Source organism: Aeromonas sp. 603757 (assembly GCF_049171255.1).
In the GTDB taxonomy this organism is placed as follows: Bacteria; Pseudomonadota; Gammaproteobacteria; order Enterobacterales; family Aeromonadaceae; genus Aeromonas; species Aeromonas veronii_A.
This window is the reverse complement of the sequence record NZ_JAAKOE010000002.1, coordinates 57321-288006: the sequence shown is the minus strand read 5'-3', so window position 1 is coordinate 288006 and position 230686 is coordinate 57321. Positions and strand designations below refer to the sequence as shown.

Annotated in this window: 198 protein-coding genes, 2 tRNA genes and 3 pseudogenes (2 of these 203 only partly in view); 107 read left to right on the top strand and 96 right to left on the bottom strand. The window is 58.7% G+C overall.

Going from position 1 to position 230686, the window contains the following annotated elements; all coding sequences use genetic code 11:
* Positions 1–504: the 5' portion of an AbgT family transporter gene (locus G5332_RS03110; RefSeq protein WP_421249555.1), read on the bottom strand. Its footprint begins 1005 nt before the window's first position; the window shows 504 of its 1509 coding nt (coding positions 1–504); it begins with the start codon at positions 502–504; its stop codon lies off the left edge, out of view.
* A complete protein-coding gene (locus G5332_RS03105; protein WP_254204449.1) occupies positions 494–2464 on the bottom strand; it encodes a TonB-dependent receptor domain-containing protein in 1971 nt (656 codons plus the stop codon). Before G5332_RS03105 ends, G5332_RS03110 begins: the two co-directional genes overlap by 11 nt.
* Before the next feature lie 226 nt (positions 2465–2690).
* On the opposite strand from G5332_RS03105, the gene G5332_RS03100 reads away from it, so the two are divergent.
* The gene (locus G5332_RS03100; protein ID WP_421171897.1) at positions 2691–3869 is read left to right on the top strand and encodes an MFS transporter; all 1179 of its coding nucleotides are present in this window, start codon (positions 2691–2693) and stop codon (positions 3867–3869) included.
* Positions 3870–4012: 143 nt separating this feature from the next.
* Positions 4013–4684: an NAD(P)H-dependent oxidoreductase gene (locus tag G5332_RS03095; RefSeq protein ID WP_421311105.1), complete on the top strand. Its 672-nt coding sequence runs from the start codon at positions 4013–4015 to the stop codon at positions 4682–4684.
* Between the two features lie 115 nt (positions 4685–4799).
* Here the strand turns inward: G5332_RS03095 and G5332_RS03090 are convergent, their stop codons facing one another.
* From G5332_RS03090 to G5332_RS03055, 8 genes are all read right to left on the bottom strand, one after another.
* Positions 4800–5408 (bottom strand): DoxX family protein, encoded by a 609-nt coding sequence (locus G5332_RS03090; protein WP_194496682.1) that lies wholly within the window; start codon positions 5406–5408, stop codon positions 4800–4802.
* On the bottom strand, positions 5405–6199 hold the full coding sequence (locus G5332_RS03085) for a putative DNA-binding domain-containing protein (RefSeq protein WP_421311104.1): 795 nt from the start codon (positions 6197–6199) through the stop codon (positions 5405–5407). The genes G5332_RS03090 and G5332_RS03085 overlap by 4 nt, the downstream gene beginning before the upstream one ends.
* Positions 6192–7049: a DUF692 domain-containing protein gene (locus tag G5332_RS03080; RefSeq protein WP_421311103.1), complete on the bottom strand. Its 858-nt coding sequence runs from the start codon at positions 7047–7049 to the stop codon at positions 6192–6194. Before G5332_RS03080 ends, G5332_RS03085 begins: the two co-directional genes overlap by 8 nt.
* Entirely contained in the window at positions 7037–7369 is a 333-nt protein-coding gene (locus G5332_RS03075) for a hypothetical protein (protein ID WP_421311102.1), read from the bottom strand. Before G5332_RS03075 ends, G5332_RS03080 begins: the two co-directional genes overlap by 13 nt.
* The gene (locus tag G5332_RS03070; RefSeq protein ID WP_421311101.1) at positions 7362–8321 is read right to left on the bottom strand and encodes an MBL fold metallo-hydrolase; all 960 of its coding nucleotides are present in this window, start codon (positions 8319–8321) and stop codon (positions 7362–7364) included. Before G5332_RS03070 ends, G5332_RS03075 begins: the two co-directional genes overlap by 8 nt.
* A gap of 143 nt (positions 8322–8464) precedes the next feature.
* On the bottom strand, positions 8465–8575 hold the full coding sequence (gene cydX / locus G5332_RS03065) for a cytochrome bd-I oxidase subunit CydX (RefSeq protein WP_005337572.1): 111 nt from the start codon (positions 8573–8575) through the stop codon (positions 8465–8467).
* 16 nt (positions 8576–8591) lie between these two features.
* Complete coding sequence (cydB, locus tag G5332_RS03060; protein WP_319919898.1) at positions 8592–9731, bottom strand: cytochrome d ubiquinol oxidase subunit II; 1140 nt, start codon at positions 9729–9731, stop codon at positions 8592–8594.
* Complete coding sequence (locus G5332_RS03055; RefSeq protein WP_421311100.1) at positions 9731–11302, bottom strand: cytochrome ubiquinol oxidase subunit I; 1572 nt, start codon at positions 11300–11302, stop codon at positions 9731–9733. The genes cydB and G5332_RS03055 overlap by 1 nt, the downstream gene beginning before the upstream one ends.
* 122 nt (positions 11303–11424) lie before the next feature.
* Between G5332_RS03055 and G5332_RS03050 the strand changes: the two genes are divergently transcribed.
* Positions 11425–12840, top strand: a complete 1416-nt coding sequence (locus G5332_RS03050; RefSeq protein WP_421311099.1) for a PLP-dependent aminotransferase family protein — start codon at positions 11425–11427, stop codon at positions 12838–12840.
* A gap of 93 nt (positions 12841–12933) precedes the next feature.
* Here the strand turns inward: G5332_RS03050 and G5332_RS03045 are convergent, their stop codons facing one another.
* Positions 12934–13392, bottom strand: coding sequence for a GNAT family N-acetyltransferase (locus G5332_RS03045; protein ID WP_204479636.1), 459 nt, complete (start codon positions 13390–13392; stop codon positions 12934–12936).
* Positions 13393–13546: 154 nt separating this feature from the next.
* Positions 13547–14185 carry a tellurite resistance TerB family protein gene (locus tag G5332_RS03040; protein WP_421171883.1) on the bottom strand — a complete coding sequence of 213 codons (639 nt, stop codon included), beginning with the start codon at positions 14183–14185 and terminating at the stop codon, positions 13547–13549.
* A 141-nt stretch (positions 14186–14326) separates the two neighbouring features.
* On the opposite strand from G5332_RS03040, the gene G5332_RS03035 reads away from it, so the two are divergent.
* The 3 genes from G5332_RS03035 to rsmS all read left to right on the top strand — a co-directional run bounded on the left by G5332_RS03035 (position 14327) and on the right by rsmS (position 15370).
* Positions 14327–14629, top strand: coding sequence for a hypothetical protein (locus G5332_RS03035; protein WP_337072758.1), 303 nt, complete (start codon positions 14327–14329; stop codon positions 14627–14629).
* A 20-nt stretch (positions 14630–14649) separates the two neighbouring features.
* A complete protein-coding gene (locus G5332_RS03030; protein WP_421171879.1) occupies positions 14650–15120 on the top strand; it encodes an acyl-CoA thioesterase in 471 nt (156 codons plus the stop codon).
* Between the two features lie 94 nt (positions 15121–15214).
* Positions 15215–15370, top strand: coding sequence for a pleiotropic regulatory protein RsmS (rsmS, locus tag G5332_RS03025; RefSeq protein WP_139494005.1), 156 nt, complete (start codon positions 15215–15217; stop codon positions 15368–15370).
* A gap of 47 nt (positions 15371–15417) precedes the next feature.
* On the opposite strand, the gene G5332_RS03020 is transcribed toward rsmS, so the two are convergent.
* Positions 15418–16260 carry a LysR family transcriptional regulator gene (locus G5332_RS03020; protein ID WP_160881703.1) on the bottom strand — a complete coding sequence of 281 codons (843 nt, stop codon included), beginning with the start codon at positions 16258–16260 and terminating at the stop codon, positions 15418–15420.
* A gap of 109 nt (positions 16261–16369) precedes the next feature.
* Here G5332_RS03020 and G5332_RS03015 point away from each other — a divergent pair, with 109 nt between their 5' ends.
* The gene (locus G5332_RS03015; protein ID WP_421171877.1) at positions 16370–16900 is read left to right on the top strand and encodes a nucleoside deaminase; all 531 of its coding nucleotides are present in this window, start codon (positions 16370–16372) and stop codon (positions 16898–16900) included.
* On the top strand, positions 16893–18167 hold the full coding sequence (locus G5332_RS03010; protein ID WP_421311098.1) for a cyanate transporter: 1275 nt from the start codon (positions 16893–16895) through the stop codon (positions 18165–18167). The genes G5332_RS03015 and G5332_RS03010 overlap by 8 nt, the downstream gene beginning before the upstream one ends.
* 53 nt (positions 18168–18220) lie before the next feature.
* Here the strand turns inward: G5332_RS03010 and rluF are convergent, their stop codons facing one another.
* Both rluF and G5332_RS03000 read right to left on the bottom strand, forming a co-directional pair.
* Positions 18221–19240 carry a 23S rRNA pseudouridine(2604) synthase RluF gene (gene rluF, locus G5332_RS03005; RefSeq protein WP_421298548.1) on the bottom strand — a complete coding sequence of 340 codons (1020 nt, stop codon included), beginning with the start codon at positions 19238–19240 and terminating at the stop codon, positions 18221–18223.
* On the bottom strand, positions 19230–19352 hold the full coding sequence (locus G5332_RS03000; RefSeq protein ID WP_265783689.1) for a hypothetical protein: 123 nt from the start codon (positions 19350–19352) through the stop codon (positions 19230–19232). The genes rluF and G5332_RS03000 overlap by 11 nt, the downstream gene beginning before the upstream one ends.
* Before the next feature lie 345 nt (positions 19353–19697).
* On the opposite strand from G5332_RS03000, the gene G5332_RS02995 reads away from it, so the two are divergent.
* Complete coding sequence (locus G5332_RS02995; RefSeq protein WP_421171871.1) at positions 19698–21278, top strand: alpha/beta hydrolase; 1581 nt, start codon at positions 19698–19700, stop codon at positions 21276–21278.
* A 221-nt stretch (positions 21279–21499) separates the two neighbouring features.
* Here the strand turns inward: G5332_RS02995 and G5332_RS02990 are convergent, their stop codons facing one another.
* Both G5332_RS02990 and G5332_RS02985 read right to left on the bottom strand, forming a co-directional pair.
* Complete coding sequence (locus G5332_RS02990; protein ID WP_058058755.1) at positions 21500–21868, bottom strand: VOC family protein; 369 nt, start codon at positions 21866–21868, stop codon at positions 21500–21502.
* Positions 21869–22031: 163 nt separating this feature from the next.
* Positions 22032–22394: pseudogene (locus G5332_RS02985) on the bottom strand (hypothetical protein); the annotation flags it as partial.
* Between the two features lie 253 nt (positions 22395–22647).
* Between G5332_RS02985 and G5332_RS02980 the strand changes: the two are divergent.
* The 11 genes and pseudogenes from G5332_RS02980 to gloA form a co-directional block, all read left to right on the top strand.
* Positions 22648–23202, top strand: a pseudogene (locus G5332_RS02980) (DUF3578 domain-containing protein); the annotation flags it as partial.
* Positions 23203–23481: 279 nt separating this feature from the next.
* Entirely contained in the window at positions 23482–24552 is a 1071-nt protein-coding gene (locus G5332_RS02975) for a hypothetical protein (RefSeq protein WP_234781346.1), read from the top strand.
* 11 nt (positions 24553–24563) lie between these two features.
* Positions 24564–26978: a DUF2357 domain-containing protein gene (locus G5332_RS02970; RefSeq protein ID WP_421171869.1), complete on the top strand. Its 2415-nt coding sequence runs from the start codon at positions 24564–24566 to the stop codon at positions 26976–26978.
* Positions 26979–27203: 225 nt separating this feature from the next.
* Complete coding sequence (gene rsxA, locus G5332_RS02965; RefSeq protein ID WP_204479645.1) at positions 27204–27785, top strand: electron transport complex subunit RsxA; 582 nt, start codon at positions 27204–27206, stop codon at positions 27783–27785.
* 2 nt (positions 27786–27787) lie between these two features.
* Complete coding sequence (gene rsxB, locus G5332_RS02960) at positions 27788–28366, top strand: electron transport complex subunit RsxB (protein ID WP_058055921.1); 579 nt, start codon at positions 27788–27790, stop codon at positions 28364–28366.
* A gap of 14 nt (positions 28367–28380) precedes the next feature.
* Positions 28381–31302 (top strand): electron transport complex subunit RsxC, encoded by a 2922-nt coding sequence (gene rsxC / locus G5332_RS02955; protein WP_421249547.1) that lies wholly within the window; start codon positions 28381–28383, stop codon positions 31300–31302.
* Positions 31303–31313: 11 nt separating this feature from the next.
* Entirely contained in the window at positions 31314–32366 is a 1053-nt protein-coding gene (gene rsxD / locus G5332_RS02950; RefSeq protein WP_421249546.1) for an electron transport complex subunit RsxD, read from the top strand.
* A 43-nt stretch (positions 32367–32409) separates the two neighbouring features.
* Positions 32410–33042 (top strand): electron transport complex subunit RsxG, encoded by a 633-nt coding sequence (rsxG, locus tag G5332_RS02945; RefSeq protein ID WP_005359614.1) that lies wholly within the window; start codon positions 32410–32412, stop codon positions 33040–33042.
* A 15-nt stretch (positions 33043–33057) separates the two neighbouring features.
* Positions 33058–33819 carry an electron transport complex subunit E gene (locus G5332_RS02940; RefSeq protein WP_410170585.1) on the top strand — a complete coding sequence of 254 codons (762 nt, stop codon included), beginning with the start codon at positions 33058–33060 and terminating at the stop codon, positions 33817–33819.
* A 13-nt stretch (positions 33820–33832) separates the two neighbouring features.
* Positions 33833–34474: an endonuclease III gene (gene nth / locus G5332_RS02935; protein ID WP_005350790.1), complete on the top strand. Its 642-nt coding sequence runs from the start codon at positions 33833–33835 to the stop codon at positions 34472–34474.
* A gap of 171 nt (positions 34475–34645) precedes the next feature.
* A complete protein-coding gene (gene gloA / locus G5332_RS02930; RefSeq protein WP_421311097.1) occupies positions 34646–35059 on the top strand; it encodes a lactoylglutathione lyase in 414 nt (137 codons plus the stop codon).
* 85 nt (positions 35060–35144) lie between these two features.
* Here gloA and G5332_RS02925 read toward each other — a convergent pair whose 3' ends face one another.
* Together G5332_RS02925 and G5332_RS02920 are read right to left on the bottom strand one after the other, a co-directional pair.
* The gene (locus G5332_RS02925) at positions 35145–36020 is read right to left on the bottom strand and encodes a flagellar protein MotY (protein ID WP_005350788.1); all 876 of its coding nucleotides are present in this window, start codon (positions 36018–36020) and stop codon (positions 35145–35147) included.
* A 68-nt stretch (positions 36021–36088) separates the two neighbouring features.
* A complete protein-coding gene (locus tag G5332_RS02920; RefSeq protein ID WP_216953276.1) occupies positions 36089–38062 on the bottom strand; it encodes a methyl-accepting chemotaxis protein in 1974 nt (657 codons plus the stop codon).
* Between the two features lie 292 nt (positions 38063–38354).
* Here G5332_RS02920 and G5332_RS02915 point away from each other — a divergent pair, with 292 nt between their 5' ends.
* A complete protein-coding gene (locus G5332_RS02915; RefSeq protein ID WP_227343024.1) occupies positions 38355–39272 on the top strand; it encodes an autotransporter domain-containing protein in 918 nt (305 codons plus the stop codon).
* Between the two features lie 106 nt (positions 39273–39378).
* On the opposite strand, the gene katG is transcribed toward G5332_RS02915, so the two are convergent.
* Positions 39379–41565 (bottom strand): catalase/peroxidase HPI, encoded by a 2187-nt coding sequence (katG, locus tag G5332_RS02910; protein ID WP_227342382.1) that lies wholly within the window; start codon positions 41563–41565, stop codon positions 39379–39381.
* 257 nt (positions 41566–41822) lie between these two features.
* Between katG and G5332_RS02905 the strand changes: the two genes are divergently transcribed.
* A complete protein-coding gene (locus tag G5332_RS02905; protein WP_227342380.1) occupies positions 41823–42695 on the top strand; it encodes a nuclease-related domain-containing protein in 873 nt (290 codons plus the stop codon).
* Between the two features lie 65 nt (positions 42696–42760).
* On the opposite strand, the gene G5332_RS02900 is transcribed toward G5332_RS02905, so the two are convergent.
* The 3 genes from G5332_RS02900 to carA all read right to left on the bottom strand — a co-directional run bounded on the left by G5332_RS02900 (position 42761) and on the right by carA (position 48595).
* Positions 42761–43912 carry a DUF1615 domain-containing protein gene (locus G5332_RS02900; protein WP_040067843.1) on the bottom strand — a complete coding sequence of 384 codons (1152 nt, stop codon included), beginning with the start codon at positions 43910–43912 and terminating at the stop codon, positions 42761–42763.
* A gap of 301 nt (positions 43913–44213) precedes the next feature.
* Positions 44214–47438 (bottom strand): carbamoyl-phosphate synthase large subunit, encoded by a 3225-nt coding sequence (gene carB, locus G5332_RS02895; protein ID WP_421259199.1) that lies wholly within the window; start codon positions 47436–47438, stop codon positions 44214–44216.
* A 20-nt stretch (positions 47439–47458) separates the two neighbouring features.
* Positions 47459–48595 carry a glutamine-hydrolyzing carbamoyl-phosphate synthase small subunit gene (gene carA / locus G5332_RS02890; RefSeq protein ID WP_005337628.1) on the bottom strand — a complete coding sequence of 379 codons (1137 nt, stop codon included), beginning with the start codon at positions 48593–48595 and terminating at the stop codon, positions 47459–47461.
* Between the two features lie 67 nt (positions 48596–48662).
* Between carA and G5332_RS02885 the strand changes: the two genes are divergently transcribed.
* Positions 48663–49049, top strand: coding sequence for a hypothetical protein (locus G5332_RS02885; RefSeq protein WP_421249544.1), 387 nt, complete (start codon positions 48663–48665; stop codon positions 49047–49049).
* 215 nt (positions 49050–49264) lie between these two features.
* Here the strand turns inward: G5332_RS02885 and dapB are convergent, their stop codons facing one another.
* Positions 49265–50077 (bottom strand): 4-hydroxy-tetrahydrodipicolinate reductase, encoded by an 813-nt coding sequence (dapB, locus tag G5332_RS02880; protein WP_421249543.1) that lies wholly within the window; start codon positions 50075–50077, stop codon positions 49265–49267.
* Positions 50078–50410: 333 nt separating this feature from the next.
* Between dapB and G5332_RS02875 the strand changes: the two genes are divergently transcribed.
* From G5332_RS02875 to serA, 4 genes are all read left to right on the top strand, one after another.
* A complete protein-coding gene (locus tag G5332_RS02875; protein ID WP_421249542.1) occupies positions 50411–51745 on the top strand; it encodes a Na+/H+ antiporter NhaC family protein in 1335 nt (444 codons plus the stop codon).
* Positions 51746–51957: 212 nt separating this feature from the next.
* The gene (locus G5332_RS02870) at positions 51958–52554 is read left to right on the top strand and encodes a 5-formyltetrahydrofolate cyclo-ligase (protein WP_219295497.1); all 597 of its coding nucleotides are present in this window, start codon (positions 51958–51960) and stop codon (positions 52552–52554) included.
* Positions 52555–52715: 161 nt separating this feature from the next.
* Entirely contained in the window at positions 52716–53369 is a 654-nt protein-coding gene (gene rpiA, locus G5332_RS02865; protein ID WP_421254160.1) for a ribose-5-phosphate isomerase RpiA, read from the top strand.
* 324 nt (positions 53370–53693) lie between these two features.
* Positions 53694–54926, top strand: a complete 1233-nt coding sequence (gene serA, locus G5332_RS02860; RefSeq protein WP_033137987.1) for a phosphoglycerate dehydrogenase — start codon at positions 53694–53696, stop codon at positions 54924–54926.
* Between the two features lie 81 nt (positions 54927–55007).
* Here the strand turns inward: serA and G5332_RS02855 are convergent, their stop codons facing one another.
* Positions 55008–55388, bottom strand: coding sequence for a diacylglycerol kinase (locus G5332_RS02855; RefSeq protein WP_005337641.1), 381 nt, complete (start codon positions 55386–55388; stop codon positions 55008–55010).
* Positions 55389–55532: 144 nt separating this feature from the next.
* Here G5332_RS02855 and G5332_RS02850 point away from each other — a divergent pair, with 144 nt between their 5' ends.
* Positions 55533–56600: a 3-deoxy-7-phosphoheptulonate synthase gene (locus tag G5332_RS02850; protein ID WP_201978826.1), complete on the top strand. Its 1068-nt coding sequence runs from the start codon at positions 55533–55535 to the stop codon at positions 56598–56600.
* Between the two features lie 49 nt (positions 56601–56649).
* Positions 56650–56850, top strand: coding sequence for a hypothetical protein (locus tag G5332_RS02845; RefSeq protein WP_421171957.1), 201 nt, complete (start codon positions 56650–56652; stop codon positions 56848–56850).
* A gap of 116 nt (positions 56851–56966) precedes the next feature.
* Here G5332_RS02845 and G5332_RS02840 read toward each other — a convergent pair whose 3' ends face one another.
* The 3 genes from G5332_RS02840 to G5332_RS02830 all read right to left on the bottom strand — a co-directional run bounded on the left by G5332_RS02840 (position 56967) and on the right by G5332_RS02830 (position 59656).
* Positions 56967–57764, bottom strand: a complete 798-nt coding sequence (locus tag G5332_RS02840) for an ATP-binding cassette domain-containing protein (RefSeq protein WP_421171954.1) — start codon at positions 57762–57764, stop codon at positions 56967–56969.
* A gap of 53 nt (positions 57765–57817) precedes the next feature.
* On the bottom strand, positions 57818–58825 hold the full coding sequence (gene btuC / locus G5332_RS02835) for a vitamin B12 ABC transporter permease BtuC (protein WP_421171858.1): 1008 nt from the start codon (positions 58823–58825) through the stop codon (positions 57818–57820).
* Between the two features lie 99 nt (positions 58826–58924).
* Entirely contained in the window at positions 58925–59656 is a 732-nt protein-coding gene (locus G5332_RS02830) for a substrate-binding periplasmic protein (RefSeq protein WP_421208714.1), read from the bottom strand.
* A 112-nt stretch (positions 59657–59768) separates the two neighbouring features.
* Between G5332_RS02830 and G5332_RS02825 the strand changes: the two genes are divergently transcribed.
* Both G5332_RS02825 and tapW read left to right on the top strand, forming a co-directional pair.
* Complete coding sequence (locus G5332_RS02825; protein ID WP_005337656.1) at positions 59769–60125, top strand: DMT family protein; 357 nt, start codon at positions 59769–59771, stop codon at positions 60123–60125.
* A 58-nt stretch (positions 60126–60183) separates the two neighbouring features.
* A complete protein-coding gene (gene tapW / locus G5332_RS02820) occupies positions 60184–61323 on the top strand; it encodes a type IVa pilus ATPase TapW (RefSeq protein ID WP_421171855.1) in 1140 nt (379 codons plus the stop codon).
* A 77-nt stretch (positions 61324–61400) separates the two neighbouring features.
* On the opposite strand, the gene G5332_RS02815 is transcribed toward tapW, so the two are convergent.
* Positions 61401–61850: a methyltransferase family protein gene (locus G5332_RS02815; RefSeq protein WP_421171853.1), complete on the bottom strand. Its 450-nt coding sequence runs from the start codon at positions 61848–61850 to the stop codon at positions 61401–61403.
* 173 nt (positions 61851–62023) lie between these two features.
* Between G5332_RS02815 and alr the strand changes: the two genes are divergently transcribed.
* Positions 62024–63250: an alanine racemase gene (gene alr, locus G5332_RS02810; RefSeq protein ID WP_103422279.1), complete on the top strand. Its 1227-nt coding sequence runs from the start codon at positions 62024–62026 to the stop codon at positions 63248–63250.
* A gap of 65 nt (positions 63251–63315) precedes the next feature.
* On the opposite strand, the gene G5332_RS02805 is transcribed toward alr, so the two are convergent.
* The 7 genes from G5332_RS02805 to G5332_RS02775 all read right to left on the bottom strand — a co-directional run bounded on the left by G5332_RS02805 (position 63316) and on the right by G5332_RS02775 (position 71073).
* The gene (locus G5332_RS02805) at positions 63316–64260 is read right to left on the bottom strand and encodes a TerC family protein (protein WP_005337664.1); all 945 of its coding nucleotides are present in this window, start codon (positions 64258–64260) and stop codon (positions 63316–63318) included.
* A 302-nt stretch (positions 64261–64562) separates the two neighbouring features.
* Complete coding sequence (gene oppF, locus G5332_RS02800; protein WP_005337666.1) at positions 64563–65558, bottom strand: murein tripeptide/oligopeptide ABC transporter ATP binding protein OppF; 996 nt, start codon at positions 65556–65558, stop codon at positions 64563–64565.
* The gene (locus tag G5332_RS02795; RefSeq protein WP_421249539.1) at positions 65559–66539 is read right to left on the bottom strand and encodes an ABC transporter ATP-binding protein; all 981 of its coding nucleotides are present in this window, start codon (positions 66537–66539) and stop codon (positions 65559–65561) included. It lies immediately after the preceding gene.
* 54 nt (positions 66540–66593) lie between these two features.
* Positions 66594–67505 carry an oligopeptide ABC transporter permease OppC gene (gene oppC, locus G5332_RS02790; RefSeq protein ID WP_005337670.1) on the bottom strand — a complete coding sequence of 304 codons (912 nt, stop codon included), beginning with the start codon at positions 67503–67505 and terminating at the stop codon, positions 66594–66596.
* A gap of 14 nt (positions 67506–67519) precedes the next feature.
* Positions 67520–68440, bottom strand: a complete 921-nt coding sequence (gene oppB, locus G5332_RS02785) for an oligopeptide ABC transporter permease OppB (protein WP_005337672.1) — start codon at positions 68438–68440, stop codon at positions 67520–67522.
* A 98-nt stretch (positions 68441–68538) separates the two neighbouring features.
* Positions 68539–70158, bottom strand: coding sequence for an ABC transporter substrate-binding protein (locus G5332_RS02780; protein ID WP_421171848.1), 1620 nt, complete (start codon positions 70156–70158; stop codon positions 68539–68541).
* Positions 70159–70437: 279 nt separating this feature from the next.
* Positions 70438–71073 (bottom strand): YchE family NAAT transporter, encoded by a 636-nt coding sequence (locus G5332_RS02775; RefSeq protein ID WP_005337678.1) that lies wholly within the window; start codon positions 71071–71073, stop codon positions 70438–70440.
* Between the two features lie 840 nt (positions 71074–71913).
* On the opposite strand from G5332_RS02775, the gene adhE reads away from it, so the two are divergent.
* On the top strand, positions 71914–74580 hold the full coding sequence (gene adhE / locus G5332_RS02770) for a bifunctional acetaldehyde-CoA/alcohol dehydrogenase (RefSeq protein WP_421171846.1): 2667 nt from the start codon (positions 71914–71916) through the stop codon (positions 74578–74580).
* Positions 74581–75118: 538 nt separating this feature from the next.
* Here the strand turns inward: adhE and G5332_RS02765 are convergent.
* The 3 genes from G5332_RS02765 to G5332_RS02755 all read right to left on the bottom strand — a co-directional run bounded on the left by G5332_RS02765 (position 75119) and on the right by G5332_RS02755 (position 78012).
* A complete protein-coding gene (locus tag G5332_RS02765) occupies positions 75119–75859 on the bottom strand; it encodes a YebC/PmpR family DNA-binding transcriptional regulator (protein ID WP_005337681.1) in 741 nt (246 codons plus the stop codon).
* 102 nt (positions 75860–75961) lie between these two features.
* On the bottom strand, positions 75962–77728 hold the full coding sequence (gene aspS, locus G5332_RS02760) for an aspartate--tRNA ligase (protein WP_005337684.1): 1767 nt from the start codon (positions 77726–77728) through the stop codon (positions 75962–75964).
* A 32-nt stretch (positions 77729–77760) separates the two neighbouring features.
* A complete protein-coding gene (locus tag G5332_RS02755; RefSeq protein ID WP_005337686.1) occupies positions 77761–78012 on the bottom strand; it encodes an FmdB family zinc ribbon protein in 252 nt (83 codons plus the stop codon).
* A gap of 162 nt (positions 78013–78174) precedes the next feature.
* Here G5332_RS02755 and G5332_RS02750 point away from each other — a divergent pair, with 162 nt between their 5' ends.
* From G5332_RS02750 to G5332_RS02725, 6 genes are all read left to right on the top strand, one after another.
* Positions 78175–79023 carry a DUF72 domain-containing protein gene (locus tag G5332_RS02750; RefSeq protein ID WP_227342372.1) on the top strand — a complete coding sequence of 283 codons (849 nt, stop codon included), beginning with the start codon at positions 78175–78177 and terminating at the stop codon, positions 79021–79023.
* Between the two features lie 275 nt (positions 79024–79298).
* Positions 79299–80045, top strand: a complete 747-nt coding sequence (cmoA, locus tag G5332_RS02745) for a carboxy-S-adenosyl-L-methionine synthase CmoA (protein WP_069529805.1) — start codon at positions 79299–79301, stop codon at positions 80043–80045.
* Entirely contained in the window at positions 80042–81019 is a 978-nt protein-coding gene (gene cmoB / locus G5332_RS02740; RefSeq protein WP_042056497.1) for a tRNA 5-methoxyuridine(34)/uridine 5-oxyacetic acid(34) synthase CmoB, read from the top strand. The genes cmoA and cmoB overlap by 4 nt, the downstream gene beginning before the upstream one ends.
* Positions 81020–81071: 52 nt before the next feature.
* Positions 81072–81860 (top strand): ATP-dependent zinc protease, encoded by a 789-nt coding sequence (locus G5332_RS02735; protein ID WP_227342371.1) that lies wholly within the window; start codon positions 81072–81074, stop codon positions 81858–81860.
* 3 nt (positions 81861–81863) lie between these two features.
* Positions 81864–83402 carry an inactive transglutaminase family protein gene (locus G5332_RS02730; protein ID WP_227342369.1) on the top strand — a complete coding sequence of 513 codons (1539 nt, stop codon included), beginning with the start codon at positions 81864–81866 and terminating at the stop codon, positions 83400–83402.
* 3 nt (positions 83403–83405) lie between these two features.
* On the top strand, positions 83406–84371 hold the full coding sequence (locus tag G5332_RS02725) for an alpha-L-glutamate ligase-like protein (RefSeq protein WP_216953262.1): 966 nt from the start codon (positions 83406–83408) through the stop codon (positions 84369–84371).
* Positions 84372–84552: 181 nt separating this feature from the next.
* Here G5332_RS02725 and G5332_RS02720 read toward each other — a convergent pair whose 3' ends face one another.
* Positions 84553–85155, bottom strand: coding sequence for a peroxiredoxin C (locus G5332_RS02720; RefSeq protein ID WP_216953261.1), 603 nt, complete (start codon positions 85153–85155; stop codon positions 84553–84555).
* Between the two features lie 146 nt (positions 85156–85301).
* Here G5332_RS02720 and G5332_RS02715 point away from each other — a divergent pair, with 146 nt between their 5' ends.
* From G5332_RS02715 to G5332_RS02700, 4 genes are all read left to right on the top strand, one after another.
* Positions 85302–86210 carry a hydrogen peroxide-inducible genes activator gene (locus G5332_RS02715; RefSeq protein ID WP_216953260.1) on the top strand — a complete coding sequence of 303 codons (909 nt, stop codon included), beginning with the start codon at positions 85302–85304 and terminating at the stop codon, positions 86208–86210.
* Between the two features lie 193 nt (positions 86211–86403).
* A complete protein-coding gene (locus G5332_RS02710; RefSeq protein WP_216953259.1) occupies positions 86404–86853 on the top strand; it encodes a C40 family peptidase in 450 nt (149 codons plus the stop codon).
* Between the two features lie 279 nt (positions 86854–87132).
* Positions 87133–87309 carry a hypothetical protein gene (locus G5332_RS02705; RefSeq protein ID WP_005347176.1) on the top strand — a complete coding sequence of 59 codons (177 nt, stop codon included), beginning with the start codon at positions 87133–87135 and terminating at the stop codon, positions 87307–87309.
* A 497-nt stretch (positions 87310–87806) separates the two neighbouring features.
* Positions 87807–87983: a hypothetical protein gene (locus tag G5332_RS02700; protein WP_005337712.1), complete on the top strand. Its 177-nt coding sequence runs from the start codon at positions 87807–87809 to the stop codon at positions 87981–87983.
* Between the two features lie 72 nt (positions 87984–88055).
* Here G5332_RS02700 and icd read toward each other — a convergent pair whose 3' ends face one another.
* The gene (gene icd, locus G5332_RS02695; RefSeq protein ID WP_043821327.1) at positions 88056–89309 is read right to left on the bottom strand and encodes an NADP-dependent isocitrate dehydrogenase; all 1254 of its coding nucleotides are present in this window, start codon (positions 89307–89309) and stop codon (positions 88056–88058) included.
* Between the two features lie 156 nt (positions 89310–89465).
* Positions 89466–90341 carry a helix-turn-helix transcriptional regulator gene (locus G5332_RS02690; RefSeq protein ID WP_421171842.1) on the bottom strand — a complete coding sequence of 292 codons (876 nt, stop codon included), beginning with the start codon at positions 90339–90341 and terminating at the stop codon, positions 89466–89468.
* Between the two features lie 116 nt (positions 90342–90457).
* On the opposite strand from G5332_RS02690, the gene manA reads away from it, so the two are divergent.
* The 8 genes from manA (at position 90458) to G5332_RS02650 (ending at position 107519) form a co-directional block, all read left to right on the top strand.
* The gene (gene manA / locus G5332_RS02685; protein WP_421171840.1) at positions 90458–91648 is read left to right on the top strand and encodes a mannose-6-phosphate isomerase, class I; all 1191 of its coding nucleotides are present in this window, start codon (positions 90458–90460) and stop codon (positions 91646–91648) included.
* Positions 91649–92287: 639 nt separating this feature from the next.
* Positions 92288–94984 carry a GH92 family glycosyl hydrolase gene (locus G5332_RS02680; RefSeq protein ID WP_421171838.1) on the top strand — a complete coding sequence of 899 codons (2697 nt, stop codon included), beginning with the start codon at positions 92288–92290 and terminating at the stop codon, positions 94982–94984.
* Between the two features lie 55 nt (positions 94985–95039).
* Complete coding sequence (locus tag G5332_RS02675; RefSeq protein ID WP_421171836.1) at positions 95040–97442, top strand: GH92 family glycosyl hydrolase; 2403 nt, start codon at positions 95040–95042, stop codon at positions 97440–97442.
* A gap of 62 nt (positions 97443–97504) precedes the next feature.
* Entirely contained in the window at positions 97505–100027 is a 2523-nt protein-coding gene (locus tag G5332_RS02670) for a GH92 family glycosyl hydrolase (RefSeq protein WP_421171834.1), read from the top strand.
* A gap of 305 nt (positions 100028–100332) precedes the next feature.
* Positions 100333–102771 (top strand): GH92 family glycosyl hydrolase, encoded by a 2439-nt coding sequence (locus G5332_RS02665; RefSeq protein WP_421171832.1) that lies wholly within the window; start codon positions 100333–100335, stop codon positions 102769–102771.
* 442 nt (positions 102772–103213) lie between these two features.
* Positions 103214–105106 carry a PTS fructose transporter subunit EIIC gene (locus tag G5332_RS02660; protein WP_421311096.1) on the top strand — a complete coding sequence of 631 codons (1893 nt, stop codon included), beginning with the start codon at positions 103214–103216 and terminating at the stop codon, positions 105104–105106.
* Positions 105107–105341: 235 nt separating this feature from the next.
* On the top strand, positions 105342–106094 hold the full coding sequence (locus G5332_RS02655; protein WP_216953251.1) for a DNA/RNA non-specific endonuclease: 753 nt from the start codon (positions 105342–105344) through the stop codon (positions 106092–106094).
* A 321-nt stretch (positions 106095–106415) separates the two neighbouring features.
* Positions 106416–107519, top strand: a complete 1104-nt coding sequence (locus tag G5332_RS02650) for a YdcF family protein (protein ID WP_064341888.1) — start codon at positions 106416–106418, stop codon at positions 107517–107519.
* A gap of 81 nt (positions 107520–107600) precedes the next feature.
* On the opposite strand, the gene G5332_RS02645 is transcribed toward G5332_RS02650, so the two are convergent.
* The 7 genes from G5332_RS02645 to cyoA all read right to left on the bottom strand — a co-directional run bounded on the left by G5332_RS02645 (position 107601) and on the right by cyoA (position 114550).
* Positions 107601–107975, bottom strand: coding sequence for a DUF805 domain-containing protein (locus G5332_RS02645; protein WP_216953250.1), 375 nt, complete (start codon positions 107973–107975; stop codon positions 107601–107603).
* 60 nt (positions 107976–108035) lie between these two features.
* Positions 108036–109406 (bottom strand): MFS transporter, encoded by a 1371-nt coding sequence (locus tag G5332_RS02640; RefSeq protein WP_216953249.1) that lies wholly within the window; start codon positions 109404–109406, stop codon positions 108036–108038.
* A gap of 160 nt (positions 109407–109566) precedes the next feature.
* Positions 109567–110463: a heme o synthase gene (gene cyoE, locus G5332_RS02635; RefSeq protein ID WP_216953248.1), complete on the bottom strand. Its 897-nt coding sequence runs from the start codon at positions 110461–110463 to the stop codon at positions 109567–109569.
* 11 nt (positions 110464–110474) lie between these two features.
* A complete protein-coding gene (locus G5332_RS02630; protein ID WP_216953247.1) occupies positions 110475–110804 on the bottom strand; it encodes a cytochrome o ubiquinol oxidase subunit IV in 330 nt (109 codons plus the stop codon).
* The gene (locus tag G5332_RS02625) at positions 110805–111419 is read right to left on the bottom strand and encodes a cytochrome o ubiquinol oxidase subunit III (RefSeq protein WP_216953246.1); all 615 of its coding nucleotides are present in this window, start codon (positions 111417–111419) and stop codon (positions 110805–110807) included.
* A gap of 107 nt (positions 111420–111526) precedes the next feature.
* The gene (gene cyoB / locus G5332_RS02620) at positions 111527–113503 is read right to left on the bottom strand and encodes a cytochrome o ubiquinol oxidase subunit I (protein ID WP_227342354.1); all 1977 of its coding nucleotides are present in this window, start codon (positions 113501–113503) and stop codon (positions 111527–111529) included.
* A gap of 3 nt (positions 113504–113506) precedes the next feature.
* Complete coding sequence (gene cyoA / locus G5332_RS02615) at positions 113507–114550, bottom strand: cytochrome o ubiquinol oxidase subunit II (RefSeq protein WP_216953244.1); 1044 nt, start codon at positions 114548–114550, stop codon at positions 113507–113509.
* A 578-nt stretch (positions 114551–115128) separates the two neighbouring features.
* Between cyoA and G5332_RS02610 the strand changes: the two genes are divergently transcribed.
* Complete coding sequence (locus tag G5332_RS02610) at positions 115129–117054, top strand: NAD(P)-binding protein (protein ID WP_216953243.1); 1926 nt, start codon at positions 115129–115131, stop codon at positions 117052–117054.
* Entirely contained in the window at positions 117051–118247 is a 1197-nt protein-coding gene (locus G5332_RS02605; protein WP_216953242.1) for a c-type cytochrome, read from the top strand. Before G5332_RS02610 ends, G5332_RS02605 begins: the two co-directional genes overlap by 4 nt.
* 88 nt (positions 118248–118335) lie before the next feature.
* On the opposite strand, the gene G5332_RS02600 is transcribed toward G5332_RS02605, so the two are convergent.
* The 3 genes from G5332_RS02600 to G5332_RS02590 all read right to left on the bottom strand — a co-directional run bounded on the left by G5332_RS02600 (position 118336) and on the right by G5332_RS02590 (position 120261).
* Positions 118336–118671 (bottom strand): DUF3634 family protein, encoded by a 336-nt coding sequence (locus tag G5332_RS02600; protein ID WP_005353195.1) that lies wholly within the window; start codon positions 118669–118671, stop codon positions 118336–118338.
* Between the two features lie 106 nt (positions 118672–118777).
* Positions 118778–119746: a nucleoside hydrolase gene (locus G5332_RS02595; RefSeq protein ID WP_421311095.1), complete on the bottom strand. Its 969-nt coding sequence runs from the start codon at positions 119744–119746 to the stop codon at positions 118778–118780.
* Between the two features lie 221 nt (positions 119747–119967).
* Positions 119968–120261, bottom strand: a complete 294-nt coding sequence (locus tag G5332_RS02590) for a hypothetical protein (protein ID WP_128835396.1) — start codon at positions 120259–120261, stop codon at positions 119968–119970.
* Positions 120262–120473: 212 nt separating this feature from the next.
* Between G5332_RS02590 and G5332_RS02585 the strand changes: the two genes are divergently transcribed.
* The 14 genes from G5332_RS02585 (at position 120474) to G5332_RS02520 (ending at position 134692) form a co-directional block, all read left to right on the top strand.
* Positions 120474–121919, top strand: coding sequence for a coniferyl aldehyde dehydrogenase (locus G5332_RS02585; protein WP_236768475.1), 1446 nt, complete (start codon positions 120474–120476; stop codon positions 121917–121919).
* Positions 121920–121930: 11 nt separating this feature from the next.
* Positions 121931–122551, top strand: coding sequence for a TetR/AcrR family transcriptional regulator (locus G5332_RS02580; RefSeq protein ID WP_158109357.1), 621 nt, complete (start codon positions 121931–121933; stop codon positions 122549–122551).
* Positions 122532–123050 carry a hypothetical protein gene (locus G5332_RS02575; protein WP_421311094.1) on the top strand — a complete coding sequence of 173 codons (519 nt, stop codon included), beginning with the start codon at positions 122532–122534 and terminating at the stop codon, positions 123048–123050. The genes G5332_RS02580 and G5332_RS02575 overlap by 20 nt, the downstream gene beginning before the upstream one ends.
* A gap of 18 nt (positions 123051–123068) precedes the next feature.
* Positions 123069–124253 (top strand): iron-containing alcohol dehydrogenase, encoded by a 1185-nt coding sequence (locus G5332_RS02570; RefSeq protein WP_139708930.1) that lies wholly within the window; start codon positions 123069–123071, stop codon positions 124251–124253.
* A gap of 203 nt (positions 124254–124456) precedes the next feature.
* The gene (locus G5332_RS02565; protein ID WP_005337747.1) at positions 124457–124717 is read left to right on the top strand and encodes a GNAT family N-acetyltransferase; all 261 of its coding nucleotides are present in this window, start codon (positions 124457–124459) and stop codon (positions 124715–124717) included.
* Positions 124704–125294 carry a nucleotidyltransferase family protein gene (locus tag G5332_RS02560; protein WP_421311093.1) on the top strand — a complete coding sequence of 197 codons (591 nt, stop codon included), beginning with the start codon at positions 124704–124706 and terminating at the stop codon, positions 125292–125294. The genes G5332_RS02565 and G5332_RS02560 overlap by 14 nt, the downstream gene beginning before the upstream one ends.
* A gap of 71 nt (positions 125295–125365) precedes the next feature.
* Positions 125366–127189: a SulP family inorganic anion transporter gene (locus G5332_RS02555; RefSeq protein WP_421171814.1), complete on the top strand. Its 1824-nt coding sequence runs from the start codon at positions 125366–125368 to the stop codon at positions 127187–127189.
* Between the two features lie 121 nt (positions 127190–127310).
* Entirely contained in the window at positions 127311–128672 is a 1362-nt protein-coding gene (locus tag G5332_RS02550) for an MATE family efflux transporter (protein WP_216978410.1), read from the top strand.
* Positions 128669–129259 carry a hypothetical protein gene (locus G5332_RS02545; protein WP_227342341.1) on the top strand — a complete coding sequence of 197 codons (591 nt, stop codon included), beginning with the start codon at positions 128669–128671 and terminating at the stop codon, positions 129257–129259. The genes G5332_RS02550 and G5332_RS02545 overlap by 4 nt, the downstream gene beginning before the upstream one ends.
* Positions 129260–129544: 285 nt before the next feature.
* Positions 129545–129760 (top strand): YdcH family protein, encoded by a 216-nt coding sequence (locus G5332_RS02540; RefSeq protein ID WP_005337763.1) that lies wholly within the window; start codon positions 129545–129547, stop codon positions 129758–129760.
* Positions 129761–129922: 162 nt separating this feature from the next.
* Positions 129923–131116, top strand: a complete 1194-nt coding sequence (locus G5332_RS02535) for a sugar ABC transporter substrate-binding protein (protein WP_421311092.1) — start codon at positions 129923–129925, stop codon at positions 131114–131116.
* A complete protein-coding gene (locus G5332_RS02530) occupies positions 131113–133251 on the top strand; it encodes a diguanylate cyclase domain-containing protein (protein ID WP_421311091.1) in 2139 nt (712 codons plus the stop codon). The genes G5332_RS02535 and G5332_RS02530 overlap by 4 nt, the downstream gene beginning before the upstream one ends.
* Before the next feature lie 139 nt (positions 133252–133390).
* Entirely contained in the window at positions 133391–134050 is a 660-nt protein-coding gene (locus G5332_RS02525) for a YceH family protein (RefSeq protein ID WP_421171812.1), read from the top strand.
* Positions 134051–134134: 84 nt separating this feature from the next.
* Complete coding sequence (locus G5332_RS02520; protein WP_227342338.1) at positions 134135–134692, top strand: HutD family protein; 558 nt, start codon at positions 134135–134137, stop codon at positions 134690–134692.
* A 114-nt stretch (positions 134693–134806) separates the two neighbouring features.
* On the opposite strand, the gene azu is transcribed toward G5332_RS02520, so the two are convergent.
* On the bottom strand, positions 134807–135247 hold the full coding sequence (azu, locus tag G5332_RS02515; protein ID WP_227343020.1) for an azurin: 441 nt from the start codon (positions 135245–135247) through the stop codon (positions 134807–134809).
* 335 nt (positions 135248–135582) lie between these two features.
* Between azu and G5332_RS02510 the strand changes: the two genes are divergently transcribed.
* Positions 135583–136662 (top strand): FAD:protein FMN transferase, encoded by a 1080-nt coding sequence (locus G5332_RS02510; RefSeq protein WP_421171810.1) that lies wholly within the window; start codon positions 135583–135585, stop codon positions 136660–136662.
* Between the two features lie 61 nt (positions 136663–136723).
* On the opposite strand, the gene G5332_RS02505 is transcribed toward G5332_RS02510, so the two are convergent.
* Positions 136724–137149, bottom strand: coding sequence for an Hsp20/alpha crystallin family protein (locus tag G5332_RS02505; RefSeq protein WP_103250619.1), 426 nt, complete (start codon positions 137147–137149; stop codon positions 136724–136726).
* A gap of 295 nt (positions 137150–137444) precedes the next feature.
* On the opposite strand from G5332_RS02505, the gene G5332_RS02500 reads away from it, so the two are divergent.
* From G5332_RS02500 to G5332_RS02455, 10 genes are all read left to right on the top strand, one after another.
* Complete coding sequence (locus G5332_RS02500; RefSeq protein ID WP_421249361.1) at positions 137445–139091, top strand: tetratricopeptide repeat protein; 1647 nt, start codon at positions 137445–137447, stop codon at positions 139089–139091.
* Between the two features lie 66 nt (positions 139092–139157).
* Positions 139158–140120, top strand: coding sequence for an ion channel (locus G5332_RS02495; protein WP_421249360.1), 963 nt, complete (start codon positions 139158–139160; stop codon positions 140118–140120).
* Between the two features lie 115 nt (positions 140121–140235).
* Entirely contained in the window at positions 140236–141042 is an 807-nt protein-coding gene (gene xthA / locus G5332_RS02490) for an exodeoxyribonuclease III (RefSeq protein WP_421249359.1), read from the top strand.
* A gap of 372 nt (positions 141043–141414) precedes the next feature.
* Complete coding sequence (locus G5332_RS02485) at positions 141415–142572, top strand: efflux RND transporter periplasmic adaptor subunit (protein WP_421249373.1); 1158 nt, start codon at positions 141415–141417, stop codon at positions 142570–142572.
* A 9-nt stretch (positions 142573–142581) separates the two neighbouring features.
* On the top strand, positions 142582–145692 hold the full coding sequence (locus G5332_RS02480) for an efflux RND transporter permease subunit (RefSeq protein ID WP_421249358.1): 3111 nt from the start codon (positions 142582–142584) through the stop codon (positions 145690–145692).
* A gap of 116 nt (positions 145693–145808) precedes the next feature.
* On the top strand, positions 145809–146561 hold the full coding sequence (locus tag G5332_RS02475) for a substrate-binding periplasmic protein (RefSeq protein ID WP_216978400.1): 753 nt from the start codon (positions 145809–145811) through the stop codon (positions 146559–146561).
* A 57-nt stretch (positions 146562–146618) separates the two neighbouring features.
* Positions 146619–147119 carry a hypothetical protein gene (locus G5332_RS02470; protein WP_058055875.1) on the top strand — a complete coding sequence of 167 codons (501 nt, stop codon included), beginning with the start codon at positions 146619–146621 and terminating at the stop codon, positions 147117–147119.
* Between the two features lie 272 nt (positions 147120–147391).
* Positions 147392–148930, top strand: coding sequence for an efflux RND transporter periplasmic adaptor subunit (locus G5332_RS02465; protein WP_421259204.1), 1539 nt, complete (start codon positions 147392–147394; stop codon positions 148928–148930).
* A 73-nt stretch (positions 148931–149003) separates the two neighbouring features.
* On the top strand, positions 149004–152132 hold the full coding sequence (locus G5332_RS02460) for an efflux RND transporter permease subunit (protein WP_421171801.1): 3129 nt from the start codon (positions 149004–149006) through the stop codon (positions 152130–152132).
* 44 nt (positions 152133–152176) lie between these two features.
* Positions 152177–152530, top strand: coding sequence for a copper-binding protein (locus G5332_RS02455; protein WP_227342327.1), 354 nt, complete (start codon positions 152177–152179; stop codon positions 152528–152530).
* Positions 152531–152607: 77 nt separating this feature from the next.
* Here G5332_RS02455 and G5332_RS02450 read toward each other — a convergent pair whose 3' ends face one another.
* From G5332_RS02450 to G5332_RS02420, 7 genes are all read right to left on the bottom strand, one after another.
* A complete protein-coding gene (locus G5332_RS02450; protein WP_421171800.1) occupies positions 152608–153396 on the bottom strand; it encodes a hypothetical protein in 789 nt (262 codons plus the stop codon).
* 284 nt (positions 153397–153680) lie between these two features.
* On the bottom strand, positions 153681–154598 hold the full coding sequence (locus G5332_RS02445; protein WP_421259226.1) for an ABC transporter substrate-binding protein: 918 nt from the start codon (positions 154596–154598) through the stop codon (positions 153681–153683).
* Between the two features lie 83 nt (positions 154599–154681).
* Positions 154682–155485, bottom strand: coding sequence for an ABC transporter ATP-binding protein (locus G5332_RS02440; protein WP_266135547.1), 804 nt, complete (start codon positions 155483–155485; stop codon positions 154682–154684).
* Entirely contained in the window at positions 155485–156522 is a 1038-nt protein-coding gene (locus G5332_RS02435; RefSeq protein ID WP_100645521.1) for a FecCD family ABC transporter permease, read from the bottom strand. The genes G5332_RS02440 and G5332_RS02435 overlap by 1 nt, the downstream gene beginning before the upstream one ends.
* A gap of 7 nt (positions 156523–156529) precedes the next feature.
* Positions 156530–157546 (bottom strand): FecCD family ABC transporter permease, encoded by a 1017-nt coding sequence (locus G5332_RS02430; RefSeq protein ID WP_421221399.1) that lies wholly within the window; start codon positions 157544–157546, stop codon positions 156530–156532.
* Positions 157547–157655: 109 nt separating this feature from the next.
* Complete coding sequence (locus G5332_RS02425; RefSeq protein ID WP_421259227.1) at positions 157656–159623, bottom strand: TonB-dependent receptor domain-containing protein; 1968 nt, start codon at positions 159621–159623, stop codon at positions 157656–157658.
* Positions 159624–159901: 278 nt separating this feature from the next.
* The gene (locus G5332_RS02420; RefSeq protein WP_421249355.1) at positions 159902–160705 is read right to left on the bottom strand and encodes a siderophore-interacting protein; all 804 of its coding nucleotides are present in this window, start codon (positions 160703–160705) and stop codon (positions 159902–159904) included.
* Positions 160706–161017: 312 nt separating this feature from the next.
* Between G5332_RS02420 and G5332_RS02415 the strand changes: the two genes are divergently transcribed.
* Positions 161018–162535 carry an HD domain-containing phosphohydrolase gene (locus G5332_RS02415; RefSeq protein ID WP_216954328.1) on the top strand — a complete coding sequence of 506 codons (1518 nt, stop codon included), beginning with the start codon at positions 161018–161020 and terminating at the stop codon, positions 162533–162535.
* Between the two features lie 100 nt (positions 162536–162635).
* Here the strand turns inward: G5332_RS02415 and G5332_RS02410 are convergent, their stop codons facing one another.
* Both G5332_RS02410 and dnaQ read right to left on the bottom strand, forming a co-directional pair.
* A complete protein-coding gene (locus G5332_RS02410) occupies positions 162636–163898 on the bottom strand; it encodes a TIGR03503 family protein (protein ID WP_216953221.1) in 1263 nt (420 codons plus the stop codon).
* Positions 163895–164629, bottom strand: a complete 735-nt coding sequence (gene dnaQ, locus G5332_RS02405; RefSeq protein ID WP_058055867.1) for a DNA polymerase III subunit epsilon — start codon at positions 164627–164629, stop codon at positions 163895–163897. Before dnaQ ends, G5332_RS02410 begins: the two co-directional genes overlap by 4 nt.
* Positions 164630–164708: 79 nt before the next feature.
* Between dnaQ and rnhA the strand changes: the two genes are divergently transcribed.
* Positions 164709–165173 (top strand): ribonuclease HI, encoded by a 465-nt coding sequence (rnhA, locus tag G5332_RS02400; protein WP_005353268.1) that lies wholly within the window; start codon positions 164709–164711, stop codon positions 165171–165173.
* Here rnhA and G5332_RS02395 read toward each other — a convergent pair.
* Entirely contained in the window at positions 165161–165883 is a 723-nt protein-coding gene (locus G5332_RS02395; RefSeq protein ID WP_005361718.1) for a methyltransferase domain-containing protein, read from the bottom strand. The two genes, rnhA and G5332_RS02395, sit on opposite strands and share 13 nt — an antisense overlap.
* Before the next feature lie 72 nt (positions 165884–165955).
* On the opposite strand from G5332_RS02395, the gene gloB reads away from it, so the two are divergent.
* Together gloB and G5332_RS02385 are read left to right on the top strand one after the other, a co-directional pair.
* On the top strand, positions 165956–166720 hold the full coding sequence (gene gloB, locus G5332_RS02390; RefSeq protein WP_421171792.1) for a hydroxyacylglutathione hydrolase: 765 nt from the start codon (positions 165956–165958) through the stop codon (positions 166718–166720).
* 70 nt (positions 166721–166790) lie between these two features.
* The gene (locus G5332_RS02385) at positions 166791–168344 is read left to right on the top strand and encodes a lytic transglycosylase (RefSeq protein WP_005353270.1); all 1554 of its coding nucleotides are present in this window, start codon (positions 166791–166793) and stop codon (positions 168342–168344) included.
* Between the two features lie 159 nt (positions 168345–168503).
* Here the strand turns inward: G5332_RS02385 and astE are convergent, their stop codons facing one another.
* Entirely contained in the window at positions 168504–169529 is a 1026-nt protein-coding gene (astE, locus tag G5332_RS02380) for a succinylglutamate desuccinylase (RefSeq protein WP_158112368.1), read from the bottom strand.
* A 294-nt stretch (positions 169530–169823) separates the two neighbouring features.
* Positions 169824–170033, bottom strand: coding sequence for a DUF1127 domain-containing protein (locus G5332_RS02375; RefSeq protein WP_158112369.1), 210 nt, complete (start codon positions 170031–170033; stop codon positions 169824–169826).
* A gap of 525 nt (positions 170034–170558) precedes the next feature.
* On the opposite strand from G5332_RS02375, the gene G5332_RS02370 reads away from it, so the two are divergent.
* Positions 170559–171452: a DNA replication terminus site-binding protein gene (locus tag G5332_RS02370; RefSeq protein WP_421249354.1), complete on the top strand. Its 894-nt coding sequence runs from the start codon at positions 170559–170561 to the stop codon at positions 171450–171452.
* Between the two features lie 155 nt (positions 171453–171607).
* Here G5332_RS02370 and G5332_RS02365 read toward each other — a convergent pair whose 3' ends face one another.
* Positions 171608–175483 (bottom strand): SNF2-related protein, encoded by a 3876-nt coding sequence (locus G5332_RS02365; protein WP_421311090.1) that lies wholly within the window; start codon positions 175481–175483, stop codon positions 171608–171610.
* A 612-nt stretch (positions 175484–176095) separates the two neighbouring features.
* Here G5332_RS02365 and G5332_RS02360 point away from each other — a divergent pair.
* Genes G5332_RS02360 through G5332_RS02345 form a run of 4 tightly spaced genes read left to right on the top strand, consistent with a single transcriptional unit; the run spans position 176096 to position 179248 of the window.
* Positions 176096–176488, top strand: a complete 393-nt coding sequence (locus G5332_RS02360; protein WP_421311089.1) for a hypothetical protein — start codon at positions 176096–176098, stop codon at positions 176486–176488.
* 50 nt (positions 176489–176538) lie between these two features.
* Positions 176539–178581 carry a protein-disulfide reductase DsbD family protein gene (locus tag G5332_RS02355; protein ID WP_421311088.1) on the top strand — a complete coding sequence of 681 codons (2043 nt, stop codon included), beginning with the start codon at positions 176539–176541 and terminating at the stop codon, positions 178579–178581.
* On the top strand, positions 178578–178727 hold the full coding sequence (locus G5332_RS02350; protein ID WP_421311087.1) for a hypothetical protein: 150 nt from the start codon (positions 178578–178580) through the stop codon (positions 178725–178727). The genes G5332_RS02355 and G5332_RS02350 overlap by 4 nt, the downstream gene beginning before the upstream one ends.
* Positions 178724–179248 carry a protein disulfide oxidoreductase gene (locus tag G5332_RS02345; protein ID WP_421311086.1) on the top strand — a complete coding sequence of 175 codons (525 nt, stop codon included), beginning with the start codon at positions 178724–178726 and terminating at the stop codon, positions 179246–179248. The genes G5332_RS02350 and G5332_RS02345 overlap by 4 nt, the downstream gene beginning before the upstream one ends.
* A 374-nt stretch (positions 179249–179622) precedes the next feature.
* Here the strand turns inward: G5332_RS02345 and G5332_RS02340 are convergent, their stop codons facing one another.
* Positions 179623–180000: a hypothetical protein gene (locus G5332_RS02340; RefSeq protein WP_005338113.1), complete on the bottom strand. Its 378-nt coding sequence runs from the start codon at positions 179998–180000 to the stop codon at positions 179623–179625.
* A gap of 595 nt (positions 180001–180595) precedes the next feature.
* Here G5332_RS02340 and G5332_RS02335 point away from each other — a divergent pair.
* Positions 180596–182251, top strand: coding sequence for an AAA family ATPase (locus G5332_RS02335; protein WP_421311085.1), 1656 nt, complete (start codon positions 180596–180598; stop codon positions 182249–182251).
* Between the two features lie 22 nt (positions 182252–182273).
* A complete protein-coding gene (locus G5332_RS02330; RefSeq protein WP_421311084.1) occupies positions 182274–183296 on the top strand; it encodes a hypothetical protein in 1023 nt (340 codons plus the stop codon).
* Positions 183297–183412: 116 nt separating this feature from the next.
* On the opposite strand, the pseudogene G5332_RS02325 reads toward G5332_RS02330, so the two are convergent.
* The 5 genes and pseudogenes from G5332_RS02325 to G5332_RS02305 all read right to left on the bottom strand — a co-directional run.
* Positions 183413–183568: pseudogene (locus G5332_RS02325) on the bottom strand (IS481 family transposase); the annotation flags it as partial.
* Positions 183569–183730: 162 nt separating this feature from the next.
* Positions 183731–185005: a threonine synthase gene (gene thrC / locus G5332_RS02320; RefSeq protein WP_421311083.1), complete on the bottom strand. Its 1275-nt coding sequence runs from the start codon at positions 185003–185005 to the stop codon at positions 183731–183733.
* On the bottom strand, positions 185002–186012 hold the full coding sequence (gene thrB / locus G5332_RS02315; RefSeq protein WP_421311082.1) for a homoserine kinase: 1011 nt from the start codon (positions 186010–186012) through the stop codon (positions 185002–185004). Before thrB ends, thrC begins: the two co-directional genes overlap by 4 nt.
* Before the next feature lie 2 nt (positions 186013–186014).
* Positions 186015–188474 carry a bifunctional aspartate kinase/homoserine dehydrogenase I gene (gene thrA, locus G5332_RS02310; RefSeq protein WP_421259208.1) on the bottom strand — a complete coding sequence of 820 codons (2460 nt, stop codon included), beginning with the start codon at positions 188472–188474 and terminating at the stop codon, positions 186015–186017.
* Between the two features lie 250 nt (positions 188475–188724).
* Positions 188725–189432, bottom strand: coding sequence for a tRNA/rRNA methyltransferase (locus G5332_RS02305; protein WP_021231205.1), 708 nt, complete (start codon positions 189430–189432; stop codon positions 188725–188727).
* Between the two features lie 208 nt (positions 189433–189640).
* Here G5332_RS02305 and aceK point away from each other — a divergent pair, with 208 nt between their 5' ends.
* Complete coding sequence (aceK, locus tag G5332_RS02300; protein ID WP_236303015.1) at positions 189641–191368, top strand: bifunctional isocitrate dehydrogenase kinase/phosphatase; 1728 nt, start codon at positions 189641–189643, stop codon at positions 191366–191368.
* Between the two features lie 79 nt (positions 191369–191447).
* On the opposite strand, the gene tesB is transcribed toward aceK, so the two are convergent.
* From tesB to G5332_RS02280, 4 genes are all read right to left on the bottom strand, one after another.
* Positions 191448–192314, bottom strand: coding sequence for an acyl-CoA thioesterase II (tesB, locus tag G5332_RS02295; protein ID WP_019445657.1), 867 nt, complete (start codon positions 192312–192314; stop codon positions 191448–191450).
* 142 nt (positions 192315–192456) lie between these two features.
* Positions 192457–193644 carry a mannonate dehydratase gene (gene uxuA, locus G5332_RS02290; protein WP_421171773.1) on the bottom strand — a complete coding sequence of 396 codons (1188 nt, stop codon included), beginning with the start codon at positions 193642–193644 and terminating at the stop codon, positions 192457–192459.
* Between the two features lie 27 nt (positions 193645–193671).
* Complete coding sequence (locus tag G5332_RS02285; protein ID WP_005347333.1) at positions 193672–194415, bottom strand: FCD domain-containing protein; 744 nt, start codon at positions 194413–194415, stop codon at positions 193672–193674.
* Between the two features lie 116 nt (positions 194416–194531).
* Positions 194532–195848 (bottom strand): MFS transporter, encoded by a 1317-nt coding sequence (locus tag G5332_RS02280; RefSeq protein ID WP_421171771.1) that lies wholly within the window; start codon positions 195846–195848, stop codon positions 194532–194534.
* Positions 195849–196164: 316 nt separating this feature from the next.
* Between G5332_RS02280 and G5332_RS02275 the strand changes: the two genes are divergently transcribed.
* From G5332_RS02275 to G5332_RS02260, 4 genes are read left to right on the top strand one after another with little or no spacing between them, the layout of a single operon-like run.
* Positions 196165–197613 carry a fructuronate reductase gene (locus G5332_RS02275; RefSeq protein ID WP_421171769.1) on the top strand — a complete coding sequence of 483 codons (1449 nt, stop codon included), beginning with the start codon at positions 196165–196167 and terminating at the stop codon, positions 197611–197613.
* 41 nt (positions 197614–197654) lie between these two features.
* The gene (gene uxaC, locus G5332_RS02270; protein ID WP_421171767.1) at positions 197655–199079 is read left to right on the top strand and encodes a glucuronate isomerase; all 1425 of its coding nucleotides are present in this window, start codon (positions 197655–197657) and stop codon (positions 199077–199079) included.
* Positions 199076–200038 carry a sugar kinase gene (locus G5332_RS02265; protein WP_421171765.1) on the top strand — a complete coding sequence of 321 codons (963 nt, stop codon included), beginning with the start codon at positions 199076–199078 and terminating at the stop codon, positions 200036–200038. The genes uxaC and G5332_RS02265 overlap by 4 nt, the downstream gene beginning before the upstream one ends.
* A 14-nt stretch (positions 200039–200052) precedes the next feature.
* A complete protein-coding gene (locus tag G5332_RS02260; protein WP_216953200.1) occupies positions 200053–200679 on the top strand; it encodes a bifunctional 4-hydroxy-2-oxoglutarate aldolase/2-dehydro-3-deoxy-phosphogluconate aldolase in 627 nt (208 codons plus the stop codon).
* 110 nt (positions 200680–200789) lie between these two features.
* Here the strand turns inward: G5332_RS02260 and rluB are convergent, their stop codons facing one another.
* From rluB to rnm, 5 genes are all read right to left on the bottom strand, one after another.
* Positions 200790–201713: a 23S rRNA pseudouridine(2605) synthase RluB gene (gene rluB, locus G5332_RS02255; RefSeq protein WP_005347347.1), complete on the bottom strand. Its 924-nt coding sequence runs from the start codon at positions 201711–201713 to the stop codon at positions 200790–200792.
* A gap of 134 nt (positions 201714–201847) precedes the next feature.
* Positions 201848–202420: an SMC-Scp complex subunit ScpB gene (gene scpB, locus G5332_RS02250; protein WP_005338125.1), complete on the bottom strand. Its 573-nt coding sequence runs from the start codon at positions 202418–202420 to the stop codon at positions 201848–201850.
* Positions 202404–203273: a segregation and condensation protein A gene (locus G5332_RS02245; protein WP_160880718.1), complete on the bottom strand. Its 870-nt coding sequence runs from the start codon at positions 203271–203273 to the stop codon at positions 202404–202406. Before G5332_RS02245 ends, scpB begins: the two co-directional genes overlap by 17 nt.
* Positions 203266–203886 carry an L-threonylcarbamoyladenylate synthase gene (locus G5332_RS02240; protein ID WP_069527493.1) on the bottom strand — a complete coding sequence of 207 codons (621 nt, stop codon included), beginning with the start codon at positions 203884–203886 and terminating at the stop codon, positions 203266–203268. Before G5332_RS02240 ends, G5332_RS02245 begins: the two co-directional genes overlap by 8 nt.
* Positions 203887–203992: 106 nt before the next feature.
* Positions 203993–204874 carry an RNase RNM gene (gene rnm, locus G5332_RS02235; RefSeq protein WP_421249345.1) on the bottom strand — a complete coding sequence of 294 codons (882 nt, stop codon included), beginning with the start codon at positions 204872–204874 and terminating at the stop codon, positions 203993–203995.
* A 436-nt stretch (positions 204875–205310) separates the two neighbouring features.
* Between rnm and G5332_RS02230 the strand changes: the two genes are divergently transcribed.
* From G5332_RS02230 to G5332_RS02200, 7 genes are all read left to right on the top strand, one after another.
* On the top strand, positions 205311–206942 hold the full coding sequence (locus G5332_RS02230; RefSeq protein ID WP_421249344.1) for an anthranilate synthase component 1: 1632 nt from the start codon (positions 205311–205313) through the stop codon (positions 206940–206942).
* Positions 206939–207556, top strand: coding sequence for an aminodeoxychorismate/anthranilate synthase component II (locus G5332_RS02225; protein ID WP_013723977.1), 618 nt, complete (start codon positions 206939–206941; stop codon positions 207554–207556). Before G5332_RS02230 ends, G5332_RS02225 begins: the two co-directional genes overlap by 4 nt.
* 15 nt (positions 207557–207571) lie before the next feature.
* Complete coding sequence (gene trpD / locus G5332_RS02220; protein WP_201991679.1) at positions 207572–208600, top strand: anthranilate phosphoribosyltransferase; 1029 nt, start codon at positions 207572–207574, stop codon at positions 208598–208600.
* Positions 208600–210108: a bifunctional indole-3-glycerol-phosphate synthase TrpC/phosphoribosylanthranilate isomerase TrpF gene (trpCF, locus tag G5332_RS02215; RefSeq protein ID WP_421311081.1), complete on the top strand. Its 1509-nt coding sequence runs from the start codon at positions 208600–208602 to the stop codon at positions 210106–210108. Before trpD ends, trpCF begins: the two co-directional genes overlap by 1 nt.
* A 47-nt stretch (positions 210109–210155) precedes the next feature.
* Complete coding sequence (trpB, locus tag G5332_RS02210; protein WP_005347359.1) at positions 210156–211349, top strand: tryptophan synthase subunit beta; 1194 nt, start codon at positions 210156–210158, stop codon at positions 211347–211349.
* A complete protein-coding gene (gene trpA / locus G5332_RS02205; RefSeq protein WP_421311080.1) occupies positions 211346–212152 on the top strand; it encodes a tryptophan synthase subunit alpha in 807 nt (268 codons plus the stop codon). The genes trpB and trpA overlap by 4 nt, the downstream gene beginning before the upstream one ends.
* 603 nt (positions 212153–212755) lie before the next feature.
* Positions 212756–214351, top strand: a complete 1596-nt coding sequence (locus G5332_RS02200) for a DUF4435 domain-containing protein (protein WP_421311079.1) — start codon at positions 212756–212758, stop codon at positions 214349–214351.
* A gap of 164 nt (positions 214352–214515) precedes the next feature.
* Here the strand turns inward: G5332_RS02200 and G5332_RS02195 are convergent, their stop codons facing one another.
* The 9 genes from G5332_RS02195 to G5332_RS02155 all read right to left on the bottom strand — a co-directional run bounded on the left by G5332_RS02195 (position 214516) and on the right by G5332_RS02155 (position 222432).
* Positions 214516–215049, bottom strand: a complete 534-nt coding sequence (locus tag G5332_RS02195) for a metal-dependent hydrolase (protein WP_421311078.1) — start codon at positions 215047–215049, stop codon at positions 214516–214518.
* A gap of 351 nt (positions 215050–215400) precedes the next feature.
* Positions 215401–215550 (bottom strand): hypothetical protein, encoded by a 150-nt coding sequence (locus G5332_RS02190; protein ID WP_005347375.1) that lies wholly within the window; start codon positions 215548–215550, stop codon positions 215401–215403.
* 466 nt (positions 215551–216016) lie between these two features.
* Positions 216017–217228, bottom strand: a complete 1212-nt coding sequence (locus G5332_RS02185) for a NupC/NupG family nucleoside CNT transporter (RefSeq protein ID WP_071911985.1) — start codon at positions 217226–217228, stop codon at positions 216017–216019.
* Between the two features lie 358 nt (positions 217229–217586).
* Entirely contained in the window at positions 217587–218012 is a 426-nt protein-coding gene (gene arsC / locus G5332_RS02180) for a glutaredoxin-dependent arsenate reductase (RefSeq protein WP_005338171.1), read from the bottom strand.
* A gap of 75 nt (positions 218013–218087) precedes the next feature.
* The gene (gene arsB / locus G5332_RS02175) at positions 218088–219152 is read right to left on the bottom strand and encodes an ACR3 family arsenite efflux transporter (RefSeq protein WP_288727530.1); all 1065 of its coding nucleotides are present in this window, start codon (positions 219150–219152) and stop codon (positions 218088–218090) included.
* Between the two features lie 109 nt (positions 219153–219261).
* Positions 219262–221025 carry an arsenical pump-driving ATPase gene (arsA, locus tag G5332_RS02170; protein ID WP_421249335.1) on the bottom strand — a complete coding sequence of 588 codons (1764 nt, stop codon included), beginning with the start codon at positions 221023–221025 and terminating at the stop codon, positions 219262–219264.
* Positions 221026–221052: 27 nt separating this feature from the next.
* Entirely contained in the window at positions 221053–221421 is a 369-nt protein-coding gene (arsD, locus tag G5332_RS02165) for an arsenite efflux transporter metallochaperone ArsD (protein ID WP_323874789.1), read from the bottom strand.
* 4 nt (positions 221422–221425) lie between these two features.
* Entirely contained in the window at positions 221426–221794 is a 369-nt protein-coding gene (locus G5332_RS02160) for an ArsR/SmtB family transcription factor (RefSeq protein WP_021230487.1), read from the bottom strand.
* 239 nt (positions 221795–222033) lie between these two features.
* Positions 222034–222432, bottom strand: coding sequence for an META domain-containing protein (locus G5332_RS02155; protein ID WP_139741745.1), 399 nt, complete (start codon positions 222430–222432; stop codon positions 222034–222036).
* A 157-nt stretch (positions 222433–222589) separates the two neighbouring features.
* Between G5332_RS02155 and G5332_RS02150 the strand changes: the two genes are divergently transcribed.
* Complete coding sequence (locus tag G5332_RS02150) at positions 222590–223069, top strand: hypothetical protein (RefSeq protein WP_005350173.1); 480 nt, start codon at positions 222590–222592, stop codon at positions 223067–223069.
* A 1-nt stretch (position 223070) separates the two neighbouring features.
* Here G5332_RS02150 and G5332_RS02145 read toward each other — a convergent pair whose 3' ends face one another.
* Together G5332_RS02145 and G5332_RS02140 are read right to left on the bottom strand one after the other, a co-directional pair.
* Entirely contained in the window at positions 223071–223550 is a 480-nt protein-coding gene (locus tag G5332_RS02145) for a putative 4-hydroxy-4-methyl-2-oxoglutarate aldolase (protein ID WP_149153313.1), read from the bottom strand.
* A 42-nt stretch (positions 223551–223592) separates the two neighbouring features.
* Positions 223593–224000: a DUF3293 domain-containing protein gene (locus tag G5332_RS02140; protein WP_421204053.1), complete on the bottom strand. Its 408-nt coding sequence runs from the start codon at positions 223998–224000 to the stop codon at positions 223593–223595.
* A 396-nt stretch (positions 224001–224396) separates the two neighbouring features.
* Here G5332_RS02140 and arcA point away from each other — a divergent pair, with 396 nt between their 5' ends.
* Positions 224397–225116 carry a two-component system response regulator ArcA gene (arcA, locus tag G5332_RS02135; RefSeq protein WP_005338193.1) on the top strand — a complete coding sequence of 240 codons (720 nt, stop codon included), beginning with the start codon at positions 224397–224399 and terminating at the stop codon, positions 225114–225116.
* A gap of 161 nt (positions 225117–225277) precedes the next feature.
* Here the strand turns inward: arcA and G5332_RS02130 are convergent.
* Positions 225278–225352: transfer RNA gene (locus G5332_RS02130), tRNA-Gly, on the bottom strand.
* Between the two features lie 15 nt (positions 225353–225367).
* Positions 225368–225441: transfer RNA gene (locus G5332_RS02125), tRNA-Gly, on the bottom strand.
* A gap of 201 nt (positions 225442–225642) precedes the next feature.
* Here G5332_RS02125 and cydD point away from each other — a divergent pair.
* The 4 genes from cydD to G5332_RS02105 all read left to right on the top strand — a co-directional run bounded on the left by cydD (position 225643) and on the right by G5332_RS02105 (position 230066).
* On the top strand, positions 225643–227412 hold the full coding sequence (gene cydD / locus G5332_RS02120) for a heme ABC transporter permease/ATP-binding protein CydD (RefSeq protein WP_421171747.1): 1770 nt from the start codon (positions 225643–225645) through the stop codon (positions 227410–227412).
* Positions 227405–229135, top strand: coding sequence for a heme ABC transporter ATP-binding protein/permease CydC (cydC, locus tag G5332_RS02115; RefSeq protein ID WP_421171745.1), 1731 nt, complete (start codon positions 227405–227407; stop codon positions 229133–229135). Before cydD ends, cydC begins: the two co-directional genes overlap by 8 nt.
* 163 nt (positions 229136–229298) lie before the next feature.
* Complete coding sequence (gene rcsF / locus G5332_RS02110) at positions 229299–229670, top strand: Rcs stress response system protein RcsF (protein WP_158109736.1); 372 nt, start codon at positions 229299–229301, stop codon at positions 229668–229670.
* A 9-nt stretch (positions 229671–229679) separates the two neighbouring features.
* On the top strand, positions 229680–230066 hold the full coding sequence (locus G5332_RS02105; protein ID WP_111901530.1) for a DUF488 domain-containing protein: 387 nt from the start codon (positions 229680–229682) through the stop codon (positions 230064–230066).
* Positions 230067–230223: 157 nt separating this feature from the next.
* Here G5332_RS02105 and G5332_RS02100 read toward each other — a convergent pair whose 3' ends face one another.
* Positions 230224–230686 carry the end of an NAD-dependent epimerase/dehydratase family protein gene (locus G5332_RS02100; RefSeq protein ID WP_421249334.1) on the bottom strand. The gene runs 536 nt beyond the window's last position, so the window shows 463 of its 999 coding nt (coding positions 537–999); the start codon falls outside the window, past its right edge — the gene reads right to left on this strand; it ends in the stop codon at positions 230224–230226.

The window sequence follows — 230686 nt, the reverse complement described above, 5'->3', positions numbered from 1 at the left end:
GACACCGGCAAAAGCCGTTGCAAGTCCGACCAAGGGTGAGCGACCCGCAGCCTGATAGGCACGGCACGCCAGAGGTATCAAAACAATATAACCAACTGCGCCAACCACATTCGAAACTATCCCCAGAGCCATAATGCTGATGGTCAGTTGCCATTTTCCAGTTTTATTTACTAACCGTTGCACCGAGTAGCTAATCAATCCGGAAGAGTCAGCAAGCCCGATACCTATCGTCGCTATAATGACTATACCCAAAGGAGGGAAGTTAATAAACTCTTTAACACTGCCACCAAGCCATTCTCGAATACCGGCCAATGACAGCATATTATGAACGTACTGAGTGTTCTCGCCAGGCAGGGTGTAAGAGAGTTGTGCTTTGGCAGCAATAAAAGAGACGACCATGACTATCAAAGATAGCCAAATGAACAAGAACACCGGATGGGGAAGTCGATTTCCCCATCGCTCAATACTATCAAAAACAGACCTTTTCATGGTTTTAGAATTCATAATTAATGCCGGTATAATAAGTTCTTCCCTGAATGACCTCAGTGTACGTATCCGGGCTGGACACATCTTTATTCATCAGGTTGTTAACCCCCATCTTCAGTGCCACTCCATTGGCAAGGTCGTAACTCATGCCAAGATCCAGGGTGGTATATGGATCAGACACATCATTATTGCCAAGCTCGCCACGCACTTCACTACGATAATGCAACCGAGTGAAAATATTTAATGCATAGTTAGCATACCATGTCGCCTTGAGCGAAGCTTCATGCTCTGACGTACCAACCAGTCTGTCTCCGGAATAATCATCTTTTGCATCAAGATATGTATATGAAGCATCCAGACCAATATATTCCCATTGATGCGTAGCAGACAGTTCCAAGCCTTTCAGAGTGGCCTTGTCTATATTGACGAAGGTGTAGTCACCATTTTTTTTCTTTGCTTGTTGAATAATGTCATCAACCTGATTATAGAATACTGTTGCGCTGGCTAACGTAGTACCATTGGTATAATACATCCCCAATTCACTGAATGTGCCAGTTTCTGCTTTCAGGGCCGAGTTACCATAAATATTACAGCGACCGCCACAGCCAGGAGCTGAATAATATGGGGATATTTGAGCCAGGCTGGGTGCTTTAAATGCCGTCCCCACACCAGCTTTCATACTCCAGTTCTCAGCTACCCCTTGGGTGAGATAGCCACGGTAGGTAAACTCGCTGCCAAACAATGAATCATGATCATATCGCCCACCCAGGGTCAAGGTAGTTGCGTCAGTCAATGCATGATTGAATTCAACGTAAGCTGCAGAACTCTTTCTGTCTGCGGAGCCCCCCTTAAAACTAATATTGTCTACTTTGGCATTGCGGGTTTCAGTGCCAAACGTAATGTCATATTGATTGAACGATAATATGGCTTTGGCATCACCACCATAATTATGCTCAGTACTATTTGATGTGAGGAGATCATACTGGACATCAAAGTCACTGTAATAGAGATTGGCATCGACGTTCAGTCGTGAGGATTGGTAGCCATATCCTAGCGTGTAGCTTTGCAGACGGCGTTGCTGTTCATAATACCGATTGTTGAACATCGCAGTACCCAACTGCTCTTCATTGGATAGCTGAATATCAAGCGCTAATGAATGCTGGTCATTAATAGCAAGATCGAAGGTATTTACCAAGTTGTAGTTTTCTTGCCCGCGACGCTTGGTCGCATCAGGGTAGTCAGCATAAAATGACTCGGCGATATCCAGATAGTTGCCATATACGGTATAACTCAATGCATCGTTGACAGGCATGGAGTAATACAATCCATAAACCTGGCCATTACCACCTCGATCACCCTGGTTGTATTGCCCTTCAACACTCATTGCCCCTTCAGCAGCACCATTGTGTTTGCGCGTTATCACATTCACAACGCCCCCCATGGTATCGGCACCGTAAAGGGTAGACATCGGGCCACGAATAACTTCGACTCTATCAACGGCTACTGTAGGGGTAAGGCTTAATGCACTGTCACTGCCACGCCAAAGCGCTTCTTTGGTATAAGAACGGCGACCATTCAACAACACTTGCGTGTAATCATTGCTCAGGCCACGAATGCGAATGCTACGGGAACCATTAGCCTGGGTTGATATATTGACGCCCGGAGCATCGACCAAAAGATCACCGACATCCCCCGTCATTTGATATTTACTCTGCTCCTGACCATCGATCAAGGTCATGGTTGCAGGGGCTTCAAGAAGATTTTTTTCCTTTCCGGCGGTTGCTGTTACCACCATGGTTTCATCAGCAATATTCTCGGCAATTGCAACATGTGCAGGAAGTATCAGTGCACTCAATATGTAAGGCGTTCGGACTTTTAGATTATTTATATTCATTTTAAGTGATTTATTATACGACAAATTGCGCATTATAATGGAAATTATTATCATTTTGCATTGTTTTTCATTACTGATATTCATGGGTGATTAAAAAACGGCTTTATGACCCAAATCAGCCTATTAGTCGTTACTTCCTCTATCCCGGATTACCGGTGTCCTTTTCTCAACCGTTCCTGCCGCCTGATACGCCTTATCATTGCTGCTTATTTGGCAAAAGTAATTTGATGTAACCATCATTTTTGCCAACAAACTGTCTCGGCATACTGGCGCCATTCTCCCGTCGGGAGTCCCTAACCAAGGAGTTGTTATGCCACTGGCGTTATTTGCCCTTACCCTGAGTGCCTTTGCGATCGGCACCACCGAATTTGTGATTGTGGGGCTTATCCCCACCATCGCAGAGCAGCTCAATGTCTCGCTCCCCTCGGCGGGCCTGTTGGTCAGCCTCTATGCCCTTGGGGTGGCCATCGGCGCCCCCGTGCTCACGGCGCTGACCGGCAAGGTGCCGCGCAAGTGGCTGCTGGTAGGGCTGATGGCGCTCTTTACCGCCGGCAACCTGCTGGCCTGGCAGGCCCCCGGTTACGAGAGCCTGATTGTGGCCCGCATCCTGACCGGATTGGCGCACGGGGTCTTCTTCTCGGTGGGCAGCACCATCGCCACAGGTCTTGTGGCCAAAGAGAAGGCGGCGAGCGCCATCGCCATCATGTTCAGCGGCCTCACCGTGGCGCTGGTGACCGGCGTACCGCTCGGCACCTGGATTGGTCAGGTCTTTGGCTGGCGTGAAACCTTTCTGGTGGTAAGCCTGCTGGGCCTCGTTGCCATGGTGGGTAGCCTGCTGCTGATCCCGAGCAACCTGCCCAAGGGGGCAGCCTCGACCATCCGCGAGCAACTCTCGGTACTGACCAAAAAGCCACTGCTGTTGGTCTACGCCAAAACCGCCCTCGGTTATGGCGGCGCCTTCACCGCTTTCACCTTCCTCGCCCCGATCCTGCAGCAGGTGAGCGGCTTTAGCGCCGGTGCGGTGAGCCTGATCCTGCTGGTGTACGGGGTATCGGTCGCCGTCGGCAATATCTGGGGCGGCAAGCTGGCCGACAAGATGGGCCCCCTACCCGCGCTGAAACTGCTGTTTGCCGGTCTGGCGCTGGTGCTGCTGGCCCTCACCTTCACCGCCCCCCATCCGGTGCTGGCCGTGCTCACCGTGCTGGTGTGGGGCGCCTTTGCCTTCGGCAACGTACCGGGTCTGCAGGTGCTGGTGGTGCAGCAGGCCGAGCTGCACACCCCCAAGGCGGTGGATGTGGCATCGGGCCTCAATATTGCCGCCTTCAACGTCGGCATTGCGCTCGGATCTGTGGTTGGTGGCTTGGTGGTAGAGCACCTAGGCCTGATGCACACACCCTGGATCGGCGCCCTTATCGTGCTGCTGGCCTACGGGTTGACCCATGTCAGTGAGCGCCGCGAAGCCCTCCGGCTCGCTGCCTGTCAGGCATAAGCTGCGCCAGCAGGCGTCATGCAAAGACGTGGCGCCTGCTGCAATCGGCGCGGCAGGCTTCTATGCTGTGACACAGCCTCAACCCCTCAACTGTTTTAGCAACCAAGCCTGTCACCCTCGCATCATTTGCCACGGAGTCTGTTATGAAGGTGCTTATCGTCTATGCCCATCCCGAACCCAAAAGCTTCAACGGTGCCCTCTTCTGCCACGCAATCAGGACGCTGGAGCAGGCGGGCCACACAGTGATGACCAGCGATCTCTATGCCATGGGCTTTGATCCCGTCTCGGATCGGCGCAACTTCACCGCCGCCAGCGATCCCGATTTTCTCAAGCTGCAACTCGAAGAGCTGGCGGCCACCGAACAGGGCAGCTTCGCCCCGCAGCTGGAGCAGGAGATGCAAAAGCTGGAGGCGGCCGATCTGCTGATCTTCCAGTTCCCGCTCTGGTGGTTCGGCCTGCCCGCCATCCTCAAGGGGTGGGTGGATAGAGTCTTTGCCATGGGGCGGGTCTACGGTCAGGGCCATATCTACGAGAGCGGCAAGTTTCGCGGCAAGCGGGCGTTGCTGAGCCTGACCACCGGCGGCCCCGCCGAAACCTATCTGCCCGACGGCTTCAACGGCGATATCGACGGGGTGCTTCGCCCCATCCAGCGCGGGATCCTGCAATTTGTCGGCTTTGACGTGCTGCCCCCCCATATCTGTTATGCCCCGGTGCGGGTTACGCAAGAAGAGCGGGAAACCTGGCTCGCCCAGTGGGCCGAACGCCTTGGCCAGATTGAGCAGGAGTCCCCCATCGCGGTTGGCCGCTACCAGTAACGGCTGATGCAGCTGACACTCCCACCCCCCAAAGCACAAAAACAGCGAGCGGCACCCGGCCGCTCGCTGTTTTTCACGCTCTGTCGTTATGGTTTTTGTTATCCGTTAGCGGGTCTTATACCGCCTGTTGCACGCCTGCTTTGCCGGTCACGGCACGTTTGAGCCAGTAGTCGAGGCTGACATAGCGACCCCCGCCGTAAACCAGCAGCACCAGCAGCATCACGAAGTAGGTGGCGGCAAACTCCATCCCGTTGTTGAGCATCACGGGATCCCCAAGCTCGGTGATGTAGTTGTAGCGACCGGGGAAGTTGGCGGCCAGCCACTCGATAAAGCCGTTGAGGCGCACAGTGGCCTCCATGCTGCCGGTAGCGATGGCGTCCCAACCGTGCTTCCAGTGCACCATGGCGCTCGCCACGCTCATCAGGAAGATGGTGGGAATGGCCATGATGCGGGTAAAGAGGCCAAGGGCGATGCAGATGCAGCCCAGCACCTCGGTGCCTGCCGCCAGAAAGGCGAGCAGGGTCGGGAACGGCAAGTTGAGCCCCCCTTCCGAGACCGGCGCACCAAACCAGGCGACGGTGCCGGCAAAGCCCATCACCTTGGAGTGGGCCCCCACATAGATGACCGGAATGAGATAGAGACGAATGGCCAGCAGGGCCAGAAAATCGAGCCGCTTGCACTGGGCCACCGCCCGCTCGTACCACTGGATCAGGGTGTTGTTCATGGGAATTCTCCTTGGTGTTTTCTAAATGAGGGCAAGGGAGTGCCAGGCTGGCGCTCGCCGACGGGCAGGATCAACAGACCCAGCCGGTGAAAATGGCGCGCCCACTCGATCAGATCAAAGTCGCTGCGAACCTGTTGCACCTGTTGCTGGAACGCGGCTTGGGTGATCCCCGGCTGCTGTTGCAGCAGCTGGATCAACGCCACATCCCATTCGCGCAGCCGCTGGGTCACCACCTGATGCTCCGGGCTGCGAAACAGGCCATAGAAGTGGTTGCCCTGCCGGGTCGGCACTACGCCGCTGCGACGGATGGCAAAGGGGAGTTCAAGCAGTTGCAGGGTGGGATTGAGCCAAAGTGGGCTCTCCGCCGTTACCTCAACCCCCGATATAACTTGCGGCACTACCCCTTGATCAATCTCGACACAGAGGCTGGCCCACTCGTACTCCAACAGCGCCAGCCGCTGCCTGGGCCAGTTGAGGGAGCCCTCGCCGTGGCGATGCTGCACATAGCGGACAAACTCGGTGGCGATATGGTGAAACTCGGGGGCCTCGGCGCCGTGCGCGATGACAAAGCCCTCCACCAGCAGCCCTCTGTCCACCGGCGCCCAGTGAGCGTGGGTGAGCGGAAAAGCGCTCTCCAGCACCGACTCCACATTGGCGCGCACGCTGCGGGCATAGTGGCTGGCGATGCCATCCTGCGGCAGCCGCACCCGGCTCGCCAGCCAGGCGGTCTGCTGCTGCATTCGCTGCGGCGCCGTTTTGGACGTGCTGATAAGAGATAACCGTCTATCCATAGCACACCTCCCGCACCTGACTGTCGATCGCCTCGCAACAAGCGCCGTGCACCCGCGCCAGCTCGGCCTCCAGCTCTGCCAGCGGTGGTAGATGGTGATCCCGCTCCAGCAGCAGGGGGCGCAGGCCATGGGTCTGCACCGTATAACGGGCCAGCGCCACCACCGCCTCGCACACCGGTTTGCCATGGGTATCCAGCAAGGTGCCGTCCGCCTCTTCCAGATGACCTGCGATATGGAAGTAGCGGATCGCGTGACTCGGCAGCCCAGCGATCATCCGCTTGGGGCAGTAACCGTGGTTGCGGCTGTTGACGAAGACGTTGTTGATATCGAGCAGCAGCTCGCAGCCGCTGCGCGCCACCAGCTCGGCGAGAAAATCCTCCTCCGGCATCTCGTGGTCATAGCCGTGGTAGTAGGAGATATTTTCCAGTACCAGCGGGCGGGCCAGCGCCTCCTGCACCTGCGCGATCCGCTCTGCCAGATAGGGGATGTTCTCCCACTGGCGCGGCACCGGTAAGAGCTCGTAGAGATAACCCTGCTGGTCGCGGGAAAAGCTCAAATGCTCGCTGTAGATATCGATGCCGAACTCATCCAGAAAGGTGCGGATCTGTCCAAGCAAAGTGCGATTGAGGGGCTGGCAATCGCCGAGGGAGAGGCTGAGGCCGTGGGCCACCAGCGGGTAACGCTCGGCCAGCTGATGCAACTGCGCCCGCCTGGCGCCGCCGATGGCCATCCAGTTCTCCGGCGCCAGCTCGAGAAAATCGATGCCGGGGCGTACGGGGCCGGAGCAGAGCGCATCCAGATGCTCCTGACGCAGCCCGATCCCCCGACTGCGGGAGCTTATTGGCCGCATACCCCCTCCGTCATCTTGCTGCCGCTGTTGGTACCGGATCTGTCGCTATCAATCCCCTCTCCCGCCACGCCGCACTTGCCATCGCGGGCACGTACCAGCCGCCCCTGTGGGTCACTGTCGAGGGCTTGCTTCTCAAAGCGTTTCTCGGTGCCGCACTTGCCCGCCGCACACTTGCCGCCGTTTTGTGCGCTGGGTGCGGCCTTCACCGGCGCATCGCTCGGGGTGGCCGCCAGCGCCAGCCCCGGGGTCAGGGCAATCAGGCTGGTCATGGCGATGGAGAGGGTCAATTTGTTGGTCTTGTTGCTGCTTGGGTTACTCATGGGTGGACTCCTTGACGGATGAAACGGGATAGCTGGAGAGATCGCGGGCGGTCACGATCTGGCCGTGGAACTGCTGTTTGACGATAGCCATCGCCTCTTTCTTGTGATTGAGGCCAACCCCCATCCAGTGGTTGAGCACCAGCAGCTTGGGGTTCACCTCGGCGGCAATCTTGGCCACCACAGATGGCTTGGCGTGAAGCGAGGCGGAGACCGGGTCGGCCCCTTCGTGGATGGCGAGCGGCATCACCAGAATGTCGGCCCCCTTGGCAAACGGCACAAAGGCCGGGTTGCTGCCGTTCTGATCCGCCGAGATGACGATGGTCCCCTCGGCGCTCTCGATGCGATAGGCCAGACAGGGCACGTCACCGTGAGGGATGCCGAGTGCAGTGATGGTCAGCCCATCCTGCTGATAAACGGTGTGAGGCTGCGGGCTCTGGTAGGACACATCATGGAGAGTGATGGGGAAGAGGCCATCGGTGCCATCCTTGAAACCGCTCAGGTAGGCATAAGCGCCCTTGTCCTTGTTGAAGAGGGCATCGAAGTAGCCGCTCATGCTGGGGAAAGCCGAGCCGGCCTCTGGCCCCGCCAGATCCAGCGGATCGCTGCGCTCGAAGAAGTAGGCCCCCTTGAGCAGGGCGGGCAGGTCGGTCACATGGTCGGTGTGAAAGTGGGTGATGCCGATAAAATCGACCTCTTCGAGCTTGGCCCCCGCCTGGCCGAAGCGCAGGTAGACGCCGCCACCGGCATCGATCAGGATGCGGGATTTCCCCTTCCACCAGATCACCTCGCTGGAGGAGGCGCGCAGATCGTCGGAGATGGGGCCACCACTGCCGAGCACCTGCAGGGTGAAGGTTTTATCCAGTGGCGTCAGTTGTACCGGTTCGGCACAGGCCGGGGCGACGGTGAGCGCGCACCCGACGGCCAGCGCCACCGCTTTCAATCTCTGTTTCATCACAATTACCTGTCGGTTGGTTGTCGGTTGGTTGTCGGTTGAAAGTGTGTCGTTTGTGTCGTTTAAAGAGGGGGAGAGAGGGGCCGATGGCAACGAGTGAACGCCAGCCACCGGCCATCGGGAGGGGTGCGAGCCCCCCGCCGTCAGTTACCGTCCCGTTCGTCCGCCTGCCAGCGCGCTTCCAGCCAGAGCAGGTTGCACAGGCCCAGCAGCAGGGCGAATCCGAGGCCCAAAATCCAGGTGAAGTACCACATAGCAGATCCCTTGAGGTCAGTAGAGTTGATGGCTGTCGCGCTTGATGCGGGCACGGTCGAGCTTGCCGCGCACCACCCGATAGACCCAGCCGGTGTAGCCCAGGTTGACCGGCATCAGCACCAGCACGAGGCCGAACATAATGGCCAGGGTCTTGTAGCTGGAGGTGCTGTCCCACAGGGTCAGGCTGCTGACCGCATCGAGGGATGAGGGCAGCACGAAGGGGAACAGGGCGATGGCCACCGAGCAGAGCATGGCGGCGCAGGCAATGGCGCTGGCCAGCAGCGCAATCCGGCCCCGCTCCAGCCAGGAGGCAATCCCGCTCACCAGCGGCGCCAGCGCCCCGATGATCGGCACCAGCCACAGCAGCGGATAGTCAAAATAGTTGCGCAGCCAGCCACCGGCGTGGGGGATCACCCCCTTCATCAGCGGGCTGATGGCGGCATTCGGGTCAAAGGGTTGTGTGCCCACACCGGTCAGCTGAAACCCTTGCAGATCCACCAGATGCCAACCGGCCAGCAGGTAGCAGAGGCTCACCAGCGGGGCCAGCAGGATGGCGATCCCCCGTGCACGCAGCGCAGGGGTGCCAGTCACCTTGGCTTGCAGAAAACCGGCGCCGTGCAGCAGCAACAGGCTGATGGCAGTGGCCAGCACCGAGAGCAGCCAGCCCCACTGGAAGTCGAAGGCGCCGTAGTGCAGGCGCAGCGCCGTGTCGAAGCGAAACGGCAGCCCCTCCATCACCAGACCGATAGCCACACCGAGGATGAGCGCCGGTATCAGGCCACCCGCCACCAGCGCCCGATCCCACCAGCGGCGCCACACCGGATCGGCCAGCTTGCTGCGATAGTCAAAACCGACCGGACGCAGAAAGAGCCCGAGCAGCAGCACCACCATGGGGATGTAAAGCCCCGAGAAGGCGGCGGCATAGACCAGCGGCCAGGCGGCGAACAGGGCACCGGCACCGGCAATCAGCCACACCTGATTGCCCTCCCACACCGGCCCCACGCTGTTGATCACCAGACGGCGGTCGTCGTCATCTTTCGACACCACCGGCAGCAGCATGGCGATGCCGAGATCGAAGCCATCCATCACGATAAAACCGACCATCATGAAGAGCACCAGCGCCCACCAGATGAGTTTCAGGGTTGCGTAATCCATCAGGCGATCCTCGCAAGTTCGGGTTGTTCACTGCTGTAGCGGCCGGTATGGAGAATGGCGGGCCCCTTGCGGATCACATGGCGCAACAGGAACAGCTCCACCACCAGCAACAGGGTGTAGATGGAACAGATGGCGATGAGGCTGAACCAGAGTTGGCCCGGCTGAAGCAAAGAGACCGAGGCCGAGACCGGCAGCACGTCGCTGATGGTCCAGGGTTGACGGCCAAGCTCGGCCACCAGCCAGCCCGCCTCGATGGCAATCCAGGGCAGCGGAATGCTCCAGAGCAGGGTCTTGAGCAGCCGTGGCGAGTCTTGCAGCCGGTTGCGGCAGAGCTGAACAAAGCTCATCACCATCAGCCCCAGCATGGTGACACCAAGCCCCACCATCACCCGAAAGCCCCAGAACAGCGGCGCCACCGGCGGGATGGAGTCATCGACCGCTTTGGCGATCTCCGCCTCACCGGCCTTGGCGATATTGCTGGCATAGGGGGTCAGCAGCATGCCGTAGCCAAGATCCTTGCCGTGCTGCTCGAAGCGGGCACGGTTGGCTGGGCTGTCATCACCCTGCCGGATCTGCTCGAGAGCCTCGGCCGCCACCATGCCGCTGCGAATGCGCTCCTCGTTCTGCACCTTGATATCCTTGAGGCCGGTCACCGCCTCGTCGATGGAGCGGGTGGCGATGATCCCCATCAGATACGGGATCTTGATGGCGGCGTGGGTGGTCTCGGCAGTCTGATCCGGGAAGCCGAACAGGGTAAAGGAAGCTGGCGCTGGCTCGGTCTCCCACTCCGCCTCGATGGCGGCGAGCTTCACCTTCTGCACTTCGCCGGTGCGATAGCCCGACTCATCCCCCAGCACAATGACCGAGAGGATGGCCGCCAGCCCGAAGCCGGAGGCGATGGCGAAGGAGCGCAGGGCAAACTGCACTTCCGTCTTGCGCAGCAGATACCAGCTGCTCACCCCCATCACGAACATGGAGGCCGCCACATAGCCCGCCGCGACGGTGTGAACGAACTTCACCTGCGCCACCGGGTTGAACAGCACGGCGGCGATATCCACCAGCTCCATGCGCTGGGTCAGCAGGTTGAACTCGGCCCCCACCGGGTTTTGCATCCAGCCGTTGCCGATCAGGATCCAGAGCGCCGAGAGATTGGAGCCGAGCGCCACCAGCATGGTCACCAGCAGGTGCTTGCCGCGGGAGAGCTTGTCCCAGCCGAAGAAGAAGAGCCCCACCAGGGTCGATTCGAGGAAGAAGGCCATCAGCCCCTCGATGGCCAGCGGGGTACCGAAGATGTCCCCCACATAGTGGGAGTAGTAAGCCCAGTTGGTGCCGAACTGAAACTCCATGGTGATCCCCGTGGTGACCCCCATGACGAAGTTGATGCCAAACAGTTTGCCCCAGAAGCGGGTGATGTCCTGATAGATCACCTTGCCGGTCATCACATAAGCCGACTCGGCGATCACCAGGATCCAGGACAGCCCCAGCGTGAGGGGCACAAACAGGAAGTGGAACAGGGCCGTGGCGCCAAATTGCAGGCGAGACAGGCTGACCACGTCATCCGGATTGATCATGCGTCACTCTCTTTTGTTGTATTTGCCTTGCACGTTTCGTGCGTGACAAGTACATCACGGAGCATGACACCTATAACAGATGCAGTTATATTGAATTACACCTATAACAGTTGATCCAGATCATGTCCCTTTACCAGCAGTTGGCCGACCGCCTGCAAAGCCAGATCGATGATGGCATCTGGCAACCGGGGGAGCGCATCCCCTCCATTCGCCAGAGCTGCAAGACCCACGGGCTCAGCCCCATGACGGTGTTGCAGGCCTATCAACTGCTCGAAAGTCAGGGGCGGATCCTCGCCCGCCCCCAGTCCGGCTACTACGTCAAAGCCGCCTCACCACAGGTCGTGCAGCACACGCCGAGCCAGACTCACTACAGCGGCTCGGTGGATATCAACGATCTGGTGTTCGAGGTGTTGCAGGCGAGCAAATCGCGGGATCTGGTCCCCCTTGGCATGTCGGTAGCAGACCCGACCCTGTTCCCCCATCCCCAGCTCGGGCGGGCCCTGGCCAGCTGCATGCGCAAGCTCGATCCCTTCAGCACGGTGGCCGACCTGCCCCCCGGCAACGAAGCGCTGCGCCGCGCCATCGCCCAGCGTTACGCCAGCGACGGGGTGGCGGTCAATCCGCAGGAGATCATCATCACCACCGGCGCCATGGAGGCGCTCTCCCTCAGCCTGCAGGTGCTGACCGAGCCCGGTGACTGGGTGGTGGTGGAGTCCCCCACCTTCTATGGCGCCCTGCAGGCCATCGAGCGGCTGAAACTCAAGGCGGTGGAGATCCCGGTGATCCCCGGGGTGGGCATCGATCTGGCGCTGTTGGAAGATGCCCTCAGCCAGATGCCGATCAAGGCGTGCTGGCTGATGGGCAATGTGCAGCACCCACTGGGCCACACCATGCCTGATGCGCACAAACAGGGGCTGATGGCACTGCTCAACGCCCACAAGGTGCCGCTGGTGGAGGATGACGTTTATGCCGAGGTCTACTTCGGCCGCGAGCGCCCCAAACCCATCAAGCACTGGGATCAGTGTGGCGACAGCCTGCTCTGCAGCTCCTTCTCCAAGTGTCTGGCGCCGGGCTTTCGGGTCGGCTGGGTGGTGGCGGGGCCCCATGCCGAGCGGATCCAGCGGCTGCAACTGATGTCCACCCTCTCCACCAATGTGCCAAGCCAGCTGGCGCTGGCCGAGATGCTGCGCCAGGGCGGGGTCGATGCCCACTTTCGCCGTCTGCGCCACACTCTGGCCCAGCGCCAGCAGCAGATGCGAGCCGCGCTGCAGCGACTGCTGCCGGGCGAGGTGCGGATCTCCTCCCCCGATGGCGGCTACTTTCTCTGGCTGGCACTGCCTGCCCATTTCGACAGCCGAGCCCTGCACGCCAAGGCTCTGGGCAGCGGTTTTTCAGTGGCCCCCGGCGCGCTCTTCTCCAGTCAGGGGCAACACAACCACTGCTTGCGCCTCAATAGCTCCCATCCCTGGAGCGAACAGCTGGAGCAGGCCCTCACCCGGCTGGCGGCGCTGATTGCCGCGCAGCTCGGTGAAAAGTAACGAGGCAAGGAGCTGTTGGCGAAACGAACAAAGGCCCGTAACGGGCCTGTGTAGTTGGGGAGTGACGCGCCTTGGCTCGCCATCAAAAACTGATCATCTGGCCATGATCTGCGACTGCACCTTGAACCCCAGCGCCTCGTAGAGCGCTTTGGCGCGCTCGTTGAAGGCCATCACCTCCAGCCGGATTTGCTGAGCATCACGGGCCTTGGCCCACTCATCGCAATGGGCGATCAGCGCCTTGCCAATCCCGCGAGAACGGTGCTGCTCATCCACCACCACCGAGCCGATGCGGCAAATCGGCGCACGGGTGAGAAAAGGCACGCTCTCATTGATGTCGATCCGCGCCGTCAAAAAGCCCACCACCCTGCCATCCTGCTCGGCAACGCAGAACAGACGCCCTTCGGCGGCAATGGCATCGAGCAAAAATGCCCGCTCCTCTGGTGACGGCGGGCAGAACACCTCGGGATAGTGCTGATGGTGGAGCTCTCCAATCTGCCGGTTCAGCTCGACAATGGCGTCGATATCCAGTTCGCTTGCCTTGCGTATCTCCAACGGTTGCTCCTTGCAAAAATGGTGATGGTCCTGCGCCATCTTAGGGGCTGTGCCCCACAATCCAAATAGGCTCATCCGTATCTTTTGGCGGGCAGCAGAAACAACAACGCCCCTTGAGCGGGGCGTTATCGGCAATCCATGGCGATGAGGGATATCAAGCGGGGGCGTTAAGCTGGGCCACCTGCCGCTCGATGCTCCCCTTGAGGTTGTCATCGAGCTTGAGGGCGCGCGCCAGTTCGTCGAGATAGCCTCGCTCCATAAAGTGATCCACCTCGATGGCGAGCAGGGAGGCGAGATAGACCTCGGTGGCCAGCTCCATGTCGGTCACTTCCCGCGCCAGCGCATGGGGATCGAGGGGACGGGCCAGCTCGGCGTCAATCCAGCGGGCCACATCGCTCTGACCCTGTTCGGTCAGGTACTCCTGAATTTTCTGGCGCTCGGCGCCGTCGATATGGCCATCGGCCCGGGCTGCCGCCACCATGGCACGCACCAAGAGTGCCGCGCGGGCATCCAGCGCATTGCCTTCCAGGGTACTGACGGGATGGGTAGGCTCGGCGGGTGCCGCCTGCTGGGCCTGCCAATCCTGATAGAGCTTGTAGGCCAGCCCGCCAAGGGCCGCAGCGCCGCCCACGGCAGCGGCCTTGCCGCCATATTTGCGCATCTTCTTGTTCCCCAGCAGCAGACCGAGCGCACCGCCGGCCAACGCTCCCTGCATCTGCCCCTTGCGCTTGTCTCCGCCTTCGTTGAGCCAGCCTTTGCCAGCCCCCAGCAACTGTTCCAGCATCTGTTTCATCGTGACACCTCGCTATTGTTCGCCCCATGCTGGCGCTGGCGTCATGAACCAAGAGTGAATGGGCCCCATTATTGCGCCGTCCCCTGTGCATCCTGCCGCCATTCGCGGTATACCTGAAACAGGTCAACAAGGAGCATCAGGATGCGCATCATCACCCCTTTCGTGGTTCTGCTGTTGTGCGGCACTGCCAGTGCCGCCAGCGAGCTGGATCGCTCAGCCCAGCAGGCCAAGCTGGATGCCGCCTGCCAGCAAGCTCAGCAGCAACTGGTCGAGCAGGGCAAGCAACAGCGGATCGACGCCTGCATCAAGGAGGGCGGCAAGGCCGACAAGTGTCAGCAGGAGTTCGCCAACTTCGGCCAGCGCGAGGGCAACAAGCGGCCCGACCTCAACAACCTGCCCCCCTGCCAACAGGCTGACGCCTACCGCAAGAGCTACCGCCAATGACCCCGAACCAAGGAGAGAGCATGATCCCCCCCCGCGAACTGACCCTGCAATTTCTGGCCGAACCCTCCGACGTCAATTTCGGCGGCAAGGTCCACGGCGGCATGGTGATGAAGTGGATCGATCAGGCGGGCTATGCCTGCGCCGCCGGCTGGTGCGGCGGCTATGCGGTGACCGTCTATGTGGGGGGGATCCGCTTTTTGCGCCCCATCCAGATTGGCCAGCTGGTGGAGGTACACGCTCAGGTGATCCACACCGGCACCACCAGCATGCATCTGGCGGTGGATGTCTACAGCCGCCACCCCACCGAGAGCGAGCGCCACAAGACCACCCACTGCATCATCATCTTCGTGGCGATGGATGAGCAGGGCAAACCGACCCCGGTGCCCCAGTGGCAACCACTGAGCGAGAGCGATCTGCAGTTGCAGCAGTACGCCAAAAAGCTCATCGCCCTGCGCGAGGAGATCGACAAGGAGATGCGTCAGCACCTGTGACCTTCATGCCTCACAGCCCGACAGAGCGGGCGCTTTCGGCCAACGGCGGCGCCCCTGTATAATCCCCCCTCTTCCCGCAACCGGAACCCTGCCCATGTCACTGGAAACTGCCCCACCCGAGGTGAAACTCGCGGTGGATCTGATTGAACTGCTGGAGACCAACCAGCTGGCCCCCGAGCTGGTGCTGGCGGCGCTGACCATCGTAAAAAATGACTACGAGCGCAAGCTGGCGGAGGGGAAGGATCACTGATCCCCCCGTTTTATCTTTCCGACTTCAGTTTTTCACCACATAGCCACTCACTGCGGCCCCATTACTTCGTCGCACAGGGCGATCAGGGCCGAACTCAAGCGGGTGAGCGGTTCGCTCCCGCTTACCCCGGCATGGAGCGCCAGCTCCACCGATGCCACCTTGGGCCACTGGGTCAGGGCCAGCTGATCGGCGGGCATCAGCCGCTTGGGCAGCAAGCTCACGCCAATGCCTGCGCTCACCGCCCCCTGCAAACTGGCGAGACTGGCGCTGACATAGGCGATCCGCCAGCGCCGACCCAGACCATCGAGCGCCTCGGTCATCTGCTGGCGATAGAGCCCTTCACTCGGGAAGGCAACCAGCGGCAGCGGATCACGCCCCTTAGCCGGCCAGTCGCGACTATCGACCCACACCAGCGGCTCACGCCAGCTGGCGAGCGGCGAGCCCTGTCCGCGCACCTGCTTGACCAGCGCCAGATCCAGCTCCCCCGCCGCAAAGCGCTGCCAGATGTGGTGGCTCAGGCCGCTCTCCACCTCCAGCCGCACCTCGGGGTAGTCGCGGGCAAAGGCAGCCAGCACCGGGGTGATGGCACCGGCGGCGAAATCCTCCGGCACCCCGAGGCTGAGCGATATGCTCCCCTCGCTCACCTGCTCCTCGGCCTGTGCCAGCAGCGCCAGAATGCGGCGGGCCAGCCCCAGCAGCTGCTCCCCCTCGGCCGTCGCCACCACCTGCCGACCGGAGCGGTCCAGCAGCGGGCAGCCAATCTGCTGTTCGAGCCTGCGCATCTGCTGGCTGATGGTGGATTGGGTCAGGTGGACCCGTTCACCGGCCCGGGTGAAGCTGCCGGTGTCGATAATGGCGACAAAACTGCGCAGTAACAGGGGATCCAGCATGGGTTTCTCCATTTATAAAACCACTGAAACTCATTTTATCATTTAATTTCCAAATGGTTTATTTCGCCGCTAGGCTGGCATTTGTTCAGTCAAATCAGGGTTTTTCATCATGTCTGCGCCCCTTGTTGCCTCTGCCAACACCCGCCCGATCCCCTCATCAACCACCCTCCCGACTCATCAGCGCTGGCTGGAGCAGGCGGTGCAACTGGCCAGAGCAAACCACCGGCAGGGGGGCCGCCCCTTCGCCGCCCTGCTGGTGCGCGATGAGCAACTGGTGGCGAGCGCCGTCAACGGCATCCATCTGGATGGGGACCCGACCCGCCACGCCGAGCTGGAGGCGCTGCGCAAGGCAAGCCAGTGCGGGCCGCTCGCGGGCAGCATCGTCTATGCCAGCGGTCACCCCTGCCCCATGTGCCTCGGCGCGCTGGTGATGAACGGTATCGCCGCCGTCTATTACGCCTTTGATAACGCCGATGCAGCGCCGTTCGGCTTTGACAGCACCGCCGCCTATCAAAAGCTGGGGCTACCGCTGGCACCGCCACCTCTGCCGCTGGTCAAACTGGCCGTCACCCTGACGGCGGCAGATCTCTACGGCTCCCAGTTACAACAAGCCACACAAGCAGCGCCTGATCATGAGTAAAGGGACTTTCGAACGCCCGGCAGAGGCGCGCCGCCAGCAGTTTGCCCTGCTGGTGCTGGTGATCCTGATTGGCCTGAATCTGCGCCCCTTTCTTACCGCCATCGGCCCGCTGGCCCAAGCCATTGATCAGCGTCTGGCGCTGGGGATGGATACCCTCGCCTGGCTTACCCTGTTGCCGCTGTGGCTCATCGGGGTCGGCGTGCTGCTCACTCCCAGCCTGCGTCGGCGCGCCAGTGCGTGCCAACTGCTGGGGGCGGCCCTGCTGCTGCTCGGCATTGGCAGCGCCATCCGCTTCGATACTCAAAGCGGCGCCCTGCTGATAACCAGCGCGGCGCTGTGTGGATTGGGCTCGGCACTGGTGCAGGGAGTGCTGCCCGCCCTTATCAAGCAGCACTTTGCCCGCAAGGTGCCGCAAGTGATGGGGATCTTCTCTGCCTGCATGATGGGGGGCGGGGCGCTGGGGGCCAGCCTCACACCACGGTTGGCAGTCAGCCTCGACTGGTCGCGGGCGCTGGCGCTCTGGAGCCTGCCGGTGCTGCTGGCCCTCGTCTGGCTAGGGTGGAAAGTGCGTCTGCCACGGGCCGCCGCTGTCGCAATCCCCCACGGCGAACAGCGGCTGATCACCCTGCCCCGCAGCTGGTTGCTGATCGTCTGCTTTGGCATCATCAACAGTGGCTACGGCATCGTCGTGGCCTGGCTGGCCCCCGCCTATATGGCGCAGGGCTGGAGCGCCGCGCAGGCGGGCGAACTGGTCGCCTGGCTGGCACTGGCCCAGACCGCCAGCGGCCTCGGTCTGCCGCTGCTGGCGGCGCGCAGTCTGGATCGGCGGCCGTGGATGGGCCTTGCCATCGCCATGCAGCTGGCGGGATTCGGCGGCCTCTGGCTGACGCCAGCCAGTGCCCCCATTCTCTGGTGCATGCTGTGCGGTGCCGGTCTTGGCGGCAGTTTTTCGCTGATCATGGTGATTGCGCTCGATCACCTGCCAGACCCGCGCCGCGCCGGCACCCTGAGCGCCCTGATGCAGGGCTTCGGCTTTATGCTGGCCGCCACCGGCCCCTGGGTGGCGGCGCGGCTCTATCACTATGTGGGCGACTTTGCGGCCGCCTGGCAGTGGCAACTGGGAGGCTTGCTGCTGATGAGCCTGCTGGTAGTGCGCCTCGACCCGCGCCACTATCCTCGTGTCATGGGGTTAACGACCACCAGCGAGCCAACCCTTTCGGCGCCCCGCCCAACCGACTCTGCGACCCAAAGCAACACACCGGCCTGAGGCCGGTGTGTTGGGGATCACAAGACGAGGCTGACGCCACTCAGGGGAGCAACTTAGCGCCCCTTCTTCTGCCGTCCGGTGTTAGCGGTGCGCGACTTGCCTGCGGCTGGTTTGCCACCCTTGCCGGGGGCCCCTTTGCCAGCGCCGCCCTTGTTGGCAGCACCTTTACCCGCGCCCCCCTTGCCCACCGGCAGCTTCTTCTCGAAAGCTTCCGGGCCCGGCACATTGGGACGCCCGCCAATCTCGTGATCATCATCGCGGCGCGGCTTCTTGCCTTGGGCCGGTTTGGCGCTTTGCGCCGCAGGGGCCTTAGCCGCCTTGGGTTTGTCGCCTTTGGCCGGTTTCACCTCGGAGGAGGAGTCCTCAATCAGCTTGAACAGATCGATCAGCTCGTCGTCGGTGAGATCGCGCCACTCGCCCACCGGCAGCCCCTTGAGGCTGACGTTCATAATGCGGATGCGCTCCAGCTTGGTCACTTCAAAACCGAAGTGCTCGCACATGCGGCGGATCTGGCGATTAAGCCCCTGCACTAGCGTGATGCGAAAGACAAACGGCGCCTCTTTCTTCACCTTGCACTTCTTGGTCACAGTACCGAGGATCGGCACCCCGGCCGCCATGCCGCGCACAAACTCGTCGGTCACCGGCTTGTCGACGGTCACCAGATACTCTTTCTCGTGATCGTTGCCCGCCCGCAGGATCTTGTTGACCAGATCGCCGTGGTTGGTGAGAAAGATCAGCCCCTGCGAATCCTTGTCGAGCCGCCCGATGGGGAAGACCCGGGTGCTGTGGTTGACGAAATCGACGATGTTGTCCTTCTCGCCCGCCTCTGTGGTACTGACGATGCCCACCGGCTTGTTGAGGGCGATCAGCACCAGACTGTCCGCCTCGCGCGGCTCGATCACCTGACCGTTCACCTTGACCAGATCGCCAACCTGCACCTGATCGCCAATCCCGGCCCGCTTGCCGTTGATAAAGACGTGGCCCTGCTCGATAAAGCGATCGGCCTCGCGGCGCGAGCAGATGCCGCTCTCGCTGATGTATTTGTTCAGGCGCATGGATTCATTAGCCAGCATGGGTCACCTGCCACAGGATCTGGGCCGCGCCCGGTTGTGCCATCGCCTGTTCCGGCTGCGCCGGGGAGGCTGTCTGCTGCATCAGCCAATTCACTACGTCAAAGTTCTGCATACCATTCCATCTTCAAAAAAGGCCAATGCCAGCTTATCCATCAAAAAACGCCGCTACAGTAGCATAATTGCCCCCTCTCAGGGGCAGATAGTTGCAAGGTCGCAGCGCCCAAGCGGGCATCCGCGAACAAGTTCACGCCGCCAGATGGCCCGCGATGCAGCCTTCGAACGGCCAGCCTGATGCCAACGGCGGGATCAGGCGCCCACAGCCTGCGCGGCCAAACGCCATCAACTATACATATCACCTTGTTTCCATTAGGCTTTAAGCCGGTTGGCTGCGCCCAATGTGCTGCGCCAAACTCGCCCGCCCAGAGGCGGCCCCATCTCTATCGCCAAGGATTGCACCATGCTGGCTCACACTCGCCGCCTTGTTCGCCGTGCTCTGCTGACCCTGTTGCTGCTGTTGCTGACCGCATGGGCGGTGATCGCCTACTTCGCCTGGCAGGCAGCGCCGCTGCAACTGTGGCACACAGTGGTGCCCCCCGAACTCAGTGCCGATGAGCTCGATCGCAGCGACTGGCAAGCCTATCTGGCCCGCGAAGCAGAGCTGTTCGAGCTGGTGGCCACCGAGGTAGTCGCCAAGACGCCGCCCGAGCAGCAACTGGCCAGCAATCGCTACTATCAGGACGCCCCCATCAATCCCGCCCGCTTTCAGCAGAACTGGAACCGCTCCTACCTGCTGCGCCCCGAGGGGGAAGTCAAAGGGGTGGCGGTGCTGCTGCACGGCCTGACCGACTCTCCCTACAGCCTGCGCCATCTGGCCAGACGCTATCAGCAGCAGGGCTTTATCGCGCTGGGGCTGAGGATCCCCGGCCACGGCACCGTGCCCGCTGGCCTCGTGGATGTGGATTGGGAGACCTGGCTGGCCGCCACCCGACTGGCGGTGCGGGAGGCCAGATTGCTGGCACCGGGCAAGCGGCCGCTGCATCTGGTGGGCTTTTCCAACGGCGGCGCGCTGGCGGTGAAATATGCGCTCGATGCGCTGGCCGACCCGAGCGGCACGCTGGCAAAACCGGATCGGCTGGTGCTGATCTCCCCGATGATCGGGGTGACCCGCTTTGCCCGCTTCGCCGGGCTCAAGGCCGTGCCTGCGCTGCTGCCCGCCTTTGCCAACGCCGCCTGGCTCGACACCATGCCGGAGTTCAACCCGTTCAAGTACAACTCGTTTCCGGTCAACGGGGCGCGCCAGTCCTATCGCCTGACCCACGCCATCCAGCAGCAGGTGCGCCAGCTGGCCGCCAGTGGCGAGCTGGCGGCGTTTCCCCCCGCCCTCACCTTCCAGTCGGTGATGGACTACACCGTCAGCACCCGCTCCATCATTGCCGATCTCTACCACTACCTGCCAGCCAACGGCAGCGAACTGGTGCTGTTTGATATCAACCGCAGCACCCTGTTTGGCCCGCTGATGAGCTCGGCCTCCGAGCTGGCGCTGCACCGCTTACTGCCAAACGCCCCCGAGCACTATCGCCTCACCGTGGTGGGCAATGTCGAGCCCGCCTCTCTCGCGACGCAGGCCAGAACGCTGGCCAGCGCAGACCAGCCTGAGCAGCTCCGCCCGCTGGGTATCGATTATCCCAAGGAGATCTACTCCCTCTCCCATGTGGCGCTCCCCTTCCCGATGGACGACCCCCTCTATGGCATGACGGCGCGCCCGGAGCAGCGGGAGCAATACGGCATCAATCTCGGCGGTCTGGCCCTGCGTGGTGAGCGCGGCGTGCTGATCGTCAACCCCGGCGCCCTCACCCGCACCTCCTCCAACCCCTTCTACCCCTATCTGCAGCAGCGGGTGATGGAGACCCTCACCGCCCCTCCCGTCGTCCGGCCTGCCGCCGTAATCCCTGCCAGCAGCGGTCAACCTGATGCGGCCTATCAGGCCGAGCTGGAACTGTTTTTACAGGAGAGCGACGAGAGCAGCACGCCTTTCTAGGGCGTTTCTGCCACATCGGCCAAGCGGCCGACTTGCTTGGCGCGATAGCGATACGAGAAAGGGGCCGTCAATTGACGGCCCCTTTCTGCTGGAGATGGTGATGGGACTGATGGCTTGGTGGACTCAGGGATAGATGCTCACTTCTATCAGATTCTGATCCGGGTCGAGGAAGTAGAGTGATTCTGACAGGTGTTGCACCGTCAGGCGCCGCGCCAACCCTGTCAGGGATAGATGCTCACTTCTATCAGGTTCTGGTCAGGGTCGAGGAAGTAGATGGATTCTATCGGCCCGCAGGCACCGCTTTTGGTCACCGGCCCCTCGACAATCTCCACCCCGTGGCAGGCAAGCTGGGTCATCACCTGCTCCAGCGGCCAGCGGGTGATAAGGCAGACATCTCCCGACCCCACCTGCGCCCGATTGCGCGGCTCCTGCCCCAGCAATTGCAGATTGATCTTCTGGTTGCCAAACCCCACCGCCCGGCGCCCCGCACCGAAGGTGATGGCCTCCATATTGAGCACCGAACTGTAAAACGCCACGGCCCGTTCGATATCACTGACCGTCAATACCAGATGGTCGATATGGCTGATCATGGTTACCTCCTGGTGGTGATCTGGCTGATGTGACCGACATATGCCCGCAAACATCCGACTGTTGCCGCTACAGCGGGCTACCCCATCATACCCGGCAAGGGGAAACCCATGTGTGCCGTGGCGCGCAAAGAGAGCGCAAATGTTCTGGTCAGATAAATTCGCGTTACTGCACCGCAGCGCACGCTTTGTCACGCTGGGCCAGCAGGGCTTCATCGTCACTGTCCATCGCAGCCAGAATCGCCTGATTGCAGGCACGCTCCGCCAGCTTGGCAGGACTCTGTTTGGCATCCCCGATTTCGGCGATAAGGGGCCGATAACTGATGGCCGCCGAGCAATACATGGTGCGAAATTTGGGCAGTTGCCAGCTGCTGTCATCCTGCCGGGTCAAGTCATCGCACAGCTTGTGAAACAGGGCGGACGCCTTGACCGTGCACTGGCTAAAACGCCGAACATCCTGCTGGTAGGGACGACAAACGCTCGGCTGCTGGATCTGCCACAGCTGAAACGATAAGGGTGAATCGCGCCCTCCTCAACATGAGCGTGCGAATACCTCTTGAATTCTCATTCAAAAATATCTGATGACAATAAAACCATCGCGCTAAGTAACCATCTCTGGATCAGTTATCCGTGTTCAAACTTACCGAAAAATCATACCTCTCTATTTCCCAAAGAGAGATGTAAATAGAAAATGAACCTATCAACATAAAATTTCATTGGTAACAACAACTTCTGGTGTTAACATTACAGCCTTTACAAAAAATCACTCTTTGGTGTTTTAAATGAGCGAGATTCAAAGTTTATTTAAACAAATACTGTCAAATTGGGTACGCGCAACCACGGAACAATTTACCAATCACCCAACAGCAGTAATTTTTAGAACCGAACTAAAAGAGTCCATCGAAAATATAGCCCATCGTTCTAACGAAGAACTTAAAATCAAGGCTAGCGTTGGAGCTGGCAATTGGGCGAATGTGCCTTGGATTTCCATCCTTGATACAAGAATCACCACCACAACACAGTCTGGAATATATCCTGTTTATTTATTCTGCGCCGATGGTTCTGGATTTTACCTCTCTTTAAATCAAGGAACGACAGCGCCCACCCGGGAATTAGGTACGGTAAATGCCCAAAGACAAGCCATTGAGTTAAAATTACAACTTCTGAACAATATCACTGAGCTCTCCACATGGGATAACGACGCTCTAAACCTACATGCAACAACAAATCTGGGGAGATCATATGAACCAACAAATATTTCAGCAAAATATTACCCGGCTGATGACATACCTTCAGATGAAGAGCTAATAAAAGATCTTGAGTGGCTGCTTAGTTTATATGATAAGTGCGTTAGTTTTTTATCTAACAAAGAACATCCTGTATTAGATATAAAGAGTATAGCTAAATTCAACCCCTCAAACCTTTACAAACCGTTTCTCCTCCTCGCTGGCATTTCTGGTACTGGTAAAACCCGTTTTATTCGTGAGCAGGTCAAGGACTATCCAGGCCAGAAAAATTACTGCCTGGTTCCTGTACGACCAGACTGGCACGAACCCTCCGATCTACTGGGCTATATCTCCAGGATCAGTGGTAAAAAGGAGTATGTATCAACGCCGGTGCTGCATTTTATTACCCAAGCCTGGATCTATATTTACGAGCGTATTGGCGAAGTGAGAGCCGATGGCAAGATTGGTCTGAGCCAGGAACAACTGGACCATATTCCCCCCTTCTGGCTCTGCCTCGACGAGATGAACCTGGCGCCGGTTGAACAATATTTCGCCGACTATCTATCGGTACTGGAGACCCGCCACTGGTATACCTCACCCGAACTGACTGTATTTAACGACAAAGAAGGGGTGGACTACGGCTATGTCTACCGGTGCGATCCCCTGCTCAAAGCAGATACGCTTAGCCAGCAACTGGATGAGAGCGCGCGTACCGAACTGGCGGAAAAACTGGGACTGGACCTCGATGTTTCACTGCATCAGCAGATCTGGGCCAGCTTCTGCCAGCACGGTATCGCTATCCCCTTCAACCTGATGGTGGCCGGTACCGTCAATATGGACGAGACCACCCACGGCTTTTCCCGCAAGGTGATCGACAGGGCCCTCACCTTCGACTTTAACGAGTTCTTCCCCAACGATTTCGATGCCTACTTTGCACCGGCATTGCAGCCAAAACGGCTGGGTTATCCGACCTGGTCAGACGGACGCGCCATTACTGAAGTCTCGGCACTGGAGCAATACAGTAAAGAGAGCGTCACCTTCCTGAAGGCAGTCAACGGGGTGCTGCAACAGAGCCCGTTCGAACTGGCCTATCGCGCCCTGAACGAGCTGATGCTGGCCCTGCTGGCCCATCATCCCGCCAATACCGCAGAACTGGTCGCCATCTGGGATGACTTTATGATGTGCAAGGTATTGCCGCGCATTGAGGGGGATAGTGACAAGTTGCGCAGCCATCTGACGGCTGATGGCGACCTGCTGACAGACCTGGAAAAGGTGCTGGCAGAACAATTTGGTAGTCACTGGGATAACACACGCCCTGACCTGTTTAACCGCAAGGTGGCTGCCGCCGGTGAAGATTCCGCCCCCGCAGAACCGCCGCACGTCCCCTGCCGCAGCAAGAAGAAACTGGCCTGGATGAAAGAGCGGCTGGCACGGCAGTGCTTTACCAGCTTCTGGCCGTAAGGGGGGTTGTGATGGAGTGCCTGTTTACCCTGCAGAGCCGTGACTGGATTTTGCGGATCTATGCCAATGAGAAGACAGTCGGGGATCGTTATCGGCAGTTACAAGCTACCCGCGTCCATCATCAACAGGTGATCGGCAAAGCGGGCCTGTCAGCGAGTGCTGGCAGATACGAACCGCCAGTTGTGCGCTTCTCGCAGCCCCTTTCCATCACTCTGGCTGAGGCTGATGGCTGCCCGCTAGAACTGCCTGATGATCAGGCGCTCTCCGCTCTGGTACTGCCAACCCCTCTGTTGTATGAAAACTGCTTTTACGAATTCGAATGGGAGTTTCTTCACGGCGTTAGCGAGGGGAGTGATACGCCGCGGCTGGAGCATCATCTGCAGCGGATCTGCGAGTCATTTCGCTTCAAAAGCAGGCATGGATCGCAGGAGCTGCTGGGGGGATTCAATACCGGCAACGAAGTAGGCACACTTGCACTTCCCTTCTCTTATCAACCGAAATCGGCTGCAGGAAAAGCTGCTCGCATTCAGCTGACGCTCTGGTTCGAGGTCTATCCGGTCAAGCTGGATATCCGCCGGGATGTGCCGCTGATCCATCAGGTGCTGGATGAGCAGTACCCCTACTGGCGTTTTACCCTGAACAGCGCAACCAGTCAGCAAGGGGGGCGCAGCCAGCGCAACCCCGAACCGTTCCCCCTGCTCTGGCTTGCCCATTTCGAAGCCCTGCACAAGGACCTTGAGCGGGGGATCCGCCAGATCATCAATGCGCCCCACAGTAGGCTGCAAAGCAAGACCGAATATCTGCTGGCCGCCAGAATGAAGCGCCCTCCACGCCCGAAGCAGGCCGAACAGATCCGCCAGGATCTGGATAACGGTATCGAGCGCAGATACCGGGTGGAACGTAAACAACTGACCACGGATACCCCGGAAAACCGCTTTATCAAGTTTGTGCTGGAGCGCACCGGAAGGATGCTGCAACAGCTGACACAACAGGGCGATCGCACCCTCTTGTCCAGAGCCTTTTTTGACCGTCTGAAGGCGTGGAGCAAACCGCTGGATCAGGCGCTGGCTCACCCCCTGATGCAGGAGATCGGTCCGGCGACGGTGTTACAACGCGAGTCTCAGGTACTGCAGCAAAAGAGTGGCTATAGCGCGGTTTACCGGGTCTGGCAGCAACTGCGCCTCTATCTAGATGCGTTGGGAAATGATGCCGTGGCCGGCGTGCGCAGCATGGATCAGCTCTACGAGCTCTGGTGCGTGCTCGAGGTGCGCCGGATTATCCTGACGCTGGGATTTACCGAGGTGAAAACACCTGCCTTTAACTTCACCCGCGATGGCTGGGATACCCGGCTGGCCGAGGGGATGAAGTACTGCTGGGAGTACCTTCGTACAGCAGACGGTGTAAGTCTCAAGCTGGCCCATGAACCGAGATTTCACAAGACCAACAAGCCGGTTCACTCCCTGCTGGTTCCCCAGAAGCCGGACATTCTGATCGAAGCCACCACTGGCAGTGGCGACACTTTTATCTGGCTGTTTGATGCCAAGTACCGGGTCGATAACGGCACTCAAGATGACCCGAGAGACAGGGTGCCCGATGATGCCATCAACCAGATGCACCGTTATCGGGATGCCCTGCTCTATCAGCAACAGGATGACCCGATACCAAGCCGCCCCACATTTGGCGCTTTTGCGCTCTATCCGGGCTTTATGAACCAGCAACCCGGAACGAAAAATCCCTATCAGGAGGAGATCGACCGGATTGGTATCGGTGCCTTTGCCCTGTTGCCAGCAGAGGATCACAGCGGCTCTTGCTGGCTGCAAACCTTCCTTGAGCAAAAGCTGGGTAAATCGGGGGAAGAGTTCCGCTATCCAGCCATCCGCTCGGGCCACTTCTATCTGGAAGAGCCCAGCCGGATTGCCACCCTGGGGATGCAGCAGGTCCGCCACCATGATCTCACCCTGATCATTCCGACCGCACTGGAAAACAGCCGCCCGACGAGTTACTTCGATGCATTTCGTGATGGCTCTGCCCGCTGGTATCACACCCCTGCCGAAACCATTGCCACTCGTTATGATGATCAGCTGATGAACGAGATCAGCTATCTGGCCGTAGCGACCCTTGCGGCCGATGGCCTGACGCGTGAGGTAACCCGGGTCTGGCCTGTGCTGACATGCCGGAAGCTGCGAAGGGAACAACTGACCGAAGAGCAGACAGGTACACCGCTGGCCGGGGGGAATGTGAATCCTTACTGGTTGCTGGAGCTGGGGCCCTCTATTTCATTGCTCCACCCTCTGACACAGCTGAATGCGGCAAGTTTCAGAGCGGCAATGAGACTGACCAGACTGGCAGAATTGCAAGGTGAATTGACCGGGTTTGCGGCACTGCCGGATTATTACGGGGAATTATTGCGCACGCATCCAGCCTGAACACCTTACAGCTATCCCGGCCTGGCCATCGCTCTGCTGGCCAGACCGGGATTACAGCCTCGCATAACCATGAGTAAAAGTGCCGCGATCTGACCCCAAAACCCCGGCTAAATTATCCAGTTGCATAATAACCATGCGGCCTTGCGGTTGTTTAACTGGCCCTAACGTCAGATAATACCGCCCGCCTTCAAACCCCGATAACCCGACTTTCAGTGACGGTAATTGATGACTGAGTACCTGCTTTTATTGATCGGCACCGTGCTGGTTAACAACTTCGTGCTGGTGAAATTCCTCGGCCTCTGCCCCTTTATGGGAGTCTCCGGCAAGCTGGAAACCGCCATCGGCATGGGGCTGGCGACCACCTTCGTGATGACCCTCGCCAGTGCCAGCTCCTATCTGGTGGAGCACTATATCCTGCTGCCGCTGGATATCGCCTATCTGCGCACCCTCGCCTTTATTCTGGTGATCGCCGTGGTGGTGCAGTTTACCGAGATGGTGGTGCGCAAGAGCAGCCCGACCCTCTATCGCCTGCTGGGGATCTTCCTGCCCCTCATCACCACCAACTGCGCGGTGCTCGGGGTGGCGCTGCTCAGCATCAATGAGCGACACGACTTTATCCAGAGCGTGATCTACGGCTTTGGCGCCGCCACCGGCTTCTCGCTGGTGTTGCTCCTGTTTGCCGCCATGCGCGAGCGTCTGGTCGCCGCCGATGTGCCCGCCCCGTTTCGCGGGGTGTCGATTGCCATGATCACCGCCGGTCTGATGTCGCTGGCCTTTATGGGCTTTACCGGCCTTATCAAGATATAACCATGATCCATATTCTCTTTGCCATTCTGGTGCTCACCCTGCTGGCGCTGGCGTTCGGGATTATCCTGGGCTTTGCCGCCGTCAAGTTTCATGTGGAAGCAGACCCCATCGTCGACCAGCTCGATGCCCTGCTGCCCCAGACCCAGTGTGGCCAGTGCGGCTATCCCGGCTGCAAACCCTACGCCGAGGCGCTCGCCAACGGCGATCAGATCAACAAGTGCGTGCCCGGTGGCGAGGCCACCATGCGCAAGATTGCCGATCTGATGGGGGTCGAGCCCCAGCCGCTGGGGGGCAGTGACGAGGCTGCTGTGCCAGTCAAAAAGGTCGCCTTTATCCACGAAGATCAGTGCATCGGCTGCACCAAGTGCATTCAGGCCTGCCCGGTGGACGCCATCGTCGGCGCCACCAAGGCGATGCATACCGTGATTGCCAGCGAGTGCACCGGTTGCGATCTCTGTGTCGATCCCTGCCCGACCGACTGCATCGAGATGATCCCGGTGCCCACCACGGTCGATAACTGGAAGTGGGATCTCAATAACGTGCATGTTCCGGGCAAGATTCCGGTCAAGATAGTGGAATAAACAGCGGAGCAACCATGCATTCCTTACTCGAACGTATCAAAGCCGGCACGCTCTGGGACTTTCACGGCGGCATTCACCCCGCCGACAACAAGCTGCAATCAAGCCAGAGCCCTGTAGTAGACGCCGGTCTACCGCCGCGCCTCATTATTCCACTGCGCCAGCACGCAGGCCCCGCCGGCGATCTGCTGGTGCAGGTGGGCGACAAGGTCAAAAAAGGGCAGCCGCTGACCCGTTATGCCAAGGGGCGGGTCGTCCCTGTCCATGCCTCCACCTCCGGCACCATCACCGAGATTGGCAACCACACGGTTGCCCACCCCTCCGGGCTCGGCGATCTCTGCGTCATTCTCACCCCCGATGGCGAAGATGAGTGGGGCGAGCGCAATGGCAAAGCCGATTACTGGAATCTGGAGCGGGGCGAGCTGCTCGAACGCATTCAGCAAGCGGGGGTGGCGGGCCTTGGCGGCGCCGTGTTCCCCACTCACAGCAAGCTCGATGGCCGCGGCCAGCTCACCGAGATCCTGATCGTCAACGGGCTGGAGTGCGAACCCTATATCACCACCGACGATCGGTTGATGCAGCAGTATGCCGACGAGATCATGGATGGCATCCGGGTGCTCAAGCACCTGCTCAAACCGAAACTCACCCTGATCGGGGTGGAAGACAACAAGCCCGAGGCGATCGAGCAACTGACCCGTCACGCCACCGATGAAGATGTGCTGGTCAAGACGGTGCCGACCAAGTACCCCTCGGGCGGTGCCAAGCAGACTATCGAACTGCTCACCGGCCGTCAGGTGCCCAAGGGAGGCCGCGCGGTCGATATCGGCATCATGGTGCTCAACGTCGCCACCGTGTTTGCCATCAAGCGCGCCATCATCGACGGCGAACCGCTGATCGAGCGGATCGTCACCCTCACCGGCGACAGCTTCAAGAAGCCCGGCAACGCCTGGGTGCGCCTCGGTACGCCGGTACGCTGGCTGTTGCAGCGTTTCGAGCTGCAACCGGAAGCGGAGCAGCGGGTGATCATGGGTGGCCCCATGATGGGCTTTACCCTGCCCCACGCCATGGTCCCAGTGGTCAAGGCTACCAACTGCCTGCTCGCGCCGACGCAGGCCGAACTGCCCGCCCCCGGCCCGGAGCAACCCTGCATCCGTTGCAGCGCCTGCGCCGATGCCTGCCCGGCCACTCTGCTGCCGCAAGAGCTCTACTGGTACAGCCGGGCCAAGGAGTATGACAAGGCCGAGAAGCTCAACCTGATGGACTGCATCGAGTGCGGCGCCTGCGCCTGGGTCTGCCCAAGCGAGATCCCGCTGGTGCAGTACTACAAGATCGCCAAAGACGACATTCGCGAAGCCCGCGCCGAGGCCGAGAAGGCCGAGCGCGCCAAGCAGCGTTTCGAGGCCAAGCAGGCCCGTTTCGAGCGGGAAAAAGCAGCCCGCGAAGCGCGCCATGCCGAAGCCGCCGCCCAGCGCCGTCAGACCATGACGGCCGCAGGCGGCGAAGATCCGGTTGCCGCCGCCCTCGCTCGCATCAAGGCCAAGCAGGATGCGCCCATCACAGCCATTGCCGCCACCGCCGAGGGCTTGCCTGACAACAGCGCGGTGATTGCCGCCCGCGAAGCGCGCAAACGGGAAGCGGAGGCACGCCGCGCCGCCAAACTGGCGGAAAGCGCAAACAGCGAAACAGCCGCTGCGGCGCAATCCACCGAGGCGGTTGACCCCGCCAGCGATCCCAAGAAAGCAGCCATCGCTGCCGCACTGGCCCGCGCCAAGGCCAAAAAGGCCGCTCAGGCTGGCGATAGCGCCGAGCCTGTGACTGCCGAAGCCGTTGCTGCGCCTGCGGTAGATGCTGATCAGCAAAAGGCAGAAGTTGATCCGAAAAAGGCAGCAATTGCCGCAGCCATTGCCCGTGCCAAAGCCAAAAAGGCCGAGGCGAATGGTGAACCGGTAAGCGCAGCCAACAGCGCGGTAGCAGACGCAGGCTCGCAAGGCGATGCGCCATCTGCTGTCAGCGAAGCAGTTGATCCCAAGAAAGCGGCTATCGCTGCCGCCATCGCCCGAGCCAAAGCCAAGAAGGCAGCCCAGCAGGGTGACAGCGCTGAGGGCGATCTGACTGCAAACGCAGGCACCAGCGAATTCGCTGCAACCCAAAGCGATGCACCATCTGCGACAAGCGAAGCGGTCGATCCCAAGAAGGCGGCTATCGCAGCGGCCATTGCCCGCGCCAAAGCCAAAAAGCTGGCCCAGCAGGGCGAGAGTACCGGTGCTGAAGGTGCGCAGAGTGAGCCAGCTGCCAGCGTGGAGACCCGCGACGTGGCGCTAGCCAAGAGCGAAGTAACCACCAGCCAAAGCGATACGGCTGCAAGCGAAGTGGTCGATACCAAGAAGGCCGCTATCGCCGCAGCCATCGCCCGCGCCAAGGCCAAAAAGCTGGCCCAGCAGGGCGACAGTGTCGGTGCTGAGGATGCGGAGATTAAGCCAGCTGCTAGCGCGGAGACCCGCGACGTGGCGGTAGCCAAGAGCGAAGTAAACACCAGCCAAAGCGATACGACTGAAAGCGAAGCGGTCGATCCCAAGAAAGCCGCTATCGCCGCGGCCATCGCCCGGGCCAAGGCCAAAAAGCTGGCCCAGCAGAGCGCAAGTACCAGTGCTGAGGTAGAGAGTGCCGGTACTCAGGTAGAGAGTGCCGGAACTGAGAGTGAGCGCGCACCGGCCGAGCCGATGCAAAGCGATGCAGCCAGCAGTGAGCAACCACTGGCCGTCACTGCCGCGCCTGAAGCGAGCGCCCCTGCTGCTGATGCCCCGGTTGATCCGAAAAAAGCGGCCATTGCAGCCGCCGTGGCCCGCGCCAAGGCGAAGAAGCTGGCGGCAGAGGCAGCCAGAGCCGCAGAGACCGCCGCTGAAGATGCACCGTCAGCCGACCGAACAACCACAAGGTAATCGACAGACTCATGTTCAATATTGCGACTGCGCCGTTTGCCCATAACCGCAAACAGACCCGAACCCTGATGCTGCTGGTGATCCTGGCCTGCGTGCCGGGCTTGCTGGCCCAGACCTGGTTCTTCTGCTGGGGCTCCTTTATCCAGATCCTGCTGGCGTTGGTCACTGCGCTGCTGTGCGAGGCGCTGGTGCTCAAGCTCCGTGGCCGCGCCATCAAGCCTGCCCTGATGGATGGCAGTGCGGCGCTCACCGCCGTGCTGCTCGGTCTCTCCCTGCCGCCGCTGCTGCCATGGTGGATGCTGGTGGTGGGCACGGCCTTTGCCATCATTGTCGCCAAGCACCTTTACGGCGGACTGGGCCAGAACCTGTTCAACCCGGCCATGGTCGCCTATGTGCTGCTGCTGGTCTCCTTCCCGGTGCAGATGACCAGCTGGCTGCCGCCGGAGAGCGTGCGCGCCTACAGCCTCGGCTTTGGTGATGCGGCGTCGGTGATCTTCACCGGCTTTAGCCTCGACGGCTACAGCATGGCCCAGCTCAAGCAGGGGGTGGATGGCCTCACCATGGCGACTCCCCTCGATACCCTGAAAACCGGCCTGACTCAGGGGCTCACCACAGGCGAGATCCTGAGCGGCCCGCTGTTTGAGGGTTGGGGCGGAATCGGCTGGAGCTGGGTCAACCTCGGCTATCTGCTGGGCGGCCTGTTCCTGCTGCAACAGAAGGTGATCAACTGGCGCATTCCCACCGCGATTCTCGGTGCCCTGCTGGCGGCCTCCACCATCGGCTATCTGGTGAGCCCGGATGCGACCGCCACGCCCATGTTCCATCTCTTTAGCGGCGCTACCATGCTGGGGGCCTTCTTTATCGCCACCGATCCGGTCAGTGCCTGCACCACACCGCGCGGCCGACTGGTCTATGGTGTGCTGATCGGGGTGCTGGTCTACATCATTCGCCGCTTTGGCGGCTATCCGGATGCGTTCGCCTTCGCCGTGCTGCTGGCCAACCTTTGCGTACCCTTTATTGACAGCCTGACTCGCCCGAAAGTGTATGGAGCCCGTCGCCAATGATGTTTCTGCCCTCTTTCCCCATCACAGCTGACGGAGCCCGGACATGTTAAAGAGCATGCGCAAGAACGGCCTTATTCTGGCGATGTTCGCGCTGGGCTGTACCGCGCTGGTGGTACTGACCAACGAGTTGACCAAGGATAAAATCGCCCACCAGCAACAGCTGGAGAAACAGCAGACTCTCTCGGTATTGCTGCCGGAGGGGAGCTATGACAACGATCTTGTGGCCAGCTGCAAGCAGGTGACCAGCAGGAAGTATCTCGGCAGCGATCAGCCGCAAGCCCTCTATACCGCCAGCAAGAATGGCGTGGTGACCGGCTATGCATTGGAGGCGATCGCGCCGGATGGCTACAGCGGGGCGATCCGCATCGTGGCGGGCTTTGATGCCAAGGGCACCATCACCGCCGTGCGCGTGCTCGCTCACAACGAGACCCCGGGCCTCGGTGACAAGATCGAGCTGAAAAAATCGGACTGGATCAACAGCTTTGCCGGAAAATTCCTGACCCATGACAACGAGCCCCAGTGGGCGGTGAAGAAGGATGGCGGCGAGTTCGATGCCTTTACCGGCGCCACCATCACCCCGCGAGCCGTGGTCAAGGCGGTGAAGAACCTGCTTAAACTGCAGCAGGAGCAACCCGAACTGCTCAGCAACGCCCCGGCTTGTCCGGCGGCGAACTAACGGAGTCGAGCCATCATGAACCAGATGGAACAGATTGAAACGGGCACAACCCCGCTTGCCGAGCTGGAAAGCCGCAAGGGCGAGCTCAAGGAGCTGATGAGTCAGGGGCTGTGGAAGAACAACCCCTCGCTGGTGCAGGTGCTGGGGCTCTGCCCGACCCTCGCCGTCTCCTCCACCTTTACCAATGCGCTGGGGCTGGGCCTTGCCACCATGGCGGTGCTGGTCTGCTCCAACCTCGCCGTCTCGCTGGTGCGCAACTGGGTGCCGAAGGATATTCGCATCCCGGTCTATGTGATGATCATCGCCTCGCTGGTGACCAGTGTGCAGCTGCTGATGAACGCCTACACCTATGGCCTCTATCAGGCGCTCGGCATCTTTATCGCCCTGATCGTCACCAACTGCGTCATCATCGGCCGCGCCGAGGCCTATGCCTCCAAGAACCCGCCGCTGCTGGCGGCCCTCGACGGTCTGATGATGGGCCTTGGCTTTACCCTGGTGCTGCTGGTACTGGGCGGCATGCGCGAGATCATCGGCATGGGCACCCTGTTTGATGGTGCCGAGCTGCTGCTGGGCGAGTGGGCCAAGTCCCTGCGCATCGAGCTGTTCCACGCCGATGCCAGCCTGCTGCTGGCTATTTTGCCGCCGGGCGGCTTTATCGGGTTGGGACTGTTGATCGCCGCCAAGAATGCAATCAACGACTGGCGGGACCGCAAACAGGCCGCTACCGTGGCCCACTGCAACGTTGCCCCGGCCCGCGTCCGGGCGACCGAGCTATGATCGGACGCAAGGCATGAACAATCAGAAACGCAGAGAGATCCTCGAGCGACTGCGGGCAAACAACCCCCACCCCACCACGGAGCTCAACTTCAACTCGCCGTTCGAGCTGTTGATTGCCGTGCTACTCTCGGCACAGGCGACCGATGTCAGCGTCAACAAGGCAACCGACAAGCTCTATCCGGTGGCCAACACCCCACAAGCGATGCTGGATCTCGGGGTGGACGGGCTCAAGGAGTACATCAAGACCATTGGCCTCTTCAACACCAAGGCCGAGAACGTCATCAAGACCTGCGCCATCTTGCTGGAGCGCCACGGCGGCGAAGTGCCGGAGAACCGAGAAGCGCTGGAAGCCCTGCCCGGCGTCGGCCGCAAGACCGCCAACGTGGTGCTCAACACCGCCTTTGGCTGGCCCACCATCGCCGTCGATACCCATATTTTCCGGGTATCTAACCGAACAGGCTTTGCGGTAGGCAAGAACGTGGATCAGGTGGAGGAGAAGCTGCTCAAAGTGGTACCCGCCGAGTTCAAGCTCGATGTCCACCACTGGCTGATCCTGCACGGGCGTTACACCTGTCTGGCTCGCAAGCCCCGTTGTGGTTCCTGTATCATCGAGGACTTGTGCGAATACAAAGAGAAGGTCTATCCAGAGAGCTGAATGACTGGGCGCCACAACCGTCCTAACTGTCTCGCTCGCAAACATCCACTGCAGTGGTTCCTGTATCATCGAGGACCTCTGCGAGTACAAAGAGAAGGTCTATCCAGAAAGCTGATAGCCTCGCAACCGAGATTGAAAGCAGTACACATCACCAACCCGGAGAACTGAGCAATGAGAATTCTGCATACCATGCTGCGTGTCGGCGATCTGCAACGCTCCATCGACTTCTACACCCGTGTCCTTGGCATGAAGCTGCTGCGCAAGAGCGAGAACAGCGAGTACAAGTACACCCTGGCCTTCGTCGGCTACGGTGACGAGAAGGATGAAGCGGTGATCGAGCTGACCTACAACTGGGGGGTGAGCGACTACGAACTGGGCTCTGCCTACGGCCACATCGCGCTGGAAGCGGACGACATCTACGCCACTTGCGAAGCGCTGCGCGCCGCCGGTGCCAAGATCACCCGCGAGCCGGGCCCGGTTAAAGGCGGCACCACCGTGATCGCCTTCGTCGAAGATCCGGACGGTTACAAGATTGAACTGATCGCCAAGAAAGATGCCGGTACTGGCCTCGGTGACAGCTTCTAAGCTGCCCTAATCCCGCTGCCGAATGGCAGGATCAAAAAAGAGCGCAGATGCGCTCTTTTTTATGCTTCTCTGACCGGGGACGGCGCTAGATCTCGCCATTGCGCCCCATGCTGATCACCACCCGCCGGTTCTTGGCACGACCCTGCTCCGTTTCGTTGGAGGCGACGTGCTGCTTCTCTCCATGCCCCTCCACCGAGATCTTGCCGGGATCGATCCCCAGATCGACAAACACCTTCTTGATGGCATCGGCCCGCTTCTCGGAGAGTTTCAGGTTCGGCCAGCGGCCGCCATAGCTGTCGCTGTAAGCATCGATCACCACCACGTCGATGCCCTTGTCCGCCTTGATAAACTCGCTGATCATCGCCAGCCGCCGCTTGGAGGGGATGGAGAGCTGATCGCTGTTCTTGTCGTAGGTGAGCACGCTAAAGGCGATGTCGTTGAAGCTGTAGGGCAAGAGCCCGCTCAGACAGTCGATAAAGGCCTGATATTTAACCCGAAAGTTGACTGACGAGAGGGACACTCGCACCGCGCGGTTCTGGCGATACCAGTCCCGATACTGGAAGGTCGGCATCCGCCCCCCCTCCAGCTCATCGAGCATGGTCCAGGCGGTTTGCCCTTCCACCAACCCATCGAACTGCTGATAGAAGCGCAGTTGACTCACTTCTCGTCCGGCGATGCCCGGGCGCCATACCGGCGGCATGATGCCAAGGCTCACAGTCTGGGTCTGGGCCTGTGGCCGCTTGCCCTTGAGCTCGAAGTCGAGGTTGATCTTGCGCCCGGCGCGGCTGACAAAAGCCCCCGTTCCCCAGTTGGGAATAGGATGCTCGAGGCGACACTCAATCTGGGTATCGGAGGTCAAACGCCAGACGGATTGATCCAGACCGGCACCAAATTCGGTGACCCCAGCCTGTAACTGCATACTCACGGATATGCTGACCAACCCCAACACCCAAGCGTTCAATTGCTTGTCCTCCACACGATCTCACAAGGGGTATCGGCCAGGGAGGGACAAGCTTTAGCGCAAATGGATCAGTGGGGAGAGGCTCTCTCCAGCAACTTGAAGCTGGCAATTCGTCCAGCCAGCTCCCGTGCCAACTGATCCAGTTCGACACTATTCTGCTGCAGGGTGACCGAGTGCTGGCGATGGGCCTCGTACACTTCGCGGATGGTCATTACGTTGTGCTGGATATCGTCCGTTACGTAGCGCTGCTGCTCGGTTGCGGTAGCCACCTGTGCCGTCATGTCACTCACCTTGCGCACCTCATTGACGATGTCGGTCAGCTCGTGACCCGCCCGCTGCGCTTCACTGACACTGAGGCCCGCCTGCTCGCTGCCCGACTGCATGGCCACCACCGCCTGAAGGGCTCCAGCCCGCAAACGGGAGAGCATCTGTTCGATATCATCTGCCGCCTGCTGGGTACGGGCAGCCAGTGAACGAACCTCATCGGCGACCACGGCAAAGCCGCGCCCCGACTCACCGGCACGGGCTGCCTCAATGGCGGCATTGAGGGCCAACAGATTGGTGCGATCGGAGATCTGCTTGATGAGGTTGAGTGCCTCGACGGCGGACTCGGTATCCTGATGCAGGTTGTTGACCAACAGCCGGGTCTCGTCGAGGGTGCCGGCCACCTGCTCGATGGCGGCGATAGTCTGATCCACCTCCTTGTCCCCCTGCCGGGCACGGCCAATGGCCTGCTGGGTCGCCAGTGAGGTCTGGGTCGCATTGCGAGCAATTTCGGCCACCGTCGAAGCCATTTCCGTTGCGGCGGTGGCAACCAGTTCAACCTGACCGACACCACGCACCACACCTTCATTCACTTCGGCAATCACCTCGCTGGAGTTGCTGGCACTACGGGTCAATATCTCACAGGAGCGGCGCACCTCCAGCAACAAGCCTTCCAGATGCTGCAGAAAGTGGTTGAGATCCCGCGCCAATGCCCCAAGCTCGTCACCCGATTGCCAGTTGACCCTCACCGTCAGATCATTGTCATTGACGAGCCGTGAAAAGGTGCGATGCAGAGCGACGAAGCCCAGATGCACATCCCGCAGCACCTTCCAACTGATGAGGGTAGTCAACAGCAGGCAGCACAGCACCGCCATAGCCCCCCACCAGAAGTTGCGCTGACTCTCTCCCTGCATCTGCTCAACCCGTTCGAACAACTGCTGGAAGAGCTGATCTTCGCCCTGTTTGAGCTGGTCGATCTTCTCGGTGCTCACGGCAAACCAGCGCTCCGGATCGACGCCAAAGCTCCCCTCGGTCATCTTGCCGAGGGCGAGCTGCTCATATTTCGCGACCTCTGCCATCACCGGACTCTTCTCAATTTGCTCAAGCAGGCGTCGCTGCGGCTCGCTTGCCACGGCGCGAAAACGCTCCAGATAGCTCTGCTGGGCAGCGAGCAGGGACATAAATTGCTGCAAGGTAGCCGGGGTGAAACTCCCTTTGGCAAAGACATTGCTGAGGGTCGCCCGCTCCATCCCCATACGCTCCTTGTTTTGCAAAAATGCGGCGTAGGCATTGGTCTGCAAGGCAATAGCGGCATCCTGGCTACGCAGACTAATCTCATCCACGACCTTGAGCAGAGAAGCAATCAACTGGCTATAAAAGGCGACCTGACGCGGGGCCTCTATGGCCAGTTTGTCCACCTGATTGCGGATCCCCATCAACTCGCGCAAAGCCAGATCCACCTGCTCGTGGGCAACCCCCCTCTCCAACCCCTGAAAGCGATGAATGGCTTCATCAACCTGTTGCCGCTGACGTGGCAGGGCATCTGCAAATTTGCGCCCTTCAGAGCCGATAAACCCCGCCGACATGCCACGCTCCTTTTGCAGCTCGTGCACCAACTGGGCGCTGCGTTCGACCACAGCCAGCTGCTGCAGGGCTTGCGTCATCTCATGGGTCACCCGATATCTGTCGTATGCGTAGTGGCTGGCGAAAAACAGCAGCGCCAATAACGGCAGGCAAATTGCCAGCAACATCTTGCCGGCCAATCCGAGTCTGTTCATCCCGCACTCCTGTCATTTTTATCAACGCGTTGATTATATCCGGCCTGCTCGCTTATGCCGCTGACGACATCTGCCATTGGCCAGAACCATGAGCTGCATCAACCATTTTCTGTAGATGGCCACGCAGCCCCCCCATAGCCCAGCCCAATGGTCAGGTCGAGACAGCCAGAGAGAAACTCGCTACAGTAGATCAGGGCGACAGGAGGTCGCTTGTTTGGGGAATCCAGCCATGAAACACCCGCTCTGCCCGCTTTACCGTCTGGGTTGCGCCCTCTTCGCGGCGACCCTGCCCATGGCGTCACTCGCGGCCAGTAACAACCTTGACGATCAGGAGGAGGACTGGGCGCAAAAACGGGCCAATGCGGTGATCTCGCTGATGACTTTCAGCGTGGTGCCGGACATCACCGCCAGCAACCTGGACATCGGCAGCAGCACTGGCCAATCTTCTGCGCTCAACATGGGGCAACTGGGAGGCGGCGCAACCCTGAGCGAAGCCGTGCCCATCTATCTGGAGGGGGCGCTGGGCTACAGCCGCTACGACCCCCAGTTTGTGATAAGCAATGGTACCGAGAGTCGCACCATACCGACCAAGTGGAATAGCCTGACCGCTTCGGGCGGGATCGGCTGGGATGTCACCCTTCACAAAGATCCGCGTGGCGGCCACTGGGTGCTGCGCCCCATAGCCAACGTCTCGCTCGGTACCATGGCCAGCGACCTGCGGATCGGCAACTGGCTGCTTGATCGTACCAAGGGCTACTCGCTGGACTTTCTCGATGGGGGTCAGCTCAATATGTACGGGCTGGGTGGCTCGCTGATGCTCGATTACGAACTCTTTTCACCGGCCCAGGACATAGATGCCGAACTGCGCTACTCCTATCAGCACCTGCAGAGCTTTGGCGGCACCTCGACCAGCGTCCGTGGTCACGCCGAGGCGGAGAACCTCGGCCTCTATCTGCGCCGCCGCGCCCCGCTGTTCCACTGGACCCTGCTCGACAGACCGGTGCGCTATGTACTGGAGGGGGCCCATACCGCATATCTGGGGGAACAACGGGGGTTGCTTGGCTTTGACTCCCTCAACTCCATCGGCGCCGGTCTGGAGCTGGATAGCAGCAAGTACGACATCATTGTCACCCGTACCCGGCTGGTTGCCCGCTACATGTTCAGCCACAACACCAGCGGTTATTCCATTGGGCTGGCCATGAGCTTCTAACCCGGGCTGCCAGAGGGGCATCCTCCGAGTCGCACCATGCAGCTATCACCGCCACCATAAAAAACGCCAGCCTTGCGGCTGGCGTTCTCATTGGGGTTGAAGCGACTTATTTCAGATCGAAACGGTCATTGTTCATCACCTTGACCCAGGCCTTGACGAAGTCTCGGACGAACTTCTCCTTGCCATCTTGCTGGGCATAGACCTCGGCGTAGGCACGCAGCACCGAGTTGGAGCCAAACACCAGATCAACCCGGGTAGCAGTCCACTTCACCGCACCGCTCTGGCGATCCACGATCTGGTAACTGTTGCGGCCAGTCGGCTGCCAGCTATAGGCCATGTCGGTCAGGTTGACGAAGAAGTCGTTGCTGAGCAGACCGACCCGGTCGGTAAAGACGCCGTGGGCCGACCCGCCATGGTTGGTGCCAAGCACCCGCATACCGCCGACCAGCACAGTCATCTCGCGGGCGGTAAGCCCCAGCAACTGGGCACGGTCGAGCAGCATCTCCTCCGGCTGCACCTTGTAGTGCCCCTTCTGCCAGTTGCGGAAACCATCGTGAACCGGCTCGAGGAAGGCGAACGACTCGGCATCGGTCTGTTCGGCGCTGGCATCGCCGCGGCCCGGCGCAAAGGGAACGACGATATCGACGCCAGCCAGTTTGGCCGCCTGCTCCACCGCTGCGCTGCCACCCAGCACAATCAGGTCGGCGATGCTGACCGGCTTGCTCAGGGAGGCCTGCAGGGCGATCAGGGCGTTGAGCACCTTCTCGAGGCGAGCGGGCTCGTTGCCTTCCCACTCTTTCATCGGCGCGAGACGGATGCGAGCACCGTTGGCACCACCGCGATAATCGGAGCCGCGGAAGGTGCGGGCACTGTCCCATGCGGTGGCGATCAAATCGGCTGGCGCCACGCCGCAGGCCAGCAGTTTGGCCTTGATCTCACTCACCTCTTTGTCAGAGAGCTGGTAATCCACCGCCGGAACCGGATCCTGCCACACCATGACTTCGCTCGGCACTTCCGGCCCCAGATAGCGGCTGCGCGGCCCCATGTCGCGGTGGGTAAGCTTGAACCAGGCGCGGGCAAAGGCGTCGGAGAAGAGCGCCTGATCCGCGGCAAAGCGCTCGGAGATCTCCCGGTATACGGGGTCAAAGCGCAGCGCCATGTCCGCATCGGTCATGATGGGGTTGCAGCGGATGGAGGGGTCTTCCACGTCCACCGGACGATCTTCCTCCTTGATGGCGACGGGCTCCCACTGCCAGGCACCGGCCGGGCTCTTCTTGATCCACCAGTCGTGGCCCAGCAGCATCTTGAAGTAGCCGTTGTCCCAGCGGGTCGGGTTGCTGGTCCAGGCCCCTTCAAGGCCGCTGGTCACCGTATCACGACCGATGCCGCGGCTCTCGTGGTTGATCCAGCCCAGCCCCTGCTCGTGCACATCGGCCCCTTCGGGAGCGGGCCCCAGTTTGGCAGCGCTGCCGTTGCCGTGGGCCTTGCCGACGGTGTGGCCACCGGCGGTGAGGGCGACGGTCTCTTCGTCATTCATCCCCATGCGGGCAAAGGTAACGCGCATGTCGTGGGCGGTTTTCAGGGGATCCGGGTTGCCATCCACCCCTTCCGGGTTGACGTAAATCAGCCCCATCATCACCGCCGCCAGCGGGTTCTCCAGATCCCGTTCGCCGCTGTAACGGCTCCCTTCGCTACCGCTCGGTGCCAGCCACTCCTTCTCGGAACCCCAGTAGACATCTTTTTCCGGATGCCAGATATCCTCGCGGCCACCGGCAAAGCCGAAGGTCTTGAGCCCCATGGACTCATAGGCGACGTTGCCCGCCAGGATCATCAGGTCAGCCCAGGAGATCTTGTTGCCGTACTTCTGCTTGATCGGCCACAGCAGACGGCGTGCCTTGTCGAGGTTGCCGTTGTCAGGCCAACTGTTGAGGGGGGCGAAGCGCTGGTTGCCAGTGTTGGCACCGCCGCGCCCGTCGGTAGCGCGATAGCTGCCGGCGGAGTGCCAGGCCATGCGGATCATCAGGCCGCCATAGTGACCCCAGTCTGCCGGCCACCAGGGCTGGCTGTCGGTCATCAGGGCATGCAGATCTGCCTTGAGGGCATCGTAATCGAGGCTGTTGAAGGCATCGGCATAATCGAAAGTCTCATCCATCGGATTGGTCTTGCTGTCATGCTGGTGCAGGATGTCGAGGTTGAGGGCATTGGGCCACCAGACTTGATGCTCCTGGCTGGCAGAGGTATTGGCACCGTGGGCAAAGGGGCACTGACCGGCCCCGCTAGCGTGTTTGTCCATCTATCAGATCCTCATTGTGGTCATAATGACGGCGAAACCCTTCGCTTCGCAGTAGAGACTAGCCTACCCCCCACCAGTCACTTAAAAAACCGAATAAAAAAGTTCAATTCAATCTGGTTTTGCGATTGAACTATCTCGTCACCGGGTAACAAACAGAACAATGCAGGCGCTGGCTGAGTAGTAGTGGCATAGATCACACACGCTTGTTGAACCCACTGTTAACATGTTGCCATTGCACATCAGACGACAGCGTTGAAATGGACTTCACACCTGTTATTGCGGTTCTGCTGGACCAGCTCTGGTATCTGCTGCCCCTTCTGCTGATTGCCACCCTGATCAAAACGCCCAGGTTTAAGGGGATGGTTGGGGAGGCATTTATCAACTTGGGCATCCGGCTGTTTCTCGACCAGCGGGAGTACCATCTGCTCAAGAACGTGACCCTACCGACCCCGCAGGGTACTACCCAGATCGATCATGTGATCGTCTCGCGCTTCGGGCTGTTTGTGATCGAGACCAAGAACATCAAGGGGTGGATATTTGGCAATCCGGCCCATAAGAGCTGGACCCAGCAGCTCTATCGCCGCAGACATACCTTTCAAAATCCCCTGCGCCAAAACTATCTGCACCTGATGACGCTCAAATCCTTGCTGGGTCTTGCTGATCATCAGCTCCATTCGATTATTTACTTTATTGGCGACTGCACCTTTAAAACCCCCATGCCGGATAACGTGATGAACCGCGGGCTTATTCGCTATATCAAGAGTAAAACCACTCAGGTGCTGACCCCTGCCGAAGTCACCAGAGTGATCGACACCATCCAGCGGGGACGACTGGCCGCCAATTGGCAGACCCATAAACAGCATGTCGCGCAGTTGAAAGCCCGTCACAGCGAGGTTCCCCGCCCGCCTTTATCCGTAGCTGCAATGCCTGTGGTCAATCAGGTGGTGAACGCCGCGCCAACCATCACCGAATCGCTCACCCAAGCAAATCCACTATGCCCCAGATGCGGCAACCCGATGGTATTGCGTACCGCCAAACGGGGGGATAACCGAGGCAATCGGTTTTGGGGATGCAGTGGATACCCCAAATGCAGATTCATTGTAAATCTCACAGGGAACAGCAAGGCATGAACTGCCACACAAGGGGAAACTCACTCTGACATCAAGGGCGGCCAATTGGCCGCCCTTGATGCTTCTTACCGAATCGTCGCCATCTGCCGCACGCAACGTTGTTCTCTGTCATCCACCCGCTTGGCAAACCAGGCGGTGGTGAGGTTGCGGGTAATTTTCGGGCTCTTTAGCTGAATGCCGGGCAGGATGGCGCGGGGCAGTCGCTTGCCCGCTTGCTTGTCGGCCAGGGTAAAGATGCGATGGTAGAGATCGGTCTCGGCAAATTCGGCGGTATCCCCTTTGCGAAGGCTCTGGTGGATCGCTTGTTTGCTCATATTGACCCGGTTGGCGAGGGTGTAGACGGCAAGCTCGGTATTGCCCGGCAGATCCGAGTCATAGCGGATCAGATCCCCGTCCAGCGCCAGAGTTTTGCCACTCAAACGGCTGACGGCGGCCTGAAAGGCGGCATTGCGACTGGCATACCAGCCGGCGTTGAAGTCGGCAAAGCGGTAGAGGGTATCCGGGTAGTCAACGGGATAACCGAAGATATGTTTGGTGCCAAACCAGATGCCGCCGCGACGGGTAAAGACTTCGTGGCGGATGGAATCCTTGATTGGATAGGGGTAGCCACGGGCGTTGGCCTCGGCAAAGGCGATGCTCACCTGCATCGGGCCACCGGTATGCACCGGGTTGAGGTTGCCAAACAGCGTCTTGCCCATCGGCAGCATGCTGATCATATCTTCGAAGATTTCACTCATCTCCCGCTCGGTACGCAACTTGTCGATCCGCTCGGCGTAGCTCTTGCCGGTGGGCGAGTTGATGGATAGCGCGGCCCGCACCATAAATTCGGGGATCAGCAGCTTGGCTGCCCGTGAGTTGATCTCTTTCCAGGCGATCTTGCCAAGGCCCGGCACCACGGGGTCCGCCTGATAAGTGGCTTCCTGCTCCGCCACCGCCAGCACGCTACAGACATTGTGATCATTGACCGTCACCCCCTGGGTGGTGAGCGCCGTCACCACGTCGTTGGCCCACCCCTGTTTGTCAGGCACCTGACGGGGCAAGAAGCGCACGATGCGGCTCTTCATATCCGCCGGTTTGCGCGGCTGCATGGCAGGCGGCGTTTTGGGGTTGCTCACGCTCGCCTCTTTGGCAGGCGCGGAGGCGGGATCACTGGCACAACCGGCCAGCAACAAGGCAGAGCAGAAGGCAAGAAGACGACAGGAAGGCAAAGCGGTCATAAGCATGTCCATTTTTTGTTGGCCCGACAGGCAGCGCCGCTGGCACTGCACTGACAAGCAAAGTGGGGCCATTGTAGAGGATTGCCTGCCGCAGTTGAAACCCGCGCTCGCAGCATCCCCTCCCCTTGCCAGCTTTTGCCACCCCACGCGCCATCAGTTGTCTGCGATGCGGAACTCATGACCTTCCTCAATGGCTCACCCGCCCCGAGCCGAACGGTGAGCGACAGATAAAAAGAAACCCCCGCCATCGCTGGCGGGGGTTGGTCGTCTGGCAAGTCGGGCTGATGCCCGCTGCAAACTCTTAGCGGTTTTTCACCTTCTGGTGCAGCTCCTGCACCGAGTTGACGTTGGCGGTGGCATCCACGCTGATGGCCATGCAGGTGGCAAACGCCTCGTTCATGGTGGTGGTATACGCCACCTTGTTCTGCAAGGCGGCGCGACGCAGCTGCTTGGAGTCCTGGATCGCCACCCGCCCTTCGGCGGTGTTGACGATGTAGGTGTACTCGCCATTCTTGATGCGATCCAGAATGTGCGGGCGACCTTCGTGCACCTTGTTGACCAGACGCGGGTTGATGCTCGCCTCACCCAGCGCGACGGCGGTGCCGTGAGTGGCATCCAGCTCGTAGCCCAGCTCCAGCAGCTTGGCAGCCAAGTCGACCACCTGCGCCTTGTCGCTGTGACGCACTGACAAGAGGGCACGACCCTCTTTCGGTACGGCGTGGTTGGCACCCAGCTGCGCCTTGGCATAGGCCTCGGCAAAGCTGCTGCCCACACCCATTACCTCACCGGTAGAGCGCATCTCTGGCCCCAGCAGCGGGTCAACCCCCGGGAACTTGGCGAACGGCAGTACCACCTCTTTCACCGAGTAGTAGGGCGGGATGATCTCTTTGGTGAAGCCCTGTTCTTGCAGCGACTGACCAGCCATCACACGAGCGGCAATCTTGGCCAGCGGGGCGCCGGTCGCCTTGGAGACAAACGGCACGGTACGGGCGGCACGCGGGTTCACCTCGATGAGGTAGATGTCATCGCCCTTGACCGCGAACTGCACGTTCATCAGGCCGATAACGCCGAGCTCCAGCGCTAGCTTGCGCACCTGCTCGCGGATCTCGTCCTGAATCTTCTTGGACAAGGTATAGGGAGGCAGGGAGCAACCGGAGTCACCGGAGTGGATACCGGCCTGCTCGATGTGCTCCATGATGCCGCCGATGACTACATCGGTGCCGTCGCAGATGGCATCCACGTCCAGCTCGGTGGCATCGTCCAGGAAGCGGTCCAGCAGTACCGGCGATTCGTTGGAGACGCTCACCGCCTCGGCGAAGTAGCGACGCAGATCCTGCTCGTCATAGACGATTTCCATGGCGCGGCCACCCAGCACGTAGGAGGGGCGAACCACCAGCGGGTAGGTGATACGCTCAGCCAGCAGCACGGCCTGCTCCAGCGCGGTGACGGTGCCGTTTTCCGGCTGCTTGAGGCCGAGGCGCTCGACAGCAGACTGGAAGCGCTCGCGGTCTTCGGCGCGGTCGATGGCATCCGGGCTGGTACCGATGATCGGTACGCCGTTGGCTTCCAGTGCACGGGCCAGTTTCAGCGGGGTCTGGCCACCGTACTGGACAATCACGCCCTTGGGTTTTTCGATGCGCACGATTTCCAGCACATCTTCCAGAGTCACCGGCTCGAAGTAGAGACGATCCGAGGTGTCGTAATCGGTGGAGACGGTCTCCGGGTTGCAGTTGACCATGATGGTCTCGTAACCGTCTTCGCGCAGGGCCAGCGCCGCGTGCACGCAGCAGTAGTCGAACTCGATACCCTGACCGATACGGTTCGGGCCGCCGCCGATGATCATGATCTTGTCGCGGTTGCTCGGGGCCGCTTCGCACTCCTCGTCATAGCTGGAGTACATGTAGGCGGTGTTGGTGGCGAACTCGGCGGCGCAGGTATCGACCCGCTTGTAGACCGGGAAGATGTTGTGGCGGGCACGCAGTTTGCGCACTTCCCCTTCGGCCACACCGAGGATCTTTGCCAGACGGGCATCGGCAAAGCCTTTGCGCTTGAGGGCGCGCAGGAAGTCGGCATCGAGACCCGCCATGCCGCGCTCTTTCACCTCTTCTTCCAGCTTCACCAGGTCTTCAATCTGTACCAGGAACCAGGGGTCAATCTTGGTCAGCTTGAAGATGCCATCCATGGAGAGACCGGCGCGGAACGCATCGGCGATATAGAAGATACGGTCGCTACCGGCGTCCTGCAGCTCGTGACGGATGCGGGTCAGGGAGTCCGGGGCATTGAGGTCAACCATGGGGTCGAAGCCGGTTTTGCCGGTTTCGAGGCTGCGCAGCGCCTTGTGCAGGGACTCCTGGAAGTTGCGGCCGATGGCCATCACTTCACCGACCGACTTCATCTGGGTCGTCAGACGGTCGTTGGCACCGGCGAATTTTTCGAAGTTGAAGCGCGGCACCTTGGTGATCACGTAGTCGATGGCCGGCTCGAAGGAGGCCGGAGTACGACCGCCGGTGATGTCGTTCATCAGCTCGTCGAGGGTGTAACCGATGGCGAGCTTGGCGGCGATCTTGGCGATGGGGAAACCGGTCGCCTTGGAAGCCAGCGCAGAAGAGCGCGACACCCGCGGGTTCATCTCGATGATGACCATGCGACCATCTTTCGGGTTGATACCGAACTGGACGTTGGAGCCGCCGGTCTCGACGCCGATCTCGCGCAGTACCGCCATGGAGGCGTTACGCATCAGCTGGTACTCCTTGTCGGTCAGCGTCTGGGCTGGCGCGACCGTGATGGAGTCACCGGTGTGGATACCCATGGGGTCGAAGTTTTCGATGGCGCAGACGATGATGCAGTTGTCGTTGCGATCCCGCACCACCTCCATCTCGTACTCTTTCCAGCCGATCAGCGACTCATCGATGAGCAGCTCTTTGGTCGGCGACAAGTCCAGACCGCGCTCGCAGATCTCGACGAACTCTTCGGTGTTGTAGGCGATGCCGCCACCCGAGCCACCCATGGTAAAGGAGGGGCGGATGATGCAGGGGAAGCCGACCATCTGCTGCACGCCCCACGCCTCTTCCATATTGTGGGCGATGCCGGCACGCGGGCACTCCAGACCAATGCTGCGCATCGCCTTGTCAAAACGGGAGCGGTCTTCGGCCTTGTCGATGGCGTCGGCGGTGGCACCGATCATCTCGACACCGAACTCGGCCAGCACGCCATGCTTCTCCAGTGCCAGTGCGCAGTTAAGCGCAGTCTGGCCGCCCATGGTGGGCAGGATGGCGTCCGGGCGCTCTTTCTTGATGATTTCGCGCACCACTTCCCAGGTGATGGGCTCGATGTAGGTGGCGTCCGCCATCTCCGGGTCGGTCATGATGGTGGCCGGGTTGGAGTTGACCAGAATGACGCGGTAGCCCTCCTCGCGCAGGGCTTTGCACGCCTGGGCGCCGGAGTAGTCAAATTCGCAGGCTTGGCCGATGACGATGGGGCCGGCGCCGAGGATCAGGATGCTCTGAAGGTCATTACGTTTTGGCATGAAACTCTTTCCTCTATTTCTTAGGCGCGATACTGCTTAATCAATTCAATAAAGTGGTCAAAAAGACCGGCACAGTCGTGCGGGCCCGGGCTCGCTTCAGGGTGGCCCTGAAAGCTGAAGGCCGGACGGTCGGTGCGATGGATACCTTGCAGGGAACCATCGAACAGGGAGACGTGGGTGGCGCGCAGGCAATCCGGCAGGCTGTTCTCGTCTACCGCAAAGCCGTGGTTTTGAGCGGTGATCATGACGGTGTTGTCATCGAGGCTCTTCACCGGATGGTTGGCGCCGTGGTGGCCAAACTTCATCTTGACGGTCTTGGCACCGGAGGCCAGACCCAGCAGCTGGTGACCCAGACAGATGCCGAATACCGGCGTGTTGGTATTAAGGAAAGCCTTGATGGCCTCGATGGCGTAGTCGCACGGCTCGGGGTCGCCGGGGCCGTTGGAGAGGAAGATGCCATCCGGGTTCATCGCCAGTACCTCGGCGGCCGGGGTCTTGGCCGGCACCACGGTCAGGCGGCAGCCACGGTCAACCAGCATCCGCAGGATGTTGCGCTTGACGCCAAAGTCATAGGCTACCACGTGGTATTTCAGCTGGTCGGCATCCGGGGTGACGTGCCCCTTGCCAAGCTGCCAGCTCCCTTCGGTCCAGTTGTACGCCTCACCAACCGTCACCTCTTTGGCCAGATCCATCCCCTTCAGACCGGGGAAGGCGCGGGCCTGTTCGAGAGCATAGGCTTCATCGACCTGTTTCCCGGCCAGAATGCAGCCAGCCTGAGCGCCTTTCTCGCGCAGGATGCGGGTCAGTTTGCGGGTGTCGATGTCGGCGATGCCAACGATGTTGTGAGACTTAAGGTATTCGGAGAGGGATTGCTGATTGCGGAAATTGGAGGCAAGTATCGGAAGGTCCCGGATGATCAATCCCTGAGCATGGATCTGACTGGACTCTTCATCTTCGCTGTTGGTGCCGGTGTTGCCTATATGGGGGTAAGTGAGGGTGACTATCTGACGGGAATAAGAGGGATCGGTGAGGATTTCCTGATAGCCCGTCATCGACGTATTGAAAACCACTTCACCAACGGAACATCCCTCGGCGCCTATCGACACGCCTTTGAATACAGTTCCATCTTCCAGCACTAGCAATGCAGTGTGATTCAAGACAACCTCCAGTTATTTAGCTTTAAATTCAGCAATTTACCTGGGTGTTGCGGGCTCGGTTCCGGTCTTGGACAGGACTCGAACCCGGCAGATTTCTGGCAAATTGGGCGCATTCTACTTAAAAAAAGTGGCATTTCAACGTCTTTTCTCAGATGAAATGCATCTAAATTCAATAAAAAAGCAACATTACCCATTATCTATGCACTTGATCGCTTTGCAACCCCCTCCCATGAAAGAAAAGGAAAAACCACTACCAAAAGATGACACCAAGCCAGCAATAGCGACAAAAACAAACAAAAAAACCAATCAAAACAATGACTTTTATTTTTACACAAAAAACATTAATGACAAATTTAACGCTTTTACGATGACAAGAGTGAACGTGAAAAATGGAAAACGTTTTTCAGTGTTTGAATTTTTAGTCTTTCCGATTCCGTGTAAAAAAATGGCTTAATCCGCCATAAAGATGCTCAAATCTGTTACCTGGTGATGACATTCAGGAAGGAAAAATCTGGCAGACAAAGCAATAGTGTGATTTATAAGGCATTCAGATAAAAATTGCCGATAGAGTGTCTTTTTACACAAACTCTGGCTGACTGACAGCAAAAACCCCGGCAAGCCGGGGTTTTTCACTGGGTAGCAGTAGTACGAAAGTGCCGCACAGAGGCATCACTTGAGATTGAGCACATCCTGCATGTCATAAAGACCGGCACCCTGCTGACCAAGCCACTTGCCCGCCCGCACAGCACCGTTGGCGAAGGTCAGGCGGCTGGAAGCCTTGTGGCTGATCTCCACCCGCTCGCCTATATCGGCAAACATGACGGTATGCTCCCCCACCAGATCGCCGGCACGAATGGTGGCAAAGCCGATAGTGTTGCGATCCCGCTCGCCAGTGATCCCCTCGCGGCCATAGACGGCGCACTCCTTGAGATCCCGGCCCAGGGTTTTGGCGACCACTTCCCCCATGGAGAGCGCAGTACCGGATGGCGCATCCACCTTGTGGCGATGGTGGCCCTCGATGATCTCGATGTCGGTGTAATCCCCCATCACCTTGGCGGCCTGCTCCAGCAACTTGAACACCAGGTTGACCCCGACCGAGTAGTTGGAGGCGAACACGATACCGATCTGCTTGCCCGCCTCTTTCAGGGCGGCCTTGCCTGCATCGTCAAAACCGGTGGTGCCGATCACCATCTGCTTGTGGTGGGCCAGCGCAAAGGCCAGATTGGCCAGGGTCACCTCGGGGCGGGTGAAGTCGATGATAAGATCAAACTCGTCACGCACCTTGTCAAGACTGTCACTGATGGCCACACCCAGATGGCCCAGCCCATTGAGCTCACCGGCATCAAGACCGATCACCGCCGAGCCCGGCCGCCCCAGCGCAGCACCAACCACCACGCCATCGGTGTTGGTGATGGCCTCCAGCAGCACCTTGCCCATACGACCATTACAGCCCATCACAGCCACACGGATCGGATTGTCCATCTCCACCCTCTCATCTCTTTTAATTATGGAAAGAGACCGTTTTACCAGCCTGTGCCAGCTTTGAAAAGCCCACAGTGAGCCAGCAGATACAACCGACAAATAAACGAAATATTTAATTTAATCCGAACATTTAACGGATTTAGTCAGAGTGACAAAATCGAAAGATAAAAACACCTATCCATCTGGACGTCTATCTTGACCTTGTGGGGTTGACTCACTACTGTGGGCACCCCAATGCGGCAGGATGCCCGCCCTGTTTTCCCCCTATCCCTATCCGATACAGGTACAAAGCAGTTTATGACAGGAGGTCATTGTTCAATTTCAGAGGAACACATGATCCAGACTCAACCCAGTGCCAAGGCCTTGTTGCCACTTCTGGTTTTTCTCGCACTCTTTATCGGTACCGGTACCTGGCTGACCCTGCAGGGGGTCGAATTCGCCTTCTATCAGCTGCCCGCTCCGGTTGCTGCCCTGCCTGCGGTGATGCTCGCCCTGCTGCTTGGTAAAGAGAGCTTCAACAGCAATCTGGAGACCTTCTTCAAGGGGGTCGGCCACAGCAATATCATGGCGATGTGCCTTATCTATCTGCTGGCGGGCGCCTTTGCCAGCGTGGCCAAGGCCACCGGCGGGGTTGATGCCACCGTGGCGCTCGGTCTCTCCCTCATACCCGGCTGGGCGCTGCTGCCCGGGCTGTTCCTCATCTCTGCCTTTATTGCCACTGCCATGGGTACCTCCATGGGCACCATAGGTGCCGTGGCGCCGGTAGCCCTCGGTGTGGCGCAGGCTGCCGGTATAGATCCGGTGCTGATGGCAGGCACCATTCTTTCTGGCGCCATGTTTGGCGATAACCTCTCCATCATCTCCGACACCACCATAGCAGCAACCCGCAGTCAGGGGTGCGAGATGAAGGACAAGTTCCGCGAGAACTTCAAGATTGCCGCCCCTGCCGCCATCGCGGTGATCCTGCTCTATCTGACCCTGGGCTCAGTGGGTGAATCCCCGGCCAACGGCAGCGCCATCGAGCTGTTCAAGGTGATGCCTTATCTGCTTATCCTGGGGCTAGCGCTCGCCGGGGTGAATGTGTTTGTGGTGTTGGGGATCGGTATTCTGGCCGCCGGAGTGGTGGGCATGATCAACGGCTACGCCATCGGTCAGTTCAGCAAGGATATCTATCAGGGCTTTACCGGCATGCAGGAGATCTTCCTGCTCTCCATGCTGATCGGCGGCCTCGGCGCCCTGATGGAGCGTCAGGGTGGTCTGGCCTGGATCAGTGAGCGCATCAGCGCCCTGATTGCCCGTTTCACTCGCGAGCACAATGGTGAACAGAACGAGAAAGCCGCCGAGCTCGGCATCGCCGGGGTGGTGAGCCTCACCAACCTCTGCACCGCCAACAACACGGTGGCTATTATCGTCGCCAGCAAGGTGGCCCGGGATCTGGCCGAACACCACGGTGTCACCCCGCGACGCGCCGCCTCCATGCTCGATATCTTCTCCTGCGTGGTACAGGGTCTGATCCCCTGGGGCGCACAGGCGCTGCTACTTGGATCCATCTTCGCTCTGTCGCCGTTGGCGGTGGTGAGCATGAGTTTCTACCCGATGGCACTCGCGGTAGCGGCACTCATTGCAGTGTTTGTGAAGCACCAGATGCGCGGCAAAGCTGACAAGTAACAGACCAGAGGCTGGCGCGCCGACATGCTGTCAACAGGGGCCACACCCTGGCCCTTGTTGACTCACTAACGGATCAGCCAGCATTTATCCCACAGTTCCGGGCATCAGCCGTCCGGGGCGGGAGTTCCCCTGTCCCCCTTAACGTCAAGAGTGAATGTGCTAAGGTAGAGCGCGTTCAAGCCATCGATGCGCAGCTATGCCAGAGGTTCCCCATGCATGAGTCCCAACCCGAACGTCAATCCCTGCGCCAACTGGTTCGTCAACGCCGCAAAAGTCTGAGTCCGGCCGAGCAGCAGGCGGCGGCCCAACAGCTGCTGGCCCAGTTCAAGCAACACCCCGAGATTCTCGCCGCCAAACGCATTGCCCTCTATCTGGCCAATGACGGGGAGATCAACCCCTTGCCCACCATCCATTGGCTGTGGGCCCAGCACAAAGAGGTCTACCTGCCGGTGCTCCACCCCTTTACTCCGGGTCACCTGCTCTTTTTGCGCTATACCGCTACCAGTCCCATGGTGCGCAACCGCTACGGCATCGAAGAGCCGGAGCTGGATATCCTGCAGGTGGTGCCCCACAGCACCCTCGATCTTATCTGCACCCCGCTGGTCGCCTTCGATGCCCAGGGCAATCGTCTTGGCATGGGGGGCGGCTACTACGATCGCACTCTCGCCATCTGGCATGAGCACAAGCTGGGGCCCAAGCCGCTCGGCATTGCCCACGACTGCCAGCAGGTGGATGCGGTCCCGCAAGAGGAGTGGGATGTGCCGCTGCCCCAGATCATCACCCCGAGCCACTGCTGGCGCTTTGAATAGGCTGTGTTTGGCAGGCAGCCCCTGCTTTGTGCGCGCAAACGCAGAATAAACAGGCAAACGATTTACAAAGTCCCTCTTTTTGCCCCGGAACGTGAGCAACAAGGTCGCGACGGGGTACCGGGTTGGATATAATGCGCCCGCTTTTTTCTTAAGGAACGATCATGACTCAAGATGAAATGAAGAAGGCGGCCGGTTGGGCTGCGCTCAAGTATGTGGTTCCCGGCACCATCGTCGGGGTGGGCACCGGCTCTACCGTCAACCACTTTATCGACGCGCTGGCGACCATGAAGGACGAGATCAAGGGGGCGGTATCCAGCTCCGTGGCCTCTACCGAGCGCCTCAAGGGCTTCGGCATCACCGTATATGATCTCAACGAGATCGACGCCCTCTCCGTCTATGTGGATGGCGCCGACGAGATCAACGCAGCCCACGACATGATCAAGGGCGGTGGCGCAGCTCTGACCCGCGAGAAGATCGTTGCCGCCGTCGCTGACAAGTTCATCTGCATCATCGACAACACCAAAACCGTCGACGTGCTGGGCCAGTTCCCGCTGCCGGTGGAAGTGATCCCGATGGCCCGCGAATACGTGGCCCGCGAAATTCGCAAACTGGGTGGCAATCCGGTGTGGCGTGAAGGGGTGGTCACCGACAACGGCAACCACATTCTGGATGTGAAAGGCATGGCCATTACCGACGCCAAGGCGCTGGAAGTACGACTGAACGCCATTGTTGGTGTGGTCACCAACGGCCTGTTCGCAGCCCGCGGCGCCGATGTGGTCCTGATCGGTACGCCGGACGGCGTGATTACCCAGTAATCCCGACACCGGCAGCACAGTGCAGCGGCATCCTCCCTCGCACGCCAGCGCCACTCTGCCACCCCTGACGCAGCAGCGGCGTTGATTGAGCCCTGGGATGTGATATGACCCAAACATTGCACTGTGAATAAATGACGGCGCCTGATGGCGCCGTTTTTATTTATCCCTCAACAATTTGCATACGGATGTTTACAACATTCGTTGATAACTTCAAAGAATTTGACTTTCGTCACAAATATTCCCTCTCCCAAACGTTTTTGCTACTTTACGGTTTTCTTCGCACACCAAATCTGCACTTACGTTTGCACATACAGAGGGATCGTCATGACCGCCAAGTTTTCATTGGACAAGGATAAAATCAAGGTACTGCTGCTGGAGGGGGTTCACCCCAACACCGTAGAGACCTTTCGTGCCGCAGGTTACACCAGTGTGGAGTATCTCAAGACCTCGCTCTCCGAAGAGGAGCTGATCGAGCAGATCCGTGACGTCCATTTCATCGGGCTGCGCTCGCGTACCCAGATCACCGAGAAGGTGCTCGACGCCGCCAGCAAGCTGGTTGCCATCGGCTGCTTCTGTATCGGTACCAACCAGGTCGAGCTGGAAGCGGCCCAGATCCGCGGTATTCCGGTCTTCAACGCCCCCTTCTCCAACACCCGTTCGGTCGCCGAGCTGGTTCTGGGCGAGATCCTGCTGCTGCTGCGCGGCATCCCCGAGAAGAACGCCAAGTGCCATCGCGGGGTGTGGGAAAAACTGGCCAACCGCTCGGTGGAAGCCCGCGGCAAGAAGCTCGGCATCATCGGCTACGGCCACATCGGTACCCAGCTTGGCATCATCGCCGAAAGCATCGGCATGAAGGTTTATTACTACGATATCGAGAACAAGCTCTCGCTGGGCAACGCCATTCAGGTGCCGAGCATGGTCGAGCTGCTCAATATGTCTGACGTCATCAGCCTGCACGTGCCGGAGACCGCCTCCACCAAGAACATGATCGGTGCCGAGCAGCTGCGGATGATGAAACCGGGCGCCATCTTCATCAACGCCGCCCGCGGTACCGTGGTGGATATCGATGCGCTGGCTGACGTCATCAAGAGCGGCCATATTGCCGGCGCCGCCATCGACGTCTTCCCGGTCGAGCCCAAGTCCAATGACGAGGAGTTCCAAAGCCCGCTGCGGGGGCTGGAGAACGTGATCCTGACCCCGCACATCGGTGGCACCACCCATGAAGCGCAGGAGAACATCGGGCTGGAAGTGGCCAACAAGCTGGTCAAATACTCCGACAACGGCTCCACCCTCTCTGCCGTCAACTTCCCGGAAGTGTCGCTGCCAGGGCACAAGGGCTCCAGCCGCCTGCTGCACATTCACCGCAACCAGCCGGGGGTGATGAACCAGATCAACCAGATCTTCGCCGAAGAGGGGATCAACATCGCCGGTCAGTACCTGCAGACCAGCAGCCATATCGGTTACGTGGTGATCGACGTGGAGACCGAGCACAGCGAGAAGGCGCTCGCCAAGCTCAAGGAGATCAACGGCACCATCCGCGCCCGCATCCTCCACTGATAGACCCTTATCTGCGCAGCAAAAAGCCCGTCGTGATGACGGGCTTTTGTATGAAGCAGAACCTCAAAGCAGCGTGATGGCTTACCACCACCCCAACAGGTTGCGGCCCACCAGCGCGCCCCATACCAGGGCATTGAGGGCCAACGCGATAAAGACGGCGGCAGAGCCCAAATCCTTGGCGCGACCGGAGAGCTCATGATGCTCGGAGCCAACCCTGTCTACCACAGCTTCAATGGCTGAGTTGAGGATCTCGACGATCACCACCAGCCAGCTGATGACGATAAGCAGCAGGATCTGGTTGAGGGAATCCCCCAGCCAGAAGGCCAGCGGCATCAGCAACAGGATCAGCATCAGCTCCTGCCGAAACGCCGCCTCGTTAATCCAGGCTGACTTGAGCCCCTTCATGCTGTAACCGGTTGCATTGATGATGCGGGTGACCCCGGTTGCCCCTGGCTTTGCCACGCTATCTACCTCATTTGGAATCGATTTTGGCCTCACATCCTATCAGAGCCCCCCAAGGTTTCAATCGGTGGACTTTTGCTTTATTTTATCTCTTTGCTTTTTCGCCCCTTGCGGCTGACACCACCCACTCGAGACTTGAGTTGTATGTCCATTCACACAGATGAATTGCGCACCCGTCGCCTGGAGTCACTGATTACTCCGAGCGAGCTTGCCCACGCGTTTCCGATCACCGATACCATTGCCCAGAATCTGCTGGATGCCCGTCGCGAAGTGGAAGCCATTCTGGCCGGAGACGATCAGCGCCTGCTGGTCATTGTCGGCCCCTGCTCTATCCATGATCCCGCTGCTGCTCGCGAGTATGCCCAGCGCCTCAACGCCCTGCGCGAGCAGTATAAAGAGAGCCTCTGCATCGTGATGCGCACCTATTTCGAGAAGCCGCGCACCATCGTCGGCTGGAAAGGGCTGATCAATGATCCGCGCCTCGATGGCAGTTTCGACGTCAACGAAGGGCTGAAACTGGCGCGCAAACTGCTGGTCGACATCAACGAGATCGGCATGCCAACCGCCACCGAATTCCTCGATATGGTGACCGGCCAGTATATTGCCGACCTCATCACCTGGGGCGCCATCGGCGCACGCACCACCGAATCCCAGGTACACCGCGAGATGGCTTCGGCTCTCTCCTGCCCGGTCGGCTTCAAGAACGGCACCGACGGCAATACCCGCATCGCCATCGATGCGGTGCGCGCCGCCCGTCACAGCCACATCTTCTATTCGCCGGACAAGGACGGCAAGATGACCATCTACCGCACCGCTGGTAACCCCTTTGGTCATGTGATCCTGCGTGGTGGCCACCGGCCAAACTACGACACCGCCAGTGTCGATGAAGCGTGTGAAGCGCTGGCCGATGTGGGCCTGCCGGAGCGTCTGGTGGTCGATTTCAGCCACGGCAACAGCATGAAGGATCACCGCCGTCAGCTGCTGGTGGCGCAAGATATCTGCGATCAGCTGCGCCGCGGCCGTACCGGCATCGCCGGCATCATGGCCGAAAGCTTCCTGGTGGAAGGGCGTCAGGATGTGGAGAACGGCTGCGCCGCCACCTTCGGCCAGAGCATCACAGATGCCTGCCTGTCATGGAGCGACACCGAAACCCTGCTGGCGATGCTGGCAGAGGCGGCGCAGGTGCGGTTGAACAAAGCAAACCTGCGGTAACGGCTGCGTCATCACCCTTCGGCCAGAACATCACAGATGCCTGCCTGTCGTGGAGCGACACCGAAACCCTGCTGGCGATGCTGGCCGAAGCCGCGCTGGTGCGATTGAACAAAGCAAACCTGCGGTAACGACTGCGACATCACCCTTCGGCCAGAGCATCGCAGATGCCTGCCTGTCGTGGATCGACTCCGAAACCCTGCTGGCGATGCTGGCAGAGGCGGCGCAGGTGCGCCTGAGCAAACAGGCTTGAACTGCGAATAAAACCAAAGGGGCCGGTATTTTTGATACTGGCCCCTTCTTCTTGCTATCGGCCGATTACGCTTCGCTAATCGACCCTACATGCGCGCTCTTTCCTATACACCCTACTTATAAACTGGGCATAAACCACACTCGCCCCGCAGCTTCGATGCGGTCGGTGCGGATCTGGAATACCTGTGCCAGCAGCGCCTCATCCACCAGCTCGACACCCCCTTCGCGCACCACCGCGCCCCCTTGCAGGCAGAGAATGCGGTCGGCCCAGTCGATGGCCAGATTGATATCGTGGATGGCGAGCACCACCAGCAAGCCTTGCCCGGCCAGGGTTTTCAGCAACCGCAATAGCGCCAGCTGGTGATGCAGGTCGAGCCCCGCCAGCGGCTCGTCCAGCAGCAGCACCTTGCCGGTCGGATTGAGGCTCGGCCACACCTGCAGCAGGGTGCGGGCAATCAGCACCCGCTGCTGCTCGCCCCCCGACAACCGGCTGAAGTCACGAGCCAGCAAAGCTTCCAGCTCCAATGCCTCGCACAATGCATTTATCGCCTCGTTCTGTCTGGCAGGTGCAACCATCTCATCGAGCCCCAGGCTCAACACCTGAAACACCGGAATATGAAACAGCTGGGGCTGACGCTGGGGCAGCATGGCGCGCCGTTTGGCAAGCTCGGGCCAACTCATGTCAGTAAGCACTCCCCCCCCCAGCAGCACTGTGCCATCGGCGGGTAAAATCCCCGCCAGCGCCCCGAGCAGGGTCGACTTGCCACTGCCATTGGGGCCAAGCAGCGCCACCAGCTGGCCGCCATGCCAGCGGATATCCAGGGGAGAGAGCCGTCCGGCAATGGCAAGTGCGCGCGCCTCCAGCAGCGGCGCAGCAGCACGAGAAGAAACCGGCATGTGATCAGCGGGCGACATCGGCATCTTGCCTCAACAACGGGTAAATAAGGTGACTGCGCGCCCCGACCAAATCATGCAGAACCATCAGCAGTTTGCCTCAATAGCAGATAGATAAAGAGCGGCGCCCCCACCGAGGCGGTGATGACCCCGATAGGCAACTCCCCCGCGCTCAGGGTGGATCGAGCAACCAGATCGGCTGCCAGCAGCAGGGCCCCGCCACCGAGCGCCGACGCAGGCAGCAGGAAACGCTGATCGCTGCCACCGCAGAGCCGCAGCAGATGGGGCACCACCAACCCGACAAAACCGATGACACCACACAACGACACCGCCACCCCGGTCAGCAGACAGACCGCCAGCACCAGCCGTACTCGCATCCTGTCGACATCCATCCCCATCAGGCGGGCCTGGGTCTCCCCCAGCAGCAACTGTTGCAGCGCCTTGCCCTGCCAGCAGAGCCAGCCCAGGGTGAGCGGCAGCACCAGCCACCACCAGGCAAACTGCTGGCTGCCGTAAGAGAGGCTGCCCATCATCCAGAACATGAATTCACGCAAGGAGCCGTCGTCGGCAAAGTACATCAGCCAGGTCATGGCGGCATTGGTGAGAATACCGATAGCCACCCCAAACAGTAGCAAGCGGGCATGGCCGAGACGCGCCCGGCGAGCCAGCCGAATGAGCAGCATGGTCACCAGCAGGGCGCCACCGAAGGCCGCCAGTGACAGCCCCCAGCCGGGCAGATAGACACCGAAGGATTTGGCTACCGCCATCGCTACCATGGCAGCCAGTCCTGCCCCGCTCGAGACACCAAGCAGCCCGGGCTCCGCCACCGGGTTGTGCAGCATCACCTGCAGCACGGCACCGCCACAGGCAAGCGCTGCACCAGCCAAGAGGGCCAGCAAGGCGCGCGGCAGACGCAGCTCCAGCAGGATGCGCTGTTCGAGATCGCCAAGGGGCTGCCAGGGCAGCAGCACAAACTCGCCCCAGACGAGGGATAAGAGAAACAGCAGCAGGGTCAGCAGCGTCAGGCCACAGAGCCAGCGCCGCTGCCAGCGCTGCTGGCGGGCGATAAGGGAGAGGTACAAGGAGGATCCCCAACAATAACAAGGCTACATCCCCAGCCCTGTCGCAGCGCCTGGGGGAAGCAGGAAAAGGGCATGATAACAGTGGCTTGCCACCCAAGGTCAAGGCTGGTAACGCTTTGCCATCACGCTTATCTCGCCGCTGGCCACCAGATTTTGCAGCGCTACCAGCAAGGGCTGGCGCAACGACTGATGAGGTGAGTGCTTGCTCATCCCCAGATAGAGGGTCACCGGCGTGGCGGGGCGGTAGTCCGCCTTGCCTATCCGGCTGGCATTTCCCTGACTCAGGGCATAGTCCACCTGACAGTCGGTGCCAATCATCAGCGGCAGGTGACCGCGCTGCACCATGCGCAGCAGCTGATCTTCGGTGGGTACTCCGTGCTTGTCGAGGCGACTGTCAGAGTTGAAGGGCTCAAAGTAGGCGGAGTTGAGCACATAGCCCACCTTCACCCCCTGCAGATCGCGGTATTGGTGGATCCGGGCCACATTGATCGGCTGACCATAAAACGCGGGCCAGCACTTGTAGTAGGCAGGCTGCAGATAGTCGATAAACTGCGCCCGCTCGGCGGTATAGGCGAGGCCAATCATCAGATCGACCTGACCGGTTTGCATCTGCTTGAGCGCCCTGCCCCACGGCATCCGCCGTACCTGCAACTCAATGCCGCTCGCCTGTTGCAACCGGCGCAGGATGTCCATGTCGAGCCCCTGCAACCGGCCATCCGCTTGCAGGATGCGAAATGGCGGCCACAGATCGGTGGCCACCGTCAGCGTCGGGGTCGCACACACCGGCATGGCAAATAACAGTAACAACACAATCCCGCATAACTTGCCCATCCCGTCGCATACCTCGCACGGCTTATCCTGTTGGTTAAAAATACCCTCCCGCACCACGTATGAAAACCCGTGGTTCAGGGATAAAATGCGCCGGATTTTCAAGGAGAACCCTATGAACCCGATTTTCACCAGTATCGGTCTGCTGCTCTGCAGCAACGTCTTTATGACCTTCGCCTGGTACGCTCACCTCAAGAGCATGAACCATAAACCCTGGATCATTGCCGCCCTGGTGAGCTGGGGTATCGCTCTGTTCGAATACCTGCTACAAGTGCCCGCCAACCGCATCGGCCATACGGTGATGAGCGTGGGCCAACTGAAAATCCTGCAAGAAGTGATCACCCTCACCGTATTCGTCCCCTTCTCTATCTTCTATCTCAAGGAAGATCTGAAATGGGACTACCTCTGGGCAGGGCTCTGCATTCTCGGGGCGGTCTTTTTTGTCTTTCGCGAGAAACTGACCGGCGCCTGACGCTGTACACTCAATATCATCCCGCTCATGGCATCTCATTGATCGACGAGGCAAAAAAATGGAATTGCGAGACATGCTACAGATCCTGGCCAAACAGGATGGCTCAGACCTCTATCTGTCGACCGGCGCCCCCCCCTGCGCCAAGTTTAATGGCGGCCTGCGCCCCCTCAACGAAACGCCGCTGGAACCGGGGGAAGTGGCGCGGATCGCCGCCGAGATCATGGATGGTGAGCAGAAGCAGCAGTTCGAGAAGGATCTGGAGATGAACCTCGCCATCTCCCTGCCCCAGATCGGCCGCTTTCGGGTCAACATCTTCAAGCAGCGCAACGAAGTTTCCCTGGTGGCCCGCAACATCAAGACCGACATCCCCCGCTTTGAAGATCTCAAACTCCCGCCTGTGCTGCTCGACACCATCATGGAAAAACGCGGCCTGGTGCTGTTTGTCGGCGGTACCGGCTCGGGTAAATCCACTTCGCTGGCAGCGCTTATCGACCATCGCAACCGCAACAGCGGTGGCCACATCATCACCATCGAAGATCCGGTGGAGTTCGTTCATCGCCACCGCAAGAGCATCATCAACCAGCGGGAGGTGGGGGTAGATACCCGTAGCTTCCATGCCGCCCTGAAAAACACCCTGCGTCAGGCGCCGGATGTCATTCTTATCGGCGAGATCCGCGATCGCGAGACCATGGAGCATGCGCTGGCCTTCTCCGAAACCGGCCACCTTGCCATCTCCACCCTGCACGCCAACAATGCCAACCAGGCGCTGGATCGCATCATCAACTTCTTCCCGGAAGAGCGCCGCCCACAGCTGCTCAACGATCTGGGCAACAACCTCAAGGCCTTTGTCTCTCAGCGGCTGGTGAAAACCACCGATGGCGGCCGCCGGGCCGCAGTGGAGATCATGCTCGGCACCCACACCATCCGCGACATGATCAAGCGCGGCGAATTTGGCGGCCTCAAAGAGGTGATGGAAAAGTCAAAGGCCCTCGGCATGGTCACCTTCGACAGTGCCCTGTTTGATCTGGTAGTAGAAGGCGTAATCGACGAGGAGGAGGCCGTGAAAAACGCCGATTCGGCCAACAACCTGCGCCTCAAGATCAAGCTGTGGAAGGAGAAGGGACAGATAGCCAGCAGCAGTGATGCCACCGGCTGGAGTCTGGAGCCAACAAAGGATGAAAAGGACGATCTCTTCTGATCGCTCCCTCCCGTGCCTCAACAGGCACGGGGGCATTATCTCCCTCTCACACTTTCGCAAAGTGTCTTCCAGACCACTTAACACCAACGGCGAACGCGCTGGCAATACGCCACATACTCGTCACCAAAGCGGGCGCTTAGCAGCCGCTCCTCCGGCATGATCTGAAAGCGAGTTAACCAGGCCACCAGCACGATTGGCCCAACCCAGACCCACATCCCGCCGAGATAACAGCCCCAGGCGGCCAGCCAGCAGAGCAAGCCCAGATACATGGGATTGCGGCTGACACGATAGACGCCACAGGTCACCAGACGGCTGGTGTGCTGCGGTTTGGTGGGGCTGACCGTGGTCTGGTGGTGACGAAACCGTTGCAGGGCCCCAAAGCCCATGATGGCCCCCGCCACGACCAGCACAGCCATCAGTGTCATTGCCCAGATACCGGGCTGGCTCTCCCCTCTTAGCCACCCCATGGCCCCTGCACAGAGCAGGAAGATCAGCGGTGGTGGCAAACGTAACTCAAGATTGACCATTTTATTCCCCTGACGAGTGTCGGCCGAACCCGTGTTGCGGTAGACTCCCAACCAGTCAGCGCCTGTTGAGAGTGACAAAGATCATAATAATAACAATAAGTTGTGGTTAAACCACCACCAATGTGGCCGACCCCGTCCAAACTATCCAACGCGAACAACAAAAAGGAATCACCATGCACAAGAAAACTCTGCTGGCTACCCTGATCTTCGGCCTGCTCGCGGGCCAAGCCGTTGCGGCTCCCTATCTGCCCCTTGCGACAGATCATCGCAACGGCCAGGAGCAAACCGCCAGCAACGCCTGGTTGGAAGTGGATCTGGGCGCCTTTGAGCACAATATCCAGACCCTCAAGGATCGTCTCGGTGACAAGGGCCCGCAGATCTGCGCCATCATGAAGGCCGACGCTTACGGTCATGGCATCGACCTGCTGGTCCCCTCCGTGGTCAAGGCCAATATCCCCTGCATCGGCATCGCCAGCAACGAAGAGGCGCGCGTCGCCCGCGAGAAGGGCTTTACCGGCCGTCTGATGCGGGTGCGTGCTGCCACCCCGGATGAAGTAGAGCAGGCCCTGCCCTACAAGATGGAGGAGCTGATCGGCAGTCTGGTGAGTGCCCAGGGTATCGCCGATATCGCCCAGCGCCACCACACCACCATTCCGGTGCATATCGCGCTCAACTCAGCCGGCATGAGCCGCAACGGCATCGACCTGCGCCTGGCCGATGCCAAGCAGGATGCGCTGGCCATGCTCAAGCTAAAGGGGATCACCCCGGTCGGCATCATGACCCACTTCCCGGTTGAGGAGAAAGAGGACGTCAAGATGGGACTGGCCCAGTTCAAACTGGACTCCCAGTGGCTGCTGGAAGCGGGCAAGCTGGATCGCAGCAAGATCACCATCCACGCCGCCAACTCCTTCGCCACCCTGGCTGTGCCGGACGCCTACTTCGACATGGTGCGCCCGGGCGGCCTGCTCTACGGTGACTCCATCCCCTCCCACACCGAATACAAGCGGGTGATGGCATTCAAGACCCAGGTCGCCTCGGTCAACCACTATGCAGCGGGCAACACCGTCGGTTATGACCGCACCTTTACCCTCAAGCGTGACTCCTGGCTCGCCAACCTGCCGCTGGGCTACTCCGATGGCTATCGCCGCGCTCTCAGCAACAAAGCCTATGTGCTGATCCAGGGTCAGAAGGTGCCGGTGGTCGGCAAGACTTCCATGAACACCATCATGGTGGATGTGACGGATCTGAAAGGGGTGAAACCCGGTGACGAGGTGGTGCTGTTTGGCCGTCAGGGTGACGCCGAAGTGAAACAGGCGGATCTGGAGGAGTACAACGGCGCCCTGCTGGCGGACATGTACACCATATGGGGCTACACCAACCCCAAGAAGATCAAACGCTGATCACGCGATATGAAAAAGGGCTCCCGCGGGAGCCCTTGTTGTTATTGCTTCATTGTCTGCCGCGCTCAAGCGGCCTTTTTACGGGTCACAAACAGACTCAGCCCCATGGATGCCAGCAGGATCAACGCGACTACGCCCAGTGCTATGCCGGTCGGGATCTTGAAGATATCCAGCAGCAGCATCTTGACCCCGATAAACATCAGGATCAGCGCCAGACCGTATTTGAGCAGGGCGAAGCGATCAGCCACACCCGCCAGCAGGAAGTACATGGCACGCAGACCCATGATGGCGAAGATGTTGGAGGTCAGCACGATGAAGGGATCCGTGGTCACCGCGAAGATGGCCGGGATACTGTCCACCGCGAAGATGAGATCGCTCACCTCCACCAGCACCAGGATCAGCAGCAGCGGGGTGGCATAGCGCACACCGTCACGCCAGACGAAAAACTTCTCCCCTTCCAGGGTCTCGGTCACCTTGAAGCGACGGCGCATCCAGCCTAGCAGCGGATTGTTGGCCAAGTCAGGCTCCTTGTCGGCCGCCCACAACATCTTGGCACCGGTCAGCAGCAGGAAAGCGCCGAACAGATAGAGGATCCAGTGGAACTGCTCGATGAGCCAGCTGCCCGCGAACACCATACCGGCACGCATCACGATGGCACCCAGTACCCCGTAGAGCAGCACCCGGCGTTGCAGCTCGGCCGGAATGGCAAAGTAGCCGAACAGCATCAGCCAGACGAAGACGTTGTCCACTGCCAGCGCTTTCTCGATAAGGTAGCCGGTGAGGAACTCCAACCCCTTCTGGTTGGCGATTTCACGGCCCGCGCTGTGATCCAGCCAGAGCCAGATAGCCAGGTTGAAGAGCAGGGCCACGCTGACCCAGATGAGGGACCAGACACCCGCCTCTTTGAGGGACACCTTGTGTGACTTGCCGCCACCAACAAAGCGTATGTCTATCCATAACAGGACCAGCACTATGCTGAAGAAACCGGTCCACATCCACCATTCACCCATGTTCACTTCTCCCAAAAACGACAAAACCCACGACCGAGAGGCGTGGGTTTGCGTTTGGAGCAGATACACCTTGCCTCTCGGCAAGGTCTCACTTACAGCTGATTTGCATCGACTGCCCGGCTGCCGGGTGCACTGCAGGAAATGGGTGCACCGTAATGACGACAAACCGGCGAGAAGTTACTCCCCTTGTTGCGCGGATAGTAGCAGCGGTAAAAGATAACGCCAAGAGGCATCTTCACTGCCGCCAGAAATAAATCGGGGCCCCATCAAGGAGCCCCGCAAACAGGTTCAACACATCCCTATCAGAGCGGATCGACCTTAAGGCAGGAGACTGCGTGATCGAAGTTCCCCTCAAGCACAGGACGGGTCTTGGCACACTCGGGGCCAGCCACCGGGCAGCGGGTGCGGAACACGCAGCCTGACGGCGGATTCATTGGCGATGGCAAGTCCCCCTCCAGGATCTGGATCACCTTGTTGCGCTCCAACTCAGGGTCCGGGATCGGCACCGCTGACATCAGCGCCTTGGTGTAGGGGTGCAACGGGTTGGCGAAGATCTCCTTGCGGGTCCCCAACTCGACGGCGTTGCCCAGATACATCACCAGCACCCGATCGGAGATATGCTTGACCACCGACAGGTCGTGGGCGATGAAGATAAGCGACAGCCCCATCTCCTTTTGCAGGGATTTGAGCAGGTTGACCACCTGCGCCTGAATGGATACGTCAAGTGCCGAGACCGGCTCGTCGCAGATGATCATCTTGGGCTCGAGGATCAGCGCCCGGGCAATCCCGATCCGCTGGCACTGACCGCCGGAGAACTCGTGCGGGTAGCGGTTGACCAGGTTGGGCAAGAGCCCCACCTTGCTCATCATGGCGCGCACCTTCTCCTTCACCTCTTCCCGCGGCAGGTTGGGGTAGAAGGTGATGAGCGGCTCGGCGATGATGTCGCCAATGGTCATACGCGGGTTCAGAGAAGCCAGCGGGTCCTGGAAGATCATCTGGATCTCTTTGCGCTTCTCGCGCAGGGCATTCTGATCGAGCTTGGTGAGATCGTCACCCAGCCACACCACCTTGCCATCGGTGGCCGGTACCAGACCGATGATGGCGCGGGCAAAGGTCGATTTGCCGCAGCCGGACTCCCCCACCACACCGAGGGTTTCACCCTCATAGAGACGCAAGGTCACCCCATCGACCGCCTTGAGGTCGGACGGTTTGGCCCAAGGCCACGCCTTGCCACTCTTGATACTGAAGTGGACCTTGAGGTCAGACACTTCCAACAGCAATTTTTTGTCGGCACCCATTTAGTTGGCCCCCTTGTTCATGGCATCCGAAACCCAGTGGCAAGCACGCTCCCGACCATCGTTGAACGGGGTCAGGATCGGTGACTGCTGGCCGCAAATCTCGCTGACCCGGTGGCAACGCTCCTGGAAGGGGCAACCGGTGGGCAGACGCAGCAAGTTGGGCGGATTGCCCGGGATGGTGGGCAGCACTTCCCCTTCGGTATCGAGGCGGGGAATGGCGCGCAGCAGGCCTTCGGTGTAAGGGTGGCTCGGGCGATAGAAGATATCGTCTACCTTGCCGTACTCCATGGTACGACCGGCATACATCACCAGCACCTTGTTGCAGATACCGGCGACCACGCCAAGGTCGTGGGTGATCATGATGATGGCGGTGTTGAACTCGCGCTTGAGCTCGTTCATCAGAGTCATGATCTGGGCCTGAACGGTCACGTCGAGCGCGGTGGTCGGCTCGTCGGCGATCAGCAGTTGCGGCCGGCAGAGCAGCGCCATGGCGATCATCACCCGCTGACGCATGCCGCCGGAGAACTCGTGGGGATACATCCCCATCCGCTTGCGTGCTTCGGGGATCTTCACCGCATCGAGCATCCGTACCGACTCTTCGAACGCTTCCGCCTTGCTGACGCCCTTATGCAACATCAGCACTTCCATCAGCTGATCCTGCACCTTCATGTAGGGGTTGAGCGAGGTCATGGGGTCCTGGAAGATCATGGCGATCTTCTCGGAGCGGATCTTGTTGAGCTTGGACTCCGACAGGTTGAGGATCTCCTCCCCCTGAAATTTGGCAGAGCCGGTAATAATGCCGTTTTTGGCCAGCAGCCCCATGATGGCAAAGGCCGTCTGGGATTTGCCGGAGCCGGACTCGCCGACGATCCCCAGGGTTTCACCCGCAGAGAGAGAAAAGTTGAGGTCGTTGACCGCCACCACATTGCCGTCCGGGGTCTTGAACTCGACCCGCAGATCTTTCACATCCAGTAACTTCATATAAAAACTCCTTATCGATCTTTCGTGATGCTTTCCTGTCGACCCGATGCTCGATTAACGATCTTTCGGATCGAGGGCGTCACGCAGACCATCCCCGAGGAAGTTGAAGCAAAACAGGGTCACCACCATAAAGCAGGCGGGGAACAGCAGTTGCCAGATGGCCACTTCCATCGACTTGGAGCCTTCATCCAGCAGGGCACCCCAGCTGGTCATCGGTTCCTGAACACCAAGGCCCAGGAAACTCAGGAAGGATTCAAACATGATCATGCCCGGCACCAGCAAGGTGGCGTAGACGGCCACGATACCGAGTACGTTCGGTACGATGTGACGGGTAATGATCTTCCACTTGGAGACGCCACAGACGTGGGCTGCCTCGATAAACTCCTTGCTCTTGAGGCTGAGAGTCTGGCCGCGCACGATCCGCGCCATGTCGAGCCAGCTCACCGCCCCGATGGCGATAAAGATGAGTGCCAGATTGCGGCCAAAGAAGGTGACCAGCATGATGACAAAGAACATGAAGGGGAAGGCGTTGAGGATCTCCAGTACCCGCATCATCAGGCTGTCGACCCGCCCGCCGATAAAGCCGGAGGCCGCGCCATACAGGGTGCCGATGATGACCGCCACCATGGCGCCCATGATACCGACCATCAGGGAAATCCGGCCACCCAGCAGAGTGCGCACGAACAGATCGCGCCCCAGGCTGTCGGTACCGAAGTAGTGACCCGCTTCCATATCGGGCGGCGACTGCATGGCGCCCCAGTCCGGATCGTCAAAGGTGTATTGGGACAAATGGGGGCCAAAGATGACCGCCAGACCGATGATGGTCAGAATGATCAGGCTGGTCAGGGCCGCCTTGTTGCGCAGGAAACGGCGACGGGCATCCTTCCACAGGGAGCGTCCCTCCACCACTTCCACTTTTTGCGCGAACGCCTCGACGGCATCGCGTTTTTCAGTTGAAACAACCATGATGAACTCCCGAATTAGTAACGGATCTTGGGATCGATAAAGGCGTAGAGAATATCGACCACAGCGTTAAAGGTGATGGTGAGGGCGCCGACCAGAATGGTCAGACCGAGCACCATGGAGTAATCACGGTTAAGGGCACCGTTGACGAACAGCTGACCGATCCCCGGCAGGCCGAAGATGGTCTCGATCACCACGGAACCTGTGATGATGCCGACAAAGGCCGGGCCCAGATAGGAGACCACTGGCAGCATAGCCGGACGCAGCGCGTGTTTCAGGATGATATGGCGCAGCGGCAAGCCCTTGGCACGGGCGGTACGGATGAAGTTGGAGTTCATGGTCTCGATCATACTGCCCCGCATGATCCGCGAGATGGCGGAGATGTAGTACATCATCATGCCGAACACCGGCAGCACCATAAACTGGATGCCACCACCCTGCCAGCCACCGGCAGGGAACCAACCCAGATGAATACTGAAAAACAGCACCAGCAAGGGCGCCAGCACAAAGCCCGGGATCACCACCCCGGCCATGGCCGACGACATCAGCAGATAGTCGATGATGGTGTTCTGTTTCAGTGCCGCTATGGTGCCGAAAGTGACCCCCAGCAGCACGGCGAAGAAGAAGGCCGTGGTCCCGATCTTGGCGGAAACAGGCAGCGCCTGGCTCACCAGATCATTGACGGTGAAATCCTTGTATTTGAAAGAGGGGCCCAAATCACCCTGCACCAGGTTGCCCAGGTAGGTGAGATATTGCATGCCAATGGGTTTGTCGAGCCCATATTTGGCCTCGATGTTGGCGATGACTTCGGGGGGCAGTGAACGCTCGCTGGTAAAGGGGTTACCCGGGGCGAAACGCATCATGAAGAAAGATACGGTGATCAAGACCAGCAGAGTCGGGATCGCTTCCAATAGCCGTTTAAAAATGAATTTCAACATAGACATTTCCTGTCCTGTACTGCTTCCAAAGGGTCGCGGTTGTAATAAAGGCCCACCGTCTGGCGGGCCCTGCTTGTTATGCGACTTGTTGCTTTAAATCAGTGAGCAATGATGTACATATCTTTGCTGTAGAGGTTATCCAGCGGGTTGCTTGGGTAACCCCCAACATAAGCTTTGACCATCCGAGGTTGAACATATTGGTATATCGGGATGATCGGCATGTCCTTGGCCAGGATCTCTTCCGCCTGGACATAGAGCTTGTTGCGAGCGTCCGCATCAACCTGATCACGAGAGTCAGTCATCAACTTGTCAAACGCTGGATTGGAGTACTTGCCATCGTTGTTGCCGTGAGTGGTCTGCATCAGATCCAGCATGGATGAGGCTTCGTTGTAGTCGGCGCTCCAGCCGGCACGACCCACGTCAAACTGGCCCTGCTTCTTGGTTTCCAGGTAAGTTTTCCACTCCTGGTTCACTAAACTGACCTCTGCACCCAGTTTTTTCCACATGGAAGCAACGGCCACAGCCACTTTCTTGTGGTTGTCATCGGTGTTGTAGAGCAGCTCGAACTTCAACGGCTTGCTGGCATCGAAACCTGCCTCTTCAAGCAGCGCCTTGGCCTTGGCATCACGCTCGGCCTGGGTCATTTTTGACCACTCTGGGGCAACCGGTTTAAAACCATCGACATAGTCAGGCGTCAACCCATATGCGGGTTTTTGCCCTTGCCCCATGACTTTATCTGCAATCACGTCACGATTGACCGCATAAGAAAGAGCAGTTCGCACTCGCACGTCATCAAACGGCTTTTTCTTGATGTTGAACTGGTAGTAATAAGTAGAAACCAGACCTTCAACCTTCAAATCAGCCGGGTAATCTTTCTTGAGTTGCTTGAAACGTTCGATAGGCACGTTCCATGTCATATCAATTTCACCAGCCAAGAAGCGATTTAGCTCCGCGTTGGTGGACTGAATCGGAAGATAGGTAACCTTGTTGATCACCGTTTTCGCATCATTCCAGTAGTTTTTATTACGCTCCAAGCCAATTCGCTCATTAACAACCCACTCCTTCAATACGTAGGCACCATTACCTACCATATTGCCCGGCTGGGTCCATTTTTCACCATACTTCTCGATGACCTTCTTCGGTACCGGGTAGGTGGTGGTGTGAGAGAGCATGGTTACGAAATAAGGGATAGCCTTCTCGAGCTGCACTTCGAAGGTGTAGTCGTCGGTCGCCTTCACGCCCAGCATATCAGCCGGCTTCTTGCCAGCAATGATCTCTGTAGCATTGGCAATAGTTGGCATCTCCAGATACCAGGAGTAAGGAGAGGCTGTCTTGGGGTCAACTGCACGCTGGAAGGCATATACAAAATCATGTGCGGTGACAGGTTCACCGTTGGACCACTTGGCATCTTTGCGCAGGTGGAAGACGTAGTGCTTGTTATCCTTGGTTTCCCAAGACTCTGCGACACCAGGAACAACTTCCCCTTTCGAACCGGATGTCACGAGACCTTCAAAGAGGTCGCGCAAAATTGCAGACTCAGGCGTTCCTTCAACTTTCTGTGGGTCCAAGGTCGCAGGCTCGGAACCGTTGCCTTTTACCAGTTGCTGGACTTCAGCCAGCTTGGTTCCCGCCGGGACATCGGCAGCCTGAGCCACATTGACGCCACCAAACAGTGCAGCCACCAGCAATGTGTTAATCATTGTTTTTTTATGAGTCATTTCCCTACTCCAACAAGAACATTCCATGCATTTTTTAAAGTGACGGGGTTAAAACCCGCTCCCAGCATAATTCCCTGCCAATTCCGATAATGCAACAGATATTGTCAGGGTAATCGTCATTTTCTGGTCAAAAAATCAGCTAGCATGCGCTTTTTCAGTATTAAAACACCAGCAAGGCGCTCATTTTTCACACAAACGACCGATTCTAGAAAAGACCGAGCAAAAAGCAACCAATAAAAAGCCGGTCACGAGGACCGGCTTTCATAAAGCGGAGCTGGCTCACATCAGGCTGGGGAAAACCCCCTTGATACCGGCCACCATGATCTCGATACCCAGCGACATCATGATAAGACCCATGATACGGGTCACCACGTTGATGCCGGTGTTGCCCATGATCTTGAACAGCAGCGGCGCGGCGCGGAAGATGAGCCAGGAGCAAAAGGAGAAGACCACGACAACCACTGACATGCCGAGTAGCTGCTGCCAGTGGCTCTGGCTGGCATAGACAATCACCGAGGAGATGGCACCGGGGCCCGCCATAAGCGGCAGCGCCAGCGGTACCACGGCGATAGACTCGCGCACAGCCAGTTCGCCCTTTTCCTGTTTGTTGTGCTTCACCTCGCCCAGCTTGCCCTGCAGCATCGACCAGGCAATCAGGGTAATCAGCGACCCACCGGCGATCCGGAACGATGCCAGCGAGATGCCAAACCCATCGAGGATCAGCTGCCCCATATACATGGAGACCAGCAGGATCACCATCACCGCGATATTGGCGGTGGTATTGGTTTTCATCCGCTCGGCCTGGGTATGGTGGCTGGTCAGGCTGACAAACACCGGCAACAAACCAAGCGGATTGATAATTGCGAACAAACCGACAAAAAACTTCAGATACAACGAGACGTCAATTGCTGCCATAGGCGCCTTCCAATAGAGTTTCGGGCCCAGCGGGCCAGTCCATTAATTTCGTGCGTAAATTTACATCATAGCCAGAGCGGGCACCAATCAAATAATCTCACCATTTTGAGGGTTTTTTAGTTAGTTCATCTAATGCATCCGCGCTAACTGGCATAAACCGATGCCAAAAGCCCTTTCTACCGCCCGACACGCGTTAGAAAAGTGAGCGCAAGCCTGCTTAATCATGACCAGAGAGTCCGACGGTGACTGACCGAATGACCAAGCGACTCGAGAGGATCCAGGCTTTGCCTTCCCACTATTTCAGGCCAGACATTACTTCATTGACTCGGCAAGAGAGCCACAATGCAAAAACCGGGAAAGGGGGCAGAAATAGCCCCCTTGGGGAATAAAGCGGATTAGTCATGGATTAAAACAACAATCATTTTTGCAACAAACGCTGGAATAAAGTGCGTTTGTCGGTGATTTTGAAACCAATTCACTCATATTTGCTAACCTATACCGCCAAAATAGCTCTGTAATACTATGGCCTAGTGCAATTAACCACTTGATAAATGTGGTTTATTGCTCTGCATTAACAAGTCTCTCACCTTTCCCTTTGATGCACATTCCGATAACATCAGTCAAACAAGGATTGTGAAATAAAATTTCTTTTGTTCTTTTGTTACACATGATCCAGATCAAGTTTTTCTGAGTCAGCCCCGCTCTATAATCGACTCAGAAAGCGATTTAGTAAGGCATGTGAAAAAGCTGTTGCAACGATACCGTCTTGACAGGGCGACTATAATTGCCGGGCATTGCCAACGTCTTACTAAACAGTTTTCAAATAATCAGGAGATAAACATGGCAGTAACCAATTTGGCTGAACTGGATGCACTGGTCGCCCGCGTTAAGGAAGCCCAGCGTGAATTCGCCAGCTTCTCTCAAGAGCAGGTAGACAAGATCTTCCGTGCCGCCGCCCTGGCCGCCAACAACGCCCGTATCCCCCTGGCCCAGATGGCCGTGGAAGAATCCGGTATGGGTATCATCGAAGACAAGGTTATCAAGAACCACTTCGCCTCCGAATACATCTACAACAAGTACAAAGACGAGAAGACCTGCGGCATTCTGAGCGAAGATGATCAGATGGGTACCATCACCATCGCCGAGCCGGTAGGTATCATCTGTGGTATCGTTCCGACCACCAACCCGACCTCTACTGCGATCTTCAAATCCATGATCGCGCTCAAGACCCGCAACGCCATTATCTTCTCCCCGCACCCCCGCGCCAAAAACTCCACCAATACCGCAGCCAAGCTGGTACTGGATGCAGCTGTTGCCGCTGGTGCACCGAAAGACATCATCGGCTGGATCGACCAACCGTCCGTTGAGCTCTCCAACGCCCTGATGAAGCACGAAGACATCAACCTGATCCTGGCCACCGGTGGCCCGGGCATGGTGAAAGCAGCCTACTCTTCCGGTAAGCCTGCTATCGGTGTAGGTGCCGGTAACGTGCCTATCGTTATCGACGAAACCGCCGATGTTAAGCGTGCCGTTGCCTCCATCCTGATGTCCAAGACTTTCGATAACGGCGTGGTCTGTGCTTCCGAGCAAGCAGTCATCGTTGTTGATGCCATCTACGACCAGGTTAAAGAGCGCTTTGCATCCCACAAGGGCCATGTGCTCTCCAAAGAAGATGCTGACAAGGTACGTAAAGTCATCCTGATCAACGGTGCCCTGAACGCCAACATCGTTGGCCAGCCAGCCACCAAGATTGCCGAGATGGCAGGCGTGACTGTACCGGCTGATACCAAGATCCTGATCGGTGAAGGCGTCAAGCTGTGTGCAGAAGATGAGTTTGCTCACGAGAAATTGTCCCCGCTGCTCGGTATGTTCCGTGCAAGCAGCTTCGAAAACGCCGTTGATATGGCCTGTGACATGGTCAACATCGGTGGTATCGGCCACACCTCAGGTCTGTACACCGACCAGGACCGCAACGCTGACCGCATCAAGTACTTCGGCGACAAGATGAAAACCGCGCGTATCCTGATCAACACTCCGTCTACCCAAGGCGGTATCGGTGACCTGTACAACTTCGCAATGGCTCCGTCCCTGACCCTGGGTTGCGGCTCCTGGAGCGGTAACTCCATCTCCGAAAACGTGGGTCCGAAGCACCTGATCAACAAGAAGACAGTCGCAAAACGGGCAGAAAACATGCTGTGGCACAAACTTCCGAAATCCATCTACTTCCGTCGTGGTTCCCTGCCGATCGCTCTGAGCGACCTGGAAGGTAAAAAGCGTGCCATGGTCGTAACTGACCGCTTCCTGTTCAACAACGGCTACGCCGATGAACTGGTCAGCCTGCTGAAAGCACAGAATATGGAAGTGGAAGTGTTCTACGAAGTAGAAGCTGACCCGACCCTGGCTGTGGTTCGCAAGGGTGCCGAGATGGCCAACTCCTTCAAACCGGACGTTATCCTTGCGCTGGGCGGTGGTTCACCGATGGATGCAGCCAAGATCATGTGGGTGATGTACGAGCACCCGAACACTGCGTTCGAAGATCTGGCCATGCGCTTCATGGACATCCGCAAGCGTATCTACAAGTTCCCGAAAATGGGCGTGAAGGCCGAACTGGTCTGTATCACCACCACTTCCGGTACCGGCTCTGAAGTCACTCCGTTTGCAGTAGTAACCGATGAAGTGTCTGGTCAGAAGTATCCGCTGGCTGACTATGAGCTGACCCCGAACATGGCCATCGTTGATGCCAACCTGGTCATGGGTATGCCGAAGTCCCTGTGTGCCTTCGGTGGTATCGATGCCGTGACTCACGCCATGGAAGCCTATGTTTCCGTACTGGCCAACGAGTACTCCGACGGCCAGGCGCTGCAAGCCCTGAAAATGCTGAAAGAGTATCTGCCGTCCAGCTACCAGAACGGTGCCAACGACCCGATCGCTCGTGAGAAGGTGCACAATGCTGCCACCATCGCCGGTATCGCGTTCGCCAACGCCTTCCTGGGTGTGTGCCACTCCATGGCTCACAAACTGGGTGCCGAGTTCCACATTCCGCACGGTCTGGCTAACGCCCTGCTGATCAGCAACGTCATCCGCTACAACGCAAACGACAACCCGACCAAGCAGACTGCGTTCTCCCAGTACGACCGCCCGCAGGCTCGTCGTCGTTACGCCGAAGTCGCTGACCACCTGGGTCTGACTGCTGTCGGTGACCGCACCGCCGCCAAGATCGAGAAGCTGCTGACCTGGCTGGACGAGCTGAAGGCTACCTTGGGTATCCCGGCCTCTATCCGCGAAGCTGGCGTGACTGAAGCTGACTTCCTGGCCAAGGTTGACCAGCTGGCTATCGAAGCTTTCGATGACCAGTGCACCGGCGCCAACCCGCGCTACCCGCTGATCAGCGAGCTGAAGCAGGTTCTGCTGGACTCCTACTACGGTCGTCCGTTCACCGAAGCCGCTCCGGTAACTGCTGCCCCGGTTGAAGCCAAGGTTGAAGGCAAGAAGAAATCCAAGGCCTGATAACCAGTCCTGAGATAACAAGCCCGCGCACTGCGCGGGCTTTTTTTATCTGCCACTTATCACAGAGCTCCTCTCTCCAGCAGATTGCGGTAGTGCAGCCCCTAACTTCCCAACCAACCAACCAACCAACCAACTCGCCCCAGCCAATTCGTTATCGACATCCCAACCTGTGACTCTGTATTGATGAGCACCTGTGATAACAAGAGCACGCCCCACTACCTCCTCTCCCCTACCCGCAACGCAATTACCCTGACGGGCAGATGTGAGCAGTCAACGCCATCTCAAGAGCTAAAGGTGTGATAAACAGGATAAGCGGAGCCTCGCTAACGCAACGCAGCAGAACTGCCGACTGGCGTACGTGCAGGGCCAACCGACTGGCATGAATAGAGCAATGATAATGCGCAGAGAAAGCGGGAAAGACTGTCAGTGAAGAGAGTTGCAGCACCGGTTGCTCAACCGACACATCAGCAGTTGCCACGATGCAAAGATAAAAAAATGGCAGCCATCTGGCTGCCATCGGGAGAGCACAATTCAGCGATCAGAGGGTCGCAGCGACTTCATCGGAGATGGAGCCGTTGTGGTAAACCTCTTGCACGTCGTCCAGATCTTCCAGCATGTCGATCAGACGCATCAGCTTGGGTGCAGTCTCTGCATCCAGCTCCGCTTCGGTGGAGGGGATCATGGTCACTTCGGCGCTCTGGGCCTTGAAGCCGGCAGCTTCCAGACCATCCAGCACGGTACCGAAGTCGTTCGGGGTGGTGTACACCTCGATGGTGCCATCCTCTTCGGTGACCACGTCATCGGCGCCCGCTTCCAGCGCGGCATCCATCAGGGCATCTTCGTCTACGCCCACGAAGGTCAGCAGACCTTTCTTGCTGAACAGATAGGCGACGGAGCCGTCGGTACCCAGGTTGCCACCGCACTTGCTGAAGGCGTGGCGCACTTCGGCTACGGTACGGTTACGGTTATCGGTCAGGCACTCTACCATCACGGCAGAGCCAGCCGGGCCGTAACCTTCGTATACGATGGTCTCGAGCTGTTCGCCATCGCCACCACCGGCGCCACGCTGAATGGCACGGTTGATGGTGTCGCGGGTCATGTTGTTGGTCAGGGCGGCAGTCACCGCAGCACGCAGACGCGGGTTGTTGGCCGGATCGGCATCACCCAGACGCGCGGAGGTAGTGATTTCGCGGATCAGTTTGGTGAAGATCTTGCCACGCTTGGCGTCCTGAGCGGCCTTGCGGTGTTTGATATTGGCCCATTTACTGTGACCTGCCATAGAGACTCTCCGTTATTTTTTAAATGTCAGTAACACTGATCATGACTAACCCAAGGGAAACACAGAGGCCGCACGGCGGCGGCCTCCGGTGCCGGTATCGGCTTACTCGTCGCCCTTGACGGTGGTTGCAATCGCCAGCTCACCCAGTTGGGCGGCATTGGCAAGGCTGGGGGCGTCTGTCATCAGACAGGCAGCCGCGGTCGTTTTCGGGAAGGCGATGACGTCCCGAATGTTTTCGGTGCCGGTCAGCAGCATGCTGAGACGGTCCAGACCGAAGGCCAGACCGGCGTGCGGCGGGGTACCGTACTTCAGCGCATCCAGCAGGAAGCCGAATTTCAGGCGCTGCTCGGCCGGGGTGATACCCAGGATATCGAACACGGTGGATTGCATCTCGCTGTTGTGGATACGGACAGAGCCGCCACCCACTTCGTAGCCGTTGATCACCATGTCGTAGGCGTTGGCGTAAGCACCCACCGGGTTGGCTTTCAGCTCGGCCGGGCTCATGTTGCTCGGCGCGGTGAACGGGTGGTGCATGGCGGCCAGACCACCTTCACCATCTTCCTCGAACATCGGGAAGTCGATGACCCACAGCGGTTTCCAGCTGTTCTCCAGCAGGCCCAGATCGCGACCCACTTTCAGACGCAGGGCGCCCATGGCATCGCAGACCACTTTCTTGCTGTCAGCGCCAAAGAAGATGATGTCGCCGTCGGCAGCGCCGGTACGGGCCAGGATCTCGCGCACGATGGCGTCAGAGAGGAACTTGGCAACCGGAGACTGCACGCCTTCGATACCATTGGCCGCTTCGTTGACCTTCATCCAGGCCAGGCCCTTGGCACCGTAGATGCCGACAAACTTGGTGTATTCGTCGATCTGCTTGCGAGAGAGCTCGGCACCGCCCGGCACTTTCAGGGCAGCCACACGGCCTTTCGGATCGTTGGCGGGGCCCGCGAACACGGCGAACTCGACAGCAGTCAGCAGATCAGCCACATCAACCAGCTCCATTGGCAGACGCAGGTCCGGCTTGTCGGAGCCGTAGCGACGCATGGCTTCGTCGAAGGTCATGATCGGGAAGTCGCCCAGATCCACGTTCAGGATATGCAGCCACAGTTTGCGGATCATCTCTTCCATCACTTCACGCACTTGCGGTGCGGTCATGAAGGAGGTCTCCACGTCGATCTGGGTGAATTCCGGCTGGCGGTCGGCACGCAGGTCTTCGTCACGGAAGCACTTGACGATCTGGTAGTAGCGATCGAAGCCGGACATCATCAGCAACTGCTTGAACAGCTGGGGGGATTGCGGCAGCGCGTAGAACTTGCCCTTGTGCACGCGGCTCGGCACCAGATAGTCACGGGCACCTTCCGGGGTGGCCTTGGTCAGCATCGGGGTCTCGATATCGAGGAAGCCGTGCTCGTCCATGAAGCGGCGTACGAAGGCGCTGGCCTTGGCACGGGTCTTCAGGTACTTGGCCATCTCGGGACGACGCAGATCCAGGTAGCGATACTTGAGGCTGATCTCTTCGCTGTTGACCTGATTGAAGTCCAGCGGCAGCGGCTCGGCACGGTTGATGATGTTGAGTTCGTGAGCGAACACTTCGATGGCACCAGTGGCCATGTCGCTGTTGCGCTGGGACTCGGGACGGGTGCGCACCACGCCGGTCACCTGGATGCAGAACTCGCCGCGCAGCTCGGAGGCCAGGGCGAACGCGTCCGGCTTGTCCGGATCGAAGAACACCTGAACGATCCCTTCCCGGTCGCGCATATCGATAAAGATCAGACCGCCGAGATCACGACGACGATGAACCCAACCGCACAATGTAATGGTCTGCCCTGCATGGGCCTCATTGACCTGTCCGCAATAGATAGAGCGCATGGACTTCTTCCTTCGAAATTGTAGAGAGACGGTTAACCTTGGGCCGCCGGGCACGACTGGCAAGCACCGTCTGTCTCACAGCTGGCCAGATTCTTTTTCTTACCCGGTTTGAAATCAGTCTCGTACCATCCGGTTCCCTTGAGCCGGAAGCCTGCCGCCGATATCAGCTTGACCAGATTCGGCTTGCTACAGGCCGGACAGTCGGTCAGGGGGGCATCGGAAAGCTTTTGCAGTTTTGCCAATTCATGGCCACAGACGTCGCAACGATATTCGTAGATAGGCATGGGTCACAAGAAATTGAAAAACAAAAGGGCTGGCATTATAGAGGAAAACCCCCTTTTGGGTAAAATGGCCAGCAGCCTCCTTTCGCCAGTTTTTTGCACTCGATGGCAAAAAGCGGGTAAAAAATCGGCACGAATGCACCAAGAGTGAAGAGAATAGCCATCATGAGCCTCTATTTGGGCCTGCCGCAGTGGTCCCACCCCGGCTGGCCCGGCCAGCTACTGGGCCTTGGCGCCAAGCCTGCCGAACACCTCGCCCACTACGCCACCGTGTTCAACTCAGTGGAGGGTAACACCACCTTCTACGCCCTGCCGACACCGGACACGGTACAGCGCTGGGCCGATGCGGTGCCCGATCACTTTCGTTTCAACTTCAAATTTCCGCAAACCATCAGCCACCAGAGCGATCTGGTGAGCGCAGACAAACAAGTCGCCGACTTTATTCGCCTGCTCGCCCCGCTGCACGACAAGCTGGGGCTGCTCACCCTGCAGTTGCCCGCCCGTTTCGGGCCACAGGGGCTGGCCAGACTGGCGGCCTTTATCGAGCGGCTGCCACGGGCGTTTCGCTACGCCCTCGAGGTGCGTCACCCTGACTTCTTCGCCAAGGGGGAGGCCGAGCGAGCATTGAACCGGCTGCTCATGGAACAAGGCATCAACCGGGTGATGCTCGACAGCCGGCCACTCTTCTCGGTGCAAGCAACCACGCCAGCCCTTGTCGATGCCCAGGGCAAGAAGCCACGCCTGCCGGTACATCTGCTGGCCACCGCCAACGCCCCCATGGTGCGCTTTATCGGCCTGCCGGATCCGGCGGCCAATCACCCCTTCCTGCCCAGCTGGCTCCCCCACTGGCGCCAGTGGCTTTCCGAGGGCAAGGATCTCTACCTCTATATACATACTGCCGACAACGCCCAGGCACCTGAGCTGGCCCGCCAGATCACCCGCTTGCTGGAGCAGGAGATGGCCCCCTGGCCAGGGGAAAACGATCGCGCACGGCAGGGAGTGCTGCGCTTTTAGCCAACCCATTCTGCGGCCATCGTTTCGCTGCAAAAAAAGTGCTTTTTTGTGGCGTGGCAAGCCCTGGCGTCAAGACAAACGGCCATCAATCCTCTACACTACCGCCCCAAGTAAGGGTCCGGAACATGGCCCGTACGAACAGGACAGGTCCAAAGGATTTCACGACCAGCCACCCCGTTCGTAAACAGGTGATAAATCTACTCTGATGGGTGTCACCCAACGACTCAATTGAACAATACAGCCGGGTGATGTCCCGACTGTCAGGTTGCGCCAGCATGCATACCAAAGATCAAATTTTTGCCGCCCCGATCGCCCGATTGGGTGACTTCTGTTTTGACGAACAGGTCGTCGACGTGTTTCCCGATATGATCCAGCGCTCGGTGCCGGGTTACAGCAACATCATCTCTGCCATCGGCATGATGGCCGCCCGCTACGCCCAACCCGAGAGCCGACTCTATGATCTCGGCTGCTCACTGGGCGCCGCGACCCAGGCGATGCGTCGCCATGTCAGCCAGTCCGGCTGCCGCATCACCGCGGTGGATCTCTCCCACCCGATGATTGAGCGCGCCCGCGCCCACCTCTCCGGTTTCAAATCCGAGGTGCCGGTGGAGCTGGTGGAAGCAGATATCTGCGACATCGAGATCGAGAACGCCTCCGTGGTGGTGCTCAACTTCACCCTGCAATTTGTCGAGCCCGAAAAGCGTGCTGCCCTGATCCAGCGCATTCACGATGGTCTGCGCCCGGGCGGGATCCTGATCCTGAGCGAGAAGTTCCGCTTTGAAGATGAACCGGTCAACGAGCTGCTCATCGATCTGCACCTCGACTTCAAGCGGGCCAATGGCTACAGCGAGCTGGAGATCAGCCAGAAACGCACCGCCCTTGAGAACGTGATGCGCACCGACAGCCTGCCGGTGCATCAGGCTCGCCTACGGGACGCCGGTTTCGTCCATCAGGATCTCTGGTTCCAGTGCTTTAACTTCGGCTCCATGATTGCCATCAAATCCAGCGACGCCCAGCCATGATCGACTTTGCCAATTTCTATCAACTGATTGCCAAAAACCGGCTGAGCCACTGGCTGCATACCCTGCCCGCCCAGCTGCACGCCTGGCAACATGACAACCAGCATGGCGACCTGCCGCGCTGGAACCGCGCTCTCAACAAGCTGCCGGTGGTCTCCCCCGGCAACGTCGAGCTGAAAAGCCGGGTCGAGATTGGCTCGGCCGAGAGCCTGGGCGAAGGGGAGCGCAAGAAGGTCGAAAGCCTGCTGCGCCACTTCATGCCCTGGCGCAAGGGGCCGTTCACCGTGCACGGCATCCACATCGATACCGAGTGGCGTTCTGACTGGAAGTGGGATCGGGTGCTGCCCCATATCAGCCCGCTCGAAGGACGTTACGTGCTGGATGTGGGTTGCGGCAGCGGCTACCACCTCTGGCGCATGGTGGGTGAAGGGGCTCGGCTTGCAGTCGGCATAGACCCGAGTCCGCTGTTCCTCTGCCAGTTCGAGGCCATTCGCCACTTCGCGGGCAATGATCAGCGTGCCCACCTGTTGCCGCTCGGTATTCAGGAGCTGCCGGAGCTGCGTGCCTTTGACACCGTCTTCTCCATGGGAGTGCTCTATCACCGCAAATCCCCCATCGAGCACATCGAGCAGTTGCGCAATCAATTGAAAGATGATGGCGAGCTGGTGCTGGAGACGCTAGTGATTGACGGCGGTGTCAACGACGTGCTGATGCCCACCGATCGTTACGGCAAGATGCGCAACGTCTGGTTTATTCCCTCAAGCCGCGCCCTCAAGCTATGGGTCGAGCGCTGCGGCTTCACCGACGTGCGAATAGTAGACGAGAATATGACCAGCACCGACGAACAGCGTCGTACCGACTGGATGATTAATGAATCCCTGAGTGACTATCTGGATCCAGACAATCCGGCACTCACGGTAGAAGGACACCCGGCGCCGAAACGTGCCGTACTGATTGCCCGCAAGGCCAAAGACTAGCCGGTGGCGCTTGTGGAAGTTACACTGACCCAATTCCAGGAAGCACAGTTAAATGAATGACATGAAAAGCAAATTAAAAGGAATGACCCTGCTCTCCCTGCTCAGTCTCGGCGGGTGTGTCAATATGGAAAAAACGCCTCAGGTTCCCGCTCTGACGCTGGCCGAGCTTCGTAGCGAGCTGAGCCAGAGCGAGCTGCGCCTGCAAACATCCATGGAACAGCAACAGAAGCAGTATGTGCAGCAACAGCACCTGCTGGTTCAGCTCAACACAGATGTCACCAATATGAAAGAGTCCGTCAAGCAAGTAGATCACAAGCTCGCAGCTCTCCCCTCCGAGCCACCCAAACCGATGGCCATCCCCACCGAGAAGTGCCCGGCCCCCAATCAGGGCCACACCATCGATGGCAAGCTGATGGTCGGTGAAGCGGAGTGGATCTGGGTTGATGCCGCCAACGACGCCTTCCAGGCGCGGGTCGATACCGGTGCGACCACCTCCTCCATCAGTGCCCAGGAGATCACCATTTTCGAACGCAATGGCAAAAACTGGGTGCGCTTCTTCCTGAGTCATCAGGATGTGGATGACAAGATCCAGATCGAAGCGCCGCTGGTACGCCATGTGCGGGTGCGTCAGGCCTCTGCCGACGATCTCGACCGCCGTCCGGTGGTCCGTCTGGCGGTACGGATTGGCGACATGACCGAGAAAGCCGAATTTACCCTGAAGGACCGCAGCGACATGACCTTCCCGGTGCTGCTGGGTCGCGAATTTTTGAAAGACATCGCCGTGGTTGATGTGGCCCGCGAATATATCCAACCCAAACCCAAGCTCAAGGATGTGAAATAATCCATGGTTTCCCGTAAGCCGTTCTATTTGCTGGTAGCCCTGCTGTACATTGTCGGCCTGGGGATGACGATCTATCACCATATCGCGTTGGATGTGCCGCTGACGCCCGGTGAAAAGCGCCAGATCTGGTCCATCGAAGCCAAGCTGGAGTTTGAGGCGACCGGTGAGCCGGTGATCGCCTCCCTGGCCATTCCGGGCACCCAGCCCGGTTTCACCCTGATGAACGAGAACGCCGCCAGCCCCGGCTACGGCCTCTCCTTTGTCGAGAAAGATGGCGATGCCCGCGCCGAGTGGTCCATCCGCACCGCCTCCGGCCGTCAGGAGCTCTACTACCGCGTCGACATGATGGCAGATGCCCATGCCAAACCGGCCGCCAATCCGCAGCCGCCTGCCATCGAGAAGCAGATCGAGAGTGAGCCTTATGCCACCGCGATGAAGCAGATCCTCGAGCGGGCCCAGGAGCGCTCTGCCGACGGCTACACCCTGACTCGCGAGATCATCAAGGAGATCGAGAAGCAGGAGCAGAACGCCGAGCTGCTGAAAAAGCACAAGAGCCGTGCCAACCTGATCGCCGAGCTGCTCAACAATGCTGACGTCCCCACCCGCGTGGTGCATGCTCTGAATCTGGAAGATGGCCGCCGTCGTCAGGAGCTGGTGGATTACCTGCAGGTATTCAACAGCCCGACCGACTACAAGCTGTTCAACCCGCAAACCGGTGAACAGGGCCGTCCGGCCAACCTGCTGCTGTGGGAGTACAACTCCGGCGCCCTGCTGGATGTGACCGGTGGTCACAACTCCCGTGTCAGCTTCTCGATGATCGAGCAGGAGCAGCCGGTCAGCGTGGCGCTGGCCCAGAAGTTTGAAAAATCAGAGATGATGAACTTCTCTATCCACAGCCTGCCGCTGGAAGAGCAGACCCTGTTCAAGGGCTTGCTGCTGATCCCGATCGGCGTGCTGATGGTGGTGTTCTTGCGCGTGATTGTCGGCATCAAGACCTCCGGTACCTTTATGCCGGTGCTGATCGCCGTCGCCTTTATCCAGACCCAGCTGATCACCGGTCTCATCGGCTTCCTGCTGATCGTCGGCACCGGTCTCATCATCCGCTCCTATCTATCTCGGCTTAACCTGCTGCTGGTCGCCCGAATATCGGCAATCATCATCATGGTTATCTCGATGATCGGTATCTTCTCCGCGTTCGCCTTCAAGCTGGGGCTGACCGACGGTATGAAGATCACCTTCTTCCCGATGATCATCCTCTCCTGGACCATCGAGCGGATGTCCATCCTGTGGGAAGAAGAGGGCCCGAAAGAGGTGTTCCGTCAGGGCGGTGGCTCCCTGCTGGTGGCCATCATCGCCTATCTGGCCATGGACAACGAACTGATCCGTCACCTCACGTTCAACTTCCTCGGCCTGCAGCTGGTACTGATGGCGACCGTGTTGTTGATGGGTAACTACACCGGCTACAAGCTGAGTGAGCTGAAGCGCTTCAAGCCGCTGGTGGACGAGATCAAGTCTGGCGCCACCCCGGGTAAGGACAAGTAACAGATGTGGTTCTGGGAAAAGTACACTACTCCGTGGAGCCTGTCGCAGGCAGGCATCCTCGGTATGAACAAGCGCAACCACTCCTACATCAGCCGCTACAATCCGCGCAGCCTCTATCCGCTGGTGGATGACAAGCTGCAGACCAAGCAAATTGCGCTGGATGCAGGCGTGACGGTGCCTGAGCTGATCGGCACCATCCGTGCCCAGCACGATGTAGGTCGCATCACCGAGCTGGTAAAAGATTGGCCGGGCTTCTGCATCAAGCCGGCCCGTGGCTCTGGCGGCAAGGGGATCCTGGTGATCCTCCGTCAGGAAGATGGTCTCTTCTACAAACCCAACGGCAGCGCCTGCAACGGCCAGGATCTGGAGCGCCATGTCTCCAACATTCTGGCGGGGCTCTATTCGCTTGGTGGCAAGCCAGACGTAGCGCTGGTCGAAGGCCTTATCAACTTCGATGACGTATTCGACGGCTACTCGTTCGAAGGGGTGCCCGATGCCCGGGTGATCATCTTCAAAGGCTTCCCGGTGATGGCGATGATGCGCCTCTCCACCTCGGCCTCCGATGGCAAGGCGAACCTGCACCAGGGCGCCGTTGGGGTGGGTCTGTGCCTGCGTACCGGCCGCGCGCTGCGGGCGGTGCAGTTTGGCAATCCGCTGCGACACCACCCGGATACCGGCCTCGACCTCTATGAGCTCAAGGTACCCCACTGGGATACCCTGCTCACCCTGGCCGCCTCCTGTTACGAGATGTCTGGTCTGGGCTACATCGGTACCGACATGGTGCTGGACAAGTTCCGCGGCCCCATGCTGCTGGAGCTCAACGCCCGCCCGGGTCTGGCCATTCAAATCGCCAACGGTCGTGGCCTGGTGCCCAACCTCAAGACCATCGAGAAGCTGGGACAGGTCAAGATGAGCGTGGCGCAGCGGGTCAACTTTGCCAAAGAACACTTCGGTATCTTTGACGAGTAGTCCCGCCCCCCATGTCAAAAGCGCGCCAAAGGGCGCGCTTTTTTATGACTGCCGTTTATCGGCGCGCTGCCGGCAACGACAATCCTGCCGAGCAATGGGACAGAACCAGACAGCCAAACAACGGCCATAAAAAAACCGATGCCTGGGCATCGGTTTTTCACTATCCGGCACGCAGACCCGATTACAGGGAAGCGGCGTTCTCGGACAGATACTTGGCAACGCCATCCGGGGAGGCGGTCATGCCTTTCTTGCCTTTCTCCCACTGAGCCGGGCACACTTCGCCGTGCTCTTCGTGGAACTGCAGGGCATCCACCATGCGCAGCATCTCGTCGATGTTGCGACCCAGCGGCAGATCGTTGACTACCTGGTGACGAACAACACCGTTTTTGTCGATCAGGAAGGAGCCACGGAACGCCACACCGGCTTCCGGGTGCTCGACATCATAGGCTTTGCAGATCTCGTGCTTGATGTCGGCCACCAAGGGGTACTTGACTGGGCCGATGCCGCCGTCTTCGATCTTGGTGTTGCGCCAGGCGTTGTGAGAGAACTCGGAATCGATGGAAACACCGATCACTTCCACGCCACGCTTGTTGAACTCTTCCAGACGGTGATCGAAGGCAATCAGCTCGGACGGGCAGACGAAGGTGAAGTCGAGCGGATAGAAGAACAGGACGGCTGCCTTGCCTTTGATGTGGGATGAGAGGGTGAACGAATCAACGATCTCGCCATTACCCAGAACGGCTGCGGCGGTAAAATCGGGTGCGGGACGGCCTACCAATACCATATTCAATTCCTCTTTAAGTGAAGTGAACAATCCAGTCAGGATTGGGCTACCAAGAGCCTAGTCCGTCTAATTCAAGCGACAAATTATAGACCCGGTGGTAGATTAGTTAAATCAAATTAAATAGATAGCATTAATCGGATTTTCCTATGCAACGTTGGCCCAGCCTCAAACAGCTGCAATATCTGGTCGCTCTCGACGAGCACAAGAACTTCAACCGCGCCGCCAAGGCCTGTCATGTCAGCCAGTCGACCTTGAGTACCGGGATCCAGACGCTGGAAGAGATGATGAACCTGCAACTGGTGGAGCGGGACCACAAGAGCTTCATTATGACCCCGGTCGGCATGGAAATCGTCGAGCGCGCTCGCAATTTGCTCTCCGATGCGCGAGATCTGATGGAACTAGGTCAACACCAGGGTGGTGTGATGCAGGGGACCGTGCGTCTGGGCTGTATTCCCACCATCGCCCCCTTCCTGCTCAGCAAACTGCTGAAAGTATGCAGCAAAACCTATCCTGACCTCGAATTGTTACTGCGGGAAGACACCACCAGCAATCTGCTTAAGCAGCTGGAACAGGGTCAGCTCGACTTGCTGATCCTCGCTCTCCCCATCGAGATCGGTGGTTTTCACTGCAAGACCGTCGGCCAGGATCCGTTCCACATGGTGATGCCCGCCAGCATGGCGGCCGGTCTGCACACCCCGTTCGACTACAAGGAGCTGCCAAACCAGAGCATCTTCCTGCTGGAGCGGGAGCACTGCCTCACCGAGCACGCAGTGAGCGCTTGCCGTCTGCGGGACAAGAGCAAGATCAATCCCTTTGCCGCCACCAGCCTGCACACTCTGGTGCAGATGGTCGAGGCGGGACTTGGCACTACCTTCCTGCCTCAGATGGCCATCGACGCCGGCATTCTTGCCAATTCGGATCTGGTCGCCATTCCCCTGCCGGGGGAAAAATCCTATCGCGAGATCGGCATGGTTTGGCGTCCCAGTACCACCCGGGTGCAAACCTTCTATAAGCTGGCCGAATTGCTTACCCCACTGATCAATCCCGCCCACTGACCCCGAATGCCAGCCGCAGGCTGGCGTTTTTCGCTCACTTGCCGCATTTTCTCCTTTCGGGACTAGGTATCAAGCCAGATCCCTGTTTATGATGGAAAAGTTGTCACGCCACTGGCGGCCGTCACCATATTCTGTCCGGGGTGGCGGTTAACAGACGTCTCTATTGGTAGACCCCGTTGTGGAGAGCTCTCCGATGTACCGCAAGCTGATGCTATCCCTGCTGACCCTGCTGCTGGCCGCCTGCTCCAGCACGCCAGAGCCACCGCCGCCCCGCCAGCAGAGCAGTGCCTTTGACGGTTTCTACCAGCAGTGGCGTGGCGTCCCCTACCGGATGGGCGGCACCAACCGTGCCGGACTCGACTGCTCCGCCTTCACCCAGCTCGCCTACAATCAGGTGCTGGGAGTCAACTTGCCAAGAACCACCGAATCCCAGGCCAGTATCGGCAAACCGGTGGATCGCTACCGGCTGCAACACGGGGATCTGGTCTTCTTCAAAACCGGCTGGCAGCAGTACCATGTGGGGGTCTATACCGGTGCCGGCGAGTTTATCCACGCCTCCACGAGCAAGGGTGTAATCCGTTCGAGACTCGACAATGTCTACTGGAACAGCCGCTATTGGCAAGCCCGTCGGGTAACCCAGTAAAGGTTCAAACACCTGCCCGTTATACTGCTGGACTCCGTCAATCCCGGTCGCCAGGTCGAGATAATCCCCTGCACTGAAAACTCAATTGGCCCCAAAACCTGCCTTTCATACCATTTTGTGATAAGGTGGTGGCCAATTTTTAGCACTTTCGCGCTTTTCTCATACGCTATCTGTCCTGATTGACAATAAGCGAAGCAGCGAAAGTGGCTGTGACAGAACTGCCGGACGGGTGGCTCACAGCAGCAGTATCAAGGGTTAAATAGATAAGGAGATCATCCAATGAAACAGTATCAAAACTGGCTGGGGCAATACCTGATGAGTCGCCGTGACGGCGACCACGCCATGGCATGCGAGATGGCGAGTTCCATCTGCGAGTTCTGGCAACAACAGGGAGATGAAACCGAACTGGACAAGTGGCAGCAGATTTACCAGAACCATCTGGAAAAGACCACCTGATCCCGACCGTCACCTTGCTGCCAGCCATCTGTTGGCAGCAAGGCTGCCCCCTATTGCTTCGCGCATAGCAAGTTCCCGCATAACGCCCTTTTGCATGTCCCCCTCTACCATTTCTTGAGTCCATGACAGTGCTCATCCAGAACCAAGTGTCGAGCTCGTCGATGCAACCGGACACAACAGGGTTCCCCACCCTGTTTCCCCGGGTTTCATCCAAACCAAGCGTGCCCTCACGGCGGGTTTTCTGTTTTGAGAACAAGGGGATGGGCAGTTCTGTCGCAATCCATGGCGACAATTTCCCCAAGTTGGTCAGTTTGTGCTAAAATGGCGCTCATTTTTTGACATCTCGCGTCACGTTCGCCGCCAGATTGCCCATCGGGCTCTCTGCCCGGGTCGTGACTTTGCACCATCATGCCTGATGATGTTCCCCCCAAGATGAGCCGACAGGCTCCCGTCAAGGTGGGCACCCTCAAGGGCACATGAGATAAGGAGATCGGGTAATGAAACAATATCAAAGCTGGCTGGGAGATTATCTGATGAGTCGACGTGACGGAGATCATGCGATGGCTTCGGAACTTGCCAACACCATCTGCGCCTTCTGGAAGGCCCAGGGTGATGAAGCAGAAACCAGCAAATGGCAGCAACGCTATCAGCAACACGTAGAGCAGGCGCAATAAGCCCCTGCACTCTTTCGCGATAAAAAAACCGGCGCACATGGCGCCGGTTTTGCGTTTCTGGCAAGCAGCAGATTACATCTGGTCGATCATGTCCTGAGCAAACTGGGAGCAGGAGCGCAGGGTGGCTCCTTCCATCAGACGCTCGAAGTCATAGGTGACGGTCTTGTTGCGGATCGCCGCTTCCATCCCCTTGATGATGAGATCGGCCGCTTCGACCCAGCCCATGTGGCGCAGCATCATCTCGGCGGAGAGGATCAGCGAGCCCGGGTTGACCTTGTCCTGACCGGCATACTTAGGTGCAGTACCGTGGGTCGCTTCGAACAGGGCCACACCATCGCCGATGTTGGCACCCGGCGCGATACCGATACCGCCTACCTGAGCGGCCAGCGCGTCGGAGATGTAGTCGCCGTTGAGGTTCATACAGGCGATGACGTCATACTCGGCCGGACGCAGCAGGATCTGCTGCAAGAAGGCATCGGCGATGACATCCTTGATGACGATGGTCTTGCCGGTTTTCGGGTTCTTGAAGGAGCACCAGGGGCCGCCGTCAATCAGCTGGGCACCGTACTCGTTCTGGGCCAGAGCATAACCCCAATCCTTGAAGGCACCTTCGGTGAACTTCATGATGTTGCCCTTGTGCACCAGGGTCACTGAGTCGCGATCATTGTCGATGGCATACTCGATGGCGGCACGCACCAGACGCTCGGTACCGGCCTTGGACATCGGCTTGATGCCGATCCCGCAGGACTCGGGGAAGCGAATTTTCTTCACGCCCATCTCGTTTTGCAAGAAGGCGATCACCTTGTTCGCTTCGGCACTGTCGGCCTTCCACTCGATGCCGGCGTAGATGTCTTCGGCGTTTTCGCGGAAGATCACCATGTCGGTCAGATCAGGACGTTTCACCGGGCTCGGGGTGCCCTCGTAGTAACGCACCGGGCGCAGGCAGATGTAGAGATCCAGCTCCTGACGCAGGGCTACGTTGAGGGAGCGAATACCGCCACCGACCGGGGTGGTCAGCGGGCCCTTGATGGCCACGCAGTATTCGCGAATGAAATCCAGGGTTTCGGCCGGCAGCCAGGCACCTTCGCCATAGACATGAGTCGATTTCTCGCCGGTGTAGATCTCCATCCAGGCGATCTTGCGCTCGCCCTTGTAGGCTTTCTCGACCGCAGCATTCACCACATTCAACATGGCAGGGGTTACGTCAACACCGATGCCATCCCCTTCAATAAACGGAATGATCGGATGGTTGGGAACCTGCAGCTTGCCGTTGGCATCGACTGTGATTTTCTGACCCTGGGTCGGGATTACTACTTTGCTTTCCATCGGCATCTCCTAACTTCCGTTTGTTATCAACTTGTTTGTTGCGCGCGGCCATCTTAGCCCATTCATTTTCATAATAAAACGACAAGAAAACATGTCAGACCAAAGAGGTAGCCACCCGCCAGTGCGCCGTCACAACGCCTTGCCGACCCCGCCCCGTTATTCTTCCAGCTCGCTGGTCGCCGCCTGCGGCTGACTCAGGGAACGGTACTGGGAAGGGGTCAAGCCGGTCTTCTGTTTGAACACCCGGCAGAAGTAGTTCACGTCGGTAAACCCACAGCGATTGGCGACCTCTTCGAGACGGAAGCGATACTTTTTCAGCATAAACTTGGCCCGCTCCAGCCGCACCCAGCTGATGTAGTCCGCTAGCCGCATGTGCCCCTGCTGGCGGAACAGGCGTGAGAGATGGCTGGGGGAGAGATTGAAGCGGGCGGCGATGCATTCGCGACTGATGGGGCGGTGGAAATTTTCCTGAATGTAGATGCAGATGCCGTGAAAAAGATCGGAGCCACGAGGACGACCGCTCTCCGACTCCACCAGCAACTGCCGTGAGTAACTGAGCAGCGCCTGCAGCAGGTGATTGTCCATCGGTGCCCTTATCGGCTCCTGCGCAAGGGTGTTGAGGGAGAGCAGTATATGATCGAGCGCCCGTCCGGCACCGGCCTGAATACTGTGCTTCTGCACATCGAAGAAGCCGGTGTCTCCCTTGTGCTTGCTCACCAGACTGAACCCTATCTGACGCTTGCCGAACAACAGGCTGAGCACGGAACAGTCATTGTCCCAATCCGGCTTGTTCCAGCCGTTGGGGGGAATGTACATCGCCTCCCGCGGCCCCATCTGTACCGACTGCACATCCCCTTCCGGGGACCAGATCTGGTTGAGATAGTGACCACTGAATACCAGCTCGAGACGCGGAAAATTGACCTGATAACTGAAGCAGGGAGGCACCCCTTTGTCAGAGGCAAACAACACCTTCTCAAAGCCTCCCCCCTCACTTAGAAAGCCGTCCAACAGCTGGGTAAAGATGATACTCATGAATGATCCTGATCAAGATGCAGAGAGCAACCGATTGCGGTGCGCTGCCCCTGCCATGCTATAGTCCGCGCCAGACTGAAATTCCCAAAAAATCGTTCTGATACAAGGAGCCATCCATGAGCTACCCGCCGTTTTTTCTAATGTGCAACCCGATCCAGGATTATGTCTGGGGCAGTCGTGACTCCCTGACCACGCTGTTTGGCATCAAAAATCCCGAAGGCAAACCACAAGCTGAACTGTGGATGGGCGCTCACCCCAATGGCTGCTCCGAAGTGACCCTGGCAGGCGAGACCGTGAAGCTTTCCAGCCTGATTGACGCCAACCCCGTCGCCATGCTGGGCGAAGCTACCCAGGCTCGTTTCGGCTCACTCCCCTTCCTGTTCAAGGTGCTCTGCGCCGAGCAAGCCCTCTCCATTCAGGTACACCCGAGCAAGGCACAGGCCGAAGCCGGTTTTGCCAAAGAAGAAGCCGCAGGCATCGATATCAAGGCGAGCAACCGCAACTACAAGGATCCGAACCACAAGCCGGAGCTGGTCTTTGCCCTCACCCGCTATCAGGCGATGAACGGCTTTCGCGCCATCCCGGCCATCCTGGCCCTGTTCGATCGCATGGCGCTGCCCGCACTGGTCGACCTGACCGCGGCGCTTCGCCAGTCACAGGATGAAGCTGGCCTGCAGCACTTCTTCCACCAGTTGCTGATCCTCAGCGGTGATCGCAAGGACGAGGCGCTGGCTGGCCTGCTGGCCTATGCCGCCGCCCATCAGGATGAAGAGACTTTCGCCACCATCAGCAAGCTGGCCAACCAGTACCCGGGGGATGTGGGGCTCTTCTCGCCGTTGCTGCTCAACGTGGTAACACTTGAGCCGGGTCAGGCGATGTTCCTCGACGCCCAGACCCCCCACGCCTACATCCACGGCACTGGCCTCGAGATCATGGCCAACTCGGACAACGTGCTGCGTGCCGGTTTGACCCCCAAATACATGGATGTGCCGGAGCTGCTGGCATGCACCCGCTGTGTCGCCAAACCGGACGACCAGATCCTGCTCACCCCTCGCATGGAAGGCACAGTACAGCACTTCGACGTGCCGGTACCGGATTTCACCTTCAGCGTATATGGCGCAGGCGAACATGCCCTCACCACCGGCAATGCCGAGATCCTGTTCGCCATCGATGGGCCCATCACCCTCATTGGCCAGGATGGTGAGCGTCTGACACTGACCATAGGGCAATCTGCATTTGTACCCGCCAGCACCGGCGATTATCGCGTGACGGCTGAAGGGCGTTTTGCCCGCGCCAGCAACCGCTGATCCTGGTGGGCCATCGGCTCATCACTCTCTGTTCAAAGGGCCCAGCAGGGCCCTTTTTTTCAGCTCATCTGACCATGTAGAGCCCGGTACGACTCACAAAATCGGTCATTTAACTCAACATCGAAGAATAACACGCTGAATTATAATGATTAATATCATTTAGCCTCCCTGGTCACGCCACCCTGCAGTTATGCGAGCCAGCTCACACCCTTCCCCACACGTCATAAAAATCCAGTTAATGCCATTTTTTTCCTCTGTCCCAGGATATTAATCAACGAAATAATAGAAACAGTTAATTTACAGGCAGCAGGAAAAACATTTAAGAGCATTTATATATTCCAGATGTAACACAGCTCAGCCACTTATTTCATAAGTGTAAGGGGCGATTTTTTAAATCAGGCTATAGGTGCCTGTTATTTTCCTGCGCATTTATTTTTCCGCCTGTATGGCCAGAACGTTTTCACTATCCATTTTATCTGGCTGATATTCCCCCCGTCACCCTCTATATCCAGTGACAGTCGGGGTAATACATGCAGATGGCTCTCTCATCCGGCAGATATTCATTGGCTGGCCCGGCGTTCTGCATTATCTGTTTTTATACGTTCGATACCCTACTTTCATTAACCTGTGGCGACAAATATGAAACTGAAACGTTCCCTGCTCGCGTGTGCCGTACTGGCTGGCCTGGTTGGTATATCCGGTTGTCAAAATGACTCGGATACCGCTGTCGATAACAATAAAGAGACTAACGTCTCCCGTTACGTCAATCCGTTCATCGGCACAGGTAATTTGGGCAACACCTATCCTGGTGCCACTACCCCGCATGGCATGGTGCAGCTGTCGCCCAATAATGGGGCCAATGGCTGGGAATATATCTCCGGCTATTACTACCACGACAACCGCCTCGCCGGGTTTTCCCACACTCACCTCTCGGGGGCCGGAGCTGGAGATCTCAACGATATTCTGGTGATGCCGATCAACTCACGCTCCAATTTCATGCTGAACGAGGGGTCGGCCTCACTGAATCTGGAGGCCTCCCGCTACAGCCACAAGGATGAAGAGGCAACGGCGGGCTACTACAAGGTCAATCTGAAGGATTACGGGATCAAGGCCGAGCTGACCGCCTCGGATCGGGTGGGGGTTCATCGCTACACCTTCCCGCAAGATAAAAAATCGGAAATCGTGGTCAACCTCGGCTTCAAGGTCAACTGGGACTACACCTCCGACTCCTATCTGAAATGGGACAAAACCCACAACCGGATCGAGGGCCATCGCTTCTCTGACGGCTGGGCCCCCAGCCAGAAAGAGTTCTTCGTGATGGAGTTCGACCAGCCCATCAAAAACATCCGCTTCGCCTACTTTGACAAAGACCAGAACCGCTATCTGGACCTGCCGGAAGGCACCACCGAGATCGGCAACGAGACCCGTGGCAAATATCAGTACGCGCGTGCCTATGTGGAATTTGATACCGCGGCGGCGGGCTTGGTTGTCGAGGCCAAGGTAGCCCTCTCCAACGTCGAGATCGGCCGGGATGGCAACGCTGGCGCCTCACTCAACATGACCGAAGTGGCCAATATGTCGTTTGACGATGTCCGTCAGGCTGCGACCCAAAAATGGGAAAAGGAGCTGGGCAAGATCCGGGTCAGTGGGGATGAGGAGTACAAACAGACCTTCTACACCGCGCTCTACCACACCTATCTGGGCCAGACCATTCACTCCGATCTGGACGGGCGCTACCGCCAGGTGCATCAGGGGCGCAACGCCTATCCGGATGGCAACACACCGTGGGGCGAGCAGATCGATACCCTCAAGGAGTCGGTGCGTACCGCCGATGCCAACCGGGATGGCAAAGCGGACTTTACCCGTTACGACACCTTCTCCCTGTGGGACACCTACCGCGCAGTACAACCCCTCTCGTCACTGCTGGAGCCGGATCGCCTCGCCGATGTGGTGCTCTCCATGCTCTCCTACGCCGAGGAGGAGTGGATGGACGATCTGGGCAACCTGCGCAAGGGCAGATTGCCGGAGTGGACCTTCAAGGGTAACGAGACCGGCATGATGATGGGGATGCACTCCACCCCGGTGATCCACGACGTGCTCTCCAAAGGCTCGCTGGACAGACGGATGATCGCGCTGGGCTTCAGCGATGCGGAACGTCAGGAGATCAAGGAGCGACTGGTGACCGCCATGATCACCGACGCCCGCGCAGCCACCAGCCAGGGAGTCGCCTGGATCAAGGAGTACGAGCAGCAAGGCTATGTGCCTGCCCAGTTGCATGACACTCCGCCGGGCAATGACTGGGAATCTCACTCCCCCTTCAAGGATGCCTGGACCTCCTCCTACTCGCTGGAGTACTCCATGAATGACTGGGCGATCGCCCAATCGATCAAGGCAGTATTTGGCGAAAGTGACCCCCGCTATCAGGAGTTTGCCGATAGATCCAAGAACTGGCAGGCGCAGTTTGACTTTGGCGGCAAGCAGTACAAAGGGTGGTTCAAGGCCCGTGACTACGATGGCAACTTCATCGATGCCGGCTGGGTAGACCCGAAAACCGGCCGGGCAGTGGGCAAGGATTGGCGCCCCGACATGTTCAACTGGTCATTCGCCGAGTCCAACGGCTGGCAATACGCCTTCAGCGTTCAACATGACATTCATGGCCTGGTCGATCTGATGACCCGGTTCGACCAGACCCGGAATCCTCAGGCCAAACGGGGCGAACTGTTTGCCAAACGGCTGGACGAGTATTGGAGTACCTATCCGGATCGCAACGCTGGCGACAACCAGTTCCCGGTATTCAACACCGGCAACGTGGGACAGCATGTGCAGGGCAACGAGCCCGATATCCATGTGCCCTACCTCTACAACTACGTAGGACAGCCCTGGAAGGGACAGGCCGCCATCGTGGCAGCCACCAACGTCTGCTACAAGAACACCCCTGACGGCATCTGTGGCAACGATGACTTTGGCACCCTCTCTGCCTGGTTCGTGTTCCGGGCGCTGGGCTTCTTCCCGGTCAATGCCTCCTCCGGCATCTACGAGATTGGCACCCCCATGTTCGAAACCGCCTCGCTCGATGTGGGTGCGGGCAAACAGTTCACCGTCACGGCCCAGAATGTCAGCCGCGACAACATCTACATCCAGTCCGCTCGCCTCAATGGCAGCGAGTTCAATCGCAGCTACCTCACCCATGAGGAAATCCTCAGTGGCGGCAAGCTTGAATTCGTGATGGGCGATAGCCCCAACCAGAATTGGGGCAGCCAGCCGGAAGATCTGCCGCCCGCGCAAGGTATCGGCACCTTCCTGCACGAAGGCGACCTGCCTGCCGGTTCCCGTTAATCACCTGTTCGGGGGAGGACTTCCTCCCCCATCACCACTCAAAAATGGAATGACCATGTTCAAGTGCAATCTTCTTTCTCTTGCGGTGATTGCCGCACTGACCGGTGGCATCGCCGGTTGCAACAGTGAGAGCGAGTCTACCGCTATCGAGAAACCGGTAACTCCGGTTGTCGATCTGTCGGTACTGAAATACGTTGACCCCATGATAGGCACCGCCGCATCAGGCCACACTTTCCCCGGTGCCACCCGCCCTGCCGGCATGGTGCAGCTCTCGCCGGATACCTTTATTGGCTCCAACACCGATCACGAGAGCGGACTCAACCCCTGGCACTCAGCCTCCGGCTACTGGGACTCTTCCAATTACCTCACGGGCGAGATCGTCGCAACCGATGTTCCGCTCTACGGCTTCTCCCATACCCATCTCTCCGGCACCGGCGCCACCGATCTGGGCGACATTCTGGTACTGCCCTACGCCGAGATGGCCGACGCCCAGATAAACGCCTTTGACAAAACCAATGAGCACGCCAGCGCCGGTTATTACAAAACCAGACTGAACAAGGGGGAGATTGAGGTTGAACTGACCACCACCAAACGAGTCGGTTTGCACCGTTACACCTTCGCCAAAGGAGCGGATCGGAATGTGAAATTCGATCTGGGTCATACCCTGCTGAACAACAACGGCCAATCGCTGAAAAACAAAATCGAAGTGGTGGATGAGTACACCCTGCGTGGCCGCAAAACCTCCACTGGCTGGTTCCAGGGACAGAACCATCAGGGCCAGAACATCTTCTTCTACGCCAAATTCAACCAACCTGTGGCCAGGGCCATGCTGGGCGAGCAGGACAAGATGCCCACCCGGGAGATGCGCCCCAACAGCGTCTATCAAGGGGATGACCTGACCGCCTACCTCAATTTTGGCCAGGGTGACCAACCGCTCGAGATCCGGGTCGGTATCTCGGCGGTGAGCTGGCAAGGAGCACAGAAGAATCTGGAGGCGGAAGCCCCCACCTTTGATTTTGCCAAGGTGAAGTCAGACGCAGAATACGCGTGGGCCGAAAAGCTGGCAACACTCAAAACCGAAGGGGGGACGGAGACCGAGAAGACCAATTTCTACACCGCCCTCTACCACATGATGATCGCCCCTATCGAGCTCTACGATGTGGATGGCAAGTATCTTGATATGCAAGGCACCCTGCGCACCCTGCAACCTGGCGATACCCCCAACTACTCCATCTACTCGACCTGGGATACCTTCCGCGCCGTTCACCCCATGTGGACCATCATGGACCCGCCACAGGCGACTCTCTACGCCAAGGATCTGATCCGCAAATCCAACGTGGAGTTCGGCCTGCTGCCCAAATGGGAAGGCCACGGCTCGGAAACCGGCACCATGATTGGCTACCCCTCGGCGGCCATCCTTGCCGATGCGGTGACCAAGGGGCTGATCGATGCGCAAGAGGCACTGGAAGCCTCGGTCAAATCGGCCCACTACCGGCCTGCCGATTACCCGCAGATCCATGACGACATCCTGAGCTCGCTGATGGCCGGTCAGCTCAGCTATCACGAGAAAGAGCAGTGCGTCCGTTATCCCAACTGGAACTCGGTCTCCTACTCGCTGGAGTTCTCTTTCTACGACTGGACCATCGCCGAGATGGCGAAAGCCGCGGGCGACATGACTACCTATCAGGAGTTCAAGGCACGATCCTACAACTCGCTCAAACATTGGGATCCCCAGGCTGGCAATGCCGATGGCAAAGGCTTCTTCGTACCGACCGAGCTGAAAAACGGTGACCCGTGCGCCCTGAAATACGCGGCGGCCGATTTCGATCCCTACAAGTCGGATCCCTTCTACTACACCGAGGGCAACGCCTGGCAGTGGCAGTGGTCATTTATGCAGGATCTCGACAAGCTGACCGAGATCATGGGCGGCCAGCAGGGGCTGAACGACAAGCTCGACAACCTGTTCAATGCCGACCCCAACGGGGGCGAAGCACATCAGGACATGACCGGTTACATCGGGCAGTACATTCATGGCAACGAACCCTCCCACCACGTCATCTATCTCTACAATCGCACCGCCCAGCCCTGGAAAGCGCAGGAGTACCTCGACCGGGTCTATAAGGAGTTCTACAAAACCACCCCGGATGGTCTGATCGGCAATGAAGACGTCGGCCAGATGTCGGCCTGGTACATCATGAGCGCCATGGGCTTTTATCAAATCGCCCCAGGCGACCCGACCTACACCATCGGTCGTCCCATCTTCGACAAGGTCACCATCAACCTGCCCGACGGTCAGTTCAACGTGGTGGCGCAGAACAACAGCCCGGACAACCTCTATATCAAAGAGGTCACCATCAATGGCAAGCCACTCAACCAGTACAACACCTTCGCCCACAGCGAGATCCGTCCCGGTGGTGAGCTGCGTTTTGTGATGACCAACCAGCAACCGACCCAGTAACGCTACAAGCGGCAAGCCACCCGGCTTGCCGCTTGTTCATCTCCGGAATTTGAGGAACAACAATGTTCAAACCCCACAAGCTGGCCATCATGGTGACAGCCCTGCTTGGCCTCTATGGCTGCAACACAAACGATGAGACTACTGACAATGGCCGCCCCGATAATGCCCTGCAGGTGCTGCAATATGTCGATCCGCTGATCGGCACCGATGGGCTGGGCAATGTCAATCCGGCCCCGGTCATGCCGGAAGGGATGATCCAGCCGGGCCCGGACAACTGGAATCCGGCCAACTGGAATGGCAAGGGATCCCCTTCCGACTATCACCACCATCTGGCCAAGCTTTCCGGCTTCAGCAGCACCCATATCTCGGGGGCAGGCAAGGGGGATCTCAATGATTTCGCCTTCTTGCCCTTCATCGGCAGCAATACCGACCCGGTCACCATCAACAAGACGAGCGAACAGTCGGAAGTAGGCTATTACAAAGCGGATCTGGTGGAGACCGGCATCAAGGCCGAACTCACTGCCACCCAGCGGGTCGCCTTCCACCGTTACAGCTATCCGGCGGGTGAAGATCGCAAAGTCCAGCTTGATCTGCAGCACGAGCTGCTGGAGCAGTACGGTAACCACTCCCGCAATATTTACTTCAAGCGGGTGAACGACAACGCCATTGCCGGAGCCAGAACCAGCAACGAGTGGGGGCAGTGGCAGACGGTCTTTTTCTACGCAGAGTTTTCCGAGCCGTTTGTGGATCAGATCCTCTATGTCGATGGCAAATTGAGCAACGACACCGAGGTGGGGTTGGCCGATTACATCGGGTATGGCGAAACCAGACCCCGGGTACGGGATGTGGTGACCCAGCTCAACTTTGCCAAAGGGGAACGGCCCATCACCATGAAGATGGCCATCTCGGGCACCGGCATTGAGGGGGCCATGGCCAACCTGCGCGCCGATGAACATGACTACCGCTTCGATCAGGTGGTGCAGGAGAGCAAGCAGGCATGGGCGAAAGTGCTCAATAAGTTCACCCTGGAGGGTGGCAGCGATGCCGACAAGACGATGTTTTATACCTCGCTCTATCGCACCTACATCGCCCCCTTCGTCTATCAGGATGTGGATGGTCAATATCGCGGAATGGATGGCAAGGTGCATCAGGCCAAGCCGGGCTTTACCAACTATTCGGTCTACTCCATGTGGGACACCTTCCGCGCCGCTCACCCATTGAAGACCATCATCGAAAAAGAGCGATCCATCGACTATGTGCACGATCTGCTCAACAAATATAAAACCGGCGGCATCATGCCCAAATGGGAGCTGCACTCCGACTATACCGGCGAGATGGTCGGCTACCCGGCGGTCTCCATCATCGCCGACGTCATCGTCAAATACCCGGATGCATTCACACAGGAAGAGATAAAGCTGGCGCTGCAGGCGGCCAATGTCTCCGCCAACTTTGACCTCGCGCTGACCAAAAGCTGGGTGCCCTATCAGGATCCCTGGAACGGCGACAAGCGCTTCACCGTGATGACCCGTCACGGCCAGTATGCCGAGCAGCACGGCTATGTCCCCGCCAACGTCAAACTCAAGCCGGAAGAGGGCGGCATGGCGCAGGACAAGTACGATGAACTGGTCAACGAGTCCGTCTCGTACGGTGTCGAGAATGCCTACTATGACTGGTGCATCGCCCAGCTGGCCCGACTGGCTGGCGACAAATCCGCCGAGAACCGCTATCTGGCCCGGGCGACTACCTGGCGCGCCTATTTTGACTACAACCCGGCGCAATATGGCAAATATGGCGCGACCGGCTTTATGCGCCCCAAAAATTACGATGGCAGCTGGGTCAACAATTACCCCTCCTGCGCCATCGATAAAAACGGCAATCCCGTTACACCACCACAAAACTGTGACACCAACGACAGCAGCCGTTATGACATCTTCTGGCCCTATCGGGCCGAGCACAGGGGGCAGGACTTTACCGAAGGCAACACCTGGCAGTGGAGCTGGTTTGTTCCCCACGATATCGAGGGGCTCAAAGAGGTGATGGGGGGCGAGGAGGGATTCCGGAAGAATCTGGATGCCCTCTTCACCGCCAACTCCAACGCTGATACCTCGCAAGGGGATATGACCGGCTATATCGGGCAGTTCGTGATGGGGAACGAACCGGATCACCATGTTCCCTACCTCTATAACTGGACCAAGGAGCCGTGGAAAACCCAGGAGTATGTGGATCAGGCGGTGCGCAGCTTCTTCCACCCGACCACCACAGGGCTGATTGGCAATGAGGATGTGGGGCAAATGTCCGCCTGGTACATCATGAGTGCGCTGGGCTTCTATCAGGTCACGCCGGGGCTCCCGGTCTACACCATAGGTCGGCCACTGTTTGACAAGGTGATCATGGATATCGATGGCGGAAAATTCACCGTGATCGCCGAAAACAATGGCACCCAAAATATCTATGTGGAATCCGTCACCATCAATGGCAAACCATTGGGGGAAAACCTGACGTTCAATCACAGCGATATTCGTGCCGGTGGTGAACTGAAATTTATCATGACGGCGCAAAAACCGATCCGCTCAGATAATAAATAACCATCATGCACTATCAATATATGTTCAGGCCCAAAGCTTCCTTTGGGCCTCTTTTTTGTTCACTAACAAAAATGTTCAAAAATATACCGCACGCAATTACATGATACCCGGATCACAAACAGCGCGCCTTGCCACAAAAGTCTAGTGAATGACACTTTTTTACTCTGTCGATGAAACAGATGGCATGGGAATAATAGTGCTCGCCGGGATCAATGCCATCGAGCACCAATATTGCTCAGGGATCGCTCCGGTCTCATAAAAATAGATCATGACTGCTCACCCTCTACCCGATGGAGCCGCTCAATATGTTCAAGAAAAATATTCTGGCCATTGCCCTGACCAGCACAGTAACCATGTTATCCGGCTGCGATTCAGATAACAGCAGCGACAATAACGACGATCAAAAGCCAACGCCAACCAATGTGTTGCAATATGTGAACCCATTCGTTGGCACTGGCTTTAACGGTCACACCTTTCCCGGCCCTGTGGTACCGGAGGGCATGGTGCAACTCTCGCCGGATACCGAGTTGATCGGCTGGCACTCCTCCTCCGGCTATCACTTTGACAAAGATACCCTGTTCGGATTTTCCCACACCCACCTCTCAGGCACCGGCATGGGGGGGCTGGGGGATATTCTGTTCCTGCCCTTTACCGAAGATAAATCCAAATACATCGAGCAAAGCGATGATTACCGCAAAGCCATCTCGGTCAAAATGGACAAAAAATTCGAGCAGGCCGAGCCTGGCTACTATGCGGTGCGCATCGCCGAGAATGGCATCAAGGCCGAGCTGACCGCCTCCGAGCGGGTGGGCTTTCACCGCTACACCTATCCGCAGGGGCAACCCCAACGGCTGAAGATCGATTTGAACTCGATCCTCAACAGCGACTGGGGATCGAGTTCGCTGCGCAACAAACTCACCGTCAGCGAAGATGGCTACACCATCACCGGCGAGCGAGATGCGACTCACTTCTCCGGCTGGGCGAAAAACCAGAAGATCTTCTTCCATGCGACCTTCGACAAGAAGATCAAAGGGGTCTACATCCTCGCTGGTGGTGTGCCGGTAGAGGGCTTGAGCGCCGAGCACAAGGCCAAATCCAAAGCGGATGTCACCGCTTACGTCGAATTTGAAGAGGGCGGCTCAGCCCAACTGAACGCCAAAGTTGCCCTATCGGCGGTCGATGCCACCGGCGCATGGAACAACTACCAGGCCGAAGGGGATGTTTCGTTTGACGAGGCCCGCGCCAACGCCCGCGAAAAGTGGGCCAACGCCCTCAATTTCACCATCGAGGGGGGCAGCAAGGAGCAAAACGAGATCTTCTACACCGCCCTCTACCACACCAAGATCGCCCCCATCGTCCATCAGGATGTGGATGGCAACTACCGCGGCATGGGCAAAGGGGCGCAGGCCAAGGGGGAAGGCAGCTACTCCATCCACTATGGCCAGGCAAGCGAAGATCAGCCCAACTTCTCGGTCTACTCACTGTGGGACACCCAGCGAGCGCTGCACCCGCTTAAAACCATCACCGAACCCACCCGCGCCGTGCAGTATGCCAAGAACCTGCTCCAGAAGTATCTGGAGAGCGGCCTGCTGCCCAAGTGGGAGCATCTGGGGGATGAGACAGGCACCATGGTGGGCTATCCGGCAGTGGTGGTGATTGCCGACGCCATCACCAAATACCCCGATGCCTTCACTGCGCAGGAGAAAAATCTGGCGCTCACGGCCGCCATCGACTCCTCCACCTATACCAACTACCCCATGCTGGCGACCGAGTGGGACAAGGCGGTGCTGGACAAGACCCTGACCAACCACATCGATTACATCGAAAAGAACGGCTTTGCCCCGGCAGTGCAGCGGATCGACGGTCAGCCCGTCTTCGCTGACTACACCCTCGAGTCGGTCTCCTACGGTCTGGAGAACGCCTTCTATGACTGGGCCATCGCCCGGATCGCCAAGGCGGCCGGCAACCCGGCGGCCGAAGCGCGCTATCTGGCCCGTTCTAACGGCTATCAGCGCTACTTCGACCACAATGCGGCCGAATACGCCCAGTACGGGGTGACCGGTTTCATGCGTCCGGTGATGATCGATGGCGCCTTCATGACGCCGTTTGATCCCTATGGCACCGAACATGAGACCGGCAACTATACCGAGGGCAACGCCTGGCAGTGGACCTGGTTTGTGCCCCATGACATCAAGGGTCTGAAAACCGCGATGGGCGGAGAAGAGGCCTTCAAGCAGAATCTGGACGCCACCTTTGCCGCCGAGAGTCAGGGGTCAGAGACCGCTGACATGACCGGGATGATGGGTCAGGTGGCCTTCGGCAATGAACCCTCCCACCATATCCCCTACCTCTACAACTGGACATCGGAGCCCTGGAAAACTCAGGAGACGGTCGACTACATCCTCGACACCATGTACTCGAACACCCCGGCAGGCATCATAGGCAACGAGGATGTGGGCTCCATGTCTGCCTGGTATGTGATGTCAGCACTTGGCTTCTATCAGGTGAATGCGGCAGATCCCGTCTACACCATTGGCCGCCCGCTATTTGCCAAAGCGACCATCCCGGTCAAGGGGGGAACCTTCACCATCATCGCCGATAACAACAGCGCCAAGAACCGCTATGTCCAGTCGGTCACCATCAATGGCAAACCGCTCAAGGATGGTCTCTTCTTCGAGCACAAGGAGTTTATACCGGGGGGCAACCTCCACTTCGTGATGGGCGATACCCCGCCACAAAAGTAACGATCGATAGCATTGAGGTGACATTCAGCACGCAATCCGAAAATGTCACTTTGTGATACCCGACGGCCCACGCCAGATGGATTGATAAAATCCAATCAGCGCTGGGCCATTTTATTTTCCAGTGGGAAGCCCAGGATCAGCCATTAACCCGTTTTTCTCAAATATGCCTTAAATCGGGCAATAAACCGCAAAAAATGGCTGTAAATCCCATTACAAGGGTTTTTCTGTCATATCTTGACCGCTGTCACATCCTGCCATTAATTAAACAAAAACCACTACTGAGTTAAAGATCAACACTTTGCGAGCTGGATCACACCAGCAAAACCATGCAACAAAAATCCAGTTATTGCTACATTCATCGCCTGTCCAACCCTACCCTTGAGGGCAATAATGAGCCCAATTCGCAACGCATGACTTAGCCCTTACAGGGAAGGAGAGTGAGATGTTACCCACCATGACCAACGGCAGACTCATCTGCCTGGAGTTGAAGGCCACCAGCAAGGAGGCTCTGTTCGACGAGATGGCACAGATGCTGGCGCGCGATGGCGCCGTGTCTGATCAACAGCAATTCGTCAAGGATATCTGGGCCCGCGAGCAGCTGGACTGCACCGGCTTCGAGCAGGGTGTCGCCCTGCCCCATGCCAAGAGCAAGGCGGTCAGTCGTCCGGCCATTGCCATCGGTGTCAGCCGTCAGGGTATCGAGTACGGCGCCGAAGATGGCAAGCCAACTCAACTGATCTTCATGATCGCCTCCCCGGATGGCGGCGCCAACCACCACATCGAAGTGCTGGCCGAGCTCTCCACCCGTCTGCTGGAACCGGGCTTTATCGAGCAGATGAAAGCCGCCACCACCGTCGAGCAAGCGCTGACCCTGCTCAAGCAAGGCCCGAAAGTGCAAAAACCGGCCCCAGCCGCCAAACCGGCTGCCACTGCACCGGCTGAACCCGAAGAGCGCACCTTCAAGGATCGCCTCAATACCATGAAGCAGCACCTGCTGTTTGGTACTTCCCACATGATCCCTTTCATCGTGGCGGGCGGTGTGCTGCTCTCCCTGTCAGTGATGATGAGCGGCAAGGGCGCCGTGCCGGAAGCGGGCTTCCTCAAAGACATGGCAACCATGGGGATCGCCGGTCTGACCCTGTTTACCGCCGTGCTGGGTGGCTATATCGCCTACTCGCTGGCTGACAAGCCGGGCCTGGCCCCGGGCATGATCGGCTCCTGGATTGCCGTTCAGCACTATCAAACCGGTTTCCTCGGCGCCATTCTGGTGGGCTTTATCGCAGGTTTCGTGGTCAATCAGCTCAAACGGATCAAGCTGCCTGACTCCATGACCTCCCTCGGTTCCATCTTCATCTATCCGCTGATCGGTACCTTTCTGGTGTGCGGCATCGTGATGTGGGGGATCGGTGCCCCGATCGCCGCCATGATGGAAGGGATGAACCACTGGCTCTCCAGCATGGCGGGCTCAGGTAAAGTGATGCTGGGTGCCATTCTGGGTGGTATGACCGCCTTCGATATGGGCGGCCCGGTCAACAAGGTTGCTACCCTGTTTGCCCAGACTCAGGTCAACACCCAGCCCTGGCTGATGGGCGGCGTCGGTATCGCCATCTGTGTGCCGCCGCTCGGTATGGCACTGGCTACCCTGATGTCTCCGAAGCGTTACAAGAAAGAGGAGCGTGAATCCGGCAAAGCGGCCGCCATCATGGGCATGATCGGTATCAGCGAAGGTGCAATCCCGTTTGCCGCCGCGGACCCCATGCGTGTCATCCCAGCCATCGTCGCAGGCGGTATCGTCGGCAACATCACCGGCTTCATGATGCACAGCATCAACCACGCCCCCTGGGGTGGCTGGATTGTCCTGCCGGTTGTTGAAGGCAAGATGGGCTACATCCTGGGTACCATCCTCGGCTCCCTGACCACCGCCATCATCGTCAACCTGCTGAAGAAGCCGGTGAGCGAAGAAGATGATGTAACCACCACCCAAACCAGCTTCGAAGTCATTGAAGCGGAAGGGGAAGCAGACGTACTGGCCATCACTGCCTGCCCGTCTGGCGTGGCCCACACCTTCCTGGCCGCCAAGAGCCTGCAGAAAGCCGCCGCCAAGCAGGGGATCAAGATCAAGGTCGAGACCCAGGGCGCCAACGGCATCATCAACCGCATCACCGCCAAGGATGTCGCCAACGCCCGCTACGTCATCTTCGCCCACGATGTGGCCATCAAATACCGTGAACGCTTCACCGATATCGAAGTCATCGATGTGAAGACCAAGGAGGCGATTCACAATCCGGAAGGTCTGCTGGCCCGCACGCTGGGCAACAAGGAAAACGCCGCCTGATAGCCGTCAGACTCCACCTATCACAAGGGGCCCTTCACGGGCCCCTTTTCGTTGCCTGCCGAGCAATCGCACATCATCCCACCGACCAAGCCACTGATTTAAAACATATTAACCAGTCACATCACGGATCTTGGCGAGCCGTCACAGAACGGTGACGTGTAAAAAAACAGCAATTGAAGCGCTGGTCAGATCTCATGTCAAATGGCTCCGCCTACTAAACTGGAGCATCACAAAAATGATAAAAATCAATAAATTGGTTCTGGCTGTTACCCTCACCCTCACTGCCACCCCCTTGCTGGCCGCCCACTGGGAATGCGGCCAGCACGTGCGCTTCGGCCTGCCCTCCGAATCGGATCAGAAGCTCTGCCGTGAAGGGTATGCCGTCGGCTACAACTACGACTACAAGGTGGCGGACTGGGTCTCCTACCGAATGACCGCCCAGAGCGCACAGGGCACAGTGCCCCGCAAGGATGCCTTCGCCGAGGACAGGGAGATCCCGGTCGCCTACCGCGCCACCCTCTCCGACTACAAGGGCTCGGGCTACGACCGTGGCCATCAGGCCCCGGCGGGGGACATGAAATCGAACAAGAACACCATGAAAGAGAGCTTCCTGCTGAGCAACATGACACCGCAGATCGGGGTGCTCAACCAGAAGGCGTGGCGCGTGCTGGAGGACAAGGTGAACAAGTGGGCGGTCTCCCGCAAGGATGTGCAGGTGATCACCGGCCCCATCTTTACCGGCTCTGAAGAGTCCATCGGTCAGGGTGTGGCGATCCCGAGCGCCTACTACAAGATCGTGATGGACCCGGCCAGACTGCAGGCCATCGCCTTTATCATGCCGCAGGAAGAGGTGCCCATCAGCCAGATCGCCGACTACCGGGTCTCGGTACGTGAGGTGGAGGAGCAAACCCGGCTCAACTTCTTCAGCGATATGCCCGAAGAGCAGCAAGAGACGCTGGAAGCCCGCATATCCCCGATGTGGAACTGACCGCGAACACTCGCCAACAGATGGATTGACACCCCATCTCTCTTGAATCGCGATAGAGGAAGGGGCCCGCGCCCCTCCCAGCAGGGGGAGTCACGCTCCCCCTGTCCTTTTCAGATGGCAGCTGACCCGTTACGGCCACTTTTGCGGCCACTGGTGTGGCATCACCCGACGACCCGCCCCGACTCACAGTTTGCCGCACCGTTAACTGGTATATTGCCCTCTCTTTGGCACTAACAGACTGAATTGACGCACATTTGCCTTATCCCATCGGCCCGCAAACCGGAGCCCACGACGCGATTCAGCCCGACAGAGGACCTTTTGATGAAACAGACCCTTCTTGCCCTCACCCTCGGCGGCCTGCTGGCGCTCTCGCCCCTCGCCCTGCAAGCGGCCGAGAGCTCGATGCAAATGGAGCACGACCTCAATACTCTGGTCAGCAAACGCCAGGCGGTGGACATGTTGCTCGGCGAAGCGCTGCAGATCTACAAGTCGCCAGCCAAGATCTCCCACGCCGGTTTTACCGCCAAGATGCCGAGCAATATGGAGCTGGTGACCGAGCGGCTGTTGGCCGCCTACCAGCTGGAACCCTACCGCACCGACCTGCTCATCTCGGCGGCCAACGCCCAGATCTACAACGGCAACCTGAGCCGCGCCATCACCTTGCTGGAGCAGGCGCAGGCCGTCGCTCCCGATGATCTCGACATCAACAGTTATCTCGCCATCTGGCAGCTGGTGAAGGGCAACAAGGATGCCTCCCGCAGCTATCTGGCGAAAGTGGCGGATCGCAACAGTGGCCGCGCCGCCGATCTGGAGGAGATCATCGCCCGGGTGCAGCGGATCACCGCCGCCCCGCTGCAGACCGAACTGACCGAGGATCAGGTCAAGGCCAGCAGGGAGGGCAAACGCGCCATCGTCACCCTGGGCTACGCCCTCAATCCCGACGGCAGCATGGACAAGATCCTGCTGGGCCGTCTGCAAACCACCCTTGAGCTGGCCAAAGCCGACCCGGAAGCGCTGATCATCCTGACCGGCGGCGTGCCCCAGAACCGCCAGACCGAGGGCAAGCTGATGGCTGACTGGCTGGCCAACCACGGCATCGACCGCAGCCGCCTGATTGAAGAGAACTACGCCACCAGCACGGTGGATAACGCCCTCTACAGCGCCTATGCCCTCGCCCGCCACCAGATTGACTATGCGGTGCTGGTAAGCTCCGCCAGCCATGTACGCCGCGGCCAGACGGTGCTGGAAATCGCCTGCGACCAGATTGGCCCGGCCAACATCAAGGTGGCGAGCGTCAGCTACCCCGACAAGCCCCTCGAGGAGCTGGCCACCCCGAGCGAGAGTGAGCTGCTCGGCATCTACCGCGACGCCCTGCGCACCTACGGCATGTGGAGCTACCGCTCCGCCCCGCTGATCGAGCGTTGATCGGCCATCAACACGAAAAAGAGAGGGAGGCGCGATGCCTCCCTCTCTTTTATTGACCGATGATTGGCCAAGCCTCGCCCATTAGCTGACGATAAAGCCCTGTGAGGGGGCCGCTTTGGGATCGTCACCGAAGCGGTTTGGCCCCTGCTGGCCATTGCAAACCATAAAGTAGATAAGCACCAGGGTGCCGATAATGGGGATAAGCCCGAGCAGCAGCCACCAAGCGCTGCGGTCGGTATCGTGCAGACGACGGGCCGCCACCGCCAGAGATGGCAGCAGCACAGCCAGCGAATAGATCGAGCTTACCAGCTCCTTATCGCCGCCGATCAGCTTGTCCACCATGCCGAGCAGCAACATGACGATGACGTTGCACAGCACGAACATCCAGTATTCGGTGCGACGGGCCCGTCCGCTAAATACCGCATATTGCTTGAGGACCGAGATATACCAGTTCATTGCGCCTCCAGACTGTTTTCAAAAACAAGTAGTTGCAGATCCGAACCGAGCTTAGCGCGATCAGTGTCCGGCGTCGATCACCAGCAGCTCCAGATCCTGGCGACTGACCCGCTTGCTGTCCACCTTCACATAGAGCGAACGTTCCTTCCGTGCCAGCAGTACATCGTTCACCCCGTCGCAGGCTCGGAGTTTCTGCTCCAGTGCAGGACTCGCCTCCACCCCTTCCGGTAACAGGATGCGCAGACTGCTCACATAGGGGGGCTCCTGCATGGTGAGGCAGACCCCGAGCCAGACAAGGGCCAGCGCAGAGCAGCCGCCAAACACCAGGGCGCCACCACCCAGACTGTAGAGCAGGCCCCCCAGGCTGCCACCGATAGCCACTCCGATAAACTGGCTGGTGGAGTAGATCCCCATGGCCGTACCCTTGTAACCCGGTGGCGACTCCTTGCTGATCAGGGATGGCAGCAACGCCTCCATCACGTTGAAGCCGATGAAGAAGAGCTGCAGGCCGGCGAGCAGGCCCCACAGCTGCAGGCCAGCCTGCCACAGCACCACTTCGGCGCTGAGCATCACCAGCACGCAGATCTGGAACACCAACTTCATCTTTCTGCGCGTCTCGGCATAGATGATGAAGGGTACAACGCTGACGAAGGCAATCAGCATGGTGACCAGATAAGCCTGCCACTGGCTGTCCCGAGGCAGACCCGCTTGCTCCAGCAGCGGCGGCAACGCCACGAAGCTCGACATCAACAGGGTATGCACGCACAAAATGCCGAGATTGAGTTTGAGCAGGCGCGGATTGGTCAGCACAGTGCGCATCCCGCCCCTGACCATGCCGGACTCGCGATTGAGCAGATGAGTTGTCGGTGTCGGCACCAGCCAGAGGGTGACGGCAATGCCCCCCAGCGCCAGCAGGGCGATGAGCCAGAACAGGCCGGAGAGTCCCAGCGCATGAGTGATGAGGGGGCCGGTCACCATGGCGATGGCGAAGGTGATGCCAAAGCTCACCCCGATGAAGGCCATCGCCTTGGTGCGGTTCTGCTCGCGGGTGAGATCCGACAAGAGCGCCATCACGGCGGCCGAGATGGCGCCGCTGCCCTGCAGGGCGCGGCCGGCGATGACGCCCCAGATGGAGTGGGTCAGCGCCGCGATCACGCTGCCGAGGGCAAACATCAGCAGGCCGCCGACGATGAGGGGCTTGCGGCCCACCTTGTCGGAGAGCAGACCGAACGGGATCTGGAACAGCGCCTGGGTCATGCCGTAGATGCCGATGGCCAGGCCGATGAGCGCCTCGGAGGCCCCCGCCAGCGACATGCCGTAGGTGGTCAGCACCGGCAGCACCATAAACATGCCGAGCATGCGCAACGAGAAGACGGAGCCGAGCGCCCAGGTGGCACGGCGCTCGCCCCTCGTCATGGTGAAATCATTCATGATGGCCTCGATAGGTCAGGGAAAAGGAAGACTCAAGGGGTGGCCGACACGCGCCATGCCACACCCGACAGAGGGGAAAAGTACCCGATGGGCGGCCCCATAATAACAGAGCCGGGGAGGTTCCCGGCTCTGGATCTCATGCAATCGGAAGCAACGCACACTATCGGAGCAACATGCTCACCAGCGCCACAGGCTCGGCCTCTGGCTGGAAGTCTACCGACATCATGACACTCAGACAGGTAATGGTGACGATGGAAAACATAAACAGCTTGCGCGCCCAGAGAGCATCATCAACCAGTTGTTTGTAACCCGACAGCGCCATCCCCAGCCACCAGACACTCACCGCAGTGGCCACCACCAGATACTTGTAGCCGGCGTAACCGCCGAGGAACAGCATCAGGGTCGGCACCATAAAGGCCAGGATGTAGAGGGTGATGTGGTGCTTGGCCACCGAAATTCCCTTCACCACCGGCAACACCGGAATGTTGGCCGCCTGATAATCCTTGAAGCGGAAAATGGCGATCGCATAGGAGTGCGGCATCTGCCACAGGCTGAAGATCGCCAGCAGGATCAAGGCCCCCGAGTCGAACTGACCGCTCACCGCACAGTAGCCGATGACCGGCGGCGCGGCGCCGGAGAGGCTGCCCACCAGGGTGCCGTAGACCGAGTGACGCTTCATGTAGAGGCTGTAGACCCCCACATAGACAATGAAGCCCAGCACCGCCAGCAGAGCAGCCAACGGATTGGCCGCCCAATAGAGCAGTGCAATGCCCGCCATGCCAAGCGCGGTGGCGTACCAGAGCGATACGCCGGGGGCGATCAGCCCCTTCACCAGAGCACGGTTCTTGGTGCGCTCCATGATGCAGTCGATATCCCGGTCGATGTAGTTGTTGAACACGCAACCGGAGGCCACCACCAGCGAAACACCCACCATGGTCAGCATGAACAGGGGCAGGTCCAGGCTTCCTTTTGAAGCCAGCAGAAATCCCCCGATCACCGAGATGAGGTTGCCGAAGATGATGCCCGGCTTGGTCACTTGCAGGTATTGCTTCATCATTGCCAGCCTGCTCAGTGGACCATCATGTTGATGTTGAGGTTGTACATGATCCACAGGGAACCCACGACCACGATGGCAATGATGAGCACGGTAAAGACCAGTGCCACCAGGTTCCAGCGCTCCTCGGACGAGGTGTTCATGTGCAGGAAGTAGACCAGATGGACAAAGATCTGCACCACCGCCATGCCAACCACGGTGGCCAGCACGGTGGTGTGGGAGGCGGAGCCGTCTATCACCATCCAGAACGGTACGGCAGTCAGGATCAGTGACAGCACGAAGCCGATCAGGTAGCTCTTGGCGCTGCCGTGGCTGGCGCCGTGATTATCAACGGAATGACTCATTTACATTGCCCCCATCAGATAGACCACGGTAAAGACGCAGATCCACACCACGTCGAGGAAGTGCCAGAACAGGCTCAGGCACATCAGGCGGGAGCGGTTGCGATCGGTCAGCCCCTTCTTGGCCACCAGCACCATCATCACGATGATCCAGATAAGGCCGCTGGTGACGTGGATACCGTGGGTACCGACCAGGGTGAAGAAGGCGGAGAGGAAGGCGCTGCGATCCGGGCCGTAACCTTCTGCGATCAGGTGATGGAACTCGTAGATCTCCATCGCGATAAAACCGGCACCCAGCACAAAGGTCACCAGCAACCAGCCATTGACGGTAGACACCCGGTTCTTGTTCATCGCCAACATGGCAAAACCGAAGGTGATGGAGCTCAACAGCAGCAGCATGGTTTCGGCAAATACGAACGGCAGTTCGAAGATATCCTTGCCGCTCGGACCGCCGGCAGTGCAGTTGACCAGGACCGCATAGGTTGCAAACAGACATGCAAACAGAATGCAGTCACTCATCAGGTAGATCCAGAAACCAAACACCTTGTTGGCACCGGCATCATGGTGCCCATGGTCATGGGCACTCTCGTGAGTGTGATGTAGAACGTCGGTCGCCATAGCGTCACGCCCCCTTGTTAATGTTGGCAAAATGCTGACCTTCGGGTGCCCATACCCTCCGGGCACCGTAGACGTGAATGTGATATGAAACGCCAGTGGTCATAGCACTAAGCCCCCTTGTTGATGTTGGCAAAATGCTGATCTTCGATGCGCGTGATCTCGTCAACCTGGACGTAGTAGTCCACGTCATCGTTGAAGCTGTGGATGATCCAACTGCCAATCATGGCGGCAAAGGCAAGGATGGCCATCCACCAGATATGCCAGATCATGGCAAAGCCAAAGATGGCGCTGAAGCCCGCGATGATCACCCCTGCCCCGGTGTTCTTGGGCATGTGGATCGGCGCATACTGCTTGGGCTGCTGATAGGCTGAACCGTTTTGCTTGGCCTCCCAGAAGGCATCCAGACCGGTGATCTTCGGCTCGATGGCGAAGTTGTAGAAGGGCGGCGGTGAAGAGGTCGCCCACTCCAGCGTCCGGCCACCCCAGGGGTCACCACTCACATCACGGTTCTGCTCGCGGTCACGGATGCTGACCACCAGCTGGATCACCTGGCACAAGACACCAAGGGCAATCAGGCCGGCACCACATGCTGCTACCACCAGCCAGGGGTGGAAGGCCGGATCCAGCTGTTGGCTGATGCGGCGGGTCATCCCCATGAAGCCCAGTACGTAAAGCGGCATGAAGGCAACAAAGAAGCCGATAATCCAGCACCAGAAAGCACGCTTGCCCCAGGTTTCGTTCAGGGTGAAGCCGAACGCCTTGGGGAACCAGTAGGTGATACCGGCAAAGCAGCCAAATACCACGGCACCAATGATGACGTTATGGAAGTGAGCGATGAGGAACAGGCTGTTGTGCAACACGAAGTTGGCCGCCGGCACCGAGAGCAGTACCCCTGTCATGCCACCTATGGTGAAGGTGATGATGAAACCGACGGTCCACAGCATGGGTGAGGTGAACTCGATGCGACCACGGTACATGGTGAACAACCAGTTGAAGATCTTCACCCCGGTCGGGATGGAGATGATCATGGTGGTAATGCCGAAGAAGGCATTCACGTTTGCGCCCGAGCCCATGGTGAAGAAGTGGTGCAACCAGACAATGAAGGAGAGCACGGTAATGGCAATGGTCGCCCATACCAGCGAGGTGTAGCCGAACAACCGCTTCTTGCTGAAGGTGGCCACTACTTCGGAGAAGATCCCGAATACCGGCAACACCAGGATATAAACCTCGGGGTGGCCCCAGGCCCAGATCAGGTTGATGTACATCATCATGTTGCCACCCATGTCATTGGTAAAGAAATGGGTACCCAGATAGCGGTCTGCGGTGAGCAGGGCGATGGTAACGGTCAGGATCGGGAAGGAGGCGATGATCAGCACGTTGGAGCACAAAGCCGTCCAGGTGAACACCGGCAGACGCATCATGGTCATGCCAGGAGCGCGCATCTTGATGATGGTGGCGAAGAAGTTGACGCCAGTCAGCAAGGTGCCCAGACCCGATATCTGCAGACTCCAGATCCAGTAATCAACCCCGACCCCCGGGCTGTACTCCAGCCCAGAGAGGGGCGGATAGGCCAGCCAGCCGGTCTGGGCGAATTCACCGACCCCGAGGGAGATGTTGATCAACACCACGGCAGCGGCGGTGAACCAGAAGCTGATGTTGTTGAGGAAGGGAAAAGCCACATCACGGGCACCGATCTGGAGCGGCACGACGATATTCATCAGACCGATCACCAGTGGCATCGCCACGAAGAAGATCATGATGACCCCGTGGGCGGTGAAGATCTGGTCGTAGTGGTGGGGCGGTAAAATGCCGTCACCACCAGCCGAAGCCATCACCTGCTGGGTACGCATCATCACAGCGTCGGCGAAGCCGCGCAGCATCATGACCATACCCAGGATCAGATACATGACCCCAAGACGCTTGTGGTCGACCGAGGTAAGCCACTCTTTCCACAGATATTGCCACTTGCCGAAATAGGTGATCAGGCCGGCAACGGCCAGCCCCCCCAAAATGATACCGGCTACCGTCACCATGATGATGGGTTCATGGAACGGAATGGCATCGAGTGTTAATTTTCCAAACATCGGTTATTCCTCGGATCCTGCTTGCACAGCCTTGTTATCCAACGGCGCGTTCATATGTCCGGCATGCTCCTTCTGCCCGTCATGCGCCATAGCGGCATGGTCCATCTGCATATGTGCCATGTCATCGTGATTCATGGCGGCGCCATGCTCTGAGGGGGCTTTATGGGTCATCCCCTTGTGCTCGCCATGCCCCATGTCACCCATAAACTTGTTGATCAGCTTGACGAAAAGGGCCGGATCGGCACTTGAGAAATACTCTACTGGGTGGTTTTCGCTCTTCTTGGCCAGCGCATTGAACTCATCCATGGTGGTCAGCATCTTGGGAGAGGCCTTGACTTTGGCAACCCAGGTATCAAAACCGGCCTGATCCTGCGTAGCAATCGCCTTGAACTTCATGCCCGAGAAACCGGCTCCGCTATAACTGCTGGAGATACCGTCATACGCGCCTGCTTCATTGGCAATGAGATGCAACTTGGTCTGCATACCTGCCATGGCATAAATTTGCCCGCCCAGCTTGGGAATGAAGAAGGAGTTCATGACAGTGTCTGAAGTCACCCGGAAATTGACGGGGGTATTGACCGGGAATGCTAATTCATTGACCGAGGCAATCCCTAATTCTGGGTAGACAAACAGCCATTTCCAGTCGAGGGAAATAACATCAATCTGGATCGGCTTCACCGTGGACTCCAGCGGCTTGTAGGGATCCAGTTCGTGGGAAGTTTTCCAGGTAATGGTTGCCAGAATGACGATGATAATAACTGGTACGGTCCAGACAACCGCCTCAATTTTATTGGAGTGAGACCAATCCGGAGTATATTTGGCATTGGTATTTGATGCCCGGTATTTACGAGCAAAGACCACCGCCATAATAATCACAGGGATCACCACAATTAACATCAGCCCCAAGGCGGTTAATATCAGTGATTTCTGTTCCAGACCAATCTGCCCTTTGGGATTCATCAAGGCCATGTCGCAGCCGGTCAGCAAGCTGGCCGATGCGATCAACAGCAAAGCACCCAAGCCCCTCTTTAATTCAAAAGGTCTCATGCAGTGTCCTTATGGTCGCAAGGCTAAAGTTGTAAAAACGGGCAACATTGTGATCAGAACCGGAACATGTAAACAACATGGAAAATTAATCTTAAGATTGTGCCAAACTTGGCCTCAGCATGTGAAAAATGTTAATTTTGCATCCGTATCACTATTAATGGCGCCTTTTCCCATAATTAATCAATGACACTCTCTTCTCAATTTATAATTGGACAGGGAGCATTATCTCGCCAACTAACCTTACATAGCATATGGGTATATATGACGAAAAATTAATCCTCCAGCATGAATAATAAACACCTGTCGACTTTGATGATCTGCGACAATTTGAACTCATCATCATTTACGTAATTAAACGCGACGAACAGAACACAGCACGATATTTTTTAGCTGGATTGTTTTTTAACAATTCGAACCCAAACAGATATGTCACTCCATACTCGTTTGATCAATCTGTTTAATAAGTTATTATCAACCCATATAGACGCCATAAAAATATGGCGGTAGGTTGCGTCCTCTTGCTGCTGGCCAGCTACCCCACTCTGTACTTTTCCATTTTTCATACAGCAGGTATTGCCATGAGTATTACACGCAGAGATTTTCTCAACGGCGTTGCCATCACCATTGCGGCAGGCGTCGCCCCCATCAATCTGCTCAAGGCTGCCGAAGGCGGCAGCACGCTGGCGGATAAAACCCTAGCCTACCCGCCCGCCCTCACCGGGCTGCGCGGCAACCACCCGGGCTCCTTCGAACCGGCCCACAGCATCGCCCGTGACGGCAAGCAGTATGACTTCGCCAATATTCCCCTTGAGGGGGAGTACGATCTGGTGATCGTCGGCGCCGGGATCAGCGGTCTGGCCGCCGCCTGCTTCTATCAGCAACTGCTCGGCGCGGATAAGAAGATCCTGCTACTCGACAACCACGATGACTTCGGCGGCCACGCCAAGCGCAACGAGTTCACCACCCCCGATGGCCTGCGTCTGGGTTACGGCGGCAGTGAATCCCTGCAATCACCGCGTTCGGTCTACAGCCCGGTTGCGCTCGGTCTGCTCAAGGCGCTGGAGGTCAACATCGACGAGCTGGCCGCCGGTTTCCAGCAGACCTTCTATCCGGATCTGGGGCTGAGCCGCGGCGTCTATTTCGACGAGAAGCACTTTGGCATCAACAAGATAGTGAACGGGGATCCGGGCCACAACGTGGCGGACGATATCCCGCGCGATCGCCTGAACGGTCGTCCGCTGGCAGAATTTATCGGTGACTTCCCCCTCGATGATGCTGACAAGGCCGCCCTGTTGGCCCTGCACGAAGCGAAGATCGACTACCTGAGCGGCATGACCCGCGAGCAGCAGGACGAGTGGGTGACCCGCAACAGCTACACCACCTTCCTGCGCGATAAAGTGGGCCTCAGCGAGCGGGCGATCACTTACTTCCAGCAGCGCACCAACGACTTCCAGGCGGTCGGCATCGACGCCACCGCCTGCGCCGATGCGCGCCTCTGCGCCTTGCCGGGGTTCGACGGCCTCAATCTGACGCCGCTGGATGCCGAGGAGCAGGCGGAGCTGGACGATCCCTACATCTTCCACTTCCCCGATGGCAACGCCGGTCTCACCCGCCTGATGGTGCGCAAGCTCATTCCGCAAGTGGCGCCGGGTCACACCATGCAGGATGTGGTGCTGGCCAAGTTTGACTACAGCAAACTCGACCTGCCTGAGCACAAGGTGCAACTGCGCCTTGGCAGCACGGCATTGCAGGCCAAAAACGTGCGCCTCGCCGACGGCAAGCTGGCTGTGGATGTCACCTACATCAAGGAGGGGAAACTGCATCGGGTGCGGACCAAGCAGTCGATCATGGCGGGCTACAACATGATGATCCCCTACATGGTGCCCGAGATGCCGGAGCCCCAGAAGGAGGCGCTGCGCCAGAATGCCAAGGCGCCGCTGGTCTACACCAAGGTGGTGATCAAGAACTGGCAAGCCTTCGTCAAGCTGGGGGTGCACGAGGTCTACTCCCCCGCAGCCCCCTACAGCCGGGTCAAGCTCGACTATCCAGTCAGCATGGGTGGCTACGAGCATCCCAAGAGCCCGGATCAGCCGATGTGCCTGCACATGGTCTATGTGCCGACCCTGCCGGGCAGCGGTCTGTCGGCCCGCGAACAGTCCCGAAAGGGGCGCGCCATGATCCTCGGCATGCCGTTCGAACAGCATGAGCAGATGATCCGCGAACAGCTGCAAGGGATGCTCGGCAGCGCCGGTTTTAACCATGAGCAGGATATCCTCGCCATCACGGTCAACCGCTGGTCTCACGGCTACTCCTATGTCACCAACACCCTGTTTGATGACGAAACACAGTGCGAAAAATGGATTGAACTGGGTCGCCAGCCGATCGGCAACATCACCATCGCCAACTCGGATGCAGGCTGGAGCCCCTACGCCCACGCCGCCATCGACGAAGCGTGGCGCGCCGTCAACGAGCTGGTTGCCATGAGCAAGGGAGGTGCCCAATGAGCCGCGCCCTGTCACTGACCGCCAGCGCCCTGCTGCTGGCCCTGCCTGCCCTTGCCGCCCACGCCATGTCGGCGGGGGAATACGTGGCCAAGCTCGGCGATTGCGCCGCCTGTCACACCAGCGAAACCAGCAAGCCGCTGGCGGGCGGCAAAGGGTTCCCGACCCCCATCGGCACCGTATTTGCCACCAACATCACCCCCGACAAGACCCACGGTATCGGCAACTACAGCCTGCCGGAGTTCATCAAGGTGATGCGCGAAGGGGTGGCCCGCGATGGCCATCGCCTCTATCCGGCCATGCCCTACACCGCCTACGCCAAGATGAGCGATAAGGATCTCGAAGATCTCTATCACTACCTGATGAAGGAGGTACAGCCGCTGGCCATCGCCAACAAGGAGAGCGACATCCCCTGGCCCCTCAACATGCGCTGGCCGCTGATGGGCTGGAACTGGATCTACCACGATGACAGCCGCTTCACCCCGGTCGCAGGCAAGAGCGAGGAGTGGAACCGCGGCGCCTATCTGGTGCAGGGTGCCGGCCACTGCGGCAGCTGCCACACTCCGCGCGGGCTTGGCATGCAGGAGAAAGCGCTGACCGAGGCGGACCCTGTCTACCTGAGCGGGGCGGCGCTGGATGGCTGGTATGCCCCCGACATTCGCGGCAGCCGTTACAGCAAGCAGGCGCTGATCGATCTGCTGAAAACCGGCCGCAGCCAGCATGAAGCGGTCGCGGGCCCCATGGGGGAAGTGATCACTCACAGCAGCCAGTATTTCAGCGACGCCGATCTGGCCAGCATCGCCACCTATCTGACCGATCTGAAAGATGAACCGGTGGCGGAGAAAGGGGCCCGCGCCTACGCCAGTGCCAGCGGCAAGGCGGACTACGCCATGTACTGCTCCACCTGTCACGGGGTCAACGGCCAGGGCAATGACCACGTCATCCCCTCGCTGGTGAACAACCGCACCGTGCTGGCGAGCGATCCGTCGAGCCTGATCAACGTGTTGCTGCACGGCGCCGAAACACCGGTCACCCACGGCCATCTGGGTTACCACATGCCGGGCTATGGCTGGACCATGGATGATGAGCGGCTCGCCGAGCTGGTCAACACCCTGCGCGCCTCCTGGGGCAATGAAGGCACCGCCGTCAAGGCGGCTGCGGTCAAGGCCCAGCGCGAGCTGCACGGTAAAGAGTAAGGGCTGTCAGCCCTCTCTTGGCCAAGTGCCATAAAAAACGGGCCTCCACTGGAGGCCCGTTTGCTATTGATGAACCAGGTTCCGGTGCTTATCCCTTGCGGGATTTTGGCCCCGGCAGCGGCGCCGTTGGCTGGCGGTAATCGCCATAAGGGAAGATATTGCGAAAACGCTGGGCCACCGGCTCGGGGATGGAGCGGGAGAAGATCAGCTTTACACCATCGCCATCACGCTGCCCCACAATGCGACCGCGCACCGTGTCGTGGCGCAGGATCTGCTTGGCATGCTCAATAAAGGCGGGTGACACCTTGCCCTGCTTGACCACTACCTTGCCGGGGGCAAGACGGATCTCGAACAGGGCGCCACGCCCCAGCTTCATCAACCACCAGATCAGGGCTATCGCCACTATCAAGGAAATCCAGGCCATCTTCATCCCTCCCAAGCTCTTGATATAAGGCAGTATAAGCGGCCGAGCGTTCCGATTGTTTGGCGCCGATCACAGCCCCCGCGTCAACGCAATAGCGCCTCTTTGCTCAGCAATCCTTGCCCCAGCCCACCAGCGTCTCGCGATAGAGCGCCAGCAAGGCTTCATCGCGCACCGCCACCCCGACCTGCGGCGGACGATAGGCTGCCCAATCATCGTGGGAGTGGCGTTTGCCATCGAACTTTTGCAGGGTGTGGCCGATGGCCGGGCCGCTGGTAATCACCCGCACCGGCCCCTCGCGCAGGGTAAAGAGGGTCGGGTCAATGACATAGGCGATGGCGGACGGATCGTGAACGTGGCAACCAGAGAGCCCCAGCTTCTCGGAGTAGAAGCGCAGGTAGAAGCGGCTGACATCCCACAGGAAGCGGCCCGGCTCCCCCGCCTTGTCCCTGAGCTCATCCAGATAGGCGCTGCTGAAGAAGCTCTGCTGAGTCACGTCCAGCCCGATGATCACTACCGGCCAATCGGCGGTAAAGACCCGGTCGGCGGCATCGGGATCGTCGTGGATATTGGCTTCGGCATAGGGGGTGACGTTGCCGCGATGGCCGTTGACGCCAAAGGCTCCTCCCATCACTACCACCTGTTTCACCAGCGAGACAATCTCGGGCGCCTGTTGCAGCGCCAGCGCCAGATTGGTCAGCGGGCCGATAGTGACCAGGGTGATCTCCCCCGGTGCGGCTTTGACCGCCTCGACAATATATTGCCAGGCGGGGCGGGGATCCGGAGCGATAGTCACCTCCCCCGCCTCCATGTCGCCAAAGCCGCTCGGGCCGTGGACTATGGTGGTAGGGCCGACCGGCTCGCGCAGCAGCGGGGCAGCCGCGCCTTTGGCCACATCCACCTTCATGCCGTACTTCTGCTTGAGCCAGAGGGCGTTGCGGGTACCATTGTCGATGGTGGCGTTACCAAAAACTGTGGTGATGGCGAGCAGCTCGATGGCGGGGTGGGCCTCGGCAAACAGGATGGCCATGGCATCGTCGATACCCGGGTCGGTATCCAGAATGATTTTATGGGTCATGAGAAATTCCTACGGTGACAAACCCTGCGACAAAAGGGAGAGTCTACCCGGCTGACGGTCTCGTATCCCGGCATGGGATCACAGACCGGGCCTTTGCTCCCGGCAGCGGGGGCGCTGCTGGCGACAATCTGCATAAAAAAAGCGCGGCCCTGTTGTCAGCGCCGCGCCCTTTATCGTTGTTCGTTATCTGCTATCTGGCAGTGATCTGCCTGACCGGATCCTCAGTGTTTGCGGTGCCAACGCGGTGAGGTCGCCTTCTCCCCCCAGGGGGTGACGCAGGGGAGCAGTGCCCCTTCAATCACCCTCTCGCTGCCTGCCAGCGCCTCGGCGATCTTCTGGTGCAGCACCCGCAGTACCTTGCCCTCGTGCTCGGCCAGAGAGTGGCCCGCGGCAAAGAACTCCGGCTGATATTGCAGTGCCAGCTTCTGGGCGAATTCGTAGGTGTTGAAGCAATCCGGCATCCGCTCAACCACATCTTCAAGCCGGGCCAACAAGCTGTTCAGTTCCCTGGTCATAGTGCTCTCTCCGTGTAGGTTAATAGCCAAAAACTACCCCTTATTAGATAAGCCACCAACGAGCAAACCACAAAAGTGTGGGGAGACACACAGTTCTCTCTTGCGTCTGGCTCGAGGTGAACGGGAGAGAGCTTGCCAGCTTTACATTCCGGTAACAAACAACTAGATTTAGACCGACTAATCAGTCGGTCATTTTTCATGCGGAGAACAACATGGGTGCGGCGCAGCTTCAACACACTCCTGAGGATATCCTCGCCATCAAATTGTCCCTGCCGGATCAGTTGGCACGGCTCAAGCGGGCGAGTCTGGCTCACCCCATGCCTACCCTGGCCGAGCGCCGGGCGCAGCTGACCAAACTCAAGCAGGCGTTGCTCGCCCACAAGGGGCAGCTGTGCAAGGCGCTGGCGGCAGATTATGGTCAGCGCAGCCACTACGATAGCCTGATCGCTGATGTGCTGCCCTGCATCATGCAGATCAACTACACCCAGAAGCGGCTCAAGCGCTGGATGCAGCCCCACCGCCGCCACACCGGCCTGCTGCTGGCCCCCGCCAAAGTTGAGGTGCACTTCCAGCCGCTCGGGGTGGTCGGCATTATCGTGCCGTGGAACTTTCCGGTAATGCTGAGCCTTGGCCCCCTCATCACCGCCATCGCAGCGGGCAACCGGGCGATGCTGAAACTCTCCGAATTCACTCCCCATACCAACGCCGTGCTGCGCACCATGCTCACCAGCGTGTTTGACGAAAACGAGATCGCCATCATCGAGGGAGATGCCCAGATGGCGGCGGCGTTCAGCTCACTGCCGTTCGATCACCTGCTCTTTACCGGCTCCACCATGGTGGGCAAGCTGGTGATGGCCGCTGCCGCGCCCCAGCTCACCCCCCTCACCCTTGAGCTGGGTGGCAAGAGCCCATGTCTCATCGCCCCCGACATGCCGGTCGCCACCGCGGTCGAGCGGATGATCTTCGGCAAGAGCCTCAACGCCGGGCAGATCTGCGTCGCCCCCGACTATGTGCTGCTGCCCCGCAGCGAGGTGGATAACTTTATCGCCGCCTATCGCCGCCACTTCAGCAAGCTCTACCCGCAGGGGCTCAATAGTGCCGACTACGGCGCCATCATCAACGACCGCCAGTATCAACGTCTCGTCAGCTGGCTCGATGAAGCCGAGCAGGCGGGTGCCCAGCTCCACCCCTGTGGCAACCCGGCCCGCGACGACCAGCGTCGCCTGCTGGTGCCCCACCTGCTGACCGGGGTGCCGAGTCAGTGTCAGGTGATGCAGCAGGAGATCTTTGGCCCGCTGCTGCCGCTCATTACCTACGACACCCTGGAGGAGGCGCTCGCCTATGTGGCTGAACGGCCCCGCCCGCTGGCCCTCTATCTGATGAGCTTCGATCCCGAGTTGCAGGCACGGGTGACCCGGGAGACCCACTCCGGCGGCATGGCGATCAACGAGAGCCTGTTTCAGGTGGCTGCCGATGATGTGCCGTTTGGCGGCATCGGCGCCTCCGGCATGGGCCACTACCACGGCCACGAGGGGTTTCTTACCTTCTCCAAGGCGAAAACCGTGCTGACCCGCGGCAAGTTCACCACCGGCTCCCTGATCCATCCGCCCTACCACAGCTGGATCCAGAAGCTGATGATGGCCTTCTTCCTGCGCTGATGGAGATGACCATGAACCAGGCTATCCCGCAGCCACAAACCATGACCGACAAGCGCCGCCAGATCCTGGATGCCGCCCTCGCCCTCTGCGCCGAAGATGGCCTGCAGGGGGCCGCCACCGCCCGCATCGCCAAGGCGGCCGGGGTGGCCAACGGCACTCTGTTCCACCACTTTCCGAGCAAGGAGGCGCTGATCCTCGCCCTCTATCAGGATGTGAAAACCCGGATGGGGAGCGCCATCCATGAAGCAGATCCCACCCTGTCGCTGTACGACCAGACCCGCCACTACTGGCAGCTGGCGATGGGGTGGATGCTCGCGCATCCCAATGAGCTCAAATTCGTGCTGGGCTTCTTTCACTCTCCGCTGCTGGCCAGACCGGCCCGCAGCCAGATCCTGAACGATGCCCTGCGCTTTCTGCCTGCCCTGCTGGCAAAGGGGCAGGCCAGCGGCGAGCTGATGCAGGCTCCCGCACCACTGTTGCTGGAGGTGTGTCAGGGCCAGTTCCTCGCCTGCGCATCACTGTTTGTCGATCAACCGGAGCTGGGACAGGACGACTACTGGCAAGCCAGTGCCTTTGCCCTCTTCTGGTCAGCCATCTCAGGAGCCAACCCCTATGACAACTCCGACCGTTGAATCTCTGGCCGCACTTGGCCGCCGCCTCTGGATCACCACACTGCTCTGGGTGGTGGGTCGCACCCTCTGCCGCGCCGCCCGCACCGATGAGGCGGTACGCCGCGAATTGGCGCCGTTGCCGGACGGGCTGGCTATTCGCCTCGAAGTGGGCGGCATCGGCTACGCCATGAACATGCACAAGCAGGGGGGCCGCTGGTATCCCGGCGCGCCGGCGGCACCCCATGCCACCATCCATCCGCTGCGGGTGCGCTTCAAGCACCCCAATATCGCCTTTCGCGCCCTGAGCTTTCGGCTCGGGGTCAATCAGGCATTTGGCGAAAACCGGCTGCTGGTAGAGGGGGATCTGACCACCGCCATGCATCTGGTGCGGGGGCTTGAGCAGTTGCAGTCCCTGATCCTGCCTGCCTTTATCGCGCGGCCACTGCTGCGCCACTATCCCGCCCCGACCAACAAGATCGGCCGGGCCTGCAACATCTATCTGGGTCTGGTGACCGGCTAACGCGCAAGGAGCCTTGAAATGAGCCGCTATTACGATTTCTTCTGCCCGGTCAAACTGCTGGCCGGTGAACAGGCGCTGGAGCAGCTGGCCAGCGAGCTGGCCAGCCTCGGGGCCCGTCGCCCGCTGCTGCTGACCGACAAGGGGGTCAATGCCACCGGCCTTGCCACCCTGCTGGCCAATGTGCTGGCCGAGGGGGAGCTGCCGGTTGCCGCCATCTGGGACGAGATCCCGGCCGACTCTTCCACCGCCGTGGTGGAGCGGATCGCCAAACGCTATCGCGAGCTCGACTGCGACAGTCTGGTGGCGCTGGGGGGCGGCTCGGTCATCGACACCGCCAAGGCGGTCAACATTCTCACTTCCATGGGGGGGGATCATCTGCTCGACTACTCGGGCGCCGGTTGCCTGACCCGTCCCCTCAAGCCGCTGGCAGTGGTGCCCACCACGGCGGGCACAGGATCAGAAGTGACGCTGGTGGCGGTGATCAAGGATGAGGCGAGCGGGCGCAAGGTGCCCTTCACCTCCCCCTTCCTGCTGCCCCAGCTGGCGGTGCTCGACCCGCGCCTGACCCAGGGGCTGCCCCTCAATATCACCGCCGCTACCGCCATGGACGCCATGACCCACGCCATCGAAGCCTTTATCGGCACAGCGAAAAATCCAGTGAGCGATGCGCTGGCACTGATGGCAGTGGAGAAGATCGCCAGCGCCCTGCCGCAAATCATCCACGACCCGCAAAACAAACAGCTGCGGCTGCAACTGGCGGAAGGCTCCACGCTGGCTGGCATGGCTTTTTCCAACTCCATGGTGGGGCTGGTGCACGCCCTCGGCCACAGTCTGGGAGCCCGCTGCCATCTGCCCCACGGGCTGTGCATGAACCTCTTTTTGCCGACCGTGCTCGACTACAACCGCCCCGAGGTGGATAGCGAGTTGGCCCGGCTGCTGTTGCCGCTGGTGGGGGCAGAGCGCTTTGCCGCCACCCCGGCCCATCAGCGGGCGGAGGCGACCATCACAGCCATTCGCACCCTGCGCGACACCTTGTGGCAAGCGGTCAAGCTGCCGCGCACCATGAGCGAGGCTGGGGTAAGCGATCGCTCGCTACTGACCGAGATCCGCGATCTGGCAGTCAACGACGGTGCCCTGCTGTTCAATCGCAAGGACGCCGACCGTGAGCAGTTGCTCACTCTGCTGGAGCGGGCCTGGGTCTGATCCCTCCCCTTTGCCAACACTCTTGTGCTGACACTAACGCGGTGCCCGACTCACCATCGGGCACCTTGATCTGCATCGCGATATTGATGCGCCCTCTGTCAAAGGGGGATGATATTGACCACGGGCTCTCATTATCTGTTCTATACCTTGGCTAACAGTTATGTTGTGCCGAGAGACCCAACTTTATGCCAGAGGTGCCCACCATGAGCGACATCATCCATCAGGCCAACCAGCAGCAGTTCATCTGTATGGTGGAGGGGAAAGAGTCGAGACTGCGCTACCGACGGCTCGATGCCAAGACCATCGATGCCTACAGCACCTTCGTACCGCCCGAGCTGCGGGTGCAGGGGATTGCCGATCAGCTGGCACGCGCCTTCTTCAACTGGACTCAGGCGGAGGGGCTCACTATAGTGCCGAGCTGCCGCTACATTGATGTCTGGTTACGCCGCAATGCCAACAACTGAACCTCTGAACTCCCCCCTCGAACAGCAATTCCAAGCCAAAACAGAAGCCCTGCTGCGGGCCGATCCGCAGCGGATGGCCTGCCTGCAAGCCGCGGCCGAGCTCAATCTGCCCGACTGGGCGCTGGGGGCCGGTTTTATCCGCAACCTCATCTGGGATCACCTTCACCACAAGGCGGTGCCCACCCCGCTCAACGATATCGACCTTATCTATCTCGATAAAACCGATCCGCAAGGGCTGGCCGAAGCGGAGCACGAAGCTTGGCTCGCCAAACGCCTGCCCAGCCAGCAGTGGGAGGTGCGCAATCAGGCCCGCATGCACACTCGCCAGCTGGTGGCGCCATTTGCCAGCAGCCTTGAGGCGCTGAGCCACTGGGTCGAAGTGCCCACCTGCATTGGCGTGCGCCTGACCCAAGATGGCGAGTTCGAGTGGCTTGCCCCCTATGGCTTTGCCATCAACTGGTCGTTGCAAGTGAGTGCCAACCCCAGATGCCGCCAGGACAAACAGATCTTCACCCAGCGCATCAAGGAGAAGCAGTGGCAGACCCTCTGGCCTGACCTTCAGGTAAACTGGCCATAACCTGATTGCAATCTTTCGATAACCTTGGGCACACTAGGGTAAAAGCTGGTTGTAACTCAATGGGTTAAATAATGCGCGACTTCTTCTCTCTCGAACGCTGGCTGCCGGGTCTCGCCGCCCTGCTGCAATACCAGCGCGCCTGGTTGATGCCTGACCTTCGCGCTGGACTCTCGGTCGCTGCGGTGGCCCTGCCCGTGGCCATTGCCTATGCCGAGCTCGCGGGGGTCGGCGCCATCGTCGGCCTCTACTCCTGCATTCTGCCCATGCTGGTCTATGCCCTGTTTGGCACCTCCCGCCAGCTGATCGTCGGCCCTGATGCCGCCACCTGTGCGGTCATCGCCGCCGTGGTAACGCCGCTGGCCGCAGGCGACCCCACCCGTCACTGGCAACTGGTGATGACCATGACCGCCATGACCGGCTTCTGGTGCCTGATTGCCAGCCGCTTCAAGCTGGGGGTGCTGGCGGACTTTCTCTCCCGCCCGATCCTGATGGGGCTGCTCAATGGTGTGGCCATCACCATCATAGTGGGCCAGCTCTCCAAAATCTTCGGCTTCACTTTCAGCGAACGTTACCTCATCGAGCGGATCGCCAGCGGCGCCACCTATATTACCCAGACCCATCTGCCGACCCTGGCCATGAGTCTGGTAGCCCTGCTCACCCTGCTGCTGGCCAAGCGCTACAAACCGGCATGGCCCTCCTCCATGGTGGCCATGGTGGTGACCGCTGCGCTGGTGTGGGGCTTTAATCTCGGCCAGTTTGATATCGCCACCCTGGGGACGGTGGGCTCCGGCCTGCCCGCGTTCCAGATGCCGGAATTTCCCCCCGGTCTGATGCGAGAGCTGGTGCTGCCCGCCCTTAACCTGGCCATGGTGAGCTTCGTCTCCATGATGCTGACCGCTCGCAGCTTTGCCGCCAAAAACGGTTACGAAATCGACGCAGACAAAGAGTTTCGGGCCCTCGGTATGGCGAACCTCGCCTCCGCGGTCTCACAGGGTTTTGCCATCAGCGGGGCGGATTCACGCACCGCGGTCAACGACGCCAACGGCGGCAAGAGCCAGCTGGTCTCTATCATCGCCGCGGCGGTGATCGCCCTCATCACCTTCTATCTGACGGCACCGCTCAAATATATTCCCACCGCCGCCCTCGGGGTGGTGCTGGTGATGGCCTCACTCTCGCTCACCGATTTTCGCGGTCTCTGGGCACTGCGCCACTCCGATCGATCCGCCTTCTGGCTGGCGCTGGTCACCTTTATCAGCGTGCTTACCATGGGGGTAATCCCCGGGATCACCCTCGCCGTGTTGCTGGGCTTATTCCAGTTCCTGCGTAATGTGATGCGCCCCACCGACCAGCTGCTTGGCATGGATGACGAGGGGGTAGTACGTACCCTGGGGGACAACGAACAGGCCAAGGCGATCCCGGGTATTCTGGTCTATCGCTTCAACTCACCGCTCACCTACTTCAATGCACCCTATTTCAAGCGGCGGGTGCTGGCCCTGCTGGTGCAGGATCCCCGAGCCCCCAAGTGTCTGGTGATCGATGCTGTCGCCTGCTTCACCCATCAGGACATCAGCGTGATGAGCATGGTGGGAGAGCTGCACAAAGAGCTGAAACGGCGCGGCATCCATATGGTGATGGCGGGTCGCCACGGCCAGATGACCCACTGGCTAAAGCAGGCAGGCGTGCGGGTGGGCGATGAGGGGATCATCCTCTGCCCCGATATGTATCAGGCGCTACGCCTGACTCGCTGCTACCGCGAGCCGGTGTTCAAGGATGATGCGGTGGTGGAGAGCACCACTGATGCCATCCGCTCCAACTGGCCGCAGGATGATGCCCTGCCCGACTCGGCTCGCCTCACCCTGCCAAGCGAACAGGAGGCGGGCGCCACGCCTGCCTGATCCCTTGGCCTGCTCCCCTGGCCGGTGCAATCCTGCACAAGGATTGCACCGGCCTTGGCCTTGGTGTTAAATGCGCCCCCAGAGGGCACTCCCCCGTGCACTCCCAGCTGTTGGACATGCCATGCAATCTCAATCCCATGCAGGCCCGGGCACGCTATTTGCGCTGACCTGGCCGCTCTTTATCGATCTCGCCCTGCACTTTCTGACCGGTGCCCTCAACACCTTCATGGTGGGTCACGTCTCCTATCAGGGAGTGGCCGCGCTGGCGGTCGGCAATCAGGTGTTCGATCTCGCCATCACATTGTTCAGCTTCGTCAGCATCGGTACCAGTGTGGTGATCACCCAGTATCTGGGGGCGGGCGATCGAGAGAAGAGTCGGGTGGTGATCCACACCGCCATCGGCTTCAACCTGCTGATCGGTCTGGTAGCCGCCATCGGCGTGATGGCAGGAGCAAGCACCATGCTGGCGCTGATGAACCTGCCTGCCAATCTGATGAGCGACGGGACGCTTTACTTGCAGATCATCGGTCTCTGCCTGTTACCGGAAGCAGCAGCCCTCTGTCTGGCAGCCACCCTGCGCGCTCACGGCCACACCCGTCAGGCGATGTATGTGACCCTCATCGTCAACCTCATCACCTTCGTCGGCAACCTGCTGCTGCTCTACGGCTGGTTCGGCCTGCCCCAGCTGGGGGTCGCCGGTGTCGCCATCAGCACGGTCGCGGGCCGACTGGTCGGCGTGGTGCTGCTGGTGTGGCTGGTAGCCCGCAAGACCGGCATTCGACTGGTGGTGCGCGATATCGTCCACCCCAGCCGGGAGATGCTCGGCAAGGTACTCCATATCGGCCTGCCGGCGGCAGGAGAGAACCTCTCCTGGATGCTGCAGTTTATGGTGGTGACAGCCTTTGTCGGACTGCTGGGGGACAAGGCGCTGGCGACCCAATCCTACTTCTTCCAGATCTGCCTGTTTATCCTGCTGTTTGGCCTCTCTATCGGCCTTGGCAACGAAATCATCATCGGTCATCTGGCAGGTGCCAGGCAGTTCGATCGCGCCTATCAACAGCTGCTCAAGAGCCTCAAGCTGGGGCTGGCAGTCACCTGCGTCATCGCCGTGGTGGCTGCCCTCAATGGCCGTACCATCATCAGCCTCTTTACCGATGATGCCGACATCATCACCCAGGTGGCGCAACTGTTTCTTATCAGCCTTATCCTCGAGCCCGGCCGCACCTTCAATCTGGTGGTGATCAACGCCCTGCGGGCCACCGGGGATGCCCGTTTCCCCCTCTACATGGCGTTGCTCTCCATGTGGGGAATTGCCGTGCCACTCTCCTATTTCCTCGGTATCATGCAGGGTTATGGACTGGTCGGTATCTGGCTGGCGCTGGCCTGCGACGAGTGGGTGCGCGGTCTGGCCATGTTCTGGCGCTGGCGCAGTCGTCGCTGGCAAAACAAAATTCTTGTTGAAACAAAAGCGGAATCACAATGAAGAAGATAGGACTCTTGCTGGCTGCCATCCTGCTCAGCCCCCTGGCCATGGCGCAAACTGCCCCTGCCGCTCCCAAGGCTCAAGCCACCCAGACCTGGTATGTGGCCCCCATCGCCATCGATGAAACCAGCGACGCCCAGAAGGCGCTGACCAAGGACTTCATGGCCCAGATGATCAAGACCATCAAGATCAACGAGTACCAGACCGGCAAGGCGGTGGGCAACACCAAAAAGCCCAAGTGGCTGATCCGCACCAAGCTGATCCCCGCCAGCAACGAGCCGCTGGTCGGCAAGAAGCACCCGCAGGGTCTCACCTACGGCAAGGGCAATCCGACCCAGGAGATCGTCGGCGAGCTGCTGATGAACGGCACCCTGGTGGCCCACATCGGCCAGGGCTGGCGCGAGCCTATCGTCCCGGGCACGCCGGTGGCCGACAAGCTATCCATCGCCAACTATCGCTACGCCATAGGGGATCAGGCCAAGTCGGCGGATCTGGAGGAGCTGGCCGCCCAGATTGGCTTTGAGGCGGGCAAGGTGATCCACCGCGACGGCAAGCCGCGGCCCGAGAAGAAAAAGAAAAAAGAGTAAACGCCATACCGGTTACATGAAGGGGCTCTATGCCCCTTTTTTGCTGCCGTTTACCGGCTAACGGCCATCATCCCGCCGTCACAACTGTGATCTGGATTACAGTTTTTCCCTCTCCCTCTGACTAATGAATGTCTGATCTGCTTTTGATTCAACAAGTTAAAAAACATACTCTTTATGCAGCAAACCATTGTTGCCGAATTGGATCCGGATCACATTTATCTGGGGGGGTAAGGGGTAGTTTGGTCTCTAAGGCACAATCAAACGAAACCAAGGAGGCTCCATTACATGTTCCCAGAGTACAGAGAACTTATCTCGAAACTGAAGAGCAGTGATGTCCATTTCCAGAAGAAGTTTGACTTGCACAACGACCTGGATGCGGAGATTAGAAAGCTGGAAAAACATCACGCCAGCGACTATAGCGCCGAGGTGAGGGATCTGAAAAAACAGAAACTCAAACTGAAAGAGGAGATATACGACATCCTCAAGCAACATCCACAATAGATGCCTCGAAGATAATCCGGATAAGCAATTTATCCCTCAGCCCGGCCCAAGCGCCGGGCTTTTTGTCTCTTAACTCAATTAGTTGATCCACCACACTACCGGCAGTAGCGGTTGTTTGTTACATTTTTCATTTCTGATCCAAGGTACAGATGTGATGGTAACATGACCATAGATCGCGTTTTTTATCATCTTTTGCTGCTTTGCATCTTCTCTGGCATTCAGCCACTGCGGGCCCAGGAGCCAGTGCTGGAGTTGTGGCACTCCCAGCAGGCCGGGTATGTGATCGACGACGTGGTCACCCGCTTCAATCAGGAAGGCAATCACAAGGTTCACGTCACCCAGATCGAGCCGGGCAAGATCAAGGCAGATATCCTGCTGGCGGCTCAGGCCAGGGGGCTGCCCGACCTGATGCTGATCCCCTCCGATTTTATCGGCCTCTATCGCCAGATGACCCTCGCTCCCCTCCCGGCCGAGTGGTTTTCCCCCTCATTGATGGCCAGTGCCTTGCGTTATGTCACCCTGGATAGGCAACGCTGGGGCATGCCCATGATGCAGGGCAACCATCTGATGCTGTTTTACAACAAGGCGCTGATCTCGACTCCGGTGACCCAATGGCAGCAACTGACTGCTATCACCCCGGCCCTCAAGGCCAAGGGGGTCTACCCCGTCAGCTGGCCCTATCACGACATGTACTACTTCGCAGCCTTTTTACACACCTTTGGCGGCTCGCCGGTGACCGAAGGGCGCATCACCCTCGACAGCCCGGCCATGGTGCAGGCACTGGAGGCCTACCGCACCGTCGCCAGCGAACAGTGGGTCGATCCCGAGTGCGACTATGACACCGCCCTCGCCCGCTTCAATGAGGGCAAAAGCGCCTACCTCATCAATGGGGACTGGGCCTTCAATGATCTGGTGAAGAATATGGGGGATAAGCTGGGTGTCGCCCTGCTGCCCCGCTGGCAAAGCCATTCCATGCACTCCATGAGCGGCGCCTACGTGATGGGAGCCTCCCGCTGGGCGATGGATGATGAGGATCGGCAACCCGTTATCAAGGCACTGATGGCCTTTATCCAGCGTCAGGATATTCAGCAGTTCATCTATCATCAGGGGGCGTTGCTGCCGGTCAATCAGCAGGCTTTTACCGCCATCAGCCGCCGTCCCACGCCTCAGGAAAAAGTGCTGCTGGAACAGTTTACCCTCAGTACTCCCATGCCTTCCGACAGTGCCATGTCCATTGCCTGGCAGGCGATGGACAAGGGGTTCGAGCGTTTCAAGGAGGGAAGCAGTGCTGCTGATGCGGCCCGTTACATGCAGCAACTGGCTGATCAGCAATACCGGCAGGTCAAGTCAAAATGAGCCACCGTACCTTTCGTCTCGGCCCCACGCTCATCGTCATCCTGTTCACCGTTGCCCTGCTGCCTGCGCTGCTGGTGAGCGGCATATTGCTGGCTCGTCAGCACCAGATCATTGCCCAGAGCGAACAATCCCAGCTGGAACGGGCCCTCACCAGCATGACCCGTGAGGCACGCTTTCGCAGCGAGCTGATCGGCACCCAACTTCAGCAACTCAGCAACGACCGGGTGCTCAATCAGGCACTCGAGAATTTTCTCTTCTCCAGTCATGCCCGGCTGGCGCTGGCCACCTTTGTCAAATCCAACAGCCTGCTCACCTCGGCCTACCTCATCGATGACAAGGGGTTGGTGGTGGAGTACATCAATGGCCAGGCCTCCCACCTCGAGTCGAGCAACCTGATGCCACAGCTGATGGCCTGGAGCAAGACGCGGGAAGCCAAACAGGGTAAACATCTGCTGATGCCTGTGGATGATCCCCTGCTGATCGGCGATATGGAGCAGGACCGCAGCGGCGGACTGGCGCTGGTGGCCCCCATCTATCGCAATCACCAGCGTGCTGGCGTGATGCAGACCCCTTCCGGCTTCGTGATGGCTATCCTCCCCTGGCGACAGATGGCCCAGCTGCTGGAACCCTATCTCAAGGGGAGCGAGTATCTGGTCATTTCACAAGGAGATACCCCTCTCTACGAGGGCTCACATGACAACACCAGAGACATGGATGACCGGGTCCCCAGCCAGATGGCGCAGCTCTTGACTATCGGCTGGCCACAACTTGCAGAGATGATTACCCCCACCATCACCCTCTACAGCTACAGCGATGACAGGGTTAGCGAGCTGAACAAATCCCAGCAGCTGCTCACCATCAGCATCGCCGTCATGTTGCTGCTGGTGGCCATCGGCTGTGTCTGGCTTACCCGCTGGCTCACCCGACCGCTGCGCTCGCTGGCCGCGCTGGTGCGCAGCTATGGCAAGGGCAACTACCAGCAACGGCAGGCACCGCTGCGCTTTGTGGAGTACGACGAGGTACGCCAACTGCTGCAGGAGATGGCCTACACCATCTCGGCCCAGGTGCGGGCACTCTATCAACAGAACGAACAACTGCAGCAGGCCAACAGCGAGAAAGAGGCCTTCAACCAGCGGCTGCTCGGCTTCAATGACGAGCTGGAGCAAGAGGTGGCATCCCAAACGACCGCCCTGCGTTCGGCCCTGAGCCGGGAGGAGCGCAGCCGCCATGTGCTGCAATCCTGGCTGCAGTTCGGTCTGCACCAGCAGCTGGATGTGGATATCGCCGAGCTGGCTAGCTCCGCCCTGTTGCAGCTCTCCCAGCTCTATCCCGGTCACCGCTGGGGGCTGGTGATCCGCCGCGATGGCCAGCCCCACTACTCCCTGACCCAGGGGGTCGATGCTCCCTTGCGGGATGCCCTGCAGGAGAAGCTGACCCAACTGATGGATGAGGAGGTCAAACACTCCGAATGCCAGTGGGATAACGCACTCTGGAAGATCATGACCCTGCCCGGCAGCCAGAGTGGCGTGCTGTTTGGCTATCTGATGGTGAGCGCCGAAGGGCTGGAGTCGGAGGACAGGGCTATCTTGCGGCTGTTTGCCAAGCAACTGGCAGTGGGCATCGAGGGGCGACTCTTTACCGATGAACTGGCACGGGTCGCCCGCACCGACAACCTCACCGGCCTGCCCAACCGCCAGGCGTTCGAAGAGATGTTCCATCACTATCAGGCTGTGCTGGCGCGCCATCCGGAGCGTCACCTCGCCCTCTTCATGCTCGACCTCAACGGCCTCAAGCGCACCAACGACCAGTATGGGCACGAGGCGGGCGACGCCCTGCTGATCCAGATGGCACGACTACTGCGCACGCTGTGCCGACAGAATGAGAGCATATTCAGAATGGGAGGAGACGAATTCGTGCTGCTGGCAGAGGCGGATCACCTCGCCTGCCAGCAGCTGGCAGGCAGGTTGGAAGCAAGCCAGCAGCACGCCATCGTGCAACATGGGGAGCATAGCTTCCCGCTGCGTTTTGCCATCGGCTGGAGCAGCAGCGACCAGACCCCGCTGGCGGAGCTGAGCCGGGTGGCGGATGACGCCATGTATGCCGACAAGGCGCGCTTCTATCAGGGGCAGCGCTAAAAGCGGAGACCTCTGGCGTTGGCGAGCCTTTCGCCAACCCTCTGATTAGCTCGCAAAAATGGCGCGCAAAACTGGACGCGGTGCGGGGCATGACTAAGATAGGGGGCTCTTGATATCGCGATTTGCTAGGGAGTAGGAAATGGAGTTAGTACTTGGCCCACTGGAGGCCCGTGTCATCGGGTGTCTGATTGAAAAAGAGATCTGCACCCCGGATCAATATCCCCTCTCCCTCAATGCGCTGGTCAACGCCTGCAACCAGAAGAGCAACCGCGAGCCGGTACTGGATCTGGCCGAGCTCGATATCCGCGCCGTGGTGGACGAGCTGATCCGCCGACGCCTGGTAGTCAACACTGCCGGTTTCAATGCCCGGGTCCCCCGCTACCAGCACAGATTCTGCAACACCGAGTTTGGTGAACTGAAATTCGATGCCCAGGAGCTCGGCATCATCTGCGAGCTGCTGCTGCGCGGCCCGCAAACACCGGGGGAGCTGCGCTCGCGCACCAACCGCCTCTGCAGTTTCGATGATGTCACCGAGGTGGATGCGGTGCTGACCCAACTCATCGAGCGTGGCCCCTACGTGGTCAAGCTGCCGCGCGAGCCGGGCAAGCGCGAATCCCGCTACGCCCACCTGTTCAGCGGTGAGGTGGATATTCAGGCGATGATGGATGCCGCCCCTGCGGCTGCCTATGCCTCCCCTACCGCCGACCGCCTGAGCGAGCTGGAGCAGGAGGTGAGCGAGCTCAAGAGTCGTCTCGCCGCCATGGAAGCGCGGCTGGCCGCACTGGATGGTCAGGGCTGATCGCCTTTACCATCGCCAATCTCTATCAGGGAGCCGGGGTTGATGTCCCCGGCTCCCTGCGTTTTTTATCGTGAGGAAGTGCCCGTGATCACCCTGATTAAAGAGTCTGACCACCAGAAGATGCCCTGGAAAAACCAGCAGGGCACAACCAGCCAGATCCTCATCTCCCCCAAGGGGAGCAGCCTTGCCAAACTCGACTTTGACTATCGACTGAGCTCGGCACCCATCAAGAGCGCGGGCCCCTTCTCCCCCTTTCCCGGCTATCAGCGCATTTTGCTGCCGGTAAGCGGGGCTGGCTTTGTGCTCAACGGCCACCCCTACGCCACCTTCGAGGCGGCGCACTTTAGCGGCGACGAGGAGACCCACTGCGAGTTGCTGAAAAAAGAGGTGACCGATCTGGGGCTTATCTACCATCCGGCTCGCATCAGCGCCAACGTGCGGGTGCTGAACCTCCCCTTCCCGCTGACCCTGACCCTCGAGCCTGGGAAGACCTACCTCTGTCACCTGCTGAGCGGCCAGCTGACCGTGCAGGGCAAAGAGGTGGCCATCAACGAGACGCTGGTGGTGACCGGTGAAGAGAGCATTCACTTCGAATGCCAGAAGAAGACCACCATCGCCTTCTTTACCCTGCAGGCCAAATAACGCGAAAGTCGGCTGTGCGCAGTCATGCCACGCCACAACAAGCGACAGATATGAAAAAGCCGGGAAATCCCGGCTTTTTCTATTGAGGCAACCGGCTCGATGCCGCTCAGCACCTTAGTTGACCTTGAAGGAGCCCTTCATCATGGCGAAGTGGCCGGGGAAGGAGCAGAAGAAGGTGAGATCCTTGCCCGCCAGACCGTCGGTCTTGAAGGTGACGCTGCTGCTCTCGCCACCGCCGATCAGCTTGGTATGCGCCAGCACGCGGGGATCATCCTTGGGCAGATAGCCGTTCTCGGCCCCGGCGCTCATCCCCGCCGTCGCCACAGTCTGATAGTCTGCGGTGCTGGACAGCACCCAGTTATGGCCCATGGCGGTCACAGGCAGCTTGCCGGTATGGTTCAGAGTGACCGTCACCTCTTTGCAGGTGGCCGGAACGCTCATCTCTTTGAGGTTGTACTGCATGGCATCATTGCCTTCGATGACCAGTGCACACTCATCCGCCAGAACCGGGGCAGCCAGAGTACTCAGAAACAGCAGGGTAATCGCCTTTTTCATCATCTTCTCCTTTGATTGGCAATGGATGGCAACGACTTGGCGGATGCGGTGAACGCTTCGCAAAGATGCCGTCTAAATCGACCTTCATTTTACTCAATTGTTTTCAATCGGCGATGGGTTTTGGCCAAAGCTGCGGGCTAGGTCACCAGACGGTGCTCTACTCGCCACTATCTCCCTCACGGATGGACGATACGACCCGCTCCAGCCACAGGTTCAAAAATGTTTAATTTTTTCTGCCCTTTTCCCTCCGATTGCCTCCATCAGGGCTCGCCCGGCGGGCGCCCCTTGGCTAAGCTAGCGCCCCGATATGAACCTTCTCCAGATGAGAGCGCCGGATGATTGCGATAACCCCCGTGGCGGCCCTGCGCGGCCTGCTGCTGACCCTGCTGCTGACCCTGCTGCTGACCCTGCTGCTGGCGCTGGCCGGCTGCCAGCCCACCCCGCCTGCCCAGACCCGTATTCAGGGCAAGACCATGGGTACCTACTATGTGGTGACCCTGAGCGATAGCTACCCCGGTGGGGAGCCCGCCCTCAAAAGCGACGTAGAGAGCCTGCTGGCCCGGATGAACAAGGAGATCTCCACCTACGATCCGGGCTCGCTCATCTCCCGTTTCAATCAGGGGCCCGCCAATACCCCGTTTGCCATCCCGCCCGCCATGGCCATCATAGTCCAGCAGGGGATTGATGCCGGTAAGCTGACCAACGGCAAGCTGGATGTGACCGTGGGGCCTCTGGTCAATCTGTGGGGCTTTGGCCCGGACAAACGGCCGGTCAAGCGGCCCGATGAGGCAGCCATCGCCGCCGCCCGCCACAAGGTGGGCATCGACAAGCTGACCCTGACCCCGCAAGGGGATCACTTCCTGCTCGAAAAAACGATCCCGGATCTCTATCTCGACCTCTCCACTCTCGGCGAAGGGGCGGCATCGGATGAAATCGCCACCCTGCTCGAGGGCAAGGGGGTACACAACTACCTGATCGAAGTGGCCGGTGCGGTGCGCAGCAAGGGCAACAACAGCAAGGGCTCGCCATGGAAAGTGGCCATCGTCGAACCCTCCGATCAGCCGGGGGCGTTTTCCGATATCGTCATCCCCAACGGTATGGCGCTCAGCACCGCAGGCAGCTATCGCAACTACTACGAGCTGGATGGCCAGCGTTACTCCCATATCATCGATCCTGCCACCGGCCAGCCGGTCACCCACAAGCTGGTCTCCGCCAGCGTGATCACCCCGACCGCGCTTGAGGCTGACGCCCTCGATACCGCGCTGATGGTGATGGGGCCCGAAGCGGGTATGGCATTTGCCAAACAGCACAAGCTGGCGGTCTATCTCATCATCAAGACCGAACAGGGGTTCAAGGCCAAGTACACGCCCCAATTCGCCCACTATCTGGCGAAGCAACCGACAGAAAAGCACTGATAAACAGAAGGCCCCGATAACGGGGCCTTCTCATTACGGTTGATGATGAACTTGTCACGGGCTATTCGATGGTCACCCGGTGAGGGGCTGGCGTTTCCACCTGCTTGGGCAGTTGCAACGTGAGGATACCGTTCTCGAACCTGGCGCTGACCTTGTCCAGCGCCACCTCGACCGGCAACTCCAGAGTGCGTGAAACACTGCCAAAATAGCGTTCACTGCGCAGTGTTCGCTCATCCTTGTTCTGGCTGTCAAACTGGCGGATCTCCGCTTTCAGCGTCACCTGTTTACCATGGATATCCACATGGATGTCCTCTTTGGCAACCCCCGGCAACTCGGCTTGCAGCACATAGTTGCCATCACTCTCCTTCAAATCCAGCCTGATCTGGCTCGGCAAGGGGTCCCCGTGCAAGGGGCGAATATAGAAGCCGGACGCCATATCGCGAAACAGGTCATCGAACAGACTGGTACGGCTTGGTAGCAAACTCATCTCTGATCCCTCCGTGATTCATGGACTGACAGAGGCAGGCCCTGATACCTGCCTGATGGGGCCTATATGTGACCGAGGCTTGTCTTTGCCCCCTCTATCAGTCTAAAAAGTGTGCCGCGTGCTGCCACCCCATCTGAGCTTTATTTGATATGGATCAACCACATCGCCCTGGCCACCAGGCACAGAGCGTGACATGGAAACTGAAAGTTGCGTGACAAAAGCACATTGATTGCCACTTGACACGCTTTGGTGGCACACTTTCTCCCATCAACCCGTAGCGCCTCGACCCAGAACAATGCAGACACCGGAAAACGCGTCAGAAAAGAAGAGCCCTGCCAAGCCCCAACGCATTCTGATGGTCAATGAGCAGCGCTCGTTTCAGGTGATGATGAAGGCGATGCTGATCAATCTGGGTATCAGCAACATCACCTACTCCAATACCGCCGAGGATGCACGGCGTCGCTGCCAGAAGGGCAGCTTCGACATCTATCTCATCGATTACGATCTGGGGGTCGGCGAAAATGGCCGCCAGTTGCTGGAGAGTCTGCGTGACCAGAGCCTGATCCCGCCCCAGAGCGTGGTGATAATGGTGAGCAGCGACAGCTCCCGCGCCATGGTGCTGAGTGCGCTGGAGGCCGAGCCCGACGAGTACCTGATGAAGCCCTTCTCCCAGGAGCAGTTCTCGTTTCGCCTCAGACGCGCCCTCGCCCGGCGTCATGCCCTGGCACCGGTATTCACCGCCCTGGCCGACAACAACTTCCAGGCTCTCATTACCGCCTGTGCCGAGCGGGCCGATGCGGTGCCCCGTTTTGCCAACTACTGCCGCTGCCTGCAGGCCGATACCCACCTCAAGCTGGGTCAGGCGCAGGAGGCGCGCTCCCTGATGCGCCAGCTGCTGGCAGGGCAGGAGAACAGCTGGGCCCGCCTGACGCTGGGCAAGGCCTGCAACACCCTGGGGCTCCACGAAGAGGCGGTCAGCCATCTGCAGGCGACCCTCAAAAATACCCCGTTGATGGTGGAGGCTCACCTCTGGCTGGCGGAATCCCTGCTGGCCCTTGGCAATGACGAGCAGGCGCAGCAGGAGCTCAGACGGGCGGTGGATATCTCCCCCCAGTCGGTGCAACTCTCCCGTCGGCTGGCGGAGGTGTGCCTGCAGCGCCACGACTACGCCCATGCCAAGGATGTGCTGATGTCGCTGATCGACCTGTCGCGCAACTCCATCCACCGCACGCCCCATTATCTGGGGGCCTATATCCAGACCCTGACCCTCTACGCCCTCAACAGCAACGACAGCTACCACATCGCCAACCTGCAAAAGCAGGTCAATTCTGCCCTGTCGCGCATCCGCGATTCGTTGATGATGTCGGAGTTCAACTACCCGGTGTTCGAGCAGATCTGTCAGGCTCGGGTACAGATCGCGCTGGGCGAGCTGCTCAAGGGCAAGAAGATGCTCTATCGCGCCAACCAGAACTGGCTCGACGAACCGGCCACCATGCCCCCCGCCCTGCTTGGCGAAACCATCCTCGCTCTCTATCAGCTCGGCGAGTTTGAGTACGCCGAGAGCCTGCAGAGCCTGCTGGCGGAGGACGAAGACCGGCTGCTCACCACCTGTATTCAGGCAACCCGGGATGACAAGACGGTACTGGAGCGGCGTCAGCGCTACCAGCAGCTCAACGATCTGGGGATCAAGGCCTATCAGGCCGGGGAGCTTGAACAGGCACTCGGTCACTTCCGCGAGGCCCTGCGCCGCGCGCCCGCCAATACCGGTGCCGCCCTCAACAAGATCCAGGTGTTGCTGCAACTGATGCAGAAAAACCGCAAGAGCCCGGAGTTTGGTGCCGAATGCAAGGAGACCCTGGAGGTGCTCGACGGCATCCCCCTCAACCCGGCCCAGCAGGAGCGTTTTCGCAAGCTGCGCCAGGAGTTCAACCAGTTCAGCTAAGACGCCGCCGTGCCCCCTTTTCCCCGCCTATGCTGAAACCAGTTCGGCAATGCGAGGGAAACGAAGATGGCGATGTGTCGTTATCTGGTGGCCGATGGCCGCCACTGCAGTGAAGAGGCTGGCGAGCACGATCTCTGCCACTGGCATGATCCCCACCATACCCATCAGGAAGCCCACACCGCCGAGGCGCTTGAACAGTACGTTCGCGCTGGCGGACTCTGCCACGGCCTGCAGCTGTCACGGGCCAATCTGGCGGGCCTCAATCTGGTCAACAAGGAGTCCGATCAGGGATTTTTGCTGGAGCAGTGCAACCTCTATCGCGCCAACCTGCGCGGTGGTCACCTCTACGGCCTGCGCATGAAGGGCGGCAGCCTGATGAAAGCCGATCTCAGTGATGCCAACCTCCAGTGCGCCACCCTCGATGACGTCAACCTGCTCGGCATCCGCTGGCACAACACCCGGCTCGACAACATGCAGACCGGCAAACGGGTGATGCAGGATCGCAAGGGGCGCCGCGAACAGGATCCCAAACAGGCGCGCATCTGGTTCAAGGAGGCGGAAGAGACCTACCGGGATCTACGCAAAGCCTCCGAGGCGCAGGGGATCTTCACCATGTCCGGCAACTATATCCAGCAGGAGCTCACCATGCGCCGCCTGCAACTGCCGTTCTGGTCGACCCAGCGTTTTACCTCCTGGGTGGTCGATCTCTTCTGCGGCTATGGCGAGGCCCCGATGAGGGTGGTGCTCTTCTCTCTGCTGCTCATCTTTATCTGCAGCATTTTTTACTTCTTCTGCGGCCTCAACTTCGCGGGTAACTACCTTATCTATCGACCAGAGGCGCCCCTTGAAGAGAACGCCATCTTCCTGCTCGAATGCCTCTACTACAGCGTGGTCACCTTCACCACGTTGGGGTACGGCGACTTCACTCCGGTCGGGCTCTCCAGGATCTTTGCCGCCTTCGAAGCCTTTACCGGCAGCTTCACGCTGGCGCTGTTTGTGGTGGTATTCGTCAAAAAGATGACCCGCTGACGCCTCTCCCTGCCAAGCGGGTCGGCCACTGGTGCTGACCCGCGCCCCGAACTTGCATCCACCGCCGATTCCTAGTCCAATAGCCACTTATAAAAATGACATGAGCATCCCGGACATGAAGATCATCTCTTTCAATATCAACGGCCTGCGCGCCCGCCTGCACCAGCTGCAAGCCATCATCGACAAGCACCAACCCGATGTGATCGGCCTGCAGGAGATCAAGGTACACGACGAGGCTTTCCCGCTGGCCGATGTGGAGGCCATGGGCTATCACGTGGAGTTTCACGGCCAGAAGGCCCACTATGGGGTCGCCATCATGAGCAAGCAGAAGCCGGTCAAGGTGGAGAAAGGCTTCCCCACCGATGACGAAGAGGCCCAGCGCCGGATGATCATGGCGACCTTCGAGCGCGAAGACGGCTCTCTCATCAAGGTGATGAACGGCTACTTCCCGCAGGGTGAAAGCCAGGATCACGAGACCAAGTTCCCGGCCAAGCAGAAGTTCTACGAGGAGCTGCAGCACTATCTCGAAACTCATCACACGCCGGACGACCAGCTGGTGCTGATCGGGGATATGAATATCTCCCCCACCGATCTCGACATCGGTATCGGTGAAGCGAACCGCAAGCGCTGGCTGCGGGATGGCAAGTGCTCCTTCCTGCCCATCGAGCGCGAATGGATGGAGCGGCTGAAAGGGTTCGGTCTCACCGACACCTTCCGCGCCGCCAACCCTACCGAGTGCGAGCGTTTCTCCTGGTTTGACTACCGATCCAAGGGCTTTGACGAGAATCGCGGCCTGCGCATCGACCTCATCATGGCCTCCGACGCCCTCAAGGACAGCGTGACCGAGACCGGTATCGACTACGAGCTGCGCGGCATCGAGAAACCCTCCGACCACGCTCCCATCTGGGCCTGCTTCGCCTGATTGATTGAGTGCGGGCGAGGGCTCCTCTCGCCCGCCACAATACTCCCCCCCCCTTTTTTTCCTCCTGGCTATTGTCATCGTAAGCACTATCCTGTCGGCAATCTCGTTCTCATATGATACTCTTTACTCCATTTTTCAGCAGCAGAACGGCTTCTGTTGTGAAGAACAGAGAGAACTTTTTCGATCAAGCAGCTTGGGTTCAATGTTCATGCTCTATGATTGAAAAACTTCAATAATCCAATGAGTTAATTTGTAATCATGAAGTTAATCACGTCAGCCGAAAAAAAAGGTGTGCATGATGGCCGCAATCGGGCCAACTGGAGTGAAATGATGATGGAGCCAAACACCAGAGCAGGATTATTCAAACAGGGGATGCTCGCTCTGACGCTGGCCGGTGCACTGGCCGGCTGTGGCGGGGAAACAAACCAGACGGCGCAAACCATGCAGGCCGTGCCCGTGGTAGTCAACGAGGCGATCCTGACCGATGTGCCGCTCACCACCGAGATGGTTGGCGAAACTGCCGGCTTTCGCGAGATCGATGTGCGCTCCCGGGTCAGTGGCATCCTGCTCAAGCGCACTTATGTGGAAGGCCAACCGGTTACCGCCGGCCAGCAACTGTTCCTGATCGACCCCGAGCCCTACAAGGTGGCGCTGGAGCAGGCCAAAGGCACCCTGGCCCAGGAGCAGGCCAGACTCAACAAGGCACGCGCCGATCGGGATCGCATCATTCCCCTCTTCAAGCGCCAGGTGGTAAGCCGCAAGGACTATGACGACACCATCGCCAACTATGAAGCGGCCATCGCCAGCCATCAGGCCGCTCAGGCCAAGGTGAAGGAGGCCGAGCTCAACCTCAGCTATACCAAGGTCACTGCCCCCATCAACGGCATGGCGAGCAAGAGCTCCCAGTCCGAGGGGAGCCTTATCTCCACCAGTGGCGACAACGGCCTGCTCACTACCATCACCCAGTTTGATCCGCTCTACGTCAACTTCTCCTACTCGGAGCAGGATCGCCTCGATTTCGAGAACTCGGTCAAGAGAGGGACCATTGAAGCCAAGGACGCCACCAACTGGCGCACCCATATCCGCCTGGCCGATGGTTCTGTCTACCCACAAGCGGGCAAGCTCAACTTCTCCGACAACCGGGTCGATCCCCAGACCGGCACCATCCGTGCCCGCGCCATCTTCGATAACAAGGACGGCGTGCTGCTGCCCGGCCAGTTTGTCCGTATGACCATCGATCTGGGCACCCGCAAGAATGCCATCGTGGTGCCGCCCCGCGCTATCGTCCAGTCCCAGGCTGACCGCATGGTGATGGTGGTCGATGCCGAGAACAAGGTGATCCCCCGTCCGGTCAAACTGGGCCCGGTGGTCTCCGAGGGGGTGCTGATCGACAGCGGCCTCAATGCCGGTGACCGTTACATCGTCGAAGGCTTGATGAAGGCTCGCCCCGGCAGCGTGGTGAAACCTGTCTCTGCCGACGAGATGAAAGCCATCACCGCCAAGATGGTCAGCCACTCAGCGGCCAAGTAAGGAGCTCGTATGTTTTCCAGGTTTTTTATCGAGCGTCCCATCTTCGCCAGCGTGATTTCCATCATTATCGTGCTGGGCGGATTGGCGGCAATGCGCTCGCTTCCCATCGAGCAGTACCCCCAGATCACCCCGCCGGTGGTCTCTGTGACCGCTTTCTATCCAGGGGCCACTCCGGAGGTGATCTCCCAGACTGTCGCCGCACCGCTGGAGCAGCAGATCAACGGCGTCGAGCGGATGATCTATATGCAATCGGGTTCGGCCTCCAACGGCCAGATGAACCTCAACGTCTACTTCGAGATCGGCACAGATCCGGATCAGGCCACCATCAACGTCAACAACCGGGTATCGGCCGCCATGGCCCAGCTGCCGGAAGAGGTGAAAAAGCAGGGGGTAACGGTCAAGAAGAAATCGACCGCCATCCTGCAGGTGGTCACCCTCCAGTCGCCGAACGGCTCGTTTGATACCACCTATCTGTCAAACTATGCCCTGCTCAACATCATCGACGAGCTCAAGCGGATTCCCGGCATCGGTGATACCACTCTGTTTGGCGGTACCGACTATGCGATGCGCATCTGGTTGCGGCCGGATCGACTGGCCCAGCTCGAACTCACCCCGAGTGATGTGATTAGCGCCATCCGCGAGCAGAACACCCAGTTTGCGGCAGGCAAGATCGGCGCTCAGCCCACCTCGACCCCCATCGACTTCACCTACACGGTGCAGACCAAGGGTCGCCTTGAAGATGTGAAAGAGTTCCAGAACATCATAGTTCGCTCCATGCCCGATGGCTCCAAGATCCGGGTCCGCGATGTCGCCCGGGTCGAGCTGGGGGGCAAGGATTATGATCTGGTGGCCCGCGCCAACGGCAAACCGGCCATCGGTATCGCTACCTATCTGCAGCCCGGTGCCAACGCCGTAGCAGTCGCCGATGCGGTGCACACCACCATGGAGCGGCTCAAGGAGCGCTTTCCGCAGGATATCGAGTACCAGATCCCCTACGACACCACAGAGTTTGTGAAGATCTCCATCGAAGAGGTGGTACACACCCTGTTCGAGGCGATCGTGCTGGTGTTCGTGGTAGTCTACCTGTTCCTGCAGAACTTCCGCGCCACCCTGATCCCCTGTATCGCGGTGCCAGTGTCGCTCATCGGGACCTTCGCCGGCATGCTGGTGCTCGGTTTCTCCATCAACCTGCTGACCCTGTTCGGCATGGTGCTCGCCATCGGTATCGTGGTGGATGACGCCATCGTGGTGCTCGAGAACGTCGAGCGGATCATGAGCGAGAAGAAATGTTCGCCCAAAGAGGCTGCCATCCTCGCCATGCAGGAGGTCTCAGGTCCGGTGGTCGCCATCGTGCTGGTGCTTTGCGCCGTGTTCCTGCCGGTCGCCTTTATGGGGGGCATGACCGGGGTGATGTACAAGCAGTTCGCCATCACGGTCGCGGTCTCGGTGGCCATCTCCGGTCTGGTGGCTCTGACTCTCTCTCCGGCCTTGTGCGCCGTGTTGCTCAAAGAGGGACATCACAAACCGGCCCGTTTCTTCGTCTGGTTCAACGATAAATTTGACCAGCTGACCCGCGGCTATGTACGGGGTGTGGCCTTCCTGAACCGTCGGGTGGGGGTCGCTTTTGCCATCATCGCCGTACTGCTGCTCTCCATCTACGGTCTCTTCCTGAAAGTGCCGGGCGAGCTGGTACCGAACGAAGATCAGGGCTACCTCATCTCCGCCGTCATGCTGCCGGATGCCGCCGCCATGAGCCGGACACAGGCAGTGGCGGATCAGTTCGACAAGCTCGCCATGGCCAATCCCAATGTGAAGGATGTGATCACCTTCTCGGGCTTCGACATCCTCTCCAACGCCATCATCAGCAACAGCGGTCTCACCTTCATTACCCTGAAGGACTGGAGCGAGCGCAAGGGGACAGGCCAGGACTCCTTCGATCTGGCCAAAACTCTGCAGGGGATGAGCCTGATGGGGCTGGCTGACGGCTTTGTTGCCTCCTTCAACCCGCCCCCCATCCAGGGGATGTCCACCACCGGCGGACTTGAAGGCTACCTGCAAAACCGGGGTTCCGGCAGTGCCCAGGAGTTTTCGGGCGAAGTACAGCGCTTCCTCGCCGCCGCCAAGGAGCGCCCCGAGTTTGCCAGTGTCACATCCACATTCCGTGCCAATGTGCCGCAGGTCTATCTCGACCTGGATCGCGAGAAAGCCAAGGCGCTGGGGCTGCCGATCAATGCGGTGTTCGACACCATGCAGGCCACCTTCGGTCAGGTCTATGTCAACGACTTCAACCAGTTTGGCCGAACCTACCGGGTACAGTTGCAGTCCGAAGCGGACTACCGCGCCAAGAAGAGCGATATCCGCAACGTCTACGTGCGCTCCAACACCGGCGAGATGATCCCGCTCAGCAGCCTAGTGACGGTCCGTGATGCCACTGGCCCCGAGCTGGTAGAGCGTTTCAACATCTTCCAGGCAGCCAAGATCATGGCACAGCCGGCACCCGGCTACAGTTCGGGTCAGGCGATCGCCGCACTGGAAGAGGTGGCCAACAGCACCCTTGGCAACGATGCCAAGCTGGAGTGGACCGGTTCCGCCTATCAGGAGAAGGCCTCTGCCGGTAGCGCAGGCATGGCGTTCGGCTTCGGTATTGTGATGATCTTCCTCATCCTGGCAGCCCAGTACGAACGCTGGAGCCTGCCGTTTGCGGTGATCACAGCCGTACCGTTCGCCCTGTTCGGCGCCCTGCTGGCCACCTGGCTGGTAGGACTCACCAACAACGTCTACTTCCAGATCGGGCTGGTGACCCTGGTGGGCCTTGCCGCCAAGAACGCCATACTGATTGTAGAATTCGCGGTGATGAAGCACGAGGAGGGGATGAGCCTCATCGAGTCGGCACTGGAGGCGGCGCGCCTGCGTTTTCGCCCCATCGTGATGACCTCGCTGGCCTTCATCCTCGGCTGTGTGCCGCTGGTCACCTCCAGCGGCGCCGGTGCCGCAAGCCGTCACGCTCTCGGCTGGCCGGTCATCGGCGGCATGCTGGCCGCCACTTTTATCGCCATCTTCTTTATCCCGCTCTTCTTCCGCCTCATCATGAAAGGGTCGGAAAAACGCGCCAAGCCGTAACGCTCTCCACGGGCGTGCCACCGATAACAAACTACCCCCGCCCGTGCGGGGGTATTTTTTTGTCTGCGGTGTGCTTCAATGACACACATCGAGACTTTTTTGCACAGGATCCGGATATGCTGGCTCAGCTCTGGCTCGCGACGACCTTGACGACCACTACCCTCTCCGCCTGTGGTCATCACGATTATCCCCCCTGGAACTGGCTGAGCGATGGCAAGATCATCGGCGTTTGTGCCGAAGTAGTCAGTACCCTCTATCAACGGTTGGGTTTCAATGTGGATCTCTCCTATGTGGGCCCCTGGGCCCGCTGTCAGCAGAAAGTGGCGAAAGGAGAGGTCGACATCAATATCTGTGCGCTGCGCAACGAAGAGAGAGCACACTACTCCCGCTTTACCCGAACGCCCATGGCCATCAATGACATGGCGGTGTTCGTGCGCCAACCCGGCAGCCGCTTGCTGCAGCGACGGGAGGATCTGACCGGACTGCGGGGAGCCATGATGATAGGCGTCAGCCTTGGCAGCGAAATGGATGATTTTTTGCAAGCAAATACCCGCATCTACAGGGTCAACTCCCTCAAGCAGGTATTTGGCCTGCTGGCCAGTGACCGGGTCGACTTCGTTCCCTATGGCCGCTCTTCCGGCCGCCTGTTTTTGAGCGAAAATTACCCGAGCAGCGGAATGACTGATCTGCAGTGGCCACTGCAGCGCGGTGAGCTCTATATTTCTGTTTCACTACAATCTCCCCATCTTGGCACCCTCGAACAGCTGGAACCCATGCTGCAAGCGCCGGGCATGAGGCAGTGGATAGATCAGCTGCTGGAGAAATACAGCGACATCTATCTGCAACAACAGCGCCAGCCCTCGCCTTGACCTTCTCCCAGAAGCAAGGTTTAGAGTCTGGATACCAGATCCTGAAGGATGACCGGATTGTCACTCACCCAGCTTGCGACAAGATTGCCCTCTGCCCTGCTAGCCCGGCTATTGCTGGCGCTGCTGCTCGTGTGCAATCTGACCCTCTGCATCAGCTGGCATGGTTCTCCCCTCTCCTCCGAGACGACCCAAAGCAGCCCCCTGCCAATGGTGATGTTGGATTCATCCATGGCGATGGCGGATGGCGAGAGCTCTCATGCGATGCCCGCAATGTCTCACCCGAGCGATACCATGGCCCTCTCCTGCCATCAGGGAGACGAGGGGTCGGCCATGGGCGATGAGTGCCAGATGCAGACCGGCGTCAATGCCCTCTCCTTCGGCGCGATAGCTCTGCTGGGTGTATTGGTCGCCCTGCTGATCTTCCCCCTGCTACTTGGCAGTAACTTCGCAACTGCACTGCTTGATAACTGGTTGCGGGATCCCTTCCTGCGATCACGCGGTACCCATCCCCCCTCCTGGCCGCGCCGACACCTGATGTTGTCGGTGCTGCGACACTAGAAAGCGCTTCTCTTGCGGCAGCGGCAAGCCTCGGCTTGCCCGTCTCCTGCCGCCTTGCCTGACCCTGTGCCCCGGCCAAACCGGCCCGCTCACTGGGAGCCGTGCGCGCTGATACAGCTGCGCCCCGTTTGCCGCCAATCCCTTAGGTGATGCCTTGTCCATCTCCGATCCGGCGGCCTGCACAAGAGAAGAGATATGATGTCACTTGTCCCTGTTACCGGCCTTATCGCCGCCAAGAACTTTGCCACCCTGCCACTAAGTGGGGGTGTGCGATGAGCCAGAAACTGCTGGTATCAGCCCTGCTGCTGGCCCTCGGCGCCGGTGGCGGCTACTGGGCTGCCAAACAGACCACTGCTAGCACAGTGGCCAAGGAGAAGACGCCGCTCTACTGGGTCAACCCCATGGATCCGCGCGACAAGCGCAATGCCCCGGCCAAGGACAACATGGGGATGGACTTTATCCCCGTCTATGAGGAAAAACAGGGCGGCTCACCGGGCACTGTCACCATCAGCCCCGAGATCCAGCAGAACCTGGGGGTGCGGCTTGCCAAGGTGGAGAAGCTCCCTATCCACCAGCAGATCGAGACGGTGGGCTACGTCGGCTATGACGAGGACAAGCTGGAGGCGGTCAACGCCCGCATGGCGGGCTGGATCCGCACCCTCGCCATCAAGAGCGAAGGGCAGCAGGTGAGCAAGGGGAGCCTTATTTACGAGCTCTACGCCCCGGATCTGGTCAACGCCCAGCACGAATACCTGCTGGCCCTCAACACTGCCAACCCGCTGCTGCTGCGCGCCGCCGAAGGCAAGCTCAAGTCCCTGCAGGTACCGGCAGATCAGATAGCGGCCCTCAAGCGCACCCGTCAGGTGCAGGAGACGGTGCGTATCTATGCCCCCAGCAGCGGTTATGTCTCCGAGCTGAAGGTGCGCGAAGGCCAGTATGTGGAGCCCGCCGCGGCCCTCTTTAACATCAGCACCCTCAAGCAGGTGTGGGTGAGTGCAGAGGTGTTCGAGCGCCAGGCCGCCCAGCTGAAGGTGGGGGATCCGGTCACCATGACCCTCGACTACGCCCCCGGCCGCCACTGGCAGGGCCGGGTCGATTACCTCTACCCGACTCTGGATGCCACCACCCGTACCCTCAAGGTGCGGCTGCGCTTCGCCAACCCGGACGAGTTTTTGAAACCCAATATGTTCGCCAAGGTGACGATTCAGGCGGGCAAGGGAGAGCCGCAACCGGTGGTGCCGAGCGAAGCGGTGATCCGTACCGGCAGCCAGGACCGGCTGGTGCTGGCGCTGGGGGATGGCAGCTTCAAGTCGGTGGCCGTCACTCTGGGTCCCCAGTTTGGCGACAAGGTGGCCATCAAGGAAGGGGTAGAGGCGGGGGATAACATCGTCAGCTCGGCCCAGTTCCTGCTCGACTCCGAGTCGGCCATCGATTCAGACTTCCAGCGTATGACGGCAGTGCGCCCTGCCCAGGTATGGACCCAGGGCGAGGTTGAAAGCATCGATCTGGCCAACCGTACCCTGATGGTCTCCCACCAACCCATCCCCGAGTGGCAGTGGCCCGCCATGGAGATGGAATTCACCGTCGCCGACGGGGTCGATATCAGCAAGCTGGCCGAGGGACAGACCTTCCATCTGCAGGTGATGCAGGAGGGGGATGAGTACCGCATCACCACCATCCATCAAGAGCAAGAGCAAGCACCAGCAACTGGCGACACCGCCAAGCCTGCGGCAGATGAGATGGAGAAGATGGAAGGCATGGACCATAGCCAGCATCAGATGGCGATGCCCGAGGTGGAGAAGAAATCATGATCCCTTCCATCATTCGCTGCCTGACAGGCAACCGCTCTCCGCTCTCTGCACCCAATGAGCAAGGAGCCCAACCATGATCCCCTCGATTATTCGCTGGTCCGTGGGCAACCGCTTTCTGGTGCTGCTATTGACCCTCATGCTCACCGCCTGGGGGCTCTGGTCGGTCAAACAGACCCCGGTGGACGCCCTGCCGGATCTCTCCGACGTGCAGGTGATCATCAAGACCTCCTATCCGGGCCAGGCGCCTCAAGTGGTGGAGGATCAGGTGACCTACCCGCTCACCACCGCCATGCTGGCGGTGCCGGGGGCCACCACGGTGCGCGGCTACTCCTTCTTCGGCGACTCCTTCGTCTATGTGCTGTTTGACGACAACACCGACCTCTACTGGGCCCGTGCCCGGGTGCTGGAGTATTTGAGTCAGGTCGCCCCCAACCTGCCCGCCTCCGCTCGACCCCAGCTCGGCCCCGATGCCACCGGGGTGGGCTGGGTCTACCAGTACGCGTTGGTGGACAGAACCGGCAAGCACGACCTCAGCCAGCTCACCTCTCTGCAAAACTGGTTCCTCAAGTACGAGCTGCAGACGGTGGAAGGGGTCTCAGAGGTCGCCACCGTGGGTGGCATGGTGCGCCAGTATCAGGTGCGGGTCGACCCGGACAAGCTGCGCGCCTACGGCATCCCGCTCTCCCTAATCGAGACCGCCATCAAGCAGGGCAATCAGGAGACCGGCGCCTCCGTCATCGAGATGGCAGAAGCGGAGTACATGGTGCGATCCAACGGCTATCTGAAAAGCGTGGAGGATCTGAAGCAGATCCCGCTCGGTACCAATGTGCGCGGCGCCCCGCTGCTGCTGGGCGATGTGGCTGATGTGGTCACCGGGCCCCAGAGCCGGCGCGGCCTGGCCGAGCTCAATGGCGAAGGGGAAGTGGTGGGCGGCATTATCGTCATGCGCTATGGCGAGAATGCCCAGCACACCATCGACGGGGTCAAGGCGCGGCTCGCCCAGCTCAAAAGCAGCCTGCCGGAAGGAGTAGAGATCGTCACCGTCTACGATCGCTCCGACCTTATCCAGCGCGCCATCGACAACCTCTCCGGCAAGCTGGTAGAGGAGTTCGCGGTGGTGGTGCTGGTCTGCCTCGCCTTCCTGTTCCACCTGCGCTCGTCGCTGGTGGTGGTCATCTCCTTGCCCATCGCCATCCTGACCGCCTTTATCGTGATGCACCTGCAGGGGATCAACGCCAACATCATGTCGTTGGGGGGCATCGCCATCGCCATCGGCGCCATGGTGGATGGCGCCATCGTGATGATCGAGAACGTCCACAAACACATGGAGCGGGAGGCGCTCACCGATAAGAACCGCTGGCGCATCATCACAGAGGCGAGCATCGAAGTGGGGCCTGCCATCTTCTTCTCCCTGCTGATCATCACCATCAGCTTCCTGCCGGTGTTTGCGCTGGAGGCGCAGGAGGGGCGGATGTTCCACCCCCTCGCCTTCACCAAGACCTATGCCATGGCGGCGGCGGCCGGGCTCGCCATCACGCTGGTGCCGGTGATCATGGGCTACTTTATCCGTGGCAAGGTGCTGGCGGAGCAGGCCAACCCGCTCAACCGCTGGCTGAGCCTGGGCTATGTGCCACTGCTCAAAGCCGTCTTGGCTCGTCCGAAAACCACCCTGGCCATCGCCGCCGTGGTGACGGTGGCGGGCTTCTGGCCGCTCAAGTACCTGGGCTCCGAGTTCATTCCGCCGCTGGACGAGGGGGACATCATGTATATGCCCACCACCGCAGCCAATATCTCGGTGGGCAAGGCGCGGGAGATTTTGCAGCAGACCGACAAGCTCATTCGTACCGTGCCCGAGGTGCAGAACGTGTTCGGCAAGGCGGGCCGCGCCGAATCAGCCACCGACCCTGCGGATCTGGTGATGATGGAGACCAGCATCCAGCTCAAACCCCGGGATCAGTGGCGCCCCGGCATGACCCCGGAGAAGCTCAAAGAAGAGCTCGACTCCCTCATCCGCTTCCCCGGCCTCACCAACGCCTGGGTGCCCCCCATCAAGACCCGCATCGACATGCTGGCCACCGGCATCAAGACCCCGGTCGGCATCAAGATAGCGGGGCCGGATCTCAAGGTGATCCAGCAACTCGGCCAACAGCTCGAACAGATCGTTGGCAAGGTGGAGGGCGCCTCATCGGTCTACGCCGAGCGGGTGGCGGGTGGCCGCTACGTCAAGGTGGATATCGACCGGCTCAAAGCGGCCCGCTATGGCCTCAACATCGCCGATGTACAGGCGGTGCTCGCCACCGCAGTGGGCGGCATGGAGGTGGGCCAAACCATCGAGGGGCGCGAACGCTACCCTATCAACCTGCGCTACCCCCAGAGCTATCGCGATTCTGTAGCCAGCTTGGAGCTGCTGCCGGTGGTCACTCCAAGTGGCGCTCGCATCGCGCTGGCGGATGTAGCCCGGGTCTACATCAGCGATGAAGCCCCCATGCTGCGCAGTGAAAACGCGCGGCTCAACGGCTGGGTCTACGTCGATATTCGCGGCCGCGATATCGGCTCCTTCGTCGATGAGGCCAAAGCAAAGGTGGGCAAGCATCTGGTGCTGCCGGCGGGCTACGCCCTCACCTGGTCTGGCCAATACGAGTACATGGAGCGGGCCAAGGCGCGCCTCGCCTACGTGGTGCCGCTCACGGTCGCCATTATCGTGCTGCTGCTCTATCTGGCGTTTCGCCGCGTTCAGGAGGTACTGCTCATTCTCACCACCTTGCCGCTGGCGGTGGTGGGGGGGATCTGGACCCTCTGGCTGCTCGATTTCAACCTCTCGGTGGCGGTCGGGGTGGGCTTTATCGCTCTGGCGGGGGTGGCGGTAGAGACCGGCGTCTTGATGCTGGTCTACCTCAACCATGCCTGGGATGACCTGGTGGCCAGTGGCAAGCCGGACAAGGCGGGTCTGCACCGGGCGGTGATCCACGGCGCCGCCCTGCGCCTGCGCCCCAAGATGATGACGGTGGTCACCATCATCGCTGGCCTCTTGCCCATCATGTGGAGCCACGGCACCGGATCCGAGGTGATGCAGCGCATCGCCGCCCCCATGATCGGCGGCATGGTGAGCGCGCTGGTGCTGACCCTCTTGGTGCTGCCCGCCGCCTACTACCTGTGGCGCAGTCGCAGCCTTGGCAAGAGCGCGTACCCGCAATCCGAGTAACCCGATTTCACGATCCATATTGACTGAACGATAAGGAAACCATCATGAACTACAAAACGCTGACCCTGACCCTGCTGCTTGGCCTTGCCACCCAGACCAACCTGCAAGCCGAAGAGATGATGCACCATGAAGGGCACGATATGAGTCAGACGGGTGAGATGAGCGAACAGGCCGCAATGGTGATGACCAAGGGGGTCATTACCCGCCTCGATGAGGGGCGCGGCAAAGTCGGCATCAAGCACGAGGCGATCGAGAACCTCAAGATGCCCCCCATGACCATGGTCTTTCGAGTAGCTAACCCGGCCCAGCTCCAGGATCTGAAGGTGGGGGATGCGGTGCGTTTTCACGCCGAGAACCCGGATGGCAAGCTAACCGTAACCACTATCCAGAAACAGTAATCAGAGTCATTTCAAAAAAAAAACGGCGGGATCATCCCGCCGTTTTCTGTTATTGCACCATCCGCCGAGCGGTCTCCTCAGCCGTTCGGATAGGCTTGGGCTATGTTGGCCTGCGCCACCCCCATCAACTGAACCGAGATATCCTGCAGCACATAGAGGTCGCGGCGACGGGTCCAGGGTTGATCGGATTGCTCGTCGTACCAGACGGGCAGTTCGATCCCCTCCGGGGCATGGCTCGCCACCTTGCGGGCACGGCAGGTGATGATGCAGCGCTTGACGTGGTCGCGGTGACCGATAACGGCCGCCGTGCCAAGGGCGGCGGCATCTCCGCCGGCATAATCCCTGACAATGGCCTCCACCACGCCGTCCGTGCTGAGGTAGACCAGCTTGCCTTCATTATCCCAGTAAGGCTCGATGGAGATGACATCCCGGGCTGGAATGTCCGGATAGCGGGTCGAGTCGAGGAAGCGGGCAATCTCCCATTGCACGTACATGGGCACCGGCTTTTGCCGATAGAGGGCCGCACAGCAGGCAGCCAGAGCCTCGTTCATGGGGCCGGGCTCGGCCAGTTCATCCGGGTTGCCCGAGGCGTTGGGGCGGTTGCCGAAGGCAAAGGCGATGACGCAGTGGGCCTGGTCGATGGCGACCCGGGACGGGGTCATGTTGAAGCAGGCCTCCTCGATGAAGGGGGCCAGCTGGCGGGCCGTCTGCTCGTCGTGCAGCTCGGCGCTCAGCCGGTCGGTCAGGGTGGTGCGAAAATCCGCCGCACTCCCCTGGCTGTCATTGCTGCTGTTGCAGCCGGTGAGGGTGGCGACCAGGGGGGTACTCAACAGCCCCAGGGTGACTCTACGTCGACTCTCGTTCATTTAGATTCCTCTTTGGTAGCAAGCACTTAACGGGAACAAGCAGCAATTAACCCTTGACCCAATAAACGCTCATACCATACGGAAAAACGGGGGCGACAAAAGCCATACCGCGAGGCTCGTACCCAGAACGTGCAGCAATTCACACATTAATCAATAAACGAAAGCACTCTTTTGCGAATGAGCCAATAAAAGAAATTAACATCCACATTAATGAACCACTGATAGATAGATACTCTATCTGTGGTTCATTCGCACAGATTTCATCCCTCAGATAACGCGCTCGTTCAGCTGCGGGTTGCCAGCAACTGCTCCACATCCTCGATCACCTTGAGAGCCGCCTGTGGGCCGCCGCTGGAGGTCCAGAGCGACCCGTCCACGGTGCCAAAGCGCTTGGCCTTGATCACCGGCAACTGCTGGAACGCCGGGGTCTGCTCCGCCTGACGCATGGCATCCACCGCATCGCCGCTGGCGCTCAGGGTACCGACCACCAGCCAGTCGGCATCCAACAAGTTGAGGGACTCCAGACTCAGCGCCGGTGAATGGGGCGCGCCAGTCCCCTGTTGTTTGCCCGGACGCACCAGCCCCATCGATTCAACCACGCTGCTGGCAAAGGTGCCCTGATACATAAAGCTCGGCCCCTTGGGGTTCCAGCGCACTATGCTGATGCTCTCCCCCTGATGTTTGGCCAGCTTGCTGCGGGCCTGAGTCAACCGCTCGGCATACTGCAGCAAGAAAGTATCCGCTTGCTGGTCGCGGTTGAGGGTGTGGGCGGTGCGGCGGAAGCTATCCTGCCACGGCTCACCCCACTTGCTGGTCAACACGGTCGGCGCGATCTCCCCCAGCAAGGTCAGCAGCTCGGGACGGGTCTGGCCAGTCAGGATAAGGTCGGGCTCCAGCGCAATCAGCGACTCCAGATTGGGGCTGTCGAGATCGCCGATCACCTGGATCCCCATGCCCGCCTTGTTCAGCAAATAGCGAGGCAAGGTGGGTTGACCACGGCCATTGACGGCGCCGATGGGGGTCAGCCCCAGGGTCAGGGTGCTGTCGAGTTCGAGCTCGCTCAGCACCACCACCCGCGTTGGCTGGACTGGCACCTGCACCTTCTGGCCAAACGCATCGGTCACTTCACGCATCTCCTGCGCCTGAACCAGCGGCGCGGCCAGCATCAGGATGGCTGCTGCCAGGGCGGCAAAACGCTTCATCATCTCACTCCTTCTCGTTGCACGGCCCGGATAATCGGCCGCGTGAATACACTCGGTGGGCCCACAGAGCAGGCCCATATGGCTCAACTCGCCGAACGCAGGGCGCAGCCATGTTCGTGGCGACGGGGCACGATAATGGGCGCCCCGTCGCCGGGGGCATGCAGAATGTCGACACTGGTCTGGTAGAGCCGGTCGATTAGATCCTTGGTCACCACCTCCCGGGCCGGGCCCATGGCGGCAATGGTCCCCTCGCCGATGGCGATCAACTCGTCACAGTAACGGGCCGCCATCGCCAGATCGTGGATCACCAGCAGCACGGTTTTGCCCTCGGCGGTGATGCGATGGATCGCCTCCATCACCTCGGTCTGGTGACCGATATCGAGGGCACTGGTGGGCTCGTCGAGCAGCACCATGTCGCTGTCCTGCGCCAGGATCATCGCCAGCCACGCCCGCTGTGCCTGCCCGCCGGAGAGGGACGCAGCGCTCTGCTGCCAGATCCCCTCAAGCTGCATTCGCTCGCAGGCAATACGCACCATGCGGGCATCCTCCTCACCCCACTGATTGAACCAGCCCTGATGAGGGTGACGGCCATACTGCACCAGCTGCTCCACCAGAATGCCGGCAGGCAGGGTGGGCCGCTGGGGCAGATAGGCGAGCTCCCGCGCCAGCCCCTTCATGGGGTAGCTGGCAAGCGGCTTGCCTTTGAGCAGGATCTCGCCGCGTTGGGCTTTCATCTGGCCAGATAGCAGCTTGAGCAGGGTCGATTTGCCGCAGCCGTTGGGGCCGACGATCCCCACCAGCTTGCCCCTCGGCACGCTGAAGGAGATGTCCCGCAGGATGGGAGTCTGCTGATAGGCGAAGTGGAGGCGATTTACGGTGAGCGTCATCAGTCAGCCCTCTGGCGATCGTTAACGAGAAGAAACAGCAGCAACAGGCCACCGAGAATGCGGGTCATGATACCGGTCGCCACCTCGTGGGGGCTGGCCAGCCCCCGAACCAGGGTATCACTGGCAAGCAGCAGCAGGGCGCCGCTGAGTGCCGCCAGCCAGAGCGGCACCACCCGGTCTTTTACCAGCCAGGAGGCAAGAATGGGGGCCGCCATGGCGATAAAGACCACGGGGCCGCCGATGGCGGTGCCGAGCGCCGCCACCAGAATGGCCTGGGCCAGAATGCCCAATTGCACCCGATCGCCGTTGACGCCAAGCCCTCTGGCCATCTCGGGGCCAAAGCGCAGCACCGCCAGCGAGCGGGAGAGATAGACGATCCACGGGCAGAGCAGCAGCAACAGGATGGCGATGGGGGTGATGGTGCTGTAACCCACGGCGATAAAGCTGCCCATATTCCACAAATAGAGGGAGCTCAGGTGCAGCAGGGCCTGAGTGGACATCACGAACTGGCCGAGCGCCTCGAACAGCTCGGAGAGGCCGATACCGATCACCACGAACAGATAGCCCTGCTCACCCGGTTTGCGGCAGAGGGCATAGAGCACCAGCGCCGCGAAGATGGCGCCGATGGGGGCCGCCCACCAGGGCCAGCTGCCCACGGTCAGATAGAGGGAGAAGATGATGATGGCCAGAGAGGCGCCGTTGTTGACCCCCACCATGTCGGGTGTGGCCAGCCGGTTGCGCACCAGCGTCTGCACCAGACAGCCTGAGAGCCCCATTGCGGCCCCCGCCACCACCACCCCAAGGATGCGCGGCAGCCGGATCTTGAACAGGGTGAGCTGCTCAAGCCGCGTCCCCTCCCCCATCAGGGTGTTGACCACCCCGGCAAAGCCGAGCTTGCCGCCGCCAACGCTCAGGGCCAGCAGAGCCAGGGCCAGCAACGCCACGGCCAGCAGAGCCAGCCCGCGCCAGCTTGGCAGATGGAGCAGCAAAGAGCGGTTGCCGGCCCGCAGGCAGAGCATATCGGTAGGTGTACGCATCAACCCCTCACTTGACGGTCAGCAGGGTACGAAAGCCCCCGCGATGAACAATGGCGATCAGCACAGGTGCGCCAATCAGGGCCAGAATAACCCCGTTGGGCAGCTCGAACGGCTGGATCAGCCAGCGCGCCAGAATGTCTGCCAACAGCAGAAACAGCATGCCGAACAGGGCGGAGAAACAGACCTGCACCGACAGCTTCACCGGCTCCACCAATCGGCCACAGTAGGCGGCCAGAAAGCCGACAAAGCCGATGGGGCCGGCGATGGCGATGGCACTGGCGGTAAACAGGGTGGCGGCCAGCAGCACGCCAATCCGCACCCGGTTAGGGCGGATCCCGAGCGCCTGGGCCTGACTGTCCCCCATCTGCATCAGGGTCAGCTGGCGACAGAGCAGCAGGGTGATGACAAACGCCGCCAGCACGAAGGGCAGCACGGCGATGATGGCATCGAGATTGGCCGCCGACAGGGAGCCGAGGTTCCAGAAGCGGTACTGCTCCAGCACCATCTTGTTGGAGAGCAGCAGAAAGCTGGAGAGACCGCCGAAGGTGGCGGAGAGCGCCACCCCGACCAGAATGAGCTTCAGCGGGTTGGAGCGGCCAATCATCATGCCAAGCCCCAGCACAATCACGTTGCCGAGCAGCGCACCGAGTCCGGCCCAGAGCAGATAGCCGTAGGCGGACTCCACCCCGAACCAGGTGAGCCCCACCACCAGCGCAAAGACGGCCCCGGCGTTGACGCCGAGCAGGCCGGGCTCCGCCAGCGGATTGCGGGTCGCGCTCTGCAACAAGGAGGCAGCCAGAGATAAAGAGGCGCCGACCACCATGGCACAGAGGGTGCGCGGCAGTCGCAAGGTATTGAGCACCATGGCGAGCTTCTGGTCGCCAGCCCAGCGGGCATCCCCCATCAGGTAGCCGAGCACCTCGCGAGCACCATAGACACCCGCACCGGTGGCGAGCGAAAGAGAAAGCAGTACGAACAGGAGGAACAATCCCAGCCAGAACAGCGAGGTCTGGTCTCTAAACACCCTTTAACTCCTTATGATTGCAATGCCATCTTGTTGACACAAAAGCCGTCATCCGAGGTGATACCGTGGCAACAACGGAAGCCCGCCAGTGCGGGCTCCCGCTCAGCCATTACAGCTTGTAGGCCACACCGGCATAGACAGTGCGCCCGTCGAGGATCTGATCGGCCTCGGTGGCAACCCAGTCACGCTTGGTATTGGTCAGGTTGTTGAGCCCGAACTTCAGATCCAGTGCCCGAGTGGCGTTCCAGACTGCCCCGATATCCAGGGTGTGGAATCCGGCGGTGGTGTCATAGGTGGTGCCGCTCATGCGCGGAACCGGAAGGATCTGGCTGCCGGTGTAGTTCCAGCCGAGCTGGGTACTCAGGCTCTCGATGACCTGCCACTCCAGCTTGGCGTTGACGGTATGCTCCGGCGTCCGATAGAGATCCTTGCCGCTGGTCTTGTCCTCCCCGTCGATCAGGGTGACGTTGCTGGAGAGGGTCAGGGCATCGGTGATATCAAACCAGCCGCTCAGCTCCACCCCCTTGATGCGGGCCTTGCTGACGTTCTGATAGGTCATCACCGCCGGACGCCAGGTGGAGGTCCATGCCTCGCTCTGGATCTTGTCCTTGATATCGTTGTGGAAGACGGTAACCCCGGCGCCCCAGAACGAACCATCATAGGCGGTGCCCAGCTCGTAGCTGACGGCGGTTTCCGGCTTCAGATCCGGGTTGCCCACCACGGCGCAGCGACCGCGACAGGCGGCTACCGCATAATCCGGGTTGGACTGGGCAATGGTCGGCGCCTTGAATGCCTTGCCAATGCCGCCCTTGACCACCCAGTTGTCAGTCAGGCTGTAGAGGGCATAACCGCGGGGGCTGAACTCGGTGCCATAGGTCTCGTGGTGATCGACTCGGCCACTCAGGGTCAACGCCAGATCGCCAAAGCCAAACTCATCCTGCAGATAGAGCGCGCTCTGGTTGACGCTGACATCGCCCCCCTTGAGGTTGACGTTATGCTTGAGTTCGGTGATGCGGTACTCGGCACCGCTGGTCAGCAGGTGGCTGCCCAGATTGCCGCTCAGCTGGCCATCAAAGGTGTGGTTGGTCTGGCTCACATCGCCGCTGGTCTTGCTCAGCGCCGTCATCAGTTCGGAGTCATCAAAGAGATCAACCTGCTCGAAGGCATAGCCGACCCGGCTGTCGAACTGATCCCAACGGCCGACATGGGTGGCATTGAGCCCCAGTCGCTCCATCTGCTGGATATTGCGCGGCGTCTGGCCGTAGTTGTTCCAGTGGGCCTCCCGATCGTCTTTGGCGTAGTTCATCCCCACATCCAGATCCTGACGATCGTCGATCAGCCATTTGACGTTGGAGAGGATCCCCAGCTTTTCACGCTGCTCGATGGCATCGGCCTTGGGGTTGATGCTCTGCTCGCTCTGCCAGGCATCCCTGTGGTTCCCTTCTACCACCAGGTTGGCCAGCAGCTTGTTGTCGATCAGTGCCCCGCCCACATAGGCACTCGCCTTGTTGATAGTCCCGCCGTGACCGTCGGTGGGGTCGCTGAAGGTATAGGTGGCCGCCGCTTCGGTCTTCTCCCCGGGTTGGCGCAAGATGACATTGACCACCCCACCCAGCGCATCTGCGCCGTAGAGGGAGGAGATGGGGCCACGGATCACTTCGATACGCTCGATGGCCGCCATGGGGATGGCGGAGAGATCGAAATCATTGCCATAACCGGAGGTAAGAGCATCGCGGGAGCTGATACGCCGCCCATTGACCAGCAACAGGGTGTAATCCCCCTCCAGCCCGCGCAACTTGATCTCGCTGCGGCCGTAGCTGGTAGCAGGGCTGATATTGACCCCCGGCAACTGTTTCAGAGCGCCGGTGAGGTCATTGACATTGAGCTTGTCGAGCTCGGCCCGAGTCACCACAGAGACGCTGGCCGGGGCGGTCAGCTCGCTGTGCCGGGTTTTACTCGCCGTCACCACCATAGTTTCATGAACGGTGACAGGCGCAGTCCCTTGGGCCAGAACTGGCAGGGCAAAAAGGGACAACACCAGCGGATGCACTGCAAATCGTCGGGATGATGTACGCATCATCAACACTCCACATAAAACAACCAAGGCCAACACCACCGACATCCCTGTCTGACCTCGCCAGACCCGGTGCAAAGTGATGGAGTTCATTGGCATGAACAGTCGTCCATGCCCCATCACCCCGAACATCAGTGCATTACGGCAGGCCCTGCGTTGTGCTATGCCACTCGCAGCCATCAATAACAAAAGCGCCGTACCGACTGACATCGGGACGGCGCAATACTAAATGCAAATCATTTTTATTTGCAAGAGTGAATCAGGTATTCTTTCGCATCCGCTTAATTATCCATCACATCGTGGCGAGTCTGGTGATAGGCCTCTTCATTCTTGCCCCGGCGCCAGTACGGCACGGCGTAGAGCGACTGGCGATCCACCTCGAGCACAGACCGAAAATGGCGGCGCAGCGGCAGCACCAGCGCCTCTTCCCCACCCAGCCAGAAGAAGCCACCATCGCGCACCAGCGGCAGAGCAATCACATGCTCCAGCAGGCCGCTGGACTCGGGCTCGCCGACAAACCAGTGACAGCGCACCCCGACCGGCAGCGTCAACGGCTGAGCATCGGCCTGATCCGGCACCAGAATCGCAATTTCCCCTCTGGCATCGGCAGGCATCACCTCGCACATCGCCATGATGGCGGGCAAGGCGGTGAGATCCCCTACCAGACAGTAGTGATCGGCCGGTTGCAGCATAGGGTTGGGACCACCCGGCCCGGAGAGGATTACCTTCTCTCCCGGCTTGGCATGGGTAGCAAAGGCGCTGGCGGGCCCGCCGTCACCGTGCAGCACGAAGTCGATATCAATTTCCTGCTCATCACGGCGAAACGCGCGGATGGTGTAGGTGCGGATCACCGGCTTGTCAGCCGGGTCACTCCAGCGCGGGCCGCTCGGGGTCATTGCAGGCAGCACCGGCTCTACCTGATGGGGCTGGGCCAGCATCACCTTGATATGGGCCCCACCGCAGGTGAAGGGATAGTCAGCCAGTTCGCTGCCACCAAAGGTGATACGACGCAAATGGGGGGTGATCTGGGTAATGGCTTTGACAGTCAGCAGACGGGGACGATTGGGAGGCAGAGATGGGGACACAATGAGGCTCCTCGTTGAGTGTGTTGCCTATGCTACACACAAATGGGAATCACTATCAAATGCGATTATTTCTCGTCTATCCGGCTCAAACATCACTAATCACTACCATCAGCCCCCGAACAGAGAAACGGGCTTATGCACGCTAGTCCCATGATTGGACGAAGAAAGCAGCCGGACAACAACACTGTCACGCAGGGTTCCATTTGCCTATTTCGACCATAGTTTTTCGAGATCAAATTTTATTTCTCAATAAGTTTCCTATCCTTAGTGAAGCAGTTAATGTAAGCACAGGATGCCAAACAGGATTGTATGATGGATGACCAGATCCTGATTATTGATGATGACGAGCTCTCCCTCCCCGACGCGCAGCAAGCAGGCTGGAGGGTGATGATTGTTGACGATGAACCGGAAGTGCATCGCATCACCAAGATCACTTTAAACAAATTCGAGTTTGACAATCGTCCCATCGAGTTTCTGCATGCCTATTCGGCTGCAGAGGCAAAAAAATTGCTGGCCACCACCCCGGATGTTGCACTGCTGCTGCTGGACGTGGTGATGGAGGTCGATCACGCCGGTCTTGATGTTGTCAAATATGTCCGTGAAGAGCTGCAAAACAAGATGGTACGCATCGTGCTGCGTACCGGCCAACCCGGCCAAGCGCCGGAAGATGACGTGGTGACCAACTACGACATCAACGACTACAAGGATAAAACCGAGCTCACCTCCCAGAAGCTGCGCACCCTGCTGCGGGCCAGCCTGCGCTCCTATCGGGATATCCGCACCCTGGAAAGCAACCGGCAAGGGCTGGAAAAAGTCATCGAAGCCTCCAAGGGGATCTTTGAGAAACGGGCGCTGCGTCAGTTTGTCGAAGGCGCCCAAGAGCAGCTGAGCGCCCTGCTCCATCTGGGAGAGACCCAGATTTACGATGTAAAACAATATGCCTACGAAGTGAAGGATCAACTGCTGGAGCCCCTGCTGCCAGGTCATCCCCCGGTGCGGTTGACAGAGGCACCCGAGATACTGCGTCAGGCCATGACCCGGGGCTGCAATATCTACAACACCAACCAGATGGTGCTCTACTGCCAAAACCCGCGCCACCACCTGTTGTTTCATATCGAGACCACTCGCCAGCTCAGTCAGATCGATACCAGCCTGCTGACCCTGTTTACCGAAAACATCATAGTGGCACTTGAAAATATCCGGCTCAACGAGGTGATCGCCGACAACCAGCGGGAGATCATCTATCGCATCGGCGAACTGGTCGAAACCCGCTCCAAGGAGTCAGGGTTACACGTCAAACGGGTCGCGCTCTACACCGAGCTTTTCTGCCATCTGCTGGGGATGAGCGAAGAGCAGAGCGAGCTGGTTAAACGGGCCTCACCACTGCACGACATTGGCAAGGTGGGTATTCCCGATGCCATTTTGCACAAACCGGGCAAGCTGACCCCGGAAGAGTGGGAGATCATGAAAACTCATGCCCAACTCGGTCAGGATATGCTCTCCGGCAGCGATCTGGCGTTGTTCCAGATTGGCGCCACCATAGCAGGCAATCACCATGAGAAGTGGAATGGCAGCGGTTATCCCCGCGGTTTGAAGGGGGCCGATATCCCACTGGAAGGACGGATCGTGGCACTGGCCGATGTGTTCGATGCCTTGGGTTCGGATCGCTGCTACAAGAAAGCGTGGCCGCTGGACAAGGTGCTGGCCCTGATTGAAGAGGAGAAGGGGCAGCATTTCGACCCCCAGCTGGTCGAGCTGATGATGGCCAATCTGGACAAGTTCCTCGAAATCCGCGAGCAGAACAAGGATGTCTATATTGGCGATCACTGATTGCTGCCAATCCCTTATCCTAAGGGTTCGAGCTAAAAAACCGCCCTGCTTATCGAGGGCGGTTTCTTCTCTCTGGTGTATCGTTTTTCCCGAGTCTGGGCTACTGCTCTGGCAAATTGAGATCCAGCTTGGCTGCCGGTTGGCCGTTTTGTTGATTTTCAGCCTGAGCTGCTGCTAGCGCACGTTTAAAAGCACGCCGTTTTTGCATCACCACAAAACCTGCGCCTCCCAGCAACACCAGTAGTACCCCACCCCCAACCAGAACCCAAAGTAGCCACCCCATTCCCTCTTCAGGCTGCTCTTCGGTAGACTCGGCGCTGGAGGCCTGAGCGGCTGCTGATGCCACCTCTGCGGGAGGCGGAGGGGGCGGAAAGATATTGAAGGTTTTCACCGGCAACTCGATCTTCAGCTCGCGCCCCAGACGAGTGGTGCCATAAAGGGTCGCTTTCACCTCATGCTGACCGACCTCCTTGATGGCAGAGAGATCGATATCAAGCTTGGGCTCACTGGCCGTCTCGCTAAACTCGTAGAGGCCACCCACATTGCTGGTGACACTCCCCTTGATCGCGACAGAGGCCGGATCCAGTTCATCACGATCGATCAGCAGCGACAATTTGGCGCCCAGCTCTTCCGAAGGGGGTGTCAGGTTATAGCTGAACGGATAAGGATAGAGCAGCACATCCTGATAGCGGGCTCGGACAAACACCTGATTACCTGTGCTGAACATGGCGCGGTATTTGCCGGCGGGAATATCCTGTAGTGTCACTTCCGCCGTCATGATGCCGTCACCCGGCACTTCGTCCAGCCCCTTGCCATCATCGCGATAGTGGCCAAGTACTTGATCCAGCACGACCTCTTTCTTATCGGCATCGCTGAACGATTGCAGCTTGACGGTCATGCCAAGATCAGAGAGATAGTATTTATCTTTCGGCGGCTGACCATTGATCAGCAACCACGCCTTGAGCTTGACCACCTCCCCCTGATAGAGCTGCATCGGCAGGGCGGCGATATCGAGCCGGATATCGGAGAGAATGCGCACCCGGTTGTCGGGATCCACCTCGCCAATCGCCTGCCAGGGGCCCGGCATGGGATTGCGCAGGGTAATGAGATCATGCTCCGGCAGCGCCAGCCAACCCACATCTGCGGGTTTGACCTTGCCCACGTAAAGCTTGCTGCCATCGGGGCGAACCAGGATCACGGACGGGGTGCCCGGCTTGCGCTTGATGATGAAGGTGATCTCCTTCACGCCGTAATCGATGCGAAAGCGGTTATCCAGCAGCGGAATATCGGAAGGGGCAAATACCTCGGTCGCCATCGCCCCCAGCGAGAGCAACAACAGCAGACCGGCACACCACTTGCTCATTGCCGCCACAGACAACTTCCTCCCTTTTTCTGTACCAGATCCAGTCTCGCCTCGTGCAGGGCCTGAACCTCGGCACTGGCACGCACCACCTTGAGGGCGGGTCGGTTGCTCTCCAACCGGCGAATGCTGGTGTCCTGATTGCTTTCGTTTTCGTTGCTCTCGGTAGCCAGATTGAGTTTGGTCTGGCCGCCGGTCATCAGCAGGTAGACGTCCGCCAGGATCTCCGCATCGAGCAGAGCCCCGTGCAGGGTACGGTGGGAGTTGTCGATACCGTAACGATCGCACAGCACATCCAGGTTGTTGCGCTTGCCGGGGAAGAGATCCCGCGCCATCGCCAGGGTATCTGTGATGGTGCAGATATCCGCCGTCTTGAAGTTGAGTCCGAGCTTGCTGAACTCGTAGTCCATGAAGCTCACGTCAAACGGCGCGTTGTGAGCGATCAGTTCGGCGCCGCGGATGAAGTCGAGGAATTCATCGGCAATCTGGCTGAACGACGGTTTGTCACGCAGAAACTCGTCGGTGATACCGTGTACCTGGATCGCTTCCGGGTCAACCAGACGATCAGGCTTGATATAGACGTGATAGTGGTTACCGGTCAGCTTGCGGTTGATCACCTCCACACAGCCGATTTCGATAATGCGGTGCCCCAGATAGACAGGGCCGCCCGCCGTATTCATACCTGTGGTTTCAGTATCCAGAATGATCTGGCGATTCAGTTGGGGTGTGTTCATGATCCAATCTATGTCAAACTTCGGCTTTACTTACTCGCTAGTTTACCCCAAGCCTCATGTTAAAACAGATTGATTGCTCATGTTAAAACAGATTGATGTCTATACCGACGGCTCCTGCCTCGGCAATCCGGGCCCGGGTGGTTACGGGGCCGTGATGGTCTACGGCAAGCACCGCAAAGAGATTTCCGCCGGATTCAAGTTGACCACTAATAACCGGATGGAGCTGATGGCCGCCATCATGGGGCTGCGCACCCTCAACGAACCGTGCAAGGTGCGCCTCACCACCGACAGCCAGTATGTCCGCCAGGGGATCACCCAGTGGATCATCGGCTGGAAGAAGAAAGGGTGGATGACAGCCAACCGGCAACCGGTCAAAAACGTCGATCTCTGGAAGGAGCTGGATGCAGAAGTGGGTCGCCACCAGATTGAGTGGCTCTGGGTGAAGGGTCACTCCGGCCACCCGGAGAACGAACGGTGTGACGAGCTGGCCAGAGAGGCCGCCTGCGGCAAGGATCTGGCCGAGGATACCGGCTACCAGCCCTGACGGGCCATTCCCGGTGTGGCGAGGGACTTTGGCAGTTGCCAGCGCCGCCGCACCGGGATCAGTGGAAAGCGCCGTTTACGGGCCGCAATCACGTATACCGATGCAAATGCCCTGCAATAATCCCGCCCGATACTCTCTCGCCACCAACTGTGCCAACTCTGTTTTCCCATAAACGAATAACCAAAGCGCTCGTCGAACATCACCTCGCATCCCAATAGATGCAACCAGTCCGTCACCCGCCCAGGGGTGAACATCCGTGCCGACCAGGGCATTCTGCGCCGCAAGAACGGCACACAGTGACCGATCCCGACCAGACTCATGGGGTTATAGCCACTGATGATCAGCCAGCCATCGTCGGTCAACACTCTTTCGGCTTCGCGCAACACTTGGTGGGGATCGGCGGAGAAATCAAGGCAGTGGGCCAGCAGGCAGGCATCGACGCTGCCGGTCCGTACCGGTAGATCGAGGGGGTCGCCATACATGTCGAGCAGCCGCCCACCGGGGGCGACCCCGATCTGGTGGCGAATGGAGGAGCGTTTGCAGGAGAGCTCGGCGCTCAGGGCGCCAATTTTCAGCAGATGATACCCAAACAGATTGGGGCACCAGTTGTCGAGCCGATCCTGGATCTCGGCCGCCACCCAGTCCCCCATAGGCAATGCAGACCAGCTGGTCGGGATCTCGATTTGTTGTTCGGTACGTGCCACCTGCATAATAGGGCTCAACTCGGGGTTTCGAACGCCATCCTGTTATATAAGATACCCTCCCTAAAGAGAAGCAGACTCATGTATCCAGTGATCACAGTTCCAGCCTTTAATGACAACTACATCTGGTTGATCCGCCACGAAAATCACTGTCTGGTGGTCGATCCGGGCGATGCCGCACCCGTGCTGGAGCGGCTCGAGGCATTGGGGCTGGTGCTCGATGCCATCCTGCTGACCCATCACCATCACGACCATGTCGGGGGCGTCACCGACCTGCTTGCCCACTTCCCCCACGCCCGGCTCTATGGCCCCAAACTTGACCCTATGCCGGATCACCACGGTCAGTGGCTGGAAGATGGCGATCAGATCAACTGGCACGGCCTCGCCCTCGAGGTGATCCATGTGCCCGGGCACACCCGTGGCCATATCGCTTACTATGGTAACGGCATGCTGTTTTGTGGCGATACCCTCTTCTCGGCCGGTTGTGGCCGCCTGTTTGAAGGGACGCCGGAACAGATGTACCACTCGTTACAGCGCCTTGCCGCCCTGCCCGACGAGACCCTGATCTACTGCGCCCATGAGTACACACTCTCCAACCTGCGCTTTGCCTATGCAGTTGAACCGGACAATCCGGCGATCCGTGATCAGATCGGACTGATCAGCAAACTGCGGCAACAAGGGCTGCCAAGCCTGCCCACCCGGCTGGAGGATGAGCGCAAGTTTAATGTTTTTCTGCGCTGCGAGCTCGATTCGGTAAAATTTTCTGCTGAAAAGAAGGGGCTAAAATGCGTGGAAAATCCGGTAGATACCTTCACCATCCTGCGTCAGTGGAAGGACGTTTTTTGAACAAACCTTGATCAGGGGGCCATTGCCCCTTATGATGCCGGCTGTTTTTCTTAAAAATGACCGGAACGAGATGAAGGTACGAACGGCCTTATTGGCAGCGCTGTTGCTCAGCGGCTGCCAAAACCTGAGCCATCAGGATGACCGGGCGCTAACGGCAATCGAGCCGATCAAGTCCCCCCAGGTCAAGAAAAAAGCGCATAAAAAACACTCTTCCCATTTCCTGTTTGGCGATGAACAACTGGATGAAATGGAAGAGACGGACAATCTGTGGGTGCGTATCAGCGATGATATGCAACTGGAAACTCCGGACAACCCGCGCATCCGCCAGCAACGTGAGTGGCTGTTGCGCAATGATAAGCATCTGGCGACCATTGCCAGCCGGGCTGAACCCTACCTCTATCTGATGGTAGAGGAGATTGAACGGCGTGAGCTGCCAATGGAGCTTATTACTGTCCCGATGATCGAGAGCATGTTTGATCCTCATGCCCGATCCCGCAGCAATGCCGTCGGACTCTGGCAGTTTGTGCCAGCGACAGGCAGAAACTTCGGTCTGCGCCACGACAACTGGTATGATGGACGGCGCGATGTGCTGGCCTCCACCAATGCGGCGCTCGACTATCTGGAATACCTGAACCGCTTCTTTGACGGTGACTGGCTGCAAACGCTGGCCGCCTACAATGCCGGTGAAGGCCGGGTGCGCAACGCCATCCAGCGTAATCAGCGCGCAGGCAAGCCGACCGACTACTGGTCGCTCGATCTGCCGCGCGAAACCCGGATGTATGTGCCCAAGATCCTCGCCATGGCTGACATGATCAGCAATGCGGACAAGTACAATATCCAGTTGCCGGTGCTCGCCAACGAGCCGAAGCTGCGAGTGGTGGAGACCGGCAGCCAGATCGATCTGAATGTGGCCGCCCAACTGGCAGGTCTGCGCACGTCACAGCTCAAGGAGGTCAATCCGGCCCTGAGCCGTGGCGTGATGTCGCCGCGTGGTCCTTACCGCCTGCTGGTACCGGTAGAATATGCCGATACCCTGGAGCTGGCACTGGCCGATCTGCCCAAGAGCGAGCGTATTCGTACCCGCTCCTATCAGGTCACCAGTGGCGATACCCTGTCGCGCATTGCCCAGAATCATGGCGTCAGCGTGAACGAGCTGAAGCTGGCCAACAATCTGCGCAGCAACAACCTGCGTCGCGGTCAGCAACTGGTGATCCCGACCCACGGTCAGGTCAGCAGCAAGGCCAGCTCCGCCAGCAAACCGCAGCAGTTGGCAAGCCGTGGCAGCAGCCAGAAGGCCAAGGTCAGTTACAAGGTGCGCTCGGGTGACAACCTGTGGAGCATCAGCCAGGCGCACGGAGTCTCCCACGAAGAGCTCGCCAAGTGGAATGGTCTGAATGCCAAGTCGGCGCTCAAGCCAGGCATGAAGCTGGTGGTCTATCCCAAGCAAGGGAAGAAGAGCGACAAATCGATGGTGTATCAGGTTCGCCGTGGCGACTCCATCTCCTCCATCGCGGCTCGCTTCCAGGTGGCCATCAACGATGTGATGCGCTGGAATCAGCTGGATAAAGGGGATTACCTCAAGCCTGGTCAGGAGCTGACACTGTTTGTGAAGAACAACAGCTAAGCCTCACCGCTTGAACCCGATAAAAACGGGGCCAGTCATCTGACTGGCCCCGTTTTTTATTACTGCGGCTAACCGCTGCTGTGTCTAAGCCGCCGACTAAAACAATGGCTTGGCGCCACCTGCGGATGCATCACCGCTCTGCAGGCAAAACTATCACTGCTATTCCCAAAGCCTTGTCGGCACCACCATCAGCACTGTGCGCTGGCCGATCGCCACATTGGCATTGGGGAAGACCACCGCCTCACGCGGCTTCTCGACCGTGTAGCGCAGCTCACCATCCTCGGCCAACACGAACCCTTGCGGGAACTCGGTGAAGTTGTCCACATCGCTGGCGAATAGAAAGCGAAACTGCTCCGATTTTTTGGTGATCACCCGATCGATGGCAAACAGGGTGAAATCGTCCGCCCGCCACGGCTCCAGCGCCACCTCATCCTGAGTGACCAGCTCCTGCAGTGCCTGCCGGGTTTCGATAAAGCGGGTCATATCGTTCTCACCAAATGGCCGTACCTTGCCCAGCTCCACCGTAAAGGCATGGGCCCCATGCTGGCGGGAGCTGTAGTAGCTGAAGGTCGTGGTCGGGCTGGCGGAGAGCAGAATGGTGCGCACCCCGCAGGCGCCGAGGAACTGCACCTGCTCGCGGCAGTGGGGCCGCTCGTGGGGAAAGGGGTAGACGGCGAACTTCTCGTGGCGCGAACCGCGAATGGCGGTGTGCAGATCGTAGTGGTAACGGGGACGAGCCGGATCGGCAAAGAAGCGGCTAACATACTGCTCGAGGCGCATGGCACGGATCCGCTCCCGATTGCAGAGCCCCTCCCCCTTGCTGTGGGCGCCAGAGAAGAGCCGGTTCATGTTCTCCTCCACTTCTCGCAGCCCCAGATTCATCGCCGCCGGATTGCCAAACAGGAACAGCACCCGATGGCGGGCGCTCAGCTCGCCTGAGAGCAGACGGCTCAGCAGCTGGTTGCAGATCTCGATGGGGGCAGTCTCGTTGCCGTGGATACCGCAGGAGAGGACGATATCCTTGCGTCCTCCCGGCTGATCGCCCGCGCCACGGGCAGGCTCCAGACAGAGCACGCCCGTATCCCAGACGCTGACCCGCGCACCATCGGGCAGGGCAAATTCAAAGGGCTCAAGCTGCCACTCATGGCTGCGGGTCAAGGCCAAAAAATCGTGCTGGGGAATCATCCGTCTCACCCTCTCGCTCTGGAATACTATGGCCGGATTATACGCAAGGCATCGTGGCTTAAAATCATTTTTTAAACAAATTCAAACATTAACGATACAAATGTGATAACAATCGAACGATGACAGCAATGACAGTAGCGATGTGGAATAAAGAGGAGAGGAAAAAGGATCAACAAATAACAGGGGGAAAACGGGGGGAGATAAAACAGACAATAACAGACCTGGCAGTTGGTCCCCACAGGGGCAGAACAGCAAACGACTCAGCAGAAAAACAAGGCATCCATGCCCGGTAGATCAACCACGCCAGAACGGCTTGGTGGTCTCTTGATAACGGTCAGCTTCGTTCAGGCCGATGTCTTTGAGCAGGTACTCGGGCAGCTCGGAGAGCTGGCGACGGCTGCGGCTGCGCTCCAGCCAGGTCAGAACGGTCATTTTAACGCGAGCAACCAGATTCAATTGGCTGGAATGCTGGTAACCGGTTTCGGTATAAGCCATGTTGGCCATGATGTGGCTCCTCTGAATATTTGTTTACGCACTGGGCTTTATTTGATGCGCAAAGCTTAGTCAGGGAACAGGGCCGACTCAATTGACGAATTTTGATACGTTACATTAGTAAATCTAATGTCTAAAAACGGCAGGATTTAATTTTAACGCTTTGATTTTAAACAAATAATTATTTTAACAGTTGGCCAGCAGAGTCGCACAGCATATTGTGCTGCATGGCACCCATCTATATATGCATTTTACTGCTTTACATATGCAGGGATGGACAAGGTGTGAACAGCTGGCAACAGCGGAGCTACACGTGATTGTTAATTTAATGATCTTGTGGTGATCTTTATTTAACACTCTGAAACATAAATAAAACCATTACCACATCCCCATTCAGAGGCGCACATTGCCCCCTCCTCAAAGTGCCTCTTGGCACTCCAACCGCATGCTGGTATGTTTATTTATACAGTAGTTTTGCTACCCGCAGCAATGTCATACCTGATGTCGTCAACAGCGGGTCAGACCACAGGATCATCGATGGATACCTTTACCCCGACCGCCGCCCTGCGTCAACAGATGGCCGCCATTGAAGCCTCTCTCAACCAGCTGGCCGATCTGCTTGGCCAACTCGATCTGCAGGAGGCTCATGTCTATCCCCTCCCTCCGGTTGCGCAGGGGGAAGAGCACGACCCGATCGAGCAAATTGAGGTGGGCTATCTCAACGGTGAAGCCGCGCTGGCGGCCACCCTCGCCGCCTATCGGGATCACAGCGCCCGCCCCGGCTGCTCCACCAAGGCGACTCACCGGCTGCCCGGCTGGTTGCGCTTTCCTGCCGCCGCTGCCCCCTTGCTGCAACCGCTGATCGACCAAATCAACCAGCACAAGCTTGATTTCAAGGCGTTGGTGCAGCAGGCGGGGGGACGGGACGAGAAGTTCGAGCTGGTACATACCGCCCTGCCCGGCGTGATCACGCTGCAGGTCTACCGCAAGCTGACCCTGTTGACAGGTGAGCTGCAATCCCTCGGCTTTACCTGGGCTGACAAGCAGACCATCAATCGTCTCAGTCGCGAGCAGGTGCTTGAGATGCTGGAGCGCAGCCGCCGCTACATACCGGCCCTCTCCAACAACGAGGAGTGGAGCAAGATGGTGGATCAGGAGGTGTACGACATTCGCCGTCTGCCCGCCGATGCCGAGCTGCGGATCCGCCGCCCGGTCAAGACCCACCCGATGATCAATCTGCTCTGGCTGGAGCGCACCCCGCGTAAGCAGCAGATCAAGGCGAGCCTGCCTCTGCTGCTCTGCTCCGATACCCCGCCCGCGGTCACCCATCTGGGCAACTATCCCCCCAAGAGCCGGCAGGCGCGGCGAGATCGCAAGATTGGCGGCGAGCCCATCATCGAGCGGCTGCACCTCTATCTCTATCAGGGGTGACTGGATCAGGGATAGCTGGTTCAGGGATAACTGCGCCGCCTTGCCGCGATAAACGACGAATCCCGCATCTGCATCCCAAATAAGAAAAGGGAGAACATCTCTGGATGTTCTCCCTTTTCTGTATCGATAGACGGTATGTAAGGCGGCGTCGCCAATCAGCCCATCAGCAGGGCCCGCAGGCTCTCCACATCCAGCCCGCGCACCTCGGACTGGCCGCTCAGCAACCCATCGGCCAACGCCCGCTTCTCGTCGTGCAGGGCGACAATCTTCTCCTCCACCGTCTGCTCGCACACCAGCCGGTACACGGTCACCGGCTGGGTCTGCCCCATCCGGTGAGCCCGATCGCTCGCCTGATCTTCCACAGCCGGGTTCCACCAGGGATCGAGGTGCAGCACGGTATCGGCCTGGGTGAGGTTGAGGCCGGTCCCCCCTGCCTTGAGGCTGATGAGGAACAGCGGCACCTCCTCGTGACGGAAACGCAGGATGGAGTCCTGACGGGACTTGGCAGAGCAGCCCCCATCCAGATAGCAGTAGTCCCAGGACTTTTGCTCGATGCGGGCACGCAACAGGCTCAGCAGATCGACAAACTGGCTGAACACCAGCACCCGATGACCGCCGTCGATCGCCTCTTCCAGCAGGGCCATCGCCTCATCAAGCTTGCTGCTGGTCTGCGACCACTCGGGCATCACCAGCTCCGGTGAGCAGCAGAGGCGGCGCAGCCGGGTCAGGCCACTCAGCACATGCATCAGGGCGCGGCCATCGGCGCTTTGCACCTGCTGCACCACTTCCCGCCGGGTCGCCTCGTAGAGCTGGCGCTCTTCGGGGGAGAGGCTGATGTGGTGAATGATCTCGGTCTTGTCCGGCAGCTCGGTCAGCACCTGCTGCTTGAGACGGCGCAGGATAAAGGGGCTGATCACCGCCCGCAGCAGCGCCATGTGCTGGGGATCCTTGACCGCCTTGCCAAAGCGACGCTTGAACTCGCCAAGGCTGCCGAGCAGCCCCGGGTTGATAAAGGTAAAGAGGCTCCACAACTCTCCCAGATGGTTTTCGATGGGGGTGCCGGAGAGGGCGAGGCGAAAATCGCCGTCGAGCTGGAACAACAGCTTGGCGCGCTGGGTGCCGGCGTTTTTGATCTGCTGCGCCTCATCGAGCACCATGCTGGACCAGCGGCGGGACTTGAGTGCCTCCGCCAGGCTGCCAAGCATGCCGTAGTTGATGAGGATCACCTGACCGGCCTTGGCCTCGCGAATGATCCCCTCCCGCTCGGCCGGATTCTCGAACACCACCACATCCAGTTCGGGGGCGAAACGGGTCACCTCCTCCTGCCAGTTGGTGACCACTGACTTGGGCACCACCACCAGCGCAGGGCCAAGGTGTTGGCGCATCCGCAGCACAATAAGCGCCTGCAGCGTCTTGCCCAGACCCATGTCATCGGCCAGACAGGCACCAAAACCGTGATGGGCCAGGGTCGCCATCCAGCGCACCCCCTCTTTCTGATAGTCCCGCAGGGAGGTGAGCAACTCATCAGGGCAATCGACCTCCTGCTGCCACTCCTGCTGAAGGGATTGCCACGCTGCATCCCCTTCGGTGGTAATGACCGAGAGCAGACGAGTCAGGGGATAGGCCAGCTTGTTGTTGATGCGCTGCTCTTCATCGAGCATGGCCCCCAGCATGGTGAGCCGCTCCACCAGCTTGTCGCTCAGCATCAGGCTGGTCTTCTCATCGAGCTGAACGGTGCGCTGGCCTGGGGTCATCTGGCGCAGAATAAGGCGCAGGTCGAGGATCTGGTGCTCATCGAGGGCCAGCGCCCCTTCGACCTGGAACCAGTCCTGCCGCCGCTCGATGCGCAGGCTCAGAGCCGCTTCATCAAGGCTCTTGAGGCGAGCGCTGTCCTGATGCCAGTGAATGACCACGCCGGCATCCACCAGCTCGGGCAGGGCATTGACCAGCGCCAGCGCCTGTTCCCCCTGCAGCAGCCACTCGCTGCCGGGCAGGCCGATAGGCAATTGATTGCGCAGCAACTGGGCCTGCCCCTTCTCGGCCGCAAGGTCGCGCTGCCAGTAGTGATACGCCTTGATCCCCTGCCGTACGATCGCCTCCCCCTTGCCAAGGGGCTGGGGCGGCAGATCCTCAAAGCGGGTCACCAGCTTGACCGACAGCTGACCATCCTGCCAATCCAGTTGCACCGAAGGAATGCCCGGCCAGGGAGCCAGTTCGGCGTTACCGCTAAGCCCCGCAACCTGACTGTGCCAGGGCAGCTCGGGAATGGCGTCCAGGGTGCGTTGCAACTCGGCCAGCCCCTCGGCAGGCAGCAGCGGGATGGATTCGAGCGCTGGCAAGCGGTCGAGCAGCGGCTGCGGGGTGAGGATCAGCTGCCACAGATCCTGCGCCAGCGGCATGATATGGGCCCCGCGGGCGGCCGCATCGGGGCAGAGCTTCGCGCTCATCCCCTGCTCGGTGGCCACCACCTGCAGCAGGGGGGCGCTGATGGCCAGTTGCAGCTTCTGCCCCTTGGCGTTGAACAAGCGGGGGTGATCGGCCAGCGGCGCCCAGACATCCCGCGGCAGTCGTCCCATCACCCGTGGCAGGGTGCGAACCAGTGCCCAGTCATGCTCGTCGAGCATGGCGGCATACTGGGTGGAGAGCAGGGCCGGATCGACCCGGCGACCGGCGGTCCACTCCCCCTTGGTGCTCAGTTTCTGGATCTTGCACTCCAGCTCGGGGCCATCGGCATGAAGCAGCCACACCAACCGCTCCTGCGGCTTGCGTACGCCACTGGCGCGGCCCAGCCCCTGCAACCAGTTGAGCCAGCTGGCAGAGGCCGCGGTTTTATCCTCGTCCCCGTCATCATCCTGCTCGTCACAGCCCTCTTGCGCACTCTCCTCACTGCCGCGCAGTTGGCACAAGGGCGCCCCTTTGGCCGCCTCGCCCAACAAGATGCGCAGCAGATCCTGACAAAACGCCATCAGGCGATGATGGGGCTCGGCATCGAGCAGATGGGAGAGATCCCACTTATGCAGCATGGCCACCTGCGGACTCTGGGCGCCGTGACGGGCCAGCGCGCAGAGATCGAGCCAGAGGTAGCCCCAGTGCAGCTCCTCCACCGGCAGTTGCAAGGTATCAAACAAGCCGACCGCCTGACCGTGGCGATCACCCGCCCACTGGCTGAGCAGGTCGGCAAGCAGGGGGAACTGGCCAGTCAGACTGCGCTGCCACTTCTTGCGCTGTTCGCTGGCGATGACGGGATCGGCCTGCTGCAACCAGCCAAGCCAGAGCAGGGCGCTGAATGAACGGGGCCACTGGCCCGCCTCACCCTCATCGGTTGCCTGCCACTGGCCCAGCGCGGTGAGCAGTCGCTCGCCAAGCGGGCCGTTCTGGCTCTGCTGGGCCAGCGCCTGCAGGGCTGGCCAGCCGGGGGCGGCATCTTTGTCCTCGCCGGTTGGCGATGTGCTCTCGCCATCCCCGCAGAGCCAGCGCCACTCCGCCTCGAACGCTTTGGCCCGGGCCTGCACCTCGGGGGCGCAGCGCACCAGCGCATTGGCCAGCGGCCAGCGCTCTTCATAGGGGGCATCGAGCAAGAGTTGCAGCGAGAAGTGCTCCAGCAACATTTGCTGCCAGGCAGGGCTGGAGCCCGCCAGCAACTGGTGAGCGTCCGGGGTATCGAGCAGGGTCAGCAGATCGCTGGCCGAGAAATAGGTCGGTATCTCCCCCGCTTTGCCGCGGCAGAGCTCGCGCACCACCGCATGGGTGAGATCCTGCCCGGTCAATGAGGGCACCCGGCTCCAGTCCGGCGCCGGGCAGAGACCGGCACGCACCCCCAGGATCAGCGCCAGCGTCCCCTCGGCGGTCAGGCTCCACTGCTGCTCCCCGCGCAATCTGACTAGCCCCGCATCCTGCAGTCGGGTCAGTTTATCGATCAGGGCATGGCCTATCGCCAGTTGTTCTTGCAGCAAACGGGTACTGGCAACGCGCTGCAATTGCAGGGTGGCGAGCAGGGCATAACTATCCGAAGAGAGGGTGGACGCAGACATCAAGACTCACGGGCAAGTGCAAAAGCGGAATTTTAACGGTAAAGCGCCAGCGGCTCGACCCTTTACCGTGAAATAACTCAAAAAAAAACGGCCATCCATGATGACCGTCGAAAGTAACGAAGGAAATAGCCGGATCATCCGGTTACCTCCCACAGCGGGAAAATCGGGAGCGCTAGCCCCTAATTCGTGGGGCCAATGCTAGAGGTTGACGTATTAAAAAGCTTTGAAGCGGATCACAATTGAAAAGGATTTCTGAAAACGCTTTCAATATTTGACGACCAAAAGAGATGATTTTGCGCCAAATGAACCATCTTCAGCCTGGCCTTTCTCTCGTCTCGGCATGGATCCCCATATCCCAATGTCCATTCAGTACTCGACGGGTTCTCTTTACACTGACTGCATGCGCGGAACATCACTGACTGTTGGTAGCTGAGCGATTGCCCTTGTCCGGAGCATTGGCAGACTGATCTGGCCAGCACGCTCGGTTCTCGGCAAGTTACGAGGGCTGCGTGGCAACTCACCGGTTGCAAGAAACAGGGTTCCATCCGACCGGCTTGCCCGGGCTGTCATTGATCGATAGGATGTGCCCCATTCCAAGAGGGCAGGAGCAACATGATTTTGCGACAACGCGTGGCGACAAGACTCCTGCTGCTGGTCTGCATTCTGCTGCTCAATTGTGCACTCCAGCCGCTGACCAGGCTGGCTCAGCTGGAGATAGCCGCTGGCTGCCATATGCTGACCGTCCCATCCTCCGCCATCGATGTCGATGTCGATGTCGATGAGGATGGCCGCGCAGCAACGCCGCAACCCGGCAGTTGCCAGCTCAACGGCAAGTGGCTCAGTGCCGCCAGCGTGCAATGCGCCGAACAGCTCTTCTTTGCCATCGCATTCCTGATCGCCCTGCTGGCACCACTGTCCCGTTGCTCGCCCCCCCTCCCCCCACCCAGAAATATCTCCCCGCCAGAACGGCGGCTTCATCTCACCCTTTGTGTCTGGCGAGAATGAGTCAGTCGCGGCTTAAACAACCCTGACTTTCATTTTCAAGAGACAACACCATGTCAAACATCTTCAAGACTGCCCTCTTGCTGGGCAGCCTGCTGTGGCAATCCATCGGATTGGCCAGCGATACCGGCTGGCTCACCAGCCCCCGCAACGATCACGCACAAATCCGGCTGCAAGCAGATAGCCGGGATCCGGCACAGCCCCGGGTGCTGCTCAGTCTGGCACTCGAGTCCGGCTGGAAAACCTATTGGCAAAACCCGGGTGAAGGGGGAATTGCCCCTGAAATTCTCTGGGATGATCCCAAACTCACTCAACAATGGCACTGGCCAGTGCCAGAGCGATTCGCGGTCAGCGGCATGTCGACCCAGGGCTATCAGCAGGCCGTCACCTTTCCCATCAGCCTTGGCCATGGCAACCGCAAGGCGTTGACCGGCACATTACGCCTTTCAACCTGCAGTAACGTCTGCATCCTGACTGACTACCCTTTTGCCCTTGCTCTGGATGGTACGGCACCGGACGGATTCGACCTTGCCTATGCACAGGCGATGAGCAAGCTGCCACAAGCCATGCCCAAGAGCGCCAACCTCCAGGCCGGCTACCAGCAAAACCGGCTACAGCTGAGCGCTAAGCAGCAAGAGGGGTGGCGGGCTCCGCAGATTTTCCTCCAGCAGCTGGAGGGGGTCGAGTTTGGCGAGCCCAGCCTGGAGGTGCAGGGCAATACCCTGATTGCCCGCATTCCGGTCAGCGATGGCTGGCAAGGGGATGCACCGGATATCCGTCATCAGCAACTGGGCGTGGTACTGGTCAACGGTGACGAAGCCTGGCAGAGCCAGGTCACCATAGGTGATCCCCTGCCACTACCCGCTGGTGGCCACTCGCTGCGCTGGACCTTGGGGGCTGCACTGCTTGGGGGGCTTATTCTCAACCTGATGCCCTGTGTGTTGCCGGTGCTGGCCCTCAAGCTGGGATCAGTACTGCAGCTGGAGACCCGTGAGCGTCGCCCGGTTCGCTTGCAGTTCCTGGCGGCAAGCGCTGGTATCCTGGTCTCCTTTTGGGCGCTGGCACTGATGAGCACCCTGCTGCGCGCCACCCAGGGGGCCGTCGGCTGGGGTATCCAGTTCCAGAGCGTCTGGTTTATCGGCTTCATGGTCGTGGTGACCTTGCTGTTCTGTGCCAACCTGCTGGGGCTGTTCGAGATCAGGTTATCGAGCAATATCAACACCCGCCTGGCAACCGCGGGTGGCAACGGCATGGCCGGTCACTTTCTGCAGGGCTGCTTTGCCACTCTGCTGGCAACACCCTGCTCCGCCCCTTTCCTTGGCACCGCAGTCGCCTTTGCGCTCGGGGCACCATCCGGTCAACTCTGGCTTGTCTTTACCGCACTGGGGATTGGCATGAGCCTGCCATGGCTGCTCATCGCCGCCCTGCCCCGTCTCGCGCTCTGGCTGCCAAAACCGGGACGCTGGATGGGGCGCCTGCGCATCCTGCTCGGCCTGATGATGCTGGGCTCCAGCTTCTGGCTGCTCAGCCTGCTTGGCAACCATATCGGCCATAACGGGGTGGTGATCCTGATGGCACTGATACTGGCAGCCCTGCTGCTGGCGGTCGTATGGCGCCACGGTATTCGCGGTGTAACCCTGGGGCTGGCGCTGGGCTGCTTGCTGGTCGCCGCCCTGCTGCTCGGCGGCGCCTTCACCATGGAGGGCAAACCACAACAGGATACCGTCCACTGGCAGCCTCTCTCGGAGCAGGCCATCCAGGACGCCCTGGCACAACACAAGCGGGTCTTCGTCGATGTGACCGCCGACTGGTGCATCACCTGCAAAGCCAACAAATTCAACGTGCTGCTGCGCGATGATGTGCAACGAGCCCTGAGTGCCCCCGATGTGGTGGCCTTGCGCGGGGATTGGAGCCGCCCCTCCGACAGCATCGCCGGCTTCTTGCGCCAACGCGGCGGTGTGGCCATTCCTTTCAACCAAATCTATGGCCCCGGGCTACCGGGTGGCGAGATCCTCTCTCCCCTGCTGGATCGTGCAACTCTGCTGGCCACTCTGGAGCACGCTGCGAACGCCCCTGTTCAAGGAGAAACAAGATGAGATATATCCTGCTCATACAGACCCTGCCGGGAGAGCGGGGCATACCCGCAGCGCAAGGGGGAAATTATCGGCAATCGGCTGATCTCCCTCATGTAGCGCTCGGGCGCAACGTCAAAAACGCACTGGTCATCAAGGGGCAATCATGACAGCAACATCATCCCGGATCCTCCGTCTGCGCCGCTGGAGCAAGGAGGCCCTCTGGCTGCTGCTGTTGGCGGTGATTATTTCGACGGCGCTGGACCTCTGGCGCAGTCCGGCGCTGCAAGAGGGAAGCCCGCTGCCTCAACTGCTGCTGCAAGATGGCACTCTGGCCGACCTGCAGACAATGAGTCGGGACAGACCACTGCTGATCTATTACTGGGCCAGCTGGTGCGCAGTCTGCCGTGTTACCACACCGACAGTGGAGCAGCTATGGCGAGACGGCGAAAACGTGCTGACAGTGGCGCTGCGCTCCGGCGACCAAGCCAGGTTGCAGCAGGGGATGGCCAGGAAGGGGTTGACCTTCCCGACCCACAATGATGAGCATGGCAACCTTGCCGCCCGCTGGCAGGTGAGCGTCACCCCCAGCTTCCTCATCATCAAGCAGGGTAAAGTGGTGAGCTCCACCACTGGCTGGAGCTCGGGCCCGGGACTGAAACTGCGGTTGGCCTGGGCCAGCCTCGGCTAACTCGGCCCGCCAGGGAGCACTATTGCGGCCCCTCTTCCCGCTGAAGAGGGGCTTATCGCCAGCCATCCGATGCCTATTTATCAGTGATGGGTGGCCCCCTCGCGGGTTAATGGCTCAAATCGGAAGTGGTAATCCATCGGCGATCGCGTGGGCGGTGAACCGTGATGGATACCATTCATGGGTTGACGCTGAACAAGGCAAAGCCCAGCAAGCGGGAGATAATATGTCCAAAACCAGATAGGGAGCCCGGTCATAGAAGATCAGCAACCGAGTTTAATGTTCCCGACAACGCTTGGGCTTCACGGCGTTCACTACGCATAAAAAGCGCGGGGGGCCTGATGGCCCCCCGCAAACACACCGGATGAGAAAATGCCTTACTTGGCGGCGCTATCCTTCACGCACTTCTGGACAAAGCTGTTCTTGGCCGCGCCAGCCAGCTTCTTGTCGGCCGCCGCCTTCTCGCACTTGGCCGCCGGATCCACCGCCGCGCCCGTCTTCACGCACTTCTGGATAAAGCTGTTCTTGGCCGCTCCGGCCAGCTTCTTGTCGGCGGCCGCCTTCTCGCACTCGCCAGTTGCGGCGCCAGCGGCATCTTTCACGCACTTGCCGACAAAGCTGGTCTTGGCGGCGCCGTTAAGCTTTTTGGCCGCGGCCTGCGCCTCGCACTGCAACTGGGCAGCGTCGTTGGCAAAGACCGGGTTGGCCAGCAGCACGCTGCCGCAGAGCAGGCCGAACAGGATGGTACGCTTCATGGATGATCTCCTCTCTATCTGGTGATGTGTTTGCATGGTCATATTTGCATGACGATGTGTTGCAAATGGCTGTGATGGCAACAGCTGATTGTTGCCGCAGATCCCTCGCCTCGCCAGCTTGGGAGCGGAGCACAGGGCAACCATCGCCCGCACTATAGCGCCGATTGCCGGAGCGGGGTTGTCCCCGCAAAGCCTTCTCCAACAGCAAGCCTGCCGCCCAATTTCCCGCCACGCCCGCCAACCCCAATAAAATCAAGGGCCATGGGAATCCTGCCTCCGGCCACACCCTTTTATTGAGCCAGCGCAAAAAATCAGTCATTACTGACACTTACGTCATTTTTTGACTGGTACGGCCAGATTCGATTGGCTTAACATAGCCATCCGGTGCCTATTCATCCGCGATGGGCTGCTGCCCCCGCTGGTTAATGGAGCATTTTGGAAGCTGTAATCCACGGGCGGTAGCGTGCGTTTTGGTTACGTTACACTCCTCCCAAAAAGGTGGGCGCCCCACATTTTCGGTGTATTGATATATATAAATGCCAATAATGACCAAGCTCAACATTATAAAAACTCACATTAAGAGACTGGTGACAGTATGAAAATTTGCTATATCTGGGTAGAAGAGTTCAGAAACTTCCGTAACTTTGGACTTAACTTATCAAATGATTTTACTTATTCATATGACTCAGAAAAACACCATATAAGTAGAGTGGAAAAGCCCTCACTACCAAGAGATTTTTTCCATTCAGATATAACAAATGTAACTGGGATAATTGGAAAAAATGGCTCAGGGAAAACTAACTGTCTTGAACTAATTTGTATGATTCTAAAGGGAGGATTAAGCAGATTAAAAACTCCATTTATTGTTATTACGCAAGAAAAAGACTATTTTACCTGTTATTCAAACAATAGGGGGCGTACAGTTCCTTGGGCACCTACAACAAGCTTTGAGGCTACACAGGTTGAATATTCGAAACAAATAAATGGCATAAAGCCGATATTTTTCTCCAATGTATCTGACGGACGAGAATATACTTTCCACAAAGATGTCGTAAATATCTCTTCAAATAAACAAGGACGAAGACAGAACTCCATCAAGGAGCATTTGGTTTTTATTAATTCAGAGAAATTTAATTATCTAGAGATAGCAAGACCAAAATTCGTATCGTTGAACTTAATTGTTAGTGATATTTTAACATCAAAAAAAGATCTGGAACAAAAAGCAAGCCCATTTACACACGAACAAATAAATAAATTTTTGAAGATGGCTGCCAGTTATACACCTACTAGGCAGGTTATAACCATCATTAACCTTTTGTTAATTCAAAAGCTTTCCTCTTATGTTTCAGCAATTGGCCTCGAAGAAGAAAAAAATGATACTTTTTGGGTTGATATTAAAAAAAGAATTATTAGCTCATCGATAAGTGATGAAAATATAGATTACTTAATGGATAAAATTTGTTCGGAGTACATTCTATTAATAAAGAAAAATGAACACATTGCAAAAAAATTCACCCAATTAAAAACCAATGACATTGGTATAGAAATTAACTCACTAGAAAATTTATCTACCATTAAAAATCTTATACAGGATTGTGATATTGAAGCACTAAAAACAAATCACAAGAACAAACTATGCTTCACTATTAGCTTTAATAAAAAATCACATTCCGTATTGCAATGGATATTTGAAGTCCTTAATGAAAAACAACATTTTGAATGCACTTGGCTTGGAATAAGCTCTGGACAAAAAGCATATATAAATATTTTTTCATCTATTTACAATTCATTATTCCGCTCTAGAAATGCATCAATTATCTGCATTGATGAGGGAGACTTATATTTGCACCCTGAATGGCAGATTCAGTTTTTCGAAAAATTAAATAATGTTCTCCCAAACCTATCTAGTGGGAAAATACAGCTTGTGATCAGCTCCCACTCTCCATTTTTATTGTCCGATCTTCCTAATCAATGTCTTGTTGTACTTGATAATGATCAAGCAAAAGCAGGTTTCGATACACTTACTTTTGGCGCGAACCTTTATGATCTATATTCTCATGGCTTCTTTTTAGGTAACCGAGTATGTAGCCAATTTGCATCAAACAAAATTGACTCCATACTTTCATTATATCGTCAGAGTAGTGAAAAAACTCTTTCTGAAACCGAGCAAAAAAAGATAAAGGATTATATTGGCATCATCGGAGAAGAAATAATAAGCTTTCACTTAAAGAGACTTATAAAAAATGGTTAGACTAGATGGTATTATCAGTTCCATGGATCCTGACATCTATCTTAGCAATAAATCAGAATTACTGTGGGAATATCTCAACAAAAAAACTCGCATTGATAAAAAACTTGCTGATACAGCATTAATAATACGCTGTGAAAAAACATTGCTGAAAACAAAAACATCTGCATATTTAAAAGAATATGCTGATAATGACGGCTTTACTTTAAAAAGACAAATCAATTACCTTGAATATTTATCACAAAATGTCAAGAGGATTATTGTTAGCAAACCTGATGAATTCACCAAAATCATCAATGAAACATACACAATACTAAAGAGTGAAGATCTATTTAAATATAATGGAGCGGACATTCAACAAACTAATTTTGGGAAACTTTTGTTAACCGACATATTTAAGTATACACAGTATAGGAGCTCTGCCTTTTGTCGAAATCTTTATATAGACATGGGGTTTGAAGAAGCTATATGCCCATACTGCAACAATAATAAAATAGGCATTATAAAAAAGGAGGTCAGAGTTAATGGTAGTAGTTTAATGTTATTTGAACTAGACCATTTTTATCCAAAATCGATGTACCCATTCCTCGCTTTATCTTTATACAACCTCATCCCAAGCTGTCATGATTGCAATGCAACAATAAAAAAAGAGAAAGACTTTACGATAGAGACACATACTCATCCATATCATGAATCATTCGATGACTTATATAAATTTGAAGTAGACCTGAAATCTTTTCAATATCAATCCACTCATGATTTACGCATAACAAAGAACGCAATAAAACCACATGATAAAAGTGCTGTTGATTTTGAACTACAAGCAAGATATCAGCTGCATCAGAGCGATATAAACAGCTTGATTCAATATTTTATGAAGTATAAACACCTAATAAATAGTGACCGAGCAGAGATGCTTGATGACTTTATATTAGGAATCGGAGTGGCAAAAGAAAAAAAGGCTATTCTAAAAAAGGCTCGTTCTAAAGTACTAAGAGACATCTTGTTACAAATGGATATAAAAAATAATTTAGGGTTAGAGCTCTAAGAGGCACTGCATCAAATAATGTGAACAAATTAATACACATTGTGTTGTACTGAGAAGTATCACTGGTTGTACAGTTCTAGTTATCACATTACACCGGCCTCAAACCGGTGTTTTGTTTACGCTACTTTAGTGCGCAATTCCTTCGGTATCATTTTCAGACCCTTATTGAACATGCGGTAGGGGGTCTGTCCTTCCATCATCCTGCCCTGATGTGGCCGCTAGTTATCCAGGTCTGTCTACATCAGCTCCACTGGTTCATACCAAGTTGCTGTTACCTTGACACAAAAGGTCACTAGGGCGTCGAAGTCGCGCTGGGAGATAGGAGCTTCGCAAGAGCACGCAGGGGATACTGGCTCATCTTCACTCCTTATATGGGGCGGCTTGCCCTGTAACGGATAGAAAAATCCCCCGAGGTCGGGGGATTGACATTCAACTTAACCAAGCAGAAAGGCTCTTAACCGGGCAAACTCCGCAGGCAAATTAACGGAGAGCAGCGGCAGCTCGGCGTGTTTGGCCAGCGGGCCGGGCAGCGGTACATCGAGATTGAGGATCTCGTCCACCGACTCCTTGAACTTGGCGGGATGGGCGGTGCACAGGAACACCCCTACCTCGTCCTCAGCCAGCTGTTCCCCCAGCAGATCCCAGGCAATGGCGCCGTGGGGTTCACAGAGGTAATCCAGCTGGTGCAGCCGTTTAAGGGCAGCGCGAGTCTGGGCGTCGTCACGCATGCCTGACCCCAGAGTCTCCAACGCCCAGCCCTTACGGCGGCAGAGCTCTTCTACCCGCGGCCAGTTGTTGGGGCGGCTGACATCCATGGCATTCGACAGGGTTGCCACTGTCTGGTGCGGCTCCCACTGACAGCTTTTCAGGTAGCGCGGCACGGTATCGTTGGCGTTGGTGGCGGCGATAAAGCGCTTCACCGGCAGCCCCAACGCCTTGGCAATCAAGCCCGCGGTGAGGTTGCCAAAGTTGCCGGACGGCACGCTGATCACCGCCTTGGCGCGGGAGGCTTTGGGCAGCTGGGCCACCGCCTCGAAGTAGTAGCAAACCTGCGCCAGCAGACGGCTGATATTGATGGAGTTGGCGGAGTTGAGGCCAATGGCCTTTTTCAGCGCCTCGTCGTCAAAGGCCTGTTTTACCAGCGCCTGACAGGCATCGAAGTCGCCATCGATGGCGATGGTGCGGATATTGCCGCCGAGGGTGCAGAAGAGCTTCTCCTGCAAGGGGCTGATCTTGCCCTTGGGATAGAGGATCACCACCTCGATCCCCTCCAGCCCGTAGAAGGCGTGGGCCACGGCGGCGCCGGTGTCGCCGGAGGTGGCGGTGAGGATAGTGATCTTGTCGTTGGTGCGGAAGGCCGCAAGGCACTGGGCCATAAAGCGACCGCCGAAGTCCTTGAATGCCAGAGTCGGGCCGTGGAACAGCTCAAGGGCATAGGTGCCATCCTTGAGTTTCACCAGCGGCGCCGGGAAGGTGAAGGCGGCATTGACAAGCTCGCTCACCTTGGCGGCGGGCACTTCGTCCCCCAGCAGGTGGCTCAGGATGCGGGCAGAGCGTTCGACCAGCGGTAGATCGAGCAGGGCATCCACATCGGCGAGCGGTTCGAGTTGTTCGGGGAAGAAGAGCCCCTGTTCGCGACCCAAGCCCTGACGCACCGCCTGCGCGAAGCTCACCTGTTCGCTGTTGTCCTTGATGTTGTAGAGATTCATAGCTCGCTTCCTGTTACCCGTGCCCCGGCCATGTCCAGTTTGCAGACCCGGGCAAATCCATCTTCGTTCTGCACGAAATGTGCTTCCATCCAATCCTTCATTCGCTCGGCCTGCGCCAGCTCCTTCATCACCACAAACACGGTGGGGCCGGAGCCGGAGATGCCGGTGGCCAGCGCCCCGTTCTGGGCCGCCTGCGCCCGCACCTCGGAAAAGCCTTCGATCAGCGCCGCGCGGTAGGGCTCGGCAATCACGTCTTTCAAGACGCTCGCCGCCAGCCCCTCCTGCCCGGTGTAGCTGGCGTGGACAAAGGCAGCCAGGCGACGACCATAGGTGAGGCAATCCTGACGGCGATATTGAGCAGGCAGAATGGCGCGGGCGGCAGCGGTGGAGACCACAGTACCCGGGTAGCAGACCACCCAGTACCACTGATCGAACACCGGAATACCCTGACTGATGACGCCGTGCTCTTCCAGCACCAGCTGCATGCCGCCGAGATAACAGGGCGCCACGTTGTCGTAGTGAACGGAGCCGGAGATCTTGCCTTCCATCTCACCCATCAGCAGCAGCATGTCGTGCTCATCAAGCGGCGCGCCGTGAAAGGCGTTGAGCCCTTCCAGTGCCGCCACCACGCTGCAGGCGCTGGAACCCAGACCCGAGCCCACCGGCAAGTTCTTCTCCAGCACCATTTCGAGCGGCTTGAGTTTAAGGCCCCGCTTCTCCAGCGCCTCGCCATAGGCAACCCAGCAGTCATGGAGAATATTCTTTTTCGGATCGTCCGGCAGCTTGTGGGCGTAGCGGCCCACGGCGGAGAGGGCGAACGGCACATCAGCCCCTTTTACCAGCACCCGATCGCCGAGCAGAGAGCCATCCACGGGGGCGAGTGCCGCCCCCAGTACATCGAATCCCACGCTCAGGTTGGCGCTGGAGGCGGGCGCGTAGGCGACCACACTTCTGTCATTACCCATGGCGCCGTCCGTCATATAAGAGGGGTACATGTCTGAACTCATGCTTACAACTCCTGCTTCCAGTTCTGGGTGCGCAGCACGTCGGCAAAGACGCCCGCCGCAGTCACTTCGGTACCGGCGCCATAGCCGCGCAGCACCAGCGGGATCGGCTGGTAGTAGGTGGAGAAGAAGGCGAGCGCGTTCTCCCCGTCTTTCACTTTGAACAGCGGCTCGTCGCCACCGACCGCCTTGATGGCGACCTTGCACTTGCCACCCTCGATGGAGCCCACATAGCGCAGCACCTTGCCTTCACGCTGGGCCGCGGCGAACTGATCGCGGAACCAGCCGTCGGCTTCGGGCAGGCGGGCCATAAAGGCTTCCACATCGCCGCTGGCGTCAAAGCCGGGCGGCAGCGCCTGCTCCACCTCGACATCGGAGAGCTCAAGCGCCATACCAGCCTCGCGAGCCAGGATGAGCAGCTTGCGCGCCACATCCATGCCGTTGAGATCGTCGCGGGGATCCGGCTCGGTAAAGCCGTTGCCACGGGCGATTTTGGTCGCCTCGGAGAAGGCCATCCCCTCGTCCAGCTTGCCGAAAATAAAGGAGAGCGACCCCGACAGAATGCCATCGAAGGCGCGCAGCTTGTCACCGGCCTTGATGAGGTTCTGCAGGTTCTCGATAACCGGCAAACCGGCGCCCACGTTGGTCTCGTACAGGAACTTGCGGCGAGTCTGGCGGGCAGTGCGGCGCAGCGCCTTGTAGTAATCGAGCGAGCCGGTGTTGGCCTTCTTGTTCGGGGTGACCACGTGGAAACCGGCGGCGAGGAAGTCGGCATACTGGACGGCCACCGCCTCGGAGGAGGTGCAGTCGACGATCACCGGGTTGATGATGTGGCTATCTTCCACCAGCTTTTTCACCCCTTCCAGCGAGAAGCTGTCGCGGGCTTCCACCAGCTGTTCACGCCAGTTGGCGAGGTTCAGGCCATCCTTGTTGACCGCCATCTGGCGGCTGTTGGCGATGCCGACCACGCGAAGGCCAGTGCCCTGCTCGGCCAGTACCGGCTGCTGGCGGGCAATCTGATCCACCAGCGCGGCACCGACGCCACCGACACCGACCACAAAGAGATCGATAAACTGCTGGCTGCCAAAGAAGTTCTGGTGGCACGCCTTGATGGCTTCCGCCACCTTGCGATCCCGCACCACCGCCGAGATGGAGCGCTCGCTCGAGCCCTGCGCAATGGCGACGATGTTGATGGAGGCTTGCGCCAGCGAGGTGAAGAAGCGGGCCGCCATCCCCTTGCTGGTGCGCATGCCGTCACCGATGAGGGAGATGATCGCCAGATCGCTGATGATATCCAGCGGCTCCAGCAGCTGGTTTTTGAATTCGAGCTCGAACTCGCGCTCCAGCACCTTGCGGGTCTTGTCGCTGTCGTAGCTGTGGATACAGAAGCTGACGCTGTACTCGGAAGATGACTGGGTGATCAGCACGATACTGACCCCGGCGCGGGAGACGGCGGAGAAGATGCGACCGGCCATGCCGACCATCCCCTTCATGCCGGGGCCGGAGACGTTGAACATGCACATGCCGGAGAGATCCGAGATGGCCTTCACTTTCAGGTCATCGTCGCCGCTCTCGGGGCCGATCAGGGTGCCCGGCCCTTGCGGGTTGAAGCTGTTCTTGATGAGGCAGGGAATATGGAACTGGGCCACCGGCGCGATGGTTTTCGGGTGCAGCACCTTGGCGCCAAAGTAGGAGAGCTCCATCGCCTCCTTGTAGGAGAGGGTTTTCAGCAGGTAGGCATCCGGCACCAGACGGGGGTCGCAGCTGTAACAGCCTTCGACATCAGTCCAGATCTCGCAGCACTCGGCATCGACGCAGGCAGCCAGGACGGCGGCGGAGTAGTCGGAGCCGTTGCGACCCAGCAGCACGGTCTCGCCCTTGTCGCTGCCACCGGTAAAGCCCGGCATCAGGTAGAGGCAATCGCTACGCAGCCCCTTGGCGGCAAAGCGCAGGCGGGACGCTTCAATATCGACGTGGGCTTCCAGATAGCCGCCATCGGTCACCAGCAGCTCTTCCGGTACGATCAGCTCCAGATCCAGACCGCGCACCCGCAGCAGTTCATGCATAAAGGCGATGGAGAGGTTCTCGCCACGGCTCAGGATGCGCGCCTGCACGTTGTCCGGGCAGAGGCCCAGCAGACGGATGCCCTGCATCAGGCGCTCCACCTGATCCAGCTCGGCGGTGAGACGTGCCAGCAGCGCCTTGTCATCGAGCGCCGGATAGGCCGCCTTCAACCCGGCCAGCAGGCGGGAGAAGATGCCATTCACTTCAAACAGGGTGGAACTGGCATCCATGCCACGGCTGGTCTGTTCCACCAGCGCCACCAGATGATTGGTCACCTTGGCAGGTGCCGAGAGCACCAGGGCTACCTGAGATTGGCCGTGGGTGTTGACCGCGATATCGGCCACCCGTAAAAAACGCTCTGCATCGGCCAGTGAAGACCCGCCAAATTTCAACACTCTCATCGCTTTCTCTCCCTGTAAATCTATGAAATTCAATCTAAAAACCAATCCAACAAAAAGGCCCGTACTGGGTGGGTACGGGCCTTTTCTGATTTCTGTGCTTGTTCGTCAGCGCATCAACCGGCCCCAGTGCCACCTGTGGTGGTACCGGTAATAATGGTGGTGGTGATGACGTTGGTGAATAACTGCATGACGAACACTCGTTGACGAAGCTGGCTTTTAGCAATACCGCGGCGGGCGATGGGCTGTCAACTTAAACCTCTTTACCAAGTTTGCGGGCAAGGTCCTTGCAGAGCAGGTGGAGCATGTTCAAATCCCGTTGCGGCAGCATGGGCACCCGGTCCATCACCCATTGATGCAGTTTTTCATCCTGCGAAACTCCGAGTTCACCCAGCAATTCTGCTGTTTTGCTTTTCAGCACCCGAACCTGCCCGGCGTTATCAAAATTTTCTGCTACCGCAGCGGCGCCGTCGGCGTTCAGCTCATCCATCAACTGACTCATCTCGTAGGCGTAGAGCATGATCGCCTGCCCCAGATTGAGGGAGGGGTAGCTCACCTTGAGGGGCAGATAGCTGATGAGATCGACCTCGGCCAGCTGCTCGTTGGAGAGCCCCGACTCCTCGCAGCCAAAGACGATGGCCACCTTGTTGAGTGAAGGCTTGCTGCGGATCTGCTCGCGGATCTCCCCCGGGGTGAGGTAGTGCTGGTAGCGGCCGCGCTCACGGGCAGTGGTGGCGATCACCAGATCCATGTCCGCCAGCGCCTCGGGCAGGGTATCGAACGCTTCGGCCTGAGTCAGGATCTCCTGGGCGCCGTGAGCCACCCAGCTCGCCTCCTCCTCTTCGTGTACCCGGCTCGCCACCAGTCGCATGGCATCGAATCCCATGGTTTTCATGGCGCGGGCAGCCGCCCCCACATTCGCAGGTCGGGCAGGTGCCACCAGGACAAAATAGAGCTTCATCGGGTTTCCTCACAGGCCGGACGGCCTCTCAAACAGACAGCAAACAGTCGCTAAACCATCACCAAAACAGGGGCGCAATCTACCGTTTATCCGCGAAAATTGCCACTTGAACAGACGTTTGAATGTTGCGATAGTGGCCAGACGTGTGAACAAATTACACCCAATCCTTCGCGCTATCGGCCCGACAGATCACAAGGAAGAGAGAGAGATGCAGCAGCCATTGGAACAGGCCGTCGCCGAGACTATCTTGCAACGCTTCGAGTCGTTTTACAGCCGGTTTCTCGAGATAACCCAGGGCAGCAAGAGCCGCTTCGAGAACAGTGACTGGCTGGGGGTGCAGCTCGCCGGGCGCGAGCGTATTCGCCTCTATGACCACCATGTGGGGGCCACCGCCAGCTCCATCCGCCAGATGATGGGGGAGCACCACGCCACCCAGGAGCTGCTCAAACGGGTCAAGAGCGCCTTCAGCGATCTGCTGCCCCGTTGTGACAACTTCGAGGTGGCGGAGTCCTTCTTCAACTCCGTCTATCGCCGGATCTTTCGCCATCGCAATATCCGCGACGAGAACCTCTATATCCACCCCTTTGTCAGCCGTGGCGAAAAACCAGATTTAAGCTCCCTGCTGCGCATCTATCGCACCGATCTCGCCCACCTGCCGCAGACCTTGAGCCAGCTTTTGGGGGATTACAGCTTCACCCTCCCCTACGAGGACAAGCAGCGGGATATTGTCGACATCCACCGCCATCTTGCGGAGAACGGCCCACAAATACTCCATGACGAGCCGTTTGCCATCGAGCTATTGAAAGAGGTGTTCTACCGCAACAAGGGTGCCTATCTGGTGGGGCTGATCCGGGCCCGGGATCAGGTGTTCCCCTTTATCCTGCCCCTGCTCAGCACCGGCCACAGCATCTATGTGGACACCGTCATCTTCGAGCCGGATCTAGCCTCCATCGTGTTTGGCTTCGCCCGCGCCTACTTTATGGTCTATGCCCGCGAACCGGCGCTGTTTGTCGCCTTTCTGCGCCAGATCATGCCCCACAAGCCCGATTACGAGATCTACAACGCCATCGGCTGCCAGAAGCACGGCAAGACCGAGCTCTATCGCCACTACCGCCACCATCTGGCCCAGAGTCGGGATCAGTTCATCATCGCGCCGGGCATCAAGGGGATGGTGATGAGCGTGTTTACCCTTCCCTCCTACGATGTGGTGTTCAAGGTGATAAAAGACGAGTTCACTCCCCCGAAGGATGTGAGCCACGAGCAGGTGAAGGCAAAATACCGGCTGGTAAAACAGCACGACCGGGTTGGCCGGATGGCCGATACCCAGGAGTTCACCAACTTCGAGTTTCCGCTGGATCGCATCTCGCCGGAGCTCCTTGCCGAACTCAAGACGGTGGCGCCCTCGGCACTCACCATCAGCGACGACAAGCTGGTGATCAAGCACCTCTATACCGAGCGCAAGATGATCCCGCTCAACCTCTATCTGGACAAGGCGGACGAGCAGCAGACCCGCCTCGCGCTGGAGGAGTACGGCAACGCCATCAAGCAGCTGGCGGCGGCCAACATCTTCCCGGGGGACATGCTGTTCAAGAACTTTGGCGTCACCCGTCACGGCCGGGTGGTCTTCTACGACTACGACGAGATCTGCTACATGACGGAGTGCAACTTCCGCCAGATCCCGCCGCCGCGCTACCCCGAGGATGAGTGGAGCGCCGAGCCTTGGTATTCGGTAGCCCCCAACGACATCTTCCCGGAGGAGTTCGCCACCTTCCTGCTGCAAAAGCCGCAGGTGCGCGAGATCATGCTACAACTGCACAAGGAGATGTTCGACGCCAACTACTGGAAGATGCTGCAGAGCAACATCAAGGTGGGGGTGTTCGAGGATGTCTATCCCTACCGGCGCAAGAAGCGCTTCAAGTACCAGCGCGGCGGCTGATCCCGCAGCGCCCGCCCACATCGCAGCAACGAAAACGGGGTGGCCCAAGCCACCCCGTTTTGCTATCCGCTTTGAGGCCTTAACTGCCGCGACGGCGGATCACCCCCTCCTGCATGGTGCTCGCCACCAGCATGCCATCACGGGTGAAGAACTGACCGCGTACCAGACCGCGACCGCTGCTGGCGCTCGGGCTGTCTACCACGTAGAGCAACCAGTCGTCGAAGCGGAAATCCCGGTGGAACCACATGGAGTGGTCGATGGTGGCCACCTGCATATCCGGCTCCCAGTACGACACCCCGTGGGGCTGCAGCGAGGTGAGCAGGAAGTTGAAGTCGGAGGCGTAGGCCAGCAGGTATTTGTGCACCCGCAGATCGTCCGGCATCTGACCGTTGGCCTTGAACCAGACGTGGCGCACCGGATCCTGCACCGTCGGCCGAATAGGGTCGACCAGAGTCACCGGACGCATCTCGATGGGCTGCTCGCAGAGGATCTTGTCCCGCAGGGAGGCCGGGATCAGATTCTCATAGGGGCGCACCAGCTCCAGCTCGCTCTTGAGCTCCTCCGGCGGGGTGATGCCGGTCGGCATCTGCGCCTGATGCTCGAAACCATCGGCCGGCACCTGAAACGAGGCGTTGAGATAGAAGATGGGCTTGCCGCCCTGAATCGCCTTGACCCGGCGGGTGGAGACGGTCTGGCCGTCACGGATATTCTCCACGTCATAGACGATGGGACGGGTCACATCCCCCGGACGCAGGAAGTAGGAGTGAAAACTGTGAACCTGACGACCGGTCTCAACCGTCTGCTTGGCAGCTGACAAGGCCTGCCCCATTACCTGTCCGCCAAACACGGCCCGCAGACCGAGATCCTGGCTCTGGCCCCGAAACAGGCCCTCCTCGATTTTTTCCAGCGCCAGCAACGCCAGCAGCTCATCAAGTACCTTGCTCATTGTTCACTCCTCTATCAGAGCCGCACAGGCTAACAAGAGCTGATCCGGGGCGCAATCTTTTGGCTGGCAATCAAGGATTTCCGGATAGAAGAAAGGAGGCTCGATAGCCTCCTGTCTTCTATTCAACCAGACACGATAATGGTCAGTTATTTGAGAAAAATGCCTTGGTTATACCCATTTCCAATCCCCTCACTTCAGCCAGCCCTTTAAGACGACCAATACATGAGTATCCGGGATTTGTTTTCTTATTCAGATCATCAATCATCTGATGACCATGATCAGGTCGCATGGGGATAAGTCTATTATCACCATCTTTCAGTCGCCGTTGCTCTTCACGTACAATTTCCAACACTACATTATACATGTCGACATCACCATCAAGGTGAGCCGCTTCATGGAATGTCTTCGGATTATCTTCCCGCTTGGTTGAACGCAAATGGGTGAAGTAAATACGATTCCCGTAACGTTTTATCATATCAACCAGGTCATTATCCCCACGCACACCATAAGAGCCGGTACACATGGTAATACCATTGGCCTGACTGGGAATCCGGTTAACCAACCACGCGATATCATCAATGGTAGAGACAATTCGCGGTAACCCCAGGATCGGGCGGGGAGGATCATCCGGATGGACAGCCAAACGGACGCCAGACTCTTCACAAACAGGGATTATTTCATCGAGAAAATAGGCCAGGTGCTCTCGCAAACGCTCTTTGTCGATATCCTTGTATTTATCCAGCTGAGCCTGGAATGCTTCCAGAGTATAACCCTCTTCAGCACCAGGTAAGCCGGCAATGATATTCCGGGTCAGTGTCTCTATTTGCTCCGGGCTCATTTCATTAAAGTAGCTGAATGCCTGTTGCTGCTCTTCCGGTGAGTATTCGTGCAAGGCACCCGGGCGCTTGAGGATGGAGAGCTCAAAGGCGGCAAACGCAATATGGTCAAAACGCAGGGCTCGGGAACCGTCCGGCATCTCGTATTCCAGATCGGTTCGGGTCCAGTCCAGTACGGGCATGAAGTTATAGCAAATCGTGTCGATGCCACATGCAGCCAGATTACGGATCGACTCTTTATAGTTGTCTATCCATTGCTGATACTGGCCAGAATGTGTCTTGATCTCTTCATGTACAGGTACACTTTCAACTACCGACCAGGTTAAACCTTTTTCTTCAATTAATGCTTTGCGAGCGAGTATCTCGTCTTTATTCCAGATCTGACCATTTGGTATATGATGCAGGGCAGTCACAATACCAGTTGCCCCCGCCTGTTTGATATCATTCAAGGTTACTGGGTCATTAGGCCCATACCAGCGCCATGTTTGTTCCATTACTACCTCTTGGTTTAAATTCGTTCGCTAACTTGAAAATCTGACTGGATAAGAGCCAAACAAAAATCCGTCAAACTCGGGAGCATCAACATCTGACAACTCCATCAATCGCTGTTTGACATTCTCTAAATGGGTCCACATCGCCAGTTTGGCTGCCGCAGGATCTTTTTTTTGCATTGCAGACAAGATTGCAACATGGTCATTCAACCACTCTTTGCGATATTCAGTAGTGGCAATCCGGTCATGCAAATGCTGCCACATCGGGTTATTTTCTCGACTAACCCAAGACTGGCGCCACAATGCCACCAGCATGTTGTTATGAGTCGCTTCGGCTATTGCCAGGTGAAAATTCATATCACCCTCTTCACCCTCACCACTCTCGACATCACGACGTTCGGCCTCCAGGGCTGCGCGCATTTTTTGTATATCTGACGGAGTCACCTGAATGGCGGCAAACTCTGCGATATTGCTCTCCAGCAATTGCCGGGCTTGCAGCAGTTCAAAAGGTCCCATCACGGTATCATTCGGGCTGAAATTTGGCTCGGAAGGGATCGCAATGACATAAATACCGGACCCCTTCTTCACTTCTACAAAACCTTCAATCTCGAGCATGATGAGAGCCTCTCTCACCACAGAGCGCCCCACTCCCACCTGTTCAGCAATGTCGCGCTCAGGAGGAAGACGGGAGCCCAAGGCGTACTTGCCTGAAGCCAACTCTTCCTTGATAAACTCACCAACTTCACGATATTGACGCTTTACTTCAACACTCATGGCTTGCTCTCAAATTGGTAGCGTAGTTTTCCAAAATGGTAAGCAACCAACAACAATTGGTCAACCAAAGTAATCGTGATATCCAGTATCAACACCTTGGAGACCCTCTGACATGCTTATGAGAGCGTTGTTGCAGCCTTCTCCATGTGAAGATGAGTCAACCTCTGGGCTGCCGGCTCTTTTAGCAATACCCACAGCACAACGGCACCCACCAAGTCAAAGACACTGAGGCTAATGAAGAAAGGCCCATAACCAATAATTGCCACCAAGGCCCCCATCACCAGAGTGAACGATAGCTGGCCAATCCAGGCTGCCGAACCCGCAAGACCAACGACTGTCGCCACTTCATTCTTCTTGAAAAGGTCTGCCGACATGGTAATAACCACGGTTGACAACGTCTGGTGAGCAAATCCACCGATACTCATCAAGGCAATCGCCACGTAGGGATCCTTAATAATACTGACAAAGCCAATTGCCAACATAAGTATCGCCCCAATGGTGAAAGTAGCTCGCCGCGCATTCAGTGTTGTCATATTAAGTTTTTCCATGAAAAACTTTGCAATAAATCCACCCGCAATACATCCGAAATCAGCAGCAAGAAATGGTAACCAGGCAAACATGGCAATTTCTTTAAGAGGAAGATGCATTACCGAAGTCAAGTATAGAGGCATCCAAAAACTGAGCGTTCCCCAAGCTGGATCTGCTAGAAACCTTGCTATTGCCAAGCCCCAAAAATTACGCTGTTTGATAATTTCTTTTATTTCAGGCTTACCCTCATTGGCTGTGAGATGTTTCTCTTGCCCCTCTTCTATATATGTCAGCTCGTTCTGGGAAATCCATTTATGTTTTCTGGGGGAGCGATATACAAGAAACCAGGTGATCGCAAAGAGGATCCCCACACCTCCGGTGATTATGAATGCCATTTCAGTGCCTAACCCACTGCTTTCAAAGGTTAGCATTGCCCAGACTACCAACGGAGGAGCAAGCATGGCTCCGACTGAGGTACCAGCGTTAAACAATCCACCGGCAATGCCACGCTCCTTGGCTGGAAACCATTCGGCACTAGCCTTCATCCCTGCTGGAATAGCCGCAGCCTCCGTCAACCCCATGCCGCCACGCAATACCGCCAAACTAATCCAGCCGCCAGCAAATGCATGCGCCATATTAAATAGAGACCAAGCGACTGCAAAAATAAAAAAGCCTACTTTCAAACCAATCATATCGATTATATAACCAGCAATCGGCTGTGCAATTGTGTAACATATCTGAAATGCACTTACGATCCATGAATATTCTTTTTCTGTAAAATTCAGCTCACTCATTACTTGAGGTGCGGCAACACTCAATGAGCTGCGGGATAAATAGTTAACTATTGTGCCAAGACAAACCAAGGCGATGATATACCACCTAAAGTTTTTAACTTTGATGCTCATAATGAATCCTTCAATCACCAATTTAAATGAGTCAGGCCACATCAAGGCATATTGACTACTGCGATGTGCGGCCATCATCTTGAGGTAACAGCCATAGATCAACCAACTTAACTCATTTGGTTGATCTCGATCTCAAAAAAAGATCTATTTGGTCAACCAAAATAGACTTATGGCTGACCTGGAGATAGCATGCAGAGGCTGATATCCCAGTTACCCATACAAGTCATGTCACGACACGCAACGGTTGGCTGACGCCTGTGGCGCCAACCAGCGACTCTGGTGATGTGCAAAAATTTATAAATCGAGGCAAGAAAAGATGAAGAACAAGCTGAGTGAATTGATGTTGAGCCCCTATCCGCGAGCAGCACTACGAAACCGGATAGTTCATATCGGCTTCGGCGCGTTTCATCGAGCCCACCAAGCCTTGATTACCCATGAGACTCTCGCAACTGGCGGAGGTGACTGGGGGATCTGCGAGGTCAACCTGTTCGGTGGAGAGGAGCTGATCCGTTCGCTCAGAGCACAAGACCACCTCTACACCGTGCTGGAGAAGGGGGCCGAGAGCGTACACCCCAAAGTGATTGGTTCTGTGGTGGAGTCACTGCACCCCACCTTTGACGGCATGTCCGCCATCCTCGAGAAGATGGCAGAACCGCAAGTCGCCATTGTATCGATGACGATCACTGAAAAAGGCTATTGCGCAGACCCTGCCACCGGGCAGTTCAACCCGCAGAATCCGTTGATCCAGCACGACTTGCAGCACCCTGATGCCCCCACTTCCGCCATCGGCTGCATCGTTGCCGCCCTGCGCCTGCGCAAAGAGCGTTGCCTCCCTCCCTTTACAGTCATGTCTTGCGACAACGTGCAGGAAAATGGTCATGTTGCACGTCAGTCCATTCTGGGATTTGCCGAACTGCTCGATGGAGAGCTGGCATCCTGGATCCGTGAGCAGGTCACCTTCCCTTGCACCATGGTCGACCGCATCGTACCTGCAGCCACCCCGGAGACGCTGGCCGAGATTGAGCAGGCAATTGGTGTGGCTGACCCCTGTGGTATTGCCTGCGAGCCATTCCGGCAATGGGTGATTGAAGATAATTTCGTCAATGGCCGACCAAACTGGGATCTGGCCGGTGCCGAATTTGTCAGCAATGTCGTGCCCTTTGAAGAGATGAAATTGCGCATGCTGAACGGCAGCCACTCATTTCTCGCCTATCTCGGCTACCTCGGCGGCTATGCCCATATCGCAGACACCATGACCAATCCGGCCTACCGCCAGGCAGCACTTGATCTGATGCTCAATGAACAGGCGCCAACCCTGAACATGCCTGTTGGAACTAATCTCGAGGGCTATGCCCAACAACTGATCACCCGTTTCACCAACCCCTCGCTCAAACACCAGACCTGGCAAATCGCCATGGATGGCAGTCAAAAGCTGCCACAACGCATGGTCGACTCCGTCCTCTTCCATCTGAAGAACGGCAGTGATTACCGGCATCTGGCATTGGGCATCGCCGGATGGATGCGTTATGTCAGCGGTGAGGGAGAAAACGGTGAGGTGATCGATGTCAGGGATCCCCTGCTACCCCGCTTCCAGGCGATCTATGCAGAGCACGGCCTCAGTTGCAACGTGGTCAAACCGTTGCTGGCCATTGAGGCCATCTTTGGCCCGGAACTGCCGCAACAGGGTGCTTTTGTCGATGCGGTCACTCGGGCCTATCAAGGACTGCTTGACCACGGCGCCCGTCGCTGCGTCGCTGCGCTCTAATCACCATATCTGGCAACGACCGGGCCAAGGGAGAAATGAATATGAAGTCTTTCCTGTGTAAGGATTTTCTGTTGAACAGCGATGCGGCACGTCATCTCTACCATGACTATGCCGCTGATATGCCTATCTATGACTACCACTGCCATCTCAATCCACAAGAGATAGCGGAAGATCGCCGATTCGATGATCTGGGCCAGATCTGGCTGGAGGGGGACCATTACAAATGGCGAGCCATGCGCAGCGCCGGTATCCCGGAGGCTCTGATCACCGGCAAAAACAGCAGCAGTCGTGACAAGTTCAATGCGTGGGCACAGACAGTCCCGCAAACGCTGGGTAACCCTCTCTATCACTGGACCCATCTAGAACTGCGCCGCCCCTTCGGTCTGGAGGGTATCACCCTGGCGCCAAACACCGCCGACAAGGTATGGGATCACTGCAACGAACTGCTCGCCACCCCGGCCTTCTCCGCCCGCGGGTTGATGCAGCAGATGAATGTCCGCATGGTCGGTACCACAGATGATCCGGTGGATTCACTTATCTATCATCGCCAGATTGCCGAGGACCCCGGTTTTGCTATCGAGGTGCTCCCCAGCTGGCGCCCCGACAAGGTATTCAAGATCGAGCAAGCCGGTTTTGCTGACTACATTGGGACATTGGGTGCCGCCGCCGATGTCGACATTACTACCTTTGCCGACTTGCTGACTGCGCTGGAACGGCGCCTTGAACACTTCGCCCGACATGGTTGCCGCGCAGCGGATCACGGTATCGAAGTGGTGCGTTATGCACCAGTTCCCTCCGATGCGACCCTGACTCAACTGCTCCAGCGCCGACTGGCCGGAGAGGTGCTGGACGAATCGCAGATTGCAGCCTTCTCCACTGCCGTTCAGGTATGGCTCGGCCGTCAATACGCCAAGCGAGGCTGGGTGATGCAGTTGCATCTGGGCGCTCAACGTAATAACAACAGCCGCATGTTCACCCTGCTTGGCGCAGACTGTGGCTTTGATTCTATCGGAGACAAGCCATTTGCCTGGGAGCTTGCTCATCTGCTGAATGAGATGGATCAAACCGATGAATTGCCCAAGACCATCCTCTATTGCCTCAACCCTCGTGATAACGAGGTGCTGGCAACCATGGCGGGCAACTTCCAGGGGGGAGGCATTGCAGGCAAGATCCAGTTCGGCTCAGGCTGGTGGTTCAACGATCAGAAAGATGGCATGCAGCGCCAGCTGGAGCAGCTCTCTCAACTCGGCCTGCTCAGCCAGTTTGTCGGCATGTTGACCGACTCCCGCAGCTTCCTCTCCTACACTCGCCACGAGTATTTCCGCCGTATTTTGTGCGACATGGTGGGGTGCTGGATCGAGCAGGGCGAAATCCCCAGTGATCTGCAGCTGTCCGGGAAAATGATCCAGGATATCTGCTATCACAATGCAGCCCGCTACTTTCAACTGCCAGGAGCCCGAGGATGAAACGGATTGCCCTGCTCGGGGAGTGCATGATTGAACTCAATGGTACACCTTTTGGCGACATGCAGCAGGCATTTGGGGGCGATACCCTCAATACCGCCATCTATCTCGCGCGAGCCTCCCAACCCACCGATATTCAGGTGAGCTACCTGACCGCCATGGGCCAAGACCCGCTCAGCCAGCAAATCATTGCGCGTTGGCAACAGGCCGGGATCGACACCAGTACGGTGCTCATCGATCAACAGCGTCATCCCGGCCTCTATCTAATCCAGCTTGATGAGCACGGCGAGCGCACCTTCCTCTACTGGCGCAACGATTCGGCTGCCCGTTACCTGATGCAGCATCCGCAGTTGCCACAGCTCAAGCAGGCCGTCAGCGACGTGGATGCGCTCTATCTCAGCGGTATTTCGCTGGCGATCCTGCCCGCGGCAGATCGGCAGGCGCTGCTGCTGTGGCTGGCTGAACTGCACCGGGCGGACGTGGCGATCATCTTTGACAGCAACTATCGCCCCGCCCTGTGGCAGAGTCCGGCCGACGCCCGGGCCTGTTACCAGCAACTGCTGGCCATCACCGCGCTGGCCCTGGTCACCGACGACGATGAGCAGGCCCTGTGGGGGGACGAGGATGTGACCCGGACCCTGCAGCGCCTCAAGGCGGCCGGGGTGCAGCAGGCGGTGGTCAAACAGGGGGCGGCTGGCTGCTGTTACCAGGCCCTGCAAACCGGGGAACCTGCCATCACTATCCCTACCCAAGCGGTCAGCAAGGTGGTGGATACCACCTCGGCCGGTGACTCCTTCAATGCCGGTTTTCTGGCTGGCTACCTGCAAGGACGGGCGATCGACGAGTGTGCCCGCATGGGCCACCGACTGGCGGGGATCGTCATCCAGCACAAGGGGGCAATTATTGCGGAAAGTGCCACCCGCAGTGTCACCGACAGCTTCATCAAACCAGCATCACACTAAACGAGGTCAACTGAATGTCATCCATTACTGAACAACTGCAGGCGCTGAAAGTGATCCCGGTGATCGCCATCGAGCAGGCTGAAGATATCATTCCACTGGGGGCAGCCTTGGCCAATAACGGGCTGCCGGTTGCCGAGATCACCTTCCGCTCCGCCGCGGCTGTCGAAGCTATCCGTTTGCTGCGCAAGGCATATCCAGAGATGCTGATTGGCGCAGGCACCGTGCTCAACCGCGAGCAGGTGAGCGCAGCCAAAGAGGCGGGCGCTACCTTTATCGTCTCCCCCGGTTTTAACCCCAATACGGTCAAGGCCTGTCAGGAGCTCGACATCCCCATCATCCCTGGGGTCAATAACCCCAGCACAATTGAAGCGGCGCTGGAGATGGGGCTGACGACCCTGAAGTTCTTCCCGGCCGAAGCATCGGGTGGTAGCGCGATGATCAAGGCGCTGCTGGCACCTTATACCCAGATCACGCTGATGCCCACTGGCGGGATCTCGACTCACAATATCAATGAATACCTGGCGATCCCGCGGGTCATTGCGTGTGGTGGATCCTGGATGGTCGACAAGAAACTGATCGCAGAGAAACAGTGGGAAGAGATTGGCCGACTCACTCGTGAAGCAGTGGCACAGGTCCAATAATATTGCCGCTAGGCAACGCGCTGACAAAAAAGGCCCGCACCATCTGGTGCGGGCCTTTGCTTGGCCGACTGAGCACTTGAACAGCGCTCAGTACGCAACAGGCTATCGGCTTACTTGCTCCCGGTACCGGAGTTGCGGGTAGAGGCTTGCGGCTTGCGACGGGCGGTGGTGGCGCGGGCACGGGGCTCTTTGCCCTGCATCTCTTTGTGACGCTGTACGGCGCGACGGATCTGGGCGGCCTGCTTGTGACGGCTGGTTTTGCCATCCTGCTGCAGATCGACCTTGGATTCGGTCTCCGGCGGCAGGTTGACCAGACCGCGCAGGTAGTTCACTTCCGGCAATTTCAGCTCTTGCCAGCCGCCGCGCGGGATGCCGCGATCCAGCTTGACGTCGCCGTAGCGGATACGCATCAGGCGGCTCACCTGCACTTCCTGGGATTCCCACAGGCGGCGCACTTCACGGTTGCGTCCTTCGGTCAGGGTGACGTTGAACCACTGGTTCAGACCCTCACCGCCAGCCGGTTTGATCTTGTTGAACTTGGCGGTGCCATCTTCCAGCTGCACGCCCTTGCGCAGACGCTGCAGCATGGCTTCGGTGATCTCGCCAAAGACACGTACCGCGTATTCCCGCTCCACTTCGTGGCTCGGGTGCATCAGACGGTTGGCCAGCTCACCATCGGTGGTGAACAGCAACAGACCGGAGGTGTTGACGTCGAGGCGGCCGACCGCGATCCAGCGGGCCCCTTCCATCTTGGGCAGACGATCAAACACGGTGGGACGACCTTCCGGATCGTGACGGGTACACATCTCCCCTTCCGGCTTGTGGTAAGCCAGTACGCGGCAGATCACTTCCTCTGCGGCACGGGTCTTGACCTGGTGACCATCCACCCGGATCACGGCGTTCACTTCGACGCGATCCCCCAGTGTGGCGACCTTGCCATCCACACTGACCCGACCTGCGGTGATCAGGGCCTCCATCTCACGACGGGAGCCGTGACCCGCGCGGGCCAACACTTTTTGCAGTTTTTCACTCATCGGGGTTACCTGATTGTTGATCGCTGCCCACTGGTAAAAGGGGCAACGGGGTTAACTGTAACAAACGCCGGTTGGAGCACTCGCCACAGTTGAAAAATGTATATCTCGGTGACATCGGCACGCTTGGGCGCCATTCACCGGGCATCGTTCTCCCCGTCCACCGCAGAGGGCAACAGGGGTTGCAGCTCAGGATCCAGCTCGGGGAGCTGCTCCAGACTCTGCAGATTAAAGTAATCCAGAAACTCTCTGGTGGTGGCGAGCAGCTCGGGGCGACCGGCTACCTCTTTGTGGCCTATGCTGCGCACCCAGCCACGCTCTTTCAGGGTATTCACTATCTGGCTCGACACCGCCACCCCGCGGATCGCTTCGATCTCGGCCCGGGTGATGGGTTGGCGATAGGCAATCAGGGTCAGCGTCTCCATCACGGCGCGCGAATAGCGCGGCGCCCGCTCGCTCCAGAGCCGCGAGAGCTCTTCGGCATACTCCTGACGCGCCTGAAAGCGCCAGCCGGAGGCGACCTCCTTGAGCTCGACGCCTCGCGAGCTGTAATCTTGCCTGATCTCGGCCAACAGCAGCTGAACATAGCGACTGGTCACCGGATAATCGGCCAGCACGCTGCTTTTCAGCTCGCTGACATTGAGCGGACGACCGGCCACGAACAGCGCCGCTTCGATCAGGGTCTTGAGTCGTTCAGTGGGCAGCGCCACGGTTGCCCTCCTCGCTCTGCTCGGCCAATGCGAAATGGATTGGGCCGAGTGGTTCTGCCTGCAGGATCCAGATCAGTTGCTCCTTGCACAGCTCCAGCAGGGCCAGAAACGTCACCAGCACCCCCATGCGCCCCTCTTCGGCGCGCAGCACCTGCTCAAGGCGCAGGGTCTGCCCCAGAGTCAGCATGGCGAGGATCTCCGCCATGCGCACCCGGGTCGGGATCTGTTCGCGGCGGATCTGGTGATGTTCGAAATGAGTCGCGCGTTTTACCACACTTTGCATGTAAAGGGCGAGCTCAACCAGCGAAACATCGGGCGCCAGTGGCTTGAGGGCGCCAAAATCGGGGGGCAAGGCAGCGGCGATATAAATTTCCCGCTCCACCCGTGGCAGCTCATTGACCCTCTCCGCCCCTACCTTGTAGCGCTCGTACTCCTGCAGGCGGCGGATCAGGGTCACCCGCGGGTCTTCTCCCTCCTCTTCATCCTCCAGCTCCGGCGCCTTGGGCAACAGCAGGCGGGATTTGATCTCCGCGAGCCAGGCTGCCATCAGCAGATACTCAGCCGCCAGCTCAAGGTTGAGCCCCTGCATCAGCTCCACGTACTCCATGTACTGGGCGGTGATCTGCAGGATCGGCAGGTTGAGGATATCTAGCTGCTGGCGCCTGATGAGATAGAGCAGCAGATCCAGCGGCCCCTCGAAGGTATCGAGGAACACCTCCAGCGCATCGGGCGGGATGAACAGGTCCTGAGGCAGCTCGTGATAGGGCTGCCCCAGGACTTTCGCGATGGGTAGCGCGGCGCCAGTCCCCGTCTCGGCGGAAGGGACTGTCACCGGTTCAGCGACATCACTCAAACGGGGTCGGATCCCCGGCGCCGCGACGACGCAATACCGGCTCGTCGTCAGAGAAATCGACTACTGTGGTGGGTTGCTCGCCCAGATAGCCGCCGTTGACCACCAGATCGATCTGCTTGCCCAACTTGTCGAAGATCTCTTCCGGGTCAAACTCGGCCATCTCGGAGTCTGGCAGGATCAATGTGGTGGAGAGCAGCGGCTCGCCGAGTGCTTCCAAGAGCGCCTGGGCTATTTTGTTGTCCGGAATACGGATACCGATTGTCTTTTTCTTCTCGTTCATCAGGCGGCGCGGCACCTCTTTGGTCGCCTTGAAGATAAAAGTGTAAGCGCCCGGGGTGTTGTTCTTGATCAGGCGAAATGCGCTGTTGTCGACCTTGGCGTAGGTTGCGATCTCGGAGAGATCGCGGCACACCAGGGTGAAGTCGTGGTTGGCATCAAGGCGACGGATGCGGCAGATGCGCTCCAGCGCGCCCTTGTCACCCATCTGGCAACCCAGCGCATAACCGGAGTCGGTCGGATAGACGATCACGCCGCCGTTCTGGATGATCTGTACCGCCTGACCGATCAGTCGGGCCTGGGGGTTTTCCGGATGTACGTAGAAATGCTGACTCATAGCTTGTTCTCGCAATGGGGGCAGCAATACCTGCCCGCTCGTATGGTCACGGGTCAAAGACCCATGACACTACCTTAACCTGTTTGTGGCCGCTTCGCTGATGCCGTTATCGACTCGCCAGCAGCTCGGCATGTTGTTCGGTGGTGAGCCCAAAGTGACCGGGATAGGCAAGCCAGACGGGCATGCCTTCCTTTGGCAGCCAGAGGTGGCGGCCCAGCTCGGTCCAGTTGGAGGGGAAGTGAAAATCCGATCCCACCGAGATATAGAGGTCGTGATCCTTGGCCCACTGGCCCAGATTGGCTCGCTCCTGCGGGCTCTGCTGGGGCAATGAGACCTCCATGGCATCACCACCGGCGGCCTTGAAAGCCACCAGCAGCCGCTTGATCCACTTGGCGGTGAGATCGTAACGGCTGGGGTGGGCCAGCACCGCCAGCCCACCGGCGGCATGAATGGCAGCGATGGCTTCGCTCATCTCGGGCCACTCGGCCGGGGCATAGCCTTTATTGCCACGGCTCAGGTACTTTTTGAATACCTTCTGCATGTTGTCGGCCACCCCGCGCGCCACCAGCACCCGGGCAAAGTGGGCGCGGGTCACGGCAGCGTCACCGGCTAGCTGTTTGGCCTCTTCATAGGTGCCGGGGATGAGGCACTTCTCCAGACGACGCCCGATTTCCATCGCACGCGCTTCGCGACGTGCCAGCTGACCGGCCAGAAAGTCGGTCAGCTGCGGATTTTTTTCATCCACCCCCAACGCCACTATATGGATCTCGTGATGCTCCCAGCCGGTGGAGATCTCGACCCCGCTCACCAGTCGCAGCGGCAGTTGCTCGGCGTCAATGGTGCGGCGCACCTCATCAAGCCCGGCAAGGGTATCGTGGTCAGTAACTGCTAACACCTCGACCTGTTTCTCGGCGGCGCGGCGCACCAGTTCGGCGGGGCTCAGCACCCCGTCGGAGGCAGTGGTATGGCAGTGAAGATCGAATCTCATCAGGTTATTCCGCTCTCGTGGTCAGGTCACCATTCATGGCAAATCGGTGAAAGAAGGCTAAAAAGCGACTTGACTTGGCCGCGGCTTTATCGTTTTCTGTAGGCACTTCATTGCAAACATCTTTTTACAGGACTTTATCATGCAAACGACTTCCATCCTGACCATCTGGTGGTGGCACACTCCCTGACATGCGGGCGTGTGGTCGTTGCTGTACCTGTAATCTGACAGCAAATTAAGAACCCAAAGAAAAAGCCCGCTGACCCCAGCGGGCTTTTTTATTATCCGGCAAATGGACCTGTGATGAAACCGAGAATTCAGACAAGCAACCTGACCTGGCGATGGCGCCCCTGAACCAGCCACCCCGGACCAATTAAATTTTCAAGGAATTCAATGTCATGAACATCGGTAAACAGCATCACACGCAAGGGAACGCACTATGACAGCCACACATCGCCTTCCTCTGGGTGAATTCGATACCCTCAAACTCAACGCCCCCTATGTGGCCGACCCGCTGGCGCTCTATACCCGCCTCTGTCAGGGTCACCCCAACAACCTGCTGCTGGAATCGGTGGAGATCGACTCCAAGGCGGGTAAACAGAGCCTGTTGCTGGTGGATGCCTGCCTGCGCATCGAGTGCCGTGGCCGCACCGTGCGGGTTCGCAGCCTGAACGACAACGGCGCCCAGTTGCAAAGCCTGCTGACCGAGCGGCTGCCTGCGGTGGTGGCTCGCTCGCTGGTCGATGCCGAGCTGCAACTCGACTTCCCGGCCTCCGATCGGGAGCAGGACGAAGATTCCCGCCTCAAGGGGAGCAGCGTGCTGGACGTGCTGCGCACCCTGCAGCGGGAGCTTGATTGCCAGCTCGGCAAAGAAGCGCTCTTTATGGCCGGCAGCTTTGCCTACGACCTCATCGCCTCTTTTGAAGATCTGCCCGACGTGCCGGAGGGGAGCAACGACTGCCCCGACTACTGCTTCTACGTGGCCGAGACCCTGATCACCATCGACCATATCGAACGCACCACTCAACTGCTGGCCTGCATCTTTGGCGGTGACAGCGACGAGAGCCAGGTGGAAGACAGATACACCCGCCTGACCGAACGGCTCACCGACTTCAAACAGATTTGCCAGCAACCCCTAAGCGCCGAGCTGACCACCCAGCCCCTGACCGGTGGCATGAGCGTGGACAAGAGCGACAAGCAGTTCTGCGCCGAGGTGGAGAAGCTCAAGGGCTTTATCCGCCGTGGCGACATCTTCCAGGTGGTGCCGTCCCGCTGCTTCTCCCTGCCGTGCTCGAGCCCTCTGGCCGCCTATCGCCGCCTCAAGCAGACCAACCCCAGCCCCTACATGTTCTACGTGCAGGATGAGGGCTTCACCCTGTTTGGCGCCTCGCCGGAGAGCGCGGTGAAATTCTGCGCCGCCAGCCGCGATGTGGAGATGTACCCCATCGCCGGTACCCGCCGCCGCGGCTTCAACCCCGATGGCAGCATCAACCGGGATCTCGACGGCCGTATCGAGCTGGAGCTGCGTCAGGACGAGAAAGAGGTGGCCGAACACCTGATGCTGGTGGATCTGGGCCGCAACGACATAGCCCGCATCTCGGAGCCCGGCACCCGCTACGTCAAGGAGCTGCTGAAAGTGGATCGCTACAGCCACGTGATGCACCTGGTCTCCAAGGTAGTCGGCACCTTGCGCTCTGACCTTGACGCCCTGCACGCCTATCAGGCCTGCATGAACATGGGCACCCTCACCGGCGCCCCCAAGATCCGCGCCAGCGAGCTTATTCGCATGGTGGAAGGCAAGCGCCGCGGCAGCTACGGCGGCGCCGTCGGCTACATCAACGGCGCCGGCGAGATGGATACCTGCATCGTCATTCGCTCGGCGTTTGTCAAAGATGGTGTGGCCCATGTGCAAGCCGGTGCCGGGGTGGTCTATGACTCCAAGCCCCAGGCCGAAGCGGACGAAACCCGCGCCAAGGCGGCCGCCGTGCTGGCCGCCATCGCTGCCAGCCATGGCACCTCCCTTCAAGCCCTGAGCGCCCAGCAGGAGCAACATAAGGACGTGAGCCAATGAGTACCGGATCAACAGCCACTAACATCTTCCTGCTCGACAACTTCGACTCCTTTACCTACAACCTCGTCGACCAGTTCCGCTCCCTCGGCTATCCGGTGCGGATCTACCGCAACAGCCTGCCGGCCAGCCGCATCATGAGCGAAATCGCCGCCTGTGAAGGGGACGCCGTACTGGTGCTCTCCCCGGGGCCGGGCGCCCCCCACGAGGCGGGTTGCCTCATAGACCTTATCAAGCTGGCTCGTGGTCAGGTGCCCATCCTCGGTATCTGCCTCGGCCATCAGGCCCTGTGCGAAGCCTACGGTGGCACAGTCGGTGCGGCAGGCGAAATTGTCCACGGCAAGCGTTCGCTGATTGAGCACAACGGCCACGGCGCCTTCGCCGGTCTGCCGAGCCCGCTGCCGGTGGCCCGCTACCACTCGCTGGTCGCCACCTATGTACCGGAAGAGCTGACGGTGATTGCCCACTATCAGGGGATGCCCATGGCCATCGAGCAGCAGGATGAGCGGGTGCTGGGTTTCCAGTTCCACCCGGAATCCATCATGACCTCGGAAGGGGCCCGTCTGCTGACTCAGGCGCTCGCCCATATCACCCGTCCAGAAAGCAGCGTGCGTTAAGGTAAGGAGACCAACATGCATCAACATCTCAACACCCTCTATCAGGGTCAGTCTCTAAGCCGTGAAAGTACCCGCGACGCCTTCGGTCAGGTGGTACGTGGCGAAGTGGACCCCATCGTGCTCGCAAGCCTGCTGACTGCCCTCAAGATCAAGGGGGAGACCCCGGAGGAGATCGCCGGCGCCGCCGAGGCTCTCTTGGCAGAAGCGCGCGACTTCCCGCGTCCGGACTATGAATTTTGCGACATCGTCGGCACCGGTGGCGATGGCCTCAACACCATCAACGTCTCCACCACCTCGGCACTGGTCGCCGCCGCCTGCGGCCTGAAAGTGGCCAAGCATGGCAACCGCTCGGTCTCGAGCAAGTCGGGCTCAAGCGATCTGCTGGACAAAATGGGCATCAAGCTCGACATGAGCCCGGCGCAGGCGCGCCGCTGCCTGGATGAGCTCGGCATCTGCTTCCTGTTCGCCCCCCAGTACCACGCCGGGGTGCGCCACGCCATGCCGGTGCGTCAGGCCCTCAAGACCCGCACCCTGTTCAACGTGCTGGGGCCGCTTATCAACCCCGCTCGCCCCACCTATCAGCTGATGGGGGTCTATGCCCCCGAACTGGTGCGCCCCATCGCCGAAACCCTGCTGGCACTGGGGCTGAAAACCGGTATGGTGGTGCACGGCGCCGGGCTCGACGAGATTGCCATCCACGGCCCGACCCAGGTGGCCCAGATCCGTGACGGCGAGATCCGCGAGTTTCTGCTCACCCCGGCTGACTTTGGCCTCGAGACCTATCCGGTGAGCGCCATTCAGGGTGGGGAGCCTGAAGAGAACCGCGCCATCACCGCCGCCATTCTGGAAGGGCGTGGCACCCCGGCCCACAACGCCGCCATTGCCGCCAATGTGGCGCCGCTGCTGCTGATGGCGGGCAAGGCGACCGATCTCAAGAGCGCGGCGGCCGAGGTGCTGGCGGTGCTGGCGAGCGGCAAGGCAGCGGAGCTTGCCGCCCGGCTCGCCACTTTAAGCCATCAGGAAGCGGGCCATCAGGAGGGATGATGTCAGCCACCACAATGCACAGCAGTCATTCAGAACGCCCACAGGGCAAGAGCCAGTTTCGCAAGGATAACGAGATGTCAGACCTTATTGCCCCCCATGCTTTTCTGAACATGGCCTCCATCAGCCAGACCATTCTCGGCAAGATCGTGGCGGCCAAGCAGGAGTGGGTCGCCGCCCGCAAGCTGGCCCAGCCGCTGGATAGCTTCCAGAGCGCGCTGACCCCCAGCGATCGGGATTTCGTCGGGGCGCTCAAGGCGGGCTCCACCCGCTTTATTCTGGAGTGCAAGAAGGCCTCTCCCTCCAAGGGCTTGATCCGCGATGACTTCAGCCCGGAGGCCATCGCCGACATCTATGGCAAATACGCCACCGCCATCTCGGTGCTGACCGACGAGAAGTTCTTTCAGGGGGATTTCGCCTTTTTGCCGCGGGTGCGCAGCCGCGTATCGCAGCCGGTGCTCTGCAAGGATTTCATGATTGACCCCTATCAGGTCTATCTGGCCCGCCACTATCAGGCGGACGCCATCCTGCTGATGCTCTCGGTGCTCACCGACGCGGGCTATCGCGCCCTGTTCGCGGTGGCCAAAGAGCTGGGCCTTGGCGTGCTCACCGAAGTGAGCAACGAGGAGGAGCTGACCCGCGCCATCGCGCTGGGCGCGCCGGTGATTGGCATCAACAACCGGGATCTGCGCGATTTGAGCGTCGATCTCGCCCGCACCAAACAGCTGGCCAAAGACATCCCAGCCGATCGAGTAGTGATCAGCGAATCCGGCATCAACCATCGCGCTCAGGTGGCGGATCTGCGCCACCACGCCAAAGGCTTTCTGGTGGGCTCGTCATTGATGGCCGAGCCGGATCTGGAGGCTGCGGTGCGCAAGCTGGTACTGGGCCAGAACAAGGTATGCGGCCTGACCCGCGCCGAGGATGCCGCCGCCGCCCATCAGGCGGGTGCGGTATTTGGCGGCCTGATTTTTGTTTCCAAAAGCCCGCGCTATGTGGACATTCCCGCAGCCCGCGCCGTGATGGCGGGCGCGCCGCTCTCCTACGTCGGGGTATTTCGCAATGCCCAGCCCGCCACCATCGCCAAGACGGTGGATGCACTGCATTTGGCGGCTGTCCAGCTGCACGGGGATGAGGATGCTGCCTATATCGAGGAACTGCGCCCACTGCTACCAACTGGCTGCCAGATCTGGAAAGCAGTAGGCGTCTCTCTCGGCAAAGAAAGCGGCGAACCGCTGCCTGCCCTCGACTATCCGGCCGATCGCCTGCTGCTGGATACGAAAGTCGGCAGCCAGAGCGGTGGCACCGGTCAGGCGTTCGACTGGGCCCTGCTGGCCACGCTCGATAAAGCCAAGCTGATGCTGGCGGGGGGCCTTAATCCCGACAACGCCCTGCAAGCGGCACTAGTGGGCTGCCTCGGCCTTGATTTCAACTCCGGGGTAGAGAGTGCCCCGGGCCAGAAGGATGCGCACAAGCTGGCGGCTGCCTTTGCCGCACTGCGCAACCTGTAACGCAACCCTTTTTGATGTTTCGATTTAGCTAATACAAGGAAGAAGCCATGACCCTGCTCAACCCGTTTTTCGGTGAATTTGGCGGTATGTACGTACCCCAAATCCTTATCCCGGCCCTGCTCCAGCTGGAGAAAGCCTTTGTCGATGCCAAGGATGATCCCGCCTTTATCGCCGAGTTTCAGTCGCTCTTGACCGAGTATGCCGGTCGCCCGACCCCGCTCACCCTGACCCGCAATCTGACCAAGGGCACCAAGACCCGCCTCTACCTGAAGCGCGAAGACCTGCTGCACGGCGGCGCCCACAAGACCAACCAGGTGCTGGGTCAGGCACTACTCGCCAAGCGGATGGGCAAGAGCGAGATCATCGCCGAAACCGGCGCCGGTCAGCATGGCGTCGCCACTGCGCTGGCCTGCGCCCTGCTAGGCCTCAAGTGCCGGGTCTACATGGGTGCCAAGGACTGCGAGCGCCAGAAGCCCAACGTATTTCGCATGAAGCTGATGGGCGCCACCGTCATTCCGGTGCACTCCGGCTCCAGCACCCTCAAAGATGCCTGCAATGAGGCGCTGCGGGACTGGGCCGCCAACTACGAGTCGGCCCACTACCTGCTCGGCACCGCCGCCGGTCCGCACCCCTTCCCCACTATCGTGCGGGAGTTCCAGAAGATGATCGGCGAAGAGGCCAAGGCCCAGTGCTTCGAGAAGGAGGAGCGACTGCCCGATGCAGTGATCGCCTGCGTCGGCGGCGGCTCGAATGCCATCGGCATGTTTGCCGACTTTATCGATGAGCCATCGGTGCGCCTTATCGGCGTCGAGCCGGGTGGTCACGGCATCGAGAGCGGCGAGCACGGTGCGCCGCTGGGCCACGGCAGCAAGGGGGTCTTCTTTGGCATGCACTCCTACCTGATGCAGGACAATCAGGGGCAAATTCAGGAGTCCTACTCGGTCTCTGCGGGGCTCGATTTCCCCTCCGTCGGCCCGCAGCACGCCCATCTGGCCGCCATCGGCCGCGCCGAGTACCCCTCGGTGACCGACAAGGAGGCGCTGGACGCCTTCCAGGAGCTGGCCAAATCCGAAGGCATCATTCCGGCGCTGGAGTCCTCCCACGCGCTGGCCCACGCCCTCAAGATGGCCCGCAGTGAACCGGAAAAAGAGCAGGTGCTCATCGTCAACCTCTCCGGCCGTGGCGACAAAGATATCTTCACCGTTGCCGACATCTTTGAAAAAGAAGGAACCTTGTCATGAACCGTTACGCACAACTCTTCTCCCGTCTGGACGAGGCCAATCAGGGCGCCTTTGTGCCGTTCGTGATGCTGGGTGACCCCACCCCCGAATTGTCACTGGCCATCGTCGATGCGCTGGTCGCAGGGGGCGCCGATGCCCTCGAGCTCGGCATTCCCTTCTCCGATCCGGTAGCGGACGGCCCCACCATTCAGGGCGCCGCCCTGCGGGCCTTTGCCAGCCACACCACTCCGGACGACTGCTTCGAGCTGCTCGGCCGTATCCGCGCCAAGTACCCGCAGCTGCCCATTGGCCTGCTGGTCTACGCCAACCTGGTCTATGTGCGCAACATTGACGGCTTCTACGAGAAGTGCCAGCAGGCGGGCGTGGATTCGGTGCTGGTCGCCGACGTGCCGGTGCAGATGTGCGCCCCCTACAAGGCGGCCGCCGACAAGTTCGGCATAGACAGCATCTTTATCGCCCCGCCCAATGGTGACACCGAGACCCTGAAACAGGTGGCGGAGCTCGGCAATGGTTACACCTATCTGGTGAGCCGCGCCGGCGTCACCGGTGCCGAGACCAAGGCTGGCATGCCGGTGGAGGGCCTGATCAATACCCTGCGCGAGTTCAACGCCCCCCCCGCCCTGCTCGGCTTTGGCATCAGCGAGCCGGCTCAGGTGCGTGAAGCGATTGTCGCCGGCGCCGCCGGTGCCATCTCCGGCTCAGCCGTGGTGAAGATCATCGAGACCCACCACCATAACCCGGAGCATATGCTGACCCGTCTGAAAGAGTTTGTGGAAGGGATGAAGGCCGCGACCAATCGATAAGGGGCGGCATGGGTCACATGCCATTGGCCGTTTCTGAGGAAAGGGAGCCTGATAGGCTCCCTTTCTATTTCCTGCTTGTTGCCGCTCCCTGCGTCTTTGTTCCCTCTCCCTTTGGGAGAGGGCGGGGGTGAGGGGAATTTCCACACAAACCACTACTCCAAAAGCCCACTTAAGCAACAGTTTTCACTAATTGATTGAACCGGCTCAGATTTCTATCAACATCTTCTTTCAATGTCTCAATCAGCCCCCTTATGATGGCCACACGACAATCCAGCTCTCGGGAGGGTGCAGTGGTAGCGATTGTTGCTAACTTGCGGATGAAAAGCAGCAGGCTGGGGGCTGAAACCCAGGGGCGGTAGCCTTTCCAACGCTTGCCATCACCGACGACTTTACTGTTTCTCTATACAGGAGTAATGGAAGCGTTAAACAAGGAGGTCAAGCGAATACATTCAAGTATTAGAGGTATACTGGTAATATTTTTATTTAATTTTTTGGCAACAATCAGAGCAAAGCGGAGTTATATGAAAGGCTTTGCCATTAGATTACTACCTCCTTCTATCTAATCACTGTTAGGTGTTTTAGCTAGCCGGAAAAGGATAAGTCGTGAATTTCAAGATAATTTTACCAAAAAGTGATGGAACTCAAGGTACTGAGTCCTTACAAACGTCAAACAACCTAGTTTTTGTTGGCTCAAATGGAGCAGGAAAAACTAGGCTAGGCATATGGATTGAACAGCAAATCCAAAATCAATTAACGGTTCACAGAATTAGCGCTCAAAAAGCGCTTTCGATTCCTGAATATGCGCAATTGAAAACACATGAACAAGCTGAGAAAGACTTGCTTTGGGGGCGATCTGATGAACATGGTTCTGTAGAGAGAAAATTTTATGACCGCTGGGGAAATAACCCAGCCACTCAGCTATTAAGTGATTATGACAAGCTACTTTCTTTGTTATTTGCAAAAGATATAGAGAGGGACAGACTTCATACAAACAATACAAGAGCGCAGCAAGAGTATATTCCTGTTCCAGACTCTCCAATTGATGTAATAAAGAAAATCTGGACTGAGATAATGCCTCAGCGAGAAGTGTTTTTTGAAGACGGCAAGGTTCTAGTAAAAAAAGAGGGGGAAGCTAGCTACCATGGTAAGGAAATGAGCGATGGTGAAAGAGTTACTCTTTATTTGATAGGGCAGTGCCTATGTGCACCAAGTAACTCCGTAATCATAATAGACGAACCTGAAATTCATCTTCATAAATCACTAGTCTATAAGCTTTGGAACAAAATAGAAGAAGTAGCTGGCAATAAGCTTTTTATCTACATTACACATGATCTTGATTTCGCCTCCTCTAGAAGTGATGCAACGAAGTACTGGATTAAAAAATTTCTTGGAAGTGATCATTGGGAGTGGAGTGAGGTCCCTTCGGATGACGTACTACCCAGTGACTTGGTGCTAGAGATAATAGGGAACAGGAAAAATATAATCTTTTGTGAAGGTGATAATGGCAGTTTAGATACCACAGTCTACCAGCTGGCATACCCGGAATATCACATTATTCCTCGAGGAAGTTGCCACAAGGTGATTGAGGCAGTACGTGCGTTAAGACAGAATGAAGAAATTCACCATGTAAATGCCTATGGAATAATAGATTCCGATTACAGAGATGAAGAAGAAAAAGAAATATTACAAGGCCAAGGAATATTTACGATACCAGTTTCTGAAATAGAAAATTTATTTTGTATAGAACCCTTGCTCAGGATAGTTGCCAGTCACCTTAGGTTAAATGAAGAAGAAATTGTCCAACAAGTCAAAAACTTTTTCATCAATGCGCTAAATTCAGAAATCAATGTACAAATATCCTCAAAGGCCGAAAGGCGAATTCAGTATCTATTAGGGGCGTACTCTAAAACTGAAAATACTATTCAGGGACTTGAAAATGGGCTAGCCAATACTCTTTCTAGAATTGACATTAATTCAATATTTCAAGAAAGCAGGCGAGTCTTTGAGCGTGCAATTAATTCAAGAAACCTAGATGAGATATTGCTTCATTACAATCGAAAGAGCTTACACAATAGAATATCTGGCATATTTGAGCTTTCTAATGGTGGCTATGAGAAGTTGTTTATTAGATTACTGAAGAGTGAAAAACAAGGTGAAATATTACAAGCACTTCGAAGATATCTGCCCAGAGTAGAATAACCAGAACCTAAAAAATCAAAGCTCTCAGACGTAGCATAGCCGCCAAAATTTAGGTCACCCATCTTTCTAAGCAAAACATTGAAGCCAGAACCAAAAAGATGGGTGTCCAATTTTGATTCTTTGCCCAGCCACGATATATCCAACACCCCTTGCCAATCCCGCCACTACCGTCCCGTTCTCCACCCCCGCCATCCCATCAACACCAGCATCAATAGCCCCCCCGGCAGCCAAACCCAGTAGAGCTCGGAGAGAATCACCGCCTCACCTCGGGCGGTGAGATAGGCCTCCAGCTTGAAGGGGGCGACCCAGATTACCTGCCAGGGGGCAAAGAAACGCTCGTCACGCCACGGCCAGAGCCAGCCAACCCCCTTGCCGCCGGTAGTGATCGAATCGAGCAGGCTGTGGGAGAGCAGAGAGACCAGCAGAAACGACCAGACGGTGGCGGCGCTGGCCCTAAACTGGCGGTGAAACAGCATGGCCAATGTGGGCAGGGCAAAAGCGAACAGCAATGAGTGGGTAAAACCGCGGTGGCCAAAAACATGGCCATAAGCGACCCCCAGTTTAAAGGCGAGCACATCGGCATCGGGCAGCATGGCGATGGCGACCCCAGCCAGCAGCAGGCGGGGCGGGATAATCCGGCTGCCAAGCCCGAGTCCAAGGCAGAGAGGGACGGCGGCGTGAGTGACTATGGTGGGCATAGGATAAAGCTCCAACTGAAAACGTGAGGCAACCCTACCTCAGCTCGGTGAAGTGAAGGTGAAGTGCTCTGTAACATGGATCTTTAAAAGGAAATCAGAAAACCGGTCTGTGCAGGCAAGCCACTGCATGGCCACTCCCCAAAGGATGGCAGCTCCGGTATTGCATCCCTGTTCGATGATGAGCACAGCCAGACGGGGCCCCCTCTCCGATCATCTCCACGACATCCAATCAGCGGCTACCCATAAAAAAACCACCTACCTGCAAAAGGTCGGTGGTTTTTTTATGGGTGGCAGATCACGGGTAGCCGATACAAAGCGTTCGCTACCTCAACTTTCGCCCGGGAACGAGCACTACTCTTCCTGCTCCTCCGGTTGTCTCTCCCCACCCCGCAACTGTTGCAGCTCATCGACTCGGGCTTGCCACTTCTCTTGGGCTTTTTTGCGCTCCTGAAGCTGGAACTCTTCGCGCATGGTGTCGATGTTAAGGTCAAGTGTTTCCATCAGAGTGTCTCCTTTGTATGACCGCTTAAAGACTGGCTGACGGCGCATTGGCCAACCTGCTCCCCTATTCAGACACCACTCATCCCCCAAACGCCCAACTAAATAATCGATTGAATATGCAACATTCAATCTAAAAAACTATTCATTCTGCACGGTGACATGCTGTAGCAGCGGCTGCCGCCCCGTTACGCGAAACGCAACGAGGCCCACGTCCCCCGCCAAAAAGGTGATAAAGGCATACGCAGTAACCCGGTTTGGCGTAGTCCCATGCTGGAGCAGATCTCATCGCCGAACCGGATTATCTGGCACTGCGCCGAAATGGCGTTAAGCAGTGCTACTACCATTTTCAAAGGCAGGCAGCGCAGTTGCCCAACCGGCGAAACCAATAAAAAGACCCCCTATTGCCCAGCGGTAAGAGGGGGTCTTTTGTTTGAGCCGCCGGCTAGCCGGCTATTGCCTCACGCTATCAGGCCAGCGAGACAAAGATCCCGGCCAGGGTGGCGCTCATCAGGTTGGCGAGGGTCGCCGCCAGCACCGCCTTGAAGCCCATATTAGCCACATCGTGACGGCGCTCCGGCGCCATGGTGCCGATGGAGCCAAGCTGCACCGCAATGGAGCCCAGATTGGCGAAACCGCACAATGCGAAGGTGATGATGATCTGGGTATGGGCACTCAGGTCTGCCTTGATATTGGCAAAGTCCAGATAGGCGACGAACTCGTTCATGATCACCTTCTGACCGATCAGGGATCCTGCCGCCATCATCTCACTGGCCGGCACGCCAATCAGCCAGGCCACCGGAGCAAACAGATAGCCAAGCAGCTGCTGCAGGGAGAGATCGGCCCAGCCGAACCACTCGCCGACAGTGGTGAGACCGGCGTTGATCATGGTGATGACGCTGACAAAGGCGAGCAGGATAGTACCTATGGCCACGGCGATCTTCATGCCGCCCATGGCGCCGCCCGCCAGCGCGTCAATGGCGTTGCTGTAGTCACTCTTGTCGAGGGTGATCTCGGTCTGATCGCTCACCTGCTGCTGCTCCGGCACCAGCAGTTTGGCCATCAGCAGGCCACCGGGCGCAGCCATAAAGGAGGCGGCAATCAGGTATTTCAGATCCACACCCAGACCGGCGTAACCGCCCAGCACCGAGCCCGCTACCGAGGCCATGCCGCAGGTCATCACCGCGAAGAGTTCGGAGCGGGTCATACCGGCGAGGAAGGGGCGAATAAGCAGCGGCGACTCCCCTTGCGACAGGAAGATGTTGCCGGTGGCCACCAGTGACTCGGCGCGGCTGGTGCCGAGCAGGCGGTGAATGGCGCCGCCCAGCACCCGGATCACCCACTGCATGATGCCGAAGTGGTAGAGCACGGCGATCAGCGCGCTGATAAAGATCACCAGCGGCAGCACCCGCACGGCGAAGATAAAGCCGTTGCTGGCGAGATCGCCAAACACGAAACGGATACCGCTGTCGGCAAAGCCGAGCAGGGCGGAGACGCCATTGCTCATGGCACCGAGCATGATTTGTCCGGGGGGGAAATAGAGCACCAGGGCAGCAAAACCGGTTTGCAGGGCGAGCGCCCCCAGCACGGTTCGCCAGCGGATGGCTCGGCGGTTTTCACTCGCCAGCCAGGCGATAAACATCAGGGCCAGCATACCGACCAGACTCAATAACAGTGTCATCTTGCACCTATGAAGAGAGGAGTTTCATATGGCAAGTCTGCAGACAGGCGTCGCGGGCGATCCGGCGAGAGAAGTGCCGACCCACGCGACACGCAGACCACAAACCTACAGGTTAGTGGCGGGTCCCATCCTGGGGTCATTCACGTTCCGGGTGACAGCATGTATCGGGTGACGCCAGCGCCGTCGCAGGGGGAGATGCGGCCGGGTGGCAGGTCGGGCGGCGATGGTACAGTGATCATCGTCACAGAAAAAGCGGTAAAACGATTGGCCGGAGTAACTTTTTCAACTTGTTCACACAACGAAACAGGGCCAGCGTGACGCTGGCCCTGTTTCAATCCGTACTTGAGTACTTAGACGATTACTTGAGGCGCTTGCCGCTCGCGTCCACCACCTGCTCGCCATCCTCCTTGGCGAAGGCCCCTTTTTGCTGATCGGGCAATATATCGAGCACCACTTCCGACGGACGGCACAGTTTGGTGCCAAGCGGCGTGACGACGATGGGACGGTTGATGAGGATGGGGTGAGCCAGCATGGCATCGATCAGTTCATCATCGCTGAAACGATCTTCCGCCAGCCCGAGCGCCTCGTAAGGCGGCACGTTCTTGCGCAGCAGATCGCGCACCGGCATGGCCATGGCGGCGATCAGCGCCACCAGCTGGTCACGGGAGGGGGGCGTCTCCAGATAGTGGATAACCGTGGGCTCGACGCCGCTGTTGCGGATCAGCTCCAGGGTGTTGCGGGAGGTACCACATTCCGGGTTGTGATAGATGGTGATTGCACTCATTTGCGTGTCTCTCATGAATCAAGTGAATAGAAAATGGATAGCATCAGTTCGCGGCCAGCTGTTAGCGGCCATCTGTTAACGGCTTAGCCCCGCTTCGTACCAGGGTTTGCTGGCATTGACGATGCGCACCACCAGCAGCATGACCGGCACCTCGATCAGCACGCCAACTACGGTGGCGAGCGCCGCGCCGGAGTGAAAGCCGAACAGGCTGATGGCGGCGGCCACCGCCAGCTCGAAGAAGTTGGAGGCGCCGATCAGGGCGGAAGGACAGGCGACCGAGTGCTTCTCCCCCACCTTGCGGTTGAGCCAGTAAGCCAGCCCGGAGTTGAACAGCACCTGGATCAGAATGGGCACCGCCAACAGGGCGATAACCAGCGGCTGCTCAATGATGGCGTTGCCCTGAAAGGCAAACAGCAGCACCAGAGTGAGCAGCAGGGCCGCCACCGACCAGGGCTGGATGCGGGTCATGACGCCGTCAAAATGGGCTTCTCCCTTTTTCAGCAAAGCCTTGCGCAGCAGCTGGGCGATGATCACCGGGATGACGATATAGAGCACCACAGAAGTGAGCAGGGTATCCCATGGCACAACTATGCTGGAGACCCCGAGCAGCAGCGCCACCAGAGGGGCGAAGGCAAACACCATGATGAGGTCGTTCACCGCCACCTGCGACAGGGTGAAGTAGGGATCGCCGTTGGTGAGGCGACTCCAGACAAACACCATGGCGGTACAGGGGGCCGCCGCCAGCAGGATCAGGCCCGCTACGTAACTGTCGAGTTGATCAGCCGGCAGCCAGTCGGCAAACAGCACGCGGATAAAGAGCCAGCCGAGGAAGGCCATGGAGAAGGGCTTGACCAGCCAGTTGATAAAGAGGGTGACCCCAATGCCCTTCATGTGGCCCTTCACCTGATGCAGGGCGCCAAAGTCGATCTTGAGCAGCATGGGGATGATCATCACCCAGATCAGCAGCCCCACCGGCAGGTTGACCTTGGCCACCTCCATGGCACCGATCGCCTTGAAGAGATCCGGCAACCCCTGCCCAAGCCCAATCCCCACCAGAATGCAGAGGGCGACCCAGGCGGTCAGATAACGTTCAAAAAAGCCGATGGCAGGCACGGCCTTGGCATCACATGTTGCAGACATCACAGCTCCCGATGCGGCGCAATTTCGCATCTTCTATTGGTTCAAAACACGGGTTTATAACAAGTAACGGCGTATTCAAGCCGCCCCGGCAGCAGACCGGGGCGACGACTCAATGGTGCTGGCAGAGGCGGCGCAGGGCATTGGGCCCCACTGGCTCCTCGGCGAGCAGCGGCACCACGGCGTAGCGGCTGGCATGTTGCTGCTCGACCGCTTCGATATGGGGCAACTGGCGCTCGGCCCGCAGTTGCAGCAGCGGTGAGCTGACCGCGGCTTGTTGCAAGCTGTGGTTGATGAGCCAGCCCCAGGGCTCGATGCCGGCCCGGCGCAGATCGGATTGCAGATTGGCCGCCTCCTGCACTGGCGTCGGCTCGGGCAGCGTCACAATCAACACCTTGGTCTGCTTGGGATCCTGCAACTGCATCATGGGGGTGGTGAAGTGCAGCCCCTTGCTTCCCATTTGGCGAGCGATCTCCCTGTGGTAGGCGCCGGTGGCGTCGAGCAGCAGCAGGGTGTGGCCGGTGGGGGCGGTATCCATTACCACGAAGCGCTTGCCCGCCTCGCGAATGATGCGCGAGAAGGCCTGAAACACGGCAATCTCCTCGGTACAGGGGGAGCGCAAGTCCTCCTCCAGCAGTGCCCTCCCCTGCTCGTCCAGCACAGCCCCCTTGGTGGCCAGCACCTGGGCGCGGTAACGCTCGGTCTCGGCGTGGGGATCGATGCGACTCACCTCCAGATGGGGCAAACTCCCTGCCAGCGTCTCGTTCAGGTGCGCGGCGGGATCCGAGGTGGTAAGGTGCACCGGCAAACCGCGGCTCGCCAGCTCCAGCGCCACGGCGGCAGCCAGAGTGGTTTTGCCCACCCCGCCCTTGCCCATCAGCATGATGAGGCCGTGACCATCGGCGGCCAGCTCGTCCACCAGCGAACTCAACTCGGGCTGGGCTTGCTTGACAGTGGACTGTACTGTCGAGGATTGAGCAGCTCTTTCCTCTGCTTGCAGCAACAGCCGCAAACTATCGACCCCTACCAGATTGGTGGCCAGCAGCGGGATCTGATCCTGCGCCAGCCCCTTTATCCCCTGCGGCATATCGGCAAGAGCCTGTTGCTCGCGCTGCCAGAGCGCCATTGCCAGCGGATCTCCGGCAAGGGCGCCTTCGGGGAAGAGGCCATTGATCACCAACTGCTGATTCAACAAGCCAATGGCGGCCAGCTCCTCGTGGGTGCGAGCCACTTCCCGCAGGGTGGAGTGCTGGGCGCGTGCCACCAACACCAAGCGGGTGCGAGCGGCATCAGCCAGGGCGGCGACCGCCTCGGCATACTGGCTGCGCTGTTTCTCCAGCCCCGCCAGCGGGCCCAGGCAGGAGGCATCCCCCTTGCCCTGCTCCAAAAATTCGCTCCAGGCGCCCGGCAGTTGCAGCAGCCGGATGGTGTGGCCGGTTGGGGCCGTATCAAAGACGATATGGTCATACTCGGCCAGCAGCGTTTGGTCGGTCAGCAGCGCAGTGAATTCGTCAAAGGCGGCGATCTCGGTGGTGCAGGCGCCGGAGAGCTGCTCCTCGATGCTGCGCACCACGCTCTCGGGCAACTTGCCGCGCACCGGCCCGACGATCCGCTCCCGATAGGCTTTGGCCGCCGCGGGGGGATCTATCTCCAGCGCCGACAAACCGGGCACAGCGGCGATGGTGGTGACGCGATTGCCGATCTCGGTGGCAAACACCTGCCCCACGTTGGAGGCAGGATCTGTGCTCACCAACAGCACCCGCTTGCCAATATCACAGAGAGCCACCGCACTGGCGCAGGCCAGCGAGGTCTTGCCCACCCCGCCCTTGCCGGTGAAAAAGAGAAACGGCGGTGGATTGGTCAGAAAATGATACATAGCCTCTCCTGAATGGTGCGTCGCGACTCAGCAGCAACCGCTGCCAGAGCAGCAGCCACCCTTGACGATCCCCTTGATAGCCGCTTGCGGCGCAGGTAGCCCGGCATAACGGGCCAGCTCGCTGCGGTTCGGATAACGGCCGGTCAACACCACCTGCCCTTCCACCAGCACCAGTGGCAACCCCTCCTCCCCGGCGTGAGTCAGAAAAGCGTTGACGGCAGGCGTCTCGGCAAACTGCATCGGCTGCTGGGCCAAATTGAAACGCTCGATGGCAACGCCCTGCTCCTTGGCCCAGGCAAGGTCGGCTGCGAAGGTGACCAGTGCCTGATCAACCTCGGTACCGCAGACACCGCTGGAGCAGCAGAGGGCGGGATCAAAAATCTGAATGGAGGACATGGCATTACTCCTTGTTGCAGCAGGGCTGCGCAGGCAGAACATGGGGGGAGCAGGCTGACTCGGCACGCATCACGCCGCACGCCTCGGGATGACCGGCACAGCACTCCTCGGTGAGGTAGGCGATCACATTCAGCATCAGGGGAATATTGGCGCGGTAGCGCAGAAAGCGCCCCTCCTGCTCCACCGACAGCAGACCGGTGTTGAGCATCGCCTTGAGGTGAAACGAGAGGGTATTGGGGGCAATATCGAGCTCGCTGGCCAGTTCACCGGCGACTCGCCCCTCCAGCCCGGCCTTCACCAGCAGCCGCCATACATCGAGCCGGATGCCGGATGCCAGCGATTCAAAGACCTTGGTGGCCATCTCTTTGTTCATCTTCAATCCCCTTGGTGCGACCTTTCATTTCAACTATACAAGAATTATTGAAATGATCAAGATACGTACCGAAGCGAAGATACGAGGTTCTGACATCAAACCGAGCAAAAAGGGGAATCGACGAGTGAACAACCGTTGCGGACGAGCACACAGGGCTCGTCGCAGATAAACAGACGCCCTCCAGAGGGAGGGCGTATCAGACAGTCAGCGCTGTCGGGGCAATCAGACGAACGCGTGCCTTATTTGGTAGCAGGCATTGCGTTAAAGGTGAGCAGGGCCGCCTTGTTGGCATCGCTCAGAGTCAGCTGGTTGCCGTTGATGGAGTAGGTTGCCACCTTCTCCAGCTTTTGCAGGAACTCGGTCTCTTTGTTCATGGCGTCGCCGATGCACATCATGCGAGTGGAGCCCATGGCGCCCAGCGTCAAGACACCGTCACCCTGCTTGGTAATACCGCCAAAATAGCGGTTGCAGCCGCCCTTGCCCGCCACCTTGCCGTCGACCACTTGCAGGGTGAAGGTATCGCCGGTGGCGCCTTGCAGCTGCCAGCTGGATGCTTGCAGTTGAGCCATGCTGGAACCTGTTGCCATTGCGCAGCCTCCCAGTGCCAGCGCGGCCAGCAGAGTCAGTTTCTTGTTCATGGATTCACCTCTTAATGATTAGAGCCATCAATACGGCAGCCTGTTTAACATGGCTGGCGCCCATGCCAAAGGATTTTATTGTGATCACGCTTCACTTTACTACCAGCTGGCATGTGCCATGCTTAGGCTCAGTTCCGGACCCAGGGAGGGGAAACGAATGGTCAAATCACTCATCATCACACTGCTTGCAACCTGCGCCAGCATGGCCGTACAGGCCGCCGACTGGGCAGTGGTTCAGCCGCAATCCAACCCGTCTCTATATGTCAAAAGTTACTCGGGTGTGCTGCTCAATGGCCATAGCCATCACAGCGACAGTTTTGATCTCTGGCTGGTCAATAGCGGCTATCAATATCCGGTGGTGGATGATGTGACCCTCTTTATGGAAGCGGGCCCGGCGGTGGCGGATCAGAATCGCACATCCGGTTTCAATATGAGTTCGGGGGTACGCTACCAGCTCTCTCCGGCATTCAATATCGGCAGCCAGATCAAGCATCTCGATCTCAACAAGGCCAGCACCCTGCTGGAGCTCAACTCCAGCCTGCTGCTGACACCCAGACTCTCTCTTACCGCTAACTACGGCGTCAGCGCCATCACTGCCGATCAGGCGCTGAGCCTGGGGGTCGGTTTCAACTTCTGAATCAGATCAGCGGCGTGGCACTCACCACCACGCCGTTGCGATCCGCATAGACATAATCCCCTTCGTGGACGGTCACACCGGCAAAGCTGACCACGGCCCCCAGCTCTCCCAATCCTCGCTTCTCGGTCTTGACCGGACAGGCCGCCAGCGCCTTGACCCCGAGCGCCAGTGTCGCCAGAGTGCCCACATCCCGCGCCGCGCCGTGGATCAGGATACCCTCCCACCCCTGCTCCACCGCCTTGACCGCCAGTTGATCGCCCAGCAGCGCACGGCGCAGCGAGCCGCCGCCGTCGATCACCATCACCTTGCCGTGACCGGGGCGGGTCACCAGATCCCGCACCAGACTGTTGTCTTCATAACAGGAGAGCGTTACGGCGCGACCATAGAAGATGGCCTTGCCGCCAAAATCCTGAAACACCGGGTCGGCCACTTGCAGCAAGTCACCATGTTGATCGCAGAGGTCGGGCAGGAGATCCAGCATGATTTGATTCCTTTCAGATACATGAAGGTGTTCATTCTTTCATCAGGCAAGGTTTCTGGCAATCCAGAAGGATTCAATATTGCCCAGACAAACTGCTGATTTATCCGTCAATACCGGCACCAGCCAGAGCTGGCCATCCTCCACCCAGTAGAGAGCATTCTGGCCAAAACGGGCAGCCAGCTGACGGGCTTGTGGCAGGGATAGCGCCACCGCCAGCGATGACTCCTGCCAGCATTCGTCCGGGTCTGATCCCCAAAACGGCCCCTCCACGGGCACCTGCAAATCCACTGTCAAATGGCGCCACATCGCCCGTTCCCGCCGCATATTGCGTCGTTCTGTGACCCACTGACTGGCCGGATTCCAGGCTGTGATGATGGCAAAAGCAGACCACTCTGGTGGCTCAAATGGCGCGATAAAGCAGATTTTCTTGTAGTTTTCCCACAAATTCATGTCAATCACATGTTACATTCCATTACATTCTGTAGGGGCGAAAACCCGGTTCAGGCCAAGTATGATGCAGCTGTACCAGGGTTTGACCTATATCAAATCAGAGTTAAAAAGTTGCTATCTGACGGCAAAGAGTGTTGTTATGCTCCTGTTAACTGATAAAATGCGGCCACTTTCGTAATGGACGACCTTTCCAGGCTCTGCTCGACCAGACTTGTCGGGAACCTATAAGTGGCACAGGGATACTTGCCGGTACTGATGCCTAATTCGCGATATTCCGACCTGACTCTCATACCCAGGATGACGTAATAAATTTTCAGGATCAGTCAGGAAATCGGTTTGAAACGCCAAAGAGTGTTAAATTTAAGATAATTAACTGATAAGAATCTGGGAATACTCATGCAAACACCACACATTCTGATCGTCGAAGACGAGTTGGTCACACGCAATACCCTGAAAAGCATTTTTGAAGCCGAAGGCTACATCGTGCTCGAAGCCAACAACGGCGACGAGATGCACCAGGCCCTCACTTCCCACACCATCAATCTGGTGATCATGGACATCAACCTGCCGGGCAAGAACGGCCTGCTGCTGGCCCGTGAGCTGCGTGAGAACGACAACATCGCCCTGATGTTCCTGACCGGTCGTGACAACGAAGTGGACAAGATCCTGGGTCTGGAGATCGGCGCCGATGATTACATCACCAAGCCGTTCAACCCCCGTGAGCTGACCATCCGTGCCCGCAACCTGCTGAGCCGCACCATGAACGTGGCTGCCGGTGGCGAAGAGAAGAAGCTGGTTGAACGTTATCTGTTCAACGGCTGGGCGCTGGATATCAACAGCCGCGCTCTGGTCAGCCCCACTGGCGACATGTTCAAGCTGCCGCGCTCCGAGTTCCGCGCCATGCTGCACTTCTGCGAAAACCCGGGCCAGATCCAGACCCGTGCCGAGCTGCTGAAGAAGATGACCGGCCGTGAGCTCAAGCCCCACGACCGTACCGTCGACGTGACCATCCGTCGCATTCGCAAGCACTTCGAAAGCGTTAACGATACTCCGGAGATCATCGCCACCATCCACGGCGAAGGCTACCGTTTCTGTGGTGAGCTGGAGCAGGAATAAGCTCCCGCTACGCAGTTGATCTGAAAAGGCGCCTCGGGCGCCTTTTCTGACTCTGCGGTTTGCCTTAAAGCTGAGAAACCGTGAGCGTGACGTCGAACGGCGCACAGGATAGATGAAAAACAAAAAGCCCACTCGCAGGAGTGGGCTTTTTGTTTTGAAGCTGGAGCGGGCAGCGGGAATCGAACCCGCATCATCAGCTTGGAAGGCTGAGGTAATAGCCATTATACGATGCCCGCCTGGCATCTGAAATTTGGAGCGGGTGATGGGAATCGAACCCACGTATGCAGCTTGGGAAGCTACCGTTCTACCATTGAACTACACCCGCGTCAGGGCTCCTACTATATGCATTTTGCCGCCGAGCGCAATGCCGCCTTTGCCACTTTTTTCAATAAATCAATCTGTTCGGACAAGGATTGAACAGACGGTTGCTTTTTCAATCAAACATTTTCAACACAGATAATTTACAAGGTTGCCAAGGCCAAACGGCAAGGATAGTCTTGCGCCACTCGACGCGAGGATGGTGGTAATGGATAAAAAAACGCAAAAACGTCTCTATGGCTGGTTGCGCAAGCAATCGAGTCACGGTCGCCGCTGGATCACGATATCCATCGCTTTTGGCCTTGGCCAGGGCATTCTGATGGTGGCGCAAGCCTGGCTGCTGGCGACCCTGTTGCACAGCTTTATCATCGAAGGCTCAACGCCTGAGCAATCCATCACGCTCTTTATTACCCTGCTGCTGGTGACCCTCGGCAAGGCGGCGCTGGCCTATGGCCGCGAGGTGGCCAGTTTCAAGGCGGGCAGCGCGGTCCGCCAGACCATCCGCCAGCTGGTGCTCACTCGTTTAAGCCGCCTTGGCCCCGCCTATATCCAGCGCCGCCCGGCCGGTAGTTGGGCCAGTCTGTTGCTGGAACAGATTGAAAACATGCAGGATTTCTTCTCCCGCTATCTGCCGCAGATGGCCATCGCCGTCTTTATTCCGGTGGTCATTCTTGTGGCCGTGTTCCCGGTCAACTGGGCGGCGGGCCTTATCCTGCTGGGCACTGCACCCCTCATCCCCATCTTTATGATCCTGGTGGGTGTGGGCGCCGCCGATGCCAACCGCCGCAACTTTCAGGCGCTGGCCCGTCTCTCCGGCCACTTCCTCGATCGGCTGAAGGGGCTGCGTACCCTGCAACTCTTTATGCGGACCCAAGCGGAAGGTGACGCCATTCGCGACGCCTCGGAAGACTTTCGCGAGCGCACCATGGAGGTGCTGCGCCTGGCATTTTTGAGCACCGCCGTGCTGGAGTTCTTCGCCGCCATTTCAGTGGCGCTGGTCGCCGTCTACTTCGGCTTCTCTTATATCGACCATCTGAACTTTGGTAGCTATGGGGTAAAGGTCACCCTCTTTACCGGCCTGTTCGTGCTGTTTCTCGCCCCCGAGTTCTATGCCCCTCTACGGGAACTGGGTGCCCACTACCACGCCAAGGCGCAGGCCATTGGCGCCGCCGAACAGCTGCTGGAATTCCTCGAAGCCGAGGTGAGCGAACCGGCCGCAGGCACAGCGCCGTTCCATGCCGACAGCCCGGTCAAGGTAGAAGCCAAAAGGCTTGAAGTGCTCAGCGCCGAAGGCAAGGTGCTGGTCGGCCCCATCGACTTCACTCTGGAGGCCGGTTCGCGCACCGCCCTCATCGGCGTCAGCGGCGCAGGCAAGAGCTCGCTGGTCAACGCCCTGCTCGGCTTTGCCCCCTATCGCGGTGAGCTCAAGGTCAACGGGCAGGAGCTTGCCACCCTCGACATGAGCCAGTGGCGCCTGCAACTGGGCTGGCTCTCGCAAAACCCGCAGCTGTTCCACACTTCCTTGCGTGACAACCTGCTGCTGGCCAAACCAACGGCCAGCGATGCCGAGCTGGAAGATGCCCTGAAACGGGCGCAGGCGTGGGAATTTGCGATGGAGAAGGGGCTCGACTATCCGGTCGGCGATCAGGCAGGCGGCCTCTCGGTCGGTCAGGCCCAGCGCCTCGCCCTGGCGCGAACCCTGCTCAAATCAACCCAGCTGATGGTGCTCGATGAACCGACCGCCAGTCTGGATCGCCACTCCGAACGCGCCATCATGACCACCATTGAGCAGGCGATGGCTGGCCAGACCCTGCTGATGATCACCCACCGCCTCGACCAGCTTACCAAGATGGACAAGATAATGGTGCTGGCCCGCGGCCAGCTGGTGGAGCAAGGCAGCTTCCAGCAACTTAGTTCTGGGCAGGGGCATTTTGCCCGCCTGCTCTCCCAACGTTCCGGAGGTTCTCTCGATGAGTGATCTGTTGCCATTTCTGCGCCTCTATCGCCAACACTGGCTCAGCCTCACCATTGGTTTGCTGCTGGCGCTGGTGACCCTGGCCGCCGGCATGGGACTACTCTCCCTCTCCGGCTGGTTCCTCTCCGCCGCCGCCGTGGCGGGGATGACAGTTGCGACGACCCATGCCTTTAACTACATGACCCCCGCCGGCGGGGTGCGCTTCTTCTCCATCGTCCGTACCGCCGGTCGCTGGGGTGAGCGGGTCGTGAGCCACGACGCCACCTTCAGGGTACTGACCCGACTGCGGGTCTGGTTCTGGCAGAAACTCTCGCCGCTCTCCACCGGTACCCTGGCCGGTTTCCGTCAGGCGGATCTGCTCAACCGACTGGTAGCCGACATCGATGCGATGGACCACGTCTATCTGCGGCTGATCACCCCCATAGGCGCGGCCCTGCTCAGCACCGCCGGACTGGTCTTCTTCCTGTCGTTTTTCGACAGCCGTCTCGCCCTCACCCTGGGTGCCATTCTGCTGTTTGGCATGATCGCCCTGCCGCTGGTGTTCTACTTCCTCGGCCGTCGCCCCGGTCAGGCGCTGATTGCCGAAAAATCGACCCTGCGTACCCGGATGGTGGACTATCTGGATGGTCAGGCCGAGCTGCAGATGTTTGCCGCCGCCCCCAAGGCGCTGGTTGAGCTGCAACAAGCCGAACAGGCGCTGCTCGTCGCGCAGGCCCGGATGGCCAAGGTGAGCGGGCTGGCCAACTTCTCGGTACAACTGCTGAGCGGCTGGACCCTGACCCTGATGCTCTGGCTGGCCGGTCATGGAGTGGCGGGTGCGGCGCCCGACCCCATCACAGCACTGATGGTCTTTGCCACCCTGGCAAGCTTCGAGGCACTGATGCCGCTGGCGGGGGCTTTCCAGCACCTCTCCACCAGCCTTACCTCGGCACGCCGCCTGAACGAGATCCTGCAAGAAGCAAAAGCCCCTGTGTGGGGCGACGAGCAGACCCACGCTACCGCTGGCGCGCTGCAGATCAATGACCTCTATTTTGGCTACCCCGGCAACCCCCAGCCGGTGCTGCGTGGCTGCACCCTGCAGCTGCACGCCGGTGAGAAGCTGGCGCTGCTGGGCCAGACCGGCTGCGGCAAATCGACCCTGATGGGGCTGCTGACCCGGGAGTGGAGCCCGCAGGCAGGCAAAATCCTGCTCGATGGCAAGCCGCTCACCGACTACAGCGAAGGGGCGCTGCGCGCCTCCATCTCGGTAGTAAGCCAGCGGGTGCATCTGTTTGCCGATACCCTGCGGGGCAACCTCAAACTGGCCGCCCCGACCGCCACTGACGAGCAGCTGATTGCGGTGCTGACCCAGGTCGGACTGGCCAATCTGTTGGAAGATGAGGCGGGCCTCGACGCCTGGCTCGGTGACGGCGGCCGCCCCCTCTCCGGTGGCGAGCGTCGCCGTATCGGCATTGCCCGCGCTCTGCTGCACGATGCGCCGCTCTGGCTACTCGATGAGCCGACCGAAGGGCTCGACAGCCAGACCGAGCGGGAGATCATGGATCTGCTGTTCCGGCTCGGGGCTGATCGCACCTTGCTGCTCATCTCCCACCGCCTGCTGGGGATGGAGCAGATGGACCGGATTGCCCTGATGGAAGAGGGACAGATCCGCCTCTGCGCCCCTCATGGCGAGCTGCTGGGGGATGATTACTACCGCAGCCTCTATCAGCGACTGGCTCCGGTTTGATATCAGGCTGATGGGGGTCACACCCTGACAACAGGGCGCAAAACGGGGCTGGTCGCCGCAGGCGGCTGGCCCCTATAATGTCCCCCTCATTATTCAACAAGATGCCGACATGGAGCGCCTGCGCATTTCTACTGTCCTCATCACCGACACAAGATACGAGACGATGAAACGCCTGATCCTGATGATGCCCCTGATTGCCTCCGGCTGTGCCAACTACGCCTTCAACAGCAATCTGGATAAAGAGAACTTCGACGAATACTTCAAACCCGGTAGCGTGCGCATCTATGAACAGGATGAGCTGGCTGACCTCAACTACCTCTACCTCGGCACCATCGAGGGGGAATCCTGCCAGTCCGATGCCAACCAGCCGGTGCCCAACGCCGGTGAAGCGCGCACCCTGGCCCGCCGCCGCGCGGCCGACATGGGCGGCAACGGCGTCACCATCGATAAATGCGCCGAGTTCAGCGACACCCCGGGCTGCCTGAAACAGGTGATCTGCTACGGGCAGGCGCTGAAAGTGGCCGAAGAGAAGTAACCCGCTGTCATGGCCCTCGCTATCGTTCGTCTTGGCAGCCCGCGCCTGCCCGATGAGGGGCTGCGGATCGGCACGGTGCGCCGCCCACCCCGCGGCGTACCCAAGAGCGAATTTGCCAGCCAGCATTGGTACGATGTCTGGTTCCCCAATCTGGCCCCCAGCAGCGAGACCATGAAGCTGGGGCAGGCAGCCGAGACACCCGCCCAATGGGCGGCGTTTGGCAAACAGTACAAGGCCGAGATGGCGCAACCTGCCGCCAGGCACGATCTGGCGCTGCTGGCCGCCCTCTCCCACACCACCAATCTGTCGGTGGGTTGCTACTGCGAGCAGGAGTCCCACTGCCATCGCGCCATTTTGAAAGAGCTGCTGGTAGCCGCGGGGGCCGCCATTCGCTAACTCGGTGAGCGACAGCGATGGGATGGAGGATCGCGTCAGCCTTTATTCGGCAACAATCAGGCATGGATAGAGAGAGGGCATCCCGCGGGATGCCCTCTCTCGTTGTATTCACACCTGCCGCGCCACGCTCGGCAGCAGCGGCTCGATGCTCCCTCTCCTATTGCAGACTGGGCTCCAGCAACTGCTGCCGCAGCGAAGTCTCCTCGGCCTGAGTCATGGCATTCACCGCTACCCCGGCGGCAGGCTCGATGGCCAGCCAGTGGGCAAGGTCGGCGGCGGTCTCTTCCAGCGGCCGGAAGTTCAACCCGTGGACGATGGCCGCCTCGGCGCTTATAGAGCCGTAACTGGCAAACTCCGCCTGCGCGCAAGGCAGCAGGGTGGGATAGCTCTGCCAGGGCTCAATACCGGCTGCCATCAGGGTCGACCAGGGCAACCACTCGGGCTGGATGGGGCGGGCGGGCTGCAACCGGGCGCTCAGCCGCTCCAGCCAGTCGCAGAGGGTAATGCCGGGTTTGAGCAGGTTGAATATGCCCCCCAACTGCTGCTCGGCCGCGCGCAACACAAACTCGGCGCAGTCGCGCACATCGAGATACTGCAAGCGATCCTCGCCACTGCCCGGC

Bases quoted from the DNA above. Each gene is read 5' to 3' on its own strand.
- aceK (WP_236303015.1), top strand. From the start codon at position 189,641: ATGCAGCAGCCATTGGAACAGGCCGTCGCCGAGACTATCTTGCAACGC.
- G5332_RS03040 (WP_421171883.1), bottom strand. From the start codon at position 14,185: ATGAAACAGATGCTGGAACAGTTGCTGGGGGCTGGCAAAGGCTGGCTC.
- G5332_RS02680 (WP_421171838.1), top strand. From the start codon at position 92,288: ATGAAACTGAAACGTTCCCTGCTCGCGTGTGCCGTACTGGCTGGCCTG.
- G5332_RS02625 (WP_216953246.1), bottom strand. From the start codon at position 111,419: ATGGCGACCGACGTTCTACATCACACTCACGAGAGTGCCCATGACCAT.
- adhE (WP_421171846.1), top strand. From the start codon at position 71,914: ATGGCAGTAACCAATTTGGCTGAACTGGATGCACTGGTCGCCCGCGTT.
- trpB (WP_005347359.1), top strand. From the start codon at position 210,156: ATGACCCTGCTCAACCCGTTTTTCGGTGAATTTGGCGGTATGTACGTA.
- gloB (WP_421171792.1), top strand. From the start codon at position 165,956: ATGTATCCAGTGATCACAGTTCCAGCCTTTAATGACAACTACATCTGG.
- G5332_RS02285 (WP_005347333.1), bottom strand. From the start codon at position 194,415: ATGAGTGTTGAAGTAAAGCGTCAATATCGTGAAGTTGGTGAGTTTATC.
- G5332_RS02650 (WP_064341888.1), top strand. From the start codon at position 106,416: ATGAAACAGACCCTTCTTGCCCTCACCCTCGGCGGCCTGCTGGCGCTC.
- G5332_RS02185 (WP_071911985.1), bottom strand. From the start codon at position 217,228: ATGACACTGTTATTGAGTCTGGTCGGTATGCTGGCCCTGATGTTTATC.
- G5332_RS02575 (WP_421311094.1), top strand. From the start codon at position 122,532: ATGACAACTCCGACCGTTGAATCTCTGGCCGCACTTGGCCGCCGCCTC.
- G5332_RS02970 (WP_421171869.1), top strand. From the start codon at position 24,564: ATGGAGTGCCTGTTTACCCTGCAGAGCCGTGACTGGATTTTGCGGATC.
- G5332_RS02485 (WP_421249373.1), top strand. From the start codon at position 141,415: ATGCTCGCTCTGACGCTGGCCGGTGCACTGGCCGGCTGTGGCGGGGAA.
- G5332_RS02160 (WP_021230487.1), bottom strand. From the start codon at position 221,794: ATGAACAAAGAGATGGCCACCAAGGTCTTTGAATCGCTGGCATCCGGC.
- G5332_RS02765 (WP_005337681.1), bottom strand. From the start codon at position 75,859: ATGGCAGGTCACAGTAAATGGGCCAATATCAAACACCGCAAGGCCGCT.
- alr (WP_103422279.1), top strand. From the start codon at position 62,024: ATGCACAAGAAAACTCTGCTGGCTACCCTGATCTTCGGCCTGCTCGCG.
- thrB (WP_421311082.1), bottom strand. From the start codon at position 186,012: ATGAGTTCAGACATGTACCCCTCTTATATGACGGACGGCGCCATGGGT.
- tapW (WP_421171855.1), top strand. From the start codon at position 60,184: ATGGAATTGCGAGACATGCTACAGATCCTGGCCAAACAGGATGGCTCA.
- G5332_RS02425 (WP_421259227.1), bottom strand. From the start codon at position 159,623: ATGCGTACATCATCCCGACGATTTGCAGTGCATCCGCTGGTGTTGTCC.
- G5332_RS02550 (WP_216978410.1), top strand. From the start codon at position 127,311: ATGCAATCTCAATCCCATGCAGGCCCGGGCACGCTATTTGCGCTGACC.
- cmoA (WP_069529805.1), top strand. From the start codon at position 79,299: ATGCATACCAAAGATCAAATTTTTGCCGCCCCGATCGCCCGATTGGGT.
- cyoE (WP_216953248.1), bottom strand. From the start codon at position 110,463: ATGATGAAGCAATACCTGCAAGTGACCAAGCCGGGCATCATCTTCGGC.
- cydB (WP_319919898.1), bottom strand. From the start codon at position 9,731: ATGGATTACGCAACCCTGAAACTCATCTGGTGGGCGCTGGTGCTCTTC.
- uxaC (WP_421171767.1), top strand. From the start codon at position 197,655: ATGAAGTCTTTCCTGTGTAAGGATTTTCTGTTGAACAGCGATGCGGCA.
- G5332_RS02480 (WP_421249358.1), top strand. From the start codon at position 142,582: ATGTTTTCCAGGTTTTTTATCGAGCGTCCCATCTTCGCCAGCGTGATT.
- G5332_RS02440 (WP_266135547.1), bottom strand. From the start codon at position 155,485: ATGACGCTCACCGTAAATCGCCTCCACTTCGCCTATCAGCAGACTCCC.
- G5332_RS02915 (WP_227343024.1), top strand. From the start codon at position 38,355: ATGGCGTCACTCGCGGCCAGTAACAACCTTGACGATCAGGAGGAGGAC.
- arcA (WP_005338193.1), top strand. From the start codon at position 224,397: ATGCAAACACCACACATTCTGATCGTCGAAGACGAGTTGGTCACACGC.
- G5332_RS02655 (WP_216953251.1), top strand. From the start codon at position 105,342: ATGATAAAAATCAATAAATTGGTTCTGGCTGTTACCCTCACCCTCACT.
- G5332_RS03055 (WP_421311100.1), bottom strand. From the start codon at position 11,302: ATGATCAATCCGGATGACGTGGTCAGCCTGTCTCGCCTGCAATTTGGC.
- rcsF (WP_158109736.1), top strand. From the start codon at position 229,299: ATGAAACGCCTGATCCTGATGATGCCCCTGATTGCCTCCGGCTGTGCC.
- G5332_RS03030 (WP_421171879.1), top strand. From the start codon at position 14,650: ATGATCCCCCCCCGCGAACTGACCCTGCAATTTCTGGCCGAACCCTCC.
- G5332_RS02595 (WP_421311095.1), bottom strand. From the start codon at position 119,746: ATGACCCATAAAATCATTCTGGATACCGACCCGGGTATCGACGATGCC.
- G5332_RS02415 (WP_216954328.1), top strand. From the start codon at position 161,018: ATGGATGACCAGATCCTGATTATTGATGATGACGAGCTCTCCCTCCCC.
- G5332_RS02755 (WP_005337686.1), bottom strand. From the start codon at position 78,012: ATGCCTATCTACGAATATCGTTGCGACGTCTGTGGCCATGAATTGGCA.
- G5332_RS02735 (WP_227342371.1), top strand. From the start codon at position 81,072: ATGAATGACATGAAAAGCAAATTAAAAGGAATGACCCTGCTCTCCCTG.
- serA (WP_033137987.1), top strand. From the start codon at position 53,694: ATGACCGCCAAGTTTTCATTGGACAAGGATAAAATCAAGGTACTGCTG.
- G5332_RS02355 (WP_421311088.1), top strand. From the start codon at position 176,539: ATGTCAAACATCTTCAAGACTGCCCTCTTGCTGGGCAGCCTGCTGTGG.
- G5332_RS02145 (WP_149153313.1), bottom strand. From the start codon at position 223,550: ATGCTGGATCTCCTGCCCGACCTCTGCGATCAACATGGTGACTTGCTG.
- G5332_RS03090 (WP_194496682.1), bottom strand. From the start codon at position 5,408: ATGAACAACACCCTGATCCAGTGGTACGAGCGGGCGGTGGCCCAGTGC.
- G5332_RS02370 (WP_421249354.1), top strand. From the start codon at position 170,559: ATGGATACCTTTACCCCGACCGCCGCCCTGCGTCAACAGATGGCCGCC.
- G5332_RS02795 (WP_421249539.1), bottom strand. From the start codon at position 66,539: ATGAAGTTACTGGATGTGAAAGATCTGCGGGTCGAGTTCAAGACCCCG.
- rnm (WP_421249345.1), bottom strand. From the start codon at position 204,874: ATGAGATTCGATCTTCACTGCCATACCACTGCCTCCGACGGGGTGCTG.
- G5332_RS02530 (WP_421311091.1), top strand. From the start codon at position 131,113: ATGAGCCACCGTACCTTTCGTCTCGGCCCCACGCTCATCGTCATCCTG.
- G5332_RS02995 (WP_421171871.1), top strand. From the start codon at position 19,698: ATGCTGGCTCACACTCGCCGCCTTGTTCGCCGTGCTCTGCTGACCCTG.
- G5332_RS02630 (WP_216953247.1), bottom strand. From the start codon at position 110,804: ATGAGTCATTCCGTTGATAATCACGGCGCCAGCCACGGCAGCGCCAAG.
- G5332_RS02580 (WP_158109357.1), top strand. From the start codon at position 121,931: ATGAACCAGGCTATCCCGCAGCCACAAACCATGACCGACAAGCGCCGC.
- G5332_RS02720 (WP_216953261.1), bottom strand. From the start codon at position 85,155: ATGGTATTGGTAGGCCGTCCCGCACCCGATTTTACCGCCGCAGCCGTT.
- G5332_RS02190 (WP_005347375.1), bottom strand. From the start codon at position 215,550: ATGGAAACACTTGACCTTAACATCGACACCATGCGCGAAGAGTTCCAG.
- oppB (WP_005337672.1), bottom strand. From the start codon at position 68,440: ATGTTGAAATTCATTTTTAAACGGCTATTGGAAGCGATCCCGACTCTG.
- nth (WP_005350790.1), top strand. From the start codon at position 33,833: ATGAACAATCAGAAACGCAGAGAGATCCTCGAGCGACTGCGGGCAAAC.
- carB (WP_421259199.1), bottom strand. From the start codon at position 47,438: ATGCCAAAACGTAATGACCTTCAGAGCATCCTGATCCTCGGCGCCGGC.
- G5332_RS02605 (WP_216953242.1), top strand. From the start codon at position 117,051: ATGAGCCGCGCCCTGTCACTGACCGCCAGCGCCCTGCTGCTGGCCCTG.
- G5332_RS02435 (WP_100645521.1), bottom strand. From the start codon at position 156,522: ATGCGTACACCTACCGATATGCTCTGCCTGCGGGCCGGCAACCGCTCT.
- G5332_RS02940 (WP_410170585.1), top strand. From the start codon at position 33,058: ATGAACCAGATGGAACAGATTGAAACGGGCACAACCCCGCTTGCCGAG.
- rsxB (WP_058055921.1), top strand. From the start codon at position 27,788: ATGATCCATATTCTCTTTGCCATTCTGGTGCTCACCCTGCTGGCGCTG.
- G5332_RS02140 (WP_421204053.1), bottom strand. From the start codon at position 224,000: ATGAATTTGTGGGAAAACTACAAGAAAATCTGCTTTATCGCGCCATTT.
- G5332_RS02560 (WP_421311093.1), top strand. From the start codon at position 124,704: ATGCCAACAACTGAACCTCTGAACTCCCCCCTCGAACAGCAATTCCAA.
- G5332_RS02330 (WP_421311084.1), top strand. From the start codon at position 182,274: ATGGATCCTGACATCTATCTTAGCAATAAATCAGAATTACTGTGGGAA.
- G5332_RS02660 (WP_421311096.1), top strand. From the start codon at position 103,214: ATGTTACCCACCATGACCAACGGCAGACTCATCTGCCTGGAGTTGAAG.
- rsmS (WP_139494005.1), top strand. From the start codon at position 15,215: ATGTCACTGGAAACTGCCCCACCCGAGGTGAAACTCGCGGTGGATCTG.
- G5332_RS03095 (WP_421311105.1), top strand. From the start codon at position 4,013: ATGAAGGTGCTTATCGTCTATGCCCATCCCGAACCCAAAAGCTTCAAC.
- G5332_RS02565 (WP_005337747.1), top strand. From the start codon at position 124,457: ATGAGCGACATCATCCATCAGGCCAACCAGCAGCAGTTCATCTGTATG.
- G5332_RS02705 (WP_005347176.1), top strand. From the start codon at position 87,133: ATGAAACAGTATCAAAACTGGCTGGGGCAATACCTGATGAGTCGCCGT.
- G5332_RS02570 (WP_139708930.1), top strand. From the start codon at position 123,069: ATGAGCCGCTATTACGATTTCTTCTGCCCGGTCAAACTGCTGGCCGGT.
- G5332_RS02730 (WP_227342369.1), top strand. From the start codon at position 81,864: ATGGTTTCCCGTAAGCCGTTCTATTTGCTGGTAGCCCTGCTGTACATT.
- G5332_RS02350 (WP_421311087.1), top strand. From the start codon at position 178,578: ATGAGATATATCCTGCTCATACAGACCCTGCCGGGAGAGCGGGGCATA.
- G5332_RS02610 (WP_216953243.1), top strand. From the start codon at position 115,129: ATGAGTATTACACGCAGAGATTTTCTCAACGGCGTTGCCATCACCATT.
- G5332_RS02465 (WP_421259204.1), top strand. From the start codon at position 147,392: ATGAGCCAGAAACTGCTGGTATCAGCCCTGCTGCTGGCCCTCGGCGCC.
- rluB (WP_005347347.1), bottom strand. From the start codon at position 201,713: ATGAGTGAAAAACTGCAAAAAGTGTTGGCCCGCGCGGGTCACGGCTCC.
- G5332_RS03015 (WP_421171877.1), top strand. From the start codon at position 16,370: ATGTCTGCGCCCCTTGTTGCCTCTGCCAACACCCGCCCGATCCCCTCA.
- G5332_RS02305 (WP_021231205.1), bottom strand. From the start codon at position 189,432: ATGAAGCTCTATTTTGTCCTGGTGGCACCTGCCCGACCTGCGAATGTG.
- arsC (WP_005338171.1), bottom strand. From the start codon at position 218,012: ATGAGTGCAATCACCATCTATCACAACCCGGAATGTGGTACCTCCCGC.
- icd (WP_043821327.1), bottom strand. From the start codon at position 89,309: ATGGAAAGCAAAGTAGTAATCCCGACCCAGGGTCAGAAAATCACAGTC.
- arsD (WP_323874789.1), bottom strand. From the start codon at position 221,421: ATGTCCTCCATTCAGATTTTTGATCCCGCCCTCTGCTGCTCCAGCGGT.
- G5332_RS02815 (WP_421171853.1), bottom strand. From the start codon at position 61,850: ATGGTCAATCTTGAGTTACGTTTGCCACCACCGCTGATCTTCCTGCTC.
- G5332_RS02360 (WP_421311089.1), top strand. From the start codon at position 176,096: ATGATTTTGCGACAACGCGTGGCGACAAGACTCCTGCTGCTGGTCTGC.
- G5332_RS02665 (WP_421171832.1), top strand. From the start codon at position 100,333: ATGTTCAAGAAAAATATTCTGGCCATTGCCCTGACCAGCACAGTAACC.
- G5332_RS02700 (WP_005337712.1), top strand. From the start codon at position 87,807: ATGAAACAATATCAAAGCTGGCTGGGAGATTATCTGATGAGTCGACGT.
- trpD (WP_201991679.1), top strand. From the start codon at position 207,572: ATGCATCAACATCTCAACACCCTCTATCAGGGTCAGTCTCTAAGCCGT.
- G5332_RS02600 (WP_005353195.1), bottom strand. From the start codon at position 118,671: ATGGCCTGGATTTCCTTGATAGTGGCGATAGCCCTGATCTGGTGGTTG.
- G5332_RS02900 (WP_040067843.1), bottom strand. From the start codon at position 43,912: ATGACCGCTTTGCCTTCCTGTCGTCTTCTTGCCTTCTGCTCTGCCTTG.
- G5332_RS02840 (WP_421171954.1), bottom strand. From the start codon at position 57,764: ATGTCGCCCGCTGATCACATGCCGGTTTCTTCTCGTGCTGCTGCGCCG.
- G5332_RS02345 (WP_421311086.1), top strand. From the start codon at position 178,724: ATGACAGCAACATCATCCCGGATCCTCCGTCTGCGCCGCTGGAGCAAG.
- G5332_RS02495 (WP_421249360.1), top strand. From the start codon at position 139,158: ATGGCGATGTGTCGTTATCTGGTGGCCGATGGCCGCCACTGCAGTGAA.
- tesB (WP_019445657.1), bottom strand. From the start codon at position 192,314: ATGAGCAAGGTACTTGATGAGCTGCTGGCGTTGCTGGCGCTGGAAAAA.
- G5332_RS02670 (WP_421171834.1), top strand. From the start codon at position 97,505: ATGTTCAAACCCCACAAGCTGGCCATCATGGTGACAGCCCTGCTTGGC.
- rsxD (WP_421249546.1), top strand. From the start codon at position 31,314: ATGTTCAATATTGCGACTGCGCCGTTTGCCCATAACCGCAAACAGACC.
- G5332_RS02510 (WP_421171810.1), top strand. From the start codon at position 135,583: ATGATTGCGATAACCCCCGTGGCGGCCCTGCGCGGCCTGCTGCTGACC.
- trpCF (WP_421311081.1), top strand. From the start codon at position 208,600: ATGTCAGCCACCACAATGCACAGCAGTCATTCAGAACGCCCACAGGGC.
- G5332_RS02725 (WP_216953262.1), top strand. From the start codon at position 83,406: ATGTGGTTCTGGGAAAAGTACACTACTCCGTGGAGCCTGTCGCAGGCA.
- dnaQ (WP_058055867.1), bottom strand. From the start codon at position 164,629: ATGAACACACCCCAACTGAATCGCCAGATCATTCTGGATACTGAAACC.
- cyoA (WP_216953244.1), bottom strand. From the start codon at position 114,550: ATGAGACCTTTTGAATTAAAGAGGGGCTTGGGTGCTTTGCTGTTGATC.
- gloA (WP_421311097.1), top strand. From the start codon at position 34,646: ATGAGAATTCTGCATACCATGCTGCGTGTCGGCGATCTGCAACGCTCC.
- arsB (WP_288727530.1), bottom strand. From the start codon at position 219,152: ATGTCTGCAACATGTGATGCCAAGGCCGTGCCTGCCATCGGCTTTTTT.
- katG (WP_227342382.1), bottom strand. From the start codon at position 41,565: ATGGACAAACACGCTAGCGGGGCCGGTCAGTGCCCCTTTGCCCACGGT.
- thrC (WP_421311083.1), bottom strand. From the start codon at position 185,005: ATGAATCTCTACAACATCAAGGACAACAGCGAACAGGTGAGCTTCGCG.
- oppC (WP_005337670.1), bottom strand. From the start codon at position 67,505: ATGGTTGTTTCAACTGAAAAACGCGATGCCGTCGAGGCGTTCGCGCAA.
- G5332_RS02195 (WP_421311078.1), bottom strand. From the start codon at position 215,049: ATGCCCACCATAGTCACTCACGCCGCCGTCCCTCTCTGCCTTGGACTC.
- G5332_RS02640 (WP_216953249.1), bottom strand. From the start codon at position 109,406: ATGAATGATTTCACCATGACGAGGGGCGAGCGCCGTGCCACCTGGGCG.
- trpA (WP_421311080.1), top strand. From the start codon at position 211,346: ATGAACCGTTACGCACAACTCTTCTCCCGTCTGGACGAGGCCAATCAG.
- G5332_RS02690 (WP_421171842.1), bottom strand. From the start codon at position 90,341: ATGAGTATCATCTTTACCCAGCTGTTGGACGGCTTTCTAAGTGAGGGG.
- cyoB (WP_227342354.1), bottom strand. From the start codon at position 113,503: ATGTTTGGAAAATTAACACTCGATGCCATTCCGTTCCATGAACCCATC.
- G5332_RS03010 (WP_421311098.1), top strand. From the start codon at position 16,893: ATGAGTAAAGGGACTTTCGAACGCCCGGCAGAGGCGCGCCGCCAGCAG.
- G5332_RS02150 (WP_005350173.1), top strand. From the start codon at position 222,590: ATGGTCAAATCACTCATCATCACACTGCTTGCAACCTGCGCCAGCATG.
- G5332_RS02645 (WP_216953250.1), bottom strand. From the start codon at position 107,975: ATGAACTGGTATATCTCGGTCCTCAAGCAATATGCGGTATTTAGCGGA.
- G5332_RS02825 (WP_005337656.1), top strand. From the start codon at position 59,769: ATGAACCCGATTTTCACCAGTATCGGTCTGCTGCTCTGCAGCAACGTC.
- G5332_RS02535 (WP_421311092.1), top strand. From the start codon at position 129,923: ATGACCATAGATCGCGTTTTTTATCATCTTTTGCTGCTTTGCATCTTC.
- G5332_RS02920 (WP_216953276.1), bottom strand. From the start codon at position 38,062: ATGAACAGACTCGGATTGGCCGGCAAGATGTTGCTGGCAATTTGCCTG.
- rnhA (WP_005353268.1), top strand. From the start codon at position 164,709: ATGTTAAAACAGATTGATGTCTATACCGACGGCTCCTGCCTCGGCAAT.
- G5332_RS02850 (WP_201978826.1), top strand. From the start codon at position 55,533: ATGTCCATTCACACAGATGAATTGCGCACCCGTCGCCTGGAGTCACTG.
- G5332_RS02805 (WP_005337664.1), bottom strand. From the start codon at position 64,260: ATGGGTGAATGGTGGATGTGGACCGGTTTCTTCAGCATAGTGCTGGTC.
- G5332_RS03075 (WP_421311102.1), bottom strand. From the start codon at position 7,369: ATGAGTAACCCAAGCAGCAACAAGACCAACAAATTGACCCTCTCCATC.
- G5332_RS03020 (WP_160881703.1), bottom strand. From the start codon at position 16,260: ATGCTGGATCCCCTGTTACTGCGCAGTTTTGTCGCCATTATCGACACC.
- G5332_RS02460 (WP_421171801.1), top strand. From the start codon at position 149,004: ATGATCCCCTCGATTATTCGCTGGTCCGTGGGCAACCGCTTTCTGGTG.
- G5332_RS02450 (WP_421171800.1), bottom strand. From the start codon at position 153,396: ATGAACGAGAGTCGACGTAGAGTCACCCTGGGGCTGTTGAGTACCCCC.
- G5332_RS02230 (WP_421249344.1), top strand. From the start codon at position 205,311: ATGACAGCCACACATCGCCTTCCTCTGGGTGAATTCGATACCCTCAAA.
- uxuA (WP_421171773.1), bottom strand. From the start codon at position 193,644: ATGGAACAAACATGGCGCTGGTATGGGCCTAATGACCCAGTAACCTTG.
- manA (WP_421171840.1), top strand. From the start codon at position 90,458: ATGAGCTACCCGCCGTTTTTTCTAATGTGCAACCCGATCCAGGATTAT.
- G5332_RS02715 (WP_216953260.1), top strand. From the start codon at position 85,302: ATGCAACGTTGGCCCAGCCTCAAACAGCTGCAATATCTGGTCGCTCTC.
- G5332_RS02710 (WP_216953259.1), top strand. From the start codon at position 86,404: ATGTACCGCAAGCTGATGCTATCCCTGCTGACCCTGCTGCTGGCCGCC.
- G5332_RS02750 (WP_227342372.1), top strand. From the start codon at position 78,175: ATGAGCCTCTATTTGGGCCTGCCGCAGTGGTCCCACCCCGGCTGGCCC.
- G5332_RS02585 (WP_236768475.1), top strand. From the start codon at position 120,474: ATGGGTGCGGCGCAGCTTCAACACACTCCTGAGGATATCCTCGCCATC.
- G5332_RS02455 (WP_227342327.1), top strand. From the start codon at position 152,177: ATGAACTACAAAACGCTGACCCTGACCCTGCTGCTTGGCCTTGCCACC.
- G5332_RS02875 (WP_421249542.1), top strand. From the start codon at position 50,411: ATGATCCAGACTCAACCCAGTGCCAAGGCCTTGTTGCCACTTCTGGTT.
- G5332_RS03085 (WP_421311104.1), bottom strand. From the start codon at position 6,199: ATGGATAGACGGTTATCTCTTATCAGCACGTCCAAAACGGCGCCGCAG.
- G5332_RS02375 (WP_158112369.1), bottom strand. From the start codon at position 170,033: ATGGCCAACATGGCTTATACCGAAACCGGTTACCAGCATTCCAGCCAA.
- cydX (WP_005337572.1), bottom strand. From the start codon at position 8,575: ATGTGGTACTTCACCTGGATTTTGGGCCTCGGATTCGCCCTGCTGCTG.
- G5332_RS02675 (WP_421171836.1), top strand. From the start codon at position 95,040: ATGTTCAAGTGCAATCTTCTTTCTCTTGCGGTGATTGCCGCACTGACC.
- arsA (WP_421249335.1), bottom strand. From the start codon at position 221,025: ATGTATCATTTTCTGACCAATCCACCGCCGTTTCTCTTTTTCACCGGC.
- G5332_RS02335 (WP_421311085.1), top strand. From the start codon at position 180,596: ATGAAAATTTGCTATATCTGGGTAGAAGAGTTCAGAAACTTCCGTAAC.
- G5332_RS03050 (WP_421311099.1), top strand. From the start codon at position 11,425: ATGTCCCTTTACCAGCAGTTGGCCGACCGCCTGCAAAGCCAGATCGAT.
- cydC (WP_421171745.1), top strand. From the start codon at position 227,405: ATGAGTGATCTGTTGCCATTTCTGCGCCTCTATCGCCAACACTGGCTC.
- xthA (WP_421249359.1), top strand. From the start codon at position 140,236: ATGAAGATCATCTCTTTCAATATCAACGGCCTGCGCGCCCGCCTGCAC.
- G5332_RS03100 (WP_421171897.1), top strand. From the start codon at position 2,691: ATGCCACTGGCGTTATTTGCCCTTACCCTGAGTGCCTTTGCGATCGGC.
- G5332_RS02545 (WP_227342341.1), top strand. From the start codon at position 128,669: ATGAAGAAGATAGGACTCTTGCTGGCTGCCATCCTGCTCAGCCCCCTG.
- G5332_RS02395 (WP_005361718.1), bottom strand. From the start codon at position 165,883: ATGCAGGTGGCACGTACCGAACAACAAATCGAGATCCCGACCAGCTGG.
- G5332_RS02475 (WP_216978400.1), top strand. From the start codon at position 145,809: ATGCTGGCTCAGCTCTGGCTCGCGACGACCTTGACGACCACTACCCTC.
- G5332_RS02275 (WP_421171769.1), top strand. From the start codon at position 196,165: ATGAAGAACAAGCTGAGTGAATTGATGTTGAGCCCCTATCCGCGAGCA.
- azu (WP_227343020.1), bottom strand. From the start codon at position 135,247: ATGAAAAAGGCGATTACCCTGCTGTTTCTGAGTACTCTGGCTGCCCCG.
- G5332_RS02775 (WP_005337678.1), bottom strand. From the start codon at position 71,073: ATGGCAGCAATTGACGTCTCGTTGTATCTGAAGTTTTTTGTCGGTTTG.
- rluF (WP_421298548.1), bottom strand. From the start codon at position 19,240: ATGCTGGCTAATGAATCCATGCGCCTGAACAAATACATCAGCGAGAGC.
- G5332_RS02265 (WP_421171765.1), top strand. From the start codon at position 199,076: ATGAAACGGATTGCCCTGCTCGGGGAGTGCATGATTGAACTCAATGGT.
- G5332_RS03035 (WP_337072758.1), top strand. From the start codon at position 14,327: ATGCGCATCATCACCCCTTTCGTGGTTCTGCTGTTGTGCGGCACTGCC.
- rsxC (WP_421249547.1), top strand. From the start codon at position 28,381: ATGCATTCCTTACTCGAACGTATCAAAGCCGGCACGCTCTGGGACTTT.
- rpiA (WP_421254160.1), top strand. From the start codon at position 52,716: ATGACTCAAGATGAAATGAAGAAGGCGGCCGGTTGGGCTGCGCTCAAG.
- thrA (WP_421259208.1), bottom strand. From the start codon at position 188,474: ATGAGAGTGTTGAAATTTGGCGGGTCTTCACTGGCCGATGCAGAGCGT.
- G5332_RS02905 (WP_227342380.1), top strand. From the start codon at position 41,823: ATGGACTTCACACCTGTTATTGCGGTTCTGCTGGACCAGCTCTGGTAT.
- G5332_RS02445 (WP_421259226.1), bottom strand. From the start codon at position 154,598: ATGAAGCGTTTTGCCGCCCTGGCAGCAGCCATCCTGATGCTGGCCGCG.
- cmoB (WP_042056497.1), top strand. From the start codon at position 80,042: ATGATCGACTTTGCCAATTTCTATCAACTGATTGCCAAAAACCGGCTG.
- G5332_RS02225 (WP_013723977.1), top strand. From the start codon at position 206,939: ATGAGTACCGGATCAACAGCCACTAACATCTTCCTGCTCGACAACTTC.
- G5332_RS02280 (WP_421171771.1), bottom strand. From the start codon at position 195,848: ATGAGCATCAAAGTTAAAAACTTTAGGTGGTATATCATCGCCTTGGTT.
- rsxA (WP_204479645.1), top strand. From the start codon at position 27,204: ATGACTGAGTACCTGCTTTTATTGATCGGCACCGTGCTGGTTAACAAC.
- dapB (WP_421249543.1), bottom strand. From the start codon at position 50,077: ATGGACAATCCGATCCGTGTGGCTGTGATGGGCTGTAATGGTCGTATG.
- G5332_RS02505 (WP_103250619.1), bottom strand. From the start codon at position 137,149: ATGAGTTTGCTACCAAGCCGTACCAGTCTGTTCGATGACCTGTTTCGC.
- G5332_RS03105 (WP_254204449.1), bottom strand. From the start codon at position 2,464: ATGAATATCAGTAATGAAAAACAATGCAAAATGATAATAATTTCCATT.
- G5332_RS02385 (WP_005353270.1), top strand. From the start codon at position 166,791: ATGAAGGTACGAACGGCCTTATTGGCAGCGCTGTTGCTCAGCGGCTGC.
- G5332_RS02990 (WP_058058755.1), bottom strand. From the start codon at position 21,868: ATGATCAGCCATATCGACCATCTGGTATTGACGGTCAGTGATATCGAA.
- aspS (WP_005337684.1), bottom strand. From the start codon at position 77,728: ATGCGCTCTATCTATTGCGGACAGGTCAATGAGGCCCATGCAGGGCAG.
- G5332_RS02590 (WP_128835396.1), bottom strand. From the start codon at position 120,261: ATGACCAGGGAACTGAACAGCTTGTTGGCCCGGCTTGAAGATGTGGTT.
- G5332_RS02410 (WP_216953221.1), bottom strand. From the start codon at position 163,898: ATGAGCAAGTGGTGTGCCGGTCTGCTGTTGTTGCTCTCGCTGGGGGCG.
- rsxG (WP_005359614.1), top strand. From the start codon at position 32,410: ATGTTAAAGAGCATGCGCAAGAACGGCCTTATTCTGGCGATGTTCGCG.
- G5332_RS03070 (WP_421311101.1), bottom strand. From the start codon at position 8,321: ATGAAACAGAGATTGAAAGCGGTGGCGCTGGCCGTCGGGTGCGCGCTC.
- G5332_RS02555 (WP_421171814.1), top strand. From the start codon at position 125,366: ATGCGCGACTTCTTCTCTCTCGAACGCTGGCTGCCGGGTCTCGCCGCC.
- G5332_RS02105 (WP_111901530.1), top strand. From the start codon at position 229,680: ATGGCCCTCGCTATCGTTCGTCTTGGCAGCCCGCGCCTGCCCGATGAG.
- G5332_RS02780 (WP_421171848.1), bottom strand. From the start codon at position 70,158: ATGACTCATAAAAAAACAATGATTAACACATTGCTGGTGGCTGCACTG.
- G5332_RS02830 (WP_421208714.1), bottom strand. From the start codon at position 59,656: ATGGGCAAGTTATGCGGGATTGTGTTGTTACTGTTATTTGCCATGCCG.
- G5332_RS02365 (WP_421311090.1), bottom strand. From the start codon at position 175,483: ATGTCTGCGTCCACCCTCTCTTCGGATAGTTATGCCCTGCTCGCCACC.
- G5332_RS02500 (WP_421249361.1), top strand. From the start codon at position 137,445: ATGCAGACACCGGAAAACGCGTCAGAAAAGAAGAGCCCTGCCAAGCCC.
- astE (WP_158112368.1), bottom strand. From the start codon at position 169,529: ATGATTCCCCAGCACGATTTTTTGGCCTTGACCCGCAGCCATGAGTGG.
- oppF (WP_005337666.1), bottom strand. From the start codon at position 65,558: ATGGGTGCCGACAAAAAATTGCTGTTGGAAGTGTCTGACCTCAAGGTC.
- G5332_RS03000 (WP_265783689.1), bottom strand. From the start codon at position 19,352: ATGCAGAACTTTGACGTAGTGAATTGGCTGATGCAGCAGACAGCCTCC.
- G5332_RS02240 (WP_069527493.1), bottom strand. From the start codon at position 203,886: ATGAGTCAGCATTTCTACGTACATCCGGAAAACCCCCAGGCCCGACTG.
- G5332_RS02870 (WP_219295497.1), top strand. From the start codon at position 51,958: ATGCATGAGTCCCAACCCGAACGTCAATCCCTGCGCCAACTGGTTCGT.
- cydD (WP_421171747.1), top strand. From the start codon at position 225,643: ATGGATAAAAAAACGCAAAAACGTCTCTATGGCTGGTTGCGCAAGCAA.
- G5332_RS02260 (WP_216953200.1), top strand. From the start codon at position 200,053: ATGTCATCCATTACTGAACAACTGCAGGCGCTGAAAGTGATCCCGGTG.
- G5332_RS02525 (WP_421171812.1), top strand. From the start codon at position 133,391: ATGGAGTTAGTACTTGGCCCACTGGAGGCCCGTGTCATCGGGTGTCTG.
- G5332_RS02340 (WP_005338113.1), bottom strand. From the start codon at position 180,000: ATGAAGCGTACCATCCTGTTCGGCCTGCTCTGCGGCAGCGTGCTGCTG.
- G5332_RS02155 (WP_139741745.1), bottom strand. From the start codon at position 222,432: ATGAACAAGAAACTGACTCTGCTGGCCGCGCTGGCACTGGGAGGCTGC.
- G5332_RS03080 (WP_421311103.1), bottom strand. From the start codon at position 7,049: ATGCGGCCAATAAGCTCCCGCAGTCGGGGGATCGGGCTGCGTCAGGAG.
- G5332_RS02540 (WP_005337763.1), top strand. From the start codon at position 129,545: ATGTTCCCAGAGTACAGAGAACTTATCTCGAAACTGAAGAGCAGTGAT.